At 72.0% G+C, this 225635-nt stretch carries 218 protein-coding genes and 2 pseudogenes (2 of these 220 cut by a window edge); 118 read left to right on the top strand and 102 right to left on the bottom strand.

Features of this window, described 5'->3' with window-relative positions; translation table 11 throughout:
- The 3 genes from Aiant_RS39045 to Aiant_RS39035 form a co-directional block, all read left to right on the top strand.
- Positions 1-883: the 3' portion of an MFS transporter gene (locus tag Aiant_RS39045; protein ID WP_189334957.1), read on the top strand. 503 nt of this gene lie to the left of the window's left edge; only the last 883 of its 1386 coding nucleotides appear in the window; the start codon falls outside the window, past its left edge; it ends in the stop codon at positions 881-883.
- Positions 884-1158: 275 nt separating this feature from the next.
- Positions 1159-2592, top strand: coding sequence for a non-reducing end alpha-L-arabinofuranosidase family hydrolase (locus Aiant_RS39040; RefSeq protein WP_189334958.1), 1434 nt, complete (start codon positions 1159-1161; stop codon positions 2590-2592).
- Positions 2593-2847: 255 nt separating this feature from the next.
- The gene (locus tag Aiant_RS39035; protein WP_229831102.1) at positions 2848-3186 is read left to right on the top strand and encodes a nitroreductase/quinone reductase family protein; all 339 of its coding nucleotides are present in this window, start codon (positions 2848-2850) and stop codon (positions 3184-3186) included.
- Positions 3187-3321: 135 nt separating this feature from the next.
- Here the strand turns inward: Aiant_RS39035 and Aiant_RS39030 are convergent, their stop codons facing one another.
- The 3 genes from Aiant_RS39030 to Aiant_RS39020 all read right to left on the bottom strand — a co-directional run bounded on the left by Aiant_RS39030 (position 3322) and on the right by Aiant_RS39020 (position 6296).
- Complete coding sequence (locus Aiant_RS39030; protein ID WP_189334960.1) at positions 3322-3963, bottom strand: hypothetical protein; 642 nt, start codon at positions 3961-3963, stop codon at positions 3322-3324.
- A gap of 537 nt (positions 3964-4500) precedes the next feature.
- Positions 4501-5229: a hypothetical protein gene (locus Aiant_RS39025; RefSeq protein ID WP_189334961.1), complete on the bottom strand. Its 729-nt coding sequence runs from the start codon at positions 5227-5229 to the stop codon at positions 4501-4503.
- A gap of 785 nt (positions 5230-6014) precedes the next feature.
- Entirely contained in the window at positions 6015-6296 is a 282-nt protein-coding gene (locus tag Aiant_RS39020; RefSeq protein WP_425322648.1) for a MarR family winged helix-turn-helix transcriptional regulator, read from the bottom strand.
- Positions 6297-6376: 80 nt separating this feature from the next.
- Between Aiant_RS39020 and Aiant_RS39015 the strand changes: the two genes are divergently transcribed.
- Both Aiant_RS39015 and Aiant_RS39010 read left to right on the top strand, forming a co-directional pair.
- A complete protein-coding gene (locus Aiant_RS39015) occupies positions 6377-7090 on the top strand; it encodes an NAD(P)H-binding protein (protein ID WP_189335045.1) in 714 nt (237 codons plus the stop codon).
- A gap of 308 nt (positions 7091-7398) precedes the next feature.
- Entirely contained in the window at positions 7399-7665 is a 267-nt protein-coding gene (locus tag Aiant_RS39010) for a hypothetical protein (RefSeq protein ID WP_189334962.1), read from the top strand.
- A gap of 36 nt (positions 7666-7701) precedes the next feature.
- Here the strand turns inward: Aiant_RS39010 and Aiant_RS39005 are convergent, their stop codons facing one another.
- The 6 genes from Aiant_RS39005 to Aiant_RS46180 form a co-directional block, all read right to left on the bottom strand.
- Positions 7702-8361 (bottom strand): Bax inhibitor-1/YccA family protein, encoded by a 660-nt coding sequence (locus tag Aiant_RS39005; protein WP_189334963.1) that lies wholly within the window; start codon positions 8359-8361, stop codon positions 7702-7704.
- A gap of 73 nt (positions 8362-8434) precedes the next feature.
- Positions 8435-8866, bottom strand: coding sequence for an acyl-CoA thioesterase (locus Aiant_RS39000; RefSeq protein WP_189334964.1), 432 nt, complete (start codon positions 8864-8866; stop codon positions 8435-8437).
- On the bottom strand, positions 8863-9486 hold the full coding sequence (locus tag Aiant_RS38995; protein WP_189334965.1) for a TetR/AcrR family transcriptional regulator: 624 nt from the start codon (positions 9484-9486) through the stop codon (positions 8863-8865). Before Aiant_RS38995 ends, Aiant_RS39000 begins: the two co-directional genes overlap by 4 nt.
- 74 nt (positions 9487-9560) lie before the next feature.
- Positions 9561-10994 carry a GGDEF domain-containing protein gene (locus tag Aiant_RS38990; RefSeq protein ID WP_189334966.1) on the bottom strand — a complete coding sequence of 478 codons (1434 nt, stop codon included), beginning with the start codon at positions 10992-10994 and terminating at the stop codon, positions 9561-9563.
- A 79-nt stretch (positions 10995-11073) separates the two neighbouring features.
- Positions 11074-12111, bottom strand: coding sequence for a PP2C family protein-serine/threonine phosphatase (locus tag Aiant_RS38985; RefSeq protein ID WP_229831127.1), 1038 nt, complete (start codon positions 12109-12111; stop codon positions 11074-11076).
- The gene (locus Aiant_RS46180; RefSeq protein WP_229831103.1) at positions 12024-12296 is read right to left on the bottom strand and encodes a hypothetical protein; all 273 of its coding nucleotides are present in this window, start codon (positions 12294-12296) and stop codon (positions 12024-12026) included. Before Aiant_RS46180 ends, Aiant_RS38985 begins: the two co-directional genes overlap by 88 nt.
- Before the next feature lie 165 nt (positions 12297-12461).
- On the opposite strand from Aiant_RS46180, the gene Aiant_RS38980 reads away from it, so the two are divergent.
- The 3 genes from Aiant_RS38980 to Aiant_RS38970 all read left to right on the top strand — a co-directional run bounded on the left by Aiant_RS38980 (position 12462) and on the right by Aiant_RS38970 (position 14640).
- A complete protein-coding gene (locus tag Aiant_RS38980) occupies positions 12462-12980 on the top strand; it encodes a GAF domain-containing protein (RefSeq protein WP_189334967.1) in 519 nt (172 codons plus the stop codon).
- 65 nt (positions 12981-13045) lie between these two features.
- On the top strand, positions 13046-13324 hold the full coding sequence (locus Aiant_RS38975) for a hypothetical protein (protein ID WP_189334968.1): 279 nt from the start codon (positions 13046-13048) through the stop codon (positions 13322-13324).
- Positions 13325-13539: 215 nt separating this feature from the next.
- Positions 13540-14640, top strand: coding sequence for an FAD-dependent monooxygenase (locus tag Aiant_RS38970; protein ID WP_425322647.1), 1101 nt, complete (start codon positions 13540-13542; stop codon positions 14638-14640).
- A 188-nt stretch (positions 14641-14828) separates the two neighbouring features.
- Here Aiant_RS38970 and Aiant_RS38965 read toward each other — a convergent pair whose 3' ends face one another.
- From Aiant_RS38965 to Aiant_RS38955, 3 genes are all read right to left on the bottom strand, one after another.
- Positions 14829-15875 (bottom strand): NAD(P)-dependent alcohol dehydrogenase, encoded by a 1047-nt coding sequence (locus Aiant_RS38965; protein ID WP_189334969.1) that lies wholly within the window; start codon positions 15873-15875, stop codon positions 14829-14831.
- Between the two features lie 10 nt (positions 15876-15885).
- On the bottom strand, positions 15886-16116 hold the full coding sequence (locus tag Aiant_RS38960; RefSeq protein WP_189334970.1) for a hypothetical protein: 231 nt from the start codon (positions 16114-16116) through the stop codon (positions 15886-15888).
- Positions 16117-16178: 62 nt separating this feature from the next.
- Positions 16179-18413, bottom strand: coding sequence for a putative bifunctional diguanylate cyclase/phosphodiesterase (locus tag Aiant_RS38955; RefSeq protein ID WP_229831105.1), 2235 nt, complete (start codon positions 18411-18413; stop codon positions 16179-16181).
- A 46-nt stretch (positions 18414-18459) separates the two neighbouring features.
- On the opposite strand from Aiant_RS38955, the gene Aiant_RS38950 reads away from it, so the two are divergent.
- A complete protein-coding gene (locus tag Aiant_RS38950; protein ID WP_189334971.1) occupies positions 18460-19251 on the top strand; it encodes an alpha/beta fold hydrolase in 792 nt (263 codons plus the stop codon).
- A 103-nt stretch (positions 19252-19354) separates the two neighbouring features.
- Here Aiant_RS38950 and Aiant_RS38945 read toward each other — a convergent pair whose 3' ends face one another.
- A complete protein-coding gene (locus Aiant_RS38945; protein ID WP_229831107.1) occupies positions 19355-20257 on the bottom strand; it encodes an NAD(P)H-binding protein in 903 nt (300 codons plus the stop codon).
- Between the two features lie 96 nt (positions 20258-20353).
- On the opposite strand from Aiant_RS38945, the gene Aiant_RS38940 reads away from it, so the two are divergent.
- The 3 genes from Aiant_RS38940 to Aiant_RS38930 all read left to right on the top strand — a co-directional run bounded on the left by Aiant_RS38940 (position 20354) and on the right by Aiant_RS38930 (position 23476).
- Positions 20354-21253, top strand: a complete 900-nt coding sequence (locus tag Aiant_RS38940) for a LysR family transcriptional regulator (protein WP_189334972.1) — start codon at positions 20354-20356, stop codon at positions 21251-21253.
- Between the two features lie 56 nt (positions 21254-21309).
- Complete coding sequence (locus Aiant_RS38935) at positions 21310-21930, top strand: hypothetical protein (protein WP_189334973.1); 621 nt, start codon at positions 21310-21312, stop codon at positions 21928-21930.
- 178 nt (positions 21931-22108) lie between these two features.
- On the top strand, positions 22109-23476 hold the full coding sequence (locus tag Aiant_RS38930; protein WP_189334974.1) for a M14 family zinc carboxypeptidase: 1368 nt from the start codon (positions 22109-22111) through the stop codon (positions 23474-23476).
- 72 nt (positions 23477-23548) lie between these two features.
- Here Aiant_RS38930 and Aiant_RS38925 read toward each other — a convergent pair whose 3' ends face one another.
- Positions 23549-24148 carry a response regulator gene (locus Aiant_RS38925; RefSeq protein WP_229831129.1) on the bottom strand — a complete coding sequence of 200 codons (600 nt, stop codon included), beginning with the start codon at positions 24146-24148 and terminating at the stop codon, positions 23549-23551.
- 53 nt (positions 24149-24201) lie between these two features.
- Positions 24202-25398, bottom strand: a complete 1197-nt coding sequence (locus Aiant_RS38920; RefSeq protein ID WP_229831109.1) for a sensor histidine kinase — start codon at positions 25396-25398, stop codon at positions 24202-24204.
- 132 nt (positions 25399-25530) lie between these two features.
- Between Aiant_RS38920 and Aiant_RS38915 the strand changes: the two genes are divergently transcribed.
- From Aiant_RS38915 to Aiant_RS38900, 4 genes are all read left to right on the top strand, one after another.
- Positions 25531-26184 (top strand): ABC transporter ATP-binding protein, encoded by a 654-nt coding sequence (locus Aiant_RS38915; protein WP_189334976.1) that lies wholly within the window; start codon positions 25531-25533, stop codon positions 26182-26184.
- Complete coding sequence (locus Aiant_RS38910; RefSeq protein WP_212846671.1) at positions 26181-28478, top strand: ABC transporter permease; 2298 nt, start codon at positions 26181-26183, stop codon at positions 28476-28478. Before Aiant_RS38915 ends, Aiant_RS38910 begins: the two co-directional genes overlap by 4 nt.
- 78 nt (positions 28479-28556) lie before the next feature.
- A complete protein-coding gene (locus Aiant_RS38905; RefSeq protein ID WP_189334977.1) occupies positions 28557-28922 on the top strand; it encodes a hypothetical protein in 366 nt (121 codons plus the stop codon).
- Positions 28919-31381: a tetratricopeptide repeat protein gene (locus Aiant_RS38900; RefSeq protein ID WP_189334978.1), complete on the top strand. Its 2463-nt coding sequence runs from the start codon at positions 28919-28921 to the stop codon at positions 31379-31381. Before Aiant_RS38905 ends, Aiant_RS38900 begins: the two co-directional genes overlap by 4 nt.
- 100 nt (positions 31382-31481) lie before the next feature.
- Here Aiant_RS38900 and Aiant_RS38895 read toward each other — a convergent pair whose 3' ends face one another.
- The gene (locus Aiant_RS38895) at positions 31482-32318 is read right to left on the bottom strand and encodes an SDR family oxidoreductase (RefSeq protein ID WP_189334979.1); all 837 of its coding nucleotides are present in this window, start codon (positions 32316-32318) and stop codon (positions 31482-31484) included.
- Between the two features lie 124 nt (positions 32319-32442).
- Here Aiant_RS38895 and Aiant_RS38890 point away from each other — a divergent pair, with 124 nt between their 5' ends.
- Positions 32443-33036, top strand: coding sequence for a TetR/AcrR family transcriptional regulator (locus Aiant_RS38890; RefSeq protein WP_189334980.1), 594 nt, complete (start codon positions 32443-32445; stop codon positions 33034-33036).
- On the opposite strand, the gene Aiant_RS38885 is transcribed toward Aiant_RS38890, so the two are convergent.
- Positions 33033-33482 carry a protease inhibitor I42 family protein gene (locus Aiant_RS38885; protein ID WP_189334981.1) on the bottom strand — a complete coding sequence of 150 codons (450 nt, stop codon included), beginning with the start codon at positions 33480-33482 and terminating at the stop codon, positions 33033-33035. The genes Aiant_RS38890 and Aiant_RS38885 overlap by 4 nt on opposite strands.
- Before the next feature lie 110 nt (positions 33483-33592).
- Between Aiant_RS38885 and Aiant_RS38880 the strand changes: the two genes are divergently transcribed.
- On the top strand, positions 33593-34348 hold the full coding sequence (locus Aiant_RS38880; RefSeq protein WP_189334982.1) for a YlbL family protein: 756 nt from the start codon (positions 33593-33595) through the stop codon (positions 34346-34348).
- Here Aiant_RS38880 and Aiant_RS38875 read toward each other — a convergent pair.
- Positions 34345-35109: a LamG domain-containing protein gene (locus Aiant_RS38875; RefSeq protein WP_229831112.1), complete on the bottom strand. Its 765-nt coding sequence runs from the start codon at positions 35107-35109 to the stop codon at positions 34345-34347. The two genes, Aiant_RS38880 and Aiant_RS38875, sit on opposite strands and share 4 nt — an antisense overlap.
- Before the next feature lie 42 nt (positions 35110-35151).
- On the opposite strand from Aiant_RS38875, the gene Aiant_RS38870 reads away from it, so the two are divergent.
- The 3 genes from Aiant_RS38870 (at position 35152) to gntF (ending at position 38094) form a co-directional block, all read left to right on the top strand.
- Positions 35152-35910, top strand: a complete 759-nt coding sequence (locus Aiant_RS38870) for a group II truncated hemoglobin (RefSeq protein ID WP_189334983.1) — start codon at positions 35152-35154, stop codon at positions 35908-35910.
- Positions 35911-35925: 15 nt separating this feature from the next.
- Positions 35926-36708 (top strand): sulfite exporter TauE/SafE family protein, encoded by a 783-nt coding sequence (locus Aiant_RS38865; protein ID WP_189334984.1) that lies wholly within the window; start codon positions 35926-35928, stop codon positions 36706-36708.
- A 78-nt stretch (positions 36709-36786) separates the two neighbouring features.
- The gene (gene gntF, locus Aiant_RS38860; RefSeq protein ID WP_229831114.1) at positions 36787-38094 is read left to right on the top strand and encodes a guanitoxin biosynthesis pre-guanitoxin forming N-methyltransferase GntF; all 1308 of its coding nucleotides are present in this window, start codon (positions 36787-36789) and stop codon (positions 38092-38094) included.
- 30 nt (positions 38095-38124) lie between these two features.
- Here gntF and Aiant_RS38855 read toward each other — a convergent pair whose 3' ends face one another.
- Positions 38125-38424, bottom strand: a complete 300-nt coding sequence (locus Aiant_RS38855) for a hypothetical protein (protein WP_189334985.1) — start codon at positions 38422-38424, stop codon at positions 38125-38127.
- 129 nt (positions 38425-38553) lie between these two features.
- Complete coding sequence (locus tag Aiant_RS38850) at positions 38554-39234, bottom strand: TetR/AcrR family transcriptional regulator (RefSeq protein ID WP_189334986.1); 681 nt, start codon at positions 39232-39234, stop codon at positions 38554-38556.
- A gap of 118 nt (positions 39235-39352) precedes the next feature.
- On the opposite strand from Aiant_RS38850, the gene Aiant_RS38845 reads away from it, so the two are divergent.
- The 4 genes from Aiant_RS38845 (at position 39353) to Aiant_RS38830 (ending at position 42384) form a co-directional block, all read left to right on the top strand.
- Positions 39353-40795 (top strand): MFS transporter, encoded by a 1443-nt coding sequence (locus tag Aiant_RS38845; RefSeq protein WP_189334987.1) that lies wholly within the window; start codon positions 39353-39355, stop codon positions 40793-40795.
- A gap of 139 nt (positions 40796-40934) precedes the next feature.
- A complete protein-coding gene (locus tag Aiant_RS38840; RefSeq protein ID WP_189334988.1) occupies positions 40935-41153 on the top strand; it encodes a hypothetical protein in 219 nt (72 codons plus the stop codon).
- Between the two features lie 114 nt (positions 41154-41267).
- The gene (locus Aiant_RS38835; protein WP_189334989.1) at positions 41268-41861 is read left to right on the top strand and encodes a hypothetical protein; all 594 of its coding nucleotides are present in this window, start codon (positions 41268-41270) and stop codon (positions 41859-41861) included.
- Positions 41862-41928: 67 nt separating this feature from the next.
- On the top strand, positions 41929-42384 hold the full coding sequence (locus tag Aiant_RS38830) for a GNAT family N-acetyltransferase (protein WP_189334990.1): 456 nt from the start codon (positions 41929-41931) through the stop codon (positions 42382-42384).
- A gap of 106 nt (positions 42385-42490) precedes the next feature.
- Here Aiant_RS38830 and Aiant_RS38825 read toward each other — a convergent pair whose 3' ends face one another.
- Positions 42491-43237, bottom strand: coding sequence for a S1 RNA-binding domain-containing protein (locus Aiant_RS38825; protein ID WP_189334991.1), 747 nt, complete (start codon positions 43235-43237; stop codon positions 42491-42493).
- A gap of 60 nt (positions 43238-43297) precedes the next feature.
- The gene (locus Aiant_RS38820) at positions 43298-44224 is read right to left on the bottom strand and encodes a LysR family transcriptional regulator (protein ID WP_189334992.1); all 927 of its coding nucleotides are present in this window, start codon (positions 44222-44224) and stop codon (positions 43298-43300) included.
- Positions 44225-44296: 72 nt separating this feature from the next.
- On the opposite strand from Aiant_RS38820, the gene Aiant_RS38815 reads away from it, so the two are divergent.
- The gene (locus Aiant_RS38815; protein ID WP_189334993.1) at positions 44297-45226 is read left to right on the top strand and encodes a DMT family transporter; all 930 of its coding nucleotides are present in this window, start codon (positions 44297-44299) and stop codon (positions 45224-45226) included.
- The gene (locus Aiant_RS38810; protein WP_189334994.1) at positions 45219-45974 is read left to right on the top strand and encodes an enoyl-CoA hydratase/isomerase family protein; all 756 of its coding nucleotides are present in this window, start codon (positions 45219-45221) and stop codon (positions 45972-45974) included. The genes Aiant_RS38815 and Aiant_RS38810 overlap by 8 nt, the downstream gene beginning before the upstream one ends.
- On the opposite strand, the gene Aiant_RS38805 is transcribed toward Aiant_RS38810, so the two are convergent.
- Entirely contained in the window at positions 45947-46822 is an 876-nt protein-coding gene (locus Aiant_RS38805; protein ID WP_189334995.1) for a TolB family protein, read from the bottom strand. The genes Aiant_RS38810 and Aiant_RS38805 overlap by 28 nt on opposite strands.
- Before the next feature lie 122 nt (positions 46823-46944).
- Between Aiant_RS38805 and Aiant_RS38800 the strand changes: the two genes are divergently transcribed.
- Both Aiant_RS38800 and Aiant_RS38795 read left to right on the top strand, forming a co-directional pair.
- Positions 46945-47547: a DedA family protein gene (locus tag Aiant_RS38800; RefSeq protein WP_189334996.1), complete on the top strand. Its 603-nt coding sequence runs from the start codon at positions 46945-46947 to the stop codon at positions 47545-47547.
- A 147-nt stretch (positions 47548-47694) separates the two neighbouring features.
- Positions 47695-48426, top strand: coding sequence for an alpha/beta fold hydrolase (locus tag Aiant_RS38795; protein ID WP_189334997.1), 732 nt, complete (start codon positions 47695-47697; stop codon positions 48424-48426).
- Here the strand turns inward: Aiant_RS38795 and Aiant_RS38790 are convergent.
- Entirely contained in the window at positions 48417-49334 is a 918-nt protein-coding gene (locus Aiant_RS38790; protein WP_189334998.1) for an alpha/beta fold hydrolase, read from the bottom strand. The genes Aiant_RS38795 and Aiant_RS38790 overlap by 10 nt on opposite strands.
- Before the next feature lie 61 nt (positions 49335-49395).
- Between Aiant_RS38790 and Aiant_RS38785 the strand changes: the two genes are divergently transcribed.
- Positions 49396-50070, top strand: a complete 675-nt coding sequence (locus tag Aiant_RS38785; RefSeq protein WP_229831116.1) for a TetR/AcrR family transcriptional regulator — start codon at positions 49396-49398, stop codon at positions 50068-50070.
- A gap of 151 nt (positions 50071-50221) precedes the next feature.
- On the opposite strand, the gene Aiant_RS38780 is transcribed toward Aiant_RS38785, so the two are convergent.
- The 6 genes from Aiant_RS38780 to Aiant_RS38755 are packed head-to-tail and all read right to left on the bottom strand — an operon-like array spanning position 50222 to position 55227.
- Positions 50222-51049, bottom strand: coding sequence for a hypothetical protein (locus Aiant_RS38780; RefSeq protein ID WP_189334999.1), 828 nt, complete (start codon positions 51047-51049; stop codon positions 50222-50224).
- Positions 51046-52116, bottom strand: coding sequence for a glycosyltransferase family 4 protein (locus Aiant_RS38775; protein WP_189335000.1), 1071 nt, complete (start codon positions 52114-52116; stop codon positions 51046-51048). Before Aiant_RS38775 ends, Aiant_RS38780 begins: the two co-directional genes overlap by 4 nt.
- On the bottom strand, positions 52116-52454 hold the full coding sequence (locus tag Aiant_RS38770; RefSeq protein ID WP_189335001.1) for a hypothetical protein: 339 nt from the start codon (positions 52452-52454) through the stop codon (positions 52116-52118). The genes Aiant_RS38775 and Aiant_RS38770 overlap by 1 nt, the downstream gene beginning before the upstream one ends.
- Positions 52451-53170: a hypothetical protein gene (locus tag Aiant_RS38765; RefSeq protein WP_189335002.1), complete on the bottom strand. Its 720-nt coding sequence runs from the start codon at positions 53168-53170 to the stop codon at positions 52451-52453. The genes Aiant_RS38770 and Aiant_RS38765 overlap by 4 nt, the downstream gene beginning before the upstream one ends.
- 13 nt (positions 53171-53183) lie before the next feature.
- Positions 53184-54335 carry a glycosyltransferase family 4 protein gene (locus tag Aiant_RS38760; RefSeq protein ID WP_229831118.1) on the bottom strand — a complete coding sequence of 384 codons (1152 nt, stop codon included), beginning with the start codon at positions 54333-54335 and terminating at the stop codon, positions 53184-53186.
- Complete coding sequence (locus Aiant_RS38755; RefSeq protein ID WP_189335003.1) at positions 54328-55227, bottom strand: NAD-dependent epimerase/dehydratase family protein; 900 nt, start codon at positions 55225-55227, stop codon at positions 54328-54330. Before Aiant_RS38755 ends, Aiant_RS38760 begins: the two co-directional genes overlap by 8 nt.
- A gap of 94 nt (positions 55228-55321) precedes the next feature.
- On the opposite strand from Aiant_RS38755, the gene Aiant_RS38750 reads away from it, so the two are divergent.
- From Aiant_RS38750 to Aiant_RS38725, 6 genes are all read left to right on the top strand, one after another.
- Positions 55322-55684 carry a metalloregulator ArsR/SmtB family transcription factor gene (locus tag Aiant_RS38750; protein ID WP_189335004.1) on the top strand — a complete coding sequence of 121 codons (363 nt, stop codon included), beginning with the start codon at positions 55322-55324 and terminating at the stop codon, positions 55682-55684.
- Complete coding sequence (locus tag Aiant_RS38745) at positions 55681-56166, top strand: SRPBCC family protein (RefSeq protein WP_189335005.1); 486 nt, start codon at positions 55681-55683, stop codon at positions 56164-56166. The genes Aiant_RS38750 and Aiant_RS38745 overlap by 4 nt, the downstream gene beginning before the upstream one ends.
- A gap of 94 nt (positions 56167-56260) precedes the next feature.
- Positions 56261-57982, top strand: coding sequence for a S8 family serine peptidase (locus Aiant_RS38740; RefSeq protein WP_189335006.1), 1722 nt, complete (start codon positions 56261-56263; stop codon positions 57980-57982).
- Between the two features lie 97 nt (positions 57983-58079).
- Entirely contained in the window at positions 58080-60584 is a 2505-nt protein-coding gene (locus tag Aiant_RS38735; RefSeq protein WP_189335007.1) for a putative bifunctional diguanylate cyclase/phosphodiesterase, read from the top strand.
- Between the two features lie 31 nt (positions 60585-60615).
- Positions 60616-61068, top strand: a complete 453-nt coding sequence (locus Aiant_RS38730; protein WP_189335008.1) for a hypothetical protein — start codon at positions 60616-60618, stop codon at positions 61066-61068.
- A gap of 78 nt (positions 61069-61146) precedes the next feature.
- The gene (locus Aiant_RS38725; RefSeq protein ID WP_189335009.1) at positions 61147-62520 is read left to right on the top strand and encodes an SGNH/GDSL hydrolase family protein; all 1374 of its coding nucleotides are present in this window, start codon (positions 61147-61149) and stop codon (positions 62518-62520) included.
- A gap of 55 nt (positions 62521-62575) precedes the next feature.
- Here Aiant_RS38725 and dmpI read toward each other — a convergent pair whose 3' ends face one another.
- Together dmpI and Aiant_RS38715 are read right to left on the bottom strand one after the other, a co-directional pair.
- Complete coding sequence (dmpI, locus tag Aiant_RS38720) at positions 62576-62758, bottom strand: 4-oxalocrotonate tautomerase DmpI (RefSeq protein WP_189335010.1); 183 nt, start codon at positions 62756-62758, stop codon at positions 62576-62578.
- Between the two features lie 89 nt (positions 62759-62847).
- Positions 62848-63726, bottom strand: coding sequence for a LysR family transcriptional regulator (locus Aiant_RS38715; RefSeq protein WP_189335011.1), 879 nt, complete (start codon positions 63724-63726; stop codon positions 62848-62850).
- A gap of 332 nt (positions 63727-64058) precedes the next feature.
- Here Aiant_RS38715 and Aiant_RS38710 point away from each other — a divergent pair, with 332 nt between their 5' ends.
- Positions 64059-65480 carry a magnesium transporter MgtE N-terminal domain-containing protein gene (locus Aiant_RS38710; RefSeq protein ID WP_189335012.1) on the top strand — a complete coding sequence of 474 codons (1422 nt, stop codon included), beginning with the start codon at positions 64059-64061 and terminating at the stop codon, positions 65478-65480.
- Here the strand turns inward: Aiant_RS38710 and Aiant_RS38705 are convergent.
- The 3 genes from Aiant_RS38705 to Aiant_RS38695 are packed head-to-tail and all read right to left on the bottom strand — an operon-like array spanning position 65414 to position 67812.
- Positions 65414-66082 carry an HAD family hydrolase gene (locus tag Aiant_RS38705; RefSeq protein ID WP_189335013.1) on the bottom strand — a complete coding sequence of 223 codons (669 nt, stop codon included), beginning with the start codon at positions 66080-66082 and terminating at the stop codon, positions 65414-65416. The two genes, Aiant_RS38710 and Aiant_RS38705, sit on opposite strands and share 67 nt — an antisense overlap.
- A gap of 42 nt (positions 66083-66124) precedes the next feature.
- On the bottom strand, positions 66125-66763 hold the full coding sequence (locus Aiant_RS38700) for a response regulator (RefSeq protein ID WP_189335014.1): 639 nt from the start codon (positions 66761-66763) through the stop codon (positions 66125-66127).
- Positions 66760-67812: a sensor histidine kinase gene (locus Aiant_RS38695; protein ID WP_189335015.1), complete on the bottom strand. Its 1053-nt coding sequence runs from the start codon at positions 67810-67812 to the stop codon at positions 66760-66762. Before Aiant_RS38695 ends, Aiant_RS38700 begins: the two co-directional genes overlap by 4 nt.
- A 43-nt stretch (positions 67813-67855) precedes the next feature.
- Between Aiant_RS38695 and Aiant_RS38690 the strand changes: the two genes are divergently transcribed.
- Positions 67856-69586 carry a DJ-1/PfpI family protein gene (locus Aiant_RS38690; protein WP_189335016.1) on the top strand — a complete coding sequence of 577 codons (1731 nt, stop codon included), beginning with the start codon at positions 67856-67858 and terminating at the stop codon, positions 69584-69586.
- Here the strand turns inward: Aiant_RS38690 and Aiant_RS38685 are convergent.
- The 3 genes from Aiant_RS38685 to Aiant_RS38675 are packed head-to-tail and all read right to left on the bottom strand — an operon-like array spanning position 69573 to position 72840.
- Positions 69573-70772 (bottom strand): PP2C family protein-serine/threonine phosphatase, encoded by a 1200-nt coding sequence (locus tag Aiant_RS38685; RefSeq protein ID WP_189335017.1) that lies wholly within the window; start codon positions 70770-70772, stop codon positions 69573-69575. The genes Aiant_RS38690 and Aiant_RS38685 overlap by 14 nt on opposite strands.
- A 46-nt stretch (positions 70773-70818) precedes the next feature.
- The gene (locus Aiant_RS38680) at positions 70819-72018 is read right to left on the bottom strand and encodes a cysteine desulfurase-like protein (protein WP_189335018.1); all 1200 of its coding nucleotides are present in this window, start codon (positions 72016-72018) and stop codon (positions 70819-70821) included.
- Positions 72019-72027: 9 nt separating this feature from the next.
- A complete protein-coding gene (locus Aiant_RS38675; protein WP_189335019.1) occupies positions 72028-72840 on the bottom strand; it encodes an MBL fold metallo-hydrolase in 813 nt (270 codons plus the stop codon).
- A gap of 78 nt (positions 72841-72918) precedes the next feature.
- On the opposite strand from Aiant_RS38675, the gene Aiant_RS38670 reads away from it, so the two are divergent.
- The 3 genes from Aiant_RS38670 (at position 72919) to Aiant_RS38660 (ending at position 74827) form a co-directional block, all read left to right on the top strand.
- On the top strand, positions 72919-73695 hold the full coding sequence (locus tag Aiant_RS38670; protein ID WP_229831131.1) for an inositol monophosphatase family protein: 777 nt from the start codon (positions 72919-72921) through the stop codon (positions 73693-73695).
- 64 nt (positions 73696-73759) lie between these two features.
- Positions 73760-74416, top strand: coding sequence for a hypothetical protein (locus Aiant_RS38665; RefSeq protein ID WP_189335021.1), 657 nt, complete (start codon positions 73760-73762; stop codon positions 74414-74416).
- Between the two features lie 21 nt (positions 74417-74437).
- The gene (locus Aiant_RS38660; RefSeq protein ID WP_189335022.1) at positions 74438-74827 is read left to right on the top strand and encodes a VOC family protein; all 390 of its coding nucleotides are present in this window, start codon (positions 74438-74440) and stop codon (positions 74825-74827) included.
- A 5-nt stretch (positions 74828-74832) separates the two neighbouring features.
- Here the strand turns inward: Aiant_RS38660 and Aiant_RS38655 are convergent, their stop codons facing one another.
- Both Aiant_RS38655 and Aiant_RS38650 read right to left on the bottom strand, forming a co-directional pair.
- Positions 74833-75849 (bottom strand): ArsR/SmtB family transcription factor, encoded by a 1017-nt coding sequence (locus tag Aiant_RS38655; RefSeq protein ID WP_189335023.1) that lies wholly within the window; start codon positions 75847-75849, stop codon positions 74833-74835.
- Between the two features lie 118 nt (positions 75850-75967).
- Positions 75968-76642: a DUF4253 domain-containing protein gene (locus tag Aiant_RS38650; RefSeq protein ID WP_189335024.1), complete on the bottom strand. Its 675-nt coding sequence runs from the start codon at positions 76640-76642 to the stop codon at positions 75968-75970.
- Positions 76643-76678: 36 nt separating this feature from the next.
- Between Aiant_RS38650 and Aiant_RS38645 the strand changes: the two genes are divergently transcribed.
- From Aiant_RS38645 to Aiant_RS38635, 3 genes are all read left to right on the top strand, one after another.
- Entirely contained in the window at positions 76679-78154 is a 1476-nt protein-coding gene (locus tag Aiant_RS38645; RefSeq protein ID WP_189335025.1) for a tetratricopeptide repeat protein, read from the top strand.
- On the top strand, positions 78151-78291 hold the full coding sequence (locus Aiant_RS38640) for a hypothetical protein (RefSeq protein WP_189335026.1): 141 nt from the start codon (positions 78151-78153) through the stop codon (positions 78289-78291). The genes Aiant_RS38645 and Aiant_RS38640 overlap by 4 nt, the downstream gene beginning before the upstream one ends.
- A 347-nt stretch (positions 78292-78638) precedes the next feature.
- The gene (locus Aiant_RS38635) at positions 78639-79034 is read left to right on the top strand and encodes a TipAS antibiotic-recognition domain-containing protein (RefSeq protein WP_189335027.1); all 396 of its coding nucleotides are present in this window, start codon (positions 78639-78641) and stop codon (positions 79032-79034) included.
- Positions 79035-79066: 32 nt separating this feature from the next.
- Here Aiant_RS38635 and Aiant_RS38630 read toward each other — a convergent pair whose 3' ends face one another.
- Both Aiant_RS38630 and Aiant_RS38625 read right to left on the bottom strand, forming a co-directional pair.
- The gene (locus Aiant_RS38630) at positions 79067-80029 is read right to left on the bottom strand and encodes a LacI family DNA-binding transcriptional regulator (RefSeq protein ID WP_189335028.1); all 963 of its coding nucleotides are present in this window, start codon (positions 80027-80029) and stop codon (positions 79067-79069) included.
- Positions 80030-80068: 39 nt separating this feature from the next.
- On the bottom strand, positions 80069-81475 hold the full coding sequence (locus Aiant_RS38625; protein ID WP_189335029.1) for an NHL repeat-containing protein: 1407 nt from the start codon (positions 81473-81475) through the stop codon (positions 80069-80071).
- 109 nt (positions 81476-81584) lie between these two features.
- On the opposite strand from Aiant_RS38625, the gene Aiant_RS38620 reads away from it, so the two are divergent.
- From Aiant_RS38620 to Aiant_RS38575, 10 genes are all read left to right on the top strand, one after another.
- On the top strand, positions 81585-81944 hold the full coding sequence (locus Aiant_RS38620) for an STAS domain-containing protein (protein ID WP_189335030.1): 360 nt from the start codon (positions 81585-81587) through the stop codon (positions 81942-81944).
- Positions 81941-82954, top strand: a complete 1014-nt coding sequence (locus Aiant_RS38615) for an ATP-binding protein (RefSeq protein WP_189335031.1) — start codon at positions 81941-81943, stop codon at positions 82952-82954. The genes Aiant_RS38620 and Aiant_RS38615 overlap by 4 nt, the downstream gene beginning before the upstream one ends.
- Positions 82955-84395: 1441 nt before the next feature.
- Positions 84396-85613, top strand: a complete 1218-nt coding sequence (locus Aiant_RS38610) for an ROK family protein (protein ID WP_425322646.1) — start codon at positions 84396-84398, stop codon at positions 85611-85613.
- Positions 85614-85708: 95 nt separating this feature from the next.
- Positions 85709-86215 carry a flavin reductase family protein gene (locus tag Aiant_RS38605; RefSeq protein WP_189335033.1) on the top strand — a complete coding sequence of 169 codons (507 nt, stop codon included), beginning with the start codon at positions 85709-85711 and terminating at the stop codon, positions 86213-86215.
- Positions 86216-86239: 24 nt separating this feature from the next.
- The gene (locus Aiant_RS38600; protein WP_189335034.1) at positions 86240-87301 is read left to right on the top strand and encodes an ABC transporter substrate-binding protein; all 1062 of its coding nucleotides are present in this window, start codon (positions 86240-86242) and stop codon (positions 87299-87301) included.
- Entirely contained in the window at positions 87298-88140 is an 843-nt protein-coding gene (locus Aiant_RS38595; RefSeq protein ID WP_189335035.1) for an ABC transporter permease, read from the top strand. Before Aiant_RS38600 ends, Aiant_RS38595 begins: the two co-directional genes overlap by 4 nt.
- The gene (locus Aiant_RS38590; protein ID WP_189335036.1) at positions 88116-88856 is read left to right on the top strand and encodes an ABC transporter ATP-binding protein; all 741 of its coding nucleotides are present in this window, start codon (positions 88116-88118) and stop codon (positions 88854-88856) included. The genes Aiant_RS38595 and Aiant_RS38590 overlap by 25 nt, the downstream gene beginning before the upstream one ends.
- Positions 88853-90175: an LLM class flavin-dependent oxidoreductase gene (locus tag Aiant_RS38585; protein ID WP_189335037.1), complete on the top strand. Its 1323-nt coding sequence runs from the start codon at positions 88853-88855 to the stop codon at positions 90173-90175. Before Aiant_RS38590 ends, Aiant_RS38585 begins: the two co-directional genes overlap by 4 nt.
- Entirely contained in the window at positions 90172-91500 is a 1329-nt protein-coding gene (locus tag Aiant_RS38580; RefSeq protein WP_189335038.1) for an LLM class flavin-dependent oxidoreductase, read from the top strand. The genes Aiant_RS38585 and Aiant_RS38580 overlap by 4 nt, the downstream gene beginning before the upstream one ends.
- A gap of 2 nt (positions 91501-91502) precedes the next feature.
- Positions 91503-92537: an aldo/keto reductase gene (locus Aiant_RS38575; protein WP_268248849.1), complete on the top strand. Its 1035-nt coding sequence runs from the start codon at positions 91503-91505 to the stop codon at positions 92535-92537.
- A gap of 46 nt (positions 92538-92583) precedes the next feature.
- Here Aiant_RS38575 and Aiant_RS38570 read toward each other — a convergent pair whose 3' ends face one another.
- The 5 genes from Aiant_RS38570 to Aiant_RS38550 all read right to left on the bottom strand — a co-directional run bounded on the left by Aiant_RS38570 (position 92584) and on the right by Aiant_RS38550 (position 96441).
- Positions 92584-93240, bottom strand: a complete 657-nt coding sequence (locus Aiant_RS38570) for a fasciclin domain-containing protein (RefSeq protein WP_212846669.1) — start codon at positions 93238-93240, stop codon at positions 92584-92586.
- An 85-nt stretch (positions 93241-93325) separates the two neighbouring features.
- Positions 93326-93970: an anti-sigma factor gene (locus tag Aiant_RS38565; protein WP_229831367.1), complete on the bottom strand. Its 645-nt coding sequence runs from the start codon at positions 93968-93970 to the stop codon at positions 93326-93328.
- A 13-nt stretch (positions 93971-93983) separates the two neighbouring features.
- A complete protein-coding gene (locus tag Aiant_RS38560; protein WP_189336091.1) occupies positions 93984-94562 on the bottom strand; it encodes an RNA polymerase sigma factor in 579 nt (192 codons plus the stop codon).
- A 120-nt stretch (positions 94563-94682) separates the two neighbouring features.
- Complete coding sequence (locus Aiant_RS38555) at positions 94683-95204, bottom strand: GNAT family N-acetyltransferase (protein ID WP_189336090.1); 522 nt, start codon at positions 95202-95204, stop codon at positions 94683-94685.
- Positions 95205-95217: 13 nt separating this feature from the next.
- On the bottom strand, positions 95218-96441 hold the full coding sequence (locus Aiant_RS38550; RefSeq protein ID WP_189336089.1) for an MFS transporter: 1224 nt from the start codon (positions 96439-96441) through the stop codon (positions 95218-95220).
- 309 nt (positions 96442-96750) lie between these two features.
- On the opposite strand from Aiant_RS38550, the gene Aiant_RS38545 reads away from it, so the two are divergent.
- From Aiant_RS38545 to infA, 3 genes are all read left to right on the top strand, one after another.
- Positions 96751-98349: a GGDEF domain-containing protein gene (locus Aiant_RS38545; protein WP_189336088.1), complete on the top strand. Its 1599-nt coding sequence runs from the start codon at positions 96751-96753 to the stop codon at positions 98347-98349.
- A gap of 193 nt (positions 98350-98542) precedes the next feature.
- The gene (locus Aiant_RS38540) at positions 98543-99313 is read left to right on the top strand and encodes a GNAT family N-acetyltransferase (RefSeq protein WP_189336087.1); all 771 of its coding nucleotides are present in this window, start codon (positions 98543-98545) and stop codon (positions 99311-99313) included.
- Positions 99310-99534: a translation initiation factor IF-1 gene (gene infA, locus Aiant_RS38535; RefSeq protein WP_189336086.1), complete on the top strand. Its 225-nt coding sequence runs from the start codon at positions 99310-99312 to the stop codon at positions 99532-99534. The genes Aiant_RS38540 and infA overlap by 4 nt, the downstream gene beginning before the upstream one ends.
- Before the next feature lie 29 nt (positions 99535-99563).
- Here the strand turns inward: infA and Aiant_RS38530 are convergent, their stop codons facing one another.
- Entirely contained in the window at positions 99564-100772 is a 1209-nt protein-coding gene (locus tag Aiant_RS38530; RefSeq protein ID WP_189336085.1) for a PucR family transcriptional regulator, read from the bottom strand.
- A gap of 64 nt (positions 100773-100836) precedes the next feature.
- Here Aiant_RS38530 and Aiant_RS38525 point away from each other — a divergent pair, with 64 nt between their 5' ends.
- From Aiant_RS38525 to Aiant_RS38515, 3 genes are read left to right on the top strand one after another with little or no spacing between them, the layout of a single operon-like run.
- Positions 100837-102324: a flavin-containing monooxygenase gene (locus Aiant_RS38525; protein WP_212846667.1), complete on the top strand. Its 1488-nt coding sequence runs from the start codon at positions 100837-100839 to the stop codon at positions 102322-102324.
- Positions 102321-103163: an SDR family NAD(P)-dependent oxidoreductase gene (locus tag Aiant_RS38520; protein ID WP_212846665.1), complete on the top strand. Its 843-nt coding sequence runs from the start codon at positions 102321-102323 to the stop codon at positions 103161-103163. The genes Aiant_RS38525 and Aiant_RS38520 overlap by 4 nt, the downstream gene beginning before the upstream one ends.
- 9 nt (positions 103164-103172) lie before the next feature.
- The gene (locus Aiant_RS38515; protein WP_229831365.1) at positions 103173-104033 is read left to right on the top strand and encodes an NAD-dependent epimerase/dehydratase family protein; all 861 of its coding nucleotides are present in this window, start codon (positions 103173-103175) and stop codon (positions 104031-104033) included.
- Here Aiant_RS38515 and Aiant_RS38510 read toward each other — a convergent pair whose 3' ends face one another.
- The 3 genes from Aiant_RS38510 to Aiant_RS38500 all read right to left on the bottom strand — a co-directional run bounded on the left by Aiant_RS38510 (position 104034) and on the right by Aiant_RS38500 (position 106866).
- A complete protein-coding gene (locus Aiant_RS38510) occupies positions 104034-104909 on the bottom strand; it encodes a dioxygenase family protein (protein WP_189336084.1) in 876 nt (291 codons plus the stop codon).
- The gene (locus Aiant_RS38505; protein ID WP_189336083.1) at positions 104906-105907 is read right to left on the bottom strand and encodes a maleylacetate reductase; all 1002 of its coding nucleotides are present in this window, start codon (positions 105905-105907) and stop codon (positions 104906-104908) included. Before Aiant_RS38505 ends, Aiant_RS38510 begins: the two co-directional genes overlap by 4 nt.
- A gap of 68 nt (positions 105908-105975) precedes the next feature.
- Positions 105976-106866, bottom strand: a complete 891-nt coding sequence (locus Aiant_RS38500; protein ID WP_189336082.1) for a LysR substrate-binding domain-containing protein — start codon at positions 106864-106866, stop codon at positions 105976-105978.
- Between the two features lie 70 nt (positions 106867-106936).
- On the opposite strand from Aiant_RS38500, the gene Aiant_RS38495 reads away from it, so the two are divergent.
- The 3 genes from Aiant_RS38495 (at position 106937) to Aiant_RS38485 (ending at position 109483) form a co-directional block, all read left to right on the top strand.
- Positions 106937-108112, top strand: coding sequence for a thiolase family protein (locus tag Aiant_RS38495; RefSeq protein WP_189336081.1), 1176 nt, complete (start codon positions 106937-106939; stop codon positions 108110-108112).
- A complete protein-coding gene (locus tag Aiant_RS38490; protein ID WP_189336080.1) occupies positions 108109-108768 on the top strand; it encodes a 3-oxoacid CoA-transferase subunit A in 660 nt (219 codons plus the stop codon). The genes Aiant_RS38495 and Aiant_RS38490 overlap by 4 nt, the downstream gene beginning before the upstream one ends.
- A 73-nt stretch (positions 108769-108841) precedes the next feature.
- Positions 108842-109483, top strand: coding sequence for a 3-oxoacid CoA-transferase subunit B (locus tag Aiant_RS38485; protein WP_189336079.1), 642 nt, complete (start codon positions 108842-108844; stop codon positions 109481-109483).
- Positions 109484-109558: 75 nt separating this feature from the next.
- Here the strand turns inward: Aiant_RS38485 and Aiant_RS38480 are convergent, their stop codons facing one another.
- The 6 genes from Aiant_RS38480 to Aiant_RS38455 are packed head-to-tail and all read right to left on the bottom strand — an operon-like array spanning position 109559 to position 116297.
- On the bottom strand, positions 109559-110755 hold the full coding sequence (locus Aiant_RS38480; protein ID WP_189336078.1) for an N-acetylglucosamine kinase: 1197 nt from the start codon (positions 110753-110755) through the stop codon (positions 109559-109561).
- Entirely contained in the window at positions 110752-112008 is a 1257-nt protein-coding gene (locus Aiant_RS38475) for a family 4 glycosyl hydrolase (RefSeq protein ID WP_189336077.1), read from the bottom strand. Before Aiant_RS38475 ends, Aiant_RS38480 begins: the two co-directional genes overlap by 4 nt.
- Complete coding sequence (locus Aiant_RS38470) at positions 112005-112871, bottom strand: carbohydrate ABC transporter permease (RefSeq protein WP_189336076.1); 867 nt, start codon at positions 112869-112871, stop codon at positions 112005-112007. Before Aiant_RS38470 ends, Aiant_RS38475 begins: the two co-directional genes overlap by 4 nt.
- The gene (locus tag Aiant_RS38465; RefSeq protein WP_189336075.1) at positions 112868-113794 is read right to left on the bottom strand and encodes a carbohydrate ABC transporter permease; all 927 of its coding nucleotides are present in this window, start codon (positions 113792-113794) and stop codon (positions 112868-112870) included. The genes Aiant_RS38470 and Aiant_RS38465 overlap by 4 nt, the downstream gene beginning before the upstream one ends.
- A 3-nt stretch (positions 113795-113797) precedes the next feature.
- Positions 113798-115105, bottom strand: coding sequence for an ABC transporter substrate-binding protein (locus Aiant_RS38460; RefSeq protein ID WP_189336074.1), 1308 nt, complete (start codon positions 115103-115105; stop codon positions 113798-113800).
- Positions 115106-115133: 28 nt separating this feature from the next.
- Positions 115134-116297 carry an ROK family transcriptional regulator gene (locus Aiant_RS38455; RefSeq protein ID WP_189336073.1) on the bottom strand — a complete coding sequence of 388 codons (1164 nt, stop codon included), beginning with the start codon at positions 116295-116297 and terminating at the stop codon, positions 115134-115136.
- A gap of 169 nt (positions 116298-116466) precedes the next feature.
- Here Aiant_RS38455 and Aiant_RS38450 point away from each other — a divergent pair, with 169 nt between their 5' ends.
- Entirely contained in the window at positions 116467-117297 is an 831-nt protein-coding gene (locus Aiant_RS38450; protein ID WP_189336072.1) for a chitosanase, read from the top strand.
- Here Aiant_RS38450 and Aiant_RS38445 read toward each other — a convergent pair.
- The 3 genes from Aiant_RS38445 to Aiant_RS38435 are packed head-to-tail and all read right to left on the bottom strand — an operon-like array spanning position 117290 to position 119897.
- Entirely contained in the window at positions 117290-118165 is an 876-nt protein-coding gene (locus Aiant_RS38445; RefSeq protein WP_189336071.1) for a C40 family peptidase, read from the bottom strand. The genes Aiant_RS38450 and Aiant_RS38445 overlap by 8 nt on opposite strands.
- A complete protein-coding gene (locus Aiant_RS38440) occupies positions 118162-119163 on the bottom strand; it encodes a dipeptide epimerase (RefSeq protein ID WP_229831364.1) in 1002 nt (333 codons plus the stop codon). Before Aiant_RS38440 ends, Aiant_RS38445 begins: the two co-directional genes overlap by 4 nt.
- A complete protein-coding gene (locus Aiant_RS38435; protein ID WP_189336070.1) occupies positions 119160-119897 on the bottom strand; it encodes a serine hydrolase in 738 nt (245 codons plus the stop codon). The genes Aiant_RS38440 and Aiant_RS38435 overlap by 4 nt, the downstream gene beginning before the upstream one ends.
- 96 nt (positions 119898-119993) lie before the next feature.
- Here Aiant_RS38435 and Aiant_RS38430 point away from each other — a divergent pair, with 96 nt between their 5' ends.
- Genes Aiant_RS38430 through Aiant_RS38410 form a run of 5 tightly spaced genes read left to right on the top strand, consistent with a single transcriptional unit; the run spans position 119994 to position 125506 of the window.
- Complete coding sequence (locus Aiant_RS38430; RefSeq protein ID WP_189336069.1) at positions 119994-120995, top strand: ABC transporter ATP-binding protein; 1002 nt, start codon at positions 119994-119996, stop codon at positions 120993-120995.
- Positions 120988-121806, top strand: coding sequence for an ABC transporter ATP-binding protein (locus Aiant_RS38425; RefSeq protein WP_189336068.1), 819 nt, complete (start codon positions 120988-120990; stop codon positions 121804-121806). Before Aiant_RS38430 ends, Aiant_RS38425 begins: the two co-directional genes overlap by 8 nt.
- Positions 121787-122752: an ABC transporter permease gene (locus Aiant_RS38420; protein ID WP_189336067.1), complete on the top strand. Its 966-nt coding sequence runs from the start codon at positions 121787-121789 to the stop codon at positions 122750-122752. The genes Aiant_RS38425 and Aiant_RS38420 overlap by 20 nt, the downstream gene beginning before the upstream one ends.
- Before the next feature lie 12 nt (positions 122753-122764).
- On the top strand, positions 122765-123751 hold the full coding sequence (locus Aiant_RS38415) for an ABC transporter permease (protein ID WP_189336066.1): 987 nt from the start codon (positions 122765-122767) through the stop codon (positions 123749-123751).
- Positions 123752-123769: 18 nt separating this feature from the next.
- Complete coding sequence (locus tag Aiant_RS38410; RefSeq protein ID WP_189336065.1) at positions 123770-125506, top strand: ABC transporter substrate-binding protein; 1737 nt, start codon at positions 123770-123772, stop codon at positions 125504-125506.
- A 39-nt stretch (positions 125507-125545) separates the two neighbouring features.
- On the opposite strand, the gene Aiant_RS38405 is transcribed toward Aiant_RS38410, so the two are convergent.
- The 10 genes from Aiant_RS38405 to Aiant_RS38360 form a co-directional block, all read right to left on the bottom strand.
- Positions 125546-126790 carry an ABC transporter permease gene (locus Aiant_RS38405; RefSeq protein ID WP_212846663.1) on the bottom strand — a complete coding sequence of 415 codons (1245 nt, stop codon included), beginning with the start codon at positions 126788-126790 and terminating at the stop codon, positions 125546-125548.
- Entirely contained in the window at positions 126787-127452 is a 666-nt protein-coding gene (locus Aiant_RS38400; protein WP_212846662.1) for an ABC transporter ATP-binding protein, read from the bottom strand. The genes Aiant_RS38405 and Aiant_RS38400 overlap by 4 nt, the downstream gene beginning before the upstream one ends.
- Entirely contained in the window at positions 127449-128657 is a 1209-nt protein-coding gene (locus Aiant_RS38395) for a peptidoglycan-binding protein (RefSeq protein ID WP_189336064.1), read from the bottom strand. The genes Aiant_RS38400 and Aiant_RS38395 overlap by 4 nt, the downstream gene beginning before the upstream one ends.
- Positions 128647-129567, bottom strand: coding sequence for a hypothetical protein (locus Aiant_RS38390; RefSeq protein WP_189336063.1), 921 nt, complete (start codon positions 129565-129567; stop codon positions 128647-128649). The genes Aiant_RS38395 and Aiant_RS38390 overlap by 11 nt, the downstream gene beginning before the upstream one ends.
- 93 nt (positions 129568-129660) lie before the next feature.
- Positions 129661-130071 (bottom strand): hypothetical protein, encoded by a 411-nt coding sequence (locus tag Aiant_RS38385; protein ID WP_189336062.1) that lies wholly within the window; start codon positions 130069-130071, stop codon positions 129661-129663.
- Between the two features lie 29 nt (positions 130072-130100).
- Positions 130101-130976, bottom strand: coding sequence for an AfsR/SARP family transcriptional regulator (locus tag Aiant_RS38380; RefSeq protein WP_189336061.1), 876 nt, complete (start codon positions 130974-130976; stop codon positions 130101-130103).
- Between the two features lie 149 nt (positions 130977-131125).
- On the bottom strand, positions 131126-132019 hold the full coding sequence (locus Aiant_RS38375; protein ID WP_189336060.1) for a carbohydrate ABC transporter permease: 894 nt from the start codon (positions 132017-132019) through the stop codon (positions 131126-131128).
- Positions 132016-132921 (bottom strand): carbohydrate ABC transporter permease, encoded by a 906-nt coding sequence (locus tag Aiant_RS38370; RefSeq protein ID WP_189336059.1) that lies wholly within the window; start codon positions 132919-132921, stop codon positions 132016-132018. The genes Aiant_RS38375 and Aiant_RS38370 overlap by 4 nt, the downstream gene beginning before the upstream one ends.
- A 1-nt stretch (position 132922) precedes the next feature.
- A complete protein-coding gene (gene ngcE, locus Aiant_RS38365) occupies positions 132923-134329 on the bottom strand; it encodes an N-acetylglucosamine/diacetylchitobiose ABC transporter substrate-binding protein (RefSeq protein ID WP_189336058.1) in 1407 nt (468 codons plus the stop codon).
- A 14-nt stretch (positions 134330-134343) separates the two neighbouring features.
- On the bottom strand, positions 134344-136032 hold the full coding sequence (locus Aiant_RS38360; RefSeq protein ID WP_189336057.1) for a serine hydrolase domain-containing protein: 1689 nt from the start codon (positions 136030-136032) through the stop codon (positions 134344-134346).
- 110 nt (positions 136033-136142) lie between these two features.
- On the opposite strand from Aiant_RS38360, the gene Aiant_RS38355 reads away from it, so the two are divergent.
- A complete protein-coding gene (locus Aiant_RS38355) occupies positions 136143-137822 on the top strand; it encodes a glycoside hydrolase family 3 protein (RefSeq protein WP_189336056.1) in 1680 nt (559 codons plus the stop codon).
- Positions 137819-139057: an exo-beta-N-acetylmuramidase NamZ family protein gene (locus Aiant_RS38350; protein ID WP_212846661.1), complete on the top strand. Its 1239-nt coding sequence runs from the start codon at positions 137819-137821 to the stop codon at positions 139055-139057. Before Aiant_RS38355 ends, Aiant_RS38350 begins: the two co-directional genes overlap by 4 nt.
- Here the strand turns inward: Aiant_RS38350 and Aiant_RS38345 are convergent.
- Positions 139036-140028 (bottom strand): N-acetylglucosamine kinase, encoded by a 993-nt coding sequence (locus Aiant_RS38345; RefSeq protein WP_212846660.1) that lies wholly within the window; start codon positions 140026-140028, stop codon positions 139036-139038. The two genes, Aiant_RS38350 and Aiant_RS38345, sit on opposite strands and share 22 nt — an antisense overlap.
- 48 nt (positions 140029-140076) lie before the next feature.
- On the opposite strand from Aiant_RS38345, the gene Aiant_RS38340 reads away from it, so the two are divergent.
- Both Aiant_RS38340 and murQ read left to right on the top strand, forming a co-directional pair.
- A complete protein-coding gene (locus Aiant_RS38340; protein WP_189336055.1) occupies positions 140077-141024 on the top strand; it encodes a MurR/RpiR family transcriptional regulator in 948 nt (315 codons plus the stop codon).
- On the top strand, positions 141021-141935 hold the full coding sequence (murQ, locus tag Aiant_RS38335) for an N-acetylmuramic acid 6-phosphate etherase (protein WP_189336054.1): 915 nt from the start codon (positions 141021-141023) through the stop codon (positions 141933-141935). Before Aiant_RS38340 ends, murQ begins: the two co-directional genes overlap by 4 nt.
- On the opposite strand, the gene Aiant_RS38330 is transcribed toward murQ, so the two are convergent.
- Together Aiant_RS38330 and Aiant_RS38325 are read right to left on the bottom strand one after the other, a co-directional pair.
- Positions 141909-143015, bottom strand: coding sequence for a sensor histidine kinase (locus Aiant_RS38330; RefSeq protein WP_189336053.1), 1107 nt, complete (start codon positions 143013-143015; stop codon positions 141909-141911). The two genes, murQ and Aiant_RS38330, sit on opposite strands and share 27 nt — an antisense overlap.
- Positions 143012-143437, bottom strand: coding sequence for a response regulator (locus Aiant_RS38325; protein WP_189336052.1), 426 nt, complete (start codon positions 143435-143437; stop codon positions 143012-143014). The genes Aiant_RS38330 and Aiant_RS38325 overlap by 4 nt, the downstream gene beginning before the upstream one ends.
- Before the next feature lie 54 nt (positions 143438-143491).
- Here Aiant_RS38325 and ligA point away from each other — a divergent pair, with 54 nt between their 5' ends.
- The 3 genes from ligA (at position 143492) to Aiant_RS38310 (ending at position 148195) form a co-directional block, all read left to right on the top strand.
- Positions 143492-145600 carry an NAD-dependent DNA ligase LigA gene (gene ligA, locus Aiant_RS38320; RefSeq protein WP_189336051.1) on the top strand — a complete coding sequence of 703 codons (2109 nt, stop codon included), beginning with the start codon at positions 143492-143494 and terminating at the stop codon, positions 145598-145600.
- A gap of 326 nt (positions 145601-145926) precedes the next feature.
- A complete protein-coding gene (locus tag Aiant_RS38315) occupies positions 145927-146481 on the top strand; it encodes an RNA polymerase sigma factor (protein ID WP_189336050.1) in 555 nt (184 codons plus the stop codon).
- Between the two features lie 1318 nt (positions 146482-147799).
- A complete protein-coding gene (locus tag Aiant_RS38310; protein WP_189336049.1) occupies positions 147800-148195 on the top strand; it encodes a hypothetical protein in 396 nt (131 codons plus the stop codon).
- A gap of 141 nt (positions 148196-148336) precedes the next feature.
- Here the strand turns inward: Aiant_RS38310 and Aiant_RS38305 are convergent, their stop codons facing one another.
- A complete protein-coding gene (locus tag Aiant_RS38305; protein WP_229831363.1) occupies positions 148337-148966 on the bottom strand; it encodes a class I SAM-dependent methyltransferase in 630 nt (209 codons plus the stop codon).
- A gap of 162 nt (positions 148967-149128) precedes the next feature.
- Between Aiant_RS38305 and Aiant_RS38300 the strand changes: the two genes are divergently transcribed.
- A complete protein-coding gene (locus Aiant_RS38300) occupies positions 149129-150001 on the top strand; it encodes an AraC family transcriptional regulator (protein ID WP_425322731.1) in 873 nt (290 codons plus the stop codon).
- Here the strand turns inward: Aiant_RS38300 and Aiant_RS38295 are convergent.
- The 4 genes from Aiant_RS38295 to Aiant_RS38280 all read right to left on the bottom strand — a co-directional run bounded on the left by Aiant_RS38295 (position 149971) and on the right by Aiant_RS38280 (position 152719).
- The gene (locus tag Aiant_RS38295; protein ID WP_189336047.1) at positions 149971-150294 is read right to left on the bottom strand and encodes a hypothetical protein; all 324 of its coding nucleotides are present in this window, start codon (positions 150292-150294) and stop codon (positions 149971-149973) included. The two genes, Aiant_RS38300 and Aiant_RS38295, sit on opposite strands and share 31 nt — an antisense overlap.
- Positions 150295-150330: 36 nt before the next feature.
- Complete coding sequence (locus Aiant_RS38290; protein WP_189336046.1) at positions 150331-150777, bottom strand: aromatic ring-opening dioxygenase LigA; 447 nt, start codon at positions 150775-150777, stop codon at positions 150331-150333.
- Positions 150778-150844: 67 nt separating this feature from the next.
- Positions 150845-151375, bottom strand: coding sequence for a DUF1269 domain-containing protein (locus Aiant_RS38285; protein ID WP_189336045.1), 531 nt, complete (start codon positions 151373-151375; stop codon positions 150845-150847).
- A 69-nt stretch (positions 151376-151444) separates the two neighbouring features.
- Positions 151445-152719 carry a glycosyltransferase family 39 protein gene (locus tag Aiant_RS38280; RefSeq protein ID WP_229831362.1) on the bottom strand — a complete coding sequence of 425 codons (1275 nt, stop codon included), beginning with the start codon at positions 152717-152719 and terminating at the stop codon, positions 151445-151447.
- Positions 152720-152920: 201 nt separating this feature from the next.
- On the opposite strand from Aiant_RS38280, the gene Aiant_RS38275 reads away from it, so the two are divergent.
- On the top strand, positions 152921-153490 hold the full coding sequence (locus tag Aiant_RS38275) for a DUF6461 domain-containing protein (protein ID WP_189336044.1): 570 nt from the start codon (positions 152921-152923) through the stop codon (positions 153488-153490).
- 13 nt (positions 153491-153503) lie between these two features.
- On the opposite strand, the gene Aiant_RS38270 is transcribed toward Aiant_RS38275, so the two are convergent.
- On the bottom strand, positions 153504-154037 hold the full coding sequence (locus Aiant_RS38270) for a TFIIB-type zinc ribbon-containing protein (RefSeq protein ID WP_189336043.1): 534 nt from the start codon (positions 154035-154037) through the stop codon (positions 153504-153506).
- A gap of 64 nt (positions 154038-154101) precedes the next feature.
- Between Aiant_RS38270 and Aiant_RS38265 the strand changes: the two genes are divergently transcribed.
- Complete coding sequence (locus Aiant_RS38265) at positions 154102-154797, top strand: 2-phosphosulfolactate phosphatase (protein WP_189336042.1); 696 nt, start codon at positions 154102-154104, stop codon at positions 154795-154797.
- A gap of 69 nt (positions 154798-154866) precedes the next feature.
- Here the strand turns inward: Aiant_RS38265 and Aiant_RS38260 are convergent, their stop codons facing one another.
- Entirely contained in the window at positions 154867-155460 is a 594-nt protein-coding gene (locus Aiant_RS38260; protein WP_189336041.1) for an acyltransferase, read from the bottom strand.
- Between the two features lie 265 nt (positions 155461-155725).
- Here Aiant_RS38260 and Aiant_RS38255 point away from each other — a divergent pair, with 265 nt between their 5' ends.
- From Aiant_RS38255 to Aiant_RS38215, 9 genes and pseudogenes are all read left to right on the top strand, one after another.
- Positions 155726-156418 carry a Gfo/Idh/MocA family protein gene (locus Aiant_RS38255; RefSeq protein ID WP_212846659.1) on the top strand — a complete coding sequence of 231 codons (693 nt, stop codon included), beginning with the start codon at positions 155726-155728 and terminating at the stop codon, positions 156416-156418.
- Positions 156415-156783, top strand: coding sequence for a hypothetical protein (locus Aiant_RS38250; RefSeq protein ID WP_212846658.1), 369 nt, complete (start codon positions 156415-156417; stop codon positions 156781-156783). The genes Aiant_RS38255 and Aiant_RS38250 overlap by 4 nt, the downstream gene beginning before the upstream one ends.
- Complete coding sequence (locus Aiant_RS38245; RefSeq protein WP_212846656.1) at positions 156780-157745, top strand: NAD-dependent epimerase/dehydratase family protein; 966 nt, start codon at positions 156780-156782, stop codon at positions 157743-157745. Before Aiant_RS38250 ends, Aiant_RS38245 begins: the two co-directional genes overlap by 4 nt.
- A gap of 17 nt (positions 157746-157762) precedes the next feature.
- Entirely contained in the window at positions 157763-158863 is a 1101-nt protein-coding gene (locus tag Aiant_RS38240) for a DegT/DnrJ/EryC1/StrS family aminotransferase (RefSeq protein WP_229831361.1), read from the top strand.
- A gap of 25 nt (positions 158864-158888) precedes the next feature.
- Positions 158889-159602 (top strand): annotated as a pseudogene (locus Aiant_RS38235) (FAD-dependent monooxygenase); the annotation flags it as partial.
- A gap of 88 nt (positions 159603-159690) precedes the next feature.
- The gene (locus tag Aiant_RS38230) at positions 159691-160509 is read left to right on the top strand and encodes an ABC transporter ATP-binding protein (RefSeq protein ID WP_212847310.1); all 819 of its coding nucleotides are present in this window, start codon (positions 159691-159693) and stop codon (positions 160507-160509) included.
- Positions 160506-161183, top strand: coding sequence for an ABC transporter ATP-binding protein (locus tag Aiant_RS38225; RefSeq protein ID WP_189331392.1), 678 nt, complete (start codon positions 160506-160508; stop codon positions 161181-161183). Before Aiant_RS38230 ends, Aiant_RS38225 begins: the two co-directional genes overlap by 4 nt.
- Positions 161180-164293, top strand: a complete 3114-nt coding sequence (locus tag Aiant_RS38220; RefSeq protein WP_189331393.1) for an FtsX-like permease family protein — start codon at positions 161180-161182, stop codon at positions 164291-164293. The genes Aiant_RS38225 and Aiant_RS38220 overlap by 4 nt, the downstream gene beginning before the upstream one ends.
- A complete protein-coding gene (locus tag Aiant_RS38215; protein ID WP_189331394.1) occupies positions 164290-167097 on the top strand; it encodes an FtsX-like permease family protein in 2808 nt (935 codons plus the stop codon). Before Aiant_RS38220 ends, Aiant_RS38215 begins: the two co-directional genes overlap by 4 nt.
- Before the next feature lie 72 nt (positions 167098-167169).
- On the opposite strand, the gene Aiant_RS38210 is transcribed toward Aiant_RS38215, so the two are convergent.
- Together Aiant_RS38210 and Aiant_RS38205 are read right to left on the bottom strand one after the other, a co-directional pair.
- Complete coding sequence (locus Aiant_RS38210) at positions 167170-167913, bottom strand: hypothetical protein (protein ID WP_189331395.1); 744 nt, start codon at positions 167911-167913, stop codon at positions 167170-167172.
- A 115-nt stretch (positions 167914-168028) separates the two neighbouring features.
- Positions 168029-168832, bottom strand: coding sequence for a hypothetical protein (locus tag Aiant_RS38205; protein ID WP_189331883.1), 804 nt, complete (start codon positions 168830-168832; stop codon positions 168029-168031).
- Between the two features lie 212 nt (positions 168833-169044).
- Here Aiant_RS38205 and Aiant_RS38200 point away from each other — a divergent pair, with 212 nt between their 5' ends.
- From Aiant_RS38200 to Aiant_RS38170, 7 genes are all read left to right on the top strand, one after another.
- Positions 169045-170967, top strand: a complete 1923-nt coding sequence (locus tag Aiant_RS38200) for an elongation factor G (RefSeq protein WP_189331396.1) — start codon at positions 169045-169047, stop codon at positions 170965-170967.
- Between the two features lie 136 nt (positions 170968-171103).
- Positions 171104-171577, top strand: a complete 474-nt coding sequence (locus tag Aiant_RS38195) for a carboxymuconolactone decarboxylase family protein (RefSeq protein ID WP_189331397.1) — start codon at positions 171104-171106, stop codon at positions 171575-171577.
- 47 nt (positions 171578-171624) lie between these two features.
- The gene (locus tag Aiant_RS38190; RefSeq protein WP_229830209.1) at positions 171625-171942 is read left to right on the top strand and encodes a GlsB/YeaQ/YmgE family stress response membrane protein; all 318 of its coding nucleotides are present in this window, start codon (positions 171625-171627) and stop codon (positions 171940-171942) included.
- 13 nt (positions 171943-171955) lie between these two features.
- On the top strand, positions 171956-172417 hold the full coding sequence (locus Aiant_RS38185) for a YdeI/OmpD-associated family protein (protein ID WP_189331398.1): 462 nt from the start codon (positions 171956-171958) through the stop codon (positions 172415-172417).
- A gap of 69 nt (positions 172418-172486) precedes the next feature.
- Positions 172487-172996, top strand: coding sequence for a hypothetical protein (locus Aiant_RS38180; RefSeq protein ID WP_189331399.1), 510 nt, complete (start codon positions 172487-172489; stop codon positions 172994-172996).
- Between the two features lie 169 nt (positions 172997-173165).
- The gene (locus tag Aiant_RS38175) at positions 173166-174128 is read left to right on the top strand and encodes an arabinan endo-1,5-alpha-L-arabinosidase (protein WP_189331400.1); all 963 of its coding nucleotides are present in this window, start codon (positions 173166-173168) and stop codon (positions 174126-174128) included.
- Between the two features lie 51 nt (positions 174129-174179).
- Positions 174180-175790: a methyl-accepting chemotaxis protein gene (locus Aiant_RS38170; RefSeq protein ID WP_189331401.1), complete on the top strand. Its 1611-nt coding sequence runs from the start codon at positions 174180-174182 to the stop codon at positions 175788-175790.
- Positions 175791-175796: 6 nt separating this feature from the next.
- Here Aiant_RS38170 and Aiant_RS38165 read toward each other — a convergent pair whose 3' ends face one another.
- Positions 175797-176681 carry a serine hydrolase domain-containing protein gene (locus Aiant_RS38165; protein ID WP_189331402.1) on the bottom strand — a complete coding sequence of 295 codons (885 nt, stop codon included), beginning with the start codon at positions 176679-176681 and terminating at the stop codon, positions 175797-175799.
- 41 nt (positions 176682-176722) lie between these two features.
- A complete protein-coding gene (locus Aiant_RS38160; RefSeq protein ID WP_189331403.1) occupies positions 176723-177274 on the bottom strand; it encodes a CGNR zinc finger domain-containing protein in 552 nt (183 codons plus the stop codon).
- Between the two features lie 70 nt (positions 177275-177344).
- On the opposite strand from Aiant_RS38160, the gene Aiant_RS38155 reads away from it, so the two are divergent.
- The 3 genes from Aiant_RS38155 (at position 177345) to Aiant_RS38145 (ending at position 179563) form a co-directional block, all read left to right on the top strand.
- A complete protein-coding gene (locus Aiant_RS38155) occupies positions 177345-178313 on the top strand; it encodes an EamA family transporter (RefSeq protein ID WP_189331404.1) in 969 nt (322 codons plus the stop codon).
- A 484-nt stretch (positions 178314-178797) separates the two neighbouring features.
- Positions 178798-179061: an ArsR/SmtB family transcription factor gene (locus Aiant_RS38150; RefSeq protein WP_229830211.1), complete on the top strand. Its 264-nt coding sequence runs from the start codon at positions 178798-178800 to the stop codon at positions 179059-179061.
- Positions 179051-179563: an SRPBCC family protein gene (locus Aiant_RS38145; RefSeq protein ID WP_189331406.1), complete on the top strand. Its 513-nt coding sequence runs from the start codon at positions 179051-179053 to the stop codon at positions 179561-179563. The genes Aiant_RS38150 and Aiant_RS38145 overlap by 11 nt, the downstream gene beginning before the upstream one ends.
- A 233-nt stretch (positions 179564-179796) precedes the next feature.
- On the opposite strand, the gene Aiant_RS38140 is transcribed toward Aiant_RS38145, so the two are convergent.
- The 4 genes from Aiant_RS38140 to Aiant_RS38125 form a co-directional block, all read right to left on the bottom strand.
- Positions 179797-180477: a GOLPH3/VPS74 family protein gene (locus Aiant_RS38140; RefSeq protein ID WP_189331407.1), complete on the bottom strand. Its 681-nt coding sequence runs from the start codon at positions 180475-180477 to the stop codon at positions 179797-179799.
- 10 nt (positions 180478-180487) lie between these two features.
- Positions 180488-181477 carry an acetamidase/formamidase family protein gene (locus tag Aiant_RS38135; protein ID WP_189331408.1) on the bottom strand — a complete coding sequence of 330 codons (990 nt, stop codon included), beginning with the start codon at positions 181475-181477 and terminating at the stop codon, positions 180488-180490.
- Positions 181470-182879: an APC family permease gene (locus tag Aiant_RS38130; RefSeq protein WP_189331409.1), complete on the bottom strand. Its 1410-nt coding sequence runs from the start codon at positions 182877-182879 to the stop codon at positions 181470-181472. The genes Aiant_RS38135 and Aiant_RS38130 overlap by 8 nt, the downstream gene beginning before the upstream one ends.
- A gap of 191 nt (positions 182880-183070) precedes the next feature.
- On the bottom strand, positions 183071-183409 hold the full coding sequence (locus tag Aiant_RS38125) for a hypothetical protein (RefSeq protein WP_189331410.1): 339 nt from the start codon (positions 183407-183409) through the stop codon (positions 183071-183073).
- Positions 183410-183512: 103 nt separating this feature from the next.
- On the opposite strand from Aiant_RS38125, the gene Aiant_RS38120 reads away from it, so the two are divergent.
- Positions 183513-185459: a SpoIIE family protein phosphatase gene (locus tag Aiant_RS38120; protein ID WP_189331411.1), complete on the top strand. Its 1947-nt coding sequence runs from the start codon at positions 183513-183515 to the stop codon at positions 185457-185459.
- Here Aiant_RS38120 and Aiant_RS38115 read toward each other — a convergent pair.
- The gene (locus Aiant_RS38115; RefSeq protein WP_189331412.1) at positions 185456-188179 is read right to left on the bottom strand and encodes a helix-turn-helix transcriptional regulator; all 2724 of its coding nucleotides are present in this window, start codon (positions 188177-188179) and stop codon (positions 185456-185458) included. The two genes, Aiant_RS38120 and Aiant_RS38115, sit on opposite strands and share 4 nt — an antisense overlap.
- 106 nt (positions 188180-188285) lie before the next feature.
- Here Aiant_RS38115 and Aiant_RS38110 point away from each other — a divergent pair, with 106 nt between their 5' ends.
- On the top strand, positions 188286-191093 hold the full coding sequence (locus Aiant_RS38110) for an AAA family ATPase (protein WP_229830304.1): 2808 nt from the start codon (positions 188286-188288) through the stop codon (positions 191091-191093).
- A gap of 593 nt (positions 191094-191686) precedes the next feature.
- Here the strand turns inward: Aiant_RS38110 and Aiant_RS38105 are convergent.
- Entirely contained in the window at positions 191687-194494 is a 2808-nt protein-coding gene (locus tag Aiant_RS38105; RefSeq protein WP_189331414.1) for an RICIN domain-containing protein, read from the bottom strand.
- Between the two features lie 143 nt (positions 194495-194637).
- On the opposite strand from Aiant_RS38105, the gene Aiant_RS38100 reads away from it, so the two are divergent.
- The 7 genes from Aiant_RS38100 (at position 194638) to Aiant_RS38070 (ending at position 202652) form a co-directional block, all read left to right on the top strand.
- Complete coding sequence (locus Aiant_RS38100) at positions 194638-195408, top strand: MBL fold metallo-hydrolase (RefSeq protein WP_189331415.1); 771 nt, start codon at positions 194638-194640, stop codon at positions 195406-195408.
- A 35-nt stretch (positions 195409-195443) separates the two neighbouring features.
- A complete protein-coding gene (locus tag Aiant_RS38095) occupies positions 195444-196235 on the top strand; it encodes an alpha/beta fold hydrolase (RefSeq protein ID WP_189331416.1) in 792 nt (263 codons plus the stop codon).
- Entirely contained in the window at positions 196232-197071 is an 840-nt protein-coding gene (locus Aiant_RS38090; RefSeq protein WP_189331417.1) for an alpha/beta fold hydrolase, read from the top strand. Before Aiant_RS38095 ends, Aiant_RS38090 begins: the two co-directional genes overlap by 4 nt.
- Positions 197068-197865 carry an alpha/beta hydrolase gene (locus Aiant_RS38085; RefSeq protein ID WP_189331418.1) on the top strand — a complete coding sequence of 266 codons (798 nt, stop codon included), beginning with the start codon at positions 197068-197070 and terminating at the stop codon, positions 197863-197865. The genes Aiant_RS38090 and Aiant_RS38085 overlap by 4 nt, the downstream gene beginning before the upstream one ends.
- 243 nt (positions 197866-198108) lie before the next feature.
- Complete coding sequence (locus Aiant_RS38080; RefSeq protein WP_189331419.1) at positions 198109-200439, top strand: hypothetical protein; 2331 nt, start codon at positions 198109-198111, stop codon at positions 200437-200439.
- Between the two features lie 44 nt (positions 200440-200483).
- The gene (locus tag Aiant_RS38075) at positions 200484-201188 is read left to right on the top strand and encodes a hypothetical protein (protein ID WP_189331420.1); all 705 of its coding nucleotides are present in this window, start codon (positions 200484-200486) and stop codon (positions 201186-201188) included.
- 27 nt (positions 201189-201215) lie between these two features.
- Positions 201216-202652: a sulfatase family protein gene (locus Aiant_RS38070; RefSeq protein ID WP_189331421.1), complete on the top strand. Its 1437-nt coding sequence runs from the start codon at positions 201216-201218 to the stop codon at positions 202650-202652.
- A 1137-nt stretch (positions 202653-203789) separates the two neighbouring features.
- Here Aiant_RS38070 and Aiant_RS46955 read toward each other — a convergent pair.
- The 3 genes and pseudogenes from Aiant_RS46955 to Aiant_RS46945 all read right to left on the bottom strand — a co-directional run.
- On the bottom strand, positions 203790-204371 hold the full coding sequence (locus Aiant_RS46955; RefSeq protein ID WP_342358081.1) for a helix-turn-helix transcriptional regulator: 582 nt from the start codon (positions 204369-204371) through the stop codon (positions 203790-203792).
- Positions 204371-204646 (bottom strand): hypothetical protein, encoded by a 276-nt coding sequence (locus Aiant_RS46950; protein ID WP_342358083.1) that lies wholly within the window; start codon positions 204644-204646, stop codon positions 204371-204373. Before Aiant_RS46950 ends, Aiant_RS46955 begins: the two co-directional genes overlap by 1 nt.
- Positions 204647-204776: 130 nt before the next feature.
- A pseudogene (locus Aiant_RS46945) lies at positions 204777-204926 on the bottom strand (cupin domain-containing protein); the annotation flags it as partial.
- On the opposite strand from Aiant_RS46945, the gene Aiant_RS46175 reads away from it, so the two are divergent.
- Both Aiant_RS46175 and Aiant_RS38060 read left to right on the top strand, forming a co-directional pair.
- Positions 204865-205056, top strand: coding sequence for a hypothetical protein (locus Aiant_RS46175; protein ID WP_229830321.1), 192 nt, complete (start codon positions 204865-204867; stop codon positions 205054-205056). The pseudogene Aiant_RS46945 and the gene Aiant_RS46175 overlap by 62 nt on opposite strands.
- Before the next feature lie 10 nt (positions 205057-205066).
- Positions 205067-206059 carry a zinc-dependent alcohol dehydrogenase family protein gene (locus tag Aiant_RS38060; protein ID WP_189331423.1) on the top strand — a complete coding sequence of 331 codons (993 nt, stop codon included), beginning with the start codon at positions 205067-205069 and terminating at the stop codon, positions 206057-206059.
- A 55-nt stretch (positions 206060-206114) separates the two neighbouring features.
- Here Aiant_RS38060 and Aiant_RS38055 read toward each other — a convergent pair whose 3' ends face one another.
- From Aiant_RS38055 to Aiant_RS38045, 3 genes are all read right to left on the bottom strand, one after another.
- Positions 206115-208031: a GMC family oxidoreductase N-terminal domain-containing protein gene (locus Aiant_RS38055; protein ID WP_189331424.1), complete on the bottom strand. Its 1917-nt coding sequence runs from the start codon at positions 208029-208031 to the stop codon at positions 206115-206117.
- A 59-nt stretch (positions 208032-208090) separates the two neighbouring features.
- Entirely contained in the window at positions 208091-209827 is a 1737-nt protein-coding gene (locus Aiant_RS38050; protein WP_189331425.1) for a hypothetical protein, read from the bottom strand.
- A 308-nt stretch (positions 209828-210135) separates the two neighbouring features.
- The gene (locus Aiant_RS38045) at positions 210136-211866 is read right to left on the bottom strand and encodes a metallophosphoesterase (protein ID WP_189331426.1); all 1731 of its coding nucleotides are present in this window, start codon (positions 211864-211866) and stop codon (positions 210136-210138) included.
- Between the two features lie 287 nt (positions 211867-212153).
- On the opposite strand from Aiant_RS38045, the gene Aiant_RS38040 reads away from it, so the two are divergent.
- Together Aiant_RS38040 and Aiant_RS38035 are read left to right on the top strand one after the other, a co-directional pair.
- The gene (locus tag Aiant_RS38040) at positions 212154-213143 is read left to right on the top strand and encodes a patatin-like phospholipase family protein (protein ID WP_189331427.1); all 990 of its coding nucleotides are present in this window, start codon (positions 212154-212156) and stop codon (positions 213141-213143) included.
- Between the two features lie 16 nt (positions 213144-213159).
- Positions 213160-214923: a thiamine pyrophosphate-dependent enzyme gene (locus Aiant_RS38035; protein ID WP_189331428.1), complete on the top strand. Its 1764-nt coding sequence runs from the start codon at positions 213160-213162 to the stop codon at positions 214921-214923.
- On the opposite strand, the gene Aiant_RS38030 is transcribed toward Aiant_RS38035, so the two are convergent.
- Complete coding sequence (locus tag Aiant_RS38030) at positions 214892-215602, bottom strand: NUDIX domain-containing protein (RefSeq protein ID WP_189331429.1); 711 nt, start codon at positions 215600-215602, stop codon at positions 214892-214894. The genes Aiant_RS38035 and Aiant_RS38030 overlap by 32 nt on opposite strands.
- A 57-nt stretch (positions 215603-215659) precedes the next feature.
- Here Aiant_RS38030 and Aiant_RS38025 point away from each other — a divergent pair, with 57 nt between their 5' ends.
- Together Aiant_RS38025 and Aiant_RS38020 are read left to right on the top strand one after the other, a co-directional pair.
- Positions 215660-216415, top strand: coding sequence for a DeoR/GlpR family DNA-binding transcription regulator (locus Aiant_RS38025; protein WP_189331430.1), 756 nt, complete (start codon positions 215660-215662; stop codon positions 216413-216415).
- A 111-nt stretch (positions 216416-216526) separates the two neighbouring features.
- Positions 216527-216721 (top strand): hypothetical protein, encoded by a 195-nt coding sequence (locus Aiant_RS38020; protein ID WP_229830214.1) that lies wholly within the window; start codon positions 216527-216529, stop codon positions 216719-216721.
- Positions 216722-216727: 6 nt separating this feature from the next.
- Here the strand turns inward: Aiant_RS38020 and Aiant_RS38015 are convergent, their stop codons facing one another.
- A complete protein-coding gene (locus tag Aiant_RS38015; protein ID WP_189331432.1) occupies positions 216728-217564 on the bottom strand; it encodes a PfkB family carbohydrate kinase in 837 nt (278 codons plus the stop codon).
- Between the two features lie 100 nt (positions 217565-217664).
- On the opposite strand from Aiant_RS38015, the gene Aiant_RS38010 reads away from it, so the two are divergent.
- The 4 genes from Aiant_RS38010 (at position 217665) to Aiant_RS37995 (ending at position 221710) form a co-directional block, all read left to right on the top strand.
- Positions 217665-218237 (top strand): Dps family protein, encoded by a 573-nt coding sequence (locus Aiant_RS38010; protein WP_189331433.1) that lies wholly within the window; start codon positions 217665-217667, stop codon positions 218235-218237.
- Positions 218238-218362: 125 nt separating this feature from the next.
- Entirely contained in the window at positions 218363-218923 is a 561-nt protein-coding gene (locus tag Aiant_RS38005) for an RNA polymerase sigma factor (RefSeq protein ID WP_229830216.1), read from the top strand.
- Complete coding sequence (locus Aiant_RS38000) at positions 218920-220005, top strand: CU044_5270 family protein (RefSeq protein WP_189331435.1); 1086 nt, start codon at positions 218920-218922, stop codon at positions 220003-220005. The genes Aiant_RS38005 and Aiant_RS38000 overlap by 4 nt, the downstream gene beginning before the upstream one ends.
- Positions 220006-220174: 169 nt before the next feature.
- The gene (locus tag Aiant_RS37995) at positions 220175-221710 is read left to right on the top strand and encodes a pectate lyase family protein (RefSeq protein WP_189331436.1); all 1536 of its coding nucleotides are present in this window, start codon (positions 220175-220177) and stop codon (positions 221708-221710) included.
- 172 nt (positions 221711-221882) lie between these two features.
- On the opposite strand, the gene Aiant_RS37990 is transcribed toward Aiant_RS37995, so the two are convergent.
- From Aiant_RS37990 to Aiant_RS37980, 3 genes are all read right to left on the bottom strand, one after another.
- Entirely contained in the window at positions 221883-222446 is a 564-nt protein-coding gene (locus Aiant_RS37990) for a DinB family protein (RefSeq protein ID WP_189331437.1), read from the bottom strand.
- 112 nt (positions 222447-222558) lie between these two features.
- A complete protein-coding gene (locus tag Aiant_RS37985; RefSeq protein WP_229830218.1) occupies positions 222559-223428 on the bottom strand; it encodes a cation diffusion facilitator family transporter in 870 nt (289 codons plus the stop codon).
- Between the two features lie 126 nt (positions 223429-223554).
- A complete protein-coding gene (locus Aiant_RS37980) occupies positions 223555-224337 on the bottom strand; it encodes a Pr6Pr family membrane protein (protein ID WP_189331439.1) in 783 nt (260 codons plus the stop codon).
- Positions 224338-224449: 112 nt separating this feature from the next.
- Between Aiant_RS37980 and def the strand changes: the two genes are divergently transcribed.
- The gene (gene def / locus Aiant_RS37975) at positions 224450-224995 is read left to right on the top strand and encodes a peptide deformylase (protein ID WP_189331440.1); all 546 of its coding nucleotides are present in this window, start codon (positions 224450-224452) and stop codon (positions 224993-224995) included.
- Between the two features lie 74 nt (positions 224996-225069).
- On the opposite strand, the gene Aiant_RS37970 is transcribed toward def, so the two are convergent.
- A protein-coding gene (locus tag Aiant_RS37970) for a hypothetical protein (RefSeq protein WP_189331441.1) crosses the window boundary here: on the bottom strand, positions 225070-225635 show its 3' portion. The gene runs 16 nt beyond the window's last position; the window shows 566 of its 582 coding nt (coding positions 17-582); its start codon lies beyond the right edge, outside the window; its stop codon occupies positions 225070-225072.

Below are 225635 nucleotides of genomic sequence, written 5' to 3'. Positions count from 1 at the left end.
GCTGACCGCCGTGATCGCGCCCGAGTCCGGCCGCAAGCCGGGCGCCGGGCGGATCGGGGCGCTCAGCGTGCTGCTGTTCGCCACCTGGCTGGCACTGCTGCTGCTGGCCATCACCGACCTGTCGACCGGGCATCCGGTTCGCTCGGTGACGCTGGCCGGTGCCGCGGCGCTGCTCGCGGTCATCTGGGGCCGCCGCGAGCTGCGCACCACCGACCCGCTGGTCGACCTGCGCACCCTGTGGCGCCCGGAGCTGCGCGCCACCAACGCTGCCACGCTGCTGCTCGGCCTGGGCATGTTCGCCGCCTGGATGCTCGGCCCGCTGCTGCTGCAACAGGACCCGGCCACCGGCGCCGGTTTCGGCCTGCCGGCCACGGCTGTCGGCTTCTACCTGCTGCCCACGGCCGCCGGCACGCTGGTGGTCACCCCACTGGTCGGCCGGTTCCGGGACACCAGCGGCTGGCGTTCGGCGCTGTTCACCGGGGCGATGATCACCGCGGTCGCCTACGGCTGGCTGGCGTTCTTCCACCAGGACCGGGTCAATGTGCTGCTCGGCCTGTTCCTGGAAGGCTGCGGCATCGGCCTGGCGTTCGCCGCGGTCGCGATCCGCACGGTCGGCGAGGTCCCACCGGACCAGACCGGCGTGGTCACCGGCGTCAACACCATCATGCGCACGGTCGGCGGCACCCTCGGCACCAACCTCGCCGGCGCCCTGCTGGCCACCGTCACCACCACCGGCGGCGAGCCGGCCGACGCCGCTTACACGATCGCCTTCGCCGTCTTCGGCCTGGCACTGCTGGCCTGCGCCGGGATCGCTCTGCTCCCGGCCCGATCAAACCCCGATCTACGGTACGCCCGGAGCACGGTCCCCGCCGTCGCCGATTGACGGCGGGAATCTTCCGGTAATCGTTATGCACGGCGGGTCCAACGAGTCGGCGGTTTACGCCGTTGAAACAGACCCGGGGCTTCTGGCAATATCGCGGACACAATGTGAGCGCTCCCATTTGGCATTCACATGGTCACCGGCGCATTCCCCGGCGCCGATCAGTCCCCACCCAGGAGTTCGCCATGACAGTGGGCCATCCCGCCGTACCGGAAAATGAGCCGCAAGCACCACCTGCCGCGACGCGCCGCAGGTGGTGGCGAACGGGTCTTGCCGCGATGGTCATGATCGCCGGCGGCGGAGCCGTCGCCGTGACCGCCTCGTCGGCGTCCGCCGCGACGATCGACACCAGCGCCTCGTACGTGCTGGTCAACCGCAACAGCGGCAAGGCCCTGGACGTCTACAACCTGGCCACCACCGACGGCGCCCGGATCACCCAGTGGACCCGTAACGACCAGGCGCAGCAGCAGTGGCAGTTCGTCGACTCCGGCGGCGGCTATTACCGGCTGAAATCGAAACATTCGGGCAAGGTCCTCGATGTGTACAACCTGTCCACCGCCGACGGCGGCGCGATTGTGCAGTGGACCGACAACAACACCACCAACCAGCAGTTCAGCATTCAGGACATCGACGGATACATTCAGCTGATTAACCGCAACAGCGGCAAGGCCGTCGAAGTGCAGGGCGCGTCGACCGCCGACGGCGCCAACATCGTGCAGTACAGCGACTGGAACGGCGCCAACCAGCAATGGCAGCTGGTGCGGGTCGGCGGGAGCACGCCGACCACCTCGCCGACGTCCGGATCGTGCACGCTGCCGTCCACCTACCGCTGGAGCTCGACCGGCTCGCTGGCGAACCCGAAGTCCGGCTGGGTCTCGCTCAAGGACTTCACCGTCGTGCCCTACAACGGCAAGCACCTGGTCTACGCGACCACGCACGACACCGGCTCGACGTGGGGCTCGATGAACTTCAGCCCGTTCACCAACTGGTCGGACATGGCCTCGGCCAGCCAGAACGGCATGAGCTCGGGAACGGTCGCGCCGACGCTGTTCTACTTCGCGCCGAAGAACATCTGGGTGCTCACCTACCAGTGGGGTGGCTCCGCGTTCTCCTACCGCACCTCGAGTGACCCGACCAACGCCAACGGCTGGTCGGCCGCGCAGCCGCTGTTCACCGGCAGCATCTCCGGGTCCGGCACCGGGCCGATCGACCAGACGATCATCGGTGACGGCACGAACATGTACCTGTTCTTCGCCGGGGACAACGGCAAGATCTACCGGGCGAGCATGCCGATCGGGAACTTCCCGGGCAACTTCGGTTCGTCGTACACGACGATCATGAGCGACACCACGAACAACCTGTTCGAGGCGCCGCAGGTCTACAAGGTGCAGGGCCAGAACCAATACCTGATGATCGTCGAGGCGATCGGGTCGAACGGACGCTACTTCCGGTCCTTCACCGCGAGCAGCCTGAGCGGCTCGTGGACCCCGCAGGCGGCGACCGAGAGCAACCCGTTCGCCGGCAAGGCCAACAGCGGCGCCACCTGGACCAACGACATCAGCCACGGCGAGCTGGTCCGGGCGACCGCCGACCAGACCATGACGATCGACCCGTGCAACCTCCAGCTGCTCTACCAGGGTCGCTCCCCCAGCTCGGGCGGCGACTACGGTCTGCTCCCCTACCGTCCGGGAGTGCTCACCCTGCAACGCTGACCGCTCGCGGCCTTGTTTGATCACGCTGATGGTGGGCTCTCCGGGGCCCACCATCAGTCCGTTTCCGGCACCCCGCGGAAGCTGCGAAACACCCTCCCCGACCGCCGGAACTGCGCGTGGCGGAAAGATCGATCTGCCGGGTGCTCCCCGTACCATGGCGCTGTGCCATCAGACTTCGCACTCAAATCCATGAACGCCGTGCATCGAGCTCTCCTGCGGATCACTGGAGGGCGGTTCGGTTACCGGGTCATCGGCATGCCCGTTCTCGAACTGGTCACCGTCGGCCGCCGTAGCGGCGTACCCCGCGCGGTGATGCTCACCTCGCCCATCCGCGACGGCGAGGCGCACGTCGTCGTCGCCTCCCGCGGCGGCGACGACCGGCACCCGGCCTGGTTCCTCAACCTCCGAGACCGGCCGCAGGTGGAGGTCGCCTTCCAGGGCGGACCACGCCGGCCGATGATCGCCGCCGTCGCGACGCCCGAGGAGCGGGCCCGGCTGTGGCCGGAGATCATCGCGGGCTTCCCCAACTACGCCGGCTACCAGCGGCGCACCGAACGCGAGATTCCGCTGGTCCTGCTCCATCCTGTGCCCTGAGCCGCGGGCCCGCCGAGGCTGTACCCGACGACTTTCGGACGCACGCGGTACCTGCCTCAGCGCAGGCTGGTCGTTGGCGGACACACCGATGCTCCGGAAACTCACGCGGCCCTGCATGTATGGACTGGACGCGATCTACGCAGCTCCGGGCGGCCAGGTTCGTACGGTGCCGTCCTTCGCGGGCGGTTGCATCTTGCAAACCATCGTGAGGCTGGTGAAGAAGAGGGCAGGCAGCAGTATCCAGAGCAGGATGGAGTCTTCTCGTCCGTCGTTCGCCAGTACCGCAGCCAGAGCGATCGACGCCGCCAGAAGGCCCGTGGCCCAACTGGCGTAAAACCGGCGGGAATGAGGGCGCGGGGCGGGTTCTTCGGTGGCGATCACACCCGGGTTCTGGACAACCCATTGGTCGGCCACCTCCACCGGGACCTGCGGGATGTGCAGGTCACCGGACCGGGTGCGCGACGGCATGTGCTCAGGGAGCCCCCGTCGCTCCGCCAGGGGCCACAGGCTGCCGCCGCACGCCACCGCAACCGCCGCCGCCCTGCTGACGGACGGCAGGTCCGCGAATACCAAGCCCCACCAAGCCGCCAGTGAGACCAGGCCTACCAGCAGCGACCACGGCGCCAGCCGCAGGTACCGGCGAACGCTCTTGGCCGTATGCGGATCCAGGGGAAGCCGCTGCGACGGTCTGCGCTTGAACCGCCACCGGCTCAGTGGCACCTCGACCCATTCCGGGGCGGCTGTGCCGTCGGTTATCGCCAGCGCCGGGATCTGCAATTCGGCCGCCAGGTGCGCGGGGATGACGAGATTGATTCTTATGATGACTGGGGCCTGTTCCGTCGCCGTTTGGTGATCGTGAAGCTAGCCCAGCGGTGTCGTGAGTGCATCAGGCCAGCAGAGGGCTGACAGGTGACCGATCGGCTGATATCCGTCGTCGACGGCAGCTATGCGCTGGTGGTGCATTTGCCCTCCGGGACCGGATGTCCGCTTCTCGGCAGGACAGGGCACCGGGCCGTCACAGCCGACCGCAGGGCATTACAGCGCCAGCCGGCACGGGCGCGGATGGCGGCTACTTGAGTGCGACTCAGGACAGCAACACTCGGAACAGAGAAGTACTCTCTCCTCAGTCCCGGGCTGGCGCCGGCGACAGGTTCTAGTGCGGGAACGTGGTAGACGTGGGCCTCTGGGTTCAGCGCGTAGGTGACATTTTGAAGAGTCGGCCACTTTTCTTGTCTTCCGAATGGATCGACTTCGAAGAGGATATGCCTCGTGCGGAGTGGCGATGACGACTGATCGTCACTCAGCAGGGAGCAGTCAACGGCAGGAGCTCACTTCAGGCCCGAGCGTCAGTCGTAGGGGTTCCTTGCTCTCGAAATGCAGCAGGCCGGTCTGTTCCGCAGTAGTGAGACCGTCGCGGACGTCCGCTTCGCTGACCAGGAGGCGTTCTGCCAGGTCTGGGATTGAGGTCTCTAGGGGTAGCTGGGGCGTCCATCGCAGTACCGCTTCAAGGTCCTGCGAGAGGCGCGAGCTACTGACAGCCTCGCTGCGCGCGAGCCAGACGGGAGCTGCTACGGCCGTGTCAGGCCAGAATTGCAGTAACCAGTGAGAGCGGAACCCGGGATGGAATCCGGGGCGTTCCCCGAGGTCTTCTCGTCGGAGGGCGATCCGGACGCGGAACCACTCGGCGTCCCCGAGTTCGAGGTCGACTTGATCACCAGGGCCAGAGGTTACCGAGGCGAGAGATATCGTGCCGGAGCTTGACCGGTACGGTGTCTCGAGGGCCTCATCGAAGTGTAGTTCGCCGGCAGGCGGCGGTTCGTCATGCAGTTCGAGGCGCACCAGGTGACCATCCAGGCCGGGGGCGTCGGCGTAGATCCAGCCGGCGCCTGATCCGGCGAACGTGCCGTTCGGAGTGTCGCCCCGGTCGCGGTAGTGCGGTATTTCCGGCTCCTCGTCGGGCCAGTCGACGGCTGGGTCGTTCAGGACGAGGAGGCTGTATTCCGCTTGGTAGTCATCGTCTTCGAACACCCGTAGAAGGCCCATTTGTATCAAGGTAGCGAAGGTCGCTGCTCGGCATCGTGCGAATGTCGAGGCGGCAGAGTGAATCTCCCCAATGCAAAACCGTCGACGGCTGCCAGCAGCACCACGTGTCGGGGGGACGTGCTTGCTGACTCCCGCGAAGAAGTAGCCATACTTCACGTTCGGTCACCGCCACCGACGAACGCCAGCACGCTCAAAGCGATAGCTGAGGACGCCGCGCTTGGCCGCACACACCCTGACGCCAACACACGAGCTACTACTTCTTCCGTCCCGCGCTGATCACGGCCGCCACGACTCCACCGATCATCAGCACGACGATGAGACAGAACATCAAATGCCACGGTTTGATCGCGCCCATAACCGCAGACCATACCGAGGACCATCAAGGCAAGGTTCGAAGCCGGTAGCCCGACGCGCCGATTCGATGACAAAGCGGACGCCGTGGCCAGCCGCCGCCTGGGAGACTGCGCAGTGGCTGCGGCTCAGCCTTTGCAGGGTATGGCGTCGGAGCCGCCCGCCGTCAGTCGTGTTGAGCCAGAAGCATGCTTCTCCCACTCCTGGGAGACTTCCGCAGGACGTTGGTGGCCGCACTCGACAAGATTGCCGGCGTCGTCGATCACTTTGGCGTAGGGCCGCCCCGGACAGTAGAAAATACCGTCGGCAAGTTCTCGAACCTGATGTTTCGCTATCGACGAATGCCTCCATACGAACACACTGTCGTCGGCAAGAGCGTGTGGCCCTCCGAGAACTCGGCCCATGACAGCCGGCAGCGCACGCCTCGCGACAGATCAGTGCGTTTGATCATGGAGAGCGGGATGTTCGTCGGCTTTGGCTAACAATGCGGCTGCTGCTCGCTGGATTTTGCCGAGCGCGGACAGCAAAGTGTGTCGCTCAGTTTCAGTCAAATCTTCGGTGATTTTTTGTTCGAGACGGTTCCGTTCGAATTCGATCGGTTGTCGCAGGGCTTGACCTGCGTCAGTCAGCCAGAGGCGGACCAGGCGATGGTCTTGATCGTCGCGGCGGCGGGTGATCAGGCCGGCGTCGATCAGGCGCCCGGACATCTTGACCACCGCGGGGGTGGAGACACCGACCTTAGCCGCGATCTCGCCCGGGGTACGGCCGTCATCCCCCCGCCTCCACGAAGCACGTCATCGCAGATCTCAACGATCCCGCGACCCTGCCGGCCGCCTTCGACGGTGCCGACGCGCTTTTCCTGCTGACTCCCGGCATCGGTCTAGATCAGACCCGACACGCTGTCGCGGCTGCCCAAGCCGCCGAAGTGCGGCACATCGTTCATCTGTCCTCGGCCAACGTGCTCGGCGACCCCATGCCCGCGATGGGCCGGTGGCACCACGACCGAGAGGAACTGGTTCGCGCCTCGGGCATCCCCGCCACGATCCTGCGACCGGGCGCCTTCATGACCAACGCGCTGGACTGGTTACCCACAATCCGAGCGGACGGCTTCGTGCTCGACCCCATTGGCCCCGGCAGGTATGCACCCATTGATCCCGCCGACATCGCCGACGTGGCGGCCGTCGCCCTCACCGAGGAGGGCCACCAAGGCAAGCAGTACGTCCTGACCGGAGAGGAGACACTTACCGTAACCGAGCAAACCCGTACGCTCGCCATGGCCATCGGCCGCCACCTTGACGTGCGGCCAGTGAACTCCCCCGAAGAGGCTGTGCGCGCTCGCTTCCCACACGGAGCGCCCCCAGCGCTCGCAGCCGCCCTCATCGAGGGATTCGCCCTCATGCGAGCCGACACCATCGGTTTCCGCACCGACACCGTTCGCCGCATTCCGGGCCGCGCTCCTCGGACCTTCACCGAATGGTGTACCCGTAACGCTCATCGATTCGTTTCGTAGGTTTGCCGGTAACGCCCGGACCCGAGTGCGCCGACCTGGTCAAGGAAGGTAGGACGCGCGTCAGCATTCCTCCCCCGGCGTCCTGATGTCAGGAGCGTCGGCTGCGGAGTCGTGATGATCTCGGCGGTACGGTCGGATTCATGAACATCGACGAGGATCGCGACCGTCTTGCCGAGCACCTCGAACGCCAAGCGAGCGTTTTGCCCGGCGTGCGGTGGCAGGTGTGCGCTGACCTGAATGCATGAAGCTCACAGCAACACCTTGGAACCGGCCTGGTTCGGTGGATCCTTGACGATTAGAGTCCGGGGATGCCGCTCATCGATCTTGACGCTCCGGCTCCGGTTACCGCGGGACCGGTACGTCGTGGGACGGCCCGGCTCGTGGTCCTTGCCGCGGTGGCGCTTGCACCGGTGCTGTTCGGCGTCGCCGCGGAGCCCGGCGAGCAGGTCGACGCCTCGGATTCGGCGACGGTCTGTGAGCCTCCCGTTGAGCAGCAGGGCGGCGGCGTGGTGCACGCGGTGGTCGTGGACGCCGAAAGCGGAGCGGTGCTGCGACGGATCGACTGCTCGGGGTGAGGCTCCGGGCGTACCTAAATCGGGTTTTGATCCTGGTCAGCGGTTGCGGCTGAAGATGCGCAGGAAGAACAGGAACACGTTGAGGACGTCCAGGAAGATCGCCGCGGCCAGCAGCGGGGCCGAGTCGATGTCCCGGGAGCGGCGCAGGCGCTGGAAGTCGAACATGATGAAGCCGGCGAAGATCACCAGGCCGAGGACCGAGTAGATCAGGGCGCCGTTCGGGATGTTGACGAAGATCAGCACGATGCCGAAGACGATCAGGGCGAGCAGGGCCCAGAAGCAGATCCGGGCCAGCCACGTGAGGTCACGGCGGGTGGCGTAGCCGGCCGCGCCGAAACCGGCGACGAACAACGCGGTCGCGGCGCCGGCCTGCCACAGGGCCTGCGGGTCGGTGCTGGCGTAATAGACCAGCGTCGGGGCGACCGCCACGCCCATCATCAGGCCGAAGCCGGCGAGCAGCGCCACCGTGGCCTGCTTCGACTTGCGGATGGTGAACTGCATGGCGATCAGCGCGGCGAACGAGGCCAGGTAGGCGACGAACGCGAAGAACGGTGGCAGGTTCCGCCCGAGGTAGGCGCCGAGCGCGAACAGGGCGGTGGTCGCCGCGACATACCCCATCGTCTGGGCGAACAGGGTGCGGCCGCGGTCGCGGGCGGCGACCCCGGCCGCCGGCCGGTAGACATAGGCGTCACTCATCGCCCCACTCTCGGGCTCCGGGAGCGGGCGGACACCCCTCGCCACGGATGATTCAGCCCGCGCCGCGGGTGGCTCAGCGTTGCAGGGCGGCGGCGATCTCCCGGCCGTGCTCGGTCCACGGGGCCGGGCGCATGGTGGCCGGATCGACCCGGATGTTGACCCGGCGGCCCTCGGCGAACACCGTCTCAGCGTCGAGCGAGGTGACCCGGAACCCGTAGTCGGCGCTGGACGTGCCCATCCGGTCGAGCCAGAAGTGCACGGCGATCTCCCCGGTGCCGGTGACCGGGCGGTGGAAGGTGATCGCATACTCCCGGACCACGTTGAACGCGTCCGGGGTGGTCGGGCGGCCGCCGGCGAACGAGACGCCGCGCTCGGCCCACCAGAGGACCACGGCGCGCTCGACGAGAACGGCGTACCGCGAGTTGTGCAGGACGCCCATCGCGTCCAGGTCGTCGAAGTGCACCGGCATCCGCAGCACGGCGCCGCTCTCCACAGCGGTGGTCATGTCAGGTCCCCCAGGGTCGACGGGTCGGTGGCGATGGCTCGCAGGTGATCGAGCAGCGCCCGGCGGGCGTGCTGGAAGGTCAGAGGTGTGTTGCGCATGACGGCGCAGACGCCGAGGGACTCGACCAGATAGGCGAGCTGGGCCGGGTCGGTGCCGGGGCGCAGGTCACCGGTCTCGACGGCCTCGGCGGCGACCCGGGTGAGGAAGGCGATCCAGTCGCTCTGCTCGATGGCGAGGCGGTCCTGGATGGCGCCGGGGCGGGCGTTGAACTCGAAGTAGGCGTTGCCGAAGAAGCAGCCGCCGGGGAGGACGCCGGCCTCGTAGAACGCGAGCCGGCGGTCGTGCACGGCCCAGAGCCGGCGCAGGCCGGGCGGATGGGTGAGGGCGGGCCGGATCACCCGGTCGGTCCACTGGGCGCGGGCGTGGTCGATCACGGCCAGTTGCAGCTCCTGCTTGGAGCGCCAGTGGGCGAAGAGGCCGGACTTGCTGACGCCCAGGGCCTCGGCGACCTGGCTCAGGGACAGGCCGTCGAGGCCGGAGACGGTGGCGAGCAGCACGGCCTGGTCGAGCACGGCGGTGCGGGTTCGCTCGCCGCGGAGCAGCCTGCCGTCCTGGGTCATGGACTGACCCTACAAAAAGACCGACCGGTCGTAAATATAACCGTCGCCACAGGTGCTTCGCGCGGTCGCCGGCCTCAGGCGGCGGCCTCGGCCAGGACCCACCGGCCGCGGCCGAGGCGCTTGGCCTGGTACATCGCGGTGTCGGCGGCGCGGAGCAGAGCCGCGGGCCGCCACTCCGCGGTCGAACCGGGCGCGTCGACCCCGGCGATGCCGATGCTCGCGCCGACGGTGTGCCAGGCGCCCTCGTGCTCGACCGGCACCGCCACGTCCCGCAGGATGCGCTCGGCGACCGGGACCGCGTCCAGGCTGCTCAACCCGGTCAGCACCACGGCGAACTCGTCCCCGCCCAGCCGGGCCACCATGTCGCAGTCGCGGACCACGGCGGTCAGGCGCTGCGCCACCGCCCGCAGGATCGCGTCCCCGGCCGCGTGCCCGGCTCCGTCGTTGACCGCCTTGAACCCGTCCAGGTCCAGGTAGAGCACCGTGGAACCGGGCGGGCAGGCGTCCAGCTCGTCACCGAGCGCGGCCCGGTTGAGCAGCCCGGTCAGCGAGTCGTGCCGGCTCCGGTGGTCCAGCGTCCGCTCCGCCCGCTCCAGCGACCGCAGCGCGGTGGCGAACCGGGCCAGGATGAACCCGGCGGTGACCACCGTGGCGACGAACAGCAGCAGCCGCTCCCCCTCGGCGTAGTCGCGCCGGGCGAACAGCACCGCGGGCGCGGTCAGCAGGCCGGCGCCGAGGAACCAGACCCGGATGGCGTGCAGCGTCGGGGCGCGGCGCGCGGCGGCGGTCAGCTCGCCGCTCTGCTCGTGCAGGGCGGCCGCGACGAGCAACCCGTTGCTCAGCAGGATCACCGCGACCGCCGTGGCGTTGGCCAGATCGAGCGAGGGGATGAAACTGGAGCCCAGGTCGGAGGCGATGCGCAGGAGCGCGGACGACACCAGCAGCCGGGTCGCGCCGGAGCGCCGGCCGGGCGAGAAGGCGAGCAGCAGGACGCCGGCGAGGATGCCGATGTCGCCCATCGGGCCCATCAGGTACAGGTACGCGCCGAGGGGATCCGCGGCCAGCTCGGCCAGGAACGGCGAGACGTACCCGACCCAGATCAGGATCGCGGCGGCGACCACCACGGTGAGCATGTCCAGCACGGCGGGCCGCAGCCATCGGCCCGCCCGGCGCCGCGCCATCGCGACCAGGGCCGCGCCGTATGCCAGGTATCCGACGGTCCAGAGCACCGCGGACGTCGTCCCGTCCGACGTGCGGTGCAGGTAGGTGCTCACCGGATAGACGGCGTCGCCGGCCAGCCAGGCGACCTGCCCCAGGGCGAGGTACAGCCAGGGCAGGTAGTCGGTGCTGCGCCGACGCTGCGCCGCGGACCAGCAGAGCAACCCGGTCATGGCGAGATAGGCGCCGAAGTAGACCAGGTCACCGACGGCCTTTCCGGACGTCGCGCCGGCCACCGCGGCGGCGACCGCGACCAGGGTGACGTACAACAGGAGCATCCGGCGGGTCATGCCCGCCCCATCGGCATCCGGAGGGGGTACCGCTGGGGCCACCACCGCGTACTACCGAACTGCAACCTCCGCGTCCCCGTCACCCACGGTTTGCGTCGTTGCTCTTCCGGACGGGTTCGCGGCGAACGGCCAGAACGGCGACGTCGTCGGTGGGACAGTCCTGGGCGACCCGGGACATCACCGTGGAGCAGAGGGTTTCCGGGTGCCCGGGGCGTACGGCGTCGAGGAGCTCCTTGATGCCGATGTCGATGATCCGGTCGCGGCGCTCGACGAGACCGTCGGTGTAGCACAGCAGCAACGCGTCGGCGGGCAGGCTGATCGTGGTGGTGTGCCGGGTGTGCCGGCCACGGCCGATGCCCAGGGGCGCGTCGACCGGCATGTCGAGCAGGGCCGGTTCGTCGCCGGTGGTGATCAGTACCGGTCGTAGGTGCCCGGCGGTCGACAGCAGGGCGGTGCACCGATCCGGGGAGATCATGGCGTACAGGGCGGTGGTGAGAGCACCGGCCTCGAAGTGCCGGACCTTGTCGTCGAGCAGGCTCAGCGCCCGGGCGGGGGTGTCGGCGATGAGCGCGTAGGAGCGCAGGGCACTGCGGATGCGGCCCATCACGACGGCCGAGGCCAGTCCGTGTCCGGAGACGTCGCCGATGACCAGGCCCAGCCAGCCGGTGGGGAGGGTGAAGACGTCGTACCAGTCGCCGCCGACGCCCAGCTCGTGACCGGGCACGTAGCGGGCGGCGATCTGCAGGCCGGGGACGGAGATGATCTGCGGCGGCATGAGGCTGCGTTGCAGGGCCAGGGCGGCGCCGTTCTCCAGTTTCTGCAAGCGGACCGCGCCCGCCACCCCGACCCGGTCGGCGGCCAGTTCCAGCAGCATGACGTCGTCGGCGGTGAAGGCCCTCGGGCTGAGGGTGCCGACGTGCAGGACGCCGATGACCTCACCGGCGGCGAAGACCGGCACGCCGAGCAGGGACCGGATCCCGGCGTCCAGCAACAGCGGGTTGACGACGTTGTCGGCGCTGACGTCACCGATCACCACCGGCCGGCCGGTCTCGGCGACGCGTCCGGCGAATCCGGCGCCGACGGCGATCCGGAAGCCCTGCCGGACCTCCTCCTCCAGCCCCTTGGCGGCGGTGGCGACGAGTTGGCCGACGTGCGGGTCGAGCAGCAGGACGACCGCGGTGTCGCCTCGAGCACGCCGCGGACGCGCTCCAGCAACTCGTCGAGCAGGTCGGCGACCTCCAGCCGGGAGAGCGTCGCGTCGGCGATCGCCGTGAAACGTCGTAGCAGCTCAGCTTCGCTCATCGGTCCGGTGACTCCACCACATGAGCGTAGTGCCCGACCCGGGAACCGGCATGATCGAGGCGGCCCGCGCCCGGGATTGCCCGCAACCGTGCTGCTCCACGACGGCGTCCGGCCGGCCACCCGATGCTCGATAGCGTCGAGTTCTCTCGAGGTAAGAAGGCTCAAATGGTTGTCGCCAGTTCCATCCCCCTGACCGATGTTCTGACCCACCCGGCCCGGGTGGCGGCGGTCGGGAGCGTGCTCCCCCGCGGTGAGCGCACCTCAGCCGCGTTGCAGCAGTTCATCGACCGCGTCGCCGAGGCGCTCGGGGCACCCTGTGCCGGTGTCTCGCTGATCCTCACCGACGCCGGGATCCTGGCCGCCACCCACGGCGTCGGCGGCTGGCTCGCCGAGGCCGGTGGCATGCCGGCGGAATGGGCGCCGTGCGCCACCGTGGTCCGCAACGACGCTCCGCTGCTGATCGACGACACTCACGACGATCCGGAACACACCATGAACCCGCTGGTGATGATCACCGGGGTGCGCAGTTACGCCGGGGTTCCGCTGCGCCTGAACGGGCAGCCGGTCGGCTCGCTGTGCGTACTCAGTGCCGAGCCCGGCGCCTTCACCGACGCCGACCTGGACACGCTGACCGGTCTCGCACCCCGCGCTGTCGAACTGCTGCAGGCAGGCATCTATGGCTGACTCACCGGCCTGGTCCCGCACTGCTGCCAGCTCTCGACCGATCACTCCGGAAGGCTTGACGTCGCATGACCACTAGCACCACGGCCTCGCCCACCTACGGCCTGGCCCATCCCTCCGTGGCGGACCTGCGCACCTGCGTCACCTGCGCCTCGGGAGGCGACCCGCACCTGTGGGGGCGTCTGTGCCGGGCCGCCGGCGTCCGGGAGGATGCCGACGGGCCCGCCGCCCTGACCGCCCTCATCGCGGTCGCACTCGAGATCGCCTCCGGACCGGTACGGGTGGCCGTCATGTCACTCAACGTTCGCGTGCGTGCCCACGCGGCGCTGACGGCCCTGGCCGGATGATCTGCCGAACCGCTCAGCCCAGCCGTTTCGGGCCGAGATAGCTGCCGCGCCGGCATCCGCGAGGCAGACCATTGGCATGCGGTCGCTGCCGCGCCTCCGGCACGTCTTTCGGATTTCCGGTACGTCGTGAGAGTTCACCCGCACCGGCGCCGGTCGGTGGCACTGCTTGAACGGGCGGGCAGCGAGCGAAGTGGACGGTGGGGCACGATAGCGGGATGGCCGTGCGAAAGGTGATCGTCGTCGGTGGGGGTGTCGCGGGGACCGTGACCGCGCTCGCGCTGCGAGAGGCCGGTATCGAGGCGGACGTGTTCGAGGCGCACCGCTCCGGTGGGGCGGATGCCGGGGCGTTTCTCACCGTCATGCGCAACGGCATGACCGCGCTCGCGGGGATCGGCGCGGCCGAGGCGGTGGAGGCGGTGTCGTTCCCGGCGCGGGCGGTGGTGCTGGTCGACGCCCAGGGACAGCGGCTCGGGCATCGGCCGATCGAGGGTCCGGCTCGATCGCTCACTCGGGCCGCGCTGTACCGGGCCTTGCAGGCGCTGGCGGTCGAGCGAGGCATCGCGGTGCACCACGGCAGGCGGATGACCGGGGCCTCGATCGGGTCCGGCGGGGTGGAGGTCACCTTCGCCGACGGGAGCCGGGTCACCGGGGACGTGCTGGTCGGGGCGGACGGGATCCATTCGCTCACCCGCGGGCTCATCGATCCGGGCGCGCCCGCGCCTCGCTACTCCGGGCAGCATGTCGTGTACGGATACACGCCTGGCAACCCGGCCGGTCTGGACCTGGACGAGTATCACATGGTCCGCGGGAGCCGGGCGTTCTTCGGGCTCACGGTGCCCGATGGGGACGGCCGGACCTGGTGGTTCGCCCGGATCCCCGGGACCGAACCGGCCGCGGGTCTGCGGCCCGATCAGTGGCGGGAACTGGCCTTGGACCTGTCCCGGGACGACGCCACACCCGTGCACGGGCTCATCGCGGCGTCCGGCTCGGAAATCGTGGGCGGCGATTCCTACGACATTCCGACCACCCCGCACTGGCACAACGCGCGCATGGTGCTGGCCGGGGACGCCGCCCATGCCGCCGTTCCGGCCGCGGCCCAGGGTGCGTCGATGGCCGCCGAGGACGCGGTGGCACTGGCTGCGGCGCTGTGCGACCACGACGATCCGGCGATCGCCTTCGCCGTCTATGAGAATCGCCGCCGCGCCGAGACGGAGGAGACCGTCGCCTCCAGCGCCCGCCTCGCCTCGTCATCAGGAGACCACCAGCGGGGCGCCGAGGCGATCACGCGGGCGGAGGCGGCGACGTCCGGCGAGTGAGGCCGCGAGGCGGGACGGTGCTGGTGGCGTACCGAAATCGCTGCGGCAACGAGCCACGGCGGACTGCAAGCGAACCGCGGACCGCGAGCGAACCGTGACCGGACCGCAGACCGCGACCGGACCATGGCCGGGCCGCGGGTGGCCCGTGAAGATGCCTGGTCAGGCACCTCCACGGGCGGAAAGCGAAACTACGACCGCAGCGAGTCGATGTCGATCACGAAGCGGTAGCGCACGTCCGAGGACAGCACCCGCTCATACGCCTCGTTGACCGCGTCCGCGGTGATCAGCTCGACCTCCGGGGCGATCCCCCGCTCCGCGCAGAAGTCCAGCATCTCCTGCGTCTCGGCGATCCCGCCGATGCTGGAACCGGCGAACGAACGCCGGTTGCCGAACAGGGCGAACACCGGCACGCCCAGCGGCTCCGGCGGGGCGCCGACGCTGACCAGCGTGCCGTCCAGGCGCAGGAGCCGCAGGTAGGAGCCCATGTCGATCGGCGCGCTGACCGTGTTGATGATCAGGTCGAAGGTGTTCTTGAGGACCTCGAACGTCGCCGGGTCCTTGGTGGCGTAGTAGTGCTCGGCGCCGAAGGCCAGGCCGTCGTCCTTCTTCGCGAGCGTCTGCGACAGCACGGTGACCTCGGCGCCCATCGCGGCGGCGATCTTGACGGCCATGTGACCGAGACCGCCCATGCCGACGACGGCGACCCGCTTGCCGGGGCCGGCCTTCCAGTGCGACAGCGGCGAGTAGGTGGTGATGCCGGCGCACAGCAGGGGCGCGACCTTTTCGTACGGAAGACTCTCCGGAACCCGCAGCACGAAGTCCTGGTCGACCACGATGTGCGTGGAGTAGCCACCCTGGGTGACCGTGCCGTCCCGGTCGATGCTCGCGTACGTCCCGACGTTGCCGTTCTCGCAGTACTGCTCCTGCCCGGCCTGGCAGTTGCCGCACTCGCGGCAGGAATTGACCATGCAGCCCACGCCGACCCGGGCGCCGGCCTGGAACCGGGTGACCTCGGCGCCGACCTCGGTGACCTGGCCGACGATCTCGTGGCCGACGGTCAGCGGGTAGGGAACCGTGCCCCACTCCCCGCGGACCGTGTGGATGTCGGAGTGACAGATGCCGGCGTAGCGGATCTCGATGAGCACATCGCGCGGCCCGAGGTCACGCCGGTCGATGGTGGTGCGGAAGAGCGGTTCGGTCGCCGACGGGGCGGCAATCGCGTTGACCTTGAACATTCCTCAGACATTAGGCCACCGGCATCGGTTCCGCGCCGCTACCTCGGATCACCGGGTCGGACGAGGGCTCGGCGAGCGCGCCGGAGGCCTCGGCGATGAACCGCTGGGCGACGCCGACGGCCTGCTCGGCGATGTCGTGCCGCTGCCCGGCCTCGACCCGGCGGCGGGCGCCGAGATCATTTCGCAGATCCATCAACTGCCGGATGCAGTCGTCGAGGAGTGTGAGCGTTTCGGGATACATGTGGATCGCCTCCCCAAGTGGATGCCGGGGCATAATCGTCGGAATCCTCAGACAACGGCACCTCACCCCGCGTGGATGAAGTCCACCTCGAAGCGCGGCTCGGCCGTCGGTTTCCCGAAGTAGTAGCCCTGGAGCAGGCGGTATCCGAGCTCGTAGAGCGCCGTCGCCTGCTCGGCGGTCTCCACGCCCTCGGCCACCGCCGTCAGGCCGAGACCCTCACTGACCTGGATCAGCGCCCGGGCGATCACGGTGTGCCGGCCGGCCTCGGTGATGTTGTCGACGAACGACTTGTCGACCTTGAGCACGTCGACCGGAACGGTCTGGAGCAGCCCCAGCGAGGAGTGCCCGGTGCCGAAGTCGTCCAGCGCGATCCGTACGCCCAGCGCCCGCAACTCGTGCAGCGAGGTCAGCGCCTGCCCGCCGCCGAACACCGCGGTCTCGGTCACCTCGATCGTCAGGCAGCGCGCCGGCAGCCCGGTGGTGGCCAGCGCCGCGGCGACCGTCGCCGGGAAGTCGGCACGGGCCAGCTGCCGGGCCGACACGTTCACGCTGACCCGGTCCGGGGCGAGCGCGCCCAGCTCGGCACGCCAGTCCGCCATCCGCCGGCAGGCGGTGTGCAGGATCCAGGCGCCCAGCTCGACGATCAGGCCGTTCTGCTCGGCGACCGGGATGAACGCGGCCGGGCTGACCATCCCCCGCTGCGGATGCTGCCAGCGGACCAGCGCCTCGACCGCGGTGACCCGGCGCTCGGGCAGCCGCACGATCGGCTGGTAGACGACCTGGAACTGCCCGGCGTCCAGCGCGGCGCGCAGCTCGGCGCCGAGCCGGGCGTGCTCGCCGGCCCGCTCGTCCAGCTCCGCCGACCAGGCCCGGTACGGCTCGCCGGTCTGCTTGGCGGCGTGCATCGCCGCCTCCGCCCGGCGCAACGCTTCGAGCACCCCGCCCGCCTCGGCGACCCCCATGCTGGCCCCGGCCAGCAGCTCGTGCCCGCCGGCTTCGACCGGCTCGCGCAGGACCGCCACCAGCCGCTGGACGACCCGTGCGGCAGTCTCGGCGTCCGGCAGCGCCAGCGCGAACTCGTCGCCGCCGATCCGGGCCACCTGGGTGGCCTCCGGCGCGGCCGCGAAGATCCGGGCCGCCGAGACCGCGACGACCTGATCGCCCACCGGGCGGCCGAGCTCGTCGTTGATGTTCTTGAGGCCGCTGAGCCCGAGGAAGACCACGTGCAGCGGGCCGCGCGCCTGCTCGAAGTGCCGCCGGTTCGGCAGCCCGGTGAGCTCGTCGTGCAGGGCGATCCGCTCCAGCTCGGCGGTCTGCCCCTGCACGGTGCGGGTCAGGGCGAACACCCGCGCCACGGAGAGCAGGAACAGCAGCACCGAACAGGCGCCGATCGCCACCCGGTCGACGGTGTCGGCGCCGACGCCGGGGAGGAACAGCATCGCGGGTGCCAGCAGCGCGCAGGCGGTGAGGGCGGCGAACTGGGCACGCCCGGCCCGGATCGTGTTGTCCGCCGCCGGGTCCGGGGGCGCCGCGGCCGACGGGTGCAGCGCCGCGGCCGCCCACAGCACGTAGGAGATCAGCCAGCCGGCTGACAGGATGCGGTCGTCGCCGTCGGCGTAGAGCGTGACGACCGAGAAGCCGACGTCGCTGAACAGCAGGAACAGGACGGCCATCACGAGCAGGCGGGTGCTGGCCGTACTGCCCCGGCTGACCAGCAGCCGAGCCGCCAGGGCCAGGATCAGCGCGTCCGCCGCCGGATAGGCGATGCCGATCACCCGCTCCAGCGTCGAGTTCGCCGCGTCGGTGGCGATCGGGTGCAGCACGAAGATCCACAGCGCCAGACCGAAACCGATGCCGGCGATGGCCGCCTCGGCGGCCCGTGCCCCGCCACCGCCACGGATCAGCATCCACAGACCGACCACCAGCATCGGGTACGACGCCAGGTAGAAGGCGTCGGCGGCGGACGGGTACGGCTCCTGGTGCAGGACGTGCTCGTAGTACTCGTACACCAGGTCGCCGACCACCCAGGTGAACTGCCCGGCGGCGAACCAGTACCAGAGTGCCGGGCGCGCCACCCGGTGCAACCGGACGCCGGCCAGGATCCCCAGCACCGATGCCAGGCCGATCACGTTGTAGACCAGGCTGGCGGCCACCCCGCCGGCGGGCAGCAGGTAGTAGCCGGCGATGGCGAGCACCCCGGCCGCGATCCACCCTCTCCAGAGTTTCTCCCGCCCCACGTCGTCGCCATCGGCGGCCGGTCGGCGTTCCTGAGGAAACCCGTTTGCGCGGTGACTCACGCCGTGCTTGCCTGGTGCCGCCTGTTCACCGAACGCCGGGAGCCCTGTGTCGCTGCTCGCTCATGACCACGCCGTGCACGGCGACGGTCTGCCCATCGTCCTGATCCACGCCGGGGTCGCCGACCGCCGGATGTGGGACCCGCAGTGGGAACGCCTCGCCGCCGACCACCACGTGGTCCGCCTCGACCTGCACGGTTTCGGCGAGTCGGCGACGCCGCCGGACGGCCCGGTGTCCCATCCCGGCGACGTCCGCGAGACCCTCGCCCACCTCGGCGTCGAGCGCTGCCACCTGGTCGGCGCGTCGTTCGGCGCCGGCGTCGCCGTCGAGGTCGCGCTGACCGCCCCGGACCTGGTCGCCTCGCTGCTGCTGTGCCCGCCCGGCGGCAGCCTGCTCGCGGCGCGGACCGACGACTTCGCCGCCTTCGCCGAGGCGGAGAACTCCGCGCTGGCGGCCGGCGACCTCGACGCCGCGGTCGAGGCCAACATCGCCGCCTGGGTGGTCGGTCCGACGCGCGACCCGGCCGAGGTCGGCCACGACGTCCAGGACGCGGTCCGCCGCATGCAGCGGCAGGTCTTCGACATCCAGGAGAACTGGCCGGCCGCGCCGGACGAGGTCGAGCTCGATCCGCCCGCCCTTCAGCGCTTGGCGTCGGTAACCGTTCCGGTCCTGCTCCTGGTCGGCGCGCACGACCTGGCCACCACCCACGACGCCGCGGAACGTCTGTGCGCGGGGCTGCCCGACGTCCGCCGCGTCGACTGGCCCGACGTCGCCCACCTGCCGTCGCTGGAGCGGCCCGACCGCTTCCACGAGCTGCTGCTCGACTGGATCGCCGACTAAGCCGGGGCATATAGTCGAAATTCCGGGAAAGTCGCCTTATGCCGCTTCCGTCCTTTTTGCGTACGCCATTCCGCCGCGTCGCGGGTCCGCTTCGCCGGAGCCGTCAGGACGGGTCGTATCCGCCGGCGGCGAACTCTTCGAGCAGGGACCGGCGGGAGGGTTTCCAGCCCAGTTCACGGCGTGCCTTCTCGCCGGTGGCCTGCTGATCGAGCAGCAGCGCCTCGCCGAACCCGCCGAGCCGCTCGACCAGCGCGGCGGCGTCCTCGGCCACCACCCGGCCGTCCAGGCCCAGCCGGCGGGACGCGGCCTCGCCCAGCTCGCGGACCGTCACGCTCTCGCCGTTCACCCCGAGATACACCGAGCCGCTCTCCGCCTGCTCGAGCGCGGCCACGTACAGCTCGGCCAGGTCGTCGACGTGCACGCTGGTCCAGTGCTGGGTGCCGGGGCCGACCAGGCGCAGCGCGGCCGGATCGCCGACCCGCTCCCCCGCGAACACCAGGGCCGGGATGCCGAGGCCGTTCCCGTAGACGGTGCCCGGCTCGATGAGGATCGACCGGATCCCGGCCGCGGTCAGCACCCGCGAGTCCAGCTCCTCGCGCCACGCGACCAGAGCCGGCGCGTTGCGCGGGGTCTGCTCGGTGACGTCCGGCGCCGAGCCGTGCACCCAGACACCGCCGGTGCGCAGGAAGGTGGCGCCCGGCCGCAAACCGTCGAGCACCGCCTCGGCGAACGCCGTCTCGACCGCACTGCTGGTGGCGTCACCGGGGGACGCCGTGGCGATCACCGCTTCGGCGCCGGCGGCCAACCGGCGTACCAGATCGTGGTCTTGAATGTCGCCGATCGCGACCTCGGCACCGGCGGCGCGCACGGCCGCCGCCTTCTCCGGCGAGCGCACCAGCGCCGTCACGGAGTGGCCCGCGGAGATCAGGGCGGGCAGGACCGCCGCGCCGATGTGGCCGGTGGCGCCGGTCAGGAAGACGTTCATGGTGACGAGCTCCTTGCTCAAGATCGGTTGTCTCACACAGCCTGCCCCGGCCGACCGTTCGCCACCAACGAATAGTTCCGTTAGGCCTTATCGCCTTCGGCGATTACCCTTCGGTACGTGGAGGAGCGTCAACTTCAGTACTTCGTGGCCGTCGCCGAGGAGCTCAACTTCACCCGTGCCGCCCAGCGCACCCACGCCGTGCAGTCGACGGTCTCGGCGAGTGTCCGTGCGCTCGAACGGCACCTCGGCGCGTCCCTGTTCGAGCGCAGCACCACCAGGGTCGCGCTCACCGAGGCGGGGAAGGCGCTGCTGCCCGAGGCGCGGCGGGCGCTCGACGCGCTCGACCAGGCCCGGGCCGCGGTCGCCGGCCTGCGCGACCGGCTGACCGGCAGCCTGCGGGTCGGCACGCTGTCCGGCCTGACCGCCGTCGACCTGCCCGGTCTGGTGAGCGACTTCCGTCAGCGTCACCCCGGCGTGCGGCTGAGCCTGAGCATGGCGGCCGCGGGCACCGACGGACTGCTGGCGGCGCTGCGCGCCCGCGAGCTCGACGTCGCGTTCGTCGGCGTTCAGGCCGCCGGCGTGCCCGACCTGCACCTGCACCGGATCGCCGAGTTCCAGCCGCGCCTGCTCGTCCCGGCCGGCCATCCGCTGGCCGAGCAGGCCGCGGTGACCCCGGCCGCGTTGGCCGACGAGCCGTTCGTCGACCTGCCACCCGGCTTCTGCAACCGCATCCGCACGGACCACGACTTCCGCCGGGCCGGCGTCACCCGCACCATCGCCGTCGAGGTCAGCGACATAACGACGATCCCGGGATACGTCGAGTCCGGCATCGGCCTGGCCCTGGTCCCGCCGCTGGCCGCCGAGGACGACCACCGGGTCGCGTCGGTCGGCCTCGACCCACCGGCCGCGTCGTGGACCCTGGCCGCCGCCAGTCTCGGCACCCCCACTCCGAGCCCGCCGGTGCGGGCATTCCTCGACCTGATCGACACTCACGTCGTACGCCGCGATCGCTACTAGCACTCCAGCAGGAGATCCGTTCTGACCAGTGTGGCCGCGCAGGAAGGAGCCCAGCGGTGGAGATGATCGAGCGGCTGGTTTCGCGGACGGACACTGCCTACCAACTGTGGCTGGCGGAAGTCACTGATGATTTCGCCGCCGACACCACCGGACTGTCCGTGTTCTGCCGGGAATCCCTGCTGGAGCGCAACACAACCTACGAAGTCGGCGAGTGGCTTGCGGACCACCTCATGATCGGCCAAGAAGGGGATCGGGGATACTTCCTCAGATGCGCCGGCGACGGCGGGCCCGTGTTCTCAGCCGACCTGGGCGCTCTCGGCTCAGTCGACCTCGAAGTTGTTGCTCCCGCGTTCGAGGTGTGGCTGCGTTCCGGTTTCGTCCTGCCGTCCGAGCCGGAGCCGGACATGCCGCTGATCGCCGACGTCTATATAGACAAGATGCCGGTCGATGGAGTGGCGTTGCTGATGCGCGCCAGGAAGCTGCTGGGTGCGGACTGGCGGGTTACCGAGCTTAGGAAAATGCTTGCGGCCCAACCTTTCCTGGCAGCGAGGTCAGCCCAGCCGTGGAGGCTGCGGGGCAAGCTGAAATCCGCCCCTGATTTGCGGCAGCATCTGTTTTATGCCGCTGATGACGGCCTGGAGGCGGTATGGGCGACCGGGAGCCCGGAGATCCGATGATTGGCCCAGGGTCAGGTATCCATGCCCGGCGCGAGTGCATAGCCGAGCCCGTGCCCGCGCAACGACGCGGCCTGAGGTATGACCTCATCGGCATGTTGACTACCCATTACGCATCGATGAACGTGAACGGATAGTGCCGGCGCACGGTGACGCCGGCCATGTCACGACCGAGGTGCCGATGACCAGGTTCCCGCGTTTCCGGCGAGCACGGGCGCGGCGGCTGTTCGCCGCCGCGACGACCGCGACGCTACTGCTGATCTCCGCAGGTCTCACCACGCCCGGCACCGCGGCCGCGGCCACCCCGGCGGTCAGCGAACCGGGCTACTGGGTGGTGACCGCGCCGGCCACCGCGGTGGGCGACCTGGCCACCGATCTGAGCCGGCGCGGTTACGACGTCATGGAGGGGCTGTCGCCCGACGGCGTGCCGATCCTGGCGACCGCGGACGCCGCCCGGCGGCTGCGGCGCGACGGGCTGACCGTGCGCTACACCGGACCGCTCTACCAGCCGGTGCCGGCCACGGTGCAGGCCGCGGCCGGCACCTACTACGGCGGGTACCACACCGCGGCCGCGCACGAGACCCACAACCAGCAGGTCGTGACGGCCCATCCGGACCTGGCGGTGCTGCGCCCGATCGGCCAGTCGTGGCTGAAGACCCAGAACCGGGGCGGGCACGACATCCAGGCCCTGTGCATCACGAAGATCAGGACCGGCGACTGCGCGCTGAGCACGACGGGCACGAAGCCGAAGTTCACGCTGATGGCGCAGATGCACGCCCGGGAGCTGGCCACCGGTGAGCTGGCGTACATGTGGATCGACTACCTGGTGTCCAACTACGGCAGGGTCAGCGCCGTGACGACGTTGATGGACACGACCGAGTTGTGGGTCATCCCGATCGCCAACCCCGACGGCGTCGACATCGTCTCGTCGAACTCGACCCGTCCGGTGTCGCAGCGCAAGAACGCCCACGACAACGGATGCTCGGGCACCGGCCGCGGCGTCGACCTGAACCGGAACTCGAGTTACCACTGGGACGTCAACCAGGGCACCAGGTGCAGCGAGACCTATCCCGGCACGGGGGCCGCCAGCGAGCCGGAGACGCAGGGCATCCAGAATTTCCTGGCCGGCATCTACCGCGACACCAAACCGGCCGCCGACTTCTCGCCGGCCACCACCGCGACCACCGGCACCTTCCTGACCCTGCACAGTTACGCCCAGCTCAACATCTATCCGTACGGCTGGACCAACTCGCTCGCGCCGAACAACACCGACCTCAAGGCGATCGCCACGGCCATGGCCCGGTCCAACCGGTACACCGTGGTCCACGGCGACGGCGGCCTGAACTACTTCGCGCCGGGCGCCACCGACGACTGGATCTACGGCACGCTGGGCGTGCCCGGGTACACCGTCGAGGTCGGTCCGAACAGTTCCACGTGCAGCGGCTTCTTCCCCGCGTACAGCTGCATGTCGTCGTTCTGGAACCTCAACCTGCCCGCGTTCATGACGCTGGCGAGCGCGGCGGCCAAGCCTTACCCGACCGGCAGCTGACGCTGCCGGGCGTGGCCGCGCTCAGGTCGTACCGTAAGCGCCTTGGCCGGAAGGCGAAGCGGACCGGGACCGTCAGGCCGGGGTGACCAGGCCGGTGCGGTAGGCGAGGACGACGGCCTGGACGCGGTCGCGCAGGCCGAGTTTGGCGAGAATGCGGGCGACGTGGGTTTTCACTGTCGCTTCGGAGAGGTGCAGGTGGGCGGCGAGTTCGGCGTTGCTGAGGCCCTGCGCCAGCAGGCGCAGGACCTCCAGCTCGCGGGCGGTCAGGGTGGCCAGCTCGCGGTGGCCGGCGGGCGGGCCGGTCTCGTGCTGGGCGAAGCGTTCGACCAGGCGGCGGGTGATCGCCGGGGCCAGCAGGGCGTCGCCGGAGCGGACCATGCGGACCGCGGCGACCAGGTGTTCCGGGGTCACATCCTTGAGCAGGAAGCCGCTGGCTCCGGCGGTCAGCGCCGCATAGACATAGTGGTCCAGGTCGAATGTGGTCAGCATGATGACCCGGGGCTCGTCCGGCGCGCCGGTGAGGATGCGGCGGGTGGCTTCCAGGCCGTCGAGCTCCGGCATGCGGATGTCCATCAGCACCACGTCCGGACGGGTGCGGCGGACGGCGTCGACGGCCTCGGCGCCGTCGGTGGCCTCGGCGACCACGTCGATGCCGTCGGCGGTGAGGATCATCCGGAAGCCGGCCCGGACCAGCGCCTGGTCGTCGGCGACCACCACTCGCAGCGTCACCGGGTCTCCAGGGGAATCGCGGCGTCGACCCGGTAGCCGCCGGTCAGGCGCGGGCCGGTGGTCAGCGTGCCGCCGTAGACGGCCAGGCGTTCGCGCAGGCCGATCAGTCCGTGGCCGCCACCGCCGGCGGCCGGGCGGGACGTGCCGCCGGTGTCGGTGATCCGGAGCCGGAGCTGGTCGGATCCGAACTCGACCAGGACCGTGGCGCTGGCTCCGGCGGCGTGTTTCACCGTGTTCGTCAAGGCCTCCTGGACCACGCGATAGGCGGCCAGCTCGACGCCGGCGGGCATCGGGCGGGGATCGCCGGAGGTGGTCAGCGTGACCGGCACGCCACTGCCGCACACCCGCTCGATCAGCGCGTCGAGGCGGTCCAGGCCGGGCTGCGGCGCCAGGTCGGCGTCCGGGCCGGCGTCGTCCATGGTGAGCAGGCCCATCACGTGGCGCAGCTCGGTCATCGCGGCCCGGCCGCCACTCTCGATCGCGAGCAGCGCCTCCCGGGCCTGCTCCGGGGAGCCGTCCAGCACCTTGCGGGCCGCGCCGGCCTGGATCACCATCACGCTGACGTTGTGGGTGACCACGTCGTGCAGCTCGCGGGCGATCCTGGCGCGCTCGTGCTCAGCGGCCTGGCGGAGCGCCCGCGCCTGGTCGCGTTCCAGAACGGCGGCCCGATGTCTCCAGCGGCGCAGGCCGTCGGCCGCGACGGCGATCGCGCCCAGGATCAGCACCGGGACGAAACCGGGCGGGACGGTCGGCGCGCCGTCCTCCGCGCCGCTGTAGAAGAGCATCGCGACCGGCAGGCTGGCCAGGGCCAGGATCCGGTAGGGGCTGTAGACCGCGGCGGTGTAGCCGGCGATCACGCAGGCGTAGAAGGAGACCCGCAGCGCGGCGTCGTCGTCGACCAGCCACGGCATGGTGGCGAGCACGATCCACAGGACCGTCAGCGGACGGCGGCGGCGCAGCACCAGCGGCGCGACCACGAGCAGCAGACCGAGGAACACCGAGGCTTCGCTGTGCTCCTCGATCGGCACGAACAGCTCGGGCCCCGGGTGCGGGACCCGCTCGACCCTCATGTCCTGGTCGCCGGCCGAGATCGCGGCGAGCAGCAGCGACACCGCGATGAGCACGTCGAACACCTGGCCGCGCCGGGTGAGCAGCGGCAGTGTGCCTTCGGGACGCAACAACCTACGGAGCACCGGACCATTATCGCCGTCTATCCGGAGCCGGTCGTCGGCTCCATGGACTACATCGAAAGAGCTACGGGCGCGCCGAAGATGCCTCTTCTTGCCGACGCGCCCGGTCCGTCCCGGTCCCTAGCGTCGGCAACCATGATTGAGCTGCACGACGTGAGCAGAAGTTACGGCGACGGCCCGCCCGCCCTGCGGGACGCGAACCTGACGATCACGGCCGGCGAGTCGGTGGCGATCCTCGGCCCGTCCGGCAGCGGCAAGTCGACGATGCTGAACCTGATCGCGGGGCTGGACCGGCCCACCCGCGGCACGGTCACCGTGGACGGTGTCCGGGTCGACGCGCTCGGCGAGGCCGGTTCGGCACGCTACCGGCGTTCGAGGATCGGCATGGTCTTCCAGTTCTTCAACCTGCTCGACGACATGACCGTCGCCGACAACGTGATGCTGCCGGCGCAGCTGTCCGGGATGTCGCGGGGCGCCGCCCAGCGCCGGGCCCGGGAGCTGCTCGGCACCCTCGGCGTGGACCGGCACGCCGGGGCGTACCCGGGGCGGCTGTCCGGGGGTGAGCGGCAGCGGGTCGCGGTGGCCCGGGCGCTGGTGAACCGTCCGGCGCTGCTGCTGGCCGACGAGCCGACCGGCGCGCTGGACACCGCCTCCGGCGCGGACGTGCTGAAGCTGCTCAAGGAACTGCACGCCGAGGGCCAGACGATCCTCATGGTCACCCACGACCTGGCGCTGGCGCAGGCGTGCGCGACGCGTACCGTCCGGATCGTCGACGGGCTGGTCCGATGAGGGCGATGCAGCGCCGCCGGGTGCACACGGTGGTGATCGCCCTGGTCGTGCTGGTCGCGGTGTCCGCCTCGGTGCTCGGCGGGACGCTGCTGGTCGCCTCGAACGCGCCGTTCGACCGGGCGTTCGAGCAGCAGAACGGCGCCCACCTGACCGTGCAGTTCGACGCGAGCAAGACGACGGCGGCGCAACTGGCCGCGTCCGCGCACGCCACGGGGGTGTCCGCGGCCGCCGGCCCGTTCCCGACCGCGTCGATCACCCCGATCGACGACCACGACCAGCCGTTGCCGGGGATGACGGTGGTCGGCCGGAGTCGGCCGACCGGCGGGGTCGACGACGTCCGGCTGGTCCGGGGCCGGTGGGCGACCAAGCCCGGCGAGATCGTGCTGTCCAGCGACGGCCGGACCGAACACATGCGCTCCCGGTCGATCGGCGCCGTGTGGCGGAACCCGGACCTGACCGTGGTGGGCCTGGCGCGATCGGTCAGCGAGACCGCCGACGGCTGGGTCGTCCCGGAACAGATCGTCCCGGCCGGCTATCAGATGCTGTATCGCCTGACCAGGGCCGACAACGCCGAGCAGGTCGACGCGGTCCTGGCCGGGATCGGGACGGAGGCGCTCACGGCGTCCAAGTCCTGGCTGGTCACCCGGCAGCGCGCCGCCAGTGACGCCGCGCTGTTCGTGCCGTTCCTGATCGCGTTCGGCCTGCTCGGTCTGATCATGGCGGTGCTGATCGTCGGCAACGTGATCGCCGGGGCGGTCAGCTCCGGCACCCGCCGGATCGGCATCCTCAAGGCGCTCGGCTTCACCCCGAGCCAGGTGGTGCGCGCCTATCTGAGCCAGGCGTTGATCCCGGCGACGATCGGGGCCGCGCTGGGCGCGGTCGCCGGCAACCTGCTGGCCGTCCCGGTGCTTGCCAAGACCAACGACCTTTACGGTACGAACGACAGCGGCGTCGAGCCGTGGGTGACCATCGCCGTCCTGGCCGGGGTACTCGCCCTGGTGACGGTCACCGCCTGGATCGCCGCGTCGCGGGCCGGCCGATTGCGTACCGTCGACGCCCTCGCCGTCGGCCGCACCCCGTCCCCCGGCCGCGGCCGGTGGGCGGCCCGGCTGACCGCCCGGCTCCCGCTCCCCCGTCCGGTGACGCTCGGCCTGGCACAGCCGTTCGCCCGCCCGGTCCGGTCGGCGACGATCGTCATCGCGATCGCGTTCGGGGCGGCCGCCGTCACCTTCTCGGTCGGCCTGGCCTCCTCGCTGACCGAGATCCAGGCCGCGGACAGTCACGGTGACGTCCAGGTGAACCTGGCCCGGATGAGCATGGGTCCGCCGCCCGGTGGTGGCGGCGGGAAGCGGCAGGTGTCCGCGCCGCCGGGCGGCGAGAAGGCGACGCCGGCCGACCCCGCGGCGGTCCTCAGCGCGATCACCCATCAGGCCGGGACCGCCGGGTACTGCGCGGTGACCGCCGGCGATGTGACCGTTGCCGGGCTCGGCGGCACCCTGGAGAGTCAGGAGACCAGTGGCACCACCTGCGCGGACGGCTATCGGATGATCTCCGGCGACTGGTACCGCGGGCCGGGCGAGATCGTCGTGGCGACCCCGTTCCTGACCGCCACGCACACCCGGATCGGGGACACCGTCCAGCTGACCCGGGACGGCAAGCAGACCTCCGCCACGATCGTCGGTGAGGTGTTCAACACCGAGAACGACGGCTTGCAGATCCTCACCGGAGCCGGGGCGGACACCGAGCCCGACCTGTTCACCGTGAGCGTCCAGCCGGGCACCGACGTGGCGGCCTACGCGCAATCGCTGGACACCGCGCTGAGCCCGCTCCGGGCGCAGGCGATGGTGAACGAGCACGGCACCGCCGACGAGGTGCTCATCATCAACGCGCTGACCGCGCTGCTCACCGTGATGCTGACCGCGGTCGCCGCCCTGGGCGTGCTCAACACGGTCGTCCTGGAGACCCGGGAACGCGTCCACGACCTGGGCATCCACAAGGCGCTCGGGATGGCGCCACGGCAGACCGTCACGATGGTCATCGCCTCGGTCACCGTCCTCGGGCTGGCCGGTGGGGCGCTCGGTGCTCCGGCCGGGGTCCTGCTGCAACGCACCATCGTGACCAAGATGGGGGATACCGCGGGCTTCCACCTGCCGGATGCGGTGCTGAACATCTATGTCCCGGGTGAGCTGCTGCTGTTCGCGTTGGGTGGCCTGGTGATCGCGGTCGTCGGGGCCATGCTGCCGGCCGGGTGGGCGGCGCGCACCCGGACGGCGACCGCCTTGCGCACCGAGTGATCTCGCCGATGGTGCTTGCGGTGGTGTTCGTAGACTGGCGGACGTTCCAGTCTTCGATGACGGTGGATGGTGGTCGGGGTGCCTCGTCGTAACCGGCGGTGGTTGTGGGCCGGGCGTGGACTGTTCGGCGTGATCGTCGCCGGCCTGGTGGGCTACCTGGCGGTGGTCGGGCTGGACAGGGCGGACAAGCTGGGCAGCGTGATCGGCTCGGTGGTGGCGGTGATCGCGCTCATCGCGCCGTATCTGTTGCCGGCCCCGACGGACGTGCCGGACCGGGTCGAGGACTCGGGCAAGGCCCGCGCCACCGGTGGTGGGCAGGCCAACACCGGCGTGCAGGTGGCCGGCGACGACCGCCCGGCGCGGGTGACCGGTTCCGGCGACGCGGTCGCGGACGGGCCCGGTTCGGTGGCCAACACCGGTGTGCAGCGGCATCCCCGGCCGTGACCGGATTCGTCGCCCGGTCCGGTGACGCCCGGGCCGACCGGGGCGGTGTCGCCAACACCGGCATCATCGTCGGCGACGTCCGGGCGGAGTATCACGAGCACCATCACCATCCGCCGGTGGCGGTGACCTGGCCGGTCCAGGTGGGACGGCCGCCGGCGGTGGCCTCGGCCTTCCAGCCCCGGCCACGGGTCCGCGAGCGGATCGACGGTGACCGGCACGCGTGGGTGCTGGCGGGTGGTGGCGGGGTCGGCAAGTCGCAACTGGCAGCCTGGCTGGTGCACCGGGCACTGGACGAGCGGACCGCGGATCTGGTGGCCTGGGTGAGCGCGAACAGTCCCGAGCGGATCGTCAGCGGGTACGCGCGAGCGGCGCTGCGGGTGGCCGCGCCGGGGGCCGACGGCGCCGATCCCGCGGCCGACGCCGCCGCGTTCTGCGAGTGGCTGCACAGCACCGACCGGTCCTGGCTGATCGTGCTCGACGACGTCACCGACCCGGACCACCTGGCCGGATGGTGGCCCCCGCAGCGACCGAAGGGACGGACGATGGCGACGACCCGGCGGCAGGACGCCGCCCTGACCGGTGCCGGACGGCAGCGCATCGACGTCGGCGTGTACTCCCCGGCCGAGTCGGTGGCCTACCTCACCGAGCGGCTCACCGAGGCCGGATGCCCCGACCTGCTCGACGCGAAGGTGCACGACCTGGCCGGCGCGCTGGGACATCTCCCGCTGGCGCTGTCGCACGCCGCCGCCTACCTGATCGATCAGGCGGTGACCTGCACGGAGTATCTGACCCTTGTGCGTACGGCCGCGCGGGTGGCCGAGGTGATGCCGGCCGGCAGCGACCCCGACGGATACGGCCGGCCGGTCGCGGTGACCCTGCTGCTCGCCCTGGACGCCGCCGACGAAGCCGCCCCTGCGGGACTGGCCCGGCCCGCTCTGGCGCTGGCCGCGGTGCTCGACCCGGACGGCCATCCCGACCACCTGTGGAAGACCACCGCGGTCACTACTTTCCTGTCCTGCACCGCCGATCGGGCGCGGGCGGCGTTGCGGCTGCTGCACCGCTACGGCCTGCTGACCCACACCCCCGCCGACGGGCCACGCGCGGTACGGATCCACGCGTTGACCGCTCGTGCCGCCCGGGAGGCCGGGACGATCGACCCGGCCGCGGCCGCCCACGCCGCCGCCGACGCGCTGCTGGAGCTGTGGCCGGAGTCCGACCACACCACCACCGATCTGGTCGACGCGTTGCGGACCAACACCCTCGCCCTGATCAGCGACCTGTTGTGGCAGCCGGCCGGGCATCCGCTGCTGTTCCAGGCGGGCGCCAGCCTGCTGCGGTCCCGGCTGCACTCCCCCGCCATCACCTATTGGCAGCGCCTCGTCGACGACGCGGTGCGACTGCTGGGCGACGAGCATCCGGACACGATCACCGCCCGCGCCGGTCTGGCCTCCGCCTGGTGGCAGGCGGGGCGGGCCGCCGACGCGATCGGCCTCCTGGAGCGGGTGGTCGACGACCGGGAGCGGCTGCTCGGTGACGAGCATCCGGACACGATGACGGCACGGATCGGCCTGGCCGCCGGGTATCGGCGGGCGGGCCGCACGGCGGACGCGATCGTCCTCGACGAGCGGGCGGTGACCGACACCTCGCGGCTGCTCGGCGAGAGGCACCGGGACACGATCGACGCTCGCGCCGGCCTCGCGTCGTCCTACGGGGACGCCGGGCGGACCGCCGAGGCGATCGCCATCCTGGAGAAGGTCATCGAGGATCGGGCACACCTGCTCGGCGACCAGCACCCCGACACCATCAACGCCCGCATCGCGCTCGCCGCCTGCTACCGGCAGGCAGGACGGACCGCCGAAGCCGTCGCGATCGACGAGAAAGCCGTCGACGACACGGCACGACTGCTCGGCAACGACCACCCGGACACGATCAGCGCCCGCGCCGGCCTCGCGTCGTCCTACGGGGACGCCGGGCGTACCGCCGAGGCGATCGCCATCCTGGAGAAGGTCATCGAGGATCGGGTACACCTGCTCGGCGACCAGCACCCCGACACCATCAACGCCCGCATCGCACTCGCCGCCTGCTACCGGCAGGCAGGACGGACCGCCGAAGCCGTCGCGATCGACGAGAAAGCCGTCGACGACACGGCACGACTGCTCGGCAACGACCACCCGGACACGATCAGCGCCCGCGCCGGCCTCGCCTCGTCCTACTGGCAGGCGGGGCGGACCGCCGACGCGATCGGCCTCCTGGAGCGGGTGGTCGACGACCGGGTACGCCTGCTCGGCGACTGGCACCCGGAGACGGTCAACGCCCGCATCGGCCTGGCCGCCTGCTATCGGGAGGCGGGCCGCACCGCCGAGGCGATCAGCGTGCTGGAGCGAGCGGTCGACGAGGAGCACCCCAACGCGGTGGCAGGCGAGGCCTTGCGGGATTGGCGAGCGCCAGACGCCCCGTAGGCATCGGGTCGGGCCGCCCGGGAATTGTTTTCATCCGTCGGCTCCGCCGCGGCACGCCGGCCGGCGGCGTCCGCGGAGAGGCCGAGGGCGGCCACGCGTGTCACCGCGATGGCGCGGTCCGGGACGCCTTCTCGGCGGCCCGGCTGACCTGCTCCCAGCTCGCCCACTCCTCCATCCGGCGGCGGGAGATGTCGAAGGCCAGGTCGTAGACCATGCTGCCGAGCAGCAGCCGCAACGGTGGCCGCTCGCTGTCGACCAGGGCGAGCAGGGCCTGTGCGGCCAGCTCCGGCTCACTGTCCACCGAGCCGTCCGCCCACTGCGCCTCCAGCTGCTCGCGCAGCGGCCGGTAGGCGTCGCTCGGCGTGGTGGTGGCCATGCTGGTGTAGAGGTCGGTCCAGTACCCACCGGGCTGCACGATGCTGACCTTGACGTCGAAGGCCGCCGCCTCCATGGCCAGCGCCTCGCTCATCCCCTCCAGGGCGAACTTGCTCGCGCTGTACATGCCGGTGCTGGGGAAGCCGCCGAGCGCGGCGATGCTGGAGACCTGCACCAGGTGCCCGGAACGCTGGGCCCGCAGGTGCGGCAGCGCGGCCTGGGTGACCCACAGCGCGCCGAAGAGGTTGACCTCCAACTGGGCGCGGGCCTGCGCCTCGGTGAACTCCTCGATCATGCCCATGGACAGGGTGCCGGCGTTGTTGACGACGATGTCCAGCGGCCCGAAGCGCTCGATCGCGGTGGCCACCGCGGCGAACACGGCGTCGCGGTCGGTCACGTCGAGCGGCAGGGCGAGCAGGCGGTCGCCGTGGCGTTCGTCGAAGTCGGCGCGGGTGATGCTGCGGGACGCGGCGACGACCCGGTCTCCGCGGTCGAGGGCGGCCCGGGTGAACGCGCGGCCGAGGCCACGGCTGGCGCCGGTGATGAACCAGGTGCGAGACATGCGGGTCCCCTGTTCTCTCGCTGACAAGACGAGACGTTTCGTCTCGCTAGGCAGGGACGCTACACCCGCGGCGCTCCGCATGACAAGACGGTACGTCTCGTTTCGTTGGGACTATGGTGGTCCGGTGACCCCCAACCCGACCCGCCGGCGTGAGGCCTCACGCCGGGCCGTCCTCACCGCCGCCTTCGACCTGGTCCAGGAGGTCGGTTACGCGAAACTCACCATCGAGGGCATCGCCGCGCGCGCCGGCGTCGGCAAACAGACCATCTATCGCTGGTGGCCGTCCAAGGGCGTCGTGCTGTTCGACGCTTTCCTGATGCTCAGCGAGAGCGGTGACGGCGGCCCGGTGGTGCTGCCCGACACCGGCGACCTGCGGGCCGACCTGATCCTGGTGCTGCGCGCCACCGTCGAGGAACTCAACGATCCCCGGTACGACCAGCCGATGCGCGCGCTGGCCACCGAGATCACCCACGACGCCGAGCTGGCGGCGGCGTACCGGGAGCACCTCGACGAGCCGATGCGCGAGGCCAAGCGGGAGCGGCTGCGCAGCGCCCAGCGGGCCGGCCAGCTCGCGCCCGGCCTCGACCTGGACATCGCCGTGGACCTCATCTGGGGTCCGGTGCTCAACCGCTGGTTGCAGCGCACCGGGCCGCTCACCGCCGATTACGCCGAGCGGGTCGTCACCGCCGCCCTGGACGGGCTGCGCCCCCGGTCCTAATCGACGGTGACCAGCCAGGTCGTGGCGGTCGACTCGGCCTTGTCGGCGGGGAACTTGCAGCCACGGAAGCAGTTGGTCAGCGTGACCGTCACCTCGCCGGGCGTGGACGCCTCGAAGATGAAGTACCGGGTGCCGCTGCCGCCGCCGAGCGCCGGGCCGAACAGCCGGTCGTGCACGCTGCTGTAGGTGAACCGCTCGTCCACCGCCCGCAGCACCCCGGAGTCCGGCAACTGCGCCGTCCAGTGGTCCCCGATCGACGCCCCGCGATCCGGCACCACCAGCGTCAGCCGGTCCCCGGTCGCCAGGGTCACCTTCAGCTCCTGCTGGTCGGCCATGGTCCCGTAGGTGGCGTGCCGGCGCCAGGCATAGAGCCCCCACCCCGCACCGGCCACCACGACCAGAACCGCCAGCACCAACCCGGCAACCCGCCGTCCACCCCACAGCACGCCGGACACGGTAGCGGATCCATCCACGTCCGTGATGCCGCGGAGATCGACGGCGTGGCGGCGGCCGACCCGGCGGCGGCCGTCGCGCGGTCATCGGTACGCTCCCCCCGATGAAACGTCGTGGCCTCCTGATCGCCGCCGGCGCGCTGATCACCGCTCTGCTCGGGGTCGTCGTCGCCGTGCTGCCGCTGCCCTACGTCATGCTCGAACCGGGTCCGACCGTGGACACCCTGGGCAGCAAGGACGGGCACCAGGTGATCACCGTGACCGGCGCCGACGTCTCCAGCTCGGCCGGGCAGCTGCGGCTCACCACGGTCTCGGTGGAGAGCACCATCAGCCTCGGTGAGGCGTGGCACGCCTGGTTCGACTCCGAGGTCGCCCTCGTGCCGCGCGACGTGGTCTTCTCCTCCGGCAAGAGCGAGGAGCAGGTCAACCAGCAGAACACGGAGGCGTTCCAGGAGTCCGAGTCGACCGCGGTCACCGTCGCGATGGACCAGCTCGGCAACCCGCCGGGGGTGAACGTCACGGTCGACGTCGACGGGATCGGCGGCCCGAGCGCCGGCCTGATGATCAGCCTCGGCATCATCGACAAGCTGACCCCGGCCGACCTCACCGGCGGCAGGATCGTGGCCGGCACCGGCACGGTCGACGAGAAGGGCGAGGTCGGCCCGATCGGCGGCATCCCGCAGAAACTGCACGGGGCGAAAGAAGCCGGTGCCACCTGGTTCCTGGTCCCGGCCGGCAACTGCGCCGAGGCCAAGCGCAACGCGGTGCCCGGCCTGCCGATGGCCAGGGTCGCCACCGTCGACGACGCGCTGACCGCGCTGCGCGCGATCGCCTCCGGCGGCACCCCGGCCGCCTGCTAACGACCGAGATCCCACCCACGGACGCGGTGGATCCAGGCCGCTTTCGGATAGTTTCCGGTACGCCCGTCGAGCTCCCAGAGGTCGATCAGCAGAAATTGCGGGTACGCCGGCGCCTGAGCCGACCGCACGAGCACGGTGCCTTCGCAGCCGATGACCGTACCCTCCGGTCCCCAGATCGCGGTCCAGGTGTGCGGCTTCGCGGCGTCGGCCGGGATGGCGACCTCGGTCATCTCCGGCTGGAGCCGGTCGTCGTGGTGCGCCTTGATCCCGCAGCGGGCGGTGCTCAGGTCGGCCGCCTCGATCTCGAAGATGCACACCTCGCCGCTGTCCAGCGGGTCGAGGTGCTCGGTGCCGACCAGCCAGGCGGCCAGCATGCAGCCCTCGTCCACGCTCGCGGTCACCGTGATGTCGACCCGGCCGGCGCTCGGCGCCCAGAGCAGCCGGGTCGGCGTCGCGCTCCGCACCACCAGGCCGTCCGGGCGGTGCCGGTGGGTGCCCTGCCCCGAGCCCGGCGGGCCGGCGAAGGTGCCGGTCTGGATGCTGGAGACGCGCAGCGGCGCGTCCTCCGGCCGCCAGTCGAGCTGGTCGGCGTCGATCCGCAGCCGCAGGCCACGCTCGTCGAAGTCGTAGCGGGCCGCGGACCGGTCCGGGGTGCTCCACTGCGGCAGGTAGTGGTCGACCCAGACGTCGTCGCGCAGGCGCGGCCCGGCGAAGTCGTCGTCGAGGTCAGGCCGGCGGGCCGGGGGCTCCGGAAGGCTCATGATTACATACTTACACGCTTACATTGCTCTATGGTGGTCGGCATGACGGTCGAGTACATCCGGTACCGCATCCCTGGTGACACCGCCGCATTCGAGCAGGCCTATGCCCGTGCGGCCCGATTCCTGGCACAGGCGCCGCAGTGCGCCGACTACGAGCTGAGCCGCTGCGCCGACCAGCCCGACACCTACATTCTGCGCATCACCTGGACCTCCGCCGACGACCACCTGAAGGGTTTCCGGGGCGGCGACCTGTTCCCCGGGTTCCTCGCCGAGATCCGCCCCTACGTCGAGGCGATCGAGGAGATGCGCCACTACGAGCCGACCGCGGTGGCCGGGCCCGGCGGCTCGGTGCCCAGCATGTACGAGTGGGCCGGCGGCACCGAGGCCCTGGAACGGCTGACCGAGCGGTTCTACCAGCTGGTCGTGGTCGACGAGCTGGTCGGGCCGCTGTTCGCGCACATGGATCCGGGCCATCCGCGGCACGTCGCGATGTGGCTGGCCGAGGTGTTCGGCGGCCCGTCCCGCTACACCGACGAGCGGGGTGGCTATCCGGCCATGCTCGGCCACCACCTGGGCAAGGCGATCACCGAGCCGCAGCGGCGCCGCTGGGTGAGCCTGCTGCTCGACGCGGCCGACGAGGTCGGGCTGCCGGACGACCCGGAGTTCCGGGCCGCGTTCGTCGGCTACCTCGAGTGGGGCACCCGGCTCGCGCTGGCCAACTCACAGCCCGGCGCCAACCCGCCCCGGCAGGCCCCGGTGCCGCACTGGGGATGGGGCGTGGCTCCGCCGTACCGGGGCTGACTATCGTTCTCGATCATGGACGTGGGGACCGGGGTGGCCGGCTTTCTCGCCGGCCTGCTGATCTCCGTGGTCACCTCACCGGTCGGGGTGTCCGGGGCGGTGTTCCTGCTCCCGGTGCAGCTGAGCGTGCTGCACGTGCCCAACCCGGCGGTGACGCCGACGAATCTGCTGTTCAACGTGGTCTCCGGGCCCGGCGCGCTGCTGCGTTACCGGCGGAACGGGCAGCTCACCGGGCCGCTCGCCCGGCTGCTGATCGCCGGCACCGTTCCCGGCGTGATCGTCGGCGCGGTCATCCGGGTGTTCGCCATCCCCGGCCCCCAGGTCTTCCGCCTGGTGGCCGGGGCGGTGCTGCTGCCCCTCGGGCTGTGGCTCTGCGTCCGCGCACTGCGTCCGGGAACTCCGGACCGGCCGCCGCTGCCGCGACCGGCCATCGTCGGGCTCAGCCTCGTCACCGGCACGGTGGGCGGCATCTACGGCATCGGCGGCGGCTCGATCCTCGGCCCGATCCTGGCCGGCCGTGGCACACCGATGAGCCAGATCGCCCCGGCCGCCCTGGCGTCGACGTTCCTGACCTCGATCGTGGGCGCCGCGACCTACGGGGTTCTGGCCCTGAGCACCAGCGGGGACATCGCGCCGCACTGGGTCCTGGGGCTGCTCTGCGGAGCGGGCGGCCTGGCCGGCGGCTATCTCGGGGCCCGCCTCCAGCCCTACCTGCCGGAGCGCACGTTGCGGCTGCTGCTCGGCGTCCTGGCCACCGCCCTCGCCGTCGTCTACCTGGTGCAGGGCCTCACCGGCTGACGCCCTGTCGGCAAGGTGACGTACGCATCGGGCACCGTTCGCCGTCTCCCCTCATGACCTTTCCGTTGAGGAGGAGCGATGGGAACAGCGCTTGTTCCGCCGGTGCGCAGCGCCAAAGGCTCGGCGATGTCGCCGGTCGCCGCCTGGGCCACCAGCCTGGTGGCCACGGTGGCGGCCACCTGGGCGCTGGACGCCTGGGCGGCGGCCACCGGCGCCGCCCTGGTCGCTTCCGGGCTGCTCACCGGCCTCGGCCATCGGTGGGTGGTGGTGGTCCTGCTGGTGAGCTACACCGTCTGGGTGCTCGGGTTGCGCGCCAACCTGGGGGCGAACGGGAGTCTGCTGGCGGCGACGGGGACGAGCACCAACGTGCTGTCGAAGCTGGCGTACGACCTCACCCGGCGCCGGTTCGGTGAAGGTTCCGCCGCCCGGCTGGCCGCTGCCGTGGCGTACACCGCCACCGAGGTCGCCAAGGAGGTGCCGTATTACGTGGCCGCGTTCGGCGCCGCCGCCGCGACCGACGCGATCACCACCGACGAGGCGCTCATCTTCCTGGCCGGGGCCAACCTCGGCGCCGCGTTCTACGAGGCCGCACTCGCTCGCCTCACCCGGACCGTCGTGGGCCGGGACCGCGGACACGCGTCGTTCGACACCGACTGGGTGCCCGCCGAATACCTCACCGACTACTACCGCAGCGTCGAACCGGACGAGATCGCCACCATCGCGTTCCTGGTCGACGCGATGCGCCACGCCGAACGTGACCAGCCGATCCTGTACTTCGGGACCGGGCCCACGCTGCACCACGTGTTCGCGTGCGCCGAGACGGCGTCCGAGATCCATCTGGGCGACTATCTGCCGGAGAACCTGGCCGAGATCCAGCGGTGGATCGAGCGCGCGCCGGACGCCCACGACTGGCGGCCGTTCGTCCGCTACACCCTGCAGTGCGAGGGCAACCCGCGCCCGACCGAGGACGAGGTGACCGCGCGGGAGGACCTCACCAGGGCGAAGATCACCGATCTGGTACGGGTGGACGCCCACCACCCCCGCCCGGTGCAGCGGAACTATCCGATGGTGGTCAGCGCCTACTGCGCGGACTCGGCGACCGCCGACCGCGCCACGTGGCAAGTGTTCATGCGGCACATCACCGGCCTGGTCGAGCCGGGCGGCCTGTTCCTCACCGCGGCGCTGCGCCGGTGCCGCGGTTACACGGTCGGCGGCAAGACCTTCCCCGGCGCCGACATCGACGAGCACGACCTCCGGGCGACCCTGCGACCCGAGTTCGCACCCCGCCACCAGAAGATCGAGGTCATCCCGACGGCGCAGCACGACGCCCACGGCTACGGCGCGATCGTGCTCTGCCGCGCCCGCCGCACCCGGCCGACGCCCTGAGCGGCAGGAGACATCAGCAGCAGGTGCCACTCAGTCGCCGGAGATCCAGAGGTATCCGCGCGCCCGGGTCGCCTCCTCGATCAGCACCCCCAGCGCCTGCACGTCGGCCCGGAGCTCGGGTTTGCGGCTCGCGATCTCGTCCAGCTCCGCGGTCAGCTGCGGCAGCTGGATCAGATTGATCATGGTGTCGCCGTAGGAATCGATCCTCGACACCAGGGGGTGCCGCTCCCGGTCGCTCGCCGCCACCAGGCGTTGCAGCGACGGGCCCGCTTCCCCGCCGGCATAGCGCCGCTCGTGCACCTGATTCTCGACATACACATCGAGCCCCACCGCCGCGCCCCCTTACCGCCGGGCCTCGTCGATCTTCTCCCGCGTCAGCATGCTCGCATGCGTACTCAACCGATCGCTGTCCACTAATGCCTCGAGCAGCCGCGACGGGGTCGCGTACCGAAAAGGGCTTCAGGCGGGCCGGGTGAGGGTGGCGATGCCGGCGAGGATCAGGTCGACGCCGGCCAGGAACTGGGCCCGGTCGTCGTGGTCGCGGAGCTGGGCGGCGATGGTGCGCAGGAACGGGTACTCGTCGGTGTCGAGGCTGTTCCAGAGGGCGGCGACCATGTCGAGGACCTCGGTGCGGTCGGTGCCCTGCTGGACCGAGCGGGCCATCGCGGCGTTCTGGGCGGCGACGCCGAGGATGTAGTTGAGCAGGGCGGACGCGGCGAAGAACTGGGCCGGGCCGGGGACGCCGAGGGCCTGCACCTGGCGGCCGATGCGCTCGAAGACGCGCAGGGTGGTGGACTGGGACGCCAGCTGGGACATCTGCTCGCCGGCCCAGGGGTGCGCCTCGATCGCGTCGAAGACGCCGATCGCGACGGCCCGGATCGCCTCCTGCGGGGTGCCACCCGCGTCGGCGGGCGGCATCGCGCCGGTCAGGATCGCGTCGGTGGCGGCGGTGAGCAGCTCACCCTTGTTCGCCACGTGCCAGTAGATCGCGCCGGGGCCGGTCTTCAGGGTCGCGCTGAGCGCGCGGAAGGTCAGCGCGCTCTCGCCGCCGGCGTCGAGCATCTCGACGGCGGCCTCGATGATCCGCTCCTTGGACAGGGCGTCCTCGCGCCGCTCTGTGTTCCGCGTCCTAGTCGCCATGGGGACATCTTGACATGCCTGGAACGGCGTTCCAAACTAGGTCTCATGGAACGACGTTCCAGAGATATGCCGGCTAGGCGGGGATAAGTCCCCCACGGTCCTACGAGGGGGTTCCCTGATGAGCACCACTGTCCTGGACGCGCCGGAGAAGGCGCGCCCCACCTCACTGCGGGCCGTGTGGCCCGCGATCCTCGGGCTGTCCGTCGTCTTCCTGGTGGAGATGCTGGACAACTCGGTGCTGAACGTCGCTCTGCCCCGGATCGCGCGGGAGCTGAACGCCTCGGCGTCCGACCTCCAGTGGATCACCACCGGGTACTCGCTGCTGTTCGGCGGCCTGATGATGGCGTTCGGCGCGATCGCCGACAAGGTCGGCACCCGGCGGATGATGCTGATCGGGCTGAGCCTGTTCGCGCTCGCCAACCTGGCCGTCCTGCTGGTGCAGACGCCCGGCCAACTGATCGCGGTGCGGGCCGTCATCGGCATCACCGCGGCGATGACCGCGCCCGGCACCATGGCGCTCTGCTTCCGCCTGTTCGACGCGGAGAACCTGCTGATGCGGGCCACCTCGCTGATCACCACGGTCGGCCTGATCGGCATGGCGGTCGGCCCGACCGTGGGCGGCCTGGTGCTCCAGGTGCTGCCGTGGGAGACCCTGCTGCTGATGAACGTGCCGATCGCCGTGCTCGCGATCTTCTGCATCCGGTTCGGCATCCCGGCCGACGACCCGGCGCACCGCAACACCGCGCCGCTCGACCTGCCCGGCGCGGTGCTCGGCACCACCACGATCATCCTGGCGCTCTGGTCGGCCACGCAGGTCGTCGAGCACGGCTGGCGGCACGCCCTGCCGTGGCTGGGCAGCGCGGTCGTCGCGGCGGTCGCCTTCGCGGTGCGGGAGCGGACCACCGCCCACCCGATGTTCAACTTCGCCCTGATCAAGCGGCCCGCCGTCTCCGCCGCCCTGGCCTACGAGGCCGCGATGGGCCTGGGCATGGCCGCCATCGCGTTCAGCGTCTCGCTCCAGTTGCAGCTGGTCTGGGGCTGGTCGCCGGCGCAGGCCGCGCTCGGCAACCTGCCGCAGGTCATCGTGATGCTCGCGATCGGCCCGTTCGTCGAGAAGATCGTGGACCGGCTGGGCACCGGCCGGGCCGCCCCGCTCGGCGCCGGCGCGGTCATCGCGGGTCTGCTGATCTACGCGCTGCTCGGCCGCTACGACTACGCCTGGATCGCGATCGCCCTGGCGCTGACCGCGGCCGGCATGCGGGTGGTCGCCACCATCGCCGGCGTCACCGTGATGCGCGGCCTGCCGGAGGACCAGACGTCGACCGGCGCCGCCCTGAGCGACACCAGCCAGGAGGTGGCCGGGAGCGTCGGCATGGCGGTCGTCGGCACCATCGTGGCCGCCGCGCTCAGCGGGTCGCTCTCCGAGGTGGGCGCCTCGCCGGCCGCCGCCCACTCCTTTGAGAACTCGGTGACGGTGGCGACCCTGGCCCTCACGGCGGTCTGCACCGTGCTGGTCACCTGGGCCGCGCGCCGGGCGGGCAAGGCCCCGGCCGAGGCCTGAGCACCGGACGACCACGCCGGCCTCGTCGCTGACCGCGACGGGGCCGGTTTCGGCGTACCGTCGCTGGTCACCACCCTGACGGGCGACGCCCGGGCGCGGCGCGCCGGGATGACGACCACCGGTCGCTAGGTTGGTGATCATGGACAAGAACGAGGAGCGCGGCATGCTGCGCCGGTTCCTGTCCTTGGTGCTGGCTGTTCTGCTGGCCGCCGTCAGCCCCGTCGTCGCCGACGACACGTCCGGTGTGGACGTCGAGGCGCCGGTCACCGTGGTGGTGGCCGATTCCACGCGAGTCCTGTTCGACCAGGTCATCGCGTCCGCGGGCGATTCCCGCGCACCGCCCGCCCACTTCGCGTAGGCGCGAGCGCTCCAGGCGTACCCCAAACGGGTCTTGCTGTTGATCTTTCCTGTCCAAGGAGCTTTTTCAAGCATGAATGTCATGTCTCAGGTGCTGCTTGCCGACCCTCGGCCGATGGCGATCTGGCTGATTCTGGTGCTGGTGTCGGTGCCGGCGTTGCTGCTGCTGGGGAACCCGGAGGCGATGCGGGATCCGGTCCGGACCGTGCTGAACGCGCTGCGTGTGGAGCAGCGGCGGCCGGTCCCGGCGGTGTGGCAGGTCGAGGAACCGGCGGTGGCCTGGCGGGAGGTCGCCTGGGAGGCGGAGGAGCGGGCCGACGACGCCTGGCGGACCTGGCAGCAGGCGGAGGAGCGGGTCTCCCGGGCGCGGGCCGCGGCGGCGTTCGCGGCGCCGGAGTCGCCGCGGACCGCGGCTGAATATGCGGATCGGGAACGGTTCCTGCACCGGACGGTTCGGGGTGCGGTGGAGCGCGGGGACCTGCCGGTGGCGGCGCTCCGGGCGCAGTGGGATCCGCGGCTGCATCCGGTGGAGCAGGAATTGGTGCTGCTGCGGGCTGTCGCCGCCCATCGGCAGCGATTGTTCCGGCAGGCGACGGCCGATGCGGCGGTGGTCGCGGCCCGGCCGATCCCGGCCGTCACCTACGCGGTCAGGCCGGTGGCCCGTCGGGCATTAAATCCCTTCCTCGGGTACGGCAGGATGGCTGTGTGAGTGAAAAGGACTGGGATGGGCCGAGCCGCGGCGGTCGCCTCATCAGCCGGCGCACTCCGGTGTCGTCATGAGTGTTCCCGGGCTGGAGCTTCGGACCGCGGTGACGGACGACCTGCCGGGGCTGCGGGAGGTGTACCGGGCGGCGTCGTTGTCGAACGCGGGAGACGCTCCGGTGCTGCTGGCTCGCCCGGAGTACCTGGTGTTCAGCGGCGACCGGATCGAGGCGGGTGGCACGGTGGTCGCGCTGGCCGAGGGGCGGGTCGTCGGGTTCGCCACGGTCGCGGACGGGGACGAGCTCGAGGATCTCTTCGTCGATCCGGGGTGGCAGCGCCGCGGGATCGCCCGGGTGCTGGTCCGGCGGATCGCGGAGGCCGTGCGGGAGGCGGGGCACAGCCGGTTGTGGGTGACCGGGAATCCGCACGCCCTGGAGTTCTATCGGGCCGCCGGGTTCGTGGAGGTCGACCACATCGCGACCGAGCTGGGTAACGGCCTGCGCATGGCGCTCGACCTGACTGGACCTTGATGGCCGACACCGGCTGCGGGTGATCGGGCAGCCGCCGGATGCGGGCAGGTCTTGCCGTCGCCGGAGCAGGTGGCCTCCTCGGCGCCGTGCTGGAACGATCTCGCCATCACCCGCAACGCCGCAGCGCGACGCGCCGCCGGGCAGGGTCGATCGCGACGATGGCGACGGTGACCTCGTCGCCGACCCGCACGGCCTGCCCGGCCCCGTGGATCAGCCCCTCGATCCCGTCCGCCACCCGCACGAAGAGCCCGAACGGCACCACCTTGGTGACCGATCCCCGCAGCACCTGCCCGACCGCGACCTCCCGCGCGAACTCCCGGAACGGATCCGGTCGCAACGCCCGCAACGACAGCCGAGCCTCACCGTTCGTGGTGTCGAAGGCCAGGAACTCACAGGTCACCCGCTCCCCCACGGTGACGATCTCGGCCGCGTCCGCGAACCGCCGCCAGGACAGCTCAGGCATGGTGAGAAACCCGACCCCGGGAAAGACCGGATGCTTCGGTCCCTCGTCCAGATCCACGAACACGCCGAACCGCTCGATCGCCGCCACCGTCCCGGACAGCCGCTGCCCCGGGACCAGGCCCTTGAGGAACGCCCACAGCTCCGGGTCCTCCGTCGCCGCCCGGGAGAGCCGAACCCGCCCGGCCGCCTCATCGACCGCTATGACCTCGGCAGAGATCCGCTCACCGACCTCGATCGATGCCCGGGAGAAGGTGCGCCAGGACAGGTCCAGCGGTCCGATCTCCCCGGCCGGCCCATCGAGATCCACCGACACCCCGGCCCCGGTCACCGCCGAGACCGTGCCGGTGACGAGGTCCCCGACACGCACCGCCTGAAACTCCTCCGCGTCCACACCACGATGATCCCTGGCGAACAGGTAAATGCCGGCGTGCGTCCGGGCTCCGCCCGCCCGTCACGGTTCCGCGGTGGAGAAGCGGCGGGCCTGGTCGGTGACCGCGGACAGGAAGGCGGTGAGGGCCGGGGACGGCGGGGTGTCGCGGGTGACGACGACCAACCGGCGGCCGATACGCCCCTCGGCGACGTCGCGGACCGCTATCGCGGGGTCCACTGCGGGCAGCGCCAGCGGCGGCATCAGCGCGACCGCCCCGGTCAACCGGACCAGTTCGAGCTGGACGTCGGCGTCGTTGGAGTAATGCCGCAGGTCCGGGTCATACCCACCCAATGCCCGGCACGTCCCGACCACCATCGCGTGATGCCCGGTCCCCTCGTCCGCCGCCGTCCACACGTCATCGCGCAACCCCGCGATCGGCACCGGCCCGCCCCCGGCCGCGAGCGGATGTCCGGCCGGCAGGATCACCCGCACCGGCTCCTCCAGCAGCACCGCGAACCGCAACCCGGCCGGCCGCGACCGCGGATGCCCGTCATACTCGTCGCCGATCACCAGGTCGACCGTCCCGAGGCTCAGACTGGGCAGCGCCTCCTCCAGTTCCAGCTCGAAGATCTCCGGCCGGACCAGCGGATGCTCCGCCCGCATCCGCGCCACCGCCGGGATCAGCAGCCGGCGAGCCGCCGACTGCAAACCGCCGGCCCGCACCGTCCCCCTGATGTCGTCGTTCAACGCGGCCAGGTCGGCGGCGGCCGCCTCGGCCGCCGAGAGCAGCACCCGCGCATGCCGGGCGAGGACCCGCCCCGCCTCGGTCAGCCGCACCCCACGCCCGGCTTTCTCCAGCAGCCGCGCGCCGGTCTCCTTCTCCAGCAACGCCAGCTGCTGGGACACCGTCGACGGGCTGTAATCCAGCGCCGCGGCGACCGCGCCGAGCGTCCGCCGCTCCTCCAGCTCCCGCAGGAACCGCAGCCGCCGCAGGTCGAACTCCATCATCCGGGAATCCTAACGATTCAGATCCAGGAATCATCGCTGGATCCGAACGTTCCGAGGACCGATGCTCGACGCATGGGTCCGATCCTGTGCCTGCTCTCGGCAGCGTCGTTCGGCGCGCTGGCGATCTTCGGCAAGCTCGCCTACGACGCCGGTGTCTCCACCGGCGCCCTGCTCCTGATCCGGTTCGGCCTGGCCGCCGCCCTGCTGGCCACGATCGTGCTCGGCCGCCCGGAGCTGCGCCGCGCGGTGACCCGGGCCGCGCCCCGGGTGCTGGTCGTCGCCCTGCTGCTCGGCGCGGCCGGCTTCACCGTGCAGGCCGGCCTCTACTTCTCGGCGTTGCGGCTGATCGACGCGTCGTTGCTGTCGCTGATCCTGTACACCTATCCGGTCCTGGTCACCCTGGGCGCGGTGCTGCTCGGCCGGGACCGGCTGACCGGCAAGCGCGTCGTCGCCCTGCTGGCCGCGTGCACCGGCATCCTGCTGGTCCTGCTCGGCAGCGGCACGGTGAGCTTCCGGCCGCTGGGTGCGCTGCTCGCCTTCGGCTCGGCGGTGACCTACACGATCTACATCCTGGTCGCCGACACGGTCGTGCATCGGCTGCCCCCGGTCGTACTGTCCATGCTCGTCATGCTCGGCGCGACGACCGCACTCGGTGCTCGTGCGCTGGTCACCGGCGGGGTTGATCGGGGTTTTCCGGCGATCGGCTGGTTCTGGCTCGCGTGCATCGCGGTGGTCTCCACCGTGCTGCCGATCTTGACGTTCTTCGCCGGGATGCGCCGGACCGGGCCGTCGACCGCGGCCATCCTGTCCACCTTCGAACCCGTGGTCACCGCCGCCCTGGCCGCGCTGATCCTCGGCGAGGCGCTGACCTCGGTGCAGCTGGCCGGCGGCGTCCTGGTGCTCGCCTCGGCCGTCGTCCTGCAACTGCGGACCCGCGACAGCACGGTTCCGCAACGCGGCGCGATGCGCTATGTATCGAGGCGAGGGGGTGCCCATGATTGAACTGGACGAGGTCGACGGGATCACCGTGGTGCGGCTGGCCCACGGCAAGGTCAACGCGCTCGACCTGGAACTGCTGGAACGCATCACCGCGACCTTCACGGCGCTGGACACCGGCCCGGCGCCGGCGATCGTGCTCACCGGGACCGGCCGGGCGTTCTCGGCCGGGGTCGACCTGTGGCGGATCATCGACGGCGGCGCGGCCTACGTGCACGCGTTCCTGCCCGCGCTGGAGGCGGCCTTCCTCGCCGTCTTCACGGTCGGTAAACCGGTGGTGGCGGCGCTCAACGGGCACGCCATCGCGGGCGGCGCGATCCTGGCCGCCGGCTGCGACCACCGGATCATGGCGGACGGCGCCGGCACGATCGGGGTGACCGAGCTGCGGGTCGGCGTGCCGTTCCCGGCCAGTGCGCTGGAGATCCTCGGCCACGCGTACGGGGAGCCGCAGGCCCGGCGGCAGATCATCGCCGCCGACACGCTCGGCCCGGCCGCCGCGCTCGCCGCGGGCCGCGTCGACGAACTGTCGCCGCCGGAGGAACTGCTGAAGTCCGCGGTGGCGACCGCCCGGCGGCTGGCCGCGCAGACGCCGGCCGACACGTTCCGCCTGACCAAGCAGCAGTTGCAGGCCACGGCCCGGCGCCGCCTGGCCACCCGCCCGCCGGACCTCGACCCGCAGGTGTCGCACTTGTGGGTGCGAGCGGCCGAGGACGGCCGGCTCCGCGACTACATGGCCGCGGTCGGGAACGGATAGTCGACGTAGGCGAACCGGCGAGAGTCCGGAGCCCAACTGTTGACGTTGATGGTGCCCTGCCCGCCGGCCAGCGTGACCACCGTGCGCGCGGCCGCCCAGTCACCACCCTCCACGACCCGCAACTCGACCTCCCGATCGGCCGGATGCCCCTGCGTGCCCGGCGGATAGCTCAGGTAGACCGCCCGGCTGCCGTCCGGCGAGACGTGCGGGAACCAGTTCACCCGCTCGTCGAAGGTGAGCTGCTCCAGCCCACTCCCGTCCGGCCGCAGCCGCGCGATCTGCGCCTGCCCTGGCGTGAACCGCTCGGTGTTGCAGTGGATCCACTCCCCGTCCGGCGTGTATTCCGGCCCGTCGTCACGCCCGCCCCCGGCCGTCAGCCGCATCGACGGCCCGCCGTCACACCCGATCGTCCAGAGCGTCCCCGCGTCCCAGCGCTGCTCCTCGATGCCCACGTAGGCGAGCGTCTTCCCATCGGGGCTGACCCCGTGCAGGAAGTGCATCCGGTCCTCGTGGGTCACCCGGCGCACCTGTCCCCCGCGCAGATCCGCCTGGTAGATGTGCCCGTCGTCGGCGGAGACGAACGCCGCTTCGCTCACCGGGTCCAGCACGTGGTCGTTGTTCAGCCCCGGCAGGTCGTCGAGCAGAACCTGGCGCGGCGGCGCCGAACCGTCCGCCGGCAGGCGCCACAGCACGCCGTCCCCGTTGAGGATCAGGTCGCCGCCGGAGGTCCAGTTGGGCGCCTCGAACAGCACCGTGGCACTGCTGTGCACGAGGGTGCCGATCCCGGTCGTGACGTCGTGGACGTGCACTCGGCAGATCTGGTTCGCGGCGAGGAAGCGGGCAGCCATGGCCCCATCATCCGGCAAGCCGGGGTGGAGTTAACCCCACCCCGGTCCGGCCGGTTGGCACCATCGAACGGGGCCGCTCCGATCCGTACGGTCAATGACGACGGATCGAGGGAGGAACCGGAATGCTGGACCACCTGATGCCACTGCTCGCCTCGCCGTGGCTGTACGTGGTCGTCTTCGCGGCCGTGGCCATGGACGGCTTCCTGCCGTTCATGCCGTCCGAGGCCATCGTCATCGCCGCCGGCGCGCTGTCCGCCACCGGTTCGCCGAACCTCGTCGCGCTCGGCGCGGCCGCCGTCGCCGGCGGCATGGCCGGCGACCAGATCTCCTACCGGATCGGCCGCAGAGTCGGCGGCCGCATGCGGCACGGCCGCCTGGCCGAGGCGATGGGGAGGGCGAGAGGTCTGCTGCTGCGTCACGGTGGGATGCCGATCCTGGTCGGCAGATTCCTTCCGTACGGCCGGACCGCCACCACCGTGACCGCCGGTTCGATGTCCCTCCCGCCCGGCCGATTCCGCCTGTTCAGCGCCCTCGCGAGCACCGCCTGGGCGGCGTACGTGATCGGCCTGGGCCGGGTGGGCGGCGCGACCTTCGCCCATTCCCCGCTCCTGGGCGCGGTGTTCGGCGTGGTCCTCGGGATCGCCCTGGCCGGCCTCTGTGCCCTGGTGGAGAAACGCCGCCCGGCCACCCGGGAACGCGAACTCGCCGGCGCCGGCCACCGCTGACACCGAGGACCGGCGGCAACGGCGTCTGGCCGCCAAGCACAGCCCCCGCGCCGCCGGTACTCTCCGCATACCCAGGTTTCCGGAGAGTTACGCGCATCGATCTCAGCCGGGGCGCCTCTGATCACATCCGGATGGCAGACTCCAGGAATGGACCTTCGGTTGACCGGCGGCGGAACCGGCGAGCCCCTCCTTCTCCTGCTGCACGGCCTGGGCGCCACCGCCGACGTCTGGTCCGGCTGGGCCGCACTGCTGGAACGCCACTGGCCGGGCCGCTGGCTGGCCCCGGACCTCCCGGGTCACGGCGGTTCCGCGCCGCTGCCCGACTACACCTTCGACGCCCTCGCCGAAGCTTTGCTCCCCCTCGTCCCGCCCACCGGCCCCACCGTCGTCCTGGGCCACTCGCTGGGCGGCGTCGTAGCCCTCTCCCTGGCCGCCCGCACCCCGGTCACCGCCGTGATCGGCCTGGGCATCAAGGTCACCTGGACCGCCGAGGAACTGGCCCGTGCACAGTCCCTGGCCACCCGCCCGGTCACCTGGTTCGACTCCCGGGACGAAGCCCTCACCCGCCACCTGCGGGTATCCGGCCTGACCGGCCTCCTGTCCGACGACCCACAGGGCCTGGACGAACGAGACGGCCGGTGGCGCCTGGCCCTGGACCCCCGCGCCTTCAGGGTGGGCGCGCCGGACATGCCCGCCTTGCTGGCCAAGTCGCCGTGCACGGTCACCCTCGCGCGCGGGGAGCACGACCCGATGAACACCGACGCCCAGCTGACCGCACTCGGCACCCCCGCGGTCACCCTCGCGAACCTCGGCCACAACGCTCACGTGGAGAACCCGGAGCAGTGCCTCACCCTGCTCGCCCCCTGGTGTCACCCGTGACGCGGCGCCTTCATCGGCCCGGTGGCCAGGGCGCGGATCTCGCCGGCCACGGTGGGCCAGACGGCCCGCGGCAGGTCGTGGCCGACACCGGGCAACTCGACGTAGCGGGCGCCCGGCACCGACGCGGCGATGCGGCGGCCGGCGGCGGGACGGATCAGCGGGTCCCGCTCACCGTGCAGCACCAGGGTGGGCGCACGTAGCCCGCGCAGGCGCGGGCCGTGCCAGGTGGCGCCGGTCTGCCGGGCCTGGGCACGGCTGTCGCGGACACCGCTGCGCAGTCCGGCGTCGAGTTCGCGTTCCACGCGCAGCCGGGCGTCCCGCTCGTCGAACGGGTGACCGGGCGAGGCGATCGCCCGCAGCAGGGCCAGGCCGGCGGCGATGTCGCCGTCGCGGCCGGCGGGGTGGCGCAGGCGCGCCAGCCGGGCGAGGAACGGCAGGCGTACGTAGCGCAGGACGGCCGCCCCGCGTGCGTCACTGGGCACGGCGGCGAACGTGGTCACGGTCCGCACCCGCTGCGGATGGCGCAGCGCGGTGCGCTGGGCGACCAGGCCGCCCTGGGAGACGCCGAACAGGTGGGCGCGCTGCCAGCCGAGCGCGTCCAGCACGGCGACGGCGTCGTCGGCCATGTCCTCGGCGGTGTAGGCGGGCGATCGCCGGCGTAGCAGCGCGGTCAGCGGGTCACCGGCCGGCGTGCCGTCGAAGCGGGTGGAGCCGCCGGCGTCGCGTCCGTCGAATGACACCACGCTGAAGCCGGCGTCGATCAGCGCGGCGACCAGGCCGTCCGGCCACCAGAAGCGGGAGACACCGAGCCCCATGAGCAGCAGCAGCGGCTCGCCGCCGGCGCCGCCGAGGTCGTCGACCGCGAGGCGCACGTCGCCGTTGCGGGCGACAAGCGATGCCTGGCTCATAGCGGCTCCCTTCGAGAACGATGTTCGCGAACACCGTATCCGGAACGGTAGGCTGACCGCAATGGAGAGGGGTCGCATGGAGACGGTGCCGGTGTGGCTTCGGGAACGGCGTACGGGAGTGGGCCGTCCCGCCGAGCGGTCCCGGGCGGAGGTGGTCGCCGCGGCGATCGCGCTGGCCGACGGGGAGGGCCTGGCCGCGGTCTCGATGCGCCGGGTCGCCGCCGAGCTGGGCACCGGGCCGGCGTCGCTCTACCGCTATGTCGACAGCCGCGACGACCTGCTCGACCTGATGACCGACGAGGTGGTCGCCGGCTATGACCTGCCGGCGCCGGGCGGACCCTGGCTGCCGGCCCTGCTGGAGGTGTGCCGGCAGGGGCACGACCTGATGCTGCGGCACGGTTGGCTGCCGGAGCTCGTGCTGACCCGCGCGGCGCTCGGCCCGCACGGCACCGACCTGCTGGAACACGTCCTCGCCGTCCTCGCCGACCATCCGGCGGACACGGGCCGCAAACTGGAGGCCTTCGCGGTGGCGAACGCGCTCACCGCCGCCCTCGCCCTCAACGAGCTCACCGCCGGCTCCGGCGCCCGGCAGCGACAGGGCGCGTACCTGACCCACGCCGTCGCGGCGGGCCGGCATCCCCACCTGACAGCGGCCCTGACCGTTGCCAGACCCGAGCCGGCCCCCCAATTCGAGGACACGGTGTCCCGAGTCCTCACCGGCCTGCTCGGCGAATGAGCCCTTTCCGGGGTCGCGGGGGCGACTCCCCTGATCTGCTGCCGTGGCGGAGAGCTGGGACGAGGCGGAGCTGATCGCGGACGGCTTAGAACGCGCACAACGGGTGCGCGCTATCGCGCCGACGGCGCCTGCTACTGGTTCCGGTGGACGCCTACCACTGACGGGCGCGTGAGGCGCGGGTGAACTGGTCGTCCCAGCGGCGTGGGAACGGCAGCATCCGGTGCTTGTCCCGCCACGGCGCCATCTGCCGGACCGCGTTGAAGCCGGCCGCCGTGATCACCCGGTCCGCGCCCGCGAACAGCGGCCACACCGGGTACCGGTCGGTGTGCTCGACGTCGCCGGGCAACCCGGCCGGGCGACCGGGGGCCGCCAGCATCAGCCGTGGGCGGCAGCGTTCCAGTTCGGCGCACTCCCGGGCGTACGCAAGAAGGTCGTGAATCTCCGACGGCGGCCCGGCGTGCGCGATCAACCAGACGCCGTCGGCCGCCGAGGAATCGGAATCGGATGGCGGGTCGCTCAGTGACAGGCGGTCGCAGGCCACCGAGGTGCGCGCGAGGTGAGCCGCGTGCGCCGGGTGCAGGTCCTCCAGGATCCAGGTCTGGTCGAACTCGATCGGCTCCGCCGGCAGCAGCGACCGATAGGCGTCCCAGCGCAACAACCGCGCCAGATGCACCGTCCGCACAGCACGCGCCAGAGCGGTCCGCACAGCGAGCGGATAGGCGGCAAGCTGCGCGCGTGGCATGGCAACCAGCTCCCCGTCGATCCCGAACGGGAAGGCATCCACCACCAGCACCGACGGCTTCAGCGACGGCAGCGCCGCGGGCGGCAGCACCCGGTGCGGCCCGAGCACCCGCGGATCGCCGGCGAACCCGGAGTCCGTCAGGATCGTCGCCGGCTCGTCGTCGTGCACGGTGTGCAGGTAGGCCCGGATCCGGGTCAGGTGCCCGAGCCCGCCGCCCCGCGCGTAGCAGACGATCACCGCACCGCTGCCAGCACCTTGAGATAACCCTCGGTCTCGGCCGCCACCCCGAACCGCTCCCGGACCCGCCGCGCGCCGGCCGCCCCGAGCGCCGCCAACTGATCGTCGGCGGCCAGCGCGGCGTGATGCAGGGCGGCCCGGCAGCCGTGCGGATCGCCGGCCGCGAACGCGAACCCGATCGACGAGTCGACCAGGTCGGCCAGGCCCCCGGCGTCCGAGGTGAGCAGCGGGATGCCGAGCGCGGCGGCCTCCAACGACACGTTGGGCAAGCCGTCGTAGAACGACGGCAGGGCGATCAGGTCGCAGGCGGCGTAGACGGTGAGCAGCTGATAGCGGTCCTGGAACGGCAGCGCGGTGTGGGCCACCTCGGGGTGCGCGGCCAGCCACTCCTCGATGCCGGGCTCCAGGTCACCGGCGAGCACCACGTGGAAACGGTCCGCGTGCCGGCCGGCCGCCAGGGCGTCCAGCAGCAGGCGGACACCCTTCTTGTTCTTCAGCTGGCCGACCAGGCCGATCGTCCGGCGGCCCGGCTCGACGTGCTCGGCGCGCCAGGCCGCGGCTTTCTGCCGCTCGGAGGGCAGGATCGCCCACTCGGAGGTGTCGATGCCGTTGGCGACCCAGGTGACCGGGGTCGCCGGCGCCAGCCGGGACACCAGCGGCGCGGTCGAGCTGGCCACCACGCAGACGTGGGCCGAGGAGCGCAAGGCCTCCAGCACCACCGGCTGCCGGCGCAGCGAGAACATCCCGGTGTCGAAGTCGTTGCCCCGCAGCAGCGTGATCAGCGGCAACCCGGCCCACGCGGCATAGACCGGGGCGCTGAGCAGCGGATAGGTCCCGCCGAACGCGACCACGTGCGTGTAGTCGCCGATGGTCGGGGCCAGGGTGGTCCAGAGCGAGCGCAGCGCGTGCTCCGGGTCCTCGGTGAGCGGGACCGCGCCGCGCCGGCCCAGGTGCACCACCTCCACCTCGGCCCCGGCCGCACGCAGGCCGCGCACGATCCGGTCGCACGAGGTGGCCATGCCGCCGGGGCTGGGCGGATAGTTCTCGGTGAGCCAGAGCAGCCGCATCAGCTGTCCACCAGGGCGTCGTTCCCGTCGTCGAGGTAGTCCTGCTGCGCGCCGGCGCCCGGGTCGAAGGCGGCCCGATCGTAGGAGTCGAAGCCCGCGTACCACCCCGCGTCCTGATACTGCGCCGCGGTCCGGTGCCGGTGCGCCCGCCGGCGGTAGGCAGCCGCGGCGGCGGGGTGCCCCACCTGGTTACGCGCGGCGGCGCACTCCGGGCACAGGCCGCTCTCGGTGATGTGGCTCGCGCACAGCGGCCGCCCGCAGGCCGGACAGCCGGCGACGGCCATCACCCCGCACTTGCCGAGGGTGAAGAAGCCGGTGGTGACCGTGCAGGGTGTCATGCCGCACCTCTCTGCGGGGTCCAGCGGAACGGCTCGGTGGCCACGCTGAGGATCAGGTCGACCTGCTCCTGGGCGCTCTGCGGCGGCCGGGGCAGCTTGGCCGTGGCCAGCACGCTGCGCCGCTGGCCCTCCCGGACGATCACCCCGATCCACGGCGGCGGCGGGGTGGGCGGGACCTGGCCGGCGACGTCCTTGGGAAACCGGCGGCGGGCGCGGATGATCTGGGTGAGCTTGCTCTTCCGCTTCGTCTTGATTTTGCCGCGGGGGTTGCGCTTGGTGATCCGGCGGGTGCGCTCGCGGTCGACGACCAGGATCTCCAGAACGCTGCCGTCCCGCAGCTCGGCGCGCAGCCGCAACCACGGGTCGACGGTCCACTCCTCGGTGGCCGAACGGATCGGCTTCTGCACCGCCAGCGGGCGCGCCGGACCGGTCTTGCCGGGCATGTTGCGCCCGCGCAGGTCGGTCACGACGCTGAGGTTGCCGGTCGGGCCGAGGTCGGAGCAGAGCTCGATGATCAGTGGCACCACCACGTCGAGGGTGCGGGCCGGCAGCGCCCACTTGGCCCGGCGGACCAGACCGGCATGCTGATAGAGACTGGTGATCAGCGCCGTCCAGCCGTCGGCCGGCTGGGTCGCGGCGAACCCGCGCTGCGAGATCAGCGCCTGGTGCAGCGGGTGGAAGCCGGCGATGGCGGCTTTCTGATCGCGCCAGAACATGACCGGGACCGTATCAGTGACCTGCGACGGTTTCGTACACGGCGGCCAGCCGATTCCGGGCATGGTGCCAGGTGAAACCGTCCTCGATGTGCCGCCGCGCGCGCCGGCCGAGGTCCCGGCAGGCGTCCGGGTACTCCAGCATCACCCGGATGGCCCGGGCCAGCTCGGCCGGCCGGTCCGGCGGCACCAGCCGTCCGAGATCGCCGAGCACCTCGCGGATCACCGGCAGGTCGGAGGCGACCACCGCGGTGCCGGCCGCCATCGACTCCCACACCTTGATCGGGCTGCACCCCTGCTCCAGGTTGCGCGGCGTGGCCGTCAGCGGCGCCACCGACAGTTCGGCGTGCGTCAGCCAGGCCGCGACCTGGGCGTGCGGCAGCATGTGGTGCCACCGCACCCGGTCGGCGATCTCCAGGCGCTCGGCCAGCCGGCGCAGCGGCCGCGCCCGGTTCGCCGACACCGACGAGCAGACGACCAGGCTCAGGTCGGTCAGGTCGGCGAGCCGGGCGAAGGCCCGCAGCAGCACGTCGACGCCCTGCCACGGTTGCAGCGCCCCGACGTAGATCAGGTAGCGGCCCGGGGCGGCCTCCGGTCGCGGCACGCCGGCCGGCGCCGGGTCCGCCCCGTTCGGCACCAGATGCACGCTGTCCGGTGCGGCGCCGCGGTCGATCACGGCGCGCCGGATGACGTACGACGGGACGACCACCGCCGCGGCCTCCGTCAGACAGTGCCGCTCCAGCTCCCGGATCTTCCCGAGCGTCGTCGGTGCGGCGAGCGGCCACGCGTAGGGCAGCTCGATCGACGGCAGCCCGTTCGCCTCGTAGACCAGCCGCGCCCCGGTGTCCAGCGCCGGCAGCGCGCCCCACGGGTCCCGCACGTGACACAGCTCCAGGCTGTCGCGGTGCGGCGCGAGCTGCTCGGCCGCCCACGCGGAGAACGCCTCCGCCCGGTCCAGCAGGTTCGGCACCACCGCGTCGAACCGGACGATCTCGACGTTGCCCTCCCGCTGGTAGGCGGGCAGGCCACCGCCGCCGAGCACGCACAACAGCCCGCCGTCGTAGCGGTCGAACAGCTCCGCCGCCATGTGCCGGATGTGCACCGCCGACCCCTTGCTGGACGGGAACCGGTCGAAGGCGAGATAGGCCGCCCGATGTCCGTCAGCCACGCCGCCGCCCCCGATGCCAGGCGATCTGCCGGGCCAGCCCGTCGTCCAGCCCGGTGCTCGCCGTCCAGCCGAGCAGCCGCGCCGCCCGATCCGTCCCGGCCCACGTGCACGCCACGTCCCCGGGCGCCACGTCCTTCGTCACGGTCGGCGGCGTGGTCCCGAGCAGCCGCCCGATCCGGTCCAGCGCGTCACCGATCGTCACGGTCACCGGACTCCCCACGTTCACCACGGTCCCGCCCGGCAGCGGCACCAGCGCCGCCCGCACCGTCGCCGCCACCACGTCGCCGACGTAGGTGAACGACCGGCTCTGCCCGCCGTCGCCGAACAGCGGCGCCGGCACCCCGTCCAGCCCGGCCTCGATGAACCGGTGAAACGCCATGTCCGGCCGCTGCCTCGGCCCGTAGACCGTGAAGAACCGGAGAACCACCCCGTCGCAGCCGCCCCGCCGCACGATCCGCTCCGCCGCGAGCTTCGATGTCGCGTACGCACTGAGCGGCGCCGTGGCATCGTCCTCGCCGCAGGGGCGTTCCGCGCTGCCGTACACCGAAGAACTGGACGCCAGCACGATCCGCGTCCCGTGCCCGGCGCAGGCCTCGGCCAGCCGCCGCGTGGCCGTCACGTTGTCCCGCCAGGTCTGCGGACCGCCGGAGCCGCGCACCCCGGGCCGCCCGGCCAGGTGCAGGATCACGTCGCTGTCGGCCAGCGGCGCGAGGTCGTCGGCGGCCAGATCGCACTCGGTCACCGTCACCCCGGCGCGCGCCAGCTCGGCCCGGTGCTGGGTGGCGCCCCGCCCGCTCACGTCCACGGCCAGCACGTCATGCCCGCCGGCGACGAGCGCCTCGACCAGGTGGCTGCCGATGAATCCCGCCGCCCCCGTCACCACCACCCGCACAGCAGCACCTTAACCGCCGCCACCTCGCGGGCCGTCCCCGGACCGGCATCCCCGGCGCCTGGCAAATGCGTAACCGATAGGTTACGCTTTCCGGGTGGACGAGGTGGCCGGGGCGATCGCCGATCCGGTGCGGCGGGAGATCCTGCTGATGCTGCGGGACGAGCCGCGCTCGGCGGGGCAGATCGCCGAGCGGTTCGCGATCAGCCGGCCGGCCGTCAGCCGGCACCTGCGGGTGCTGCGCGAGGCCGGCCTGGTCCGCGACACCGCCGACGGGCGGCGCCGGGTCTACGCGCTGGTCACCGCCCCGCTCGACGAGCTGGCCGGGTGGCTGGGGCAGCTGACCCGCCCGGCCGGCTGGCAGCACCGGTTCGACGCGCTGGAGACCGAGGTCTACCGCACCCGCCGCGAGCGGCGCCAGGCCGCCGGCCGGCAGCACCCCCAGGAGGAGATCGCATGAGCCCGACACCCACCGGACGGCTGTTCGGCACCGATCTGGTGCTGACCCGGACCTTCCGCGCACCGATCGACGACGTCTGGGCGAGCGTCACCGACCCGCGGCGGACCGCCCGCTGGTTCGGCCCGTGGGAGGGCGACGGCGGGCCGGGCCGGATCGTCAAGGTGCAGATGGCGCACGAGGAGGGGCAGCCGTGGATGGACATGACCATCGACGCCTGCGAGCCGCCGAGCCGCCTGGCGGTCTCCGCCGGGGAGGACGACGACCGGTGGCATCTGGAGCTGGTGCTGACCGAGGCCGCCGGGGTCACCGAGCTGCGTTTCACCCAGCGGCTGACCGGTCTCGACGGCGTCGGCGAGATCGGGCCGGGCTGGGAGTTCTACCTGGACGCGCTGGTCGCCGCCCGGGACGACGCGGCGATGCCGAGCTTCGACGACTACTACCCGTCGATGAAGGAGCATTTCGAGGCGCAGCGCCCGGAGTGAGACGGGGTTGGGGAGAAATCCTCAAGGTTGCTGTCGCGTTGCCGAAGATCGCCTGCTGAAGGCGGCCGACCGGCCGGCGGCAGGGAGGGCTCACGTGAGTTCGGCTAAGGGAATCAGGCGCGCGGCACTGGCCGTCGGGCCGGTCGTGGCGCTGGCGGTCGGCACCGGCTGCCTGCCTGCTGCGGCGGCGGCCGCGCCGCAGCAGCCGGGCCCGCCGGTCGGGGTGATCGTCGCGCTCGACGAGGGCGCGAGCGTCGCCGGGGTCGAGACCGTCGTGGTGCGCAAGGGCGGCACGGTCGAGCGGGAGCTGCCGATCGTGAACGGGTTCGCCGCGACGGTGCCGCGCTCGGCGGTGGCGTCGCTGCGCTCGATGACCGGGGTGCGGTCGGTCACGCCGGACGGTTCCGGGCATCTGATGGCGGTCGACCCGGTGCTCGGCTACGACACGGCCAAGGACGAGGGTTCGCTCTCCTTCGTCCGGGACGTCATCCACGCGAACGACGCCTGGAAGGCGGGCTACACCGGCAAGGGCGTGGACGTCGCGCTGATCGACTCCGGGGTGGCCCCGGTCGCCGGGCTCACCTCGGGCAACGTGGTGAACGGGCCGGACCTGTCGTTCGAGTCGCAGTACGCCGACGTGCGCTACCGGGACACGTTCGGGCACGGCACGCACATGGCGTCGATCATCGCGGGCCGCGACGCGGCCGGCACCGCGGCGAGCTACACCGCGAGCACCGGTTATCAGGGCGTCGCCCCGGACGCGCGGATCGTCAGCGTCAAGGTGGCCGCCGCCGACGGCTCCGCGGACGTGTCCCAGGTGATCGCCGGGATCGGCTGGGTCACCCAGCACGCCCACGACTACGGGCTCAACATCAAGGTCCTCAACCTTTCGTACGGCACGGACAGCGTCCAGTCCTCGGTGCTCGACCCGCTCTCCTACGCCGTCGAGCAGGCATGGCGCAAGGGCATCGTGGTCGTGGTCGCGGCCGGCAACGACGGCACGTTGCGCCAGGAACTGGCCGACCCGGCCGTGAACCCGTACGTGCTCGCGGTCGGCGCCGAGGACCCGAACCGCACCATCGGGTCCGCGGACGACACGGTGCCGCTGTTCGCCCAGCGCGGCACCGCTTCTCGATATGTCGACGTGGTCGCGCCCGGCGTGCACATCCTCGGCCTGCGGGTGCCCAACAGCTACGTCGACCAGTTCAACCCGCTGGGCCGGGTCGGCACCCGGTTCATCCGGGGCAGCGGGACCTCGCAGGCCACCGCCGTCATCTCCGGCGTCGCGGCGCTGGTGGCGCAGAAGTACCCCACCGCGACCCCGGACCAGATCAAGTATCTGATCACCGCCAAGGCCGTCCCGTTCCCGCTGGCCAAGAAGACCTGGCAGGGCACCGGCCTGGTCGACGTGCAGAAGTCGCTGGCGCTCAGGCCGGCCGACGCGCCGGTGCAGACCTACACCGCGGCGACCGGCGCCGGGACCCTGGAGGGCGCCCGCGGCAGCGACCACGTGGTGATCGGCGGCACCGCCCTGACCGGCCAGAAGGACATCTTCGGCAACACCTGGACCGCGGCCGCCACCTGGAACGGTGGCGCCTACAACGGCGCGTCCTGGACCGGCACCGCGTTCACCGGCGCCGACTGGACCGCGGTGAAGTGGACCGGCGCGGACTGGACCGGCAGCGCCTGGTCGAGCCGCAGCTGGGTCAGCCGTAGCTGGATCACCAGCAGCTGGGACAGTCGCAGCTGGGTGACCGGCGTCTGGTACAGCCGCAGCTGGGTGGCGGACAGCTGGTCGGACGCCTCCTGGAGCTGAAAATGCTCAACTCCCGCAGGTCTCGCGCCGACTAATCGGTAGGGGGCGGCCCGGCTCAGCGCCGGGCCGTCCCCCTTCCGAGGAGAAGGGCAGGGCCGTGGACCGCACCGTGAAGCGCCGCATCAGTGCGCTGATCGTCGTGCTCGCCGCACTCGCCACGGTGCTGTGGTTCTTCGCCGGCCGGCTGCCCGCCCTGGAGTCGCCCGGTTGGTTCATGTGGCTCCTGGTGGCCGTGTTGTCGGCGGCCGCCGAACGGTTCGTCCTGCACATCCAGCTGGGCCGCGAGGCGCAGGGCGTCTCGCTCAGCGAGGTGCCGCTGCTGCTCGGCCTGTTCCTGACCACGCCGGTGCAGTTCGGCGCCGGGCGCACGCTGGGGATGCTCGTCACCTGCGTGGTGCTGCGGCGAGCCAACCCGATCAAGACCGTGTTCAACACGGTGCAGGTGGCCCTCGAGTCGGCGGTCGCGCTCCTGGTCTTCCACGGTGTGCTCGGTCTGGCCGGCGAGGGCACCCTGGGCCGGTGGGCCGCCGCCTTCGCCGCGGCCGGCGCCGTGGGCGCGGTCAGCGCGCTGAGCATCACCGCGGTCGTCGCCCTCGCCGACGGCTCGCTGCGCGCCGGCGACCTGCTGCGCGAACCGGTACGAGGCGCGCTCACCTCGATGGTCACCGCGATCGCCGGGTTGATCGTCGTCGCCCTGCTGTGGCAGAGCCCGTGGAACGCACTGCTCGCGGCGGTCGCGCTGACCGGCCTGACGGTCGCCTTCCGTGCATACGCCGGGCTGGCCGAACGGCATCTCGCCCTGGAACGGCTGCACCGCTTCAGCCAGGCCGTCAGCGACCACCCGGAGATCGACGACGTCCTGCGCACCGTGCTGGCGCAGGCCAGCCAGGTGCTGCATGCCGCCCGGGCCGAGGTGCTCTTCCTGCCGGGCACGCCGGGCAGCGAGGCGGTCCGGATCCGTGCCGGGCGGCACGGGCGCCTCCAGCGCACCGCCACCGCGGTCACCGGCCCGTGGGCACAGGCGATCGACGGCGGCGAGCCGGTCCTGATCACGCGGCTCACCCGCGACGTGCAGGAGCGCGAGTACCTCACCGGCGAGAGCGTCCGGGACGTCATCATCGTGCCGTTGCGCGGCGATGCCGGGCTGATCGGGGCGCTGCTGGTGGCCGACCGGCTCGGTGACGTGCGCGCCTTCGACGAGGCCGACGTGACGCTGTTGCAGACCGTTGCCAACCAGGCCGCGATCGCCCTGGGCAAGGGCCGGCTCGCCGACCGGCTGGAACACCAGGCGGCACACGACGCGCTGACCGATCTGCCGAACCGGACCGCCCTGCACCGCCGGCTGGAGGACATGCTGACCGCCCGCGCCGACTCCGGTGTCGCGGTGCTGCTGATGAACCTCGACGACTTCAAGAAGGTCAACGACACCCTCGGGCACCACCACGGCGACGCGATGCTCCAGCACGTCGCCCGGCTGTTGCGCGAGGCAGTCCCGCCGGAGGTGACCGTCGCGCGGCTGGGCGGCGACGAGTTCGCGGTCCTGCTGCCCCGGGTGAACGGCCCGCAGGAGGCGGTCGACGTCGGTGACCGGCTGCGCGCGGCGCTGCGCACCCCGGCCACCATCGACGGCATCCGGCTGGAGGTGAGCGCGTCGCTGGGTATCGCGGTCGCGCCGGAGCACGGCGACGACGTAGCCGGCCTGCTGCGCCATGCCGACATGGCGATGTACCAGGCCAAGAACACCCACCGCGGCACCGCGGTCTTCGATCCGGCCGGCCCGGCGCCGGAGAGCCCGGCCCAGCTGGCGCTGGTCGGCGAGTTGCGGGCCGGCCTGGGCCGCGACGAACTGCGGCTGTACGTGCAGCCGAAGGCCGACGCGCGCACCGGCGAGGTGGTCGGCGTGGAGGCCCTGGTGCGCTGGCAGCACCCCCGGCACGGGCTGATCATGCCGGACGAGTTCATCCCGATCGCCGAGCGCAACGGGCTGATCAACGCGCTGACCGCCGAGGTGCTGGACCTCGCGGTCACCGCCGCGGCCGGCTGGGCCGCCGCCGGCAACCCGGTGTCGATCGCGGTGAATCTCTCGGCCCGCAGCCTGCTCGGCACCGACCTCGCCGGCGAGGTCGACGCGCTGCTCGCCGCCCGGCAGCTGCCGGCCGGCCTGCTCACCCTCGAGCTCACCGAGAGCTCGATGATGACCGACCCGCGAGGTGTCGCCGCGCTGCTGGCGCAGCTGAACGGGATGGGCGTGCGGCTCTCGATCGACGACTTCGGCACCGGGTACTCGTCGCTGTCGACGCTGCGCCGGCTGCCGCTCGACGAGATCAAGATCGACAGGTCGTTCGTGATGGGGCTCGAGGGCAACGCCGACGACGAGACCATCGTGCGCTCGGTGGTCGACCTCGGCCTCAACCTCGGCCTGCACGTGGTCGCCGAAGGCGTGGAGAACGAGCGGATCTGGCGGATCCTGCGCCAGATGGGCTGCACCCTGATCCAGGGCTACTACCTGAGCCGCCCGATCCCGGTCGGCGACTTCCCGGGGTGGCTCAGCCACTATCGGGAAACCCGGGGCAGCGCGGCCCTGCACGCCGACGCGGCCTGAGGGCTCGCCGGGCGTCGATACGCTCGAGGCCATGTTGACGGCCAGGAGAACGGGCATGTGGCGGGGGCGATATGAGATCGCCTCCGACGGTCGCGCGGTCACCGTCTGGGACCCGTCGTGGTGGCGGACCGGCGGGGACTTCGCGGTCGACGGGCAGCAGTTCCAGGTGCGGGCCAACGGCTGGGGCACCAAGTATCGGATGACCGACCAGACCGGCCAGGAGGTCGCGCTGGTCGAGCGGGCCGGGCGCAAGTACTGGAGGGTGCTGGCCGGCGGGCGGACCTACGAGTTCCGCCGGGCGTCCTTCTTCGGCGACCGGCAGGAGATGCTCGTCGGCGGGGCGCCGGCCGGTTCGGTGCACCGCACGAGCGCGTGGACCGGCGACATCGAGGCGGATCTGCCCGGCCTGTCGTTGCCGCTGCAGATCTTCGTGGTCGGCGTCCAGATCGCGATCTGGCAGGCACAGGCGGCGTCCAGCGGCTGACGCGCCCGGGCATTGAGCACACCCCACTCCCGTGGTAGCGATATCTATCGATGGATTCGCTACGCACGAGGGAGTGACATGCGACGTAAGAGACTGAGCAGAGCTGTCATCGCCGTCTTCGCGTGGGCGGTGCTCACGCCCGCGGTCGCCGTGGCCCAGGAGCCGATCGCCGGCTCCGGCGGCTCGTCCGGGGCCTGGATCGACGCCTGGACCGGCTCGGCGCAGGGTGTCTACCCGGTCGGCTACTCGGTCGCGCAGCCCGGCACGCCGGGCCCGGCCGGCCCGGGGAACACCGCCCCGCTGCTGACCGCCGCGTTCCCGGACAATCAGGCCCGCGACCAGACGCTGCGCATGATCGTGCATCCGAGCGTCGCGGGCCGCAGCTGGCGGATCCGGCTGTCCAACGAGTTCGGCACCCGGGCGGTGACCTTCGGGCGGGCGTTCGCGGGCCTCCAGTCCAGCGGCGGGACCGTCGCGGCCGGCTCGAACCGGGCGCTCACCTTCGCCGGCAAGCGGTCGGTCACCATCCCGGCGGGACGGACGGCGCTGAGCGACCCGGTCGCCGTGACGGTCAGCGACGCGGCGTCGCAGCGCCTGGCGGTGAGCCTGTACGTGGCCGGGACGAGCGGGCCGATGACCTGGCACGCGGCGGCGTTCACCACGTCGTACCTCTCGGGTCCGGGCACCGGCGATCACACCGCGGACCTCGGCGACACCGCCTTCCCGTACTCCACCACCTCGTGGCTGTTCGTCTCCGAGGTGCAGGTGCAGGCGCGGCACCGGGACGCCGCCACGGTCGTGGCGTTCGGCGACTCCATCACCGACGGTTTCTTCTCCACGCTCAACGGCGACGACCGGTGGCCCGACGTGCTGCAACGCCGGCTCGACCGGGCCGCGCCGGCGCGGCGGCCGGTCTCGGTGCTCACCGAGGCGATCGGCGGCAACATGGTCACCCGGATCGGACGTACGCCCGGCGGCTGCACCCCGTGCGACGGGCCGCCCGCGCTCGACCGGCTGGACCGCGACGTCCTCGACCGGCCGGGCGTCCGGGCGGTCATCCTGCTCGAGGGCATCAACGACCTGGGTGGCGGCGGCGCCACCGCGGAGCAGGTGATCACCGGGTACCGGGAGATCGTCCGGCGGGTGCACGCCCGCGGCATCAAGATCATCGGCGCGACCCTGACGCCGTCCGCCGGGACCGCGTTCGGCCTCTACGGCACGCCGGAGACCGATGCCAAGCGACGGACGATCAACGACTTCATCCGTACGAGCGGGCTGTTCGACGGGGTGGCCGACTTCTCCGCGGTCACCGAGGATCCGGCGAATCCCGGGCACCTGCGGCCCGAGTTCGACACCAACAGCACCGCCGGTGGAGCCGGTGACCACCTGCACCCGAACCGCGCCGGGTTCCTGGCGATGGCCGGCGCCATCGATCTGAAGCTTCTCTCCTGACCGCGCGCGACGGGCGGCGCGGGGGTGCCTGGCCGCGCCGCCCGTCGCGGGCCGGTCAGCGGTCAGCGGTCAGCTTCCCGGCCGCGCCCCAGCTGTCCGGGGCGACCTCGTGGATCCACACCTGGACCGACTCGGCCGGGATCTGATAGGCGTCGACGAACGCGTCGGTGATCCGGGCGACCAGATCCCGCTTGAGCGCGGCGTCGCGCGGGCCCTGCTGGATGGTGACGATGGGCATGGACTCTCTCCTGTCCGTTCGAGTGGATCTGCCCTTGAGTCCACTCCGGCCGGCCGCCGCGAACCAGCAGCAGTACGCGCACGCAGCGATCACGGATCGAGATCGTCGGCGGCCACCCGGCGGCACGCCGCGAGCAGCGAGCCGGCCCGGTCGCCGGTGGCCGGCACGACCAGCGAGGTGGTCAGCGCCAACGGCACCGGCAGGAACGCCACGCGGGGGTGGTGCATCTGCCGGGCGGCGGCCGCGTACATCACCGTCCACCCGGGAGCACCCGCGCCGAACGCCGCCAGGGTGTCCTCCAGGGCGCCGGCCGGCGGGCCGGGCCGGGGATCGAAACCGGCGTCCCGGCACGCCCGCAGGACCAGGTCGACCAGGGGCGGGTTGGTGCGGCGCGGCGTGAGATACAGCGGCAGCCCGGCGAACCCGGCCAGGTCCGCCACGGCCGGGCGACGCCGGGCCGAGACCGCCACCACCAGCCGGTCCTGCCACACCGGGACCTGCCGGAGCCCGTCCGGCAGCTCGACCGTCCCGCGGACGAACGCGGCATCCCACTCCCGGTCGGCGACCCGCCGCAGCCGCTCCTGGGTGGCCGCCGAGACCAGTTCGGCCCGGGTGTCCGGAGCCAGCCGGCCCAGCTCCTCGAGGATGCGTTCCAGGCGGTCGCCCAGGCCCCGGCTGGTCCCGACGCGCAGCACCGACTCCCGGCCGGCGACGAACCCGGCGGCCGTGGCCAGCGCGTCCCGCTCGGCGTCGAGGACCCGGCGGGCGGCCGGCAGGAACGCGGCCCCGGCGTCGGTGAGCCGCACCCGGCGCGGGGTCCGGTCGAACAGCGCCACGCCCAGCTCCCGCTCGAGACGGCCGATCTGCTGGCTCACCGCCGACTGCACGATCATCAGCCGCTCGGCCGCCCGGGCGAAGTGCAGTTCCTCCGCCACCGTGACGAAGTACCTCAACTGGCGAAGCTCCACCGGCCGATGATGTCAGGCGCGCCGGGGATAACGTTCGGCCCGGCCGATCGTTGCACTGGTAACGGCAGGCGGAGCGGGCCCGCTGCAACGGACCCGCTCCCGGTGACATGTCCGCGTGAACGCTCATCACCGATCGGTGGTGAGCGTTTCCTCATTTTCCGAACACGTCCTGCCGATCCACCGCTGCCCGGGGCAGGCGGACAACTGAGGATCGGCAGCTGACTATCCCGTACGGGTGGTCTACCGGACCGGACCCGGTGTGCGTCAATTGCCGGTCACCCGATCGGGTGTCACGTGGGACAGCGCCGGACGGGGTGGGACACGATGGGCCGATGGAACCGGCCACCCGCACCGCGGCGCCGGCGTCGCCGCCGGACCCGCGAGCCACCGAGACCATCGCCGACCTGGCCGAACAGCTGCGGCAGCTGCGCCTGACCGCGCCCCGGCCGGCCCCCACCGACAACCCGCTGACCCTGCGGCAGCTGGCCGCGCTGACCGGGCTGCCGCACAGCACCCTCGGCAACGCCGAGTCCGGCCGGGTGCTGCCGCGCGTCGAGGTGGTCTACCGGATCGCGCAGGCCTGCGGGGTGCCGGACGACCAGTTGCCCTGGTGGACGGCGGCCCGCAACCGGGTGGCGGGCCGCCGGGGCCGCGCGCCGCATCCGGCGGCGCCGCGGCCGGCCGTGGAGCGCCTCGCCGGCCGGCCGGCCGGCCCGGAGCGCGTCCCCGCCGACGAACTGCTGCTGGAACTCGGCGGCACCACCGTCGACAAGGCCGCCGAGCTGCTCGCCGGGCGCGCCCCGGAGTCGGTCGTCGCGTTCCTCGAACGGCTGCACCCGGCCCTGGTGGCGAAACTGCTCACCGCGATGGACCCGGTGCTGGCCGTGGGCCACCTCAACGGGCTGTCGCCGGAGCAGGCCGTGGCCTGCCTCAACGCCACCGACCCGGCCACCGCCGCCCGGCTGCTGACCCTGACGCCGCCCACCGCCGCGGTGGCCCACCTGGGCGCCATGGACCCGGAGGCGGCCGCCCGCGCGCTGGCGGCGATGCCGAACGCGGCGCTCGTGCCGCGGCTGCCGCACCTGGAGGTCGACCTGGTCCGGCGGGCGGCGCGCGGCATGCCGGCACAGCAGCGCACCGCCCTGCTGACCGGCGCCTCGCTGCCCGCGGCGGTCACCGGCGAGCTGCTGTTCAGCCTCGGCTTCGACGGCTCGCTCGCGCTGGTCCGCTCGGCCGGTCCGCGGGTCGGCGCGCGGCTGCTGACGGCGCTGCCGGCCGACCCGGCCGCCGGACTGCTCGCCGAGCTGCCCGCCAGGGAGGCCGCATCGATGATCAAAAGCATGGCGCCGGAGCAGGCCGCCGCCCGGCTGCTCGGCCTGACCGACCGGCAGGCCGCCGAGCGGCTCGCCCCGCTGCCGCCGCGACCGCTGGGCGACGTGCTCGCGCAGCTGCCGGTGCCGTGCGCCGCGCGGGTGCTCGCCTGGTTCACCGCCGCCCGCCGCACCGCGGTGCTGCAACGGATGCGGCCCGACCGGGCCGTGCCGATCCGCTGGCACACCGAGACGGCCACCTACCGGCTGTGGCTGCCCACCCTCGGCGCACCGGCCGCGGACGGCGGCGCGACCAGCGCGCCGACCCTGGCCGAGCTGGTCACCGCCGGTCCACCGGCGCCGGCGCTCGGCATCGCCTATGCGGACAGCTTCGCGACCGCGGAGTCGTCGAGGGCGGCCAGCAGCGCCGCCGGATCGTCGTAGGTGGCGACGGCGCCGGCCTCGGTCAGCTCGCCGGCGGAGGTGCCGCCACAGGTCAGGCCGATGCACGGGATGTTCAGGCGGCCGGCGGCCTGCACGTCCCAGACCGAGTCGCCGACGAAGACGGCGGCGTGCGGGTCGACGTCGCTCTGGTCGAGGGCGGCCTGGAGGATGTCCGGATCGGGCTTGCTGCGCTCGGCGTCGGCGGACGAGGTCGCGGCCGCGATCACGTCGTCGGCGCCGAGCACCCGGCGCAGCTGTTTCAGCTCCGGCTCCTTGGCCGACGAGGCGAGCACGACCGCCAGGCCCCGCCCGGCGACCGCGCGCAGCAGCTCGGGCGCCCCGGGCAGCGGGCGCAGCCGCTCCCACCAGGCGCCGTAGAGCACGTCGTGGGCGGTGGTGGCCCGCTCGTCCAGGTCCCTGTCGCGGTCCTCGCCGAGCAGGTGATCGAGCAGGTTGTCGGAGCCCATCCCGATCCCCCGGTGGATCTTCGCCATCGGGACGTCGGCGCCCTCCTGACGCAGCGCCTCCCACCAGGCGACGGTGTGCAGGTACGTGGTGTCGACGAGGGTGCCGTCGACGTCGAAGAGAACCCCGGATCGCATGTCCTTGCGGGTACCCCGATCTCCGTCGGCGAATCCCCCGGCTCAGAGCAGGCCCAGCTCGCGGGCGCGCAGGGCCGCCTGGGTGCGGTCGCGGGCGCCGAGCTTGGCCAGGGCGTTGGTCACGTGGTTCTTGACGGTCCCCTCGGCCAGGAACAGCGCGGTGGCGATCTCACGGTTGCTGCGGCCGCCGGCCAGCAGGCGGACCACGTCCAGCTCCCGGCCGGTCAGCGGCGCGACCAGCGGCGCGGGCACGGCCGGGGGCAGCTGGGCCACCCGGGACACCAGCTTGGCGGCGACGCCCGGCTCCAGCACCGACTCGCCGCGCACGGCGGCGCGGACCGCTTCCATCAGGCGTTCCGAGGACGCGTCCTTGAGCAGGTAGCCGATCGCACCGGCCTGGATCGCGGCGAACACGTCGGCGTCGTCGTCGAACGTGGTCAGCGCGATCACCCGGACCGCGGGCTGCTCGTCACGCAGGCGCCGGGTCGCGGTGGCGCCGTCCATCACCGGCATCCGCAGGTCCATCAGCACCACGTCCGGGGACAGCCGGGCGGACAGCTCGACCGCCTGCGCGCCGTCCGCGGCCTCGCCGACCACCTGGACGTCGTCCTGCACCGACAGCAGCGCCGCGAGCGCCTCGCGGAACAGCCGCTGGTCGTCGGCGAGCAGCACCCGGATCATGCCGGCGCCGTCACGGTGAGCGTGGAGCCCTGGCCGGGCACCGAGTCCAGGGCGACCACGCCGCCCAGCTCGGCGACCCGCTCGCGCAGGCCGGTCAGCCCGAACCCGCCGGACTCGCCGGGTGCCGCGCCGCAGCCGTCGTCGCCGACCACCATCCGCACCTCGCCCGGCAGGTAGTCGAGCAGGACGTCGGCCCGGGTCGCGCGGGCGTGCCGGCGGACGTTGGTCAGGCCCTCCTGCGCGGCGCGGTACAGCGCCTCCTCGACGTCCACGGGCAGTGAGCGGGGAGTGCCGCGGATCTCGAGGTGGATCCATGGGCCGGCCTGCGACACCAGCCGGGCCAGCCGCTCCCGCACGGGCAGGTCGGTGCGCAACGCGGCGACCGAGCGCCGCACCTCGGACAACGCCTCCAGTGCCTGCTCCTCGGCCTGGGCCAGCATCTCGTTCGCGCGGCCCGGGTCGCGCTCCAGCAGCGCGCGCCCGGCGCGGATCTGCATCTGCAACGTGGTCAGGTGGTGGCCGAGCCCGTCGTGGATGTCGCGGGCGACCCGGTTGCGTTCCCGGGTGGTGGCCAGCTCGGCCAGCTGCGCGTTGGCCGCTGCCAGCTCCTGCCGGGTCTGCTGCTCGCGGCGCAGCAGCAACGTCACGACCAGCGCGAACAGGGCCGCCACCAGCATCCCGGAGCCCTCCCGCAGGCCGGCGCCCCAGTCCATGCCGACGTGCCCGAACGGCACTGCGACCGCGACCAGCGCGGCCGCCGGCAGCGGCAGCAGCAGGACGGCCTGCACGACCAGCACGATGAGCAGCAGGGTGCCGCCCCAGGACGCGTGCGCGGCGCCGAACATCAGCAGGCCGAGCGCGCCCTGGAGGACGAAGTAGCCGGCCCGCCAGCCCCACGCGCGGCCGGGCAGCCACCAGGTGCCGAGCACGACCAGCGCGGCGAAGATCGCGCCGGTCACGATCCCGGGCCAGGGTTGCGGGTGGGCGACGCACTCGAGGACCAGGACACCGTACGCGCCGGCGGTCAGCAACCACAGGAATCGCTCCACACCTGCACCTTGACCGGCATCACCCGACCCGTCAATGTGGATCATGACCGGGACCATGACCTTCGGCACGGGCGGCATGACCCGGCCGGCCGGGACCATCGTCGGCATGCGAATCCGCCGCACCCTTGCCGTTCTGTTCGCCGGGCTGTTCTCGGCGACCGCCGTGGGCGTGATCCACGCACGTGGCGTGGTCGACGCGGTCTATCCGGCGCCACGCTCGCTGTCCGTGCCGGCCCCCGCGGCCACCACCTCCGGCACCCGGCCGACCGTCGCGGTGCTGCTCGGCGCGGCCGGGGCGAACGCCGCCGACGTGCTGGCGCCCTATGAGACGCTCGCCGCCTCGGGCCGTTACACCGTGCTCACGGTCGCCGAGAGCCACGACCCGGTGCCGCTGACCGGCGGCCTCGAGGTCGTCCCCGACCGCACCTTCGCCGACCTGGGCCGGGCCGACTGGATCGTGGTGCCGGCCGTGCAGCAGACGGACACGCCGCGGCTCCGGCCGGCGGTCGACTGGCTCCAGCGCCGCTACGCCGACGGCTCCAAGATCATGAGCGTCTGCGCGGGCGCCGGGCTGCTGGCCCGCACCGGGCTGCTCACCGGCCGTCCGGCGACCAGCCACTGGCTGGCTCAGTACGGCCTGGAGCGCGAGTATCCGGAGGTGCGCTGGCAGCGCGGCACCCGCTATGTCGACGACGGCCGGATCGTCACCACCGCCGGCGTGCTCTCCGGCGTGGACGGCGCGCTGCGCATCCTGGAGCGCGAGCACGGCGCGGAGGTGGCCCGGCAGGCCGCGGCCGCGGTGCGCTGGACGGCGTACCACCCTGGTGGCCCCGCGCCGATCGACGCCGCCCACCCCGGTCCCGCCGACACCGTCGCGCTGCTCAACCTGGGCTTCCGCCGGCAGGTGCACGCCGCGGTGCTGCTCACCCCGCAGGTCGGTGAGATCGAGCTGGCGTCGGTGTTCCGCACGTACACCGAGATGTCGTACACCGCCCGGCTCACCCCGGTCTCCGCCGACGGCGGGCCGATCCGCTCCCGGCACGGGCTCACGTTCCTGGCGCGCGCCGCGGCCGGCGGCGCCGGTTACGACCGGCTGATCGTGCCCGGCCACCAGGCGGCGGCCGGTGGCGTCGACCCGGCCTGGCACCCGGTCTACGTGCATCAGCGCGACGAGTTCCCGTTCGAGGGCACGCTGCGCGACCTGGCCGCCACCACCGACGTGCCGACCGCCCACTGGGTGGCCAAGTCGCTGGAGTACCGGCCGGGCGAGCTGTCCGGGACGGCTTTCCCGTGGTGGCCCGCGCTGCTGCTGACGCTGGCCGCGCTCGCCGGCGGCATCGGCTGTGTCCTGCTGCGCGCCGGTCTCGCCCGGCGCCCGCGGCTGCGGCACTGGCTGCGTCACCTCGTCGAGATGCTGATCGCGATGGTCGCCGGGATGGTGCTGCTCGGCCCGCTGTGGGGCGGCCTGACTCACGGCCGGCCGGTGGCGATGGCGCTGGCCATGGGGTTCGACATGGCGCTCGGGATGGCCGCCTGGATGGCGGTGCGCGGCCACGACCGGCGCATGATCGGCGAGATGGCGCTGGTGATGGTCGCGCCGTTCGTGCTGCTGGCACCGTTCGTCAGCGGCGCGGCGCTGATGACCGCCGGGCACACGCTGATGCTGGTCGCGATGGTGGCGCTGATGCTCGTCCGGTGGCGCCACTACTCCCAGGCGCCCACCTGGTCCCCGGTGTTCCGCCGCCGCACCGAGCAGCCGGTCACCAGCGGATGAGTGGCCGGTGAGGGGGATGACGCCACCGCAGCATGGCCGCGGTGGCGTCGTCCCGCAGCTCACCGTCCTCGTAGGAGACGATCGTCTGGATCAGTCGCCGCATCACCTCCGGAGCCGGCGTCGCCTGGCCCAGCGCGTCCAGCAGGAACGCGCTGAGCCGCTCGGGGCCGAACAGCGTCCCGGAGGCGTCCCGCGCCTCGGTGATGCCGTCGGTGTAAAGGACCAGGGTGTCCCCCGGCTCCAGCTGCCGCTCGACGACCCGCGGCGGCCGCCGGAGCATGTGCCCGAGGCCGAGCGGCAGGGTGTTCGGCGAGGGCAGCGGCTGCCGGGCCTGGCCGTCGCGCAGGAACAGCTCCGCCGGATGCCCGGCGCTGATCCGCCGATAGGCGCCGGTCGCCATGTCCAGCTCGGCCAGCAGCGCGGTGACGAAAGCCCCCGGATACTGCGCCCGGATCCACTTGTCGATCGAGCGGCAGGTGTCGGTCAGCGACAAACCCGATCGACGGGCATTACGGTACGTGTTGAGCGTCAGCGTGGTGAGCGCGCTCGCGCTGATCCCATGGCCCACCGTGTCGAAGAGCGCGACGTGCAGCACGTCGTCGTTGGCCGCGTAATCGAACGCGTCCCCGCCGACGTCGTAACACGGCTCCAGCACCGCGGTCACCGTGGTCCCGTCCACCGCGAAGGTGAGCGGCGGCAGCTGATTCCAGATGATCTCGGCGGCCAGCTGCATGGGCAGCCGCCGCCGGGTGAACTCGACCGCGTCGCCGTAAAACCGCCGGCTCGCGATCAGCTCCGCCACCAGGGCCGCGATCACCTCCAGGTCGTGCTGATCGGCGGCCTCCGGCTGGTGGACGAGCCGGAACTCCAGGACACCGAGGCGTTCCGCCCCGTGCAGCAGCGGCAGCCACAGCAGCCCGCCGCCGTCCTCGCCGAGCCACTGCGGCTCGGCGGTGGTGAACGCCCGCCCGGCGAGCGAGTCCTCCAGCGGCAGCACGACCGCCCGGTCGAGGGTGGTGCCGCGCAGCGGATGCAGCGCCACCTGCCCGTAATCGACGAGCAGCACGGTGGCGTGGTCGGCGTCGAGCAGCGGCGCGGCGTCGGCCAGCACCCGCGGCAGGTCCTCGGCCCGGCCACGGTGCCGCAGATCCATGAGCCGGCGAACGGCCTCCATCGGCGCGAGCATCAGCCCATCCTCCAACCCGCCGGGCGATAACGCAGCAGCCGGGTCGTCAGAGGAACGCGGCGAGGCCGGCGAGCAGCCGGTCCACCTCCTCGGCGGTGGTGTAAGGGGCCACGCCCACCCGCAGCGCGGGCGCTTCCAGCTTCATCGCCGCGAACGGCTCGTAGGCGTAGAACGAGCCGGCCGGCGCCAGCACGCCCCGGCCGGCCAGGTGGACCTGCGCGTCCCGGGCGTCGCGGCCGGCGAAACTCATCAGCAGCGTCGGGGTGCGCTCGGCGGCCCGCGAATACACGGTCACCTCGTCGCCCAGCTCGCGCAGGCCGTCCTCGACCCGCCGGCGCAGTGCCGACTCGTGCTCGTGCACCGAGGCCAGCGAGTTCGTCAGCCGGTCCCGGCGGGTGGACCCGGTGCCCGGGTCGATCCCGGCCAGGAAGTCGACCGCGGCGGTGGCGCCGGCCAGGATCTCGTAGGGCAGGGTGCCGAACTCGAAGCGTTCCGGGACGGTGTCGGGCGAGGGCAGAAGTTTGTCCGGCGCGATGGTCTCCAGCAGCTCCGGCGCGCCGGCGAGCACCCCGCAGTGCGGGCCGAGGAACTTGTAGGGCGAGCAGACGAACAGGTCGGCGCCCAGCTCGGCCACGTCCACCCGGTGGTGGGCCGCGTAGTGCACGCCGTCGACGTACACCAGAGCCCCGGCCTCGTGGGCCAGGTCGGCGACCTGGCGCACCGGCGGCACCGTGCCGACCAGGTTGGACGCGGCGGTCACCGCGACCAGCCGGGTCCGCGACGACAGCACCCGGCGCAGCGAGTCCAGGTCCAGCTCGGTGCTGCCGGTGTCGAACTCGATCCAGTGGACCGCGACGCCGGCCCGCTCGGCCTGCTGGATCCACGGGCGCACGTTGCTGTCGTGGTCGAGCCGGCTGACCACGATCTCGTCGCCGGGTCGCCAGCTTTTCGCCAGGTGCCGGGCGAAGTCGTAGGTGAGCTGGGTGGCGCTGCGCCCGTGCACGACGCCCTCCGGGCGCACGCCGAGAAGATCGGCGTAGGCGGCCCGGAACTCGGCGACGGCGCGCTCCGCGTTCAGCTCGGAGACACTGACCGCGCCGCGGTTGGACAGCGGCCCGGTCAGCGTCGCCACGATCGCGTCGGCGACCGGCTGCGGGGTCTGTGTCCCGCCCGGGCCGTCGAAGAACGCGAGCCCGTGGGACAGGGACGGGAAGTGCCCGCGCAGGGCGGTGACGTCGACGCTCATCCGGTCAACCTACGACGCGGACAGCTCCGCGGCGACCGCGTCGGCACCCAGCCCGATCATCCAGGTCAGCGGCGCACCGGGCAGGAACCGGCTCATCGTCGCGGTCAGCTCCTCGCGCTGCGCGTCGGTCAGCGCCGGCGCCCCACCGGCCAGGCGGGCCACCACCTCCCGGTACATCATCAGGTAACGCCGCTGGTCGGCCAGCATGCGCACGTCGCCGGGGGCGCCGTGCCCGGGCAGCAGCGTCTTGCCGTCGAGCTCGGTGGCGAGGTGGTCGAGCGCGGTCAGCCAGTCGCCGGTGTGCCCGTCCGCGGTGTACGGGTGCACCCCGTGGAACGCCAGGTCACCGATGAACGCGTGGTCGTCCAGGACCAGGTAGGAGTCGGCGTGGCTCTCCGCGGCGCCGACGGCGTGCACGCTGAACCGCAGGCCGCCCAGCTGCACCACGTCACCGTCGGACAGCCAGCGGTCCGGGACCCGGTGCTTGTCGGGCCACTCCGCGCCGTACACCGGCTGCCACTGCGCCCGCTTCGGCTCGGCGATCGCGGCGATGGTCTCGGCCACGCCGGCGGTGGCGAACACCGGGACGTCGTCGCCGGCGACGGTCGGCAGGCCGTTGAAGTGGTCCGGGTGCGCGTGCGTGACGAAGACGCCGAGCAGTGGTTTGTGCAGGGCCTCGATCCGGGCGGCGAGCGCGCGGATGTCGGACAGCAGCAGGTTCGCGTCGACGAGCACGACCCCCTCGGCGCCCTCGATCAGGTAGCTGTTGACGAACAGGCCCGCTTCGGCAGCGGTGTAGGTGTGCAGGCGGTACTCGCTCATGCGGCCGACGCTATTCCGGGCGGCGGGCAGCGTACAGAAGGCACTTGGAAGTGCCCTTTCCGCTAGTGTTCGCGGGTGATGGATCGAGATCTCTTCGCGGCCCGTGAGCTCGTCGCCGACCTCGCGGTGCGGGCCGGCCGGTTGCAGCTGGAGCGGCGCGACACCCTGCGGATGGGCGCGCCCAAGGCGCACGTCAACGACGTGGTCTCCGACGTCGACATCGCCAGCGAGCGGCTCATCGTGGACGCGATCCGCGCGGCGTGGCCGGACGACGCGGTGCAGGCCGAGGAGGGGCACGGGCGGTCCGGGGCGAGCGGTTGGACCTGGGTCGTCGACCCGCTGGACGGCACCCGCAACTACGTCAGCCGGACCGGGCCGTGGTCGGTGTGCATCGCGCTCTACCACCAGGAGCAGGCCGTGATCGCCGTCGTGCACGACCCGGCGGCCGGCGAGACGTTCAGCGCGGTGGCGGGCGCCGGGGCGCTGCTCAACGGCGAGCCGATCTCCGGCTCGGCCGGGCCGCCGCTGGAGCAGGCCCTGATCGGGGTCAGCTTCCAGCCGAACCCGGCGACCAAGGAACGCGCCGGCAAGGTGGTCCGGGAGCTGCTCCCGAGGTGCGGGGACATCCGCCGGGTGCCCGCGGCGCTGAACCTGGTGTATCAGGCGGCCGGGCGCCTCGACGGCGGCCTGGCCCTGGACACGAACCTGTGGGACATCGCAGCCGGGGCGCTGATCGCCCGGGAGGCGGGCGTGGTCCTCGGCGGGCACGGGACGGACTTCTCCACGGAGCTCACCATCGGCGCCGCCGCGCCGCTGTGGCCGTCGCTGTCCGAGCTGATCCGCGCCGTCGCCTGACCGAGCCGTCGAATCCGCCGGTGAAAGTGCTTGTCCGCGAGAACCCGGTGCCGATGATCGGGCCATGACCGAACACGGGGACCGCTTCACGCTGACGCTCGGGCCCGACGGGCGGGGGTTGCTCACCCTGGCGCTCCGCCGGCACCCCCACGTGAACGCCGAGGAATACGTGCGCGCCCAGCGCTACTGGGCGTGCGCCCCGGCCGGCGCGCGGCCCCGCTGGCTCGCCCTCGCCGGTCACCCGTCGGTCCTGCAGCGCCCGGGCGAACACGTCGAGGATCCGCGCGAGGCGGCCGAGGCGCACGCCGCCGCCTCGGCCTACCTGCCCGGTGTCCCGTGCTCGGCGTGCGGCGACCGCACGTGGAAGCCGGCCAACCGCGAGGTGGTCACCCGGTATGTCCTCACCGGCCTGACCGGCGGCTGCGTCACCTGCCAGGAGCCCCCGGTCGTCGCCACCGCGCCGCCCCCCACCGCCTCGCGCCCCGCCCCGGCCCCCGCTCCCGCCCCGGCCCCGGCCGCCGCCCCTCCCCGGGTCGACTTCGGACCCCCGCAGACCGTGAACGCGCGAATCCTGACCGAGGTGAACGTCCGCCTGGACGGCACCGCCGCCGCGATGCTGTGGTCCGCCGGCGGCGGCGACAACCGGACGATGTCGTCGCTGGTCACCGACCTGATCTCGCGCAATCTCGGCAACCGCCGGACCACCGATGTCCTGATCTGACCGACTTGAGATCATCGTGGGGTGACCTCTTACGTCTCCCACACGACCGTTGACTGCACCGACGCCTACGGCCTGTCCCGCTGGTGGCAGCTGGTCCTCGACTACCGCGAGGACGCGGACGACCCGAACGAGCCCGGCCACGAGGAATGCCTGATCATGTCGGCGGACGGGCGGCACCGGCTGCTGTTCATCGAGGTGCCGGACGCCAAGCAGGTGAAGAACCGGATCCACCTCGACCTGCGGCCCGCCGACGGCGATCGCGACGCCGAGGTGACCCGGCTGACCTCGATCGGCGCGAGCGTGGTGAGCGACCTGCGCAAACCGGACGGCACCGGCTGGGTCGTGCTCGCCGACCCGGAGGGCAACGAGTTCTGCGTGCTGCGCAGCGAGGCCGAGCTCGCCCGCGGGTAACCGGCTCAGACGGCGTTGAGCAGCCCGGCCCCCAGGCCGGTGAGCGTGTGCCGCACGGTGTTGCGATGGCGGCGGCTGACCACCAGCCCCGCCTCGCGCAGCACCGTCGCGTGCTGGCTGGCCCCACCCGGCGAGATCCCGATCCGCTGCGCCAGCTCCGACGTGGTGCAGCCGTCCGCGATCACCCGCAGCGCCGCCGCCCGGGTCCCGCCGAGCAACCCGGCGAGGGCCTTCTCCCCGGACTCGTCGCAGCGGCGCCACAGCCGCAACGCCGCCGCGGCATCCAGGCTCACCGGATAGAGCAGCACCGCCGGATCGTCGTTCCAAGGGGTGAACAGGCCGGGGTCGGAGCTGGTGAACAGCGACGGCGCCAGCACCAGGCCGCGGCCACCCAGGTGCACCTCGGTGACCACGCCGGCGCCCTGCCGGTTGACCCCGAGATAGCCGGGCACCTCCAGCACCGGTGACTTCCAGTGCAGGGTGGGGGCCAGCCCGGCCAGCATCGCGTCCAGCCCGTGCCGGGCCATCACGTCGACCCGGGCCGCCCGCTCGCTGTCGAGCAGGGCCCGGATCCGCGGCCAGTACGGCATGATCGCCAGCTCGTGATACTCGTCCAGAGCGCCGCTCAGCCGCTCCCGCGCGGCCCGGTCGCCGTGCGCGAAGTCGCCGATCCAGCCGGACCGCACCCCGGCCACCACCGGGGCGAAGGAGAACTCGGCGCGCAGCGGCCCGGCCGGCGCGCGGCACAGCCGGTCGACCGCCTCGGCGTGTTCCTCGGCCGGACCGACCAGGGTGAACAGGTCGACCAGGCCGGCCGTCGGCGCGAGGAAGCGGGCCAGGTCACCGACGTCCGGGGAGAGCGTCCGGGCGCCGGCCACGGTCGGTGCCCGCCATCGGCCGAACCACCGCTGCTCCCCCGGCCGTTGCAGCCGGTTGAGGCTCAGTTGCAGCTCGGCGAGCGGGCCCAGCACGACCACCCGGACCTTCATGGCATCGGCGACCGTGAAGTGGATGCGCAGCACGGCACCATCCTGGCTCGCACCGCGGTGTTTTAGCCAGAACGGAATGTCCTTGATCGACAGTGCCGGTCTGACCGAGGCTTGAGGAGCAGGTCATCGGGGGCGTGTGAGTGGTGGGACGTCAGTCCCACCACATCCGCCAGACCTGCGCCCCGAGCAGCCCGGCCGCGAGATCGGTGAGGTGCTCGGCGCCGTACAGGTCGTACTCCCCGTCGTTGTAGGCGCGGTACCGCCCGGCCAGGGCCAGCGCGTCCGGCCTGGTCAGCGGCGGGCGGGCGACCGCGTACTCGACGGTCGTGCCGGTCAGCACCACCAGCTCCGCGCCGTAGCGCTCCTGCCAGTACCGCATGATCGCGGCGTGCTCGCCCGGGCTCGGATACTTGTTCCAGCCGCCGTAGTGCAGCACCACCGGCACCAGCCACGGCTCGGCCGCCGGGACCAGCGCCACCGTCACCTGCGCCGGCTGCCCGCTGCGGAAATACGGCAGGCCGAACCCGGGCCGCTCCGGCTCGGACGGCCACTCCCCCTCGTCGACGAAGTCGGGGACCAGCAGCTTCGACCCGTCGAGGGCGTACGCCTGCGCCAGCGACTCGTCCACCGTCGCGTACGTGTAGGAATCCGCCAGATACTCCGGGGTGTCCTCCTCCATCAGCAGCGGCCACAGCCCGCTCGCCGGGTACTCCGCCCGCAGCCGCTCCCACCAGCGCAGCGCGTCGTCCCCGGCCGCCGGGAACCCGACGACCTCCACCCCGGACGGGGTGGTGAACAGCGGAACCGTCGGCGGCAGATCGATCATCGGCGAATACTAGAGGAAGTCCGTAGACTGCCCGGCGTGACTGCAGCCCCCACCCCGGTCGATGTCGCCTTCGCCCTGCTGCGCGAGGGCCGGCTGGTCGACGCGGAGAACGTGATGACCCGCGAGGTGCAGGCCGCCACCGTGCGGCACGGCGCCGGCAGCCCGGCCTGGGCGTCCGCCCAGTGCGACCTGGGCAACGTGCTGCTCAACGCCGATCAGCTGGACCGCGCCGTCGAGTGCTTCCGGCAGGCCGCCTCGGCGCCGCCGCGCGACCACGAGTCACACAAGGACCAGCTGACGTACCGGTTGAACCTGGGCATGGCGCTGCGCTTCGCCGACCGGCTCGACGAGGCCGAGCGGGAGCTGCGCCAGGGCGTACGGGAGCGGCTCGCGTTCTACGGCCGGGAGCACGCCGGGTACGCGTTCGGCCTGGAACCCCTCGCCGACCTGCTGCTGCACCGCGGCAACCACGCCGAGGCCCGCCAGGTCGTCGAGGAGGCCGTGCAGAACCTGTGGAGCAACGGCCACGAGCGGGTCGCCTCGGCGCTCGCGCTGCGGGCCATGATCGTGCACGCCTCCGACTCCACCGACCCGGTCTTCGTCGGTTTCCCCCAGCTGCCCGACGAGGTCGTCGAGCAGATCGCGCACGCCGTCCTGCAAGCCGTCGACCATGGCGAACCGGCGTCGAAAGACCTGGTCGCCCTGCTGGTCGCCGCCGTCGAGGAGCGCCTCGGCCCGGACCACCAGGCCACCCTCAACGCCCTGTCGGTGCAGGCCAACCTGGGGCAGGACCTGGGCGACCAGGCCGACCGGGTGGAGGCGATCGAGCGGGTGCTGGCGTCCTACGACCGGCAGGGCCGGCCGGAGGAGGCGGTCATGGCGGCGCTCGGGCTGGCCATGGCCCAGGGCGACGCCGGCGACCCGGACGCCGCGCTGCGCACCTACGAGTCGGCGTACGCCCGCGCCGAGCGGGTCGGCCGCCCCGAGTTGCAGAGCCAGGTGCTGCGCAACTGGGGCCTCGCGCTGCGCGACGCCGGCCGGTCCGGCCCCGCCGAGCAGCGGCTGACCGAGGCGGTGACGCAGGCCCGCCGCGGCGCCGACCACGAGACGGTCGGCCGGGCCGGGGTCGCGCTCGGGCTGTTCCTCCAGCACGAGGAGCGGCTGCCGGAGGCTCGCACGGTGCTGGAGGAGACGCTGCCGCTGCTCGGCCCGGCCCACCCGGACGCGATCGTCGGGCGCAGCCACCTCGGCGCGGTGCTGGAGGGACGGACCTGCGGCTGCGGCGACATGGCCGGCACGATCGCCGAGGCGTTCCGCGAGTTCGTGCTCACCCGGCTCCCGGCCGACCTGCTGGCCGACCTGGAGGTGGCGATCGTCGACGACGACTTCAAAATCAACGTCGAGCTGCGACGCGAGCCGGCCGAGGACGAGCTGGACCGCCTCAACGCCGTCTTCCAGTCCGCGCACGCCGAGTTCCGCCGCCGTCTCACCGAGCCGCGCTACACCGGATGACCCTCGCCGAGGCAGCCGTCCTGTTCGGCGGCGGCCTGGCCCCGGCCACCGTCATCGGCGGCTTCTCCGGCGCACGCCTCACCCGCCGCCTCCCCGCCGAGGCCCTGCGCTGGACCATCGTCGCCTTCCGCACCTGACCGCTCCACTCAACCCTTCTTTCGGTACGCCGTGAGCCCACGCCCGCCGAATCCCGCCGCGAGTGCCGGCGCCCGAGCTCGTCGCCGCCCGACGCGCTCGGGCGTTCCTGCCGGAGGGTCGTGCCAGAATCCCGGCGAATGCCGACAAGGCCGCGATCACGCGTCGCAACCGCTGCCGACAGAAGAACGATTCGCCGGATACGTCACCGAGCCGGCGTTCTGCGATGCTCGGAACAGCGAAAATCGGTTTGCCGGGACCGGGCGGGCGTGCGAGGGTTCGCTGCCGTTCGCGCCCACCGGCCGGGCGGCGGATCCGTACCCCCTCACGACAGGGCATGCCACCACCGATGAGTATTTCCACGATCGCCGCCGAGGATGCCGACCGCTACCGCCGCGCGCTCGCCGACGAGCAGGCCGCCAGCCTCGCCGCGACCGCCGGCTGGGCGCACGTCGACAAGGACCAGGTCCACCGCGACTGGCACGACCTGTACGGCGAGATCGCCGCCGCCATCACCGCGGGCGCGCAGCCGGGCGACGAGGCGGTCCAGGACCTGGTCGCCCGGCACCACGCCGTCGTCAGCCGGTTCTACTCCCCCAGCACGGACGCCTACCTCGGGATGGCCCTGTTCTACGCCGAGGACGAGGGCATGCGCACCTGGCACACCTCCTACCACCCCCGGATGGTCGAGTTCCTCGGCGCGGCGATGCGGCACTTCACCGACACCCGCCGCCCGCGCGGGTGACTGTGCTCCGGGCGTACCGGAAATGGGTCTGATCAGCTGGAACCGCGGACCGTGAGGGACGTCGGCAAGCGGCCGGGGCGGGGCAGCGCCGGATCCAGCAGGTGGGCGACCGCGGACTCGGCCTCCTGCTCGACCGGCATGTAGACCGACGACAGGTCGGCCGCCTCGGCCAGGGCGCTGCCGTCGAAACCGACCACCGCGACGTCCTCCGGCACCCGGCGGCCGGCCTCGCGCAGTGCCCGGAGCACGCCCATCGCGGTGACGTCGCAGGCCGCGAAGACCGCGTCCAGCAGCGGCTCGCGGGCCAGCAGCTCCTTGGCGGCGGCGTAGGCGGTGGTGCGGGTGAAGTCGCCGTCGACCGAGACGACGGCGCGGGCGGCGCCGGTCATCACCCGCAGGAATCCGGCCTTGCGCTCCTGGGCGCACGGGGTCTGCGGGCCGAAGACCGCGCCGATCCGCTTGCGGCCGGTGTTGACCAGGTGCGCGGCGGCCTGGAACCCGCCGCCCTCGTTGTCCGGCGCGACGTAGGTGATGCCCGGCGCCGAGCGGCCCAGCGCGATCGTCCGGCCCTGCCGCGCGTAGGCGGCGCCGGCGTCACCCGAGACGTTGACCAGCAGCCGGCCGAACGGCACGTCGTCGCCGAGCGCCGGCGACGCGGCGACCTGCCGCACCTCCAGGGCGATGTCGCGGCCGCCGACCGCCCGCATCGCGCCGGTCAGCACCCGGCCGTAGAACGGCTTGGTGCTCATCGCGTCCGGATCCGGGTCGACGATGAGGATCTCGATCCGCTCCCGCCGCGCGGCAGCGCCCCGGCCCGTGGCCAGCGCCCGGGCCACCGCGTTCGGCTCGAAGCCGAGGCGGGCCGCGACCTGCCGCACCCGCTCGCGGGACTCCTCCGAGGTGCCGTACTCACCGTTGATCGCCCGCGACGCGGTCGCCCGCGAGACGCCGGCCACCCGGGCCACGTCGGCCAGGGTCGGACGCTGCTTGTTCATAGCAGTGACGATAACTCCGATCGACGTGTACGGATCAACTCATTCCGGCAGCGGCGCGGGCCAGGGGGTGCCGGTCTCGGCGTCCCAGCGGCGGACGGTGGCGCCGTCGACGCTGATCAGGGTGGGTCGCCCGGCGACGATGGCCGCGGTGATCGCGGTGATCTCCCGGCGGTGACCGGGCAGCGGCGCTCCGACCGGCTCACCGGTCTCGGCGTCGACGCGCCGGATCTGCCGGATGTCGCCGATCGCCAGGTAGGACCGGCCGTCGATCTCGTAGGAACAGCCGGAACTGAAGTACGACGCCGGGATCGGGTCGCCGATCTCGGCGCCCGATTCCGCGTCGAAGCGGCGCACGCCCCGCGGACCGTTGAAGACGAGGCCGCTCCGGAACGAGGTGATGCAGCGGTGGACGTTCTCGATGGGCAGGCGGTCGACGGAGCCACGGGTCAGGTCCAGCCGGAACACCGACCGTTCCGGGTGATATCCGGCGATCATCACCGCGAACCGCCGGTCGCCGATCCGATAAGGGTGCAGGCCGTTCTCGGCGGCGCGGGGTGCGCGCGCCACCGCCCCGATCCACCTGCCGCTGCGCGGGTCGACCCGGCCGACGGCTCCGCTCACGGTCCACCCGTACAGTTCGTCGCCGTCCGCGGCCAGCGTCAGGAACAGTTTGCCCAGCGGCCATGGCAGGCCGACCCGGGTCCGCTGCCAGTTGCCTTGGCGATGACGCCACACGACCAGGCCACCCGCCCGGCCGCGCCGGACGAAGCAGGGCCCCTCGGGATCGGTGAGCGCCACCCCGCTGCCGCGTCCCGGCGGAACCGTCGCGAGCACCGTCCCGTCCGCCGGGTCCAGGAACCGGTCGCCGCCGACCAGCACCAGCGGGCCGGCCGATGCGATCCGGTACGAACGCTCGTGTCCGAGCGGCCGGGCGATCCCGCGCCACCGTGGCTCGTAGGCGCCGGCGCCGAGCGCGGCCAACCGCCTGGCCACCCTCGGCGCCGTGTGCGGAGCCAGCCGGACGACCTCGTCGAGGGCTTCCCGGCTGTCCAGCAGGGCCGCCCGCAGCGTGTCGACCCTGGCGTCCAGCTCGGCCTCGGTGGCGCCCTCCGCATCGATCGGGGCCCAGCACATCTCCTCGATCTGTTCGATGATCGCCACGCGTGTGCGGTCGCCGGTGGCCGGCGCCGCCGCGATCCGGGCCAGGAACCGCAGCGCCTCCGGCATGGCGGCCACGTAACCGCTGTCGGTGCCGGACTCGGTGTAGAAGTAGTCGGCGTCGTCCAGCAGCAGGTCGTCCAGCGACGCCGGGTCGCCCTGCCCGGCGGCGATGTCGCGGAGCAGCCCGACCACCCGCTCCCCGCTCGCCTCGCGCTCCCACGACCCGGCCAGCAACTCGTCCCAGGCCACGTCCTCGACGCCGTCCAGCGGCCGCTCCCACCCCATGATCAGCAACGATAGGCGCCGGATCGTTTAGCGCTGCTCCGGCCGGGTCATTCACCACGCGTACGCTGAAGGTTTCCGGCCGGAACCCGGGTCAGTTTGGACGGTGCCCATGGACAGCATCACCGCGGATCCGCCGGACGCGCTCGTGGTCACGCTCACCGGCCCGCTCGACGCCGCCACCGCGCCGGAGTGCGCCGCGCTGATCGCCGACGCCCTGCACCGCATCCCGGCCGGTCTCACCCTCGTCCTCGACCTCGATCGGCTGGACTTCATCGCCTCCGGCGGCGTCCGCGTGCTGTTCCACGCCGCGGACGCCGCCCGGGGAGCCGGCGTGCCGCTGGTGATCGTGGTCGGCCGGGACCACTATGTCCGGACCACCATCGACCGCATCGACACCGCCGGCCGGCTTCCTCTCGCTGAACGTTTCGACCGGCGCACCGCCGGCACGCGAAGGGTGGTGGGATCGTGACACACCACGGGTTGCTCTACGACGGCAGCGACGACCTGTACGCCCGCGTCCTCACCGCGCTGACCGAGGCGCGGGAGGCGGAACTGGTCGTGCTCGCCTGCCAGCCACACCACAGCCAAACCCTCCAGAAGGCGGTCGCCGACACGCTCCCGCATCTGGAGCCCCCGCTCATCCAGCCCCGGCCGGAGATCCACAGCCGCCCGGCGGTGGTCCTCGCCGCCCAGCGCCGCCTGGTCGAGAAGCAGCGCCGGCGGGTCTGGTACATCAACGAGCCCGACCACGGGACCACGCCCGACTGCTGGACCAGGGCCGCGTGTTACGAGGCGGCCTGCACGATCAGCCTGGCTCGGTACCCGTTGAGCACCATCTGCGCGTACCCGGCCACCGGCACCCCCGGCACGGTGATCGGCGCCGTCGCCCAGGCCCACCCTCGCCTGATCACCGCCACCGGCACGACCGCCAACCCCACCTTCTGCGAGCCGGCCGCCCTGATGACCACGCTGGCCCCGCACGACCCGGTCCCGGAGCCGTCCCGCCCACCGGAGCTGCACCTCACCGGCGCCAGCACCCTGCACGACATCCACCCGGTCCGCCACCGGCTCACCACCGCCCTGGCCGGCCTGCCCACCCTGATCCGCACCGACTTCGTCGCCGCCGTCAACGAGGCACTCACCAACGCCGTCCTGCACGGCGCCCCACCCATCACCGTCACCCTCTGGATCGCTCGCGAGCAGGTGGAATGCCGCGTCACCGACAGCGGCCCCGGATTCACCGACCCGTTCGCCGGATACCTCTCCGAACCGGACGCCGACCGGACCCGCACCGGGTTGTGGCTGGCCCGGCAGGCCTGTGACGACCTGACGATGTGGCACGCGGCGGGGCGATTCACGGTGCGGCTGGCCACGACGACCGCGCCGGAGCGGGTGCTGCGGACGCATGGGGCGGTGGCTCGGGCGGAGGCGGCTCGGGCCCGGGTCAATCACACGCATCGGCGCATCGGTTCTCGCTGAAACCCTTTTCGGTACGGCGGGTCCGCCGTGGCTTCCGGCCCAGCCGACACTCATCGGTCCACCTTCGGTCCGCCCCTTTCGGTACGGCGGGTCCGCCGTTGCTTCCGACCCAGCCGACACTCACCGGCCTGCCTTCGGTCCGCCCCTTTCGGTACGGCGGGTCCGCCGTTGCTTCCGGCCCAGCCGACGCCCACCGGCCCCCTTCGGTCCGCCCCTTTCGGTACGGCGGGTCCGCCGTTGCTTCCCGCCCAGCCAGCCCGCCTTCGGTCCGCCGCTTTCGATACGGCGGGTCCGCCGTTGCTTCCGGCCCAGCCGACGCCCACCGGCCCCCTTCGGTGGGGCGGTTGAGCACGGTGAGTCGCCATGCGGACCGGCCGCCGGTCTCAGTGCTGCCGGGTCCGGCCTACTGTCGATCGCGGTGGATGCCAGGCGGCACCGCTGCTGGTCACGGTCGCTACCGCCACACCGGCCCGCCGCCCGTCGCGGTGGTCGCCAGGCGGCACCCGCTGCTGGTCACCGTCGCTGCCGCCGCACCGGGCCCGCCGCGCGTCGCGGAGGTCACCACGCGGCACCCGCCGCTGGTCACCGTCGCTGCCGCCGCACCGGGCCCGCCGCGCGTCGCGGAGGTCACCACGCGGCACCCGCCGCTGGTCACGGTCGCGGCCGCCACACCCGGCCCGCCGCCCGTCCCGGTGGTCACCACGCGGCACCCACCGCTCGTCACGATCGCAGCCGCCACACCCGACCCGCCGCCCGTCGCGGAGGTCACCACGCGGCACCCGCCGCTCGTCACGGTCACGGCCGCCACACCCGACCCGCCGCCACTCGCGGTGGTCACCACGCGGCACCCGCCGCTCGTCACGGTCGCAGCCGCCACACCCGACCCGCCGCCCGTCGCGGAGGTCACCACGCGGCACCCGCCGCTGGTCACGATCGCAGCCGCCACAATCGGCCCGGCCGGAAAGTGCAGCCGACCACGCGCGCCCCCGGCGGACCTTCAGTCGGGCGACCGCGAGCGGCGCCAAGATCGTGACCAACGGCGATCGCCGCATGGAGACCACCGCAACGCGCGGCGGACCGGAAGCTGCGCCAGCAACCGCGATCCACGGCGAACGCCGCATGGAGACCACCGCAACGCGCGGCGGACCGGAAGCTGCGCCAGCAACCGCGATCCACGGCGAACGCCGCATGGCGACCACCGCAACCAACGGCGGACCGGGAGTGGCGGCGGGGGCTCGGCGGAACGGGCGCAGGCGCGGGACGGGCTTGGGAGGGCGGGGCGGGACGGGGCTGTGGGCGTACCGAAAGAAGGGGCGTGAGGGAAGCGGCCCGGACCGGCCGGATGGTGTTACCGACTGTGAAACGACCGGTTACCGGACGGGGTTTTGGTGACGGTGGCGGGTTAACCTCGCGGGATGATCCGCCCGCACCCAGGTCCCCCGTGAGTGGGTCGGTGGGCGTGCGGCGGGCTACGCGACGTGAGGACCTGCCGCCGTCTGAGGCGCGGAAGGGGTCGGATTCGGCGGCCGCGGTGTTGCGGGCCGTTCTGGATCATGGGCCGATCGCGCGGAGTTCGATCGCTCGGGTGACTCGGCTGTCGGCGGCGACCGTGACCGGGGTGGTGGCCTCGCTGACGGAGCGGGGGCTGGTCCGGGAGGCGCGGGAGGCGGCCGGGCCGCCGGGGATCGGGCGGCCGCACGTGCCGGTGGATCTCGCTTCCGACGCGGTGGTGGTCGGGGTGCACATCGCGGTGCCGCGGACCACGGTGGCGCTGCTCGACCTGCGGGGTCGCATCATCGCGCAGCGGCAGGATCCGCATGACGGGCTTGATGCGGACACGGTGCTGCCGGCGCTCGCCGGGCGGATCGCGGCGCTGCGGCGGCAGCACGGCGCGCGGCGGCGGGTCATCGGGTTGGGTGTCGCGACCGGCGGGTGGGTGGACACCGCCAACGGTACGGTCGTCGAGCACCCGTTCCTGGGCTGGCGTGACGTCCGGGTCGGCGCCGTGCTCGGCGAGGTGACCGGGCTGCCGGTGCGGGTGGACAGCAATTCGCGGGCGCTGCTGCGCGCCGAGCAGCTCTTCGGGCGAGCCGCCGGGCGGGTCCGGCAGAGCGCCGTGCACCTGTTCGTGGGCAACGTGGTCGATGTCGCGTTCGCCGCGGGCGGGGTCGTGCACCAGGGTCCGCGGTCCGCGGCCGGCGCGGTCGCGCACCTGCCGGTCGAGGGATGTGTCGAGGTCTGTCCGTGCGGACGGGTCGGGTGCTTGCAGGCGGCGGTCTCGGAGCGGTCGCTGGTGCGCCGCGCGCTCGCCGCCGGGCTGATCGACCGGCCGGAGATCGGCGCCCTGGTCGACGCCGCGGAGGCCGGGCTGGCCGCGGCGACCGCCCTGCTCCAGGAGCGGGCCCGGCTGGTCGGGCGGGCCGCGGCCCTGCTGCTCGACCTGTTCGACCCGGAGGTGCTGGTGGTGGCCGAGGCGGGCGCCAACCGGCTGCCGGACTCGCTGGCCACGCTGCGCGCCGAGGTGGCCGCGCGGTCGTCGGCGGGTGTCGAGGTGACCGAGACCGTGCGGGCGTCGAGCTTCCCGGGCAACGTGCTCGCGGCGGCCGGTGGGGCCGTCGCGCTGCATCAGGTGTATGCGGCGCCACCTGCGTCTATTTAATTCAGCACGACGCAAACTTGCCCTCTAATCCTAGAGGCATAGTATGAATTGCGCCGGCCGCGCAGCGCATACCCCCACCTGAACGGAGCTTGGTCATGTCCGTCATCGCTTCCGTGCCGATCTCGTCGGCACCCGTCGACGCCACCCTGTTCCGCCAGGTGTTCCGACGGCACGCCGCCGGGGTGGCCGTGGTGACCGCCGACGCGGGCCGCGGCCCTGCCGGGGTCACCGTCACCTCGCTGGCCTCCCTCTCCGCCGAGCCGCCGCTGCTGTCGTTCAGCATCAACGCGACCGCGTCCACCTGGCCACACCTGCGCGAGGCGCAGACCGCCGTGGTGCACCTGCTCGGCGCCGGGCACACCGAGCTGGCCCGGACGTTCGCCACCAGCGGCATCGACCGGTTCGGCGCACCGACGCGCTGGCGCCGGCTGCCCACCGGCGAGCCGGTGCTGGACGGCGCGGCGGCCTGGCTGCGGATCTCGATCGAGCACCGCCTGCCGGCCGGCGGCTCCCACCTGGTCATCGGCCGGGTCGAGGAGGCCGGGCTGGCCGAGGCGGGCGCTCCGCTGCTCTATCACGACGGCAACTTCCACGCCCTCTGAGACCGGTAAGGGACCCCCATGAGCATGAGCCTTCGGAAGGCGGCGGCCGCCGCGCTGGCCGCGGTCCTGGCCATCGGCATCGCCGCCTGTGGCAACGACGATCCCGCCGCCACCCTGGAATTGAGCGCCGCGCTGCCGGAGAAGGTGCCCAGCGGCACCACCATCCGGCTCGGTGACCCGGCGATCCAGGCCGTCCTCGGCGCGGCCGGGCTGGACAAGGAACTCTCCGCGGCCGGCGTGAACGTCGAGTGGGCCAACATCAGCGGCGGCCCGCAGAGCATCCAGGCGTTCCGCGCCGACAAGCTGGACTGCAGCTCGGTGGCCGACATCCCGTCACTGTTCGCCGCGTGGACCGGCACCTCCACCAAAATCATCTTCCAGTCGGTCGGCGCCGACCCGCTCAAGTTCCCGATCTACAAGCTGGGCGTGGCACCCGGCGTGACCGTGAACTCGCTGGCCGACCTGCGCGGCAAGAAGATCGCCTACAGCGCCGGGCAGGCACAGGGTGCGCTGGTGCTGCGGGTGTTGCAGAAGGCCGGGCTGTCCCAGAAGGACGTCCAGCTGGTCGAGCTGACCAGCACGAGCGACTCCTACGTGACGGCGCTGGGCACCAAGGCGGTCGACGTGGCCCCGCTCGGCGCGCAGAACATCAAGATCTACGAGGCGAAGTACCCGGGGGCCGGCTCGATCGGCACCGGCATCCGCGACGACGCGGCCACGCTGTACTGCCTGACCACGTCGGTGCAGGACGCGGCGAAGGCGGCGGCGCTGAAGGTGTACGTCGGCGTCCGCACCAAGGCGCTGCTGTGGCAGAACGAGCACCCCGACGAGTACGCCAAGCTCTACTACGTCGACAGTCAGGGCCTCAAGCCGGCCGACGCGAAGGCCGTCGTCGAGATCTACGGCGACAAGGCCATCCCGGCCAGCTGGGACAACGCGATCAAGCGGCTCCAGGAGACCGCCGACCTGCTGGCCACCGAGCAGAAGCACGACAAGCTCGACGTGACCACGCTGGTCGACCGCCGCTTCGAGCCGGTGGAGACGGCGGCGGCCGGCTCCCACGTGGTCACCGGTGACGCCGCATGACCGCCACCCTTCACGTCGCACCGCAGGTCGGAGAGAAGGACGACGTCGACGAGCGGGTGGTCCGGCGCAAGCTGGGCCCGGGCCGGCGCATCCGGTTCGCCTTCTGGGTGGGCCCGCTGCTGGTGCTGGCCGTCTGGTCGGCCGGCTCGGCCACCGGCCTGATCAAGCCGGCCATCCTGACCGCGCCGTGGGACGTGGTGGAGGCGTTCCGGGACCAGTGGGCCGAGCACGACCTGCTCGGCAACATCCTCTCCTCGCTGACCCGTGCGGTGCTCGGCCTGACCTTCGGGGTGCTCGCCGGTGTCCTGCTGGCTCTGGTCTCCGGCCTGTCCCGGATCGGCGAGTCGGTGTTCGACGGACCGATCCAGATCAAGCGCTCGATCCCGACGCTGGCGCTGATCCCGCTGTTCATCGCCTGGTTCGGCATCGACCAGGAGATGAAGGTGGTGACCATCGCGCTGATCAGCCTGGTGCCCATCTACGTGCACACCCACAACGGCCTGCGCAGCATCGACGGCAAGTACGCCGAACTGGCCGAGACCATCGGGATCGGCCGCACCGAGTTCGTCCGGCACGTGGTGCTGCCCGGCGCGCTGCCCGGCTTCCTGCTCGGCATGCGGTTCGCGGTCACCTCGGCGCTGCTCGGCCTGGTCGTGGTCGAGCAGTACAACGCCACCAGCGGCATCGGCCACATGATGACCCTCGCCGGGCAGTACGGGCAGACCGACGTCATCGTGGTCGGCCTGGTGATCTACGGCGTCTTCGGCTACCTCGCCGACACCGCGGTGCGCTTCACCGGAAGGAGGGTGCTGGCGTGGCGACGAACGCTGGACGACTGAGCACCGAGCCGGCCGTACGCGTACGGAACCTGCATCGCAGTTTCAGCAGCAACGGTGGCGTCCTCAACGGACTGGACCTGGACATCGCGGCCGGCGAGTTCGTGGCGCTGATCGGGCGCTCCGGCACCGGCAAGAGCACCCTGCTGCGCGCCCTCGCCGGGCTGGACCGCGACGTCGCCGGGCACGGCCGGATCGCGGTCCCCGGCTCGGTGTCGGTGGTCTTCCAGGACTCCCGGCTGCTGCCCTGGAAACGGGTCCTGGACAACGTCACCTTCGGGCTGCGCGGGCCCGAGGCGGACGGCCGCGGCCGGCAGGCGCTCGCCGAGGTCGGACTGGCCGGGCGGGAGCGCGCCTGGCCCTACCAGCTGTCCGGCGGCGAGCAGCAGCGGGCCGCGCTGGCCCGCTCGCTGGTCCGCGAGCCGCAGCTGCTGCTGGCCGACGAGCCGTTCGGCGCACTGGACGCGCTCACCCGGATCCGGATGCACGCGCTGCTGCGCAAGCTGTGCGAGACACACCGGCCGGCGGTGCTGCTGGTCACCCACGACGTGGACGAGGCGATCGTGCTCGCCGACCGGGTGATCGTGCTGGACGCCGGGGTGGTGCGCACCGACGTCCGGGTGGAGCTGGCCGACCGGTCCCGCTCCGATCCGGCGTTCACCGCGCTGCGCACCCTGCTGCTGGACGAACTGGGCGTGGACGAGGAGAGCCGCCGATGACGATGCATTTGAACGCGTTCTTGATGGGCGTGGGGCACCACGAGGCGTCCTGGCGGCTGCCCGAGAGCGACCCGTACGCCAGCTGGGACGTCAAGCACTTCCAGAACCTGGCCCGGATCGCCGAGCGCGGCAAGCTGGACTCGGTCTTCTTCGCCGACAGCCCGGTGCTCCAGGGCGACCCCGGGCGCCGCCCGGCCGGCAAGCTGGAGCCGACCGTGCTGCTCACCGCGCTGGCCGCGGTCACCGAGCACATCGGGCTGATCGCGACCGCGTCGACGTCGTACAACGAGCCGTACAACCTGGCCCGCCGGTTCGCCTCGGTCGACCACGTCTCCGGCGGCCGGGCCGGCTGGAACATCGTCACCACCGCCGGCGCCGACGCGGCCCGCAACTTCGGCCTGGACGACGTGCCGCTGCACTCCGAGCGCTACGAGCGGGCCGCCGAGTTCGTCGACGTCACCACGAAACTGTGGGACAGCTGGTCCGACGACGCGGTGCTGGCCGACAAGGCGGCCGGTGTGCACGCCGACGCCGCGAAGGTCCGCGCGATCAACCACCGCGGCCGGTTCTTCCGCGTCGACGGGCCGCTCAACGTGCCGCGCTCGCCGCAGGGCTATCCGCTGCTGGTGCAGGCCGGCTCCTCGGAGGACGGCAAGCAGTTCGCCGCCCGGTACGCCGAAGCCGTCTTCACCGCCCAGCAGACCCTGGCCGAGGCGCAGGCGTTCTACGCCGACCTGAAGAAGCGGACCGCCGACCTGGGCCGTGACCCGGACGGCGTCAAGATCCTGCCGGGCATCGTCCCGGTGATCGGCGACACCGAGGCCGAGGCCCGCGAGCTGGACGCCGAGCTCGACCGGCTGATCAGCCCGGAGTACGCGAAACGCCAGCTGGCCGAGCGCTTCCAGCTCGACCCGGACGACCTCGACCTGGACCAGCCGCTGCCCGCCGACCTGCCGGCCGAGGACGAGATCGAGGGCGCCAAGAGCCGGTACACCCTGATCGTCGACCTGGCCCGGCGGGAGAACCTGACCGTCCGCCAGCTGATCGGCCGTCTCGGCGGCGGTCGCGGGCACCGCACCTTCGCCGGTACGCCGGTGCAGGTCGCCGACGCCCTCGAGGAGTGGTTCGACAACGGCGCCGCGGACGGTTTCAACATCATGCCGGCGGTGCTGCCGTCCGGTCTCCTCGCCTTCGTCGACAAGGTCGTGCCGATCCTGCAGGAGCGGGGCCGGTTCCGCACCGAGTACGACGGCACCACCCTGCGGGACCACTACGGCCTGCCACGCCCCATCAATCACCTGGAGACGAGCGCACGATGACCCGGCAACTCCACTTCAACCTGTTCCTGCACGACACCGGTCACCACGAGGCGTCCTGGCGGCTTCCCGAGTCGGACCCGCACGCCAACCTGTCGCTCGCCGCCCACCAGCACCTCGCCAAGGTCGCCGAGGACGCCAAGTTCGACTCGGTCTTCCTGGCCGACGGACCGGCGCTGTTCAGCGAACCGGGCCGCCGCCCGTCCGGCAAGCTGGAGCCGACCGTCCTGCTGGCCGCGCTCGCCGTGACCAACAGCCGGATCGGGCTGATCGCGACCGCCTCCACGTCCTACAACGACCCCTACAACCTGGCCCGCCGGTTCGCCTCGCTCGACCACCTGTCCGGCGGCCGGGCCGGCTGGAACATCGTCACCACCGCCGGCGAGGCGGCCGCCCGCAACTTCGGCCTCCAGGACCAGCCGCTGCACAAGAGCCGCTACGAGCGGGCCGACGAGTTCCTCGAGGTCGCCACGAAGCTGTGGGACAGCTGGACCGACGACGCGATCATCGCGGACAAGGAGTCGGGCATCCACGCCGTCCGCGACCGGGTCCGGGCGATCGGCCACCAGGGCACGTACTTCCGGGTCGAGGGGCCGCTGAACGTGCCGCGCTCGCCGCAGGCGCATCCCTTGCTGGTGCAGGCCGGCTCGTCCGAGGACGGCAAGGACTTCGCGGCCAGGTGGGCCGAGGCGGTCTTCACCGCGCAGCCCACGCTCGCCGAGAGCCAGGCGTTCTACGCCGACCTCAAGCGCCGGGTCGTCGCCGCCGGCCGCGAGCCCGACCAGGTGGTCATCCTGCCCGGCATCGTCCCGGTGATCGGTGACACCGAGGCCGAGGCCCGCGAGCTGGACGCCGAGCTGGAGCGGCTGATCGCGCCCGAGCACGCCCTTGCGCAGCTCTCCACGATCCTGCGGATCGACCCGGAGCGGCTGAAGCTGGACGAGCCGCTGCCCGCCGACCTGCCCGACGAGGACGAGATCGAGGGCATGAAGAGCCGGTACACCCTGATCGTCAACTGGGGCCGGCGGGAGAACCTGACCGTGCGCCAGCTCATCGGCAAGCTCGGCGGCGGCCGCGGGCACCGCACCTTCACCGGCACGCCGGTGCAGATCGCCGACACCATCCAGCAGTACTTCGAGAACGGCGCCGCGGACGGCTTCAACATCATGCCGGCCGTACTGCCCTCGGGGATCGAGGCGTTCGCCACCAAGGTGGTGCCGATCCTCCAGGAGCGTGGCCTGTTCCGCACCGAGTACACCGGGTCCACCCTGCGCGAGCACTACGGACTCCCCCGCCCCGCCAACCAGCTGGAGCTGATCAGCCAGTGACCATTCCGCTGCGGCCGTTCGGCCGGACCGGCGTCAAGGTCAGCGCGCTCGCGCTGGGCACCATGATGTTCGGCCCGCGCGGCAACCCCGACCACGACGACAGCATCCGGATCATCCACCGGGCCCTGGACGCCGGGATCAACCTGGTCGACACCGCCGACGTGTACAGCCAGGGCGAGTCCGAGACGATCGTCGGCAAGGCGCTGGAGGGCCGGCGCGACGACGTCTTCCTGGCCACCAAGTTCCACGGCCAGATCGGCGACGACCCGAACCACGCCGGCAACTCGCGGCGCTGGATCGTCCGCGAGGTGGAGAACAGCCTGCGCCGGCTGCGCACCGACCACATCGACCTGTACCAGGTGCACCGGCCGGATCCGGACACCGACTTCGACGAGACCCTCGGCGCCCTCTCCGACCTGGTGCACCAGGGCAAGATCAGGTACATCGGCACGTCGACGTTCGAGCCGTCGGCGATCGTCGAGGGCCAGTGGATCGCCGAGCGGCGCGGGCGGGAACGGGTGGTGGCCGAGCAGCCGCCGTACTCGATCCTGGCCCGCGGCGTGGAGCGCGAGGTGCTGCCGATCGCCGAGAAGTACGGCCTCGCCGTGATCCCGTGGAGCCCGCTGGCCGGCGGCTGGCTGACCGGCAAGTTCCGCAAGGGCGGGGCCCAGCCGCCCACCAGCCGCGGCGCCAACCAGCCCGGACGCTTCGAGATCGACGCGCCGGAGAACGCCGCGAAGCTCGACGCGGTGGAGGCGCTCGCCCAGCTCGCCGAGCAGGCCGGGATCTCGCTGATCCGCCTGGCGCTCGGTTTCGTGCTGGAACACCCGGCGGTCACCGCGCCGATCATCGGGCCGCGCACGTTCGAGCAGCTGGAGAGTCAGCTCGACGCGGCGCAGACCCGGCTCAGCCCGGACGTCCTCGACGAGATCGACAAGATCGTCCCGCCGGGTGTCACGCTGTCCGCCCGCGACCACGGTTACCAGCCGCCGGCGCTGACCGACGCGAGCCGCCGGCGCCGCACGGCCCGGGACTGACCCGCAGTGCCGGTGGGCGCGATCCCGCGCGCCCACCGGCACCGGATCAGGGCAGGTCGATCGGGCGCAGGACGCGGTCGATGCCGTGGGCGATCTGCCGGTTGCCCTTGTTGATGTCGAACCGGACCACCCGCGGGTTGCGGTCGCTGCGGTCGGCGTCGATCAGCGAGATCCGCTTGTGCCAGCGCGGCCCGTACACGTTGACCTTGATCGTCGAACCCGCCGCGGTGGTCAGCCGGGCGTTGTCCGACTTCAGCGCCGCCTTCTTGGTGATCGTGGCGCCCGGCACCACGTGGTAGAGCAGCACCGCCTCGACCGTGTCGATGCCGAGACCGGCGACGGCGGTGAACGCCTTCTTCTCGCTCGGCAGCTTCTTGGCCTTGGTGATGTCCTTGACGAGCAGCTCGAAAGCCCGGTCGTTGGGCAGGAACGCGGTCAGGGCGGTCTTGCCGTCGGCGAGCACGCCGACCTTGCTGCCCGGCTTGGCCTTGAGCACGGCCTGCACCGCGGCGGTGAGGATGTCGTAGTCGTGACCGTTGTGGTCGAAGCCGCTCTTGTCCGCGGTCAGCACCGCGGCCAGCGACTTGGTCTTGAGCGGCTTGGTGGTGCCGTGCGCGGCGGCCGGCGCGGCGGAGAGGGCGGAGGCGACGATCGCCGCGGTCGTGAGCGCGGCGGCCCGCTTGCCGACTCGGGTGAAGCTCATCGTGTGCGTCCTTTCCGAAGGATCGGGGTGGTGGCTCTGCCGCCACCACCCCGTACTTCGCCGGCGTCGCCGCCGATGGATGCACCTAATTCGTGAGAGTTCCGCGGAGCAGGCTGTGCCCGGAGTGCGCGGCGTCGCCGTCGTGCGGCTCGTCGCTGACGTCGACCAGCCGGTACCGGCTCAGATCGGTGCCCGGCGGCACCGGCAGCACCGCCTCCGAGCGCGCGGTCAGGTTGCCGATCGCCACCATCTTCGTCAGGTCGTCCGGATCGATCAGCCACACCTCGTGGAATCCGGAAGTCAACGGCAGATTGCGTACGTCGATCCGCATCTCACCGCCGGCGAGCACCTGAACGCTGCCGCCGGCCGACGGCGGCACCGTGGGCAGCGGGCTCAGCGTCGCCCGGGCGGTCACCTGCTCGGCCGGTGGCCGGGTCAGATAGCGGTCGACGGCGACCGTGCCCGCCACGGCCAGCACCACGGCGGCCGCCGCGGCGATGAGCGGCCGCAGGCGCCGGAACCGGCCGCGCCGGGTCGCCAGGTCGGTGACCGGCGCCACCGGCCGCGCCGGGCCGGTGATGTCCGCCTCGATGGCCCGCCAGATCCGCTCCGGCGGTGGCGGCAGGTCGCGCAGCTCCTCGGTCTGCGCGCCGAGGTCGGCCACGGTCCGCAACGACTCGAAGTCGTGCCGGCAGACGGCACACCGCGCGAGGTGTTCCGACTCGCTCACCTCGGTGTCCTCCTCAGAGAGCGCGAGAAGGACCAACCGCTCGGGATCCAAATGCTGCACCGTCCACCTCCCATCGACGTCGCAGGTTCGCCATGCCACGGCGGATATGACTCTTGACCGTACCGAGCGGCAGCCCGGTGACCGCGGCTATCTGTGGATGCGTGAGATCGTCGAAGAACGCCAGTTCTAGCGTGCGGCGCTGCTCGGCGGGCAACCGGCCCAGCTCGTCGGCGACCACCAACCGGTCGACGATCCGCTCCGGGCTCTCCGGCTGCTCGGGCGGCGCGAGCTGCGACCGTACCGTCTCGGTCAGACGGTCGTCACGCGCCGCGGACCGCAGGCGGTCCACGGCCTTGCGCCGCGCGATGCCGAGCAACCAGCCGAGCATCGTGCCGCGCTCCGGATCGAACGTGTCACGTCCGGCCCACGCCGCCACGAAGGTCAGCTGGGTGACGTCCTCCGCGTCCGACCGATTGCCCAGCAGGCGCTGCGCCAGATAGAGCACGGCCGCGCCGTGCCGGTCATATGCGGCACGCAGCGCCCGTTCGTCGCCGTCGCGCCATCGCGCGGCGAACTCGTCGTCGGAACTCAATCGATCCCTCCTCCCGCGCACAGGGTCTCCCGGTTGTTCGCTCGCCACGACCCGCACGGATGCACCCGAGTTCACCTGCTTGGCGATGCGGCGCGACGAGCTCACCGGCGGCGGAGGGCGTCAGCCTCTCGTGCCCTGGTGAACGGCGACGGGTTGCCGGGTTTCCGGGACCACCGTGCTGAAGGCGTACGCCAAACCGATTTTCTCCATGACCCGGCCGGACCGCACGTTGTCGACGTGCCGGATGCTGACGACCCGGTCGAGATCGCACTCGGTGAAAGCGAAGTCGAGAGCCGCCGTGGCGGCCTCGGTGGCATATCCGTGCCCCCAGAAACGGCGGCCCAGTCGCCAGCCGATCTCCACGGCCGGCAGCACCTCGGGCAGGAATTCCGGAATGGCCAGGCCGGTGAATCCGGCCATCTCACCGGTGTCGGCGATCTCGACGGCGAACAGGCCGAAACCGTTCTCCCGCCAGCCGCGGGACCATTTCGCGAGATTGTCGGCGGTGGTGGTGCGATCGCGCACCGACCCGTCGGCGATGTATCGCATCACCTCCGGATCGCCATTGACCTCGGCCATCGCGTCGAGATCGTCGTCACGCCAGCCGCGCAGGATCAGCCGCTCCGTTTTCAGGACCTTCATCGTCGGTACGGCCTCAGGCGCCGCGATCGGACTTCGTCATGGTGTCATCCTGCACCAGGCTGGTCCCGGGCAGCGGACGGACATTGGTGGCGATCAGCACAGCGATGGTCAGCAGAGCGGCCACCACGATCAGCGCGCGCAGCACCCCGACCTGGTCGCCGAGGAAGCCGATGGTGGGCGGCCCGCCGAGGAACGCGCAGTAGCCGATCGAGGCGATCACGCTGACCCGGGCGGCCGCGCGGCGCGGGTCGTCGCCGCCGGCGCTCATCCCGACCGGGAAGCCGAGCGAGGCGCCCAGGCCCCAGAGCAGCGTGCCGAGGTAGGCGTAGACCGGCGACGGGCCGAACACGAACAGCGCCACACCGGCGATGCCGATCACCGCCAGCACCCGCACGACGGCGGTGCGCCCGAAACGGTCCAGCAGCCCGGGGCCGAACCAGCGGCCGATGGTCATCGCGGTCAGGAAGCCGGCGAAGGCGAGGGTGCCCAGCGTCGGCGAGACGTGGTGCCCGTCGATCGCGGCCACGCTGATCCAGTCGTTGCCGACGCCCTCGGTGAACGCGAAGGCCAGCACGAACAGGCCGATCAGCAGGGTGCGCGGCTCCGTCCAGGCGGTCAGGGCGCCGGCCCGGGGCGCGTCACCGGCGGCATCCGGCTCGGTCTCGTCGTGGTCGGCGACGAAGTGCCGTGCCTGCCAGATCACCCCGGCCACCACCAGCAGCGCGACCAGGCTCAGGTGCACAGCCACCGAGACGTGCGCGGCGACCATCGCGGCACCGGCCAGCGCCCCGGCCACCGTCCCGAGACTGAACCCGGCGTGGAACCGCGACATGATCGACTTGCCGAGGCGGCGCTCGACGACGGTGCCCTGCACGTTCATCGCCACGTCCCAGGCGCCGTTGGCGAACCCGAGCAGGAACAGGCCGATCACCACCGGAACCACCCCGGCGAGCGAGCCGAGCGCCGCGGTGGTCAGCCCGACGCCGAGCAGCACCGCCATCGACATGACCGTGCGCGACGAGCCGATCCGGGTGACGACCGGGCCGGACAGCGGCAGCGCCAGCAGCGAGCCGGCGGCGATCGCGAGCAGCACCAGTCCCAGTGCCGCAGCGTCGAGTCCGAGCTGGTCGCGGACCTGCGGAATCCGCGAGGCCCAGCTGGCGAACGCGAATCCCGAGCCGATGAACGCGGCGTAGGTGGCGGTGGTGGCGGCACGCACCGCGGACGTTGAGCTCATGGGTGTCCCTCGAAGGCTGGTTCAGCGCGGCGCCGGAGCCGCATGTGTACGAGCGTACATACCATGCGTACGCCCGTACATAGCACTCGGCAACTTTCCCGCCCCTCACAGTTCCCGCCCCCGTCCCCCTCAATCGCGATGGGCCTCCCCGCCGATCCCACGCATCGATAGAGATGACTTCTGACAGACGGGGAGGATCAATGACTGCTAGGTTTTCTGGCGGTCCCCGGGTGATCGGGGACGTGACATGCGGAAATCTCAGACGGTTCCCGGGCCGGCCGATGGTGGGGCCGGATCTGGGGAGGTGGCATGACGATCGGCAGGCGGGCCGCGCGCCCGGATCCATTGCTGGCCGTGCTCCTCGTGCTGACCGTCGCCGCGGTGCCGGTGTTCGCGCTCAGCGACGCCCCCACCCGCGTGCTGCTGCCGCTCTACTGGGCCCTGATGATGGTCTTCCAGGTGGCGTTCGCACTGATCGCCGGTCGGATGTCGCGCCGGTTCCGGTCCGGCGGAGCCGATGACGTGTCCCGGGCGGGGCGGCGCTTCTGGCGGTTCAGCGCGCTCGCGTTCGGCACCATGGCGCTCGGCAACCTGGCCCAGCTGACGCAGGTCCTCATCGGGCCGCTCGACCGCACGGCGTACATGGGCTCGAGTGTGCTGTTCGGCAGCCTCGTGCTGGGGATCCTGCTGCTCACGGCCGGTCTGCTGCGCCATCCGAACCGGCCCGAGCACACCGCGCACGGCCGGGCCCGGCTGCGGCTCGACACCGCGACCGTGCTGGCCGGTGCGGCCACCTTCGGCGTGCTGGTGGTGCAGCCGCAACCCAGGACGCCCGGGGTGAGCTGGGCGCTGGAGTTCGCGCTCACCCTGCTGACCCAGCCGATCCTGTTCCTGCTGCTGCTGTTCGGCGTGGTGCGCCTGGCGTTCGGCGGGCTGAGCCCGTTCAGCCGGCGGGTCGGCCTGCTCCTCGGCGTCGCGGCCGTGATCCAGGCCGCCACCCAGGCCATCCCCGAGTCGCTGTACCTGCCGGGCGGGCAGCCCGAGTTCGCCCTGTACGGCGCCAACCTGATCGGTTGCGGACTCGCCGCGATCGGTGCCCGCCTCCAGGAACGGACCGCCGCGGCGCCCGGCACCGGCACCGGCGCACGGCCCGATCACCCCTTCACCCGCCTTCCGTACGCCGCGATGGCCGCGACCTGGGCATTGTCGGGAGTGATCCTGATCGGGCAGGGGCTGACACTGCGGTGCTGGGTGGTGCTGGGTGGCACCATGGTCACCACGGTGCTGATCGTCTGCCGCCAATTGCTCGCCTTCCAGCACATCAACCGGCTGCTCGCCGAGCGCGACGAGCTGACCGCCCGGCTCACCGACCTGGCCTTCCACGACGGGCTCACCGGACTGGTCAACCGCACCGGTTTCCTGCGGACGCTGACCAGCAGCCTGTACTCGGGCGCGCCGACCACCGTGCTGCTGATCGACCTGGACCGGTTCAAGCCGGTCAACGACACCTTCGGCCACGCGACCGGCGACCGCCTGCTCATCGAGGTGGCCGCCCGGCTGCGCGACCGGGTCCGCGACGGTGACACCGTGGCCCGGCTCGGCGGCGACGAGTTCGCCGTGCTCGCCACCGGCCTGACCTCGGCGGAGGCGGCGGTGCTGGCCGGCCATGTGCGGGACGCCCTGTCCGGCACGGTCCGCATCGGCGCCGCCGAGGTGCCGTTGAGCGGCAGCGTCGGCGCCGCCACCGGCACCGGCGCCGACTTCGACCCGGACGCGCTGCTGCACGCCGCCGACATGGACATGTACCTGCAAAAACACGAGTCCCGCGAACGCGCGGCCCGAGCTGCGGCGGCTCGGCCCCTCCCGGTCGACGACGAGGGCGCCGCCGCGTCGCCCCGGTACCGCTGACACGGCGATAAATGGTTGGACGGGGCGTGGCGGGTGGGGATAGCCTGCCGTCGGCCGTGGCACGACTTGAGGGGGTGAGCACCGTGAACGATGTATCGATGCGGGTGCTCCCCACGTCGTCACGGTTCGGCGACCTGTCCTAGGTGTCGCCCCTGGAGCGCCCCACCAAGGCTCTCCCGGAAGGGGACATCCGATGGAATCAACATTTCTGGCCGCCGTCACGCAGGTCTCGGAACGGCACTGGCACGCGCTGAGCGACGACCGGGTGGTCGGTCGCGGCGAGGTCTCCCGCCGGCCCGACGGACGGCCGTTCGTCAGCATCGACGCCTGGCACGGCAGCGTTTTCGACCAGCTGGCCGAGGCCATGCTGACCCGGCTGCCGCGGCCGTTGTACACCGTGGTGGACGAGGCCGACCTCGACCTGCTGTCCAGCTGGGAACGGTGCGGGTTCGGCCCGCGCCGCCGCGAGTGGGAATACGTGATGCCCACCGATCCACGGCTCACCGGACTGGACCCGGCGCCGCCGCCGGGCCTGACGATCCTCGGCGCGGGTGAGGCCGGCGAGGACGAGCTCCGCGAGCTGGACCGGGCCGTCCGCGACGAGGTCGAGGCCACGCTGGGCTGGCAGAACATGCCGGCCGAGGTGCTGTCCCGGCCGGACGGCAGCCCGCTGCTGGACCCGGCTCGGTACACGGTGGCGGTCGAGTCCGGCCGATACGTCGGCCTGGCCCGGGTGGCGCCACTGCCCCGGCAGCCGCGGATCGGCCTGATCGCGGTCCGGGCCGGCCGGCGTCGCCGGGGCATCGGCCGGGCGCTGCTGGCCGAGGTGCTCGGCGCGGCGCACCGGCGCGGTCTCACCACCGCCTCGGCGGACGTCAACCAGTCGAACAGCGCGGCGATCGCGCTCTTCGAGGGCGCCGGGGCTCGCAAGGCCGGCAGCAACCTGGAACTGGTGCTGCGATGACCAAGGCGAACGGCGGCATCCAGATGGAGGGCACCGTGGTCGAGTGCCTGCGTAACGCCCATTTCCGGGTGGACCTGCAGAACGGGCATCAGGTGCTGGCCCACATCAGCGGGAAGATCCGGAAGAACTACATCAAGATCCTCCCGTTCGACCGGGTCCTGGTGGAGGTCAGCCCGTATGACCTGAGCCGGGGACGGATCCTTTACCGGTACCGGAACTAGCCGGGTGGCGCGGCTGACCGCTGCGGTGGTCAGCCGCGCCAGCGCAGCACTTCGAGGGCCGCGCCGACCGCGAGGACGTTGTCGGCGAGGGGCTGCGGGAGCAGCTTGTCGGCACGGGCGAGGCGGCGCAGCACCGTGTTGCGGTGGGTGAACAGGCGCTCGGCCGTCCGGCTCATGCTGCACTGCTCGCGCAGATAGGTCGCGACCGTCTCGCGGGTCTCCGCGTCGGCATGGCGCAGGTCGCCGAGGGTGTCGGCGAGGAACTCGTCGGTCTGCGCCGGCTCGGCGGTGAGGAGCGCCACCAGCTGGATCTCGGAGTATCGCGCCACCCGTTGCGGCGAGGTCAGCCGCATCAGCATCCGCTGGGTGGCGACCGCGTCGAGGTGGCTGCGGCGGAACCCGGCGACGTCCGCGCCCGGTCGGCCGATCGCCACCCGTACCTCCGGATCGTCCCCCTCGGGGGCGATCACGGCGCCGACCGGCAGCCACAGCCACAGCGCTGCCGCGCCCGCCACGATCGTCAGCCGGTGCGCCGCGCCGCTGGAGCGCATCAGCGCCTCGGCCGCCGCCTCCAGCCGGTCCGGGGCCGACGTCGCGGTCGTCCAGACGATCGCGGCGGTGTGCGAGCCGGTCAGCCGGTAACCCAGCTGCGCCTCGGCCCGGGTCCGGCTGATCGGTGCGCCCTCCAGCAGCAGGCTCACCGTGGCACGCCGCTCGGCATGCGCCCCGCGGGTCAGCTCGGCCCGCTCGGCCTCCATCCGGGCGGACACCGCCGCGATGGTGTCCTCGATGTACGTGGAGATCGACAGGCTGGAGATGTCCAGCAGCGCCCGCAGGTCGTCCGGGTCGGCGGGCAGCGTGAAGCAGATCTCCATCCACTGCCGCCAGGCCACGCTCTGCCCGGTCCGGTACGAGTCCAGCGCCCGCTGGTCCAGCCCCCGGCGCACCAGGTCGCGGGCGGTGTCCAGCACCTCCGGCCCGAGGTTGGCCGGCACCCGGGCGCCGGGGTTGCGTACGTTGGCCGCGATCCACTGCCGCAGGTTCGCGACATTGGCCCGCCGCACCGCCGCGACCAGCACCGGGTCCTCGGCCACCGGGCGCATCCGCTCGCCGCTGAGCGACGCCCGATGCAACCCCTCGATCCAGTCGACCGGCGGCTCCAGGGCGGCCTCGGCGCCCTGCCGGAACAGCTCGGCCACGCGGGGCGAGATCTCGGGCCATGCGGCACTCTGCACCATCTCGTGATGATGAAGGTGCGTTTCGCGCTAGCGCAACACCGGCTGGACGCCGATTCTTTACTGCGTGACCACCGTTGAGCACCTGGACGTGCTGATCGTCGGCGCCGGGATCTCCGGCATCGGCGCCGGGCGATACCTGAAGACCGAGCTGCCGGGCAAGTCCTTCGCCATCCTGGAGGCCCGCGGGGCGTCTGGCGGCACCTGGGACCTGTTCCGGTATCCCGGCATCCGCTCGGACTCCGACCTGCACACCTTCGGTTACGAGTTCAAGCCGTGGCGGGACGAGCAGGCGATCGCCGACGCGCCACGGATCCTCTCCTACCTGCGCGAGACGATCACCGAGAACGGGCTCGACGCGCACCTGCGCCTGCACCACAAGGTGCTGGCCGCCTCCTGGTCGACCGAGCGGGCGCGCTGGACCGTCGAGGTGGAGCGCGGCGACACCGGCGAGCGGATCACGCTGACCTGCGGCTGGCTCTTCTCGGCCAGCGGCTATTACCGGTACGACGAGGGGTTCACCCCCGAGTTCGCCGGACGGGACGACTTCGGCGGCCAGATCGTGCACCCGCAGCACTGGCCCGAGGACCTCGATCACGCCGGCAAGCGGGTCCTGGTGATCGGCAGCGGCGCCACCGCGGTCACCATCGTCCCGGCGATGGCCGGGCAGGCCGCGCACGTCACCATGCTCCAGCGCACCCCGACGTACATCCTGCCGGTGGGCCGGAAGGATCCGATCGCCAACGCCCTCAAGAAGTACCTCGGGCCGGAACGCGGTTACGCCTGGACCCGTCGCAAGAACATCGCGCAGCAGAAGGCGATCTGGTCCTTCTGCCAGCGTTATCCGAAGGCGGCCCGCAAGGTGATCCGCTGGGTCAACACCAAGCAGCTGCCGGCCGGTTTCCCGGTGGACGAACACTTCAACCCTCCTTACGACCCGTGGGACCAGCGGCTGTGCGCGGTCCCGGACGGCGACCTGTTCAAGGCGATCCGCCGCGGGCAGGCCTCGGTGGTCACCGATCGGATCGCTCGTTTCACCGCGACCGGCGTGCTGCTGGAATCGGGCAAGCACCTGGACGCGGACATCGTGGTGACCGCCACCGGCCTGAACGTGCAGGCGTTCGGCGGGGTCCCGGTCACGGTCGACGGTCGGCCGGTGGCGCTCCCCGACACCGTCTCCTACAAGGGGATGATGCTGTCCGGGGTGCCGAACTTCGCGTACGCCATCGGGTACACCAACTCGTCCTGGACATTGAAGATCGGCCTCCTCTGCGAGCACTTCTGCCGGTTGCTGAAGCACATGGAAGACCGGGGGTACGACATCTGCCGCCCGGAGGTGGCCGACCCGGACATGCCGACCCGCCCGTTCCTGGATTTCGGCGCCGGGTACATCCAGCGCGTAGTCGGCCAGCTGCCCCGCCAGGGAAACCGGATGCCGTGGCTGACCTCGATGAACTACCAGTCCGACGTGAAGCTGCTCCGGGCCGACGATGTCACCGACCGTGAGCTTCACTTCGACCGTGTGTCCGCCCTCACATCGGGAGATTCGCTGTGAAAGACAAAGTCGCCGTGATCACCGGGGCCGGCTCCGGCATCGGCCGCGCGCTGGCGCTGGAGCTCGCCCGCCGCGGCGCCCGCCTGGCGCTCAGCGACGTCAACGACGCCGGCCTCGCCGAGACCGCCGACCAGGTCAAGGCGCTCGGCGCCGAGGTGCACACCGCGCACCTGGACGTCACCGACCGGGCGGCCGTCGAGGCGTACGCGAGCACGGTCGCCGCCCACTACGGCGTGGTCCACCAGGTCTACAACAACGCCGGGATCAGCGGCGGCGGCCGTACCATCCTGGACAGCGACTGGGCCGCGATCGACCAGACCCTGGCGGTCAACCTGTTCGGCGTCATCCACGGCACCAAGGCGTTCCTGCCGCACCTGATCGCCTCCGGCGACGGGCACGTCGTCAACATCTCCAGCCTCAACGGGATCATGGCGCAGCCGACGCTCGGCGCGTACTGCGCCAGCAAGTTCGGGGTGCGCGGGTTCACCGAGGTGCTCCGCACCGAGATGATCAATGGCGGTCATCCGGTCAAGGTCACCGTGGTGCACCCCGGTGGCGTCAAGACCGACATCGCGTCGGCGACGCTGCGAATGGCACAGACCGAGGGCTACGAGGTCTCCGCCACGGAGAAGAACCGCATGCGCGTCTACAACGAGAAACTGCTCAAGATGCCGGCGGACCAGGCCGCCCGGATCATCGCTGACGGCGTGCAGAAAGGCGCACCCCGGGTACGGGTCGGCAACGACGCGAAAATGGCCGACCGCCTGGTCCGATTCCTCCCCCGCTACTACCCCAAGTTCGTCGTCAACCTGGAACGCCGCCTGTTCGGAAAGGCCTAATCTTCACCCGTGGCACCTCATTTCACGGAAGGCCCCAGCATGCGGATCGCGGTCACCGGCGGCACCGGCAAACTCGGCCGGGCAGTCGTCGCCGACCTACGGGAACACGGCAACGAGGTGATCAACCTGGATGCCGCGGCGCAGCGCCCGGACATCCGGATCGACCTCACCGATTACGGGCAGACGATCGAGGCGCTCACCGCGATCGACGACCGGTACGACCGGATCGACGCCGTGGTGCACCTCGCTGCCATTCCGGCGCCGGGGCTGACCGGCAACGCGGCCACCTTTCAGAACAACATCACCGCCACCTACAACGTGTTCGCCGCGGCCAAGGCGGCCGGGATCACCAATGTGGTCTGGGCCTCCAGCGAGACCCTGCTCGGTATCCCGTTCGACACGCCGCCGCCCTACATTCCGCTGGACGAGGAGTACCCGGCGCGTCCCGAGTCCCGGTACGCGCTGGTCAAACACCTCGAGGAGGAGATGGCCGGACAGTTCTGCCGGTGGGACCCGAGCCTGAAAATGGTCGGGCTACGGTTCTCGAACGTGATGGAGTCGGCGGATTACGCGGAGTTCCCGTCGTTCGACAAGGACCCGCAACTGCGTAAGTGGAATCTGTGGGGATACATCGACGCCCGGGACGGGGCGCAGGCGGTGCGCAAGGCGCTCGCCTATCCGGCCACCGGGGTCGAGGTGTTCATCATCGCCAATGCGGACACGGTGATGAGCCGTTCCTCGGCGAGCCTGGCGGCCGAGGTCTATCCGGGTGTGCCGGTGCGCAAGGAACTCGGCGAGCACGAGACGCTGCTCTCCATCGACAAGGCGCGGCGTCTGCTCGGCTACGAGCCGGAGCACACCTGGCGCTGATCAGGAGGCGGGCGCCAGCACGATGTCGAAACGGACCCGGCTCCACGGACGGTCGCCCAGGTCGCGGCCGTCCGGGGCGGGGGTTCCGGGCGGCTGCGGCTGGAACTCCTTCACCAGCGAATCGCGGACTCCGAACACGCTGTCACGGTCGAGCAGGTCGTCACCGCGTACGAAAATGTGGGTTGTCAGAGTGCGCAGCCCGGCGGCCTCGACCATGAAGTGCAGGTGTGCGGCGCGCATCGGCGAGCGCCCGACGGCGTCGAGCATGCTGCCGACCGGGCCGTCGTGCGGAATGGGGTAGGGCGTCGGCACGATCGCCCAGAACCGGTAGCTTCCGTCGGCGGCGGTGAAAAGGTGCCCGCGGGCGGCGATCCGGTCCTCGGTGTATTGAACGTCGTAAAAGCCGTCGTCGTCGGCCTCCCACACCTCGATCCGCGCGTGCGGCACCGGTTCGCCCTCGGTGTCGGTCACCGTTCCCTCCACCCAGCACGGCTGCCCGGGCGCTCCCCCGGCGATGTCGCCGCCGAGCGGAATCGCGGGTGAGCCCTCGACGAAGAACGGCCCGACGACGGTCGCCTCGGTGGCGTCCCGATAGGCCTCGTTGTTGATGGTGATGGTCTGCATCGAGGCGCCGAAGACGTCGGAGAGCAGAATGAACTCCTGGCGCCGGTCGTCGGTGATGTGGCCGGTCGCGGTCAGGAAATCGATCGCCTGCCGCCATTCCGACTCGGTCAGCCGCACCTCCCGGATGAAGGCGTGCAGGTGCCGGGTGAGCGCCTGGGTCAGCTCTTTCAACCGCTCGTCGGGCGCATTGTCGAAGGACGCGACCACCCGCTCGACCAGGCGCTGCTCGCGATCCTGCTGCTCGGCGTTCATGTGGGCTCCTCTCCCGCCCAGGCGCGGTGTAGCAGTTCGGTGAGATTCCCGGCGGTGACGGGGACCGGATTGCCGGGCGGCACGACCGGCAGAATCGCCTCCACCGCGGCCGGAATGTCGGCCTCGCGGAAACCGTAGTCGCGCAGCGCCCGCGGCGCTCCCACCGCATTCCACAGATCGGGCAGATCGGCCAGGAGGTCCGCGATGCGGTCCGGGACCGCGGGCACATTCAAAGCCATGACGTACGGCAGGACGACGGCATGTGTTTGTGCGTGGGGCAGATCGAACATGCCGCCGAGAACGTGACAGATCTTGTGGTGCAGTCCGGAACCGGCCGACGCGAAGGCGACCGCGGCCAGGTGGGCGCCGTAAAGCATTTCCTCGCGTCCCGGCAGTCCCCGCGGCTCCCGCACGATGCGGGGAAGTGCGCTGCGCAGCGCTTGGATCGCGGCGAGGGCGAGCGCTTGGTTGATCGGGTCGGCGCGCGGTGACCAGATCGCGTCGACGCAGTGGGCCAGGGCGTTCAGGCCGGACGCGACGCTCAGGTCGACCGGCAGCGAGAGGGTGAGGCCGGGGTCGTAGATGACGGTGCGGGGCAGCACGCGCGGGTCGGGGCCGGTGGTTTTGCGACCGTTCTCGGTCAGGCCCCAGATGTGCGTGGCCTCCGAGCCGGCGTAGGTGGTGGGCACCGCGACGATCGGGAGGCCGGTGGTGAGCGCGACCGCCTTGGCCAGGCCGGTGGTCGAGCCGCCGCCGATGCTGACCAGCACGTCGACGTCGTGCTCGGCGGCGGCCCGGCGGGCACGCTCGGCGACCTCGACGGGGACGTGCATGACCACCTCGCGGTGGTGGAGCGCGCCGGGAAGCACGTCGGCCGGGCGGGTGGTGATCACCATCGGTCGGGTGCCGAGGCGGGCGACCTCCGGGGCCAGGCTCTCGGCGTGACTGCCGAACACCACTCGCTGCGGCAGCGTTTCGTGCGTGAAGCGCAGGCTCATGCCGACACATTCTTGTCCAGGGCGGGCGATCTGGCGTACCGAAAGAGGGTCTTGAATGATCGTCGGCGTCAGCCGGGGGCGGAACAGCGGATGACGATGTCGGCGACCTGGCGGACGGCCGGTGAGGTCTCGCCGGTGCGGGTGGCGATCGCGAGGTCGATCCTGGGGGCGTCGGTGAGCAGGACGTAGGCGACGCCCTCGAGGTCGAGGCTGCGGACGGCCTCGGGGACCAGGGCGACGCCGAGGCCGGCGGCGACGAAGACGACGAGGGTGGCGGTCTCGCCGACCTCCATGATCGAGGTCGGCCGGAAGCCGGCCGCGGCGCAGGCGGCGAGGACGTGTTCGTGCATCGACGAGCGATGGCCGGAGAAGTGCGTGACGAACGGGTCCGGGGCCAGCTCGGCCAGGTCGATGTAGTCGCGGTCGGCGAGGTCGTGCCAGTCGGGCAGGACGGCGATCAGGCGTTCCGAGCGGAGCACCCGGATGTCGGCCTCGGGGCGAGTCAGGCCGTCGGGGCGCAGGACGACCAGGTCATAGGTGCCGTCGAGCAGGCCGTCGAGCAGCGCGGGGCTGAGCAGCTCGCCGTGCAGTTCCAGGCGGACGTCCGGGAGCAGGCGGCGGACCTCGCGGGTGGCCTGCGGCAACAGGTCGTAGGTGGCGGTGCCGATGAAGCCGACCGACACCCGGCCGGCCTGGCCTGCGGCGACCATGGACATGTCGGTGGCGGCCCGCTCGACCGAGCCGAGCACCGCCCGGGCGTGCTCGGCGAAGCGCCGGCCGGCCTCGGTCAGCTCGACCCGGCGGGTGGTGCGGCTGACCAGCTCGACGCCGAACTCCCGCTCCAGCTGCTTGATCTGCTGGGACAGGGCCGGCTGGGCGATGTGCAGGCGCTCGGCGGCCCGGCCGAAGTGCCGCTCCTCGGCGAGGGCGGCGAACGAGCGCAGGTGCCGCAGTTCCATGCACTGAGGCTATCAATCGAGTCTGATTCAGTATTGGCCTTGATCGGTGGGGCGGGCCTAGGTTGAATCCATGACTTCCGCCTACCTCTACGCCGCGGTTCGCACGCCGTTCGGCCGCTTCGGCGGCGCCCTCGCCGAGGTCCGCCCGGATGACCTGGCCGCGACCGCCCTCCAGGGCGTCCTGAGCAGAGCGCCCGGCCTCGATCCCGCGACCATCGGCGACGTGGTGTGGGGTTGTGCCAACCAGGCGGGCGAGGACAACCGCAACGTCGGCCGGATGGCCGTGCTGCTCGCCGGCCTGCCGGTGTCGGTGCCGGCCACCACGGTCAACCGGCTGTGCGGCTCGTCGCTCGACGCGGCGATCATCGGGTCGCGCACGATCGAGTCCGGTGACGCCGACGTGGTCGTGGCCGGCGGCGTGGAGTCGATGACCCGCGCGCCGTGGGTGCTGCCGAAACCGTCGCGGGCGTTCCCGGCCGGCAACGTGACCGCGGTGTCCACCACGCTGGGCTGGCGGCTGGTCAACGAGAACATGCCGACCGAGTGGACGATCTCGCTCGGCGAGTGCAACGAGATGCTCGGCGAGAAGTTCTCGATCTCGCGGGAGCGGCAGGATGCCTTCGCCGCCCGGTCGCACAACCTTGCCGCCGCGGCCTGGGACGAGGGCTTCTACTCCGACCTGGTGGTCCCGGTCGGCGATCTCTCCCGGGACGAGGGCATCCGCCCGGACAGCAGCGTCGAGAAACTGGCGAGACTGAAGCCGTCCTTCCGTCCCACCGGGACGATCACCGCCGGTAACGCCTCCCCGCTCAATGACGGCGCTTCGGCGATCCTGCTGGGCAGCGAGGCGGCCGCCGAGCGGATCGGCAGCGCCCCGATCGCCCGGATCGCCGGGCGCGGGGTGTCCGCGATCGAGCCGCAGATGTTCGGTTACGCGCCGGTCGAGGCCGCCGAGCGGGCCCTGTCCCGGGCCGGGATCACCTGGGACGACGTGACCGCCGTCGAGCTGAACGAGGCGTTCGCCGTGCAGTCACTGGCCTGCGTCGACGCGTGGAACATCGACCCGGAGATGGTCAACGCCAAGGGCGGGGCGATCGCCATCGGCCACCCGCTCGGCGCGTCCGGTGGCCGGATCCTCGGCACCCTGGCCGCCCGGCTCAGGGAGTCCGGCGGCCGCTGGGGCGTCGCGGCGATCTGCATCGGCGTCGGCCAGGCCCTCGCCGTGGTCCTGGAGAATGTGGCATGACCGCAAAGGTCTGTGACAGCACGGCGGAGGCGGTCGCCGGGATCCGGGACGGGTCGACGGTGCTGATCGGCGGGTTCGGCATGGCCGGGATGCCGGTCGAGCTGATCGACGCGCTGATCGAGCAGGGCGCCACCGACCTGACCGTGGTGTCGAACAACGCCGGCAACGGGGACACCGGCCTCGCCGCGCTGCTCGCCAAGGGACGGGTGCGCAAGATGATCTGTTCCTTCCCCCGGCAGGCCGACTCCTGGGTGTTCGACGGGCTCTACCGGGCCGGGAAGATCGAGTTGGAGGTGGTCCCGCAGGGCAACCTGGCCGAGCGGATGCGCGCGGCGGGAGCCGGGATCGGCGCGTTCTACTGCCCGACCGGGGTGGGGACGCCGCTCGCCGAGGGCAAGGAAACCCGGGTGATCGACGGCCGGACCTATGTCCTGGAGTTCCCGATCAAGGGCGACGTCGCGCTGATCGGGGCCCACCGGTCGGACCGGATGGGCAACCTGGTGTATCGCAAGACCGCTCGCAACTTCGGGCCGGTGATGGCGACCGCCGGGTCGCTGGTGATAGCCCAGGTCAATGAGGTGGTCGAGACCGGCACGCTCGACCCGGAAGTGATCGTGACCCCGAGCATCTACGTCGACCGGGTGGTGGCGGCATGAGCGAGCTTGCGAGCGAATCAGTAAGCACAGTGCCCGGCTCATGGCGACGCCGGAGCGCAGCGGAGGTGGCGGCATGAGCCTGAACAAGCATGAGATGGCTGCACTGGTGGCTCGGGACATCGAGCCCGGCTCGTTCGTGAACCTGGGGATCGGGCAGCCCACGCTGGTCGCCGACCACCTGCCGGCCGACGCGGGGATCGTGCTGCACACCGAGAACGGGATGCTCAACATGGGCCCGGCCGCGGTCGGCGACCAGATCGACCCCGACCTGACCAATGCGGGGAAGGTGCCGGTCACCGAGCTGCCCGGGTCGGCGTATTTCCACCATGCCGACTCGTTCGCGATGATGCGCGGCGGGCATCTGGACGTCTGTGTGCTCGGCGCGTTCCAGGTGTCGGCGGCCGGCGATCTGGCGAACTGGCACACCGGCGAGCCGGATGCGATCCCGGCGGTCGGCGGGGCGATGGATCTCGCGGTCGGGGCGAAAAGCGTCTACGTGATGATGACGCTGTTCACCAAGGACGGGACGCCGAAACTGGTGCCGGAGTGCACGTATCCGTTGACCGGCCTGCGGTGCATCAGCCGGGTCTACACCGACCTGGCGACCTTCGTGATCACCGAGGACGGTGTGGCGGTGCGGGAGACGTTCGGGATCTCGTTCGACGAGCTCAGTTCCCGGTTGGAGGTGCCGTTGCGGCAAGCCCAGCCGGCATGATCCGGCGCCGGCTCACGCATCGCCGAACGTGGGAGCGCCCGCCTCCGGGGGGGGCGGGCGCTCGGGGATGGAAGGTCAGGCGGGGAAGGGGGACGGTGGGTGGTTGGCGACGGCGGTGCGTAGGGATTGTTCGGCGGCGGGTGGGGCGTTCAGGGCGTCCAGGGCCAGGAGGGCCGCGCCGGCTACCGGTGGGGTGGACAAGACGGTTGTCTCGACCAGTGGGGCCTGGGCTTTGGCGCCTTCGACCACCTGGTTGTGCAGGATCGGGTGCCGGGCCTGGAGGACGCCACCGCCCAGGACCAGGGCGTGGGGTTTGTCGAGGAGGTTCAGGCGGGTGGCGGCTACCCGATGCTGGGCCAGGATCTCCCCCGCCTGGCGGGTGATCAGGGCGGAGGCCACCTCGTCGCCCGCTGCCGCTGTCTCGAACAGGAGCGAGGACAGCTCCGGGATCCGGGTCATCGGGAGTTCGCCCAGGTGCAGGGCGATGCTCACGGCCTCGACCGTGGGCAGGCCGAAGTGTGCGGCGACCGCGGCGGACAGCGCGGTCGGGCGGCCTCGGCCGTCCTCGCCACGGGCAGCTTCCCGCAGCGTGTGGTCCGCCAGATCGTGGCCGCCGCCCCAGTCGCCGGAGATCGGACCGAGCGCGACGAAGCGGGCGGTCCGGCCGTCCGCGGCGCGGCCGACGCAGTTGGTGCCGGCGCCGCAGACCACGGTCACCGAGTCCGGCATCGACGTGCCGGCTCGCAGCAGCGCGAAGCAGTCGTTGTCGACCTGGGTGTGCCGGGCCCAGCCCTGCGCCGCGATCGCCTCCTGGAGCTGGGTCACCTCGATCGGCAGGTCAGCGCCGGCCAGGTAGACCGCGATCGCGTCGATCGGCGTGTTCGGCAGGAGTCCGGCCTGGGCGTGCGCGGCCGCGATCAGCTTGCCGAGCACCTCGATCGTGCCGGCGAGCCCGATGTTGTGCGGTGAGGAGGTGCCCCCGCGGACAACGGCGAGCACGCGGCCGGACGTGTCGCCGAGCAGCACGTCCGTCTTCGAGTTGCCGCCGTCGACCGCCAGGAAAAGCGAACTGCCGCCGGCAGCCGCGGGAGACGACGAGTTGCCGCCGGCAGCCGCCGGGGACAGCGCGTTTCCGCTGGTTGGCGCCGGAGACAGCGAGCCACCGCCGGCCGGGGACAGCGCGTTGCCGCCGGTTGGCGCCGGAGACAGCGAGCCACCGCCGGCCGGGGACAGCGCGTTGCCGTCGCCGGCCGTTGGGGCTGGGCCGTTCATCGGGCCCACGCGAGGTGCGAGCGACCGGAGGCGATCAGTTTGTCGGTGAGGGCGTCGGCCCGGTCGTGCTGGCCGATCAGCGGGTGCGCCAGCAAGGCACGGTAGACGCGATCACGACCACCTCGGAGGGCGGCGTCCAGGGCGAGTTCTTCGTACCCGTACACATGGGAGATGAGACCGGCCAGGTCCGGCGGGACTGCGGTGACCGGCAGCGGGTCCGGGCCCTTGAGGCCCGCCCGGGCCGAGACCTCGATGACCGCCTCGGCCGGCAGGAACGGCAGCGTCCCGTTGTTCCGGACGTTCACCGAGTGCACCGACGTGTCGTCCAGCCCGAACAGCGACGCGAGCAGCCCGACCGCCGCCTCCGAGTAGTACGCCCCGCCCCGCTCCCCGAGCAGCGCCGGCTTCGCCGTCAGCGTCTCGTCCCGATACATGTCGAGAAGGATCGCTTCGATCTCGGCGACCCGCTGGCCGCGGGTCTGCTGCCCGAGGCTTTCCTGTACGTGCTTGTCGTGCTTGTAGAAGTAGGACAGGTAGTAGGACGGCACCGCCCCGAGCATCGCGATGATCGACTCCGGGATGTCCACCTCACCGGAGATGTCCGGCAGATGATCGCTCAGCAGCTCCGGCAGCCGATCGACGCCGTCGACAAAGGCGGCCCGCTCCCACGTCAGATGGTTCAGGCCGACATGGTCGAGCACCACCGTCGCCGGATCGACGCCAAGGTAGCCCGCGAACCGGCGCTGGAACCCGATCGCCACGTTGCACAGCCCCACCGCCCGGTGCCCGGCGTCGAGCAGGGCCCGCGTGACGATCCCGACCGGATTGGTGAAGTCGACGATCCACGCCCCGGGCTTGGCCCGCTCCCGGATCCGCTCCGCGACATCCAGGATCACCGGAACCGTCCGCAACGCCTTGGCCAGCCCCCCGGCCCCGGTGGTCTCCTGACCCACACATCCACATTCCAGCGGAAACGTCTCGTCACTGATCCGAGCCCGCTGCCCACCGACCCGCAGCTGAATGACCGCCGCGTCCGCGTCGGTGACCCCGGCGTCCAGGTCCGTCGTCCACGTGACCTTTCCCGGGTGGCCGTAAGCGGCGAAGATCCGCGCCGCGAACGCGCCGACGATCTCGAGCCGGTCCGCCGCCGGGTCGATCAGAACGAGTTCGGAGACCGTCTTCCCGAGCCGGGCGAACCCGTCGACCAGCTCGGGCGTGTAGGTCGATCCGCCCCCGATTACCGCGATTTTCACCCTTTGAATCCTGTCAGCGTGATGCCCTGCACGAACGCGCGCTGGGCGAAGAAGAAGATGATGATCAGTGGCGCCATGGCCAGCACGGTGGCCGCGGTGACCAGGTTCCAGTCGACGTGGTGGACGGTGCGGAACGACGCCAGGCCCAGCGACAGCGTCCACGAGTTCTCGTTCTCGCTGGTGTAGAGCAGCGGGCCGTAATAGTCGTTCCAGCAGTAGAAGAATTGGAAGAGGCCGGCGGCGGCGATGCCGGGGCGGGCCATCGGCAGCACGACGCGCAGCAGGGTGCGCCACTCGCCGCAGCCGTCGACCCGGGCCGCGTCCAGCAGTTCGCCCGGGATGGTGAGCAGGAACTGGCGCAGCAGGAAGATGCAGAAGGCGTCGCCGAACAGGGCCGGGATGATCAGCGGGGCGAGCGAGCCGGTCAGGCCGTAGCGCGCCCACATCAGGTAGAGCGGGACGGTGACGACCTGCGGCGGGAGCATCATCACGCAGATCACCACGAGGAACAGCGCGTTGCGGCCGCGGAACTTGAGCTTGGCCAGGGCGTAAGCGGCCGGGACGCTGGACGCGAGGGTGAGGATCGTGGCGGTGCCCGCGTAGATCACGGTGTTCAGCAGGTAGTGCGGCAGCGGGGTGGCCTGGAAGACCTTGAGGTAGTTCTCCGGGTGCCAGGTGTTCGGCCAGTAGTCGCTGGTCAGCGCCTGGTCGCTGGTCATCAGGGAGAGCAGCACCAGGTAGGCGACCGGGGTGATGAACATGATCGCCAGAGCGATGGCGATGCTGTGCCGGGCGATCCAGGCGAGCCGGATCCGCCGGCGCTCCAAGGTGGCGGTGACCGGCCGGTCGAGTGCGAGGGTCACGATTCCTCCCCGGAGAACGCCTTGGCGCGGCGCAGCAGGATGACGGTGACCGCGAGCGCGACCACGAACAGGGCGATGGCCAGGGCGTTCGCGTACCCGAGCGCGCTGTACCGGAACCCGACGGTGTACAGCCACAACGGGAAGGTGAAGGTGGAGCCCTCCGGATATCCGAAGGACTGCGAGATCCCGGCGCCCACGGTCGCCTGACCGCTGGCGATCGAGCCCGCCACCGCCGCCTGGTCGAAGTACTGCAACGTGTAGATCACGCCGGTGACCGTGGCGAACAGGATGACCGGCTGGATCGACGGCAGCGTGATCGACCGGAACTTGTGCCAGGCGTTCGCGCCGTCGAGCGACGCGGCCTCGTACAGGCTCTCCGGGACGCCGAGCACCGCCGCCAGGAAGATGATCATCAGGTCGCCGACGGCCCACAGGCCGAGCAGGACCAGCGACGGCTTGGCCCAGGCCGGCGAATTGAACCAGAGGGGGCCGTCAATGCCCAGCATTTCCAGGACATGGTTGACCGGGCCGGTGCCCGGCTTGAGCAGATAGACGAACGCGATGGTGGCGGCCACCGGCGGAACGAGGGCGGGCAGGTAGTAGATCGTACGGAAAACGCCTGCTCCTCTTTTGAATTGCACGAGGAGCATGGAGAGCCCGATCGCGCCGAGGATGCGCACCGGGACGAAGACGACCACCATCCACAGCGTGTTGCGCACGGCCTGGAGCAGGAACGGGTCGTCGGCCATCCGGCGGTAGTTGTCCAGGCCGACCCATTGCGGCACGGACAGCAGGTCGAATTTGGTGAACGAGAAATAGATCGCGGAGAGCAGCGGGTAAACGAAGAACACGCCGATGCCGAGCAGCGCGGGGGCCAGGAAGGAGAAGGTGACCAGGCCCCGCCGGAGGCGGACCGCGTCCACGGGTCAGCCGCCCAGCGTCATGACGTTGTTGATCTGCTGGTCCGCCTTGGCCAGACCCTGATCGAGGTCGGACACCTTGCCGGACTGGTAGCTGATCAGGAACTGCTGGAACGTCTCCTGGTAGGCCGGTCCGGAGGCGGACGGCGGTGAGGTCAGCGAGTTCGGGTTGTTGAAGATGTCGATGAACGCCTTGAAGTTCGCGTCGGCGTTCAGCGACGGGTCGGCGATCGCCTTGGTCGTGGTCGGCACGTTCTTCAGCAGGCCGGCGAGCTTGGTGACCGCGGCGTCATCGGTGGTCAGGTACTTGATCAGCTCCCAGGCGGCCTCGGGGTTCTTGGCGTTCTTGGAGATGCCCACGATGTTGCCGGTGACGTATCCGCCGCCGTACCGGGCGGGGTCGACGGTCGGCAGCGGCGCCACGCCGTACCTCAGATTCGGACTTTGATCCTTGAGGAACGCGAGGCGGTACTCGGCGTCGATGTTGATCGCGACCTGGCCCTTCTGGAAGGCGTTGTCGGCGCTGAACTCGTCGCCCAGACTGGCCTTGAACTTGGTCAGGTTGTCGTATCCGTACCAGTCGACCAGCTCTTTCTGCCAGGCGAGCAGCGTTTTCCAGTTCGGGTCGGTGCCGACCGCGCTCTTGCCGTCCTCGGTCAGCCACTTGGCGCCGGTGGTCGGCGCGAGGTGCGCGGCCGCGTTCTCGTAGAAATCGAACAGCGGCAGGAACCCGACGGTCTTGAGCGACCCGTCCGCATTCTTCACGGTCAATTTCTTGGCGTACGCGGTGAGCTCGTCCAGCGTCTTCGGCGGCCCCGCCAGCCCCGCCTTGGCGAACAGGTCCTTGTTGTAGAACATCCCGTACGCGTCGGCGAGGAACGGCATGGCACACCGCTTCCCGTCGAATTCGGTGTACGACCGGGTGGTCGCGTTGAGCTGCCCCAGGTCCACCTTGTCCCGGTCGATGTACGGCTTCAGGTCGACCCAGGCCCCGGACGAGCAGAACTTGCCGACGATGTCGGTCGAGTAGGAGAGCCCGATGTCCGGCCCGTTCCCGGCGCCGATCGCCTGGGTGACCTTGGAGTCGTCCTGCCCGGGCTTGACCGTGACCTTGATGTTCGGGTGGCTGTTCTGGAAGTCGGTGATCACCTGCTGGATGGCCTCGGCCTCCCGCTCGGTGAAGAAGTGCCACAGCTCGACGGTCCCGGAGACCTGCGTCCCGGGGTCGGCGATCTTGTTCTCCTTCGGCGCCGGGGTGCACGCCGCGGTCAGCAGGACGGCGGACGTCAGGGCAAGAAGGGTCCTTTTATTCATTTTGTGCCTCACATCTATGTGCGGGGGGTCAGCTTTCGCGGATGGCGTTGATCAGGGCGTCACGGACCGCGGCGAGCCCGGCGTCGAGGGCGCCGAGCAGGACCGCGTCGTCGTCGAGGGCGGTGGCCGCGACCGGGCATTCCAGCGGCGCGGCCTGCCGGAACGCGTCGTTCACGGCGGTGAGCAGGGGGTCGCCGCCGGCCTGGGCGGTCGGGCCGGCGAGCACCACGAGGGACGGGTCGAGGACCGCGACCACGGCCGCCATGCCGACCGCGACGCGCTCGGCGAAGGCACCGATGAATTCGGGGGACTCGCCTGCCGCCGCGGCCACGACCGCGGCCGGGGTGTCGCCGGCGATCCCGTGGTCGCGGCCCAGCTCCATGATCGCGCCGCCGCCGAACATGTCCTGGAGGTCGATCTTGCGGTCCGGCGAGTACAGCGGCAGGTAGCCGATCTCACCGGCGGCGCCGCGGGTGCCGCGCAGCAGCGTGCCGTTGATGTCGATGGCCAGACCGAGGCCGTCCTGTCCGAGCCAGAGCAGCGCGAAGTTCTCGGCGTCGCGGGCCGCGCCGCGCCGGCGCTCGGCGACCGCGGCCAGGTTGACGTCGTTGTCGACGCTGACGTCGGTGCCGAGCGCGGCGGCGATCTCCGGCACCAGGCCGGGGCGGGCGAAGCCGGGCACGTCGACGAGCCGGATCGTCTCGGTCTTCGGGTCGTAGGCGCCGGGGACGCTCAGGTGCACGTGCCGGATCAGTCCGGCCGGGACGCCGGCCTCGTCGCGGAGCCGGGTGACCACGCCGGTCAGGGCAGCGACCGGCTCGGTGGCCAGGAAGTCGACGCGCGACTCGAAGCGGGCCCGGACCGCACCGGTCAGGTCGCAGAGGGCGGCGGCGATCGACGGGGTGCCGCTGGTGCCGACGTCGCGGACCGAGACGGCGACGGCGTAGGCCGCGTCCGGGTTCGCCGCGTAGATCTCCGCGTTCGGCCCCGGCTTGCCGCTGCTGTGCCCGACGACGTTCACCAGGCCGGCCTCGGTGAGCCGGCGCAGCACCTCGGAGATGGTCGGCATTGACAGCTCGGTGAGTTTGCGCAGGTCGGAGCGGGTGAGCATGCCCGGGTCGAGCAGGTGTCCGAGCGCAGCGCTCTCGTTCATGGCACGCAGCAGCTTGGACGAGCCGGCCAGACGAGGCATCGGGCGCTCCCTTGATTGATAGGCAAACTGACTAACAGTTCGCTCATCCTGGCCCCGGCGGTCACCCCTGTCAAGGGTGCGATCTCGCCGATCGAGCCCTATTGATAAATCAACTTAACAGTCGTAGCGTCGCTCCCCATCCCGTCCACCCCCCTCGATGGAGAGCGCCATGAAACCCGTCAGAAAAGTCACCTATGCCACGATCGGCCTGCTCATCCCCGGTGCAGCCGTCGTCATCGGGCTGCTGCCGGCCAGCGCCGGGCAGACGCCCGCCGCGACGACGGCCGTCGTCGCCGCCGCTGCGAAGAATCTGGATGATCCGGTGAAGAAAGACGTCGCCATGCAGATCGTCTCGGCCGCCGAGAACTCGTCGCTGAACTGGCGGGCGCAGTTCGCCTACATCGAGGACATCGATGACGGGCGCGGTTACACGGCCGGCATCATCGGATTCTGTTCCGGGACCGGGGACATGCTCGAACTGATCGAGGCGTACACCGCCACGAAACCGTCGAACGTGCTCGCCAAATACCTCCCGGCGCTGCGCCGGGTGAACGGCACGGATTCGCATTCCGGGCTCGACCCGAACTTCACCCGGGACTGGCGGAGGGCAGCCGCCGACCCCGTGTTCCAGGCTGCTCAGGAGGCTGAGCGGGACCGGGTGTACTTCAACCCGTCGGTCCGGGACGGCAAATCCGACGGGGTGCGGGCACTCGGCCAGTTCGCGTACTACGACGCCGCGGTGATGCACGGTTACGACGGTATGCGAGCCATTCGCAGTCGCGCCCTCAGAAAGGCCAAGACGCCGGCTCAGGGTGGCGACGAGCGCACCTGGCTGAACACTTTCCTGAACGAGCGCGTGAAAGAGATGAAGAAGGAGGAGGCACACTCGGACACCTCACGGGTCGACACCGCCCAGCGGGTATTCCTGAACAACGGCAACTTCGACCTGAACACACCGCTGGACTTCAAGGTCTACGGCGACCCGTTCCACATCAGCTGACCCGCCGGGCGTGTGTGAGGTCGGCCTGCCGGATCGCGCTCAGCGGCGTGTCGACGCAGGCCCAGTCCGGCTCCGAGACGTGGACGGCCCGGGGTAGGTCCAGGGCGAGCGCCACGTGGTAGATCACGCCGGTGTCCGGCCTGGTGAACAGCAACAGGTCACCGGGCCGGGCGTCGGCCACCGGCAGCCCGGCGCCGAGCCGGTCCATGTCCCGGGCGTCCCGCGGGATCCGCAGGCCGTACCGGCGGAACACCGCGTGCACCAGCCCCGAGCAGTCGTAACACCGGCCGTGCAGGCCCGCGGCCAGGTACATCACGCCGAGGAACTGTTCCGCGTCACCGAGCAGCCGCGCCGGGGAAGGCGGCCGGTCACCGAAGCGGTGCGGCGCGATGTCCGCTGCCGGCACCCATCCGGTACGCCCGTCCGGCAGCCGCACCGTGGCCCGTCCGCCGGTGATGCCGAACGTGGGCAGGATCGTCGCGTAACCGACCTCGTCCACCAGCACCTCGTCCCCCGACCGGATCACCGTGGCCGGGACGGTGACCACCACCCGGGGCAGCACGTCCGGGACCAGCGGCGCCAGGTGAGCCGTGCGGACGTAGCCGGGATAACCGCCCGGCTCGTCCCGGTACGGCTGCCACGGCGCCCGCACCCGGCACCACTCCCCCAGCTCCTCCTCCACGACAACCGGCTCACCGAGCAGCAACTGGCTGTCCAGCCGTCCCCACAGGGTGCGCCGCTCCGCCGGCCCCTGCGCCGTGAGCCACTCCCCCAGCCGCGGCTCGTCGAGGAGCAGCGGCGCGTCACGGGCCACCGGCGACGCCGGGCTGCGCCACAGTCCGGTCACCGCCACCGCGACGACGTTCACAGCAGGACGTGCCCGTCGGCGTAGTCCAGCACCGGATCGGCCAGCCACCAGGCCGCGTCCAGGTCGGAGACCACCGTGGTCGGATACGCCGCCACCAGGGAGGCCGCCGCGGTGACGCCGACCGGTCCCTCCATCATCGAGCCGACCATCGTCCCCATCCCCTGCGCCTCGGCCAGTCCGAGCAGCGTGCGAGCCGGTTCCAGGCCGCCGCACTTGGCCAGCTTCACGTTCACCAGGTCGGCGGCCCGCCGCCGGATCACCTCGACCAGGTCACGGACGCCGAAGACGCTCTCGTCGGCCATCACCGGGATGCCGGACCGCTCGCTCACCCAGGCCAGCCCGTCGAGGTCGGCGGCGGCCACCGGCTGCTCGACGAACTCCACGTCCAGGCCGGCCGCCGCGATCCGGTCGAGCATCCGTACCGCGGCGCGCGGCGTCCACGCCTGATTGGCGTCCAGCCGGATCCGGGCGTCCGGACCGGCCGCCGCCCGGACGGCGGCGATCCGGTCGAGGTCACCGGCCGCGTCCGCACCCACCTTGACCTTGAGCACGGTGAACCCTTTCGGCACCGCCGCCGAGTCCGCCGCGACCGTGACGTCGGTCGGCACCCGCCGCGGCGTCCCGCCGAGCAGCACCGCCAGCGGCACCCCGAGCCGCCGGGCGGCCAGGTCGTGCAGCGCCACGTCGACCGCCGCCTTCGCCCCGTGGTTGCCGGTCGCGGCCCGCCGCACCCGCCGCAGCAGCGTCACGTACTCCGCCGGGTCCCGTCCGAGCAGGACCGGCGCGAGCCGTTCCCGCACGCAGGCGGCGATCCCGGGCAGCGACTCGCCGGTCACCGGCCACACCTCGGGAGCCTCCCCGGTCCCGGTCACGCCGTCCGAGTCGGTGATCGTGACCAGCACCGACGCGGTCGACGTGGTGCGTCGCAGCGCGGTGACGAACGGCGTGTGCAGCGGCAGCCGCTGCTCGGTCAGGCCGACCCGGGCGATCGTGGTCACCGCGGCCGTCCCCGGTCCCGCCAGGCCGCCGCCGACACCTGCGTGATCAGCTCCCCGGCGGCGGTGTCGTCCGGCATCCCGGTGGTGCAGACCGCGATCACGTACGGCGGCGCGTCGAGCGGGTAGACGATGCCGGCCGCGTGCCGCACCCGCGAGTCCCAGCCGTCCTTGTGCGCGATCCGGATCCCCGGCGGGACCCCGGCCGCCAGGTGCTCGCCATACTCCTGACCGGCCAGGATGTCGACCAGCACCGGGTCGGCGGCGATCATGCTGAACAGCCGGGCCAGGTCGGCGGCGGTCACCAGGTTGTGCATCCCGGCCGCCCGGGCCTCGGTGTCGTCGATGCCCCGGGTCACCCAGGACCCGGTGGCGCCGGCCAGCGCCCACACCTCGGCGACCGGCAGCATCCCGACCTGTTCGAGGACCAGGTTGGTGGCGAGGTTGCTGGACCGCACGATCATCCGCCGGGCCAGCCAGCGCAGCGTGGCCGTGTCACCCAGCCGGGCCCACACCTGCGGGTCGCTGTCCTCGTCGAAGTCGACACCGAAGCGGCGGCCGTCACCCACCGCCGAGGCGAAGTCGTTGTGCACCTTGACGGGAGCGTCCAGGTCGAGATCGGAGCGGTAGAGGGCGGTGAGCACCGCGACCTTCATGGTGCTGGCGGCGTGGTGCGGCTGGTCCGCGTCGTCCTGGACGGTCGGCGGACCGCCGACCGGACCGTACCAAAGGGACATGGTCGGCAGCGTAGTCCCGCGTGGCGGCTATTGAAAATACTCTCTACATCCGACACTCTAGTCGGAAAATTCCTTCGTCACTTCGCGGGAGCCCGGGTGAACCACGCATCGTTCCTGCGCGTCCGTGACCTGACCGTCCGCTTCAGCACCGAGGGCGGGCCGGTGCGGGCGGTCAACGGCATCTCGTTCGAGGTGGATCGGGGCCGCACCCTCGGGATCGTCGGCGAGTCCGGCTCCGGCAAGAGCGTGACCAGCCTGTCCGTGCTCGGGCTGCACAACCCGGCACGCACCACGATCACCGGGGAGATCTGGGTCGGCGACCGGCAGGTGGTCGGCCTCGACGACAAGCGGCTGCGGGAGCTCCGGGGCCGCGAGATGGCGATGATCTTCCAGGACCCGCTGTCGGCGCTGCATCCGGCGTACACGGTGGGCCGGCAGATCGTCGAGGCGTACCGGGCGCACCAGCCGTCGGCGAGCCGGGCCGAGGCGCGCCGGCGGGCCGTGGAGATGCTCGGCCGGGTCGGGATCCCGCGGCCGGCGGAGCGGTTCGGCGCGTACCCGCACGAGTTCTCCGGCGGCATGCGGCAGCGCGTGATGATCGCGATGGCCCTGGTCAACGACCCGAGCCTGCTGATCGCCGACGAGCCGACCACCGCGCTCGACGTCACGGTGCAGGCGCAGATCCTGGACCTGCTCGCCGGCCTGCAGGACGAGTTCGACTCGGCGATCATCCTGATCACCCACGACCTCGGGGTGGTCGGCCGGATCGCCGACGACGTGCTGGTCATGTACGGCGGCCGGATCGTCGAGCGCGGCTCGGTCGAGCAGGTGCTGCGCCGGCCGCAACATCCGTACACCTGGGGGCTGCTGGCCAGCATGCCGACGCTGCGCGGCGACCCGGAGACGGAGCTGGTGCCGATCCCGGGCACCCCGCCCAGCCTCACCCACCTGCCGGACGGCTGCGCCTTCCACCCGCGCTGCCGCTACACCGGCGAGCGCAGCCGCACCGAGGTCCCGGAGCTCCTGCCCACGTCCGAAACAGGTCACCTGGTCGCCTGCCACCTGCCGGAGGCCGTCCGGAGGTCGGCACATGTCTGAGCCGCTGCTGAGGGTCACCGGGCTGACCAAGGACTTCGCCGGCCGCCGGGCGGTCGACCGGATCGACCTGGAGATCCGTCCCGGCGAGGCGGTCGGCCTGGTCGGCGAGTCCGGCTGCGGCAAGACCACCACCGGCCGGATGCTGGCCCGGCTCCTCGAACCCACCGCCGGACAGATCGTCTTCGCCGGGCAGGACATCACTCACCTGCGCGGACGCGCGCTGCGCCCGGTCCGCCGGCAACTACAGATCATCTTCCAGGATCCGTACGCCTCGCTGAACCCGCGGCACACCGTCGGCGCGATCGTCGCCATGCCGCTCCAGGTCAACCGGATCCGGCCACCGGGCGGCGTCAAGCGCCGGGTGCAGGAGCTGCTGGAGCAGGTGGGGCTGAACCCGGAGCACTACAACCGGTACCCGCACGAGTTCTCCGGCGGGCAGCGGCAGCGGATCGGCATCGCCCGCGCTCTCGCGCTGCGGCCGAAACTGATCGTCGCCGACGAGCCGGTCTCGGCGCTCGACGTGTCGGTGCAGGCGCAGATCATCACGCTGCTGCGCGGCCTGCAACGCGACATGGGCCTCACCTTCCTGTTCATCGCCCACGACCTCGCCGTCGTCCGGCACTTCTGCCGCCGGGTCGCCGTCATGTACCAGGGCCGGATCGTCGAGACCGGCGATCGCGCCGACCTGTACGAGCGCCCGCGGCACGCGTACACGAAATTGCTCCTCTCGGCCGTGCCGGATGTGGCCGGGCCGCTGGGCCGGCAGCGGACCCGGCAGAAAGGCGGGCACGATGTCGTCGGCGCCGGATGAGACGCTGCCGGCGGCCACGTTCGAGAGCCGGTCGCCGGGACAACTCGCCTGGTCACGGCTGCGCCGTGACCGCGTCGCGACGGCGAGCGGCATCGCCTTGCTGTTCTTCGTGGTCGTCGCGGTCGCTGCTCCGTTGATGGAGTTCTGGTACGGCGTGAGCCCCCAAGAGCAGTTCCAGGGCGCCCTGAATCGCCACGGTCTCCCCCTCGGCTACTTCGGCGGCATCACCGGCGAGCACTGGTTCGGGCTGGAACCCAAACTCGGCCGCGACCTGTTCATCCGGATGGCCTACGGCATCCGCACGTCGCTGGCGATCGCCTTCACCGCCGCCCTGGCCGCCACCGTGATCGGCACGGTCGCCGGGATCGTCGCCGGGTTCGCCGGCGGCTGGGTCGACACGGTGATCGGCTGGCTGATCGACTTCGCGCTCGCGCTGCCGTTCCTGATCTTCGCGCTGGCCGTGGTGCCGACCGTGACGCTGCGCTTCTACGGACCGCGCGACGAGGTGCCGTCCTGGTTCCGGGTGGCTGTGCTGATCGCGGTGCTGGTCGCGTTCAACTGGACGCAGACCGCCCGGCTGGTCCGCGGCCAGGTGCTGTCGCTGCGCGAGCGCGAGTTCGTCGAGGCGGCCCGCGCGGCCAACGCCGGGTTCGCGCACATGCTGTTCCGGCAGCTGCTGCCGAACCTGTGGGCGCCGATCCTGGTGGCGTTCTCGCTGGCGGTGCCGGCCTTCGTGACCGGCGAGGCGGCGCTGTCGTTCCTCGGCGTCGGCGTGGTCGAGCCGACCCCGAGCTTCGGGCGGACGATCTTCGAGAGCCTGCCGTACCTGGAGACCGACCCGGCGTACGTGCTGATCCCCGGCCTGGCGATCTTCGCGCTGGTGCTGGCCTTCAACCTGTTCGGTGACGCGCTGCGCGACGCCCTCGACCCCCGATCGTCGAAGTAGGAGGCGGACGCCGTGCTGCGGTACCTGACCAAGCGGGTCTCCTCGGCGATCCTGGTGCTGATCGCCGTCAGCATCGTCGCGTTCCTGCTGTTCTTCGCGCTGCCCGCCGACCCGGCCCGCGGCCTGTGCCCGAAATATTGCAGCGCCGAGCGGATCGAGGCGGTCCGCACCGAGTGGGGCCTCAACGAGCCGAAGACCGAGCAGTACCTCGACTACATGGTGGGCGTCTTCGCCGGCCGGGACCTGGGCGCCGCGCAGGGCGGGCACTGCGACGCGCCGTGCCTGGGCTACTCCTACGTCAACAACGAGCCGGTGCTGGACACGCTGACCCGGGTGCTGCCGGTGACGCTGAGCATCGTCATCCCGGCGGCGATCCTCTGGCTGACCCTCGGCATCGGGCTGGGCATGGTGTCGTCGCTGCGCCGGGGCAGCTGGCTGGACCGGGCGTCGATCGGGTTGTCGCTGGTCGGCGCGTCGCTCCAGCTCTACTTCGTGGGCGCGGTGCTGCTGCTGGTGCTGGTCTACACGCTGGCGATCCTGCCGGTGCCGCACTACACGCCGATTCTGCAGAACCCGGTCGACTGGGCGTCCGGGCTGGTCCTGGCGTGGGTGGCGCTGGCCTTCCTGTTCTCGGCGATCTACGCCCGGCTGTCCCGGGCACAGATGCTGGAGACCCTCTCCGAGGACTTCGTCCGCACCGCGCGGGCCAAGGGGCTGCCCAGGTCCCAGGTGTACGGCCGGCACGCGCTGCGCGCCGCGCTCGCGCCGCTGGTCACCATCGCCGGGCTGGACGTCGGGCTGGCGCTGGGCGGGACCGTCATCACCGAGACGACCTTCGGGTTGCAGGGGCTCGGGCGTACCGCGGTGGCCGCGGTCCGCAACGGCGACCTGCCGACCGTGATGGCCACCGTGCTGGTCGCCGCGGTCTTCGTGGTCGTCGCCAACCTCGTCGTCGACCTGCTCTACGCCGTCATCGATCCGCGCGTCCGGTTGCGCTGAGATTCCCTTGGAGTGCTCATGTTGATTCGCAGAGTCGCGGCGCTCGCCGCGGTAACCCTGGTCCTCGGCGGGTGCGGCAAGACCACCGAGGACGACGGCGGCAACGATCTCGGGACCCGGGAGCAGAGCAGCGTCATCGCCGCCGACCCGGCCGCCTCCCGCGGGCCGGCGCCGGACGTCGCGGGCGCGCAGAAGGGCGGCACCGTCACCATTCTCCGGAACAACAAGATCTCGCATCTGGACCCCCAGCGCGCCTACTCGTTCATCGGGCTGCTCAGCTCGGCGAGCCTGTACGCGCGCTCGCTGACCTATTGGAAGGACGACGGCAGCGGCAAGCTGACCCTGGTCGGCGACCTCGCCGAAACGCCCGGCACCGACGTGCACTCCGACTGCAAGACCTGGGAGTTCACGCTCAAGGACGGGCTCAAGTTCGAGGACGGCAGCCCGATCACGTCCAAGGAGGTCGGGTACGGCATCTCCCGCTCCTTCGACCCGGCGATGGGCGGCCCGACCTACATCCAGGAGTGGCTGGCCAACGACAAGGAGTACTACAAGAAGTGGGACTTCACCAAGAACAAGGGACAGTTGCCGCCCGGCCTGACCACCCCTGACCCGAAGACGGTGCGGTTCACCTTCGAGAAACCGCACTGCGAGCTGCCGTACGCGGCGTCGCTGCCCTACACCGCGCCGGTGCCGCAGGCCAAGGACACCGGGCCCGAGTTCGACAACAAGCCGTTCTCGTCCGGCCCCTACAAGCTGGTGCGGAACACCATCGGCGTCGAGATCGTCTTCGAGCGCAACGAGAACTGGGATCCGGCCACCGATCCGATCCGGCACCAGTACCCGGACAGGTACGTCTACCACTTCGGCGCCGAACCGGATGCCAGCGCGCAGCGGGTGGTCGCCGACTCCGGAGCCGACCGGTCGGCGCTGGCCTGGGACGGTGTCCCGTCGTCACTGGCCCAGAAATTCGCCACCGACGCGAGCCTTCAGGAGCGCACGGTCGCCGCGCCGACGCCGATGGAGTGGCGCCTGGCGATCAACACCAGGCGGGTCACCGACGTCGACACCCGCCGCGCCCTCAACTACGCCATCGACCGGGACGGCCTGATCAAGGCGTTCGGCGGCTCCGACCTGGCCCAGCCGGTCACCACGCTGATGCCGCCGGGCACCATCGGCTTCCAGAACTACGACCTCTATCCGGCCGGGCCGACCGGCAACCCGGACGAGGCGAAGAAGCTGCTGGCCGGCAAGTCGCCGAACCTGGTGATGGCGGTCGGCGACGGCGCGCAGGAGCAGGCCCTCGCCCCGCAGATCAAGAACAACCTGGAGCGGGCCGGTTTCACGGTGACGGTCAAGACGGTGCCCGGCGACGAGAAGGACGACCTCACCGCCAAGCCCGGCAACGAGTACGACCTCTACTTCCGCCAGTGGGCTGCGGACTGGCCGAGCGGCGCGTCGATCCTCCCGCCGCTGTACGACGGCACCACCATCACGGCCGAGGGCAGCAACAACGTGTCGTTCCTCAACGACCCCGCGGTCAACGCCGAACTCACCCGCGTCGCCGACCTGCCCGCCGCCCAGCAGCCCGCCGCCTGGGCCGAGCTGGACAGGCAGATCATGAAGGACCACGCCCCGGCCGTCCCGCTCCTGGTCGAGGTCGCCCGCATCCCCACCGGCTCCCACCTCGCCGGCGTCTTCATCTCCAGCATCTTCGGCGTCCCCTCCCTGGTGAACGCCAACGTCAAACCCTGATCACAACCGTTTTCCGGTACGGCCGGCTCTACCCCCGAGTCAGCGGCGCAGTGCGTCGGCGGGCTCGATGCGGGACGCACGCCACGCGGGGTAGAGGCCGGCTAGCAGGCCGGTGGCGGCCCCGGCCAGCGGGGCGGGCAGGACCGTGGCCGAGTGCAGGATCGGCGTCCAGTCCCGCCACACCGCGACCGTCACCACGGCGGCGACGCCGAGGCTGGTGCCGATCAGGCCGCCGACCAGGCCGAGGGTGCCGGACTCGGCGAGGAAGTGGACGGCCACGTGCCGGCGGCGGGCACCGAGCGAGCGGCGCAGGCCGATCTCCCCGACCCGTTCCAGGACCGCGACCAGGGTAGTGTTCGCGATCCCGACCGCGCCGATCACCAGGCAGACCGCGGCCAGGGCCAGGAACAGCGTGCCCAGGTCGGTGTTCACCCCCTCGCGCAACTGCCGCGGGTTGGGTGGGGTGACCACCTTGAACCGGGACGGGTCCTGAGGCCGCAGCGCCAGCGGCGCCTCCGCCCCGACCTGCTGGGCCGCGCCGACCTCGGTGTCGATCATCGCCTGGACGGACCTGCTGCCACCGGCCGGCGGGTCGCCCCAGACCGCCCGGGCCGTGCCGGCCGGCAGCACCACGCTCAGCAGGGTGTCGGCCTTGCGGTCCACGTCGTCGATGATCCCGATGACGGCGAACGGCGCCCCGCCGATGAAGACCGCTGGCTGGTCGTCCACCCAGGTGATGCCGAGCCGGCCGGCGGCGCCGGAGCCGAGCACCACGACCCGTTCGTCGTTGCCGTCGTGCCAGGTGTCGAAGAGCCGGCCGGCGGCCAGGTGAGCGTGGATCGCCCGCAGGTATCCGGGCGAGGCGCCCAGCACCCGGAGCTGCTCGCCCGGGTCCGCGGCGGACGGGCGGCGGGCGGCGACCCCACCCACGTCCGGCACCTCCCAGAAGACGCCGGCGTTGCGTACCCCGTTCAGCGCGACCAGCCGCCGCTCGGCGTCCGGCGGGAACGCCTGCTCGGCGCCGGCCCCGCCGTCCGCGGCCTGCTCGGCGCTGTCCTGCACGACCACCTCGGTGGCCACCAGCGCGGTGAACCGGCTGCTGATCTGCCCCTCCACGGTGCTGGTCAGGCCCAGCACGGTGACGAACGCGGCGACGCCGAGCAGGGTGCCCAGCACGGTCAGCGCGGCCCGCCCGGGCCGGGCCAGCATGCCGGCGACCGCCTCGTCGACCACGTCGCGCAGCCCGAGCCGGGTGGCCGGCACGACCGGTGGCGTCCGTTTCACCGCAGGATTCCGTCCTTGATCAGAACCGAGCGGTGCGCCCGGCCGGCCACCTGCTGGTCATGGGTGACCATCAGCACGGTCAGGCCGCCGTCGTTCAGCTCCTCGATGAGGGCGAGCACGGCGGCCGCGCTGGCACTGTCCAGGTTGCCGGTCGGCTCGTCGCACAGCAGTAGCGAGGGCCGGTTCACCAGGGCCCGGGCGATCGCCACCCGCTGGGACTCGCCGCCGGAGAGATGGCCGGCGCGGGCGTACGCGCGGTGGGTGAGCCCGACCCGGTCGAGCGTCTCCAGCGCCAGGCCGGCCCGGTCCCGCCGGCTCACCCCGGTGTAGACCATCGCCATCGTCACGTTCTCCACCACCGACCGGTGCCGGAGCAGGTGGAACGACTGGAACACGAATCCGATGCGCCGGCCGCGCAGCGCGGTCCGATCCCGCTCGGGCAGGGTGGCGGTGTCGAAGCCGTCGAGCCGGTAGACACCGGCGGTCGGCCGGTCGAGCAGCCCGACCACGTTGAGAAAGGTGGATTTGCCGGAGCCGGACGGGCCGGTCACCGCCACGTACTCGCCGGCGCCGACCACCAGGTCGGCGGCGCGCAACGCCTGCACCGGCGGCGGACCGGGATAGGAGCGGGTCACCCCGGCGAACTCGACGACCGGCGTCACCCGGTGCCGTCCGGGCGCGCACCGCCGGTCCGGCCGCCGACCACGGCCTGGTCGCCCTCGGCCAGCCCGGCACCGTCGACCTCGACGAATCCGCCGGCCGACGCGCCGGTGCGCACGGTCACCGGCTCTCGCCGGTCGTCGCGCACGCGCAACACCTGGGTGGCGCCGTCGGCCGCCGAGAAGATCGCCGACACCGGCACCACCAAGACCTCCTCGCCGGTGGTGGCGGAGGTGACGGTGAGCCGCACCTCCTGGCCGGTGAATGACGCGGGCAGCGTCCCGGTGGCACTGATCGTGATCGGGTGGCCGGTCTCCGAGCCCGCACCCTGGCGCAGCTCACCGATCGTGGTCACCCGGCCGGGCGCCTTCTTGCCGCTGGTCTCGTCGAAGATCTCCACCGACATGCCGGGATCGACCAGTTCCCGGTCGGCGGGCGGCAGCGTGCCGCGCACCACCAGGCCGCCGACCGACAGGGTCAGGATCGGCCCGGCCACCTCGGCGCCCAAGCCGGCCTTGACAGCGGCCACCCGGGCCGGCAGCGTCCTGACGAAGTAGACCTCGCTCATCGGCAGGTAGACCCGCTTCGCGGGGGTGGCGGCCGGTGCACCCACGCCGGCCGACGGGGCCGGATCCGGCGCCGCCGGCACCTCCTCCAGCGGCGGTTCGTAGTCGCGGCTCTGATACATCCGGCGGATCGCCCGCCCGGTCGAAGCGCCGAACACGCCGGCCCGGTCGCTGATCGGGTAGCCCAGCTCGCGCAGCGCCGCCTGCAACTGCCTCACGTCCGATCCGGTCATCCCGGCGTGCACGTCCCGGTACGGCGGCACCCGCCCGGTCAGCGCGATGACCGGCCGCCCGGAGATCTCGGCCAGCACGCTGCCCGCGCCGACCCGCCCGCCGGCCTTGACCACGCGGCGGGAGATCACCGACCGGCCGCTGCCGAGCACCGGGGTGACCTCGAGGGCCCGGTCCGGTTCCACGGTGCCGCGCAGCACCACGTCCTCACGCAGGACCCGGCGTTCCACGGTCGCGGTGATCAGGCTCGCCGGTGGCGCGGCGGCCTCCGCGGCGGCCTGCTGCGGCGACTTGACGAACGTGGACGCGCCCAGCCCGGCGAGCGCCATCACCACCGCGCCGGTGACCAGGCCGAGCAGGAACCGTCGCCGGCCGCGCAACGGCGCCTGCGGCGGGACGTCAGCGTCCACCCAGCACCGCCGCGGCGTTCTTCAACGCCTGCTGGGTGGCGGCGCGCACCGACTCGAGCCGCTCCAGGTTGGCCTCCACGATCTGCTGCTGGTAGGCGACCAGGATCGAGGTCATGGTGCCGAGGTAGTTGAGCTTCTTCTTGCAGCGCACGTCGGCGAGAGCGGTGTTCTTCTCGGCCCGGCCGGCCGGTGCGTCCTCGTCCTTCCACCAGCGCTGGTCGTTGTTCACGTCGTCGACGTTGTCGTACCGGTAACCGGACTTGCGCATGCAGGTGCTCCAGTCGGCCATCAGGGCGACCGCCCGCTTGTCCGCGAAGGCCCGGCTCTTCGCGTCGTTGCCCAGCTCCTGCAACCACACGTCGTCTTCGGTGCTCCAGCCGACCTTGCGGTACCCCTCGCCCATGCAGCCGTCCTCCGGGACGCCCTCGCGGTCCGACTTGCCCAGCCGCTCGCCGAAGAGGATGTACGACTGGGCCGTGGTCAGGCCGGGGTTGGAATTCGTGTCGTGCTTCGAGTACCGCGCCGGATCCATGTGGTAGCCGAACCGTGCCGCGTGCGCCTCGTCGATCAGGCCCAGGTCATTGGTCCGGTCCCGGTAGTCGAGCAGCTTCAGCCGCTTGCCGGGGTTGTAGGTGATGCCGAAACGCTTCATGCACTCGGCGGTCATCAGCTTCGAGGCGTAGTTCAGCTCGGCGTACTCGTCCGCCGTGGTGGTGTAGCGATCCAGCGGCAGGCTGGCATTGTTCAGGCTGGACACGGTCGGCGAGGCGGTCACGGCGGGCGGCGACACCGGGGACGTCGGCACGCCGCCGGGGTTCCGGGTCGCGGCCGGGCTCGCCGAGCCGCCACCGGAGCAGCCGGCGATCGCCAGGACGCCGATCACCATCGCGGTCGTGACAAGTCGTTTCATGCGGTCGATCTCACCCTGTCCACTCGTCCGTGCGTTGTCGAGATGCCGGGCAGGGACGGCACGAACCGCCCCTGCCCGGACGTTTGGTGCTGGTCAGCACTCCCAGTAGAGCGAAGAGACCCGGTTCTCCCGGTCGGCCGGGAGGCCGTCGCCCTTGCCGGGAAGGTGCCTGACCTTCCAGCCGCTGGCCGAGGCGCCGCCGGCGTTCTGACCGAACACGGCGGTGCAGGAGAGGCCGAAGTTGTGCAGGCCCTCCGCCGAGTCGTTCAGCGGCGGACCCGCGCCGTACTTCGTGGTGTCCGGATAGTAGTTGTTGGAGAAGTTGGTGTCAGTGCCCTCGTAGTCCCAGCGCGGACCCTCGAAGTAGTCCCAGTCGAAGACGCAGGCCTCCGAGGCCTCACAGGTGCCGTTGAAGTTGACGTTCGCCGAGGCCGGCATCGCGGTCCCGAAGAGAACGGCGCCGGACACCAACGCGGCCGCCGCCACCCCCCGCGCCCAGCGCACCGTCAAGCTGCTCTGTGGCAATTCGCCTCCTATCCCCCGGCGGAGCCGAGCGGCTCCGATGCCGAGAAGCCTGCGGCTGCGGCGTAGGTTGCGAGGTCATCGCGGCGTAAGTCACGCCAAGCAATGCCTTGATGACGCCGGGTGACCACCTCCAGGAGTCGATCCGCCGAGCAGGTGCCGCTGAGCAGCTCTCGCTGCAGGGCGTCGAGGCCGGCCGCGTGCAGGCCGGTCTCCTCGACCAGGTCGCGCCGGGCCCGCCAGAAGGTGATCGTGGTCGCCTCCACGAGCCGGCCGCTGAGCGCCTCGGCGACCATGAGTTGCAGCCAGAACCGTTCTCGTTTCGGATACAGCTCGGTCAGCCTGCGGGCCCGCGGCAGCACGTGCTCGGCCCGGCCGGAGATCAGGCTGCCCAGCACCACCATCTCCTCCGCCTGGCAGCGTTGCTCCTCCAGATGGACCGCCTCGGCACGCAGCGGCCGCACGCCGTTCATGTCCGGCATGGCCTCGGTGCCCCGCCACAGGTCGAGCGCGGCACGGGCCAGCCGGAGGGCGGCGGGCACGTCGCGCGGCAGGCGCTGGCGGGCCTGGCTGAGCAGCCCCCGGAACCGGCCGGCGTCGACGGTGCACCCGTCCGGGGCGATCCGGTAGCCGGCCGAGCCGGTGGTCAGGATCCGCCCGGCGCCGTCGCGCAGGGCGCCGCGCAGCGTCCGGATGTGCGAGCGCACCATCTGCGGCGCGTGTGACGGAATGCCGTCCTCGCCCCAGATCCAGCGGACCAGTTGCCCGGTGGCCACCGGGCGGCCGGCCGCCGTGATCAACAGGGCGAGCACCTTGCGGCTCTGCAGTTGCAACTCGACCCGGACGCCGTCGGGGTGGACGAGCTCGACCGGGCCGAGCAGTCGCACTTCGGGTTGCTTCCGATCACTGCCATCCATCCGGCCCCCCGCCGTCACGCGAGCCCCCGTGGCCGCGAAATTCCAGAGTGGACTACCTCAGGGCGGTGATCTTAAGCGATGGATGTTGATTCGTGGGGCGCGACGACGAAAACAAACAGTCAGCGGAGTTGGCCGGCGGAGAGGCCGGACTGGAACTGGCGGTGGAAGATCAGGTAGGCGATGAGGACCGGGAGCATGGCGATGGTCATGCCGGCGAACAGGCCGCTGAAATCGCCCTGATAGCCCTCGTTGACCGCGAGGGCGGCCAGGCCCTGGGCGAGCACCCATTTGTTCTCCGCGCCGGCGCCCTGCATCAGGACCAGCGGCAGGATGTACTGGTTCCACTGGAACAGGAAATTGAAGATGGCGACGCTGACCAGGCCGGGGCGGGCCATCGGGAGCATGACCCGGAAGAACAGGCCGAAGTGGCCGCACCCGTCGACCATGGCGGCCTCGGCGACCGAGGTGGGCAGGGTGCGGAAGAACGCCGTCAGGAAGAAGACGGTGAATGGCAGTGAATAGGCCGCATAGACCAGGGTGAGGCCGGGCAGGGTGCCGAGCAGGCCCAGATTGCGGACCACGAAGAAGAGCGGGACCAGGGCCAGGAAGACCGGGAACATCATGCCGCCGACGAAGGCGAAATAGACGATCCGGCGGCCGCGGAACTGATAGCGCGCCAGCACATATGCGGCCATCGCGCCGAACAGCATGGTCAGCGTCAGCGCGCCGGTGACCACGACGGCACTGTTCAGGAAATAGCGGCCGATGTGCGCCTCGCCCCAGGCCCGGACCCAGTTCTCCCAGCGCACTTCGGAGGGCAGGCCCCACGGGCTGGTGAGGATCTCGTTGTCGCTCTTGAACGAGCTGAGCACCGCCCAGACCAGCGGCAACGTGGTCAGCAGCGCCCAGCCGATCAGGAAGGCATGGGAAAAGACGGAGAATGTCCGGCGCGGGGAGGGCGACGCGGCCTCCTCGACTGTTTCCGCAGCCACCGGAGTCAGCACAGCCGTCACAACTCCACCCTCTCGCGCCGGGTCACCCGCAGGAACATGACGGCCACCGTCAGGGTCAGGAAGAACATCGCGACACCGATCGCCGACGCGTAGCCGAATCGGCCGTCGGCGAATGCCGTTTTGTAGAGCCGCAGACCGACCACGTCGGACGCCGAACCGGGACCGCCGTCGGTGATGATCTGCACGATGGCGAAACCGTCGATCGCGATGATCGCCAGGTAGACCCAGGCGACCTGAATGGTGTCCCAGACCAGCGGAACGGTGATCCGGACCAGGGTGGTGAGCCGGTTGGCCCCGTCCAGCAGCGCGGCCTCGTAAAGGTCGCGGGGAATGGACTGCATGGCCGCACTGAACAGGACGACGTAAAAGCCGACGTTCATCCAGACGAGCACGGCCAGCACGCACCAGAACGCGAATCGGGGGTCACCGAGCCAGGCGACGGCGAGGCCGTCCAGCCCGATGCCCCGGAGGAAACCGTTGATCATTCCGGTGGTCGGGGCGTACATCTGCTTCCAGAGCACGCCGATGATGGCCACCGACAACACCTGCGGGAAGAAATAGACGACCCGATAGAAACCGGCTCCGCGTACGCCGTGCACGCCCACCCGGTCGGCGCGGCCGCCCACACTGATCATCGAGGCGAAGAAGAGCCCGAGCAGGATCGTCGCCACCGGCAGCAGCACGAGCAGCAGTCCGTTGTGCCGCAGCGCGGTCCAGAAGTACCCGTCGCCGAGCAGCCGGGTGAAGTTGTCCAGGCCGACGAACTCGTACGTCGGGGACAGCCCGCTCCAGTTCGTGCCGGAGATCTGGAACGCCTGCGCGTACGGCGAGACCACGAAGATGCCGTAGAGCAGCAGGGGCGGGAGCAGGAAGACGGCGATGAACAGCCGCTTGCCTCGCACGTCAGGCCCGCTTGTACTTCTTGACCGCGGGGTCGGCGGCGAACTCGTCGGCGGACTTCTGCACCTTGTCGCACCACTGGGCCGCGTTGATCCGCTTGGTGAGCAGTTCCAGGGTGGCCGCGTTGACCCGCTCGCGCTCCAGCTTGCGGTAATACGTGGAGTACAGCCAGGTGAACGCGGAGCCGCCGGACGCCTCGATCAGCCTGGTCACCGAGGTCAGGCCGGGACCGAGCGTCAGGCCCTGTGCGGCGCCGGTGACGGCGGTGAGGCTGCTGACCTTGGTGGTGAAGTCGGCGGCGGCCTTCTTGGAGAGCATGACGCGAAGGTATTCCATGCCACCCCGGACATTCTTGCCTTTGGCCGGGACGATGAACGGTTCACTCCCGGTGCCGCGGAACGCCTCGTACGGCATCTTGTCGCCGGTGGTGAGGCTCGGCGTCGGCGCGACGGCCATCGCGAAGTCCGGCGGGGTGACCGCCTTCATCTCGTTCTCCAGCCACGAGCCGCAGGAGATGAACGCGGCGTGCCCGCGAGCCCACTCGGTCTGCGCCTGGATGTGGTCCATCCCCTCGGCGCCCGGCTGGACGAACCCGTCCACCGCCAGCTGGTAGTACGCCTCGGCCGCCGCCCGCACCGCGTCGCTCTTCCAGGCGCCCGGCTCCAGGTTGTCGATCGCCTTGATCACCTCGATGCCGCCGAACTTCGCGGCCGCGGTCAGGATCGGCCAGCTCATGTAGCGGGCGTGCACGCCGGTGTACGCCCACGGCGCGATCCCGGCCGCCTTGATCTTCTTGCACAGGGCGATCATCTCGGGCCAGGTCTTCGGGTACGCCCAGCCCTTGGCGTCGAACAGCTTCTGCGAGTACCAGATGCCGTACGCCGAGTACGCGTAGTTCAGCGTGAGGAACTTCCCGTCGTACGACCCGACGTCGACGATCCCGGGCAGCAGCGTGTCGCGCACCTTCTTCGACGGGTCGTCCAGGCTGGGCGCGTCGAGCAGCTCACCGAGGTCGGTCAGCGCGCCCTGCGACACCAGGCCGTTGAAGTCGATCTGGCTGCCGCCGGAGTTGTCCACCACGTCGGGCGGGTCACCGGCGACGAACCGCGGCTGGAGCGTCTCGGCGATCTGCTGGGTGGCCGAGTGCTTGATCTCCGCCTCCGGGTAACGCTGCTTGTACATGGCCTCGTGCGCCTTGGCGTACTCCTCGCCGAAACCACCGTTGAAGATCACCACTTCGAGTGGCGCGTCCGCCTTCACGCCGAGCGGATTGTTCGCGGTGACCTCGCCCTTGCTACCGGAGTCCGTCGCGTCGTCACCACCGCCCATGGCGCACCCGCCGAGCGCGCTCACGGCCGCGACCCCCGCCGCGCCCTGGAGAAGCCCGCGCCGGCTGATCCCATATGTCATGTCTCAACTCCCGTTCAGAGGTGCCAACCGTCGGCGGCGAACGTGGTCCGCGCGTCGACGAGGATCGCGCCGGGCTCGAACACCCGGAGACGGTCGACAAGCACGCCGCGGCCCTGCGAGCCGGCGTCGGTGTGGTAGGTGAAGCGCAGTCGCGTGGCGCCGGCCGGGACCGCGATCGTGGCCGGCCACCAGTGCCGCCCGCCGAACCCGGAGAGCTGGGCCCGCGGTTCGAGACCGGGCAGAGCTATCGGTACGGGCGTCCAGCTCGACCCGTCGGCCGACGACTCGAGACGGATCGTGTCGTACGCGGGCTCCGTGTCGTACCAGAAAAGGAACGAACCGCGCGCCCGCTCGCCCGCCGGAACCCGCAGCGGCGCGGTCAGCGTGAGGTCGGCGCCGTCGCGCGTCTCGGTGCGCCACGGATGCCCGCCGGGCAGCGCCGCGATCGGGTGAGCCGCCGCGAACGCCCGGGCGAGCGCGCGCCGGGCCACGTTGTTGCTGCCCCAGGCGCGGTCCGGATGCACCCGGTTGCTGAGCAGGATCAGGAACGACTGGTCGAGCGGGTCGATCACCACGGACGTGCCGGTGAACCCGGTGTGCCCGAAGCTGACCGGCGAGGTCATCCCGTCCATGTACCAGTGCTTGGCCAGCTCGAAGCCGAGGCCCCGGGCGCTGTCCGAGTACTGCGGCAGCAGTTCCGCGTTGTAGTTGACCAGCGCCTGGCGCACCATCGGCGTGCTCAGGATCCGGTGCCCCCGGTAGGTGCCGCCGTCGAGCAGCGTCTGGCAGAGGATCGCCAGGTCGTCGGCGGTGGAGAAGACCCCGGCGTGCCCGGCTGCCCCGCCCAGCGACCAGGCGTTCTCGTCGTGCACCTCGCCCCGGACCATCCCCCGGTTCACATAGGGCTGGTACTCGGTGGCGGCGGTCCGGTCGCGCAGCTCCGGGCCCGGGTTGTAGCCGGTGTCGCGCATCCGCAGCGGCCCGGTGACGCCGTCGTGCACCGCGTCGGCCAGGCCCTTGCCGGTGACCCGCTCGACCAGCACGCCGAGCGAGATCAGGCCGATGTCGGAGTAGACATACTGCTTGCCGGGCGTGGTCCCGGCGCCGACCGGCGTGGCGAGCGCGGCGGCGAGACGGGCCTCCGGCGTCGGGTACCGGGAGTAGAACGGCAGGAACCCGGGCAGCCCGGAGGTGTGGGTGAGCAGGTGCCGCGGGGTGATCGACGCCTTGCCGCCGGCCGCGAACTCCGGCACGTACGTGGCGACCGGCGCGTCCAGGTCCACCGTGCCGGCCTCGGCCTGCTGGAGCACCACGATGGTGGTGAACAGTTTGGAGATCGAGGCGAGGTCCCAGAGCGTGTCGGTGCGGGCCGGGACGCGCTGCTCGGGTGGCAGTTCGACGATCCCGGAGGCGCCCGCGGCGTAGCGGACCGCGTCGCCGACCGCGAACCGGGAGACCACCACGCCGTGGTGCGCGGCGAGCACGGTGGCCCCCGCGTAGGCCGGGTGGCCGGGGTGGTCGAGGGTCGGCTCCAGGTACGACGCGGCGATGCCGGGCAGCGCCGCGACCCGGTCCGGCAGCAGGCCGGCCTGGCGCGCGGTGCCGGGTCGCAGCACGTCGTGGCGGAAGTGGAGGTCGGCCGGGGTGACCGCGGGCAGGCCGGTGACGAGGCCGGCAACCATGCTGAGCACTAGTCTGATCATCAACGCCTCTCCATACGTCGATCCCGTTGAGGATGAATGTTTCCTTCACAACTCGCAAGGGGAGCGAAGGTTATTGCCATGCAACGGTGACCCGGCTACCTTCGGGCACCATGCGAACGCGTCCCGTCGCCCTCCTCGCCCTCGCCCTCCTCGGCGTGGCGCTCCCCGTCGTGCCGGCTCACGCATCGTCGTCCATCGATGCCATCCTCGCCCGGATGACACTCCCCGAGAAGGTCGGCCAGCTTTTCACCACCTACGTCTACGGAAACGACGCGACCACCGCGTCACCTGACAACCGTCGGCTGTACGGCGTCGACACACCGGCCGAAGTGGTCCGGAAGTACCACTTGGGTGGAGTGATCTACTTCGCCTGGACGAACAGCCTCCAGAACATCCGCCAGGTCACTACGCTCAGCAACGGACTACAGGCGGCCGCTGAGGGCGTGCCCCTCACCATCGCCACCGACCAGGAGCACGGCGTGGTCTCGCGGATGCCGGCTCCGGCCACCCAGTTCCCGGGCGGGATGGCGCTCGGCGCCGGTCGCAACCCGGTCGACGCGTACCGCACCGGGCAGGTCACCGGCCAGGAGCTGCGCGCCGTCGGGATCAACCAGGCGTGGGCGCCGGACGCCGACGTCAACGTGAATCCGGCCAACCCGGTGATCGGCGTCCGCTCGTTCGGCAGCGAGCCGAAACTGGTCGCGGCGATGACCGCCGGCCAGATCCTCGGCTTCCAGGTGGGCGCCAACACGTCGGCGGCCGCCAAGCACTTCCCCGGCCACGGCGACACCGCCACGGACAGTCACACCGGACTGCCGGTGATCACGCACACCCGGGCCGAGTGGGAGACGATCGACGCGCCGCCGTTCAAGGCCGCGATCGCCGCGGGGGTGGACGCGATCATGAGCGCGCACATCGTGGTGCCGGCGCTCGACCCGTCCGGGGATCCGGCCACGCTGTCCCCGCCGATCCTCACCGGGCTGCTGCGCAACGAGCTCGGCTACCGCGGGGTGATCGTCACCGACTCGCTGGAGATGGCCGGGGTCCGGGAGAAGTACGGGGACGAGCGGGTGCCGGTGCTGGCGCTCAAGGCCGGTGCGGACATGCTGCTGATGCCGCCCAAGTTCGACGTGGCGTATCAAGCGGTGCTCGGCGCGGTGGCCTCCGGGGAGCTGACCGAGGAGCGGATCGATCAATCCGTACGCCGGATCCTGGCGCTCAAGCAGAAGCGTGGTCTGCTCAAGTGGACTCCGCTCGACCCCGCTGCCGCCGAGGCGTCGGTGGGATCGGCGGAACACCTGACGATCGCTCAGTCCGTCACCGACCGGACCGTGACGGCGATCCGCAACGACGACGGACTGCTCCCCTACGATGCCACCGGCAAGTCGATCCTGGTCACCGGGGCGAGCGCGGCGACCTCCCTGGCCACCGCCCTGGGCGCCGATCCCCTGGTCACCACCTCGCCCGCCGACGCGGTGGCGGCGGCCCGGAACCACGACCTGACCGTCGTGCTCACCACCAGCGTGAGCGCCGGATCCGCCCAGCAAACCCTGGTCGACGCGCTGCTCGCGACCGGGAAGCCGATCGTCGTGGTGGCCGTCCGCAACCCCTACGACCTCGTCCGGTTCCCGTCGGCGCGGACCTATCTGGCCACCTACAGCTCCACCGCGGTGTCCATGCGGTCCCTGGCCAAGGTCATCACCGGCACGTCCGCCCCGCGCGGCAAGCTGCCGGTCGAGATTCCCGGCATCTATCCGTACGGCCACGGCCTGACCTGGAGCGTCAGGTGAACCGCAGAGGGTTCCTGGCCGGCGGCGCCGCCCTCGCCACCGGCGCCGCCAAGCCCGGCCTCTTCCCGCACCTGCCGGTCAGGACCGGCATGGATCAGCTTGCCGCGAGCGGCTGGGCGGCGGTGCGGGGTGAGCGGATCGGCGTCGTCTCCAACCCGACCGCCGTCGACCGCGAGTACCGCCACCTGGTCGACCGGATGCACGCCGACGGCGTCACCATCGGCGGCGTCTTCGGCCCGGAGCACGGCTTCCGCGGCTCGGCGCAGGCCGGCGGCAGCGAAGGCACCGGCACCGACGCCCGCACCGGCCTCACCGTCTACGACGCGTACCTGGCGTCGCAGGCCAGGTGGACGCAGATGTTCACCGCGGCCGGGGTGCGCACGGTCGTCTTCGACATCCAGGACGTCGGCGCCCGCTTCTACACCTACATCTACACGCTGTACGACTCGATGGCCGCGGCCGCCCAGCTCGGCCTGCGCTACGTCGTGCTGGACCGGCCCAACCCGATCGGCGGGCGCGCGTACGGCCCGATGATGACCGACGGCTACACCTCCGGGGTGGGCCGGCTGAAGATCGTGCAGCAGCACGGGATGACCGTCGGCGAGCTGGCCCGGTTCTACAACGGCGAGTTCCTGTCCGGCTCGGTCCACCTGGAGGTGATCGCCTGCACCGGATGGGCCGGGCGGCTGCGGGCCGGTGACACCGACCTGCCCTGGGTGCTGCCCAGCCCGAACATGCCCACCCCGGACACCGCGGTGGTCTACCCGGGGACCGGCATGATCGAGGGGGTGTCGTCGCTCTCCGAGGGGCGCGGCACCACCCGGCCGTTCGAGCTGATCGGCGGGCCCGGCTTCGACTACCGCTGGGGTGACCGGGTGGCCGCGCTGAACCTGCCCGGCGTGGAGTTCCGCGAGGCGTACTTCACCCCGACGTTCAACAAGTTCGCCGGCCGCCTGTGCGCCGGGGTCGAGGTGAAGGTGACCGATCAGGCGACGTTCGATCCGATCCGGACCGCGGTCGGGATGCTGGTCGAGGCGCGCGGGGAGGACGCGTTCGCCTGGCGGGTGGACGGCGTCAAGTACTGGATCGACCTGCTCACCGGGTCGGCGCGGCTGCGCACGATGATCGACGCGGGCGCCACGACCGACGAGGTGGTCGGTGCCTGGGCGGCCGAGCTGGCCGCGTTCGACCGGCAGAGGCGACCGTATCTGCTCTACCCCCGGCTCGGGTCATGAGTCGTGGGGTGGCGAGCGGAGCCGGTCAGCCGGGCGTGCACCACCGGGGGCACGGGGGTGCCGGTGAGCCGCCCGACGGCGAGCGCGGCAGCCCCGCCGGCGCCATCGAGCGCCGGGCGGGGCGGGGTGGCGGTGCGTGTCAGCAGTCCGGCACGCACCGCTCGGCTGACCGGCCCCGGGTTGAGCAGCACCGATCCGGCGAGGACGGTGACGTCGCCGCCCGGGCCGACGCTGTCGTAGGTGTGCAGCAGCCGGTCGGCGGCCTTGGCGCAGATCCTCGTCGCCACCGGATCACCTCTCTCCGCGGCCTCGCTGACCAGGGGCGCGAGCCGGCCCAGCTCAGCGGGCGGGACGGCGAAAGCGGAATAGACGACCGCTTGAGCTTCCTCTTCCGTCTTATCCGGCTTGATCGTGAAATGATTTCGCACGTCGTCGACCAGGGCGGTCGCCTCACCGCGCCCGTCGAGCGCGGCGAGGACCGCCCGCAACGCCCGCACGCCGATCCAGACGGCCGACCCCTCGTCACCGAGCATCCACCCGTAGCCGTCACAGCGATGCTCCACCTTCCCCTCGGTGAACCGCGCCGCCAGCGCCCCGGTCCCGGCCAGCAGCAACACCCCGTCCGACCGGGCGGTCCCGGCCGCGAACGCCACCTCCAGATCGGTCACCGTCACCAGCTCCCCGGCGAGCCCGGCGTCCTGCCATGCTTGCCACGCCGCCGCCCGGAACCTCTCCCGGCCGGCGCCGGCCGACCCGGCCGCCCCGAGGACGCCACACCGCACCGCCGTACGATCAACCGTGCCCAACGCCGCGGCCAGCGCAACCCCGAGTGCCGCGCGCACCTCGCCCCCGCTGCTGTTGCCGTTCGCGCCCCCGGCCGTACCCCGGCCGGCCACGACGCCGTCGAGGGTGGCGACCACACACCGCGTGGTCGTGGCGCCCGCATCGACTCCGATCACCATCGCGCTCATAGGTGAAGAATATTGACCAACCGAGCCGAGCAAAGGAAAATTTTCTCCATGACTGGCCGAAAGCGCAGCCTGCCACCCTCCCCACCATCGGCCGAGACGGTGGTTCGCGCCCGCGGCCTGCTGCCGTCGCTGTCCCCGGCCGAGCAGCGGGTGGCCCAGGTGATCATCGACGAGGCGGCCACCGCGTCCCGGCTCACCATCACCGACCTCGCCGAGCGGGCCGGTTCCAGCGAGACCACGGTGATCCGGTTCTGCCGGGCGATGGGCTTCGCCGGATACTCCGAGCTGCGGCTCACGCTGGCCGCCGAGGCGGGCGCCGGGCAGGCCGGGCGCAGCCTCGCCGACGAGCCGGTGGGCAGCGACATCAGCGAGACCGACGACCTGGCCCAGGTGGTCAAGAAGATCGCCTTCGCGGACGCCCGGGCGGTCGAGGAGACCGCCTCGCAGATCGACGTCGCGGTGCTGGAGCAGGTCGTCGGCCTGGTCGCCGGCGCTCGCCGGGTGGACATCTACGGGGTCGGCGCGAGCGCCTTCGTGGCACAGGACTTCCAGCAGAAACTGCACCGGATCGGCCGGATCGCGTACGCCTGGAGCGACACCCACCTGGCCCTGACCAGCGCCGCCCTGCTCGACGAGCGGGACGTGGCGTTCGGCATCTCGCACACCGGCACCACCAGCGACACCATCGACGCGTTCGCCGAGGCCGGACGGCACGGCGCCCGCCTGGTCGCGCTCACCAACTTCCCCAAGTCGCCGATCACCCGGGTCGCCGACCTGGTGCTGACCACCGCGGCGCGGGAGACCACGTTCCGGTCCGGCGCGATGGCCAGCCGCCTCGCCCAGCTCACCGTGATCGACTGCGTGTTCGTCGGCGTCGCGCAGCGGACCTACCAGCAGACCCGGGCGGCCCTCGACGTCACGTACACGGCCGTCCGCGGCAGACGGATCGACACCGAGCGACGCCGCTCCGCCGACGAGCGTGGTGGTCGCGGGTGAGGCCCGTGGACGAGGTGCCGCTGTCGCGGACCGAGCAGCGCAACCCGCGCAGCGCCTCGATCGACCGGATGCCCACCCTGGAACTGCTCCACCTGATCAACGCCGAGGACCGGCAGGTCCCGATCGCGGTCGCGACCGTGCTGCCCGAGCTGGCCGCCGCGGTCGACCTCGCGGTGGCCGCGCTGGCCGGCGGCCACCGGGTGCACTACGTCGGGGCGGGCACCTCGGGACGGATCGCGGTGCTGGACGCGGCCGAGCTGATCCCCACGTTCGGGCTGGAGCCGGGGCGGGTGGTGGCGCACATCGCCGGCGGGACGCGGGCGCTGACGCTGCCGTCCGAGGCGGCCGAGGACGACGAGGTGGCGGGTGCGGCGGCGGCCGGTGACGTGGTGGCCGGTGATCTCGTGGTCGGGGTCACGGCGAGCGGGCGGACGCCGTACGTCAAAGCCGCTCTTGCCGCGGCGCGGTCGCGAGGCGCGCGGACCGTCCTGGTCTCGGCGAACCCCGCGTCGCCGATCGCGGCGGCCGTGGACGTGCACGTCGCGCCGGACACCGGGCCGGAGGTGCTCACCGGATCCACCCGGATGAAGGCCGGGACCGCGCAGAAACTGGTGCTCAACGCGTTCTCCACGGCGACCATGGTGCGGCTCGGCCGGACGTACTCGAACCTGATGACCGACATGCTGGCCAGCAACGCCAAGCTGCGCGACCGGCAGCTGCGGATCCTGGCCGAGGCGACCGGCGCCGACCAGGAGCGCTGCCGTGAGGCGTTGCGGGCGGCCGGCGGCGACGCGAAGGTCGCGGTGGTCACGCTGATCGCCGGCACCACCGCGGAGATCGCCGGGCGGGCCCTGGCCGAGACGCAGGGGCACGTGCACCGCGCGCTACGGCTCCTGGACCACGTCGCCTGACAGCGGCAGCCGCATCCGCACCCGGAAACCGCCGTCCTCGGTGTGGCCCGACTCGACGGTCCCGTGCAGCAGCTCCGCGCGTTCGCGCAGCCCGATCAGGCCCAGGTGGCTGCCGGGGAGCGGCAACGCCGGCCGGGACGGTGGGCTGTTGGTCACGGTGACGCCGACATGCGCGTCGTCCCGCCACAGTTCGACCTCCGCACTGGCATCAGGGGCATGTTTCCGTACGTTCGTCAGCGCCTCCTGCACGGTCCGGTAGAGCGCCCGTTGCGCGGGTGTGCCCACCTCCGTGTCCAGGTCGCCCTCGAACTCCACCTTGATGCCACTCGCCTCGATCAGCGCGGGCAGGTCGGCGAGCGTGGGCTGCGGGGTCAGCGGCGTGTGCCCCTCGCTGGACGCGCGCAGCAGCGCGACCATGCCGCGCAGCTCGTCGAGCGTCCCGGAGCTGAGCCGCCGGATGGTGCGAGCCGCCTCCTTGACCGCCGGATCCGCGGACACCACCTGCAACGCGCCGGCCTGCACCGCGATCAGGCTGACCTGGTGCGACACCACGTCGTGCATCTCCCGAGCCAACTGCGCGCGCTCCCGGGCGAGCACCGCCTCGGCGTGCCGGACCCGCTCCTTCTCCTTGGCCCGCTCGATCTCCACGATGCGTTGCCGCAGGTCGTACCGGGTCTGCACGAGCTGGCCGAGCAGGATCGGCAGGACCGCGGTGCCCAGCGCGTAGCCGAAGGTGACGATGTTCCCGCTGTCCCAGACCGGGTCGTCGGCGAGCGGCGACGGCACCGCCGCGGCCAGCGCCGCCACCACCGCGCAGCCGATCAGCCGCCGCCGGTTCCGGGACTGCGCCGAGTAGCTGTACAGCGTGGCGAACGGGGCGACCAGGGCCGCCTGGGTCAGCACCGCGGGCACCGTGAGCAGGAACGCCACCAGCGGGAACCGGTGCCGGAACAGGACCGCGACGCAGGCCACCACGCCGATGCTGATGTCCAGCGCCTTGTCGTGACCGAGCCCGAACCAGACGTCGAAGGCGGCGACCGCGACCAGGGCCGCCTGGATCAGTTTCCGCCGGCGGCTCACCGGTCGTCGTCCAGGGTGCGCCACATGGTCCGGTAGGCGGCCGGCGACAACACCACGCCACCCGAGGCGAGGGTACGGACCAGGTTCGCCATGTCCTCCGGGTCGGTGTCCTTGAGCAGGAAGCCGGCGGCGCCCTCGCGCAGGGCGGTCATCACGTACTCGTCGGCGTCGAACGTGGTCAGCATCGCGATCGCCGGCGGCTCGTCCAGACTCCTCAGCCGCGCCAGCACGGTCAGGCCGTCCACGTCCGGCATCCTGATGTCGAGCAGCACGACGTCGGGGCGGTGCTCGCGGACCGCGTCCACCGCGCCGGCCCCGCTGGTCGCCGCGACGACCTCGAGGTCCGGCGCCGCGCCGAGGATCATCCGCAGCCCGGACCGCACCACTTCCTCGTCGTCGACCACCACCACAGAAATTGTCATAGCCCTCCTGTATCAAGGTCATTGTCACAAGAGACCGGACGAAGCGAGTACGAGATGCCTACCGAGCCCGAGATCGCCCCCGTCGTCGACGCCGCGCACGCCGCGCCGTTCGGCACCGCTGACGACTATCGCGCGGCGACAGAGCGGATCCGGGGCGCCGCCGCGGCGTATTACGAGGGCACCGACCTCGCCATGGACGACGCGACCTACGACGCGTTGCTGGCCCGGGTCACCGCGACCGAGCAGGCGCAGCCCGGCTGGGTGGTGGCCGGCTCCCCCGCCCAGGTGGTCGCGGCCGGCGGCGGCGTGGTCGGCGACGTCGAGCACAGCACCCCGATGCTGAGCCTGGCCAACGTGTTCGACGAGGAGGAGCTGCGCGCCTGGGCCGCCCGCCTGGACCGGGTGATCGGCCGCCCCGCCGCCGGTTACACGGTCGAGCCCAAGATTGACGGCATGGCGATCGCCGCGCGTTATGTGGACGGCCGCCTCGTGCAGGTCGCCACCCGTGGCGACGGCCGCGCCGGGGAGGACGTGACCGCGCAGGCCCGGTCGGTCGCCGGTCTGCCCGCCGAGCTGACCAGGCCGGTGACGGTCGAGGTCCGCGGTGAGGTCTTCATGACCGACGCCGACTTCGCCGAGGCCAACGAGCTGCGCACGGCGCACGGCGGCGCACCGTTCGCCAACCCGCGCAACGCCGCGGCCGGCACGCTCCGCGCGCAGGACCGGGCCTATCTGGCCCCGCTCTCCTTCTTGGCGTACGCGGTTCACGACCTGCCCGGCGGCGAGGGCCTCACGCACAGCGCCGCGATGGCCGCGATCGCCGAGCTGGGGGTGTCCACCACCGGCGGGTCGGCGGCCGGCATGGCGGTGTGCACGACCGTGGACGAGCTGGTCGCCGCGATCGCCTCGCTCGGCGCGCTGCGCGACAAGCTCGGCTTCGACATCGACGGCGTGGTGATCAAGGCGGACTCCCCCGCCGACCGGGACGCCGCCGGGTCGTCCAGCCGGGCGCCGCGCTGGGCCATCGCCTACAAGTTCCCCGCCGACACCCGCACCAGCAAGCTGCTCGGCATCGACGTGCAGGTCGGGCGGACCGGGGTGATCACGCCGGTCGCGGTGATCCAGGCCGTGCAGGTCGGCGGCGTGACCGTCACGTCGGCGACCCTGCACAACTTCGACGACCTGGTGCGCCGCGACGTGCGGGTCGGCGACACCGTCTTCGTCCGCCGCGCCGGCGAGGTGATCCCGGAGATCACCGGGGCCAAGCTCGACGAGCGCCCGGCGGACGCGGTGCCGTTCGCGGCGCCCGAGGTCTGCCCGCGCTGCGGCGGCGAGATCGACCGCTCGCAGAAACGCTGGCGCTGCACCCAGGGCCGGGCCTGCGGCGCCACCGAGTCCCTGGCGTATTTCGCGGCGCGCGACTCGATGGACATCGAGGGCCTCGGCGACAAGGTGATCCGCGCCCTGGTCGCGGCCGGCATGGTCACCGACCCGGCCGACCTCTACACCCTGGACCTGGACGCGGTCGCCCAGCTGGAGCGGATGGGCCGCACCTCGGCGACGAAACTCCTGGCGAACATCGAGGGTTCCAAGAAGCAGCCGCTGTCGCGCGTGCTGACCGGCCTCGGCGTCCGGATGACCGGCCGGTCGATGTCCCGGCGGCTGGCCCGGCACTTCGGGTCGATGGACGCACTGTGCGCCGCGACCGTCGAGCAGTTGCAGGAGGTGGAGGCGGTCGGCCCGGAGCGGGCCGCGACGATCGCCGCCGAGCTGGCCGACCTGGCCCCGGTGATCGCCAAGCTGACCGAGCGCGGGATCAATATGGTCGAGCCCGGCGTGACGCCCTATGCGGAACGCTCCACTGTCGTCGAGGGCGCGCACCTCCCGCTGCAGAAACCGGACGGTTCCCCGATGACCGTGGTGGTCACCGGCTCGGTCCCGGGCCTGACCCGCACCGAGGGCAACGAGGCCGTGGAGCGGCTGGGCGGCAAGTCGTCCGGCTCGGTCTCCAAGCGCACCGACCTGGTCGTGGTCGGCGACGGCGCCGGCTCCAAGGCCGCCAAGGCGGAGGAGCTCGGCCTGCGCATCATGCCGTCGGACCGCTTCGCGGCCCTGCTGGCCGCTGACGACGCCGGCGAGTCCCCCGCCCTCGACGACTTCTAGACCTCGCGCGCCCGCAGGCCTCCAGCACTTTTCGGTGGGCGCTTTAGACGTTTTGCCAGGTAACTCCGTTTATCCCAGCAGAGGTGGGGACAGGACCAGCGTCTCCGCCCGAGCAGGAGTCACGGGGGAAACGTGGACATTTGGGGGCCGTTGATCAGTGCGCTGATCGGCCATCTCATCAGCTTGGTGACGACCGGGCTGGGCGGCGAGGGCGGCAACCGCCATCCCGTCCGGACCGGGGAACGCGGCCGCGTCCAGCGGCAGCGCTCATCTCTGGAGATCCGGGTGACCTGGCGCCGCGGCGGCGGCAGATCGGGCCGGGCGTCATGGTGACCCTGGCGAGCACCGAGGCGCCGGACGAGGACGGGGATCATCCGGCCTCGTCCGAGCGCACCCGGGAGGGCAGCTTCGCACTGTTCTACCGGGAGACCTACCCGCGGTTCGTCGGCCGCGCCGTCCTGCGCGGACTGAGCCGGGAGGACGCGGCCGACGCCGCCCAGGAAGCCCTGGTCGGCGTCTACAAACAGTGGGCGATGCTGCATCCGCAGCCGCCCGACGCCCGGTTCCGCTACGCCGCGCGCGCCCTGGAGAACGCGGTCACCAACGCGCGCCGCTCCCGCGGACGGGCCACCGATCTGCCCAAGGAGCTGTGCCCGTTCGTGCGCTTCGCCGACGACGGTGGCGTGCACACCGAGGCCCTCGACCTGGTGCGGGGACTGACCGACCAGCAGAAGACCGTGGTCCTGCTGCTCGACGAGGGCTGGACCGCGAACGAGATAGCCAACCGGCTGCGCATCCGCGCCACCACGGTGCGCACCCACCTGCAACACGCCCGCGAGACGTTGCGAGAGAAACTCCGGAAGGAGGGCGACCGTGGATAGGCCGGTGTTGACGCCCGAGGAACGCGAGCTGCTGGCCGAGGCGGAGCGGCAGGCGGTGGCCGGGATGACCTTCGACGCCCCGGCCGGGCTCGCCGACCTCAAACGGCGAGCCAGAAGGACCAGGACCACAAAATCCGCTTTCGGTACGCCGGGAGCGTGCCGCCGAGCACTACCCCCGCCCCGCCGAGCGGATCGCGCCACCACCCGGAACCGGATGCGTCCCGCGGTCCTGGCGTTCGCCGGGCTGGTCGTCGGCTCGCTGCTGGTGGGCGGTGTGGTGTCGACCCAGGCCCAGGTGCGCCTGGACCGGCTGCCGGCGCGGGCGCCCGTGGTCACCGCGGCCCCGGCGCCCGGGACCGTGCCGGGCGGCCCGCTCGGCGACGGCGCCGGGAACGTCTACCGCTCGGCGCGCGACGTCACGCCCGGCGCTTCCGACCCGGCCGCCGGCGTCGCAGGTCTCGTCGCCGGTGTTCCGGGCGCCGTCGACGGTGCTCCCGACTCGGTCGGCGCTCCGGGCGCCATCGCAGCTCCGGGTTTCGTCGGCAGTTCGGGGTTCGTCAGCGGTCCGGGGTTCGTCGGCGGTCCGGGTTTCATCGGCGGTCCGGGTTTCATCGGCGGTCCGGGTTCCATCGGCGCTCCGGGTTACATCGGCGGTCCGGGCTTCATCGGCGGCGCTCATGATGCCCTCGGGAGCGCCCCGGGCTCCGGCAGCGGAGCGGGACCGATCGCCGGCGGCCGGGGGCCTTTCGCCGGGCTGACGACGGCGACCGGGTCCGGCACCGTCGTCAGCAAACCGGGCGGTCTCACCGCGGGCGGATTCCCGGCAGGCGGATCCCCAGTGGGCGGGTCCCCAGCAGGTGGGTCCCCAGCGGGCGGGTCCCCAGCAGGTGGGTCCCCAACGGGCGGGTCCCCAACGGGCGGGTCCCCGGCCGGCGGATCCCTAGCAGGCGGATCCCCGGCCGGCGGATCCCTAGCAGGCGGATCCCTAGCAGGCGGATCCCTAGCAGGCGGATCCCCGGCCGGCGGGTCTCCGGCGGGCGGGTCTCCGGCGGGCGGGTCTCCGGCGGGCGGCGGAGCCACGGGTGGCGGGCCGAGGCCCGCACGCACACCCGGCGCCCCCGCACCCGGGCTGATCCGGCCCGCACCCGGGCCACCGGCCGCCTCCACGCGGCCCGCAGCCTCCCGCACCGGAAACGGTCGCGGCACGCGGGTGCCGGGCGGACCGACGACAAAGCCGGAGCCCGGCCCGGGCGGCTCTTTCCTGCCGACCGGGTTTCCCGGCGGCGGCCCGCCGACAGCCGACAGGGTGCCGTTCCGGGTGATCTATCAGGCGGCGAAGGTGACCGTGCCGCTGGTGCACGCGCAGTCGCGGCCGATCGATCTGGTGCAACCGTTCCTCAAGGTGGACGGGGAGGGCGGCGGGGACGTGCGGATCTCCGAGTCGACCGGGTCGCTGTACCTCTACGCCGGTGATGACGTGCTGGCCACCACGGTTCGCGGCGCGGCGGTGGGACCGGACGACTGCGCGGCCGCGTTCGAACGGAGTCCGTCGCGGTCCACGGTCGAGTTGAACGCCGAGGACACCTACTGCCTGATGACGCCGAGCGCGTCGATGCCCGGGCAGGCCGTGGTGCGCCTGACCGTGGCGAGGCCGGCCGCCGGCGCCAACGCGGTGACGCTCACCATGGCCGCCTGGGACACCCACCCGTCCTGACCTCACGCGGTGGCCCCGAGCAAAACGGGACGGTCCGACGGCCGGGCAAACCGTGGTGCACTCCACCGTGGCGAAGCCGGCCGCCGGCGCCAACGCGATAACGCTCACGATGGCCCTCTGGGACACCCACCCGTCCTGACCTCACGCGGTGGCCGCGAGGAAGACGTAGCGTCCGATGACCGGGCGCTCGCCGTGACCGTTCTCGGTCACGGCGGTCAGGCCCGCCGCCCGCATCGCGTCGCCGATGCGGGCGGGGGTGTGCCCGGCCAGCCGCGGGTGCCGGTGGCGTCTGGACCCCTCGTGCGGTGTCCCGTCGGCGTCCACCACGTGCACCTCGCCGCCGGGCACCAGCACCCGCCGCGCCTCCCGCATCGCCGCCTCCTGCTGGTCCGGATCGAGGTGGTGCAGCATGTACGAGGACAGCACCCGGTTCACGCTGTTGTCGGGCAGGGGCAGCTGATCGGCGTACGCAAGCTCGATCTTGATCTGGAGGCCGCGTCGCGCGGCCTTGCGGCGGGCCTTGCGCACCGCGGCCGGATCCGGGTCGATGCCGATCAGCGTGGCGCCGGGCACCCGGCGGCCGAGCTGCATCAGCACGTCGCCGGGGCCGCAGCCGATCTCCACAACGGTCTGGCCGGGTCGCACCCCGGCTCGGTCCAGCAGCTCGCCGTGCACCCGGGACAGCCGGGTGACCCGGGCGAACGGGTCGTAGAGGAACAGCATCCAGTGCCGGCCCATCGCCGGGATGTACGGCCGGGCAGTTTCGGTCATGACGACTCCCGCTCTGGTGATCGTACGAAATTCGGTCGTACGCTCAGCCTCGTGCGCGAGCGGAGCAGTGACATCGCCGGATCTGTGGCGGGGATGGGACATTCTTCGGATCCGCCGCCGCATGCCCGGCCGACCCGGATGGCCGGGCGGACCAGCGGCGGCGTGCCGGTCGCCGTCTACCGGCGCGCGCCCGGGACGCCACCGGTGTCGGTCGTCCGCCTGCCCGAACAGCCGCTCGTCCCGAGCAGCCTGCCCGGCCCGCACACCCACACCCACGACTTCCTGGTGCTGTTCTACGCCGAGCGCGCCGGCGGCACGTTCGTGCTCGACGACCGGGATTGGTCAGTGACCGACGGCGATCTGTTCGTCATCGCCCCGGGGCAGGTGCTGTCCTTCCCGGCGCCGGCCGCGGAGATCGTCGACAGCGGCTGGGCGATCTTCTTCCCGGCCGACGTGATCCGGACCGGGGTGTCCGCGTCGTGGCGCGCGCATCCGCTGCTGTTCCCGTTCGCCGGCGGCGCCGACCGGGTGCAGCGGCTGCGCATCCCGGCCACCGAGCGCCCGGCCTGGCTGGCCACCGTGGCCGCGCTCGACGCCGAGCTGCGGGAACGCCGGACCGGCTACCCGGAGGCGGCGCTCGCCCACCTCACCCTGTTGCTGGTCACGGTCGCCCGGCAGGCCGGCGCGCCGAGCCCGGTGGACGAGCCGCTGCTCGCCGCGGTCTTCGACGTGATCGAGCGGCGGTACGCCGAGCCGATCTCACTGGCCGACGTGGCGGCCGAGCTGGCACTCACCCCGGGACACCTGACCACCGTGGTGCGGCGCAAGACCGGGCGCACCGTGCAGCAGTGGCTCACCGAGCGGCGCATGCAGCAGGCCCGCCGCCTGCTGACCGACACTGATCTGACGGTCGCGGCGATCGGCCACCGCGTCGGCCATCCGGACGCGGGCTATTTCATCAAGCGGTTCCGCGCCGAGCACGAGGTGACACCGGCGCAGTGGCGTCAGAACGCCTCGCCGGCCACCCCGCTGTAGCCGCGCAGCTGATACTTCGCGGCCAGCTCGAAAATGCCGTCCAGCCGGTCCAGCATCCGCAGCGGGAGCGTGAGCAGGACGTATTTGGCGCCGTCGTCCGGGTCGTCGATCACGTCCTGCTCGATCGGCTCCAGCACGTCGGCCAGGTCGGGCCAGCGTTTGAGCAGCTCACCACGGAAAGCGGTGACGTCCGGGTGCGGCTCCAGCCCATTGCTGTATCCCTCGGCCAGACTGTCGTAGGTGTCCTCCGGAACGCTGACGGCGGTCTTCCAGAACGCGAAGTCACTGCTCACCGCCTCAGCCTGCCACGGGACCGGCGGGCTCGCAGGTCAGGTGGCGGCGGCGACCACGTCGCGGCGGGACAACCGGTTCAGGGCCATGGCGATCAGGAAGAACACGACGCCCAGGCCGACCGCCAGGGCGGCGACGCCGAACGCGACGACCGAGGTGAACAGCGACGCCTGGAGGAAGGACGCGTTCATCACGGAGTTCCGGTTGGGATCGTCGCGCGGCAGCTCGGCGTAGGTCTTGCCGCCGGCCATGTCACTGGCGTGCTTGGCGATCACGTTCGCCTGGGCGTATGCCTCCCAGGGCTGGTTGACCTTCTGCCCGGCGAAGTGCTCGGCGTCGTCGGACACCGTGATGTGCTGATTCGCGAGGGTGGTGCTGACCACCGTGTAGGTCGTCACCCCGGCCACGATCAGGATGCCCGCGGCGACCATCACCAGGATTGCGAGTACTCGAACCGCGCCGATCCGGCGCCCGCTGTCTGCCATGCCGCCACGCTCCCCCAGGTCATGGCGGCCGGCATCCTCCACCCCGGATGATGTCCGTCGATGAACATCAGGCGGTCGCGAGCCGCGCGTCCTGCTCGATCTCCTCCGGGTCGGCCTTGAGGTCGCGGGTGGCGATCTTGTCGGCCTGCACCATCGCCCGCTCGACCTTGGCACCCATGTCGGCGACCGCCACCACGACCAGCCCGGCCTGGCCCTCGTCGAGGTATTCGCCGAGCTCCTTGAGGTCGTGCCGGCTCATCCCGCCGGCCGCGTGCCCGGCCAGCGCCCCGACCAGCGCGCCGCCGCCGGTGGTCGCCGCGAGCAGGCCGCCGCCCAGCCCGGCGATCGGGAACAGCGCCACGACCAGGCCGGTGGCCAGGCCGACGCTGCCGCCGAGCACGCCACCCGCGCGGGTCGGGGTCTCGTGCTTCTTGACGATCTTCGTCTTGCCGTCCGATCGCCGCTCCAGCACCGCGGCGTCGTACGCGTCGATCAGACCCGCGTCCCGGTGCAGCGACTTGACCGCGTCGTAGTCGCTGATCGCGGACTCCACAGTCGGGTAAACACCTACATAGACCAGAAACGTGTCGATAGCCATGTCACGAACGGTCGCTCAGCGGCCCGCCGCACACCTCATCCCTGCGGGGTGGCCGGGCGGCGCTCTCCGTCAGATCGCCTGGCCGGAGATGAACGGGAGCCAGCCCGCGTACCAGCCGGACAGCAGGGCGAGCGCGCCGAGCACGACGATCCGGTCGCGCGTCGTGGCGCGGGCCAGCAGGACGGCCGGGACGAGCAGGACCGGGAACGCGGGCAGCAGGTGCCGGCCGATCATCGAGATGTGGGTGCTCGTGCCGGTCGCCATCACCAGCATCGCGGCGGCGAAAACGGTCAGCTGCCACGGCGCGCGGCGGACCAGCAGCAGGAGCAGCACGATGAAGCCGGCCAGGATCACCAGGGACAGCACCCGGATCGGCTTGGCGGCGTTGTCGTCGTCCACCCCGATCAGGATGTCCGAGACCATCCCCCAGGTGTTCTCCCCGTTGTCCCAGCGCGCGCCGAACGTGTTGTGGTGGATCTCGGTGTACTTCGTGAAGCCACCGAGCCGGGCCGACGCGAACGCGAAGTAGGCCAGCAGCCCGAGCGGGGCGAGCAGCATCGCGGCGTACGGCCGCCAGCCGCCCCGGCGACTGACCGCGGCGACCAGCGCGGCCAGGCCGACGGTGCCGATCAGCGCGACGGCGGTGGGCCGGCTGAGCCCGCCGATCGCGGCGAGCGTCCCGGCGAGCAGCCAGCGTTCGGTGAGCACGGCGTACAGCGCCCAGACCGCCAGGGCGGTGAAGAGCGACTCGGTGTACGCGCCGTTCTGCGTCATGGCGGCGGGCACGACCGCCCACAGTGCGGCGAGCATCAGCCCGGCCCGGTGACCGTGCAGGCGTCGGCCGATGAGGTAGAGGCCCGCGGCGGCGGCGACGGCCGACAGGAACGAGACGATCAGGCACGCGGCGACCGGCGTGACGAACGGCAGGTAGGTCAGCGGGCGGGCGAGCCAGGGGTAGAGCGGGAAGAACGCGAGCCGCAGTTCGTACGGCACCCCGTCGGGGTCGAGGGCGCCGACCGGTCCGCCCAGGCCACTCCCGGCGATTTTGATGTACCACTGCCCGTCCCACGAGACGAGCGCGTCCGCGAACGAGGTGAACCCGCGCCACTGGTTGTTGATCGAGCCGTCGGGGTAGACCTGCCGGCCCGGCGACCGGGCGTGGGCGTAGCCGGCCAGCACGTACATGACTTCGAGGCTGAACATGCGCAGCATCAGGTACAGCCCGACGGCGGGCGCCACGAGACGCAGTCCACCGAGCGGTCCGCCGCCGACCGGGTCCGGCGCCGTCATCGCCGAGGTGCCGCCCTCCGCTTCACCCGCGCGGATCGAGACGACATCGGACATCGCAACACTCTCCCTGACCCTGCCCCACGCGCCGACCGGGAGCGCTCCCAGCCGTCCCGAGTCAATCGATCGACATCGTTGCCGGAGCGTATCGCACTCCGGCACACGCCGTCACGACGCGCTGCCCGTTGCGGAGATTTCCGAGAATCAGCCACGCATTCCAGCAGCGAAGTTGTCGTACCCACGCTTTACGCTACGGCAATGGATCTTGAGCGCTTCGCGGTGCACGAGGACGAACTCGGCCTCGACTACTGCCTGGCCTTCGCCCGCGGGCTGACCGCGGCGCAGGTCGCCGGCCGGCTGGGCGGCACCGAGATCGCCTGGGTGCGGGGGCTGGCGCAGCTTCCCGCGGGGTCGCCGTTCGTCGCGGTCGCCGAGCTGCCGGGCGGCGCGGTCATCGTCGAGGCGTTCCGCGGGCGGCTGCTGTTCGAGCCGGCCAACCGGCCACTGTCCCAGGGCACCAGCGTGGCCGTGGTCTACGAGTCCGAGCACCATGACCCGGCGTTCCTCTGGGTGGAGGACGGTGAGGTGCGGGTGTCCTTCAACCCGGACTCGCCGGGGTATCGGGAGGGCAGCGAGCCGGATGCGCTGCTCGACGACATGGTGCGGCTGGGCTTCGACGTGACCGATGAGGGTGACGAAAACGCGGACTTCGACGAGCAGGCCACGCTGCGGGCCTTCGCGCTCGCCGAGCACGTCACCGGCCTGCCCCTGGCGCCGGGGATGCTGCGCGACCTGACCTATCTCAGCCTGAGCCTGCCCGGCCGGTGACGTCCGGCCCCGGTCATCGGGAGCCGTCGAGGCGTTTGCCCAGATCGGCGAGGGCGGCCAGGAGGTCGTCGCGGTTGCGGGCGGACTTCATCCAGGGCGGGAGTCTTTCGAGCAGGGACATCACACAGCCGCCGCCCGGGCCGCGCTCGCGCAGGCCGGCGGCGATGAACCGGGTCAGCAGGTCCAGGTGCGGGCGATGGTAGGCCCACAGGTGGTGGCCACGGACCCGGGTGGTCAGAAAGAGGGGCTGCCGGAAGAACGGGTCGACGGGGCCACCCCTGCTGGGCGATGAGGTCGGGGGCGACGCGGTCCGGGTGTAGCCGCAGGCCGAGCAGACCAGGCGCCGCAGGCGATCCGCCGCGGCGGCCGCGTCCAGGATCACCTGGGCGTCCACCCCCGCGACGAGCGGGGCCCCGGCGCCCGGCGGGGTGATCACCCGAGCGCGCGCCGCGCAGCGGGGGCAGACCACGTCGATCGGCTGGCCGGCCAGGGCGACCAGGGTGTACTCCCACGTGGGATCGCGGAATCGGGCCGCCGGGTTGTCCATCGCCGCACGGTATCGGGGCGGGGCCAGCGGCACGACTCGATTCCGGGGGCGAGATCATCGGTGGATGGACGTTCGGTATGCGGGGATCGCCGAGGTGACCGACGTGGCGCCGGTCGCGGTCGTGATCGATGTGATGCGGGCCTTCACGGTGACGGCGTGGGCCTTCGATCGCGGGGCGGAGAAAGTGGTTCTCGCCGCTTCGCTGGAGGAGGCGCTCGAGCTCAAGGGCGGCCATCCGGACTGGGTGACGCTCAAGGACGGTCCGCCGGCGGCCGGGTTCGACACGGTCAACTCGCCGGGGATGCTGGCGTCGATGGACCTCACCGGACGGACGGTCGTGCAGAAGACCACCAACGGGACGGTCGGGGTGCACGCGGCCAAGGGCGCGGAGCTGTTGCTGTGCGCGAGCTTCGTGGTGGCGGAGGCGACCGCCCGGGCGTTGCGAGCGCACGGCGGTGATCAGGTCACGTTCGTGGTCACCGGCGGTGCGGGGCGGGCCGAGGAGGATCTGGCCTGCGCTCAGTACATCGCCGGGCGGGCCGCCGGGACGGAGACCGATCCGGCGGCGTTCATCGCGCGGGCCGCCGGGTCCCGGGCCGCCGCCGACATCGCGGACGGGGTGCGGCAGGGGCTGCCCGGGGTACATGCCGACGACGTCGCGCTCTGTCTGGAGACGGACCGGTTCCCGTTCGCCATGGCGGTGGCTCCGGAAGGGCCGCTGATGGTGCTGCGTCCGGTAAGGATCAGCGCGCAGGCCTGACGGGCCGCGGCGCGCCGGCTCTGGGCGTACCGAAATCGCCGGTGATCGGAAGCGGACGCGGACCGTGGGTCAGGCCTCGGTCAGCAGTCCGTCGGTCTCGTGGAACTCCGCTCCGGTCTCCGGGCAGACCCAGACGCCGCCGTCCTTCGCGGTCAACGGGCGGCCGGCCCGGCCGACCCAGCCGACGCGGCGTGCCGGAACGCCGACGACCAGCGCGAAGTCCGGTACGTCCTTGGTCACCACGGCGCCGGCGGCGACCAGGGCCCAGCGGCCGACGGTGACCGGGGCGACGCAGACCGCGCGGGCGCCGATCGCCGCGCCCTCGCCGATCGTGACGCCGACCGCGTGCCAGTCGTCGCCGGTCTTGAGGCGGCCCTCCGGGGTGACCGCGCGCGGGTACTCGTCGTTGGTGAGCACCGCGGCCGGGCCGATGAAGACGCCGTCGGCGAGGCGGGCCGGCTCGTAGACGAGGGCGTGGTTCTGCAGCTTGACGTTGTCGCCGATGACCACGCCGGGGCCGACGTAGGCGCCGCGGCCGATGGTGCAGTTCTGACCGAGGCGGGCATCCTCGCGGATCTGGGCCAGGTGCCAGATCCGGGTGCCGGCGCCGACCTGGGCACGGGGGTCGAGGTCCGCGGTGGGCGCGACGGTGACGTCGGTCATCGGTGGCCTTTCAGGGAGGGCAAGATCCGGGCCAGGGTAGACGGAAGCCGTCGCCGGTGATGTCAGCAACACGACGAGTTCCTCCGAAGTGACCATTGGTTTGCCCGAGGGGTGACCGACAGGCGTACCTCGAACGGCCGAACGGGTCAGCTTCGGCTCCGGCCCCGCCGGAAATCCGTCAGCGATCTAGCGCTCTTCCTAAGGGGATCGATAGCTTGCCAAGGGTTTGTGAGTCCGTGCTGACCTGACAAAGATCGGAAGTCTGTTGAACGCGTCCGAGCCGATCGGCATCGCCGTCATCGGGGCCGGGTACTGGGGCCCCAACCTCGTCCGCAACTTCCAGGCCAGCCCGCAGTTCCGGCTGCACTGGCTCTGTGACCTCGACGTCGACCGGGCCCGCCGGGTCCTCGGTGGATATTCCACCGTCCAGGTCACCGCCGACCTGGAGGAGGTCCTGGCCGACCCACAGGTGCAGGCGGTGGCGATCGCCACCCCGGCCGGCACCCACCTGAAGGTCGCCCTGGCCGCGCTGCGCGCCGGCAAGCACGTGCTGGTCGAGAAGCCGCTGGCGGCCACCTACGAGGAGGGCCGGCAGCTGGTCGAGGAGGCCGACGAGCGCGGCCTGACCCTGATGTGCGACCACACCTACTGCTACACCCCCGCGGTGCTGCGCATCCGTGAGCTGCTGCACGCCGGCGAGCTGGGTGAGCTGCACTTCCTGGACTCGGTCCGGATCAACCTGGGCCTGGTGCAGCGGGACATCGACGTGCTCTGGGACCTGGCGCCGCACGACCTGTCGATCCTGGACTTCGTGCTGCCCGAGGGTCTCACCCCGGTGGCGGTGGCCGCGCACGGCGCGGACGGCATCGGCGCGGGCCGGGCCTGCGTGGCCTACCTGACGCTCCAGCTGAGCAACGGCGCGATCGCGCACATCCACGTCAACTGGCTGTCCCCGTGAAGATCCGCACCGCGATCTTCGGCGGTTCGAAGCGGACGCTGGTGTGGGACGACCTCAACCCCAGCCAGCGGCTGGCCATCTACGACCGGGGCGTCGACGTGGCGTCGCCGGACGAGCTCGGCGACGAGCAGCGCCGGGACATCCTGATCTCGTACCGGTCCGGCGACATGGTGGCGCCGGCGCTGACCGAGCGGGAGGCGCTGCGCACCATGGTCGAGGAATACGCACGGGCGATCACCACGAAGACGCCCGCGCTCACCGACGGCCGCTCCGGCCTGCGGGTGCTGGAGCTGCTCCAGGCGGCCTCCCGTAGCCTTGCCGAGGGCGGCACGATGATCAAGCTCAACGAAGGGCACATGGCGTGACGGCTGTATCGATCGAGGGCGCGCGCGCCCTGGTCACCGGCGGGGCGGGCACCATCGGCTCGCACGTGGTCGACGAACTCGTCCGGGGCGGGGCCGCGGAGATCGTCGTCCTGGACAACTTCGTCCGCGGCCGGCGCGAGAACCTGGCCTGGGCGCTGGAGAACGGGCCGGTCACGCTGGTCGAGGGCGACATCCGCGACGTGGAGCTGGTGCGGTCGGTGACCGCCGGCAAGGACCTGGTGTTCCACCTGGCCGCGATCCGGATCACGCAGTGTGCCGAGGAGCCGCGGCTGGCCAACGAGGTGCTGGTCGACGGCACGTTCAACGTGGTCGAGGCGGCCGCCGAGGCCGGCGTGAAGAAGGTCATCGCGTCCTCGTCGGCGTCGGTCTACGGGCTGGCCGAGGAGTTCCCGACGACCGAGCGTCACCACCCGTACAACAACGACACGTTCTACGGCGCGGCCAAGGCGTTCAACGAGGCCACCCTGCGCAGCTTCAAGGCCATGAAGGATCTGGACTACGTCGCGCTGCGGTACTTCAACGTGTACGGCCCGCGGATGGACATCTACGGCCTGTACACCGAGGTGCTGATCCGGTGGATGGAGCGGATCGAGTCGGGCACTCCCCCGCTGATCCTCGGCGACGGCCTGCAGACCATGGACTTCGTGCACGTGGCCGACATCGCTCGCGCCAACATCCTGGCGGCGAAGGCGGACGTCACCGACGACGTGTTCAACATCGCGTCCGGCGAGGAGACCAGCCTCAAGGAGCTGGCCGCCGCGCTCTCCGCGGTGATGAAGTCGGACCTGGCGCCGGAGCACGGCCCGGCCCGCGCGGTCAACGGCGTGACCCGCCGGCTGGCCTCCACCGACGCGGCGTCCGAGAAGATCGGCTTCCGCGCCGAGATCAGCCTCACCGAGGGTCTCCAGCAGCTCGTCGACTGGTGGCGGGCGTCCAAGTGATCCCCGTGATGATCCCCATGCTCGGGGAAGAGGAAGCCCAGGCGGCGGCGGACGCGGTCCGTTCCGGCTGGGTCGCCCAGGGCCCGCGGGTCGCGCAGTTCGAGAAGGAGTTCGCGGCCACGGTCGGCGCCGGGCACGGTGTCGCGGTCAGCTCCTGCACGACGGCGCTGCACCTGGCCCTGGTCCTGCACGGCATCGCACCGGGTGACGAGGTCATCGTCCCGTCGCTGTCGTTCATCGCCACGGCGAACGCGGTCCGTTACGTCGGCGCGACGCCGATCTTCGCCGACGTGGACCTGGCCACCGGGAACCTGACCGTCGAGACGATCGACGCGGTGCGCACCCCGCGGACCAGAGCGATCATCGCGGTGCACCAGGGCGGCGTGCCGTTCGACACCGTGGGGCTGCGCAAGGCCGCTGAGGGCTGGGGTCTGGCGCTCGTCGAGGACGCCGCCTGCGCGGCGGGATCAACCGCTTACGGTACGCCCGCGGGAACCGGCGCCGCCGTCGCGGCCTGGTCGTTCCACCCGCGCAAGGTGCTCACCACCGGCGAGGGCGGCATGGTCACCGTGGACGACGCGGAGGCGGCCGTGCGACTGCGGCGGCTGCGGGAGCACGGGATGAACGTGTCGGCGGCCGACCGGCACAAGAGCTCGCAGCCGGTGCTCGAGGCGTACCTGGAGACGGCGTACAACTACCGGATGACCGACATCCAGGCCGCGGTCGGCCTGGTCCAGCTCGGCCGGCTGGCCGGACTGGTGGCCCAGCGCCGGGAGCTGGCCGCCCGGTACCACGAGTTGCTCGACGGCATCGACGGTCTGGTCCCGGTTCGCGACCCGGCGTACGGCACCACGAACTATCAGTCGTTCTGGGTGCTGCTCACTCCGGACTATCGCACCGACCGCGACGAGGTCCTCGCCGAGCTGGCGAAACGTGGCGTCTCGGCGCGGCGCGGCATCATGGCGGCACACCTGGAGCCGGCATACGCGGACGTCACTGCGGCGCCGTTGCCGGTGACCGAGCAAATCACCCGCGACTCGCTGATCCTGCCGTTGCACCACAAAATCACCGACGACGACCAGAAATACATCGTCGGTATCCTGCGCGAGCTCGCGTAAAAGCATTTTCCGGGGGCCACCGCCAATGCGGCGGTGGCCTTTCCGCAATGCGTTGCTCCACAATGGCCGGATGCGTGACGAGACCACCGTGGCGATCATCGGGGCGGGGCCGGCCGGTCTGACCCTGGCCAACCTGTTGCAGCGTTCCGGCGTCGACTGCGTCGTCCTGGAGATGCGCGACCGCTCCTACGTCGAGGACCGGCAGCGGGCCGGGATCATCGACCACCACGCCGGGCGGATCTTCGAGGAGTACGGGCTGGCCGACCGGATCGTCGGTGACGGCCCGGTGGAGACCCTGATGGAGATCCGGACCGAGGGCGTGCCCCGGTTCCTGGACACCCCGGCCCTGGCGGGTGGCCGCCCCAGCCGTCTCGTGCCGCAGCAGATGCTGGTCCGCCGGCTGATCGCCGCGTTCCTGGAGGGCGGCGGTGACCTGCGCTTCGGGGCCGCCGGCGTGACCCTGCACGACCTGGACGGGCCGCAGCCGCGGGTCACCTACGACGGCGGCGAGCTGGGCGCCGCCTACCTCGCGGGGTGCGACGGCTTCCACGGGGTGAGCCGGCGCAGCATCCCGGCCGGGGCGCTCGAGACGTACAGCTTCGACCACGGCATCGGGTGGTACACGGTGCTGGCCGACGCCCCGCCGCCGCGGTATCCGTTGATGGGGGTCAGCCGGCACGGTTTCGCCGCCCAGTTCGCGCGCGGCCCGCACGCCAGCCGTTTCTACCTGCAATATCAGCCCGGCGAGGACCCGCGGTCGTGGCCCGACGAGCACGCCTGGGAGCAGCTGCGGCTGCGGCTCGGCGACCCGCGGCTGGTGGCCGTCGATCGAGGTGCAGGCGTTGCAGGGGCTCGACCTGGTGGTGAACCGGGGCGAGATGGTCGCCGTGGTGGGCGCCTCCGGGTCCGGGAAGTCGACCCTGCTGTCCATTCTGGCCGGCATCGACGCGCCGACCGCCGGGAAGGCCCGGGTCGAGGACTGGGATCTGCTCAGCATGTCGCGCGCCGACCGGGTGCGCTACCGGCGGCAGACCGTCGGGTTCGTGCGGCAGCAGACCGCCAGCAACCTGGTGCCCTACCTGACCTCGAGGCAGGTGATCGACCTGCCGATGGTGGCCGCCCGCAAGCCCGCGAAACAGCGCCGCGAGCGCACCGAGGAACTGCTCGACGCGCTCGGCGTGACCGACTGCGCGGACCGCAGACCCGCGCAGATGTCCGGCGGGCAGCAGCAGCGGGTGGCGATCGCGGTGGCCCTGGCGAACCGGCCGCACGTGCTCTTCGCCGACGAGCCCACCGGCGAGCTGGACACCGCCACCTCGGCCGAGGTGTTCGGGGCGCTGCGCGACGTGAACCAGCGCTACGGCGTGACCGTCGTGGTGGTCACCCACGACGCCGAGGTCAGCGGGCAGGTGGAGCGGACCGTGGCGATCCGGGACGGGCGGACCAGCAGCGAGGTGCTGCGCCGGACCGCGACCACCGAGGACGGCGACACCCACGTGATCGCCGAGGAGTACGCCGTGATGGACCGGGCCGGCCGGGTCCAGATCCCCCGGGAGTATCGCGACGCGCTCCAGCTGACCCGCCGGGTGCGGCTCGCGCTGGAGTCCACCCACGTGCAGATCCACCCGGACCAGGACCTTCAATGACAAACCCGATTCTTTCCGTACGCCAGGTCAGCCGCACCTTCGGCGCCGGCCCCACCGCCGTGCACGCCCTGCGCGACGTCTCCTTCGACGTCGAGCCGGGCACCATGGTCGCCCTGGTCGGCCGCTCCGGCTCCGGCAAGACCACCCTGCTCAACGTGATCGGCGGCCTCGACCGCCCGGACGCCGGCACCGTCACGCTGGACGGCGCCGAGGTCACCGCCCTGGACGAGGACGGCCTGTCGGAGTTGCGGCGCGACCGGGTGTCGTACGTCTTCCAGACCTTCGGCCTGATCCCGGTGCTCTCCGCCGCCGAGAACGTCGGCGCCCCGCTCCGGCTGACCCGCACCCCCGCCGCCGACCGGGAGAAACGCGTCCAGCTCCTGCTCGACCTGGTCGGCCTGGCCGAGCACGCCGAGCAGCGGCCCGGCGAACTCTCCGGCGGCCAGCAGCAGCGGGTCGCGATCGCCCGCGCGCTGGCCGCCTCGCCCCGGCTGCTGATCGCCGACGAGCCGACCGGGCAGCTCGACGCCGAGACCGGCCGGTCGGTGATGGCGCTGCTGCGCGGGGTGGTCGAGTCGGAGGGCGTGACCGCGCTTGTGTCCACCCACGACCCGGTGATGATGGCGCTGGCCGACCGGGTGATCCGGATCAGTGACGGGCGGCTGCACGAGTGATCGGGCTGCTCAGGCGCCGGGCGAGCGCGCAGTGGCCGGTGCTGGCCGCGCTGCTCGCGGTGGTCACGCTCGGTGCCACGCTGCTCGGGGTGTGCGCGCTGCTGGTGACCCGGAGCGCGTCGCTGGCGCTCGGGGTGGCGGCTGCCGGGGCGGATCCGGCGGACGTGACGGTCACGGCGTACACCTCGGCGATCCTCGGCACCGACGCACGGGCCGTCACGGACCGGACCCGGGATGTGCTGACCTCGGCGCTCGCCCCGTTCCCGGCGACGACGGCGGTACGCGCGTCGTCGGTGATGCGGGAGCTGCCCGGGCGTACCGACGGCGCGCGCACCTACCTGTCCGGCGTCGAGCGGCTGCCGGAGAAGGCGGCCCTGGTCACCGGGCGGTGGCCGCGTGCCGGGCAGCACCCCGCCGAGGCGGTGCTGCTGGAGCCGACCGCGAAACTGCTCGGCCTCACCGTCGGCAGCCGGGTGCGTCTGGCCGCCAGACCACCGGACGACCCGGCGCCCGCGACCGACCTGACCGTGGTCGGGATCGCCCGGCCGCTGCCCGGCAGCGGCTGGGACCGGGACCTGCTCGGCGGGGCCGGCTTCGACCCGGACCACAACGACGGCAGCACCTCGCGGACCTTCCCGGCGTACGGGCCGTTCCTGGTCGACCTGGCCGACCTGCTCGGCGGCGGGTCGTCGCTGAGCCGGATGGAGATCAACGCCCGCCCGGACCTGTCGCACGCCACCCCCGCCCAGCTGACCACCGTGCGCAACGGCGTGCTGGACGCCGACCCCCGGCTCACCGGCACGCTCGGCGGCCGGGCGAAGTTCACCCGGGTCGCCTCGGCGCTGCCGGACACCCTGCGCGCCGCCCGCCACCAGCAGAACGTCACGCAGGCCGCGGTCCTGGCCGTGGCCGTGCTCGGCACCGTCCTCACGGTCACCGCGCTGGCCCTGGCCGGACGGCTCACCGCCGGGCTGCGGGCGACCGAGACCTCGCTGCTCTCCGCGATGGGCGCCAGCCGGGTGCAGCTCGCGGTGACCGCGGCCGTGGAGGCGGGGCTGCTCGCCCTGCTCGCGTCCGGCCTCGCGGTGCCCGGCTCCTCGCTGCTGCACGCGGCGCTCAGCCACCTGCCGCCGATGTCCGGGGCCGGCCTGGCCGACGCCGCTCAGGTGACCGCCGCTCAGGTGCTCGCCGTGGTGGCCGGGGCGTTCGGGCTGACCGTGCTGCTGGTGCTGGTCGCACTGCGCACCGAGGCGCCGGCCGGTCGCCGCGAGGCGCTCGCGCGGTCCGGCGCCGACCTGCTGCTCGTCGCGTTCGCCGGGCTCGGCTGGTGGCAGCTGCACGCCCGCTCGGCCACGCCCGGGCTGATGGACACCCTGGCCCCGGCGCTGCTGCTGACCGCCGGGGCGGCGCTGGCGCTGCGGCTGGTGCCGCCCGCGCTGAGCGTCGCCGACCGGCTCGCCCGCCGCTCCGACGGGCTGCCGCTGCCGCTGGCCGCGTTCGAGGCGGCGCGGCGACCGCAGGCCGCGGCGGCCGGGCTGCTGATCTGCCTGGCCGCGGCGGTGGCGACGTTCGGGGTGGCGTTCGACGCGACCTGGCAGCGGTCGCAGCGCGACCAGGCCGACCTCGCCGTCGGGACCGACCTCGCGATCGGGCTGAGCACGCCGCCGGTCGGCGGGCAGGGCTCGGTGATCGCCGCCGCCACGGGAGCCTCCGCGGTCAATCCGGCCGCGAACCGGCCGCTCGCCATCGGGCAGTGGCTGGGCACGGCCGGGGATCCGCCGCGGCTGGTCGCGGTGGACACCACCCGCGCGGCGGAGCTGCTGCGCGGGCGGCTGCCGGACGGGAGCGACTGGTCCGCGGCGACCCGCGGGCTCGCGCCGGAGGGCCCGGCACACGGCGTGCCGGTGCCGGCCGGGGGCGCGTTCACGCTGGCCGGGACGGCGACCGGGGAGTTCCCGCTGACCGTGACGCCGGAACTGCTGCTCCAGGACGCGACCGGGTTGCGGACGCGGTGTTCCGCCGCGCCGATGCCGCTGGACGGGACCCGCCGCCCGATCACCGGGTGCGCGCCGGTCGACGGGATGCGCCTGGTCGCGGTGGCGCTGCCGGTCCGGGACGACACGGGGTACTTCCTGGAGGCGACGCGCAGCCGGGTGCGGGTGACGCTCGGGCTGCCCGGGGCGGGCGGGGACGTGGCGGACTGGACGACGATCTCGGCGGAGCCGGTGGCGAGCCAGTTCCTGGACCCGGCCCTGGACGGAAGCGGGACCACGCTGCGGTTCAGTGGGACGGTGCTGCTCGGCGGGCCGCCGGAGGCCGCGTTGACGCTGGTCAGCACGGCTTTCAAGGCGCCCGCGGCGGTGCCGGTGGTGGTGTCCGCCCGGCTGGCGGCGGGGCTCGGGGTGAGAGTGGGATCGACGCTGGACGTGACGGTCGGGTTCACCGCCGTACCGATAAGGATCGTCGATGTCGTGCCGGTCGTGCCGTCGGCGCCGGGAGCGGCAGCGGTCCTGGCGGATCTCGACACGCTGTCCCGGGTGCTGACCGCGCGCGGTGACCTGGAGTCGCCGGTGGACGCCTGGTGGGCCGCGCGCCCGACTCGGGATGACGTGGCCGGGCTGCACCTGGGCGTGGTGACCACCCGGGCCGGCGAGACGGCGCGGCTGGCCGCGGGGCCGCTCAGCGCCGGGCTGCCCGCGGTGCTGCGGCTGCTGGTGCCGGCCGCGGTGCTGCTGCTGCTCGCCGGAGTGATCCTGCACGTCACGCACGACCTGCGGGAACGCGCGGTGGAGGTGGCCCGGCTGCGCGGCATCGGGATGACCCGGCGGGAGATCCGGGCCACGCTGCTCGGGCAGCACGCGGCGATCCTGCTGCCGCTGCTGGCGGCCGGAACCCTGGTCGGGACGCTCGGCACCTGGCTGATCACGCCGCTGCTGATCCGTTCCGGGACCGGGGCGGCGCCGGTGCCGCCGGTGGCGCCGGCCTGGCCGTGGGGTGCGGAGACGCTGGTTCTCGGCATGCTGATCGGCGGGTGCACCCTGGCCGTCGGCATCGTGGCCACGATCCAGTCACGCCGCGCCGGCGCGGCCCAGCTGCGGGTGGTCTCATGATCCGGCTGGGTTTGCACGGGGCCAGCATCCGCGGGCGGGCGCGGGCCGACGCCGGGCCGCTGCTGCTGTCCGCGCTGGTGGTCGCGGTGGTCTCGATGCTGGCGGGTGCGGTGCCGGTGCTGCTGCGCAGCACGGCCGACGAGGCGGTGCGAGAGGCGGTCCGCGCGGCGGCGGATCTGGCTGACGTACGCGTGGAAGCCCGCTGGGAGTCCGACGACGGCATGAACGGCGGACGCCTGCGTGACCCCCGGCTCGCCGCCGAGCTGGCAGACCTGGCGAACCGTTCCCTCGACGACCTGGGCCCGCTGCGCGACGTGCTGGAACCGCCGGTCGGCTACACCGCCAGCCCGACGCTCAAGGTGACCGACGGGAGTGTGCTGCGCACCTTCCAGCTCAACTACCTGCGGGACGCCACCGGACCAGCGGTCGTCTGGATCTCCGGCAAGGCACCGGCGTCCTCGGCGAAGCAGGCCGACGTCGAGGTGCCGTGGAACGGTCCACCGTGGCCGGTGCAGGTGGGGCTCTCCGAGGCCGAGGCGGCCGCGCTCGGGGCCGGCCCGGGTGACCGGCTCCAACTCGCCGACGAGCAGCGCAATCCCAAGGACGTCCGGGTCAGCGGCATCTATCGCGCGGTGAACCCGGACGACCCGGCGTGGCGGCTCGCGCCCTGGCTGCTGAACCCCACGTCCGGTTCGGACGGGGCCGGCAGCACCCGGTTCGGCGGGTTGCTCTCCGACGAGTCGCTGCCGGACGCGCGCCTGGCGTTCGGGCTGGACGACCTCACCCGGGTCGTCCGGTTCAGCCCCGACCCGGACGTGCTCACCTGGGATGCCGCCCAGCGGATCGCCGCGACCGTGGTGGGGCTCAAGGCCTCCTCGGGCACGTCGGCGAACCGCGGCACGGCGTCGCACTGGCAGACCCAGCTCGACTCGGTGCTGCGCGACGTCCAGGACCAGATCGAGGCGGCCACCGCGCAGGCCTCGGTGCTGCTCACCGCGGTGTCGGTGGTCGCCGTGCTGGTCCTGTTGCTGGCCGCGGAACTGCTGGTGGCCCGGCGGGCGCCGGCGCTGACCGTGGCCCGGCAGCGGGGCGCGTCGCTGCTCGCCCTCGGCGGGGAGCTGCTGCTCGAATCGGTCCTGCTCGCGGCCGTCTCGGCGGGGGCCGGGGTGCTGGCCGCCCGGATCTTCGTGCCGTCGGTCGCCTGGGGCTGGCTGCTGCCGGTGGTGCTGGCGGCGGTCCTGGCCGGGCCCGCGTTCGGGCTGGTGACGGCGTATCGCGCGACCCGGGACCGGCGAGTCCCGGCGAACCGGAACGCCCGCCGGTGGGCGCGACGGACGACGGCGCTGCGGCGTCTGACGGCCGAACTCGCGGTCGTGATCGCGGCGGCGATCGCCGTCGTGGTGCTGCACCAGCGCGGGGTGCTGCCGTCGGCCGGTGGAACCGTGTTGCTGCCGGCCGCGGCGCCGACACTCGGGGTGCTGGTCGGTGGGCTGCTGCTGCTGCTGCGGGTGCTGCCGCCGGTCACCGGCCTGGTGCTGCGGCGGGCGCTGCGGTCGAGCCGGCCGCTGGCGGTGTTCGGCGCGGCGCGGGCGGCGTCGGCGTCAGGCCGGGCGTTGCCGGTGCTGGCGCTGGCCGGGGCGGCGGCGCTGGCCACCTTCGCCCTGACCCTGAACACCACGGTCGCCGCCGGTCTGACGGAAGGCACCTGGCGCGCGGTCGGCGCGGACGCCCGGCTGGACGTGTCCCCCGATGCCGTCTCGTCCGCTCCCTCGCTGGCCTCGCGGATCGCGGCTGCGCCCGGCGTCCGGCACGTGGCGCTCGCCCAGGTGACCGAGAACGCCCCGATCGTCGCCGGCGACGCCCAGCGCCCGTCCCGCCTGGTCGTCGTCGACACCACGACGTTCCGCGACCTGCTGGCCGACACCCCGCTCCCGGCCCTGCCCTCTCTCCCGGGCGCGACCGGCGCCTCCCCGCCCGTCGCCGGGCCCACCGGAGCCACCGCAACCGACCCGACCGGGTCCACCGCGACCGCCGGACCCGGCACACCCGCCGGGCCGGGCGGGAGCAGTGGGCCTGCCGTGCCCGCGCTCGTTCGGTCCGTCGGCGGGAGTCTGCACGGCGGTACGCTGACGTTGCCGCAGAAGGGCGCTCCCCCGATCCGGTTCACCGCGGTCGGTGCCGCGCCCGCGATCGACGCCGCCGACAACGTCGTGCTGGTCGACGCGGCCGCGATGACCGCCGCCGGCGTCGCCTATCAGCCGAACACCATCTGGGTCACCGGTCCCGGCGCCGCGGAGGCCGCCCGCGCCAACGCCACCGCCGCCACCGTCACGATCCGTACCGAGCTGGAACGGGCCCGCCGCAGCGCTCCCCTGGTCACCGGCCTGCTCCGACTCGCCTGGGCGTCCGCCGGAACGCTGCTCGCCCTGGGCCTGCTCGGCTTCGCGCTCAGCGCCGCCACCGGCGCCCCGGACCGCTGGCAGACGCTGAGCCGGCTGCGCACCCTCGGCCTGCGTCCCGGCGAGGCGCGCCGGGTCGCCACCGCCGAACTCCTCCCCCTGACCCTGCTGGCCGCCGCTGCCGGTCCCCTGCTGGGGCTGCTCCTCGCCCAGCTCACCCTGGGTCCGCTCGGCCTGCGCCTGCTGACCGCCCAGACCGGCGACCCGTCGCTGATCCTTCCGTGGCTCGGCCTGGCCGTGATCGCGGCCGCCTTCCCCGCAATGCTCGCCGCCCTGATCCCCGCCGAGTCCGCGCTCCGCCGCCGCCGACGGCTGAGCGAAACCCTCCGGGTAGGCGGCGCCTGAACCGGCCGGCCGCCCGGCTGACGCAGCGAGGTGTCTCGGCGGGCGGAGAGGCGGGCGGCTGGCTGCTGGTTGTCACTGGACGCGGGCCAGGTTGCTGTGGGTCAGCCAGCCGAGGACCTTGTCGGCTTCGCCGCCGCCGGCGGTGACGAAGACGTCCTTGCAGCCGGGGCGGGCGGTCAGGCGGGTGCGGACGTCGGCGACGGTGGCGGTCGCCGGGACGGTGAGGAAGTTCTTCACCAGCGCGGTCATCTCGGGGCTCTGGGCCATCAGGGCGGCGAGCGTGTCGGCGTCCGTCATGGACGCCGCCGGCAGGCTCTTGGCCTGGGCATACTTGTCCAGGTCGGAATCGTGGACGACGCACAGGGCGACCGACGCGTGGTCGAAGATCGGCACGCGGCTGCGGTTGGCCGAGTGCATGGCGTCGTACAGAAGCTTGAGTTTCAGATCGCCCGCGGCCGCGCCCTCCGGGATCACCTGTTTCGGGTCGATCTGTTCGAAGGTGAGCATCACCTGGGTGGCCGGGGTGTCCGGCGCCAGGCCGCCGGCGGCCTTCATGGCGTCGATGGTGCTCTGCGTCGCGGTGCGCAGGTTGTCGCCGGCGAAGTAGAACGCCAGCACGGTGGCGACCCAGGCGCCGAGCAGCGGCAGCACCGCGGTGAAGACGAGCTGCGCCATGTCCGGACGTTTGTCCGCCGGGGCGAACCCGATGGCGACGATCGAGATCGCGATGACGCCGACGAAGCCGGCCCCCACCACGCCGAACCCGAGGATGAGGCGGCCCCGGCGGTCGTCGGCGCCGGAGACTGGACCGGTCATGCCGCACATTCGAGTCCGGCGCCCGAACCCGCACAAGGCCCACGTCCGTGATCCGACTGCACGACGAAGCCCCGCGCCGGAACCGGTCCGGGCGGGGCTCCGCCGAGGGCGGGGCTCAGTCGGTGACCCAGCCGCCGTCGGCGCCGACGGTCACCTGGTACGCCATCCGCTTCTTGCCCTTGAAGTCGACCGTGCAGCGCCAGGTGCCGACGCCGTTCGGGTCGACGTTCTGCGGGGCGCACTTCGCGGCGGCGGGCTTGACCGCCTTGCCGGCGCTGTCGCGGAAGTCGCCCTCCTTGACGATCGACTGCGCCAGCGAGGCCGCGGTGACCCGGGTCTGCGGGACCGGAGGGACGACGGCGGCGTCGGCGCGGTTCATCAAGACCATCGCAAAGCCGAACGCCCAGGTCACGGCGAGGGTGATGACGAAGGACAGCCAGTATTTGCGGCCGGAGTGGCCGAGGGCCCGGGCGCCCTTGGCTCGTTTCGCGGCGGGGAAAGCGCCGAAGGCGCCGAGGACCGCGGTGACGATGATGATCATGGCGATACCGGGCGGCGGGGCGACGCCCGGCTGGACCGGGGGGACCATGCCGGGGAACGCGGTGGGCGCGCCGTAGGGATAGCCGTATGGCGGCGGGTTGTGCCCGGTCACGGGCGGCTGCCCGAAGCCGGGCTGAGCCGCCGGGACACCGTAAGCGGCCTGAGCCGCCGGGTCGTAGGCAGGCGGCTGACCGAATGCGGGCTGAGCCGGAGAGCCGTAGTAGTCGGGCTGCGCGCCGTACTGCTGCGGGTAGGCCGGCTGCTGATAAGCCGGCTGCTCCGGGTAATAGGCGGGCGGGGTGTTATAGGCCTGCGGCTGCACGGGAGCAGCCGGATAAGGCTGCTGCCAGTCGCCGGTGGTCTGCGGTCCAGCGGTCAAGGAAAACCATCCGGGGTGGTGGGGGGACTTTCCGTCGCGCCATTGATCGGCACCGGAACCACCCACTTGAGGCGCTAATTCGGTTGCCGCCCACCTGCCGCCTCTGATGGGGTGGGCTGGTCAGAACCCCGAGCGAAACGAGGATCGAGCGATGCGAGCTGCGTGCATGTCACACCCGGAAGGAGTCCACCTCACCGACAGGGACATGACGCTTGACCATCCTCAATCTCGGCATTCTGGCGCACGTCGACGCCGGTAAGACCAGCCTCACCGAACGGCTCCTGCACACCGCCGGAGTCATCGACGACATCGGCAGCGTGGACGACGGCAGCACGCAGACCGACACCCTGGAATTGGAACGCCGCCGCGGCATCACCATCAAATCCGCGGTCGTCTCCTTCACCCTCAACGGCCGCATCGTCAATCTGATCGACACGCCCGGACACCCGGATTTCATCGCCGAGGTGGAACGGTCGCTCGCCGTTCTGGACGCGGCGGTCCTGGTCGTCTCGGCGGTCGAAGGCGTGCAGGCGCAGACCCGGGTGCTCGCCCGGACCCTGCACAGGTTGCGCATTCCCACGCTCATCTTCGTGAACAAGGTGGACCGCGGCGGCGCCCGTTTCACCGGCGTTCTCGACGAGATCGCGACGCGGATCAGCCCGGCGATCATCCCGATGAGCCGGGTCGGCCGGATCGGCACCCGGGACGCGACGGTTCACGGCGACGTCGACCTGATCCGCCTCGCCGATCATGACGACGCGGTGCTCGCGGCGCTGGTCGAGGACCGGCCCGCGCCGCCGATCCGGGTCCGGGACCGGGTGCATCCGGTCTATTTCGGTTCGGCCATCACCGGCGCGGGCATCGATGATCTCGTAGACGGGATCACCCGGCTGTTGCCGTCCGCGCCCGGCGACGCCGGTCGCCCGCCGGCCGGGACGATCTTCAAGGTGGAGCGGGGCCCGGCCGGGGAAAGGATCGCCTACCTGCGGATGGTCGACGGCACGCTGCGCGTGCGGGACACCCTCGGGGGTGATCGGGTGACCGGGATCGAGGTGTTCGCGGACGGTGCCACCCGCGCCTGCGGCGCGATCACGGCCGGGCAGATCGGGCGGCTGCGCGGGCTCGGGTCCGCGCGGGTCGGTGACGATTTCTCGGTACGCCCGGCCGCCGCCCGCCCAGCACAGTTCGCCCCGCCCACCCTGGAAACCGCGGTCGTCGCGTCCCGGCCCGCGGAGCGCGGCGCCCTGCACGCCGCGCTGACCGAGCTCGCCGAGCAGGACCCCCTGATCAATCTGCGCCAGGACGACGAGCGTCAGGAGGTCTACGTGTCGCTCTACGGCGAGGTGCAGAAGGAGGTCGTCGAAGCCACCCTGGCCGAGCAGTACGGACTGCGGGTGAGCTTCCGCGAGACCACGACACTGCACGTGGAGCGGGTGCTCGGGGTCGGGGCGGCGGTCGAGTTCAACAAGGTGGAGCCGAACCCGTTCCTGGCCACGATCGGGCTCCGGGTCACGCCCGCACCGGTGGGAGCGGGTGTCAGTTTCGGTCTCGCGGTGGAGCCCGGGTCGATGCCGGCGGCGTTCTTCACGGCGGTGGAGCAAACCGTGCACGAAACGCTGCGGCAGGGGTTGCGGGGCTGGCCGGTGCCGGATTGCACCGTGGTGATGACGCACTCCGGGTATTCGGCGCGGCAGTCGCACTCGCACGCCATTTTCGACAAGAGCATGTCGAGCACGGCCGGCGATTTCCGGAATCTGACCCCGCTGGTGCTGATGACGGCGTTGCAGCGGGCCGGAACCGAGATACGGGAGCCGATCCACGCGTTCCGCGCCGAGGTTCCGGCGGATACCGTTCCGGCGGTGCTCCCGGTGCTGGCGCGATTGCGGGCCGTTCCCTTGGCTACCGAGTCGACGATCGTTTCCGGGGAGATTCCGGCGGCGCAGGTGCACGCGTTGCAGCGCCGGTTGCCGGGTGTGACCCGGGGCGAGGGTGTGGTGGAGAGCGCCTTCGATCACTATGCGCCGGTGCGCGGCCCGGCGCCCGTCCGGGAGCGCACCGGCCCCGATCCGCTCGACCGCAAGGAGTACCTGCTGCGGGTCCTCCGCCGGACGGGGGCCGCAGCCGGCACACGCTGACGCTCGGCCAGGCTGTCGTCGCCGCCCGCGCAGTTCGGCGGCGACCGTGCCACTCAGCGATCCAGATCACAGTCACAAACCGGCGCGCCCATCTGTCTTAGAGGCGTACAGCAAGCCACCAGGACAGGGAGACATCATGAGTGCTCGTCTGAACGCCGCCACCAGCCCGGTCGCCGGGAACGTGCTGAAGGCCCTGCTCGGCGCCGGCAAGGCGATCAACGGCTCGTCGCTGCCGGCCACCGTCCGGCACCTGGTCGAGATCCGGGCCAGCCAGATCAACGGGTGTGGGTACTGCGTCGACATGCACACCAAGGACGCCGCGCACGAGGGCGAGACCGACGCCCGGCTGCACCTGGTCGCGGCCTGGCGGGAGGCGACCGTGTTCACCGAGGCCGAGCGGGCCGCCCTGGAGCTGGCCGAGCAGGGCACCCGGATCGCCGACGCGGCCGGTGGCGTCCCCGACGACGTGTGGGCGAACGCGGTCAAGCACTTCGACGAGGAGCAGCTGGCCGCCCTGGTCGCACAGATCGCGCTGATCAACGCCTGGAACCGGCTGAACGTGATCATCCAGCGCCCGGCCGGTGACTACGTCCCGGGCCAGTGGGGCTGACGCACATTTGACGGCACCGCCACCATGGGCATCGTCGGGTGCGAACAGTGGAGGTAGTGGTGGACGGTCAGGACTATGTGGCGGCGATCGTGTTCGGCGCGATCATCGGGGTGGTGGCCCGGATCGTGCTGCCGGGCCGGCAGAACATCGGGCTGATCGCGACGGTGCTGATCGGCATGGGCGCCGCGGTCGCCGGCACCTGGGCGTCCGACCGGTGGGACCTGCACAGCAGCCACATGTTCACGGTGGCCGACCGGACCTTCGACTGGGCGGTGGTCGGTGTGCAGGTCGCCATCGCGGTGGTCGGCGTCGGACTCGCGGCGATGATCGCGCGCCAGTTCACCACCGATCGTCACCGGGATTGACTAGCGTGTCAGCGTGGCCGAGACGTTGACGCTGACGCTGACCTTGGAATCGCGCGGGCCGGCGGGGGCCTTCGTCCTCTCCGACGAGCAGGCTGCTGCCGTCGGGGACGGGCGCAAGGCCTTCCCGGTCCGCGTCACCGTGAACGGGGTGACCCTGCCGCTGCGGCTGGCCCGGATGGGCGGGGAGAACATGATCGGCCTGGCCAAGGCGGTGCGGGCGCAGGCCGGTGTCCAGATCGGCGCGGACTACCAGGTGACGATCGAGGCGGAGACCGCCGAGCGCACCGTCGAGACCCCGCCGGACCTGGAGGCGGCGCTGGCCGCGGACGCCGGGGCGCGGGCGGCGTGGGACAAACTGGCCTACTCGCACCGCAAGGAGTTCGCCCGCTGGATCACCGAGGCGAAGCGCGAGGCCACCCGGGAGCAGCGGGTCAGCAAGACCATCGACATGCTTCACGCCGGCCAGACACGTTAGCCGGGTGAACCCGGCGCGGGGCGATGCGGTACACAGGGGCGTCTGTCTATTCGCGAAAGGGACCCCGTGATGGAAACGCCCACCGACGTCAGCTCCCTCGCCTACTCGCGCGGCCTCGGCCAGGAGGTGGCCGACCGGTCGCTGCCCAGCCCGTTGAAGGCCGGCGGCACCTGGCTGGGCATCGCGGCCGGCAGCCTGCTGCTGCTCTTCCTGGCCAGCCTGGGCCACGACACCGACGGCATCGTCTACGGGCTGCTGCGCCTCGTCGGCCTGTTCTTCTGCTTCCTGATGGTCTATGCGCTGGCCATGGGCATCCGGACCTTCATCCAGGGCGCCCAGTCGTACTACGTGTTCACCGGCGGGTTCGTGCACCGGCGCAACGGCCGGGCGCAGGCGTACACCTGGTCGGAGATCGCCGAGTGCAAGCCGCTGCTGCGCAAGGGCCAGCTGATCAACTACCAGCTGGTGCCGCGCGGCCGTAAGCCGATCAACATCCCGGTGATCCTGGTGAACAACCGGGACGCCTTCCTGGACAGTCTCATGGGCCTGCTGCACCAGCACGGCATCCCGGTCAGCTAGTCCTTCTTGTTAACGACCCGTTGTTATCGTTAACATACGGGCAACCGCATCGACTTCGATGACTGCGTGACGCACGGTCCGCTGCCCCGAGCGGACCGATCCCCATCCCCCCACGCGGCGGTCCCGGTTCCCCGATCGGGGCCGCCACCCCATCGGAAGGCGAATCCCCGTGAAGTCTCGCTTCCCGCTCCTGATCGTGGCGCTTCTCCTCCTCCTTCTGGGCGCCCAGCCGGCCACCGCCGCTTCCTACCCCAACCCCGGCGTGGTGACCGGGTCGACCGGCGCGCACGACCCGTCCATCGTCAAGAAGCCCGGCGGTGGCTACCTGCTCGCCACCACCGGCGACGGCATCACCCTCAAGACATCCGCGGACCGCACGGCGTTCGCCGACGCCGGGAAGGCTTTCCCCAACGGCACGTCGTGGGCCAACGCCTACACGGGCGGCAGCGCCAACCTCTGGGCCCCGGACATCTCCTACCACGGCGGAAAATATCTGATGTATTACGCCGCCTCGACCTTCGGCTCCAGCAAGTCGGCGATCTTCCTGGCCGGCAGCACCACCGGCGCGGCCGGGACCTGGACCGATTACGGCAAGGTGATCGAGTCGACGACCAGCAGCAACTGGAACGCGATCGACCCGAACCTGACCGTCACCGCAACCGGCGAGTGGTGGCTGACCTTCGGCTCGTTCTGGTCCGGGATCAAGATGGTCAAGCTCAACCCGTCGACCGGCAAGCGGGCCGACAGCACCATGTACAACGTCGCCGAGCGGTTCGTGAACAGCAAGTCGGTCGAGGCGCCGTTCGTGTTCCGCCACGGCGGCTACTACTACCTGTTCATGTCGTTCGACTTCTGCTGCCAGGGCGCGTCCAGTACGTACCGGATCATGGTGGCCCGATCGACCAGCATCACCGGTCCGTACAAGGACCGGGCCGGGACGCTCACCACGGCCGGCGGCGGCACCGAGATCCTGGCGACGCACGGCGGCGTCTACGGCCCCGGGCACCCGGCGGTCTTCACCGACAGCGACGCCGACGTGCTGGTCTACCACTACTACACGTCGTCCGGCGCCGCGAAGCTCGGCATCAACCTGCTCGGCTGGGACTCCTCGGCCTGGCCGTACGTGTACTGACTGTGCCGGACCGGCCGGTCCCGGCGCGGGCGGTCCGTATCGTTTCGGTTGATGCGATTCCTCACCCATTTCAAGATCGGCGCACGGCTGGGCATCGCGTTCACCGGCGTCTGCCTGTGCATGTTCGCCGCGGTCGGCGTCGGCCTGTGGGGCGGCCGGACCGCGCGGGCCGCCACCGGGGACCTGGCCGCCGCTGACGAGGTCAGCCAGGCCGCGCTGGTGGCGAAGTTCCGGACCGCGGATTTCGCCGGCTGGCAGACCGGGTACGCCTTCGACACCATCCGCGGCGTGGCCGGCGCCACCGACGACACGGTCGGCCAGCGCAAGGAGTTCCTGGCCTCGACCGCCGCCTTCCACGACGACCTGGCCCGGCTCGACGCCGCGCCCCTGGCCCCGGCGGAACAGGCGCTGGTCGACGGCATCGAGCAGTCGTTCGACCGGTTCATGGCGGTCGACCAGCGGATCATCGCGGGTTACCGGACCGGCACCCGGGCCGGGATCGCGCAGGCCAACGAACTCGCCTCCGGGGAATCCCTGGACTGGATGGGCAAGATCGTCGGCTCGGTGGACCAACTGGTCGAGCTGACCAGCAGGCGTGCGCAGGCGGCGCAGGACACGGCCGACGACGCGGCCGCCACCGCCCAGCGGTTCATGGTCATCGCCGGGCTGCTCTGCCTGGTGCTGACCGTGCTGGTCGCGATCGTCGTGACGCGCAGCATCACCCGGCCGCTCGCCGGGACGGTGGCGGCGCTCAAGACGGTGGCCGACAAGGACCTCACCGTACGGGTGCCCGACGAAGCCCGGGACGAACTGGGCTCGATGGGCCGCGCGATGAACCGGACGCTCGACGTGCTGCGTGCGGCCTTCGCCTCGCTGAACGAGAACAGTCACACCCTCGCGGCGGCGGCCACCGAACTGACCGCCACCTCCGCCCTGATCTCGGACGCCGCCGCCACCGCCTCCGGCCAGTCCGACCTGGTCGCCTCCTCCGCCGAGGAGGTGACCCGCAGCGTGCAGACGGTGGCCGCCGGCACCGAGGAGATGACCGCCGCGATCCGGGAGATCTCGGACAGCGCCGCCCGGGCCGCCGGGGTCGCCGCCACCGGCGTCGACAGCGTGCACGCCGCCGGCGAGACGATCAGCCGGCTCGGCCGGTCCAGCGCCGAGATCAGCGGCGTGGTCAACCTGATCACCACGATCGCCGAGCAGACGAACCTGCTCGCCCTGAATGCCACCATCGAGGCGGCTCGCGCCGGTGAACTGGGCAAAGGCTTCGCGGTGGTGGCCGGCGAGGTGAAGGATCTGGCGCAGGCGACCGCCCGGGCCACGGTCGACATCGACGGCCGGGTCCAGGCCATCCAGGCCGACACCGACGCCGCGATCGACGCGATCAACCGGATCGCCGCGATCATCACCGAGGTCAACGAGCACTCGACGACGATCGCGGCGGCGGTCGAGGAGCAGACCGCGACCACGGCCGAGATGAGCCGCAACGTGGTGGAGGCGGCGACCGGTTCCGGTCAGATCGCGGCCGGCATCACCGGCGTCGCCACCGCCGCGCAGGACACGGCCCACGGGGTCACCGAGTCCCGCCAGACCGCCGAGCAGCTGTCCCGGATGTCCCACGAGCTGGAGGCGCTGGTCGGCCAGTTCCGCCTCTGACGCCCGCTACTCGAGGTAGGGCCGCACAGCCCCGGGTCCGGTCGCATCGGTGTTGCTGAGCAGCACGACGCGCCGGCCGGTCGACGGGACGCAGCCGATGAACGCCTTGAACCCCGCGTTGTCCCCACTGTGCTGCCACCAGGGACGCCCGGCGACCGTGCCGGTGAAGACGCCGTAGCCGTACCCGGTCGCCAGCGGATCCGCGAGCCCGGTCGGCACCCGCTCGGTCAGCATCAGGGCGCGGTGCCGCTCACTCAGCAACCGGCCGGTCCGCACCGCGTCGATCCAGGTCAGCATGTCGGCGGCGGTCGACCACAGGTCCCCGGCGCCCATCCCGACGACGTCCAGCTCCCAGCTCGGCACCGGCTTCCCGTCCGCGTCGTGCCCGTCCGCCACATCCGGCTGCCCGTCCGGCATCCCGGCGAACGTGCCGGTCAGCCCCAGCGGCTCGAAGATCCGCTCGGCGAGGAAGCGGCGGTAGGGCCGGTCGGCAGCCCGCTCGGCGATGTGTGCCGCCAGCACGTAGGCCGGGCTGCTGTACCGCCACGGGCCGCCGGGCGCGTGCACCAGCGGCTCCCGGAACACGGCGGCCAGCATCTCCGCCGGCTCGATGCGCAGGGACAGGTCGATCCCGGGATAGTCCTCCCAGTGCCCGATCCCGGAGGTGTGCGTGAGCAGCTGGTCCACCGTGATGTCGCGCCACTGCTGCGGGCACTCGCCGAACCAGCGCCCGAGCCGATCGTCGAGCCCGACCCGGCCGTCCTCCACCAGCATCAGCACGGCCGCGGCGGTGAACTGCTTGCTGATCGAGGCCAGCTGATACCGCGTCGCCGTGGTGTCGTCGACGAGGATGTCCGCGCCTTGCCGCACCAGGATCTCGGTCCGCACCATGCGGCCACCCTAGCGGCGCGTGTCGATCGTCGCCGGGTCGCTCAGGCCTCGGTCCGGCGGGCCCGGAAGGCGACCATGTTCATCCGGTTGCCGCAGCGGACCGAGCAGAAACGCTTGGAGCCGTTGCGGGACAGGTCGACGAAGACGCCGACGCAGTCGTCCGCCGCGCAGACCCGCAGGCGACCGGTTTCGTTCATCCGGATCACGTCGATGAGGGCGAGCGCGGCCTCCACCCGGATGCGCTCGGCCAGCGGCGCGTCCTGCTCGGTGGCGTGGATGTGCCAGTCCGATCCGTCGTGGCGGGTCAGGTAGGGCAGCGCGCGGGCCTCGCGCAGCATCCGGTTCACCACCGGGACCGCCTCGTCGCGCCCGAGCGTCCACACCTCCCGGATCTGCTCCCGAGTCTGCCGGACCTCCCGCACCTCGGCCTCGTCCCGGTCGATCCGCCCGGAGAACTTGCACGTCTCCAGGAGTCTGGCCAGGTCGGCAACGGTGGCAAGCTCGTCGTCGCCGGAGCGGGAGGCGCCCGCGGCGGTGTTGGCGAGCGCCACGGCGAATGCCAGCGCCTCCTCCGTGTCAGGGGCAAACAGCAATTTGACTCCTCACTTCGGCGGGCCTAGCGTCAGGGATGTAGCAAATTTAGCCCATGACAGAGGAGTCGTCGTGAAGCTCACGCCGCAGTCCACCGGGCTGGCCGCCGCGGTCGTGTCGGCCGCCTCGTTCGGCACGTCCGGCGCATTCGTCAAGCCGCTGCTGGAGGCCGGGTGGTCACCGGCCGCGGCGGTCACCGTCCGGGCCCTGAGCGCCGGGCTCCTGCTGCTGCCGTTCGTCCTGGTCGCCATGCACGGCCGCTGGGCGGCGCTGTGGCGGGCCCGCTGGCGGCTGCTCGGGATGGGCCTGATCGCCGTGGCGTTCACCCAGCTCGCCTACTTCGCGGCCATCCGCCGGGTCCCGGTCACCACCGCGCTGCTGATCGAATACCTGGCGCCGCTGCTCCTGGTCCTCTGGGCCTGGGCCACCACCCGCAAACTGCCCCGCCCGGCCGTGCTGCTCGGCTCGCTGCTCGCCGTCGGCGGCCTGGTCCTGGTGATCGGCCCCGGGGCGCTGCGCGCCGTCGACCCTCTCGGGTTGCTCCTGGCCTTCGCGGCCGCCGTCGGCTGCGCCGTCTACTTCGTGGTCGCGGCCCGGCCCGCCGACGGGTTGCCGCCGGTCGCGCTGGCCGGCGCCGGCCTCCTGCTCGGCGGGGCGACACTGGGCCTGCTCGGCCTCGTCGGCCTGGTCCCGATGAAGGCCACCTTCGGCGACGTGACCCTGCTCGGCGCGCAGGCCCCGTGGTGGCTGCCGCTGGCGGTCGTCGCGGTCTTCGGCACCGCGATCGCCTACGCGTCCGGGATCTTCGGCTCCGGCCGCCTCGGCTCCCGGCTGGCCTCCTTCGTCGGCCTGCTGGAGGTCATCTTCGCCTCGATGTTCGCCTGGCTGGTGGTCGGCGAGCACCTCACCCTGCTCCAGATCACCGGTGGCGCCCTGATCCTGGCCGGCATCGCGACCATCCCGGCCGAACAGCCCGGCACCACCATCACCCGCACCCGCGACCCGGAATCCTCGCAGGTCACGGCACCCTCTCGCCCCTGACCCCGATCCCGGTCCGCCGCCCGGCCCAGGCCGCTTCCCCCAAGAATCCACCGCTTTCGGTACGCCCAAAGCCCCCTCGCCGCCCCCTCCAGCCCCAGCACCTTTCCGCCCAGCCCGGCCCTCCCGCCGGCGTCTCCGCTCTGCCCCCGGGGTCTCGACCCGCCCCGGGTCTCCGGGCCACCTCCGGTGTCTTTGCCCAGCCCGGGGTCTCGACCCACCCCGGCCACTCTGCTTCACCCCGGTCCTCCGCCCTGCCCCAGCGCCTCCGCCCTGCTCCGGCGCCTCCGGCCCAGCCTCGGCCCGAGGTCTGCTCGCGGCGGCCGGGGGGCGGACCGACTCCGTAAGCCCGGTCGCGCCGCTCTGGGCGTACCCGAAGCGGGTCTTTGGCTTTTATAACGTTGCTTTTATATGAGCGTTTCGTGATACTGGGCTTGTGGATGTCTTTGACGCGCTGGCGGATCGGACTCGGCGGGGGGTGCTCGACATGCTGGTTGTCCGGGAGCGGTCAGCCGGTGAGCTGGTGGCCGCGTTCCCTGAGTTGACGCAGCCGGCGGTGTCGCGGCATCTGCGGGTGCTGCGGGAGGCCGGGCTGGTCGAGGTGCGGACGCAGGCGCAGCGGCGGATCTACACGCTGCGGGCCGACCGGCTGTCCGAGGTCGACACCTGGCTGGAGCAGTACCGGCAGTACTGGGCGCGTCACCTGGACGCGATCGAGACGCACTTGAGGGGAATCGACGATGACCGTTGACGATCAGCTGGGCCGGTGGGAGACGGACGGCGACGCGGCGACGATGACGTTCCGGCGGCGGTTGCCGTTCCCGATCGACGCGGTGTGGAGCGCGATCACCGATCCCGGGCAGCGAGCGGCCTGGTTCGGCGAGACGACGATCGACCCGGCGACGGGCGGGGAGATCACCATGATGCCGACGGATCCGCCGGCAGCACCGGAGGCCAAGCGGATGACCGGGCGGATCCTGGTGTGGCAGCCACCGGCCGGGAGCGGGACGGCCGTCTTCGAGCACGAGTGGCGGCAGCGGATCGTCGAGGACGGCGTGGTCCGCTACGAGCTGACCGCGGACGGGGACGGGACCGTGCTGGTCTTCACCCATCGCGGGCTCAGCGTGCGGAACGCGCAGGGGTTCATCCCGGGCACGCACGCGTTCCTCGACCGGCTCGCCGCGCATCTGGCCGCCGAGGAGATCCCGGACTGGGGCGGGCTCTACGGGCGGCTGGCCCCGGCCTACCGCTGACACGCGCGAGGCCGCCTCCCGGAATTCCGGTGGCGCTCATCCCGTCCGGACGCCGCCGAGCCGCCGTCCTGCGACCGAACCATCCGCATCACGCCAGGGCAGGCGAGCCGGCGACGACCGCCGACAGGTGTGCCCGACCGGGCACGGCCGCCGCGCCGCGCCGGGTGGACGTCGGACCGTGGCTCCGGGCGTACCGAAAGAGGAATGCGGTCATCCCCGGGCTGCGGGCCGGTTCACATCATGGCGGAGGTGGCCAGGTCCTGGATGACCGTGCGGACCGCGGCGGCGACCGCCGGGGCCTGCCCGACCGGGTGCCCGGCCGCGTTCTCCGGCAGGTCGCGGATCACCCGCTGGAGCAGTGGCTCGACCTCGGACCGGGTGCCCCGGACCAGCACGCTGTGCAGGCCCAGCGCCGACACCAGCGCGCACAGGCTGTCGGCCTCCGGGGACGGGCCGTCGCGGCCCTCCATCCGGTAACCGACGCGGGCGCGGGCGCGGACCGCGATGCCCTCGTGGGCGATCGCGTACTCGCGGCCCTTGCGCCAGCGGCGCGGCGGGCCCTCCACGATCACGCCCTTGTGCACCATCGCCGCGGTGGTGCGTTCGTACAGCCCACCGGCCGCGGCGCGGATCAGCACCGGCAACGCCGGGCCCGGGGCCTTTTCCATGATCAGGGCCAGCACGTCGTCGGTGATCGGGTCACCGGTGGAGGAGCGCTGGAACCAGTCCGGGCGCAGCGTCCCGGACTCGACCGTCACCCGCTGGGCGATCAGGAGATCCATCACCGTCGCGCCGGCCAGGCCGGCGGACAGGGCCGGCAGATGCAGGTGAGGCCGCATCTGCCGGGTCTCGTCGTGGGCCAGAAGATAGAACTGCTCACGTACGAGGGTCGGGTCGAGTCCGGGACGCCACATGCTCCGTCTGTCAGCCGTTTCGCAGTCGCTCGTGGATGCCGCTGTATGCGGTCACCCCGGGAAGATACCGCTTGTCGATGCCCGCGCTCATCACGTACTGCGGGTCGACCACGTTGCCGGCGCGGGCGCTGGTCGTCTGGGAGACCAGTTGGTACGCGTCGAGCAGGTCCAGCCCGGTCAGCTGCGCGACGTGCCGGACCAGGTCATCCTGGCTGATCCGGAACGCGTCCTCGAGCGGCCGGGCCGCGCCCAGCGACACCAGCTGGGTGTCGGTCTCCAGGCGCGGGGTGCCGGTCGGTATGCCGGAGATCACGTCGACGCGGATGGTGACGTCCATGGCGACCTCGACCGCCACGCCGCACACCTCGCCGTCGCCCTGCCGGGCGTGCCCGTCGCCGAGCGCGAGCAGCGCGCCCGGCACGTTCACGCCGAGGTACAGCGTGGCGCCCGGGCCGAGCAGCGGGGTGTCCAGGTTGCCGCCGTGCACGTCCGGGACGATGGTCTGGCGGACCTCGTTCGCGGCCGGCGCGACGCCGACCGTGCCGAGCATCGGGGCCAGCGGCAGGTCGACCGTGAAGTCGCTGTTCCGGGCCTGGTACCGGACCGTCTGCGCGGCCAGGTCGATGTCGTAGAGCCAGACCCGCTCCTCCAGAGGCGCCTGGAGCGTCCGCGTGTACCCGGTCGAGGTCAGCGCCCCGAAGTGCGGGAACGTCGAGGAGATCCCGACCGGCGAGGCCGGGGTCAGCGCCACCACGTGCACGGCCAGGGTGTCGCCCGGCTGGGCCCCCTCGACGTACAGCGGTCCGGTGACCGGGTTCAGGTACGGGAACTCGCACACCTGGCTGGGCAGGTCGTCCACCGTGCGCACCTTGCCGCCGAAGCAGTCCAGGGTGCGCAGCGTGACCGTGTCGCCCGGCTTGACCGACGCGATCGCCTCGCGCCCGCCGAACGTGTAGCCGTACTGTCCGGGGTCCGCCGGGAGGTGCAGCGGCTCAGACATTCTCGACCGCCTTCGCGGGGGTCAGCGGCTCGTCGTCGCCGGGCACCTCGGGCAGGGTCGGCTTGCGGCCGGTGGCGAGCAGCACGACCAGCACCACCGCGCCGACGGCGAGCCAGATCAGGCCGACGGTCTGGGCCAGCAGGTTGCCGTTCCAGATCACCGCGATCAGCACGATCGCGCCGAGCACCGGTACCAGCAGGTTGTTGAAGAGGCTGCCCTGGCGGCCGTTCTTGAACCACTCCCAGATCACGCAGACGTGCAGCACGATGAACGCGATCATGGCGCCGAAGTTGACCATGGCGCTCATCAGCGTGATGCCGTCGTCGCGGCTGGCCATCCAGAGGCCGATGCCGAGCGAGATGGCGGCGGTGGTGAGGATCGCGTTGGTCGGCACCGAGCGGGTCAGCGACACCCGGGAGAGGAACTTGGGCAGCTGCCCGTCCCGGGACATCGCCATCAGCAGGCGGCTGGTGGCCACCTGGGCGACCATGTTGTTGGCGATACCCCAGGCCAGCGCGGTGGCGAGCGCGGTCAGCTTGGCGAGCCAGGCGCCACCGGCGACCTCGGCCGCGTCGTAGAACGCGGAGCCCGCCGGGTCACCGTTGGCGATCAGCCCGGCCGGGTCCGGCACCAGCAGCGCCGCGACGTAGGTCTGCGCGACGAACAGCACGGCGACGACGATCAGCGACAGGTACATGGCGCGGCGGATCGTCCGGGCGCCGTCCGCGGCGTCCTCGGCGAGCAGGCCCAGCGCGTCGAAGCCGAGGTAGGACAGCATGCCGATGGAGACGCCGCCGAGCACCAGCGCCCAGGTGAAGCTGGTGCTGCCGTTGTAGAACGGGTCGAGGCTGAAGCCGTGGCCCTTGCCGTCCGCGATCGCCTTCAGGCCGAAGATCAGGAAGATCACCAGGATGACCAGCTCGGCCGCGAGGAAGAACCAGTTGAGCAGCTTGGTGGTCTTGATCCCGAGCACGTTCGTCACGGTGTTCACCAGGACGAAGATGATCACCCAGGCCCAGACCGGGACGCTGGTCACGATCGAGTTCATCGCGGCGCCGGCGACCAGCGAGAGCAGCAGCGGGATGCAGACGTAGTCGAGCAGGATGGCCCAGCCGGTGAGGAAGCCGACGGCGGGTGCGATCGCCCGGCCGGCGTAGCCGTATACCGAGCCGGCCACCGGGTACTTCTTGACCATGACGCCGTACGACGAGGCGGTGAGGAGCATCGCGACCGCGCCGACCACATAGGCGAGGGCGACCATGCCACCGCTGGCCTGGAACACGCTGCCGAAGATGCCGAACGGCGCGATCACCACCATGAAGACCAGGCCGTACGCGATCAGGTCGCGGATCCGCAACTCGCGCCGCAGTTGCTGCTGGTAACCAAATTTATCGATGGACATGCGGCAGGGTCACCTTCTTCCCTCGGATACTGCGCGCGCGGCGGACCTCGCTGCGGGCACGGCAAATCACCGCGCAGGCATGGGCCTGAGCGGGCAGTGTTGCGTCTAAGATGGATCAAGCAGAAGCGACGCTAGTAAATACCTTGATCATGATGGGATGCAAGGGTCACCCAGCAAGGTTCCTAAGAGATTTACAAGCTGCGTCGTCGCCAGGGCCACCGGGCCGGTCGGCGGTACAACTCGTCGAGCCGGTCGTCGACCACCGTGCGCACCCCGGCCAGCGCGATCACCAGCATCTCGCGGAGCCCGGCGCAGGTCCGGCACTCCGCCCGATCGCACTCCTGCCGGTGCTCCAGGGCGGTCATCACCAGACGCTGGGCGAGCATGCCGGAGACGTGGGCGCGCTGTGCCCAGGCCGGGCGGTCCTCGATGTCGGCGCGCCAGCGCCGCACGTCCTCCTCGGTCACCCCGTAGCGCTCGGCGGCCTTGCTGACCTGGGCCAAAGCGTTCTGCACGTCGGCCTCGGACACCAGCGAACCCCCGTGGCCTCGAAGTGATGGGCTCGCATCATATCGCCCTGTCGACATTCATCGAAGTAGTAGGATTCCGTACATTCCTGACAAAGGCGGTGGGATGGACGACCGGACGGGTGAGGCCGACGCCGTACGGGAGGTCTTCGAGTCGTCCCCGATCCTGCTGTGCGGACTGGCCGGCCCGGACCACCGGGTGATCGCCGCGAACGCGGCCTACCGCACCGCGACGGGCCGCGACGACCTCCTCGGCCGGCCGGTGATCGAGGTGTTCCCGGAGATCGCCGGCCAGCAGCTGTACGAGATGGCCGACCGCGTCTATCGGACCGGCGTCCCGCAGGCCGGGCAGGGCTGGCGCGCCCACCTGGAACGCGAGCCCGGCTCCGGCCGCCTCGTCGAGATGTACGTGGACTTCACCGTCTCCCCCAGGTTCGGCCCGGACGGCCGGGTCGCCGGGCTGAACTACGTCGGCATGGACGCCACCGACCGGGTCCTGGAGCAGCAGGGCGCCCGCCTGGAGGCCACCGAGGCGGCCCGCCGATACGAGGAGGCCCGCGAGGTCATCACCGCGCTGCAACGGCAGCTGCTGCCGGCCGGCCTTCCGGTGCTGCCGGCCGCGCAGATCGCCGGCAGCTACCTGCCGGCCGACGCCGGGGACGCCGCGGGCGGCGACTGGTTCGACGCCGTCCCGGTCTCCGGCGGCCGGATCGCGCTGGTCGTCGGCGACGTGGTGGGGCACGGCGTGGCCGCCTCGGCCGCGATGGGCCAGCTGCGGGCGGTGCTGCACGACCGGCTCGACGAGTCCGGCGACCCGCTGGTCGCGATCGCCGCGGCCGACCGGATGGCCCGCCGGCTGCCCGGCGCCCGGGCCGCGACGGTCTGCGTCGCGGTGCTCGACCCGGCCGGCGGCGCGCTGGCCTACTGCTCGGCCGGGCACCCGCCACCGCTGATCGCCGGCCCGGACACGGCCCGCTACCTGTCCTGCGCCGGGACCGGCGCGCTCGGCACCGGCGCCACGTACGCCCTGTCCACCGACCGCCTGGAGCCCGGCGAGGTGCTGCTGCTCTACAGCGACGGCATCGTCGAGCGGCCCGGGCGTACCCCGGGCGCCGCCACCGCGGAGCTGGCCCAGGTCGCCGTCGACGCGGTCGCCGGGCGCGGCCTCGACGACCCCGGGCTCACCGCCGCCGAACGGGTCTGCCTGCACAGCCTGGAGCTGCTCGTCCGGCAGACCGGGCACACCGACGACATCACCCTGCTCGCCGCGCGCCGCCGCCCACCGGTGCCGCCGCTGCGGCTGGAGCTGCCCGCCGACGCCGGCGCGATCCGTCCGGCCCGCGACGCGCTGGTGCGCTGGCTGCTCGACCAGGGCGCCGGCGAGGCCGATTTCGCCACGCTCACCCACGCCGTCGTCGAACTGGTCACCAACGCCGCCGAGCACAGCCACCCGGACTCGCCGGACGGCGCGGTCACGGTCACCGCCGACCTGCTGACCAACGGGACGGCCCGGCTGGTCGTCGCCGACGACGGCCACTGGCGGCACCGGGCGCGGCCCGCCGCCGCGGGGTTCCGCCGCGACCACGGCATCGGGCTGGCGATGACCGCCGGGCTGGTCGACGAGCTGCGGATCGACCGGGACGGGCCGGGCACCACGGTCACCGTCGGCCACCGGATCTCGGCGCCGGCCACCCTGCTGAACGCCGGCGAGATCAGCCGGGGCGCGGCGTACCGGCCCGCCGAGCAGGACGAGGCCGCCGGCTTCCGGATCAGGGCGACCCCGGCCGGCAGCCGGCTCGCCATCCACGGGCCGCTCGACGCGACCGGCGCCGAGCAGCTCACCGGCGAGCTGCGGCGGCTCACCCTGGGCGGCACCCACGAGCTCACCGTCGACCTGTCCGCGGTCACCCACCTGGCCAGCGCCGCGATCGCGGTGCTGTACCGGACCGCCGGACCGGCCCGGCTCTACGCCCCGGCCGGCAGCGTCGCCCAGCACGTGCTCAGCGTGGCCGGCCTGCCGCACACCACCGACGACCCGGACCAGGACGTCTAGAGCACCCGGCCGAGTTCGCGCCGCGAGGCGATGCCGAGCTTCCGGAACACCTTGCGCAGGTGGTAATCGACCGTGCTGGTGCTGACGAACAGACGCTCGGCGATCTCCGGGTTGGTCAGCCCGTCCCGGGCCAGCGCCGCGATCGCCGCCTCCTGCGTGGTCAGGTCCCCGGCGCTGTCCGCGTCCCGCCGCCGCGCGGTCTCGCCGGCGGCCTGCAACTCCAGCCGGGCCCGCTCGGCGAAGGCCGGCGCGCCCATGTCCTCGAACCCGGTCAGGGCGGCCCGCAGCGCCTCCCGGGCGTCCTTGCGCCGCCGCTGCCGGCGCAGCCACTCGCCGTACAGCAGGTACGCCCGGGCGGTGTCGCCGACCGCCGCGGTCTCCCCCAGCGTCTTGATCGCGGACAGGAACAGCGGCTCGGCCTCCCCGGCCGGGGCCAGCAGCGCCCGCGACCGGTCGAGCAGGCCCAGCGCCCACGGCGTGCCGCTGATCGTCGCCCGCTCGGTGAGCAGCGCCAGCGCGGACGCCGCCCGGTCCCGGTCGTCGGCGTACGCGGCCGCCTCCACCAGATCCGGCAGCACCCGCGTGTACGAACCCACGTAGTCCCGGCCGACCAGCTCCCCGGCCACCACCGCGGCCGCCGCGAAGTTGCCCTGCCCCAGCTCCAGCACGATCCGGCCGATGACCGCGATGCCGACCGCGGCGCCCATGCCGAGCCACGCCCCGGCCTGTTCGGCCCGCTCGATCCGCTCCCGCGCGTCCTGCGGCGCGCGCCAGCCGACCTGCTCGGCGCTGCGGTACACCTCCCACATGTACGGCGTGCCGGCCACCGCGCTGCGCAACTCGGCCACCTCCAGCAGCAGCTCGTCGGCCGCGTCGAGGCGGCCCAGCGCGGTCTCGTGCAGCGCCGTCGAGTACAGCGCCATCTCCAGCAGTTGCAGCGCGCCGGTGCGCCGGGCCACCCCGGCCGCCCGGTGCAGGATGCGTTCCCGGACCCGGTCCTCCCAGAACCGGGTGCACGCGGTGATCCCCGGGGTGAAGTGGCTGAGCATGTCCGCGTCGGCCACGTCGCCGCCGGCCAGCGCCGCGGTGGCCCGGCGCAGGATCGGCGCGCCCGCCGCGTAACCGTCCACGATCGACGTGCCGAACCCGTCGAGCAGCAGGTCGGTGACCGTCTCGCCGCGCCCCTCACGGGCCACCGACACCTCGGCGACCCGGCGCAGGTCGGCGCCCTCGGTCAGGTGCTCGGCCCGCAGCCCGTAGTCCAGCGCGTCGAACAGCGCGGTGCGGGCCTGCTCCGGGTCGCCGGCGCGGAACGCCTGGTACGCGGCCACGCAGGTGGTCGCCACCGTCGCCATGCCCCGCTCGCCACCGAGCGCCATCGTGGTGCGCGCCCGCAGCATCAGCCTGGTGCCCTGCCCGGTGCTGGAAAGCAGGTCGGCGTCGATCGCGGTGAGCAGCGCGTCCGCCTGGGTCGGGCCGCCCGAGGTGAGCGCGGCCTCGGCGGCGGCGAGCAGCCGGCCGGCCCGGTCCCGCTCGTCCGGAGTGAGCTCGGCGGCACGGGCCAGGAAGGTGGCCCGGGCCGCGTATCCGCCCCGGCCCGCGGCCCGGCCGGCCGCCGACACCAGGTCGGCCGCGACGTCCTCGTCCGGTTGCAGGGCCGCCGACGCTCGGTGCCAGGCGCGCCGGTCGGCGTCCGCGGACCGGGTGGTCGCGGCGGCCAGGGCCTGGTGGACGCGGCGGCGCTCGGTGCTGGTCGCGCCGCCGTACACCGCCGAGCGGACCAGCGGGTGCCGGAACCGGACCGCCGGGCCGAGCGTGACGAGCCGGGCGCGCTCCGCCTCGTCGGCCGCTTCCGGGGTGACGCCCAGCTCGGCGGCGGCGCTCGTGACGTACCCCAAATCTCCCTGCGGCTCCGCGGCCGCGACCAGAAGCCAGCGCTGGGTGGCCGTCGCGAAGCGGCGGACCTGGGCCAGATAGTGCGCCTCGAGCCGGGAGCCGATCGGCAGCGGCTCGGGCAGCAGCAGCGCACCGGCCAGCTGGTTGCCGGTCAGCGTCCCGGACAGGTCGGTGATCGCCAGGGGGTTGCCGCGGGTCGCGCTGACGATCCGGGCCGCCACCTTCGGATCGACCGCACCGCTGACCACCGAGCCGAGCAGGTCCAGGGCGTCGGCCGGTGGCAGTCCCTCGACCACGATCTCCGGCAGACCGTCGAGGACGGCCACGTCGGCGGTGCCGGTGCGGACCGTGAACACCAGACCGATCCCCTCGGCGTGCACCCGGCGGGCCACGAAGGCCAGCACGTTCAGCGACTCCCGGTCCAGCCACTGGATGTCGTCCACACAGCACAGCACCGGCCCGCGCGCGGCCACCGCGGCCAGCAGCGACAGCACCGCGAGACTCACCAGGAACCGGTCCGGCGCCGGACCGTCGGCCAGCCCGAAGGCCACCGACAGCGCTTCGCGTTGCGCCTCCGGCAAACCATCGAGATCTTTCGCGTACGCGATGAGCAGCCGATGCAACGCCGCGAACGGAAACTCCGCCTCCGCCTCGACCCCGGAAACCCTGAGTTTTTCCGGTGCCCGCGCGGCCACCGCGTCCAGCAGCGCGGTCTTGCCGATCCCGGCCTCCCCGCGCAGCACCACCACCTCGCTCATCCCGCCCCGGATCCGCTCCAGCAGAGCGTCCAGAGCGGCCAGTTCTCTCTCGCGTCCCCGCAGCACGGCGGCAGACTACGTGATTCGCGCCGATGACTACGCGGTCGACAGTGACGACTACGCATTTCTCCGCCGCGCACCACGCTCCCGGCCACTTAGCGTGATCGCTGTGATGGAGTTGCATGGCCGTGACCCCGAGCTGGCCGCCGTCGACCGGTTGCTCGCGCACGCACGGGACCGGCGCGGTGGCGCGGTGGTGGTCCGCGGGCACCCCGGGATCGGCAAGACGATGGTGCTCAGCGCGGCCCGCCGCAGCGCCGAGGCGGCCGGCATGACGGTGCTCACCACCAACGGCGCGGAGGCCGAGTCGGCGCTGCCGTTCGCCGGCCTGCACCAGTTGCTCGCTCCGCTGCTCGGCGACCTGCCCGCGCTCACCCCACGGTTGCAGAGCACCCTGCGCGGGGCGTTCGGGTTGCAGGACTCGCGGCCCGACCTGTTCACCGTCGGCCTGGCCGTGCTGGAGCTGCTCGGCGACCGGGCGGCCCGGACCCCGCTGCTGATCGTGGCCGAGGACGCGCACTGGCTCGACCCGGAAACCCTAGACGTGCTGGTCTTCGTGGCCCGCCGGCTGACCGCGGAGCCGATCGCCGCGCTGATGGCGGTCCGCGCCCAGCACACCGGGGTGCTCTCCGGCACCGGCCTGTCCCAGCTCCTGCTGGCCGAACTGGACGCCGAGGCGGCCGGCCGGGTGCTCGCCGACCACGCACCCGGCCTGGCCCCCGGCCTGCGGGACCGGATCCTGGCCGAGGCCGCCGGGAACCCGCTCGCGCTGGTCGAGTTGCCCCGGGTGCTGACCGTCGACGCCGGGGAGTTGCTGCCGCTCAACGAGCGCCTCGAATCGGCGTTCGCCGACCGGTACGCGCAGCTGCCGGCGCCGACCCGGGCGGTCGTCGCGGCGTTCTCCGCGGACACCGGCTGCGCCCTGCCCGCCCTGCTCGCTGCCGCGCGGGCGCTGACCGGCGCACCGGTCCAGGCCGGCGCGATCCAACCGGCCATCGACGCCGGGCTGGTCCAGATCCAGGACCGGCGGCTGCGGTTCCGGCACCCGCTGGTCCGGTCCGCGGTCTACCGGGCGGCAGGCGACATCGCCCGGCTCACCCTGCACGCGGCACTCGCCGACGGGCTGGCCGACGACCCGGACCGGCGCGCCTGGCATCGCAGCGCCGCCACCCTCGGCACCGACGAGCAGGTCAGCGCGGACCTCGTGGCGGCCGCCGAGCGGGCCCTGGAACGTGGCGCGCTCGGCGTCGCGGTCACCGACCTGGACCGGGCCTCCGAGCTCACCGCCGACCCGGCCCGCCGCTCGTCGCTGCTGCTGCGCGCCGCCGAACTCGCCTCCCAGCTGCTCGACCGGCAGATCGCGGTGCGGCTGACCGGCAAGGCGGAATCCGCCAGGGCCGACCCGGCCCAGGGCGACGCCGCCGACCGGGCCCGGCTCGCCCTGGTCCGGGAGATCGTCGACCCCGGCGACTTCCGCGACAGCGGCCGCCTCGACCTGCTCTGCGACCTGGCCCTGGCGGCGCTCGCCGACGGATTCCCGCAACTGGCCGCCACGCTGTGCTTCCGGGCGGCGTCCCGCTGCTGGTGGGCCGGGCTGCCGCCGGAGGCCGGCGCCCGGGTCACCGCGGTGCTCGGCAAGCTCGGGCTGGCCGCCGACGATCCGGCCGCCCTCGCCATCGCCGCATATGCCCAGGTGGACGTGCACGGACCCGCCGTCCTCCGGCAGCTGCCCAGCCTGGTCCCGGACCGCAGCGACGTGGACGGGATGCGGTTCCTCGGCGGTGCCGCGCTGATCCTCGGCGACTTCGTCACCGCGTCGTCGTTCATGGGCACCGCCACGGCCGGATACCGGTCGCAGGGCCGGGCCGCGCTGCTGGCCCGCAACCTGTCCTCGACCGGGTTCATCCGGCTCTGGCTGGGTCGCTGGCCGGCCGTCCGCGCCGACCTGGAGGAGGCCGAGTCGCTCGCCGAGGAGATCGGCGACCACTTCTGGATCGTCGCGGCCCGCTCCGCCCAGGCGCTCCTCGAAGCCATGTGCGGCAACCATGAGACCGCGGTCCGCCTCGCCGACTCGGTGCTGGCGAGCCCGCTCGTGGTCGGGGTCCGCTTCGTCGCGCAGGCCGCACAGCACGCCCGCGGGATGGCCGCGAACGCCGCGGGCCGCCACGACGAGGCCCTCGACCTGCTGCTGCGGGTCTTCGACCCGAGCGACGACACCCACCACCCGGACATGTGCGGCTGGGCCCTGCCCGACCTCGCGGACGCGGCGGTCCGCTCGGCCCGCCACGAAACAGCGGTCCGCTCCGCGCGCCACGACCCAGCGGTCCGCTCCGCGCGGCACGACCCAGCGGTCCGCTCCGCGCGGCATGACGCGGTCCGGGCGATCCTCGCGGTCGCGGCCGAGCGCGCGGCCCGCTTCCCCTCACCGATGCTGCACCGATCCTTGGCGTACGCCGAAGCCGTGCTCGCCCCGGAGCGGGACGCCGCATCCGCTTACCGCAAGGCCTTGTCGATGGATCTCGCGGCCTGGCCGGTGCACCGGGCCCGGCTGCAACTCGCCTACGGTGCCTGGCTACGCCGTGAGCGCCGCATCCTGGAGTCCCGGATCCCGCTGCGGGCGGCCCGCGACGGCTTCGACGCACTCGGCGCCGCCGCCTGGGGCCGGCTGGCCCGCGAGGAACTGCGCGCGGCCGGTGAGGAGAGCGCGGGCCGAGCCACCCCGTCCGGCGAACAGCTCACCCCACAGGAACTCCAGACCGCCCTGCTCGCCGCGGCGGGCTTGACCAACCGCGAGATCGGCCAGCGCCTGTTCATGTCCCACCGCACGGTCAGCTCCCACCTGTACCGCATCTTCCCCAAGCTCGGCGTCACCAACCGAGCCCAGCTCCGCGCCGCCCTCGACGCCCTCCCCCACGACTGACCAGCCGTCCCCAAAGCCCCTACCCAGCCCGCCCACAGTCCCCCGACCACCAGCCCGACACCCCCAGCTGGACCTCACGGCCCTATCCAGGCTCGGAATAGGGCCGTGAGCACCAGCCCGACAACCCCGGCTGGACCTGACCGCCCCATCCAGGCCCGGGATAGGGCCGCGAGCGCCAGCCCGGTGACCGGGGCTGGACCTGACCGCCCTATCCAGGCCCGGGACAGGGCCGCGAGCGCCAGCCCGGTGACCGGGGCTGGACCTGACCGCCCTATCCAGGCCCGGGACAGGGCCGTGAACGCCAGCCCGACAACCCCGGCTGGACCTGACCGCCCCATCCAGGCTCGGGACAGGGCCGCGAGCGCCAGCCCGGTGACCGGGGCTGGACCTGACCGCCCTATCCAGGCCCGGGACAGGGCCGTGAACGCCAGCCCGGTAACCGCGGCTGGACCTGACCGCCCTATCGAGGCTCGGGACAGGGCCGTGAGCACCAGCCCGGTGACCGGGGCTGGACCTGACGGCCCTATTCAGGCTGGGGATAGGGCCGTGAGTGCCAGCCTGGGAACGACGGCTGGCGCGAGTGGGATCCGGCGTCAGGCGGGGATGAGGCGCCAGCGTTGGTTGGCGAGTTGCAGGTCGGGCCATTGGCCTACGTCGGCGCTGTTGGCGGTGGACTGGCCCTGGACCTCCAGGACCTTGCCGCTGTGGCGGGCCACGATGGCGAAGACGTTCGGGGCGGACCAGGCGAGGCGCCACTGCTGGTTGGCGCCTCCTTCGTAGTCCCACTGGACGGCCTTGGCCCCGTCAGCGGTCGAATTACCGGAAATATCGACGCATTTCCCGTCCATCACGCTGACGATCCGGAAGTAGCCACCCCCTGTGTCCTGAAATTTCCAGACATGGTCCGCCGACCCGACCGGCGGATACTGCTGCAACTGCGCCCCGTTGGCCGTCGACATATTGTTGATCGCCAGCACCTGGCCCGAATGCGTGGCCTGCAACTTCACGGCCCCGTCGGGCACCAGCCGCCAGTTGTGATCGGCCGTCCCGTTGTCACTGAACTGCACCACGTTCGCCGAGTCCGCCGTGGACGCCCCGGCCACCGCCAGGACTTTGCCCGAATTTTTATTCTTTATCCGGACATAGCCGGTGCCGTTGTCCAGCACCTGCCACAAATGATCCGCCGTCCCATTGTCCTCGAACTGCACGACCTGCGCCGAGTCCGCCGTCGACATCACGTCCACCCCGAGCAGCTTCCCCGAGTTCACGTTCTGGATCTTCAGCCAGCCGTCCCCGTTGTCCACCAGCCGCCACAGGTGATCAGCGGTCCCGTTGTCGCTGAACTGCACCACCCGCGCGCTGTTCGCCGTCGACATCGAGTCGACCCCGAGCACCTTCCCGCTGTTCTGGTTCTGGATCCGGAACGCCACCCCCGCCGCCTGCCACGGCGTCCCCGCCCCGATCGTCGGGAACGCGGTGATCCGCAGCCGCGCCGCGCCCATCGGGATCAGCGTCACCTGCTCGACCGGCTCACCGGACGGCGTCGGGCTGTCCTGCAACGGCGTCACGATGGTGTCCGCGTCCGCCCTCCACCCGGTGATCTTCCGAGCCGGCGTCACCATCCTGATCGGCGCGGTGGCCGGCGTGAACGGGTCGTCGACGTTGCCCAGCCCGGTCGTCACGGAGAACTGGGTCGCCCCGTCGAGGCCGTAGTTCCACGCCGATCCGGGCCGCACCTCACGCGTCGGCCAGGTCGCCGACCCGCCGGTCTGCGTCCAGTTCTCGGTGATCGCCAGCGAGAAGGTCAGCGCGCCGAAGTCGACCGAGACCGACTTGTGGTTCGCGGTCCAGGTGCGGGTCCTCGCCCGCATCGGCAGACGGAAGACGATTCTGTCGCCGTTCGCCCAGGTCCGGGAGATTTTTGCGTACGACGAGGGCCCGCTCACCGCCACCGCACTCCCGTTGACCGTGAGCGTGGCACCGGAACACCACCCCGGCACCCGCAGGTACAGCGGGAACGCCAGCGCCTTGGGCGTGCTCACCGTGTACGTGATGGTGTCCCCGAACGGATACGTGGTGTCCGCCTTGATCGACACCGTGGTCCCGTCACCGACCCTCGCGGTGACCGTGGCCGGCCCGTGCAGGGTCGCCGCCAGCCCGCCGTCCGGCGTGGCCACCCACATCTCCTCGACGTAGTACGGCCAGCCCATCCCGTAGTTGTGCGGACAGCACCGATAGTTGTCGATGCCGAGCATGTACGCCTGCATCGCGAACCCGTTCTGGAACTGCCCGGCGTGCCCCGGCCGGTCCAGCAGGGCGATACTGTTCGCGCTGGTGATGTAGTGGATGCCGCGCTGCTGCGGGTCGAGCGACGCGGGTAGCGAGTTGAACGCCAGGTCCTCGGTCCGGTCACCCCACACCGGGTCGCCGGTGATCCGGGTGAGGATCTCGTGGCTGGCCATGAACTCGACGATCCCGCACGTCTCGAACCCCTGACGCGGGTCGCCGAAGCCGGGCCGGGCGTTCTCGTCCCCGGCGAATCCGCCGCCCGGGAACTGCCCGTACGTACCCATGATGGTGTCGTAGTCGTGGTAGCTGGCCTGGCGGTGTGCGGCGTCGCCGCTGAGGATCGAGTAGACCGCCGGCTCCCGGAAGCCCTGGGCCAGGTTGACATTGTGCAGCGACGGCAGGTTGTCCAGGTAGTTCGCCGAGTTGGTGTGGATCTTCCGGGCCAGGTCGAGCAGGAACGCGTCGCCGGTCCGGTTGTACGTCCAGAACACCACCTCCAAGGTGTCCGCCCAGCGCAGACTCCCCCAGCTCTGGTTGAACGCGCTCGCCCCCTGCGCGTTCACGAACTGGAAGAACCGGGTGAAGAACGGCACGATCCGGCTGTCGGCGGTGTACTCGGCGTACGACCGCAGGGCGTGCAGCATCGGCATGTGCGGCCAGAAGTCCGGGCCGCCGCCGAGGCTGGTGCGCAGCGCGGACGGGCCGAAGAAGCCGTCACCGGCCTGGGTGGCGAGCACCCCGTCGACCCACTTGGTGGTCTCCGCCCGCACCCGGGAGTCGCCGGTCACGAAGCCGAGGCTGGCGAACCCCTTGAGCCAGTACGGCACCTCTTCCCAGCCGCCGAGGTTCGGGTGGATCCAGCCGGTGTTGTCGTACTGGAGGAAGTGCGAGATCTCGGCCATCCGGCCGTTGATGCCGGTGAGCTGGTAGTTCAGCTGGGTGGCCAGCCAGCCGGCGGCCTTGGTGGCGCCCGGCGGCAGCCGCAGGAAGGCGTCGGCGCGCAAGGGCGCGCGGTTGGTGACGTAGCCGGGGGCGGTCGCCGCTTCCGCCGCGGTGGCAGAGGACAGGAACGGAGCCGCGGCTGCCGCGGCCAGGAGCGTACGACGTTGCACCGTGAGCCTCCTGCGTGCGCTTGTGCGCGATTATGTGCGTTCACTTGCGTTACCGGATCGTAAAACGTAAATGTGTCTCTGTAAACAAAAGAGCCAGTCAAGTTACTGATGCGCACACCGGCCCCGCCGCGCATGGTCGGGGCATGAAAGACGTACGGATTACGCATATCGGCGGGCCGACCACGCTCATCGAGATCGGCGAGTGGCGGATCCTGACCGACCCGACCTTCGACCCGCCCGGCCGCACGTACTCGTTCGGCTGGGGCACCAGGTCCCGCAAGCAGACCGGGCCGGCGCTGGCTCCCGAGGAGGTCGGGCCGGTGGACGCGGTGCTGCTCAGCCACGATCACCACGCGGACAACCTGGACGATCGGGGCCGATCGCTGCTCGGCGGAACCGTTGTCACGACGATGGCCGGGGCGCGCCGGGTGGGCGGGCACGGCCTGCGCAATTGGGAGACCTTCACGCTCAGCGACCCCGATAAATCGGATATCACGATCACCGCCACGCCCTGCCGGCACGGACCCCCGCTGAGCGGGCCGATCGTCGGCCCGGTGATCGGCTTCGCCCTCGGCTGGGCGGGTCAGGAGCACGGCGTCCTGTGGATCACCGGCGACACCGTGCTGTTCGACGGCGTGCGCGAGGTGCCACGCCGGATGACCGTCGACACCGTGGTGCTGCACCTGGGCGCGGTGAAGTTCCCGATCACCGGCGGCCTGCACTACAGCCTCACCGCCGCCGACGCGGTCGAGCTGTGCCGCCTGGTCCAGCCGCGCACGATCGTCCCGGTGCACTACGAGGGCTGGTCGCATTTCAGCCAGGGCCGGGACGTGGTGGAGCGGGCGTTCGCCGCGGCGCCGGACGGGCTGGGCGAGCGGCTGCACTGGCTGCCCCGGAAACCGTCAGGTTACTGATGCGTGGCGGGGAGCGTGACCAGCACCGTGATGGCATGTCTACCACTCGCCGTACCCTGATCGCCGGCTCCGCGGCGCTCGCCACCGGAGCCCTCATCGGGTCGCCGGCCGCGGCCGCCCCGGGATCGAAACCGCAACCGAAACCGACCGTCGTGCTGGTGCACGGCGCCTTCGCCGACGCGTCCGGCTGGACCGACGTCGCCCGTCTGCTGCAGCACGACGGCTACCGCGTGCTCGCCCCGGCCAACCCGCTGCGCGGCGTTCCCGGCGACACCGACTACATCGCGTCGTTCCTGGCCACCGTGCCCGGCCCGATCGTGCTGGTCGGCCACTCCTACGGCGGCTTCGTGATCACCAACGCGGCAACCGGAAACCCGAACATCACGGCTTTGGTGTACGTCGCCGCGTTCGCCCCGGACGCCGGCGACACCGTGCAGGGCCTGCAACTGAAGTACCCGGGCAGCAAGCTCGGCGAGGCGGCGCTGGACTTCCGGCCGCACCCGGGCGGCGTCGACGGTTACGTCAAGCCGGAGGTGTTCCGCGAGGTGTTCGCCGGCGACCTGCCCCGCTCGGCCACCGATCTGATGGCCGCCACCCAGCGCCCCGGCGACCTGTCCACGCTCGGCACCCCGTCCGGCGCGCCGGCCTGGGCGTCGATCCCGTCGTACTTCCTGATCGCCCGCGACGACCAGCTCATCCCGGCCGCCGCGCAACGCTTCATGGCCGCTCGCGCCAACGGCCACAGCGTGGAGGTACGGGCCTCGCACGTCGCCATGATCTCGCAGCCGCGCGCCACCGCCGACCTGATCCGAAAGGCCGCCCGATGAGCTTCGTGACCACCGCCGACGGTACCCGGATCTTCTACAAGGACTGGGGCAGCGGACGCCCAGTCGTGCTCAGCCACGGCTGGCCGCTGAACTCCGACAGCTGGGAAGCCCAGCAGCTGTTCCTCGCGAACAACGGCTACCGGGTCATCGCTCACGACCGGCGCGGGCACGGCAGGTCCACCCAGACCTGGCACGGCAACGAGATGGACACCTACGCCGACGACCTCGCCGCCCTGCTCGATCACCTCGACCTGCACGACGTCACCCTGGTCGGCTTCTCCACCGGCGGCGGCGAGATCACCCGCTACATCGGCCGGCACGGCACCGCCCGCGCCGCCCAGGCCGTCCTGGTCTCCGCCGTCCCGCCGCTGATGCTCCAGCGGGCGGACAACCCGGGTGGCGTGCCGATCGAGGTCTTCGACGGACTGCGGGCCGGTTCGCTCGGCGACCGCTCGCAGCTCTACAAGGACCTCGCGGACGGGCCGTTCTTCGGCAACAACCGGCCCGGCGCGACGGTCAGCCAGGGCATCCGGGACGCGTTCTGGCGGCAATCGATGGCCGCCGGGCACCGCAACGCCTACGAGTCGATCGCCGCGTTCTCGGCCACCGACTTCCGCGGCGACCTCGCCAAGTTCGACATACCCACCCTGGTCATCCACGGCGACGACGACCAGGTCGTCCCCTTCGAGGTCGGCGGGATGGCGTCGTCCGCGCTGGTCAAGGGCGCGCGGCTGATCGTCTACCCGGGTGCGCCGCACGGCATCACCGACACCCACAAGCAGCAGCTCGGCGACGACCTGCTGGCCTTTCTCTCGTCGTTCGAGGAGACCGCATGAGCACGATCGTCCTGGTACACGGCCTCTGGGTGACCCCGCGCAGCTGGGAGCAGTGGGTTCCGTACTACGAGGCGCGGGGGCACACCGTGCTGACCCCGGCCTACCCGGGCTTCGAGGTCGAGGTGGAGGCCCTGCGGGCGGACCCGACCCCGATCGCCACGGTCACCGTACCGGAGACGATCGCCCACCTGGAGAAGGTCATCACGTCGCTGCCCGAGAAGCCGATCATCATCGGACACTCGTTCGGCGGCACCCTCACCCAGCTGCTGCTGGACCGGGGGCACGGCGCGGCCGGTGTGGTGATCGACTCGGCGCCGACCGAGGGCATCCGGGTCACCCCGCCCTCACAGATCAAGTCGCTGTTCCCGATCCTCGACAACCCGGCGAAGCGGCACCGGGCGGCGGGATTCACCCCGGAGCAGTTCCACTACGCGTTCACCAACACGCTGTCCGATTCCGATGCCCTCGCCGCGTACGAGCGGTACGCCATCCCGGCTCCGGGCAACTGGGTCTGGGCCTACGGCCTGATCGCCAACTTCAAGCCGGGCAGGCAGGAGACCTGGGTCGATTACCACAACGCCGGCCGGGCCCCGCTGCTGTTCATCGCCGGCGGCGCCGACCACATCATGCCCCCGTCGGTGAACAAGTCGAACGCGCACCACTACAAGGCGCCCGGCACGGTCACCGAGTACCACGAGTTCCCCGGCCGCTCGCACTGGACCTGCGCCGAACCGGGCTGGGAACAGGTCGCCGACAAGGCCCTGGAGTGGGCTCTCGCCCACGCCCGGCCGTGACCTCTCTCGTCGTCCCGGTACCGCAGACCGGGGCGGCGAGATCACGGTGCTCCCCGTCGTACCGAAATCGGGTCTTCCGTTTTTGATCTTTTATATCGCTGTAGATCTATGAGTTGGCCTTGCCATGCATAGATATTCATCGCTACCTTGTGCCGAGTTGTGGCTGGATCGCGGGGGCGTCCAGATCGGTGTGATGCGATGTGTTCTCCCTCGTGGTCCGTGGACGAACGAGGGAGAACACAGGTGCGTAAACGCAGAGGAATCGCCGTCGCCGGCCTGTCCGCGGCGCTCGTGCTGGGTACCGGAAGCGTCGCGTATGCGGCGCCGGCCGGCGCCGGGACCGAGCCCGAGTGCGAGGTGCCGCCGGACTGGTCGTCCTGCGTCCAGGTGGTCGCCTCACTGGACCGGGCTCCGGCCGTCGGGGCGACGGCGCAACTCACCATCGAGGTGAGGGCGCTGACCGACATCGACCACGCGCGGATCGAGGCCGACCTGCCCGCCGCGCTGGACTGGCAGAGCAGGCCGGCCGGCTGGAAGCTGACCGATCTCGGCCCGCTGCTGCCCGAGGACGGTGACGGCGTCCAGCGCGCCTCGCGGGTCGTGGACGTCAAGGCCGGGAAGACGCTGCGCTACAAGGCGAAGGTGCGCGGCGTCGCGGCCGCGTCCACCTCGGTGCGCGCCCGGGTGACCGGTCCGGCCGCGTCGCCGCTGGACGACGACGCGAACATGCTGCTGCTCAGCGTCGGGGCCACCGCCGCCGACTCCTACCTGGGCCTGGACGCCTCGCGCAACTCGGACGCGCTGCAGGCGCTGCCCGACACGATGCCGCTCGTGCCGTCCACGTCCCAGAAGTTCCGGCCCGTGTCCGAGGACGGGCTGGCCGAGCCGCACAGCGACGACCCGCCGGCCGGCGGCGCGTCGATCCAGGCGATCACCTGTGTCACCGGCACCGTCGGTTACGAGGCGCCGGCCGGCACCGGGCACCCGTCGCCGAACATCCAGGTGCAGGCGTGGGACTACGACTCGATCGGCGCCGACGACCTGCTGGACTCGGCGCTCACCGACGACAGCGGGAGCTACCGGCTCTGCTTCGACAACGGCACCGACGTGTCCGGCGGGCAGGACGTCTATGTCAAGATGGTCGCCGAGAACGGCCTGTGGCGGGTCAGTGACGAGGGCTTCCTGGGCTCGCGCGACGTCTACGACTTCAACTCCGCCCGCAAGGACAACCTGGCGAACGGCCGGACCGTCGACTACGGCCGGCTCGCCCCGGCCGACCAGACCCTGCACCGGGTGCTGCACTCCTTCGACATGGCGAACGACGCCAAGGAGTGGACGCCCGGCGAGTGCTGGGACGCCCGCGACACCGGCGACTGCCGCCGGATGGAGATCGTCTACCCGGACGACGACAGCGACGACGTCAGCGTCTACCGCCACTCGAACCGGACCGTGTACCTGGAGCCGGCCACGCCGGACGACCGCTCCGACGCGGTGCACGAATACGGCCACGCGGTGATGGGCGACCTGTACGAGGACAACTGGCCGCCGTCCGACAACTGCAGCCCGCATGCCATGGACACCACGAGCTCGCCGGGCTGCGCCTGGACCGAGGGCTTCGCGAACTGGTACCCGATGGCGATCTACAACGACGACTACTATCGGGGCTGGCGCGTCGAGGACACCTCGTCCTTCGACCCCGGGGACGCGACCGAGGGCCGGGTCACCGGATCGCTCTGGGACCTGATCGACCCGGGCAGTGAGGGCTGGGACAACTGGCAGGAGAGCGGCAAGGACGCCCTCTGGGACACCATGCTCGACCGGCGGTCGGCCACGTTCCGGGAGTTCTGGACGAACCGCGGGCTCGAGGGGCACAACGTCGGCGACGGGCCGGCCGGGGCGCTGTTCCAGAACGGGATCGACTACGGATTCCGGTTCGGGCTGAGCGACGGGGTGACGCTGACCCGGCCCACCCCGGAGACCCCGAACAATTATCGGTACGAGACGACGTACGCGTACTGGTCGGTGGTGGCGCTGCGGCCGCCCGCGAACGTCGACTACGACCTCGCGCTCTACGACGACGCGGCGCTGTCGCAGCAGCTCGCCACCAGCGTGCTGCCGGGCGACACGGTCGACTTCGTCGCGGTGGACAGCGGCAAGCGCCCGCTCGGCGACTACTACCCGGTGGTGCGCCGGCCGTCGAGCTCGACCGGCACCGGCGACTACCGCATCCAGCTGGCCGCCGGGCACCGGTTGCTGCTCAACGGCGCCACCCAGGCGATGAACGGGGCGGACGACGTCGTGGCGGTCTGGGACTACTGCCCCAGCGCCGCCGCGACCACCACCGTCACGGTGACGCCCTCGGACGCGAGTCAGGACGCCGAGCTGTTCCTGCTCAGCTCGGACGCGGCGAACGCGGCGAGCTGGACGATCGGCCGGTCGCAGGCCGCCGCCGAGTCCGTCGGCCACGGCCCCGGGCAACCGGAGGCGATCACGTTCGACCAGCGCGAAGGCTGCTACGGCGTCGTCGTGGTGAACCGGGCCGGGTCGGGGACGTACACCCTGACCCTGTCCTGAGTCCGGCGCGGAACCGCCGGCCACCCGGGGTCGTCGGAGTCAGCATGCGGATGACTGCGCTCCTCGCCGTGGTGCTCGCCGGAACCGCCTCGTGCGGCCGGGCCGGTCCGGAGTCCCTTCCGGCCGGCCCGGCCACGCTGGTGCTCCAGGTGACCGTGTCGCCGAGCAGCCCCCGGCCCTGGGAGCGGGGGCAGGTGCCGCGGTTCTCGCTCTACGGAGGCGGACGGGTGATCGTCCCGGCCGGCGGGGACGACGCCCTGCGGTCCGCCCGGGAGTACCGGTTGTCCCCGGGGGCGTACCGGGATCTGGTGGACCGGGCGTACAGCGCCGGCCTCGATCGGGGCGGCGAGATCGACAATCGGGCGGAGACCGACTCGTCGCTGCTGACCATCACGCTGAGCACAGCCGGCGGAGTGCGGACGACCCGGGTCGTCGCGCCGGACGACGGCGACGACGTCAGCGAGTTCGTCCGCACGCTGCCGGAGACGCCCGCCGACGCGATCGCGTACCGGCCGGTGGCGGTGGCGGTGCTGGCGACCGGCGGCGTCGGGTCCGAGGGGACCGTGCGGCCGTGGCCGCTGGAGCCGCTGGAGCGGGGAACTCGCACGGAGGCGGGGCTCTGCACGGTGACCACGACGGCAGTGCCGTTCGCGGGGACGCCCCAGGAGGAGTCCCGCTGGAGCAGCGGCGGCAAGGTCTACGCCGTGGTGGGCCGTCCCCTGCTCCCCGCCGAGCCGGGCTGTCCCTAGCATTCCTATAAACCATATAGTTTCTATATGAATATCTGTCGATCCGTCCTCGCGGCGGCGGCAGCTCTCGGGCTGCTCGCCGCCGTGCCCGCCCCCGCCTCCCCGGCGGCCGCCGCTCCCCGGACCAACTTCGTCTTCGTCCTCACCGACGACCTGTCCAAGAACCTGGTCCAGTACATGCCGAACGTGCAGGCCCTCGCCGCGGAGGGCACCACGTTCGCCAACTACACGGTGACCGACTCGCTGTGCTGCCCCTCCCGGTCGTCGATCTTCACCGGGCGGTTCCCGCACAACACCGGCATCTACACCAACGGCGGTGACGACGGCGGCTTCGGCGTGTTCCACCAGCGCGGCGAGGAGAGCGACACGTTCGCCACCGACCTGACCGAGGCCGGCTACCGGACCGCGTTCCTCGGCAAGTACCTCAACGGCTACCTGCCCGCCGACGGCTGGGTGCCACCCGGCTGGACCGAGTGGGACGTGGCCGGCGCCGGGTACGCCGGGTACAACTACAACCTGCTGGAGAACGGGACGGTACGGCACTACGGCAGCACGCCGGCCGACTACCTGACCCGGGTGATCAGCGGCAAGGCGCAACGGTTCATCACCGACTCGGCGGCGGCCGGGAAGCCGTTCCTGATCGAGCTGGCCACGTTCACGCCGCACTCGCCGTACACGCCGGACCCTCAGGACCTGGACAGGTTCCCGAACCTGACGGCGCCGCGCGGGCCCGCGTTCAACACGCTGCCGGCGAACGCCCCGGCCTGGCTCGCCGCCCACGACCCGCTGACCGCGGACGAGAAGACGAAGATCGACAACGCGTACCGGAAGCGGGCGCAGGCCGTGCAGTCGATCGACCGGATGATCGGCACCCTGCGGCAGACGCTGGAGGCCGCGGGCGTCGCCGGCCACACGGTGCTCGTGTTCAGCTCCGACAACGGCTATCACATGGGCCAGTACCGGCTGAACCCCGGCAAGCAGACGGCGTTCGACACCGACGTCAACGTGCCGCTGATCGTCGCCGGTGGCGGGGTCCGGGCCGGGATCACGGTGACCGCGCCGGCCGCCAACATCGACCTGCGCCCCACCTTCACCGACCTGGCCGGCACGACAACCGGCACCGAGGTGGACGGACGCAGCCTGAAGCCGCTGCTCACCGGCCCGGCGCCGGCCGGCTGGCGAACCACGGCCCTGATCGAGCACCACGGGCCGGACGTGGACCCTTCCGACCCTGACCTTCCCGAGCCGGGCAGCGGCAACCCGCCCACCTACAACGCGCTCCGGACCGCGACCTACACCTACGTCGAGTACCGGAACGGCGCGGCGGAGTACTACGACCGCACCGCGGACCCGCACCAGTTGAACAACATCGTGGGGACGCTTTCGGCTGCTCGGCTCGCTGAGCTGCACGCCGCGGTCGATGCTCTGCACACCTGCGTCGGTCGGACCGCTTGCTGGCGCTGACCCTTTTTCGGTACGGCCGGTGGTCGCTGCTGCGGCCGCCGGTTTCGGTCCGTGGGTCGTTGCGCGCCGGGCCGCGGAGTGGGGGGGTCGCGGCCGCCGGTTTCGGACCGTGGGTCGTTGCGTGCCAGGCCGTGGAGCGGGGAGTCGCGGCCGCCGGTTTCGGACCGTGGGTCGTTGCGTGCCAGGCCGCGGAGGTGACGGTCGCGATCGCCAGTTCGGGTCCGGCGGGCGGTTGCGGTCTACGCACCAGGCCACGGAGCGGCTGCTCACGGTCGCAGCCGCCAGCCGCCGGAGCCCGCTCCCAGCCCGCCCACCCAGGGGGCCTTCCCTGGACAGTGTGACGGATTCTGAGGGCCTCGACGAACGGGCTTGTGGATAACGCGATGGTGTGTGTTTCTCCCTGCCGGGACAGTGCCCTGGGCGCCGACCGACGGCACCGGCTGGTCCCCAGCGCCCTATCCCGGCCCGCGAAAGGGCCCTGAACACCAGCCCGACGACACCGGCTGGACCCCAACGCCCTATCCCGACCCGCGAAAGGGCCCTGAACACCAGCCCGACGACACCGGCTGGACCCCAACGCCCTATCCCGACCCGCGAAAGGGCCCTGAACACCAGCCCGACGCCACCGGCTGGACCCCAGCGCCCTATCCCGGCTTGCGGAAGGGCCACCCGAACCAGCCGGGTCCCTCGGCTGGGCCGCACCGTCCTATACCGACTCGCAACGCAGCCACCAGACCCACCCCGGACCCCGGCTGGACCTCAGCGCCCTATCGAGACCCGCGGAAGGGCCACCAGAACCAGCCCGGGGTTGCCGGCTGGGGCTCAGCGCCCTATCCCGGCTTGCGCAAGGGCCATCAGAACCAGCCCGGGGTTGCCGGACCGTGGCTGGAGGGACGATCGGATCGGGAACGGGACCGGCGGCGCGCCTGCACTGACAGTGATGTCTGCGGGCGTTTACGGGCGGCCCAGCCGTGACCGGGGGACTTCCCGGCCCGGCGCGCAGGGCCGCGACCGGGTGCGGGCCGCCGACGGAGGCCACGCGACGAACGACGACCTGACCTGGCACGCGGGGACCGCGACCACCTGTCGGTCGTCAGCGGTTGCCGGGACGGGACGAGTTCGGGGCCGGTTTCGGGTTCACGACGGAGTTCGGGTGAGGCGGTAGTGACCTGGAGCGATGCCGGCCTCGCGCTTGAACGCCTTGGCGAAGGCGAACTCGTTGGCGTAGCCGCTGCGCGCCGCGACCGCCCGCAGGGGCAGGTCGCCGCCGGTCAGCAGGCGGCGGGCCAGGGTCATCCGCCACCAGGTGAGGTAGGCCAGCGGGGGCTGCCCGACCACGGTGGTGAACCGGCGGGCGAACGCCGCCCGGGACAGTCCGGCCACCGCGCCGAGCTCCTGCACGGTCCAGGGGTGGGCCGGGTCGGCGTGCACGGCGTGCAGGGCGGCGGCCAGCGCCGGGTCGGCGAGGGCGGCGGCCCACCCGGTCGCGGTACGGCCGGCGTCGGCGCGCAACCAGGCACGGACGATGTACAGCAGCAGCGTGTCGAGCAGCGCCGGGATCACCGCGGCCGCTCCCGGGCCGCCGCCGGCGAGCTCGGCGGCGAGCAGGGCGACGGCCGCGTCCAGCGCCGGATCGCCGGCCGGCACGTGCACGACCTCCGGCAGGCCGCTGAGCAGCGGATGCGCCTGCGCGCGGCGCAGCCGGTAGGCCCCGCACATCAGCTGGACGCCCGCTCCCGCAGCTGAGGTTCCGGCACCGGCGGCACCGGCAGCGGCAGGGGCAGCGGCAGCAGCACCGGCGGCGGCACCGGCAGCGGCACCGGCAGCGGCACCGGCAGGGGCAGCGCCACCGGCAGGGGCAGCGGCCGCGGCAGAGGCACCGGCATCGGCGGCGGCACCGGCATCGGCGGCGGCGGCACCGGCACCGGCACCGGCAGCGGCAGCGGCAGCACCGGCACCGGCACCGGCACCGGCACCGGCAACGGTGGCGGCACGGGGCACATCGGAGGAGCTGGCGTCAGTGGAGTGCGGGCTGGGTGAGGGCGGGCCGACAGTCCAGCGGCCGTCCGGGAGAGGACGCACGTCGGCGAGCGGACTACCCGGATGGTCGGCCAGCCCATGCCCGTGCCCGTGGGGCAGGAACACGACGTCGCCTGGGCCGAGCGCCACCGGCGCCGACGAGGCGGGGAGCAGCCAGGCCGATCCGTCCAGCATGACGTGGAAGCCGGCGCCGTCGGACGGGGCGAACCGCAGGCCCCACGGCGCCACCTTCAGCGTGCGGGAGGCGTGCGGGATCCCGGTGCGCATCGCGGTGATGGCGTCGCTGAGCACGTCCATGGCGGCGAGACTATCGGACATGACCGGGAGACTTCACGGCATGGATCGTCTCACCGAGGACTTCTAGCGTCGTCTCCATGAGTGACATGGCACGCGTCGTCCGGTTCGATGAGCTGGGCGGCCCCGAGGTGTTGAAGATCGAGGACTGGCGTCTGCCGGCGCCCGGGCCCGGCGAGGTCGCCGTCCGGGTCGAGGCGATCGGGCTGAACCGGGCCGAGGCGCTGTTCCGAGCCGGAACGTACTACTACCAGCCGACGCTGCCGGGGTCGCGGCTCGGCTACGAGGCGGCGGGTTCGGTCACCGCGGTGGGGCCGGGCGTGACCGAGGTTGCCGCGGGGGACCCGGTGCTCACCGGGCCGGGGATCGAGATGAGCGCGCAGGGCGTCTACGCCGACCGGATCGTGCTGCCGGCCACCTCGGTGCTGCGCCGCCCGGGCGGATTGGACCCGGTCCGCGGCGCCGCGGCGTGGATGACCTATTCGACCGCGTACGGCGGGCTGCTCGAGACGGGTGGGCTGCGCCCCGGCGACCACGTGCTGATCACCGCGGCGTCGAGCGGGGTGGGGCTGGCCGCCGTGCAGGTGGCGGCACGGATCGGCGCGATCCCGATCGCGGTGACCCGCAGTCCGGGGAAGGCCGCGCTGCTGCGGGCGAACGGGGCGGCGGAGGTGATCGTCGACGGGCCGGCGGACGTGCCGGAGACCGCCCGGAAGGTGACCGGCGGATCCGGCGTAGCGCTGATCTTCGATCCGATCGGCGGGCCCGGGCTCGCCGCGCTCGGCACGGCCGCGGCCGAGAACGGGACGGTGGTGGTCTACGGCTGGCTCGGCGGGGCGGCCATGACGCTGCCACTGAACTGGCCGCTGACCGTGCGCGGGTACGCGAACCCGCAGCTGTCCGGCACCCCGGACGGCCGTCGGCGGATGTGGCACTTCCTCGACGCGGGGGTGCGCGACGGGAGCCTGCGTCCGGTGGTGGCGGAGGTCTTCGAGGGGCTGGAGCGGGTCGGCGACGCGCACCGCCTGATGGAGACGAACGGCCATGCCGGGAAGATCGTGGTGACGGTGTGAGGCCGGTGGGCGCCGCCCGGGTCGGCGGTGCCCACCGGTCGCGTACGAAAAGAGATCAGCGGGCCTCGGCGGCTATGTGCTCGGCGGTGCGGGACGCCAGGGCCATGATGGTGATCATCGGGTTGGTGCCCGAGGCCGTCGGGAACGCGGAGGCGTCGCCGATCCAGACGCCGGGGGTGTCGTGCAGCTCGCCGCGCGGGTCGGCGACGCTGGTGGCCGGGTCCTCGCCCATCCGGCAGCTGCCCATCTGGTGTGCGGAGAACAGGACCGCGCCGCCCGCGCGCAGCGGGATCTCCCGGGCCCGGGCGATGTACTCCTCCAGGCTCTCGCCGGACGACCAGGGCGCCAGGCCGTGCCCGAGCAGCCGGATCCCGCGTGCCCCGGCCGCGTGGTGCAGCCGGATCTGGGCCTCGATGGCGCGCTGCGAGTTGCGCACGTCCAGCTCGTCGTCGACGGAGTACCAGGCGGTCGTCTCGCCGCTGTCGTCGACGGTGACCCGGCCGTGCCCGCGGTCGCGGACCAGGCCGATGAACGAGGCGAGATTCTTGTAGCCGGCCATCACCTGCTTGTGCTCGGCGCCGGTGGTGTACGGCAGCGCCGACGCCCCCAGCCCGGTGGTGTACTGCACGCTCTCCATCAGGAAGCCGTAACCGTCCTCGACCGCCGCGAACTCGTTCACCAGCGCGGCCTGCGGCGGCCCCCACCAGCCCTGCATGTCGGTCCCGTAGTCGCCGAGGGTGACCGTGCACGGGTGCAGCCGCAGGTAGCGCCCGGCCGCCGGGCCGCCGATCCCGGAGCGCAGCAGCACGCCGGGCGAGTCCAGCGAACCGGCCGCGACCACGACGGTCGGCGCGATCACCCGGACGTCGCCGGACCGGGTGCCGTCCGCACCGGTCCAATGCCCGACCACGCCGGCCGCGCGGCCGTTCTCGGTGAAGATCCGGTCGACCCGGCAGCCGTCGACCACCCGGGCGCCGTGCCGGGTCACGGCCGGCTCGAGGTACACCTTGAGCGTCGACCGTTTCGCCCCGGACGCGTCACCGAACCCGAGGTGCCCGGCGATCAGCGTGTCGTGCCGCTTCTCGTCCCAGTTGCGGAACGCCGTGGCGAACGACCAGCCGAGTGCCTCGGCCCCGCGGTGCATCGCCTCGTGCGGCCGGTTGAACTCGGAGCAGCGGTCGTTCACCGACAGCTCCCGCCAGACCAGGTCGAGGTGCTTGTCGAAGGCCGGGGTGGTCAGGTCGGTGAGCCCGTGCTCGGCCCACTGCCGGCGGACCCGGTCGGTGGTGCGGATGCAGTTCGTCCAGTTGATCACGGTGCCGCCGCCGAGCCCGGCCCCGGCCATCAGGGTGATGTTCAGGTCGCCGGTGGGCGCCGGGCCGCCGCGGCGATAGGAGTTCCGGTACGCCAGCAGCTCGAGCTGCGCGAAGTCGGCCTCGGTGCGGTAGCGGCCGGCCTCCAGGACGACCACCCGGGCGCCGGTGGCGGCGAGCCGGCCGGCGATCAGGCCGCCGCCCGCGCCGGAGCCGATCACCACGACGTCGGCCTCCAGGTCGAGGTCGCCGTCCGGGCGCAGCGGGGTGATCGCCGGTGGGTCGGCCTGCGGGACCTGGGCGGCCGGGCCGGGATAGCCGAGGCGGGTCCAGTTCGGATTGCGGCCGTGCGCGTCGGTCAGGCCGTAGTGCAGCAACAGGATCGCGGCGGTCAGCGGGGCGACGGCGTCCGCCACGGCGGCCAGGATCTGCTCGCGCTGCGCCTGGGTGGCGGTCAGGAACCCCTGCTCCTCCAGGGCGTCGAGCAGGCCGGCCACCAGCGGCAGCTGCTCGGGCGGGAGGGTGACGAGCAGGGCCTGGTCCACGCCGAGGTCGGTGGCACGGCGCGCCCAGAAGCCGTCGGCGTCGTCGGGATGGTCGATCGAGGGCACCACGGTGTCGCAGAGCAGCCGCAGCACGGTCATCTGGTCCGGGGTCATGCGGTCCTCCTTCTGCTTCGGTGGAGAAGGGCGGATGGCCATCAATCTAACCCGCGGCCTCAGCGGCGCCAGGCCTCCCGGATGTTGATCAGCAGGACCAGCACGGCGGCGAAGAAGAACGCGAAGTTCACCACCAGCCAGCCGTCGAACCAGAGCAGCACCAGGGCCGCGATCAGCACGGCGGCCAGCAGCAGCCGCAGCAGCACCGCGAGCAGCTTCGCCCGGACCAGGCCCTCGACCACGAGCAACGTGAGCAGCATGATCAGCGCGGTCTGCTTGCCCTTGATCGGCAGCGGGGACACCAGCGCGCCGATCGCCCACAGGATCAGTGGCGTGCTGAGCACCGCCCACCAGGAGCGGGCCCGGCCGCGCAGCCCGGTCGCGGTCTCCATCGGCAGCCGCCGGTGGCGCAGGTGCGCGTGCGGGTCCTGGGCGACCGGGCCGGCCGTCGCGGTCCGCTGCTGCTCGTCGGCGAGCCGGGTGCGTTCCATCTGGAGGCCGAGCAGGCGATGCTCCGCGCCGGCCAGGGCGCGCACCTCGGGCGCGGCGGCGGGCAGGCCGGCCGCCGCGACCGCGAGGTCGTCCCGCAGGGCGCCGATCTCGCGGTCCAGGGCCGCGAGCCGGTCGGCGTTCTTCTGCGTACGGATCGCGACCAGCTTCCGTTCGGCCGCCGGATTGGGTACGACCTTGGCCAGCCCCGCCCAGCCCACCGGATCCGCCCACGCCGGCCGCACCTGCCCGTCCCGGGAGTAGCGGGGACCGGCCGGCCCGCGTTCCCCGCCGAGCCGGTCCTGGGTGTCGCGGCCCCACAGCCCGCGGAAGTCGCGCACCCACGCCGTGTCGTCGCCGATCAGCACCGGGTGCCAGCCCTCGTCCTGTCCCGGCCCGATCGCCCGGCCGTCCCCGCGGGCGTAGTCGACGTACGGAATCCCCAGCGTCTGCCGGTCCTCGCCGGACCAGGGCGCCAGCAGCCGCGCCGACCAGCGCAGCGCGGTGACCAGCCCGCGCAGTTTCGGCGGCTTCACCGTGATCAGGTAGTCGCCGGGCAGGTACGCCCCGGAGTGCGAGCCGGCCCCGACGAAGACCACCGGGTGCCGGTCCTCGGCCAGCGTCAGATCCGGGTCGTCCCAGCGCCGCCGCAGGTCGTCGCCGACCTCGTCGTGCGCGGAGAACACCACCCAGCGGGCCGGCGGCAGACCGTCCCGATCGGTGACCCCGGTCCCGTCCAGATAGACGGTGACCTGCTCCCAGTCGCCCTCGTGCTCGTTGACGCCGCCGAACGCGGACCGCCAGTTGTTGAAGCTGTAGAACATCCAGTACTGGCACACGATCCACGGGCCGTCGCGCAGCACCCGGCCGTAGTAGGTGGGCTTGTGCGGCTCCAGGTGATCGCGCTGGAGCAGGAACGAGTGTGCCGCGCTGCCGCCCGGCAGACTGCCGCGGAACAGCAGCGAGAACCGGTTCAGCGCGTCGACCAGCCGGGCGGTCGGGCCGACCGAGGCGAGCCGGCTGGCCCGGCGCAGGTGCGGCGGGCGTTCCCGCAGCGGGATGTGCGCCAGGTGCTTCTCGGTGCCGTCGATCCCGGACAGCGCGCCGCCGCCGGCCGCGGCGAGCGTGTCCAGGGTCAGCTCACCGGCCGCGGCCACCCGTTGCGGGCCGACACCCGGCGTGGCCCGCCACAGGCCGGCGCGGCTCACGTAACGCTCGACGGAGACCGGGTAGAACCACTCCCCTTCGGTGAACCTGGCCACCGGCTCGTAAGCCCGCAGCAGGAACAGGTCCTCCTCGATCCCCAAGCCAGTCCTCCCCCGCGACCTGTGCCTGAGGTTATCGCCACCACCCGGCCGCGCCCCGCGGTGGTCCCGGTCCGCCTCCCGGTCGCCGTCAGACCCTCTTCCGGTACGACCTGGGAGCGGAACAGAAGCGGCTGCCCCGAACCGTGATCCCACGCCACGCCCGCCCCACTCCTGACCGCTGGGCAGTTCCGGGCTGAGTCCCGGCTCCAGGACCGCGGTCCCGGCGACGCTCGGCGGGACGGTGCTCAGGTCGTACCGGAAACGGATCTGACCGGAAGGGAACGCGGCCGTGAGCGAGGCGGGCGTGGTCAGCGGGCCGGGAGCGGGGCCTCGGCCGTGAGGACGATGGGTTCCTCGATGAGGTGGGGGCGCAGGCGGCCGGCGGGGACGACCCAGGGCTCGTGCGGCGCGCCGTCCGGGTTGGCGGCCCACTTGCGGGCGGAGCGGCGCACGCCGATCGGGTAGATGGTCAGGGTGCCGTCGGCGGTGATGTGCAGGCGCAGGAAGGACTTCGAGTCGATGATGCCCTGCGCGGAGAAGAGCTCGTTGATGTTGACATTGAAGCGGGCGGCGATCAGCAGGTAGACGGCGGTCAGTTCGGTGGCGGCCAGGCCGGCGGCGGCGCCGTAGACGACCAGCGCGGCGATCAGCGACCACGGCCACGGCCAGTCGTGCAGGGGCAGCTCCCACCAGGCCCAGGTGCCGAGCGCGGTCAGGCCCAGGTGGGCGGCGCCGTGCAGCAGGCCGAGAGCGCGGCGGCGGACATGGCCCAGCACCGAGTCGCTGAGGTGCGCGAAGCCGTAGGTCCCGGCCATCACCACGGCGATCAGGATGCAGAGCGGGACCAGCGAGAACTTCTGCAACGGGCTGCCGAAACCGCTCTGGATCACGCCGCTGAGCGCCAGCATCATCGCGGTGTGCAGGGCGCCGACCATGGCGATGAAGCTCGGGTTGTCCTTGGGCAGGCGGGCGAAGATGCTGGCCGCGTAGGCCTGGGACATGCGCTTGCCGGGGAAGCGGGAGCGCAGCCGGTACTTCTCCCGCTCGGACGGGGACGGCAGGCCGGCCGGCGGGACCTCGATCGTCTCCGGCAGCTGGTGGGTGGGGAACAGGTACGCGCCCCCGCCCCCGCAGGTGATCAGGTCCCGGTTCTCGTTGCTGTACCGGGCGTAGTGGTGCCAGTCGCCGGAGACCATCAGCCGGATCGCCGCGCCGGTCGGCTCGATCACCGCGCGGACGAAGTAGTCCAGCGAGGCGTAGACCTGCGGCACGTCGTCGCCCTGCACCCAGGTCGGGCTCGCCGACGAGATGATCACCTTGGACTGCGGGCCGAACCGGGTGGCGACCCGGCTGAAGTACGCCAGCTGCGGGTCGTCGATGTAGGTGGAGTCCTGGTCGTCCAGCGCGAGCAGCCACCAGTCGCCGGGCAGCTCGATCGCGAAGTACGACCGGTGCTGCGGCAGCCGCCAGCCGCCGATGCCGGTACGCCGGGTCCCGGTGAACAGGCGCAGGAACGCGGTGAGCCCGTCGTACCAGTCGTGGTTGCCGGGCAGCGCGTACATGGCCGGCCCGTCGCCGCCGGGCGGCGTGGCCGGCAGCGCCGCGTGGTACGGCCCGACCAGCCGGTTCTCGTATCCTTCCGCGCTCGGCGTCGGGTACACCTCGTCGCCGCCGAGCACCAGCGCCTGCCCGCGCGGCAGCTCCCGCTCGCCGACCGTCAGCTTCTCCTGGGCCAGCAGGTACGCGATCGAGTACGTGGCGTCGAACCCGTCCCCGAGGTCGGCCACGAAGTCGATCCAGCAGTCGCCGTCCGGACCGACCTCCCGGTGCACGTCGTCCGGGAAGGCCGCCTGCAACTCCCGTTTGTCCAGGTAGCCACCCTGGATCGAGGAGAGCGCGACGCGCAGCCCGGTCCCGGCCAGCTGCACCGGGGACAGCCAGGCGACCGGCTCGGCCGGGGTGAAGCCCAGCTCCTGCGGGGTGAGGGCACGCGGCCGGCGCGCCGGGTTGGGCATGGCCTGCTCGGGCCCGTGAGTCATGGTTCCTCCCCTGAATGCTGGAAAAGGACTACCAGCCACTCGCGGAAAGCCCACCACCGGGGCGGCTCACGACCGCTTCCCCGTCCGGTCAGATCCACTTTCGGTACGCGTGAGCCGGTTTCCTGGAGCCGGGATCCAGCCCGGAGCTCGCGCAGCGGTCCGGGGGGGTCGCGGGCGTCGCGGGTAGGCACGGTGGGGGTGGGTGCGGTTGTCCGGGCACCAGGGCGTACCGGATCGGGTTTGATCGAAAGCGGTCCGGTGGTGGGTGCGGTCGTTAGCATCGGCGCATGGCTCGGACTAGGCGGGTGGCGTTGGCTCTCGGGTCCGGTGGGGCTCGGGGGTATGCGCACATCGGGGCTGTGCAGGTGCTGGCCGAGCGCGGGTTCGAGGTCGCCGCGGTGGCCGGGTCCTCGATGGGGGCGCTGGTCGGCGGGGTGCTGGCGGCCGGGCGGATCAGTGAGTTCGCGGATTGGGCTTCGGGGCTCAAGCAGCGGGACGTCCTGCGGCTGATCGATCCGAAGTGGGCCTCGCCGGGGGCGATGGCGGCGGATCGGCTGGTCAATCGGCTGAACGAGTTCCTGACCGACGTGGCGATCGAGGATCTGCCGATCCCGTACACGGCGGTGGCCACCGACATCGCGGCCCGGCGCGAAGTGTGGTTCCAGAAGGGGCCGTTACGGTCGGCGGTCCGGGCGTCGATCGCGATTCCCGGGGTGATCACGCCGGTGGTGATCAATGGACGGTTGCTGGCCGATGGCGGGATGCTGAATCCGGTGCCGATCGAGCCGACCGCGGCGGCGGGGGCGGATCTGACGATCGCGGTGTCGTTGCAGGCCCCGCGGACCCCGTCGGAGTCGGCGGCGCCGGTGCGGGCCACCGCGGAGTCGCACTGGCTGGAGGATTGGGCGGTGCGGCTGCGGCAGGTGTTCCGGCGGCCGGCCGCGGAGCCGTCGATCAGCGAGGCGGCGGACGCCGGGGCAGCGGCCGTCGAAGCGGCCGTTGGCGCCGCGGCGGGCGCCGAGGCGGCCGGGGCCGTCGGTGAGGTGATGGCCGAGGTGCTTCCGGCGGATCTGCGGATCGCCGACGTGTTGTCGCTGTCGCTGGACGCGATGCAGGACCTGATCGCCCGCTACCGGATGGCCGGGCTGCCGCCGGACATCCAGATCGCCATCCCGGTGAGCGCCTGCCGGGTGATGGACTTCCACCGCGCGGCCGAGATGATCGATGTCGGGCGCGAGCTCACGGCGAAAGCGCTCGATGATTGGGCCGCGGGATAGCGGGTACGCGCCCTGCGTGGCTGAGATTGTTTCCGAAGTCCTGATCGAGCGACTGGCCGCCTGGGGCGTCGACACCGTGTTCGGCATCCCGGGCGACGGCATCAACGGGATCATGGAGGGGTTGCGCCGGCACGCCGACAAGGTCCGCTTCGTGCTCGTGCACCACGAGGAGGCGGCGGCGTTCATGGCGACCGCCCACGCCAAGGCGACCGGCCGGATCGGGGTCTGTCTCGCCACCTCCGGTCCGGGCGGCGTGCACCTGGCCAACGGACTGTACGACGCGAAGCTCGACCACGCCCCGGTCCTGGCGATCACCGGGTTGCAGGAGAGCAGCGTGCTCGGCACGGCGTACCAGCAGGAGGTGGCGCTGGACCGGCTGTTCGAGGACGTGACCGAGTACAACCAGGTGGTGATGAACCCGGCGCAGCTGCCGGCAGTGGTCGACATCGCGATCCGGACCGCGTACGCGCGCCGGGGCGTCGCCCACCTCACCGTGCCGAACGACGTGCAGATCGCGCCGGCCCACGCGGACCCGTACCAGACGGTCGCGCCGGTCCGGCCGCCGGCGACCTCCCCGGTCCACCTGTCCCCCACGGTTCGCCCCGCCGAGGACGACCTGCGACGGGCCGCCGACATCCTGAACGGCGGGCGGAAGGTCGCGATCCTGGCCGGGATCGGCGCGCGGGGCGCCGGGCAGCTGGTCGAGGAGGCCGCGCAGAAGCTCGGCGCGCCGATCGTGAAGTCGCTGCTCGGCAAGATGGTCGTCCCGGACGACTCGCCGTACGTGATCGGCGGCCTCGGCCTGCTCGGCACCAAGCCGAGCGAGGAGCTGATGGAGGAGGCCGACACGCTGCTGATGCTGGGGACGAACTTCCCGTACACGAAGTTCCTCCCGGAACCCGGCAAGGCCAGGGTCGTGCAGGTCGAGCTGGACCCGACCCGGGCGGGCACCCGGATACCGACCGACCTGCCGCTGGTCGGCGACGTGGGGGTCACCCTCGAAGGGCTGCTGCCGCTGCTGGACCGCAAGGACGGTGACCACCTGCGGGATTATCAGGAGAGGTTCGCCGACTGGCAGCACGCCATGGCGGCTCTGGAGTCGCCCGAACGGGACCCGATCGCGCCGCAGTACCTGGCCCACCAGCTGGACGTGCAGGCGGCCGACGACGCGGTGCTGTGCTGCGACTCGGGCACCATCGCGACCTGGGCGGCGCGGCACTGGCAGATCCGCGGGCAGCGGGAGTTCTACCTGTCCGGGACGCTCGCGACGATGGCGCCGGGGCTGCCGTACGCGATCGGCATCCAGCACGCGTTCCCGGGGCGGCAGGTGATCGCGTACGTCGGGGACGGCGGGTTCGCGATGCTGATGGCCGAGTTCCACACCGCGGTGCGCTACCGGCTGCCGATCAAGGTCGTGATCAACAACAACAACTCGCTCGGGCAGATCCTCTGGGAGCAGATGGTGCTCGGCTTCCCCGAGCACGGGGTCCGCTTCGGCGAGCCGTTGCCGGACTTCGCCGGGTGGGCCTCGGGGTGCGGCGGATTCGGGATACGCGTGGAGAAGCCCGGTGAGGTCGCCGGCGCGCTCGCCGAGGCCCTCGCGTTCGACGGCCCGGCCCTGCTCGACGTCGCGGTCAACCCGGACGAGCCGCCGCTGCCCGGCAAGGTCACCTACGAGCAGGCGAAGAAGTTCGCCGCGTCGTTCCTCAAAGGTCAGCCGAACAAGGCGTCGATCGCCACCACCCTGTTCAAGGACAAGATCCAGCAGTTGCGGGGCTGATCCGTCCCGGCCGGAACGGGCCGCGCAGCGCGGCCCACTGCAGGAGCAGGATCGTCTTGGCGTCCGCGATCTCGCCGCTCTCGATCTGGGCGAGCGCGGTCGCGAACGCCACCTCCACCGCCGCGATGTCCTCCCCGTCCTCGGCCAGCCCGCCACCGGCGCCGGTGCGCGACTCCGCCGAGTAGGGCGCCGCGAAACAGTGCACCCGCTCGGTCACCGACCCGGGACTGGTCCACACCGCGAAGACCGGCTCCAGCTCGCCGACGACCACCCCGAGCTCCTCGCTCGCCTCCCGCCGGATCGCCGCCGCCGGGTCGTCGCCGTCCAGCAACCCGGCCGCCGTCTCCACGAACATCCCGTCCGGGTGGCCGTTCACATACACCGGATACCGGAACTGCCGGGTGAGCAGCACCGTCCGCCGATCCGGGTCGTAGAGCAGCACGGTCGCCCCGTCCCCGCGGTCGTAGGTCTCCCGCTGCTCCCGGCTCCAGGTCCCGTCCCGCCGCCGGAAGTCATAGGTCGTGCGCCGCAGCACGTGCCACGCCGCCGCGACCAGCTCGACGTCCCGCACCACCACGTCCGGGTTGCCGGTGAGGTCCCGCCCCACCCGGTCCAGCCCGACCCGCCCCCGCGCATCCGGAACGTCGACCCCGGCCCGTCCCGCGTCACCCATCGTCATGGCGGCACCGTACACTCAGAAACGCGCAACAGTCGACAATAATGAGGAGAAACACGGATGCTGGCCGCCGAGCGACGCGACGTGCTGCTGTCCCGCCTGAGCACCGCCGGCAAGGTGGTGGCCAAGGAGATCGCCGCCGAGCTCGGCGTCACCGAGGACATGATCCGGCGGGACCTGCGCGAGCTCGCCGCCGCAGGGCTCTGCCAGCGGGTCTACGGCGGGGCGCTGCCGGTCTCCCCGGCGGCCGCCGACTACGCGACCCGGACCACGGTCGCCACCGCCGGCAAGGAGCGGGTCGCCGCCGCGGCCGCCGCGCTGATCCGCCCCGGCGCCACCGTCCTGCTCGACGGCGGCACCACCGCGCTCGCCGTCACCGCCGCCCTGCCCCGCGACCTGGCCGCCACCGTCGTCACGCACAGCCCCACGGTCGCCGCCGCGCTGGTCGAGCACCCGTCCGTCGACGTCTTCGTGCTGGGCGGCCGTCTCTTCAAGCACTCCGCCGTCACCTGCGGCGCGGCCACCGCGGAGGCGGCCCGGGCGATCTCCGCCGACCTGTTCCTGCTGGGCGTGACCGGGGTGCACCAGGATGCCGGCCTCACCACCGGCGATCCGGACGAGGCCGCCATGAAGCGCACCCTCGCCTCCCGGGCCGCCGACACCTACGTGCTGGCCAGCGCCGAGAAGGTCGGGACCGCCTCACCGTTCACGGTCCTGTCCCCGGCCGAGGTCACCGGCATCATCACCGACGCCGCCCCGGACCACCCGGCTCTGAGCGCCCTGCGGGACGCCGGCGTCACCATCGTCCCGGCGTGATCCGGCCGGTCCGCAAGTCGCGGCGTTTCCGGGACGCCCGGCGGGGAACACGTTCAGACAGCATCCCCCGATCGACAGGAGGCACCGGCAATGGCCCGCAAGGAACGTGACGTGAACCGCAGCGCCCGCTCCGGCCGCTTCGTCAAGCAGACCACCGCCGAACGAGAACCCCGGACCACCGCCACCGAGCACGTCGGCGCCGGCAGCGGCGACCACGTGGTCCACCGCAGCACCAGCACCGGCCGCTTCGTCCGGTCCACGACCGCCGAGCTGCACCCGGCCACCACCGAGACGCAGCGAGTCTGAGCAGCATCACCACGGCCGCAGGGCGGGCCGGCCACCGGGCCGGCCCACCGTCTGCGCCGTGGCGTCCACCGCCCGGCGGGCCGCCGACTCCGGCGGCTCCCCGCGCACCAGGGCCACCGCCAGCGCCGCGGTGAACGCGTCCCCGGCCCCGGTGGTGTCCACCGCGGACCCGGCCGGATGCGGCAGGAAGACCTCACCACCCGGCCAGAAGAACCGGTTCCCGCCGTCCACACCGAGCGCCACCAGCCGCGGCCCGAGCGTCAGCAGGTCATCCGGCAGCAGCCGCGCCTCGTGCTCGTCGGCGCGCACCACGTCGGCCATGGCCGCCAGTTCGGCGTCGGCCACTCCGTCCAGGACCACCAGCGCGTCCGCCTCCCGGCCGCGCCGGGCAGCCTCGCGGGCGGCCTCCGCCGGTTGCTGCAATTGGACCAGGACGGCCGCGGCACCCTTCAGCACGGCGCCGGCCGCCGCCACGTCGGCCCGGGTCAGCAGCACCGGCTCGGGCAGATGCTGGAGGTAACGCCACCGGCCGCCGGACTCGAGGACCTCCACGATCAGGCCGCTGAGCGCCCCGGCCCGGCGGACCACGGTGCGGACGTCGATCCCGTCCACCACCGCCTGCGCCAGCAGGTGGTCGCCGATGACGTCGTCGCCGGCCACCGCCACGAGGCTCACCGGCTGCCCGAGCTGGGCGACCGCGACCGCCTGGTTGGCGCCCTTGCCGCCGAGCGTCTCCCGCCGGCCGGTGACGTCCGCCGAGGTCCCGGGCTCCGGCAGCGCCCCGACCTGGACGACGACGTCACGCGCCAGCTGGCCCACCACCACGACTCTGCGCTCACCCATCGCCCGCGCGTACCCGTTGTGACGCCGGCCAATCGCTGTTTTGTCCCCGGGCCGGCGGGGCACTGCCCAGGTGAACCCTGGTGAAGGAGTGAAGGAACCGATGGCCGCACGCAAGACGCAACCCACGACCAGCCCGAGCTACACCGTTCCGGGGATCAAGCCGGACGTCGCCGGCGACGTCATCGCCCTGCTGCAGGACCGGCTCAACGCCCTGAACGACCTGGCGCTGACGCTCAAGCACGTTCACTGGAACGTCGTCGGCCCGCACTTCATCGCGGTGCACCAGATGCTCGACCCGCAGGTCGACGCGGTCCGCGAGATGGTCGACGACCTGGCCGAGCGGATCGCCACGCTGGGCGGCTCGCCGACCGGCACGCCGGGCGCGCTGGTCGCCCAGCGGTCCTGGGACGACTACGCGATCGGCCGGGCCGACACCAACTCGCACCTGGCCGCACTCGACGTGGTCTACACCGGTGTGATCGAGTCGCACCGCGCCGCGATCGAGAAGACCGACGAGCCCGACCCGGTCACCCAGGACCTGCTCATCGCACAGGCCGGGCAGCTGGAGCAGTTCCACTGGTTCGTCCGCGCCCACCTGGAGTCGGCGGACGGCACGCTGCTCACCGCCGGCGTCAAGGACGAGAAGACCGCCGCGCGGCGGGGCAAACGCTGACCGCTGACAGGTGACAGGCCGCCGGTGCTTCCGGCGGCCTGTTCGTCTTCTTCGGCACAATCGGCGCGTGAAGGCTTCGACGGCTTCCGGGCACTAACAACCGTGACTATCCAATGGACCCGCCCATGGTGGTGATCAAGTCGCGCGACGTACCGGCCGACCGGTTCACCGACCTCTTCGACAGGTATCACGGGGAGATCTACCGGTACGTGGCCGGCCGGTTGAGCGCGTCCCACGCCGACGACCTCGCCGCCGAGACGTTCCTGGTGGCGTTCCGCAAACAGGGCACACTGCACCAGGCCGACCAGGCACGCGCCTGGCTCTACGGCATCGCCACCAACCTGATCCGCCGGCACCACCGCGACGAGGAGCGCCGTTACCGGGCGCTGAGTCGCGTGGGCTCGCACGCCGAACCGGCCGACAACGACCACGACCGGATCCTCTCGCGGGTGGCGGCCGGCGTCGTCCAGCGCGAACTCGCCGTGGCCCTGCGGGCGCTGCGACCAGCCGACCGGGACGTTCTCCTTCTCGTCGCCCTCGCCGACCTCGGCTACGCGGAGGTGGGCATCGCCCTGGGCATCCCGGAGGGCACCGTCGCCTCCCGGTTGAACCGCGCCCGCAAAGCCGTCCGTGCCGCGCTGGGCGGCGCCGACCCCACCCGTGACAGCTCAGGAGCCATCCGATGAACGACGACCTTCAGCTCATCCGCGAGGTGCTCGACGCGCCCGGACCGACTCCGCAGGCGACGTTCCAGGCGCGCAACAAGCTCACCGCGGCGATGGACCGGCGCCCGGACCGGCGCCGGCTCCGCCCGACCTTCGCCGCGGGTGGTGCCGTCGTCACCGTGACCGCCGCGGTGCTGGCGTTCGCGCTCGGGCAACCGGACCCGGCACCCCGCGATCCGCACGCCGGAGCGGCCGCGCCGGCCGGGCAGCCGAGAGCACACGACTTCCTGCTGGCCGCCGCCTCCACGGCCGGCGCCGAGAAGGCCGGCAGGTACTGGCACACCGAGACCGTCACCGGATACGGCCCGGTCCACGTCCCGGGCTACGACCTGGTCAACCGGGCCGTCGTCGGATACTGGCTCGCCAGGGATCCACAGGACACCAGCTGGGTCGGCCGGCGCGACCTCGGGTACCGCCCGCTCTCCCCGCAGGACGCGGCGAAGTGGGCGGCCGACGGCAAGCCGACCACCTGGAGAGTCACCTCGGACAACGCGGACGGACATCGCACGCTCCGGGCGGCCCCGGGCAGGGCGACCCTGGAGACGATGTCCGCCTCGCTGTTCCTGCAGAGCCTGGGCGGCTTCGACACGATCGAGGTCACGGCGCTGCCCGCCGACCCGGCCCGGCTGAGGAAGCTGTTCCAGGATCGGATCGTCGAGCGCGCCGACGCCGCGCTCCCGGGCACTCCGGCCGGGGACGCGAACCTCTTCCGGGCGATGACCGACCTGCTGGTGCAGGTCCCGGCACCGCCCGCGGTACGCGCCGCGGCGTTCCAGGTGATCGCCGACCTGCCCGGCATCACCTTCCAGGATCACGTCAAGGACGCCGAGGGCCGCGACGGCGTCCGGATCACCCTGGCGCGGAGCGGCTCCACCGTCGAGGAGTCGAACTCCATCATCCTGGACCCCGTGAGCCACCGGGTGTTCGCCCGCGGGTACGACGCCACCGACGCCGGCGCCGGGAAAGCGGTCAAGACCAGCAACGAGACCTTCCTGACGATCGGGTGGACCGACGCGAAGCCGTCAGCGCCCACCGGCTCCTGATCGGCTGACCGGCTGATCCGCGGGTCGCCGGGCGCACCGCCCGGCGGCCCGCGGAATGCAACAAAATGCAAACGACGAAGTTTCTTGTGCGTTAATCGACGCCGCTCCATACTCGGTGAGGAAAGCGCTTTCCCGCATCCCAATGCCTCATCCCCAGGAGCGCGAACCGATGAAGAGACTTCGGCTGGCCGCTGCCGCCGGCACCGCGATCACCGCCGGCGCGATCGCCCTCGTCCTGCCCAACGCCCAGGCCTCGGCGGCCGTGACCGGCACCGCCACCGGGTTCGCCAGTGTCAACGGCGGCACCACCGGCGGCGCGGGCGGCACCACGGTCCGGGCCACCACCGGCACCCAGATCCATCAGGCGCTGTGCAGCCGGGCGAGCAGCAGCACGCCGATCACCATCGAGGTGACCGGCACGATCAACCACGGCAACACGACCAAGGTCTCCGGCGGCAGCTGCAACACCGCGGCCGACAAGATCGAGCTGAAGGACGTCAGCAACGTCACCATCGTCGGCGTGGGCAGCGCGGTCTTCGACCAGCTCGGCATCCACATCCGGAACGCCAGCAACATCATCATCCAGAACGTGACCGTGCAGAACGTCAAGAAATCCGGCTCGCCGACCTCCAACGGCGGCGACGCGATCGGCATGGAGACCGACGTGCACAACGTCTGGGTCGACCACGCGACGCTGATCGCCTCGGGCGGCGAGTCGGCGGGTTACGACGGCCTGTTCGACATGAAGGACAACACCAATTACGTGACGCTGTCCTACAGCATCCTGCGCAACTCGGGCCGTGGCGGGCTCGTCGGCTCCAGCGACAGCGACCTGGCCAACGGGCCGGTCACCTTCCACCACAACTGGTACGAGAACATCGACTCGCGCACGCCGCTGCTGCGCGGCGCCACCGCCCACATCTACAACAACTACTACCACTCACTGAACGAGTCCGGGATCAACGCCCGCGCCGGCGGCAAGGCCCGGGTGGACAGCAATTACTTCAAGGACTCGCGGAACCCGCTCGGCACGTTCTACACCGACCTGCCCGGATACTGGCAGGTCTCCGGCAACATCTTCGACAACGTGACCTGGGAGGCCGCCGAGGACGAGACCCCGGCCGGCCCGAACCCGGTCTCGAACACCAGCGTGAGCATCCCGTACTCGTTCACGCCGGACGGCGCGTCCTGCGTGCCGGCGATCGTGCAGGCGACCGCGGGCGCGAACACCGGCCTCAAGACCTCCGACGGCAAGTGCTCGACCACCAGCCCGACGAGCAGCCCGACCAGCAGCCCCACCCCGAGTCCGACCGTGAGCACGACACCGACCCAGCCCAGCGGCACCAACCTCAGCCTGAGCAGCGGGGCCGGCGCCGACGGGTCGAGCAAGGCGAGCGGCACCAGTTACGGCAACGTCAAGGACGGCAGCCTGACCACGTACTGGTCGCCGAGCGGCACCACCGGCGACATCTCGATCAAGTGGGGCTCGGCCACCACGGTCTCCCGGATCACCATCCGTGAGATCACCGCCGGCGTGATCGGCTCGTACCAGGTCCTCAACGGCACCACCGGCGCGGTCCTCAAGTCCGGCACCGGCGCCGGCGTGATCACCTTCCCGGCGACCAGCCTCACCAAGATCACCTTCAGGATCACCGGGGCGTCCGGCACCCCGAAGGTCGCGGAGTTCGAGACCTACGCGTCCTGAGGCCCGGCCCGGTGTCGCGGTTCGCCGCGCCACCGGGCCGCATCACATTCCCTTACGGTACGGCGGGTCCGCGGGCAGGCGCGGGACCGCCTCGGCCCGCGGACCGAGGATCAGGGGGCTCCGGGCGTACCGTCAATCGACGATCGGAAGGATCGCGGACCCGGCGGCGAACCTACTGGCCGGTGCGCCCGTCGATGCACTCCCGCAGCAGGTCAGCGTGCCCGCAGTGCCGCGCATACTCCTCGATCATGTGAATCAGGATGTCCCGCACGCTCGCGGTGTCCCCGTTCCAGGACAACGTCACCACCGCCCCGAGATCGTCGGCCTGGTCCAGCCACGCGTCCGCCGCGGCGATCTGCTCCTCCCACGCCGCGAACGCCTCCGCGACCACCGCCGGATCCGCCACCGCCCCGTCGAAGTCCACGTCCCGCACGTCGTCCGACCAGAACAGCCGCGCCTCGTCGCTGCCCTGCAACGCGATCCGGAACCAGACGTGTTCGACCTTGGCCATGTGCCGGACCAGGCCCAGCAGGCTCATCGTCGACGGTGGCACCGACCGGGCGGCCAGCTGCTCCGGCGTCAGCCCCTCGCACTTGAGGGCCAGTGTTCTGCGATAGTTCGTCAGGTACTCGCGGATCGTGGCCAGCTCGCCGACCGGCTTCCCGCTCCACCGCGGATCGTCCTCGGGCCGCGCCCACAGGCCGCCATAGCCGACCACCCGCTGCTCACTCGTCATGATCAGCATCCTGGCCGAGCATCCCGGATCGGCCAAGGCCATTTCACTGGCGGCTCCATCCCCGGTGTCGCGACAGCCGACCAGTCGGTAGCGGCGAGCGCCCGGACGCTTCTCAGGTCGTGACGGTCACGGTGACCTGGGCGATGATGTCGTCCCGCAGCAGCTCGTGGCGCAGGCCGCTGACGCGCTCCACGAGCCGGTCCTCGTCGACCGGGGTCACCCACATGTTGACCAGCAGCTGCGACGGGCCGACCCACACGGCGTACAGATCCTTGATCTCGGCGATCCACCGCTCGGCCTCGACCCTTTCCCGGATCGGGTCGAGGATGTCGGCCGGCGCCGACTCGTCCAGCAGCAGCCCCTTCGACCGCCGGGCCAGCAGGTAGGCGACCACGATCAGCAGCAGGCCGATCGACATGCTGCCGACCGCGTCCCAGCCGGCCCAGCCGGTCACCGCGTGCAGGACCAGCGCGACCAGCGCGATCGCGAGGCCGATCAGCGCGGCCGTGTCCTCCAGGAAGACCGTGGTGGCGCTCGGGTCGGACGCGTGCCGCAGGTGGTGGCGCATCGACCGGTCCCGCTCCCGGGCCTCGTTGCGCAGCTGCTTGTGCGCGGTGTACCAGGAGTAACTCTCGAACCCGGCGGCCACCACCAGCACCCCGATGCCGACCCAGAGGGACTCCACCGGCTCCGGCAGCAGCAGGCTGCGCACGCCCTCGCCGATCGACAGGACGCCGCCGATCAGGAAGATGCCGAGGGCCGCCAGGAAGGTCCAGAAGTACCGCTCCTGCCCGTACCCGAAGGGATGTTTCCGGTCCGGCTCGCGCAGCGAGCGCTTCAGCCCGACCAGCAGCAGGATCTCGTTGCCGGTGTCGGCGATCGAGTGCGCGGCCTCGGCCCACATCGACGCGCTGCCGGTGAGCAGGCCCGCCACGATCTTCGCGACCGCGATGGCCGCGTTCGCGGCCACCGCGACGATCACCGTCCAGGTGCTTTCGCCATGGTCAGAGCTTTTTTTCGTACGGGTGGCAGCGGCTTGATCCACTCGCGACTGGTCTACGTCCACGGTTGCGCGGTACCCGGGTTCGGTCCCGCGCACACCCGCTTCTCATCGGGTGGCCGGTGGCCGCCAGATCTCGTCGTTCTGCTGCCAGGCCGGCGCGGCGGGGCCGGTCGGCACCGTGAAGCCCGGCCAGGTCGGGTAGGTGGAGTCGGCGGCTGGCGGGACGGCGGTCGCGGGCCAGGCCGGCGGCGCGGCGGTCGTCACGCGCGGGCGACGCAGCCGGTCGAAGCCGACCAGCAGCACGTTGAGCAGCAGATAGCCGGCGCTCAGCACCAGCACGAGAACGCCGATCTCGGCCCAGGTCCGCACCCGCGGGTTGAAGAACGGGTATATCCCGGTGTACATCCGGACCTCGGGGAAGAGCACCGTCCGGCCCAGCAGCAGGCCAACGTAGCCGAGCGGGAACAGCAGCCGGAGGAAGACGTCCGGCCAGCGGGCCGCGCCGTAGGGCCGGAACAGCAGCCAGTCCAGCACGACCATGCCGGGCACGACGTAATAGGTCAGGAAGAACGACCAGTGCACGACCACATTCGCGGGGTTGTCGCCGATCAGACCGTCGAGCGGGTCACCCGGCCGGGCCAGGACGTGCAACAGCACCAGCCCGAGCAGCGACCAGGAGGCCAGCGCGGCCCGCAGCCGGGGCGCGGCGGCCTCGGTGGTCCGGCGCCGATGCATCCAGTAGAGCGCCCCGCTGTAGTAGCCGATCGCGATCAGCACACCGATCGTGATGAAGTCGTCGAGATGCTGGAAGTAGCTCCACATGCCGGCGATCCCGGCCGCCACGATCAGCAGACGCCACCACCACTGCGGACGGAACAGGACCCGCATCGCCACCACCCCTGACCTCATCGACAGCCGCCTCTTTCCCTGCGACTACACCGGGCCGGCGACCGCGGTTCAGCGGATTCGTGCCATGTCGCGACGCGGTAGCGTTTCCCTCGTGACCGTGCTTCCCATAGTCAAGATCGGCGACCCGGTGCTGCGCCGGCCCGCCGAGCCGGTGACCACCTTCGACGCCGAGCTGCACCGGCTGGTCCAGGACCTGACCGAGACTCTCGCCGACTCCCGAGGTGCCGGGCTGGCCGCCCCGCAGCTCGGCGTGAGCCTGCGGGTCTTCGCCGTCAACCCGGACCTGCCCGGCAACGATCTCCGGCTCGACCACCTGGTCAACCCGGTGCTGGAGTTCCCCGACGAGCAGATCCAGGACGGCCCGGAGGGCTGCCTCTCCATCCCCGGCGTCTACCTGGACACCAAGCGCCGGCTGAACACGCTGGCCCGCGGATACACCAAACACGGCGACCCGGTGCAGGTCGTCGGCGACGGCATCCTGTCCCGCTGCATGCAGCACGAGACCGACCACCTGGACGGCATCCTGTTCATCGACCGCCAGGACGCCCCGGGCCGCCGGCGCCTGCTCGACACCCTGCGCGAAGCCGCGTGGTTCGACGGCCTCCCGGCGCCGGAGGTCCGCGTCAGCCCGCACTGACCCGCGGCAGCTCGATCACCACTCATCCCCTTCGGAGCCGCCCACCGGCGGCTCCGAAGCCTCATTCCCTGCGGTCACCCTTCGACCAGGTCGTCGAGGACGTCGTTGCTGATCTCCGCGGCTGCCTTCGACAACGGCGCCAGATCAGTGTCGCCGACGGCCGGTCGCAGGCGGATGGTGCCGGCCGCGTTTCCGTAGCGGGTGCGAACCGCCACCGCGTATCCCTCGTCGGTGACGAAACCCATGTCGCCGACCGCGATCGGTGTCTTCCAGTACGCCCTCATCGCTCGCCACCCGGCGTCGGTGGCCTCCTGCCGCTCACTGATGACGATGGTCGCCTCGACCGTATTTCCCCGGCCGTCGGGAACACCCCATTTGCAGGCGATCACGGTGACCGGTGGATCAGACCAGTACTCGTCGGTCGGCGATCCGCTGCCTGCGACGCCGAGCGCCTTCGCGGCGCTACCGGTGAGCACCGGGCACTTGGTCGCCGGCCCTTTCCAGTGATGACTGGGCGGCGGCAACGACGGGGCCGACTCCATCGGGCCTGACGGCGCGGACCCGGACAGCGGCAGGTCGACCGGGGAAAGGTCGGGCTTGGCGCAGCCGGCCAGGAGCAGGGTGCCGGCAAGTCCGGTGA

This window comes from Actinoplanes ianthinogenes, from assembly GCF_018324205.1.
In the GTDB taxonomy this organism is placed as follows: Bacteria; Actinomycetota; Actinomycetes; order Mycobacteriales; family Micromonosporaceae; genus Actinoplanes; species Actinoplanes ianthinogenes.
The sequence above is the reverse complement of the archived record's forward strand: the minus strand, read 5'-3'. Positions and strand labels throughout refer to the sequence as shown.

What these genes read in the sequence shown, in the direction of transcription:
- gntF (WP_229831114.1), top strand. Translation starts at nt 36,787, where the DNA reads ATGGGAACAGCGCTTGTTCCGCCGGTGCGCAGCGCCAAAGGCTCGGCG.
- Aiant_RS38140 (WP_189331407.1), bottom strand. Translation starts at nt 180,477, where the DNA reads ATGTGGCGTCCCGGACTCGACCCGACCCTCGTACGTGAGCAGTTCTAT.
- Aiant_RS38215 (WP_189331394.1), top strand. Translation starts at nt 164,290, where the DNA reads ATGATCCGGCTGGGTTTGCACGGGGCCAGCATCCGCGGGCGGGCGCGG.
- Aiant_RS38455 (WP_189336073.1), bottom strand. Translation starts at nt 116,297, where the DNA reads ATGCCTCGTCTGGCCGGCTCGTCCAAGCTGCTGCGTGCCATGAACGAG.
- ngcE (WP_189336058.1), bottom strand. Translation starts at nt 134,329, where the DNA reads ATGACATATGGGATCAGCCGGCGCGGGCTTCTCCAGGGCGCGGCGGGG.
- Aiant_RS38040 (WP_189331427.1), top strand. Translation starts at nt 212,154, where the DNA reads ATGGCTCGGACTAGGCGGGTGGCGTTGGCTCTCGGGTCCGGTGGGGCT.
- Aiant_RS38505 (WP_189336083.1), bottom strand. Translation starts at nt 105,907, where the DNA reads ATGAGCCTGCGCTTCACGCACGAAACGCTGCCGCAGCGAGTGGTGTTC.
- Aiant_RS38730 (WP_189335008.1), top strand. Translation starts at nt 60,616, where the DNA reads ATGTTGACGGCCAGGAGAACGGGCATGTGGCGGGGGCGATATGAGATC.
- Aiant_RS38895 (WP_189334979.1), bottom strand. Translation starts at nt 32,318, where the DNA reads ATGTCTCGCACCTGGTTCATCACCGGCGCCAGCCGTGGCCTCGGCCGC.
- Aiant_RS38480 (WP_189336078.1), bottom strand. Translation starts at nt 110,755, where the DNA reads ATGAACGGCCCAGCCCCAACGGCCGGCGACGGCAACGCGCTGTCCCCG.
- Aiant_RS38865 (WP_189334984.1), top strand. Translation starts at nt 35,926, where the DNA reads ATGGACGTGGGGACCGGGGTGGCCGGCTTTCTCGCCGGCCTGCTGATC.
- Aiant_RS38425 (WP_189336068.1), top strand. Translation starts at nt 120,988, where the DNA reads ATGTCTGAGCCGCTGCTGAGGGTCACCGGGCTGACCAAGGACTTCGCC.
- Aiant_RS38790 (WP_189334998.1), bottom strand. Translation starts at nt 49,334, where the DNA reads ATGAGCCAGGCATCGCTTGTCGCCCGCAACGGCGACGTGCGCCTCGCG.
- Aiant_RS38605 (WP_189335033.1), top strand. Translation starts at nt 85,709, where the DNA reads ATGTCCGTCATCGCTTCCGTGCCGATCTCGTCGGCACCCGTCGACGCC.
- Aiant_RS38800 (WP_189334996.1), top strand. Translation starts at nt 46,945, where the DNA reads ATGCTGGACCACCTGATGCCACTGCTCGCCTCGCCGTGGCTGTACGTG.
- Aiant_RS38640 (WP_189335026.1), top strand. Translation starts at nt 78,151, where the DNA reads ATGACCCTCGCCGAGGCAGCCGTCCTGTTCGGCGGCGGCCTGGCCCCG.
- Aiant_RS38690 (WP_189335016.1), top strand. Translation starts at nt 67,856, where the DNA reads ATGACCGGGACCATGACCTTCGGCACGGGCGGCATGACCCGGCCGGCC.
- Aiant_RS38460 (WP_189336074.1), bottom strand. Translation starts at nt 115,105, where the DNA reads ATGAATAAAAGGACCCTTCTTGCCCTGACGTCCGCCGTCCTGCTGACC.
- Aiant_RS38775 (WP_189335000.1), bottom strand. Translation starts at nt 52,116, where the DNA reads ATGCGGCTGCTCTGGCTCACCGAGAACTATCCGCCCAGCCCCGGCGGC.
- Aiant_RS38060 (WP_189331423.1), top strand. Translation starts at nt 205,067, where the DNA reads ATGAGTGACATGGCACGCGTCGTCCGGTTCGATGAGCTGGGCGGCCCC.
- Aiant_RS38635 (WP_189335027.1), top strand. Translation starts at nt 78,639, where the DNA reads ATGAGTATTTCCACGATCGCCGCCGAGGATGCCGACCGCTACCGCCGC.
- Aiant_RS38530 (WP_189336085.1), bottom strand. Translation starts at nt 100,772, where the DNA reads ATGGTGCAGAGTGCCGCATGGCCCGAGATCTCGCCCCGCGTGGCCGAG.
- Aiant_RS38490 (WP_189336080.1), top strand. Translation starts at nt 108,109, where the DNA reads ATGACCGCAAAGGTCTGTGACAGCACGGCGGAGGCGGTCGCCGGGATC.
- Aiant_RS38030 (WP_189331429.1), bottom strand. Translation starts at nt 215,602, where the DNA reads ATGACGATGGGTGACGCGGGACGGGCCGGGGTCGACGTTCCGGATGCG.
- Aiant_RS39040 (WP_189334958.1), top strand. Translation starts at nt 1,159, where the DNA reads ATGGTCATGATCGCCGGCGGCGGAGCCGTCGCCGTGACCGCCTCGTCG.
- Aiant_RS38675 (WP_189335019.1), bottom strand. Translation starts at nt 72,840, where the DNA reads ATGAGCGAGTACCGCCTGCACACCTACACCGCTGCCGAAGCGGGCCTG.
- Aiant_RS38120 (WP_189331411.1), top strand. Translation starts at nt 183,513, where the DNA reads ATGGACGACCGGACGGGTGAGGCCGACGCCGTACGGGAGGTCTTCGAG.
- Aiant_RS38145 (WP_189331406.1), top strand. Translation starts at nt 179,051, where the DNA reads ATGACCGTTGACGATCAGCTGGGCCGGTGGGAGACGGACGGCGACGCG.
- Aiant_RS38975 (WP_189334968.1), top strand. Translation starts at nt 13,046, where the DNA reads ATGACCACTAGCACCACGGCCTCGCCCACCTACGGCCTGGCCCATCCC.
- Aiant_RS38010 (WP_189331433.1), top strand. Translation starts at nt 217,665, where the DNA reads ATGGCCGCACGCAAGACGCAACCCACGACCAGCCCGAGCTACACCGTT.
- Aiant_RS38880 (WP_189334982.1), top strand. Translation starts at nt 33,593, where the DNA reads ATGAAACGTCGTGGCCTCCTGATCGCCGCCGGCGCGCTGATCACCGCT.
- Aiant_RS38840 (WP_189334988.1), top strand. Translation starts at nt 40,935, where the DNA reads ATGGACAAGAACGAGGAGCGCGGCATGCTGCGCCGGTTCCTGTCCTTG.
- Aiant_RS38095 (WP_189331416.1), top strand. Translation starts at nt 195,444, where the DNA reads ATGTCTACCACTCGCCGTACCCTGATCGCCGGCTCCGCGGCGCTCGCC.
- Aiant_RS38070 (WP_189331421.1), top strand. Translation starts at nt 201,216, where the DNA reads ATGAATATCTGTCGATCCGTCCTCGCGGCGGCGGCAGCTCTCGGGCTG.
- Aiant_RS38435 (WP_189336070.1), bottom strand. Translation starts at nt 119,897, where the DNA reads ATGTCCCTTTGGTACGGTCCGGTCGGCGGTCCGCCGACCGTCCAGGAC.
- Aiant_RS38075 (WP_189331420.1), top strand. Translation starts at nt 200,484, where the DNA reads ATGCGGATGACTGCGCTCCTCGCCGTGGTGCTCGCCGGAACCGCCTCG.
- Aiant_RS38835 (WP_189334989.1), top strand. Translation starts at nt 41,268, where the DNA reads ATGGCGATCTGGCTGATTCTGGTGCTGGTGTCGGTGCCGGCGTTGCTG.
- Aiant_RS38450 (WP_189336072.1), top strand. Translation starts at nt 116,467, where the DNA reads ATGAAACCCGTCAGAAAAGTCACCTATGCCACGATCGGCCTGCTCATC.
- infA (WP_189336086.1), top strand. Translation starts at nt 99,310, where the DNA reads ATGACCAAGGCGAACGGCGGCATCCAGATGGAGGGCACCGTGGTCGAG.
- Aiant_RS38540 (WP_189336087.1), top strand. Translation starts at nt 98,543, where the DNA reads ATGGAATCAACATTTCTGGCCGCCGTCACGCAGGTCTCGGAACGGCAC.
- Aiant_RS37995 (WP_189331436.1), top strand. Translation starts at nt 220,175, where the DNA reads ATGAAGAGACTTCGGCTGGCCGCTGCCGCCGGCACCGCGATCACCGCC.
- Aiant_RS46175 (WP_229830321.1), top strand. Translation starts at nt 204,865, where the DNA reads ATGACGTGGAAGCCGGCGCCGTCGGACGGGGCGAACCGCAGGCCCCAC.
- Aiant_RS38770 (WP_189335001.1), bottom strand. Translation starts at nt 52,454, where the DNA reads ATGACACCCTGCACGGTCACCACCGGCTTCTTCACCCTCGGCAAGTGC.
- Aiant_RS39000 (WP_189334964.1), bottom strand. Translation starts at nt 8,866, where the DNA reads ATGACCACCGCTGTGGAGAGCGGCGCCGTGCTGCGGATGCCGGTGCAC.
- Aiant_RS38680 (WP_189335018.1), bottom strand. Translation starts at nt 72,018, where the DNA reads ATGAGCGTCGACGTCACCGCCCTGCGCGGGCACTTCCCGTCCCTGTCC.
- Aiant_RS38325 (WP_189336052.1), bottom strand. Translation starts at nt 143,437, where the DNA reads ATGACAATTTCTGTGGTGGTGGTCGACGACGAGGAAGTGGTGCGGTCC.
- Aiant_RS38990 (WP_189334966.1), bottom strand. Translation starts at nt 10,994, where the DNA reads ATGACCCGCCGGATGCTCCTGTTGTACGTCACCCTGGTCGCGGTCGCC.
- Aiant_RS38585 (WP_189335037.1), top strand. Translation starts at nt 88,853, where the DNA reads ATGACGATGCATTTGAACGCGTTCTTGATGGGCGTGGGGCACCACGAG.
- Aiant_RS39010 (WP_189334962.1), top strand. Translation starts at nt 7,399, where the DNA reads ATGCCGCTCATCGATCTTGACGCTCCGGCTCCGGTTACCGCGGGACCG.
- Aiant_RS38100 (WP_189331415.1), top strand. Translation starts at nt 194,638, where the DNA reads ATGAAAGACGTACGGATTACGCATATCGGCGGGCCGACCACGCTCATC.
- Aiant_RS38240 (WP_229831361.1), top strand. Translation starts at nt 157,763, where the DNA reads ATGCTCGGGGAAGAGGAAGCCCAGGCGGCGGCGGACGCGGTCCGTTCC.
- Aiant_RS38355 (WP_189336056.1), top strand. Translation starts at nt 136,143, where the DNA reads ATGCGAACGCGTCCCGTCGCCCTCCTCGCCCTCGCCCTCCTCGGCGTG.
- Aiant_RS38195 (WP_189331397.1), top strand. Translation starts at nt 171,104, where the DNA reads ATGAGTGCTCGTCTGAACGCCGCCACCAGCCCGGTCGCCGGGAACGTG.
- Aiant_RS38580 (WP_189335038.1), top strand. Translation starts at nt 90,172, where the DNA reads ATGACCCGGCAACTCCACTTCAACCTGTTCCTGCACGACACCGGTCAC.
- Aiant_RS38725 (WP_189335009.1), top strand. Translation starts at nt 61,147, where the DNA reads ATGCGACGTAAGAGACTGAGCAGAGCTGTCATCGCCGTCTTCGCGTGG.
- Aiant_RS38495 (WP_189336081.1), top strand. Translation starts at nt 106,937, where the DNA reads ATGACTTCCGCCTACCTCTACGCCGCGGTTCGCACGCCGTTCGGCCGC.
- Aiant_RS46180 (WP_229831103.1), bottom strand. Translation starts at nt 12,296, where the DNA reads ATGAGCGAAGCTGAGCTGCTACGACGTTTCACGGCGATCGCCGACGCG.
- Aiant_RS38345 (WP_212846660.1), bottom strand. Translation starts at nt 140,028, where the DNA reads ATGAGCGCGATGGTGATCGGAGTCGATGCGGGCGCCACGACCACGCGG.
- Aiant_RS38110 (WP_229830304.1), top strand. Translation starts at nt 188,286, where the DNA reads ATGGAGTTGCATGGCCGTGACCCCGAGCTGGCCGCCGTCGACCGGTTG.
- Aiant_RS38165 (WP_189331402.1), bottom strand. Translation starts at nt 176,681, where the DNA reads ATGGTGCGGACCGAGATCCTGGTGCGGCAAGGCGCGGACATCCTCGTC.
- Aiant_RS39005 (WP_189334963.1), bottom strand. Translation starts at nt 8,361, where the DNA reads ATGAGTGACGCCTATGTCTACCGGCCGGCGGCCGGGGTCGCCGCCCGC.
- Aiant_RS38270 (WP_189336043.1), bottom strand. Translation starts at nt 154,037, where the DNA reads ATGGACAACCCGGCGGCCCGATTCCGCGATCCCACGTGGGAGTACACC.
- Aiant_RS38930 (WP_189334974.1), top strand. Translation starts at nt 22,109, where the DNA reads ATGACCAGGTTCCCGCGTTTCCGGCGAGCACGGGCGCGGCGGCTGTTC.
- Aiant_RS38970 (WP_425322647.1), top strand. Translation starts at nt 13,540, where the DNA reads ATGGCCGTGCGAAAGGTGATCGTCGTCGGTGGGGGTGTCGCGGGGACC.
- Aiant_RS38550 (WP_189336089.1), bottom strand. Translation starts at nt 96,441, where the DNA reads ATGAGCTCAACGTCCGCGGTGCGTGCCGCCACCACCGCCACCTACGCC.
- Aiant_RS38960 (WP_189334970.1), bottom strand. Translation starts at nt 16,116, where the DNA reads ATGTATCCCGAAACGCTCACACTCCTCGACGACTGCATCCGGCAGTTG.
- Aiant_RS38555 (WP_189336090.1), bottom strand. Translation starts at nt 95,204, where the DNA reads ATGAAGGTCCTGAAAACGGAGCGGCTGATCCTGCGCGGCTGGCGTGAC.
- Aiant_RS38280 (WP_229831362.1), bottom strand. Translation starts at nt 152,719, where the DNA reads ATGTCCGATGTCGTCTCGATCCGCGCGGGTGAAGCGGAGGGCGGCACC.
- ligA (WP_189336051.1), top strand. Translation starts at nt 143,492, where the DNA reads ATGCCTACCGAGCCCGAGATCGCCCCCGTCGTCGACGCCGCGCACGCC.
- Aiant_RS38595 (WP_189335035.1), top strand. Translation starts at nt 87,298, where the DNA reads ATGACCGCCACCCTTCACGTCGCACCGCAGGTCGGAGAGAAGGACGAC.
- Aiant_RS38665 (WP_189335021.1), top strand. Translation starts at nt 73,760, where the DNA reads ATGACCGAACACGGGGACCGCTTCACGCTGACGCTCGGGCCCGACGGG.
- Aiant_RS38925 (WP_229831129.1), bottom strand. Translation starts at nt 24,148, where the DNA reads ATGATCCTCACCGCCGACGGCATCGACGTGGTCGCCGAGGCCACCGAC.
- Aiant_RS38870 (WP_189334983.1), top strand. Translation starts at nt 35,152, where the DNA reads ATGACGGTCGAGTACATCCGGTACCGCATCCCTGGTGACACCGCCGCA.
- Aiant_RS38700 (WP_189335014.1), bottom strand. Translation starts at nt 66,763, where the DNA reads ATGATCCGGGTGCTGCTCGCCGACGACCAGCGGCTGTTCCGCGAGGCG.
- Aiant_RS37980 (WP_189331439.1), bottom strand. Translation starts at nt 224,337, where the DNA reads ATGCGGGTCCTGTTCCGTCCGCAGTGGTGGTGGCGTCTGCTGATCGTG.
- Aiant_RS38265 (WP_189336042.1), top strand. Translation starts at nt 154,102, where the DNA reads ATGGACGTTCGGTATGCGGGGATCGCCGAGGTGACCGACGTGGCGCCG.
- Aiant_RS38910 (WP_212846671.1), top strand. Translation starts at nt 26,181, where the DNA reads ATGAGGGCGATGCAGCGCCGCCGGGTGCACACGGTGGTGATCGCCCTG.
- Aiant_RS38625 (WP_189335029.1), bottom strand. Translation starts at nt 81,475, where the DNA reads ATGGGGTGGGAGCGGCCGCTGGACGGCGTCGAGGACGTGGCCTGGGAC.
- Aiant_RS38085 (WP_189331418.1), top strand. Translation starts at nt 197,068, where the DNA reads ATGAGCACGATCGTCCTGGTACACGGCCTCTGGGTGACCCCGCGCAGC.
- Aiant_RS38090 (WP_189331417.1), top strand. Translation starts at nt 196,232, where the DNA reads ATGAGCTTCGTGACCACCGCCGACGGTACCCGGATCTTCTACAAGGAC.
- Aiant_RS38745 (WP_189335005.1), top strand. Translation starts at nt 55,681, where the DNA reads ATGAGCCCGACACCCACCGGACGGCTGTTCGGCACCGATCTGGTGCTG.
- Aiant_RS38135 (WP_189331408.1), bottom strand. Translation starts at nt 181,477, where the DNA reads ATGTCTGAGCCGCTGCACCTCCCGGCGGACCCCGGACAGTACGGCTAC.
- Aiant_RS39035 (WP_229831102.1), top strand. Translation starts at nt 2,848, where the DNA reads ATGCCCGTTCTCGAACTGGTCACCGTCGGCCGCCGTAGCGGCGTACCC.
- Aiant_RS38045 (WP_189331426.1), bottom strand. Translation starts at nt 211,866, where the DNA reads ATGACTCACGGGCCCGAGCAGGCCATGCCCAACCCGGCGCGCCGGCCG.
- Aiant_RS38785 (WP_229831116.1), top strand. Translation starts at nt 49,396, where the DNA reads ATGGAGAGGGGTCGCATGGAGACGGTGCCGGTGTGGCTTCGGGAACGG.
- Aiant_RS38620 (WP_189335030.1), top strand. Translation starts at nt 81,585, where the DNA reads ATGGACAGCATCACCGCGGATCCGCCGGACGCGCTCGTGGTCACGCTC.
- Aiant_RS38795 (WP_189334997.1), top strand. Translation starts at nt 47,695, where the DNA reads ATGGACCTTCGGTTGACCGGCGGCGGAACCGGCGAGCCCCTCCTTCTC.
- Aiant_RS38275 (WP_189336044.1), top strand. Translation starts at nt 152,921, where the DNA reads ATGGATCTTGAGCGCTTCGCGGTGCACGAGGACGAACTCGGCCTCGAC.
- Aiant_RS38765 (WP_189335002.1), bottom strand. Translation starts at nt 53,170, where the DNA reads ATGTTCTGGCGCGATCAGAAAGCCGCCATCGCCGGCTTCCACCCGCTG.
- Aiant_RS38025 (WP_189331430.1), top strand. Translation starts at nt 215,660, where the DNA reads ATGCTGGCCGCCGAGCGACGCGACGTGCTGCTGTCCCGCCTGAGCACC.
- Aiant_RS38055 (WP_189331424.1), bottom strand. Translation starts at nt 208,031, where the DNA reads ATGACCCCGGACCAGATGACCGTGCTGCGGCTGCTCTGCGACACCGTG.
- Aiant_RS38670 (WP_229831131.1), top strand. Translation starts at nt 72,919, where the DNA reads ATGGATCGAGATCTCTTCGCGGCCCGTGAGCTCGTCGCCGACCTCGCG.
- Aiant_RS38705 (WP_189335013.1), bottom strand. Translation starts at nt 66,082, where the DNA reads ATGCGATCCGGGGTTCTCTTCGACGTCGACGGCACCCTCGTCGACACC.
- Aiant_RS38830 (WP_189334990.1), top strand. Translation starts at nt 41,929, where the DNA reads ATGAGTGTTCCCGGGCTGGAGCTTCGGACCGCGGTGACGGACGACCTG.
- Aiant_RS38500 (WP_189336082.1), bottom strand. Translation starts at nt 106,866, where the DNA reads ATGGAACTGCGGCACCTGCGCTCGTTCGCCGCCCTCGCCGAGGAGCGG.
- Aiant_RS38510 (WP_189336084.1), bottom strand. Translation starts at nt 104,909, where the DNA reads ATGAACGCCGAGCAGCAGGATCGCGAGCAGCGCCTGGTCGAGCGGGTG.
- Aiant_RS38845 (WP_189334987.1), top strand. Translation starts at nt 39,353, where the DNA reads ATGAGCACCACTGTCCTGGACGCGCCGGAGAAGGCGCGCCCCACCTCA.
- Aiant_RS38170 (WP_189331401.1), top strand. Translation starts at nt 174,180, where the DNA reads ATGCGATTCCTCACCCATTTCAAGATCGGCGCACGGCTGGGCATCGCG.
- Aiant_RS38875 (WP_229831112.1), bottom strand. Translation starts at nt 35,109, where the DNA reads ATGAGCCTTCCGGAGCCCCCGGCCCGCCGGCCTGACCTCGACGACGAC.
- Aiant_RS38485 (WP_189336079.1), top strand. Translation starts at nt 108,842, where the DNA reads ATGAGCCTGAACAAGCATGAGATGGCTGCACTGGTGGCTCGGGACATC.
- Aiant_RS38685 (WP_189335017.1), bottom strand. Translation starts at nt 70,772, where the DNA reads ATGCTCGCGCCGATGGAGGCCGTTCGCCGGCTCATGGATCTGCGGCAC.
- Aiant_RS38570 (WP_212846669.1), bottom strand. Translation starts at nt 93,240, where the DNA reads ATGAGCTTCACCCGAGTCGGCAAGCGGGCCGCCGCGCTCACGACCGCG.
- Aiant_RS38815 (WP_189334993.1), top strand. Translation starts at nt 44,297, where the DNA reads ATGGGTCCGATCCTGTGCCTGCTCTCGGCAGCGTCGTTCGGCGCGCTG.
- Aiant_RS38260 (WP_189336041.1), bottom strand. Translation starts at nt 155,460, where the DNA reads ATGACCGACGTCACCGTCGCGCCCACCGCGGACCTCGACCCCCGTGCC.
- Aiant_RS38915 (WP_189334976.1), top strand. Translation starts at nt 25,531, where the DNA reads ATGATTGAGCTGCACGACGTGAGCAGAAGTTACGGCGACGGCCCGCCC.
- Aiant_RS38420 (WP_189336067.1), top strand. Translation starts at nt 121,787, where the DNA reads ATGTCGTCGGCGCCGGATGAGACGCTGCCGGCGGCCACGTTCGAGAGC.
- Aiant_RS38000 (WP_189331435.1), top strand. Translation starts at nt 218,920, where the DNA reads ATGAACGACGACCTTCAGCTCATCCGCGAGGTGCTCGACGCGCCCGGA.
- Aiant_RS38805 (WP_189334995.1), bottom strand. Translation starts at nt 46,822, where the DNA reads ATGGCTGCCCGCTTCCTCGCCGCGAACCAGATCTGCCGAGTGCACGTC.
- Aiant_RS38150 (WP_229830211.1), top strand. Translation starts at nt 178,798, where the DNA reads ATGCTGGTTGTCCGGGAGCGGTCAGCCGGTGAGCTGGTGGCCGCGTTC.
- Aiant_RS38305 (WP_229831363.1), bottom strand. Translation starts at nt 148,966, where the DNA reads ATGACCGAAACTGCCCGGCCGTACATCCCGGCGATGGGCCGGCACTGG.
- Aiant_RS38995 (WP_189334965.1), bottom strand. Translation starts at nt 9,486, where the DNA reads ATGACCCAGGACGGCAGGCTGCTCCGCGGCGAGCGAACCCGCACCGCC.
- Aiant_RS38965 (WP_189334969.1), bottom strand. Translation starts at nt 15,875, where the DNA reads ATGTTCAAGGTCAACGCGATTGCCGCCCCGTCGGCGACCGAACCGCTC.
- Aiant_RS37990 (WP_189331437.1), bottom strand. Translation starts at nt 222,446, where the DNA reads ATGACGAGTGAGCAGCGGGTGGTCGGCTATGGCGGCCTGTGGGCGCGG.
- Aiant_RS38710 (WP_189335012.1), top strand. Translation starts at nt 64,059, where the DNA reads ATGGAACCGGCCACCCGCACCGCGGCGCCGGCGTCGCCGCCGGACCCG.
- Aiant_RS39025 (WP_189334961.1), bottom strand. Translation starts at nt 5,229, where the DNA reads ATGGGCCTTCTACGGGTGTTCGAAGACGATGACTACCAAGCGGAATAC.
- Aiant_RS38210 (WP_189331395.1), bottom strand. Translation starts at nt 167,913, where the DNA reads ATGACCGGTCCAGTCTCCGGCGCCGACGACCGCCGGGGCCGCCTCATC.
- Aiant_RS38980 (WP_189334967.1), top strand. Translation starts at nt 12,462, where the DNA reads ATGGTTGTCGCCAGTTCCATCCCCCTGACCGATGTTCTGACCCACCCG.
- Aiant_RS38410 (WP_189336065.1), top strand. Translation starts at nt 123,770, where the DNA reads ATGTTGATTCGCAGAGTCGCGGCGCTCGCCGCGGTAACCCTGGTCCTC.
- Aiant_RS38650 (WP_189335024.1), bottom strand. Translation starts at nt 76,642, where the DNA reads ATGATCGATCTGCCGCCGACGGTTCCGCTGTTCACCACCCCGTCCGGG.
- Aiant_RS38290 (WP_189336046.1), bottom strand. Translation starts at nt 150,777, where the DNA reads ATGGCAGACAGCGGGCGCCGGATCGGCGCGGTTCGAGTACTCGCAATC.
- Aiant_RS38315 (WP_189336050.1), top strand. Translation starts at nt 145,927, where the DNA reads ATGGTGACCCTGGCGAGCACCGAGGCGCCGGACGAGGACGGGGATCAT.
- dmpI (WP_189335010.1), bottom strand. Translation starts at nt 62,758, where the DNA reads ATGCCCATCGTCACCATCCAGCAGGGCCCGCGCGACGCCGCGCTCAAG.
- Aiant_RS38340 (WP_189336055.1), top strand. Translation starts at nt 140,077, where the DNA reads ATGACTGGCCGAAAGCGCAGCCTGCCACCCTCCCCACCATCGGCCGAG.
- Aiant_RS38180 (WP_189331399.1), top strand. Translation starts at nt 172,487, where the DNA reads ATGGAAACGCCCACCGACGTCAGCTCCCTCGCCTACTCGCGCGGCCTC.
- Aiant_RS46955 (WP_342358081.1), bottom strand. Translation starts at nt 204,371, where the DNA reads ATGTGCGGGGCCTACCGGCTGCGCCGCGCGCAGGCGCATCCGCTGCTC.
- Aiant_RS38285 (WP_189336045.1), bottom strand. Translation starts at nt 151,375, where the DNA reads ATGGCTATCGACACGTTTCTGGTCTATGTAGGTGTTTACCCGACTGTG.
- Aiant_RS38225 (WP_189331392.1), top strand. Translation starts at nt 160,506, where the DNA reads ATGACAAACCCGATTCTTTCCGTACGCCAGGTCAGCCGCACCTTCGGC.
- Aiant_RS38545 (WP_189336088.1), top strand. Translation starts at nt 96,751, where the DNA reads ATGACGATCGGCAGGCGGGCCGCGCGCCCGGATCCATTGCTGGCCGTG.
- Aiant_RS38810 (WP_189334994.1), top strand. Translation starts at nt 45,219, where the DNA reads ATGATTGAACTGGACGAGGTCGACGGGATCACCGTGGTGCGGCTGGCC.
- Aiant_RS38600 (WP_189335034.1), top strand. Translation starts at nt 86,240, where the DNA reads ATGAGCCTTCGGAAGGCGGCGGCCGCCGCGCTGGCCGCGGTCCTGGCC.
- Aiant_RS38630 (WP_189335028.1), bottom strand. Translation starts at nt 80,029, where the DNA reads ATGAACAAGCAGCGTCCGACCCTGGCCGACGTGGCCCGGGTGGCCGGC.
- Aiant_RS38850 (WP_189334986.1), bottom strand. Translation starts at nt 39,234, where the DNA reads ATGGCGACTAGGACGCGGAACACAGAGCGGCGCGAGGACGCCCTGTCC.
- Aiant_RS38820 (WP_189334992.1), bottom strand. Translation starts at nt 44,224, where the DNA reads ATGATGGAGTTCGACCTGCGGCGGCTGCGGTTCCTGCGGGAGCTGGAG.
- Aiant_RS38005 (WP_229830216.1), top strand. Translation starts at nt 218,363, where the DNA reads ATGGTGGTGATCAAGTCGCGCGACGTACCGGCCGACCGGTTCACCGAC.
- Aiant_RS38015 (WP_189331432.1), bottom strand. Translation starts at nt 217,564, where the DNA reads ATGGGTGAGCGCAGAGTCGTGGTGGTGGGCCAGCTGGCGCGTGACGTC.
- Aiant_RS38390 (WP_189336063.1), bottom strand. Translation starts at nt 129,567, where the DNA reads ATGAAACGACTTGTCACGACCGCGATGGTGATCGGCGTCCTGGCGATC.
- Aiant_RS38360 (WP_189336057.1), bottom strand. Translation starts at nt 136,032, where the DNA reads ATGATCAGACTAGTGCTCAGCATGGTTGCCGGCCTCGTCACCGGCCTG.
- Aiant_RS38130 (WP_189331409.1), bottom strand. Translation starts at nt 182,879, where the DNA reads ATGTCCATCGATAAATTTGGTTACCAGCAGCAACTGCGGCGCGAGTTG.